235 protein-coding genes, 4 pseudogenes, 1 riboswitch and 3 other annotated features (1 of these 243 cut by a window edge) are annotated in these 230686 nt (G+C 41.8%); of the genes and pseudogenes, 189 read left to right on the forward strand and 50 right to left on the reverse strand.

Annotated elements, in window-relative coordinates:
- The 3 genes from V8G47_RS00005 to V8G47_RS00015 form a co-directional block, all read left to right on the forward strand.
- Positions 1–145: transposase (locus V8G47_RS00005; RefSeq protein ID WP_336198703.1), on the forward strand; the 145-nt coding region annotated here is incomplete at its 5' end.
- A gap of 179 nt (positions 146–324) precedes the next feature.
- Complete coding sequence (locus tag V8G47_RS00010; RefSeq protein WP_336198275.1) at positions 325–1305, forward strand: ring-cleaving dioxygenase; 981 nt, start codon at positions 325–327, stop codon at positions 1303–1305.
- Positions 1306–1318: 13 nt separating this feature from the next.
- Positions 1319–1924, forward strand: a complete 606-nt coding sequence (locus V8G47_RS00015) for an alpha/beta hydrolase (protein WP_336198276.1) — start codon at positions 1319–1321, stop codon at positions 1922–1924.
- Positions 1925–1984: 60 nt separating this feature from the next.
- On the opposite strand, the gene V8G47_RS00020 is transcribed toward V8G47_RS00015, so the two are convergent.
- The gene (locus tag V8G47_RS00020) at positions 1985–2902 is read right to left on the reverse strand and encodes a hypothetical protein (protein WP_336198277.1); all 918 of its coding nucleotides are present in this window, start codon (positions 2900–2902) and stop codon (positions 1985–1987) included.
- 190 nt (positions 2903–3092) lie between these two features.
- On the opposite strand from V8G47_RS00020, the gene V8G47_RS00025 reads away from it, so the two are divergent.
- Complete coding sequence (locus tag V8G47_RS00025; protein ID WP_336198278.1) at positions 3093–4157, forward strand: bifunctional transcriptional activator/DNA repair enzyme AdaA; 1065 nt, start codon at positions 3093–3095, stop codon at positions 4155–4157.
- A gap of 131 nt (positions 4158–4288) precedes the next feature.
- Positions 4289–4894: a YitT family protein gene (locus tag V8G47_RS00030; RefSeq protein WP_336198279.1), complete on the forward strand. Its 606-nt coding sequence runs from the start codon at positions 4289–4291 to the stop codon at positions 4892–4894.
- A 39-nt stretch (positions 4895–4933) separates the two neighbouring features.
- On the opposite strand, the gene V8G47_RS00035 is transcribed toward V8G47_RS00030, so the two are convergent.
- Positions 4934–5710 carry an MBL fold metallo-hydrolase gene (locus V8G47_RS00035; protein ID WP_336198280.1) on the reverse strand — a complete coding sequence of 259 codons (777 nt, stop codon included), beginning with the start codon at positions 5708–5710 and terminating at the stop codon, positions 4934–4936.
- Positions 5711–5882: 172 nt separating this feature from the next.
- Here V8G47_RS00035 and V8G47_RS20800 point away from each other — a divergent pair, with 172 nt between their 5' ends.
- The gene (locus tag V8G47_RS20800) at positions 5883–6179 is read left to right on the forward strand and encodes a TIGR04104 family putative zinc finger protein (RefSeq protein WP_442970769.1); all 297 of its coding nucleotides are present in this window, start codon (positions 5883–5885) and stop codon (positions 6177–6179) included.
- 46 nt (positions 6180–6225) lie between these two features.
- Here the strand turns inward: V8G47_RS20800 and V8G47_RS00040 are convergent, their stop codons facing one another.
- The gene (locus tag V8G47_RS00040; protein ID WP_336198281.1) at positions 6226–7119 is read right to left on the reverse strand and encodes a glycerophosphodiester phosphodiesterase; all 894 of its coding nucleotides are present in this window, start codon (positions 7117–7119) and stop codon (positions 6226–6228) included.
- Positions 7120–7317: 198 nt separating this feature from the next.
- Here V8G47_RS00040 and V8G47_RS00045 point away from each other — a divergent pair, with 198 nt between their 5' ends.
- The 6 genes from V8G47_RS00045 (at position 7318) to V8G47_RS00070 (ending at position 14462) form a co-directional block, all read left to right on the forward strand.
- Positions 7318–8319, forward strand: coding sequence for a DUF3231 family protein (locus tag V8G47_RS00045; protein WP_336198283.1), 1002 nt, complete (start codon positions 7318–7320; stop codon positions 8317–8319).
- A 255-nt stretch (positions 8320–8574) separates the two neighbouring features.
- A complete protein-coding gene (locus tag V8G47_RS00050) occupies positions 8575–9372 on the forward strand; it encodes an alpha/beta fold hydrolase (RefSeq protein WP_336198284.1) in 798 nt (265 codons plus the stop codon).
- A gap of 230 nt (positions 9373–9602) precedes the next feature.
- Complete coding sequence (locus V8G47_RS00055) at positions 9603–10352, forward strand: YwaF family protein (RefSeq protein WP_336198285.1); 750 nt, start codon at positions 9603–9605, stop codon at positions 10350–10352.
- A 62-nt stretch (positions 10353–10414) separates the two neighbouring features.
- On the forward strand, positions 10415–10990 hold the full coding sequence (locus tag V8G47_RS00060) for a glycerol-3-phosphate acyltransferase (protein WP_336198286.1): 576 nt from the start codon (positions 10415–10417) through the stop codon (positions 10988–10990).
- An 11-nt stretch (positions 10991–11001) separates the two neighbouring features.
- A complete protein-coding gene (locus tag V8G47_RS00065; RefSeq protein ID WP_336198287.1) occupies positions 11002–12612 on the forward strand; it encodes an aminotransferase class V-fold PLP-dependent enzyme in 1611 nt (536 codons plus the stop codon).
- Positions 12609–14462 (forward strand): LTA synthase family protein, encoded by a 1854-nt coding sequence (locus V8G47_RS00070; RefSeq protein WP_336198288.1) that lies wholly within the window; start codon positions 12609–12611, stop codon positions 14460–14462. The genes V8G47_RS00065 and V8G47_RS00070 overlap by 4 nt, the downstream gene beginning before the upstream one ends.
- Before the next feature lie 103 nt (positions 14463–14565).
- On the opposite strand, the gene V8G47_RS00075 is transcribed toward V8G47_RS00070, so the two are convergent.
- Positions 14566–14910, reverse strand: a complete 345-nt coding sequence (locus tag V8G47_RS00075) for a hypothetical protein (RefSeq protein WP_336198289.1) — start codon at positions 14908–14910, stop codon at positions 14566–14568.
- Between the two features lie 131 nt (positions 14911–15041).
- Complete coding sequence (locus V8G47_RS00080) at positions 15042–16289, reverse strand: ATP-binding protein (RefSeq protein WP_336198290.1); 1248 nt, start codon at positions 16287–16289, stop codon at positions 15042–15044.
- 440 nt (positions 16290–16729) lie between these two features.
- Here V8G47_RS00080 and V8G47_RS00085 point away from each other — a divergent pair, with 440 nt between their 5' ends.
- The 4 genes from V8G47_RS00085 to V8G47_RS00100 all read left to right on the forward strand — a co-directional run bounded on the left by V8G47_RS00085 (position 16730) and on the right by V8G47_RS00100 (position 20987).
- Positions 16730–17587, forward strand: a complete 858-nt coding sequence (locus V8G47_RS00085; RefSeq protein WP_442970783.1) for a YitT family protein — start codon at positions 16730–16732, stop codon at positions 17585–17587.
- Between the two features lie 281 nt (positions 17588–17868).
- On the forward strand, positions 17869–18690 hold the full coding sequence (locus V8G47_RS00090; RefSeq protein WP_336198292.1) for an undecaprenyl-diphosphate phosphatase: 822 nt from the start codon (positions 17869–17871) through the stop codon (positions 18688–18690).
- Between the two features lie 72 nt (positions 18691–18762).
- Positions 18763–18983: a binding site (T-box leader), on the forward strand.
- 34 nt (positions 18984–19017) lie between these two features.
- Positions 19018–19243: a binding site (T-box leader), on the forward strand.
- 50 nt (positions 19244–19293) lie between these two features.
- Positions 19294–20496, forward strand: a complete 1203-nt coding sequence (gene thrS / locus V8G47_RS00095) for a threonine--tRNA ligase (RefSeq protein WP_336198293.1) — start codon at positions 19294–19296, stop codon at positions 20494–20496.
- 71 nt (positions 20497–20567) lie between these two features.
- On the forward strand, positions 20568–20987 hold the full coding sequence (locus V8G47_RS00100) for a GNAT family N-acetyltransferase (protein WP_442970770.1): 420 nt from the start codon (positions 20568–20570) through the stop codon (positions 20985–20987).
- 50 nt (positions 20988–21037) lie between these two features.
- On the opposite strand, the gene V8G47_RS00105 is transcribed toward V8G47_RS00100, so the two are convergent.
- Together V8G47_RS00105 and V8G47_RS00110 are read right to left on the reverse strand one after the other, a co-directional pair.
- Entirely contained in the window at positions 21038–21262 is a 225-nt protein-coding gene (locus tag V8G47_RS00105) for a hypothetical protein (protein WP_336198294.1), read from the reverse strand.
- 199 nt (positions 21263–21461) lie between these two features.
- Positions 21462–21908: a DUF2062 domain-containing protein gene (locus V8G47_RS00110; protein WP_336198295.1), complete on the reverse strand. Its 447-nt coding sequence runs from the start codon at positions 21906–21908 to the stop codon at positions 21462–21464.
- Between the two features lie 208 nt (positions 21909–22116).
- Here V8G47_RS00110 and pssA point away from each other — a divergent pair, with 208 nt between their 5' ends.
- Positions 22117–22791, forward strand: coding sequence for a CDP-diacylglycerol--serine O-phosphatidyltransferase (gene pssA, locus V8G47_RS00115; RefSeq protein WP_336198296.1), 675 nt, complete (start codon positions 22117–22119; stop codon positions 22789–22791).
- A gap of 76 nt (positions 22792–22867) precedes the next feature.
- On the opposite strand, the gene V8G47_RS00120 is transcribed toward pssA, so the two are convergent.
- Both V8G47_RS00120 and V8G47_RS00125 read right to left on the reverse strand, forming a co-directional pair.
- Positions 22868–24052: a chromate transporter gene (locus tag V8G47_RS00120; protein ID WP_336198297.1), complete on the reverse strand. Its 1185-nt coding sequence runs from the start codon at positions 24050–24052 to the stop codon at positions 22868–22870.
- A 17-nt stretch (positions 24053–24069) separates the two neighbouring features.
- Positions 24070–24378, reverse strand: coding sequence for a PadR family transcriptional regulator (locus tag V8G47_RS00125; protein WP_261751009.1), 309 nt, complete (start codon positions 24376–24378; stop codon positions 24070–24072).
- A gap of 288 nt (positions 24379–24666) precedes the next feature.
- On the opposite strand from V8G47_RS00125, the gene V8G47_RS00130 reads away from it, so the two are divergent.
- The 5 genes from V8G47_RS00130 to V8G47_RS00150 all read left to right on the forward strand — a co-directional run bounded on the left by V8G47_RS00130 (position 24667) and on the right by V8G47_RS00150 (position 29978).
- Positions 24667–26154 (forward strand): lipase family alpha/beta hydrolase, encoded by a 1488-nt coding sequence (locus V8G47_RS00130; RefSeq protein WP_336198298.1) that lies wholly within the window; start codon positions 24667–24669, stop codon positions 26152–26154.
- A 261-nt stretch (positions 26155–26415) separates the two neighbouring features.
- Positions 26416–27465 (forward strand): M14 family metallopeptidase, encoded by a 1050-nt coding sequence (locus V8G47_RS00135; RefSeq protein ID WP_336198299.1) that lies wholly within the window; start codon positions 26416–26418, stop codon positions 27463–27465.
- Between the two features lie 171 nt (positions 27466–27636).
- Positions 27637–28407 (forward strand): alpha/beta hydrolase, encoded by a 771-nt coding sequence (locus V8G47_RS00140; protein ID WP_336198300.1) that lies wholly within the window; start codon positions 27637–27639, stop codon positions 28405–28407.
- 121 nt (positions 28408–28528) lie between these two features.
- Positions 28529–29203, forward strand: a complete 675-nt coding sequence (locus V8G47_RS00145) for a Type 1 glutamine amidotransferase-like domain-containing protein (RefSeq protein WP_336198301.1) — start codon at positions 28529–28531, stop codon at positions 29201–29203.
- Between the two features lie 34 nt (positions 29204–29237).
- Positions 29238–29978: a class I SAM-dependent methyltransferase gene (locus V8G47_RS00150; protein WP_336198302.1), complete on the forward strand. Its 741-nt coding sequence runs from the start codon at positions 29238–29240 to the stop codon at positions 29976–29978.
- A 91-nt stretch (positions 29979–30069) separates the two neighbouring features.
- Here the strand turns inward: V8G47_RS00150 and V8G47_RS00155 are convergent, their stop codons facing one another.
- A complete protein-coding gene (locus V8G47_RS00155) occupies positions 30070–30885 on the reverse strand; it encodes an STAS domain-containing protein (RefSeq protein ID WP_336198303.1) in 816 nt (271 codons plus the stop codon).
- 314 nt (positions 30886–31199) lie between these two features.
- Here V8G47_RS00155 and V8G47_RS00160 point away from each other — a divergent pair, with 314 nt between their 5' ends.
- Together V8G47_RS00160 and V8G47_RS00165 are read left to right on the forward strand one after the other, a co-directional pair.
- Positions 31200–31760 carry a GNAT family N-acetyltransferase gene (locus tag V8G47_RS00160; protein ID WP_336198304.1) on the forward strand — a complete coding sequence of 187 codons (561 nt, stop codon included), beginning with the start codon at positions 31200–31202 and terminating at the stop codon, positions 31758–31760.
- Positions 31761–31858: 98 nt separating this feature from the next.
- A complete protein-coding gene (locus tag V8G47_RS00165; protein ID WP_336198305.1) occupies positions 31859–32680 on the forward strand; it encodes a hypothetical protein in 822 nt (273 codons plus the stop codon).
- Between the two features lie 180 nt (positions 32681–32860).
- On the opposite strand, the gene V8G47_RS00170 is transcribed toward V8G47_RS00165, so the two are convergent.
- Complete coding sequence (locus V8G47_RS00170; RefSeq protein WP_336198306.1) at positions 32861–33406, reverse strand: GNAT family N-acetyltransferase; 546 nt, start codon at positions 33404–33406, stop codon at positions 32861–32863.
- Between the two features lie 312 nt (positions 33407–33718).
- Here V8G47_RS00170 and V8G47_RS00175 point away from each other — a divergent pair, with 312 nt between their 5' ends.
- The 13 genes and pseudogenes from V8G47_RS00175 to V8G47_RS00235 all read left to right on the forward strand — a co-directional run bounded on the left by V8G47_RS00175 (position 33719) and on the right by V8G47_RS00235 (position 43533).
- Positions 33719–33985, forward strand: a complete 267-nt coding sequence (locus V8G47_RS00175; RefSeq protein ID WP_336198307.1) for a CD3324 family protein — start codon at positions 33719–33721, stop codon at positions 33983–33985.
- Between the two features lie 154 nt (positions 33986–34139).
- Complete coding sequence (locus tag V8G47_RS00180) at positions 34140–34778, forward strand: FusB/FusC family EF-G-binding protein (protein ID WP_336198308.1); 639 nt, start codon at positions 34140–34142, stop codon at positions 34776–34778.
- Positions 34779–34940: 162 nt separating this feature from the next.
- Positions 34941–36011 (forward strand): 23S rRNA (adenine(2503)-C(2))-methyltransferase RlmN, encoded by a 1071-nt coding sequence (gene rlmN / locus V8G47_RS00185; RefSeq protein WP_336198309.1) that lies wholly within the window; start codon positions 34941–34943, stop codon positions 36009–36011.
- A gap of 168 nt (positions 36012–36179) precedes the next feature.
- A complete protein-coding gene (locus V8G47_RS00190) occupies positions 36180–37226 on the forward strand; it encodes an ArsR/SmtB family transcription factor (RefSeq protein WP_336198310.1) in 1047 nt (348 codons plus the stop codon).
- A gap of 13 nt (positions 37227–37239) precedes the next feature.
- Positions 37240–38463, forward strand: a pseudogene (locus tag V8G47_RS00195) (MFS transporter).
- 126 nt (positions 38464–38589) lie between these two features.
- Entirely contained in the window at positions 38590–39939 is a 1350-nt protein-coding gene (locus V8G47_RS00200; protein ID WP_336198311.1) for an NAD(FAD)-utilizing dehydrogenase, read from the forward strand.
- A gap of 130 nt (positions 39940–40069) precedes the next feature.
- A complete protein-coding gene (locus tag V8G47_RS00205; protein ID WP_336198312.1) occupies positions 40070–40504 on the forward strand; it encodes a hypothetical protein in 435 nt (144 codons plus the stop codon).
- 21 nt (positions 40505–40525) lie between these two features.
- Positions 40526–40822, forward strand: a complete 297-nt coding sequence (locus V8G47_RS00210) for a hypothetical protein (protein WP_336198313.1) — start codon at positions 40526–40528, stop codon at positions 40820–40822.
- A 107-nt stretch (positions 40823–40929) separates the two neighbouring features.
- Positions 40930–41121 carry a hypothetical protein gene (locus tag V8G47_RS00215; RefSeq protein WP_336198314.1) on the forward strand — a complete coding sequence of 64 codons (192 nt, stop codon included), beginning with the start codon at positions 40930–40932 and terminating at the stop codon, positions 41119–41121.
- An 81-nt stretch (positions 41122–41202) separates the two neighbouring features.
- Positions 41203–41985: pseudogene (locus V8G47_RS00220) on the forward strand (HAD-IIB family hydrolase).
- A gap of 134 nt (positions 41986–42119) precedes the next feature.
- On the forward strand, positions 42120–42554 hold the full coding sequence (locus V8G47_RS00225) for a MarR family winged helix-turn-helix transcriptional regulator (protein WP_336198315.1): 435 nt from the start codon (positions 42120–42122) through the stop codon (positions 42552–42554).
- 27 nt (positions 42555–42581) lie between these two features.
- Complete coding sequence (locus V8G47_RS00230; RefSeq protein ID WP_336198316.1) at positions 42582–43217, forward strand: nitroreductase family protein; 636 nt, start codon at positions 42582–42584, stop codon at positions 43215–43217.
- A gap of 19 nt (positions 43218–43236) precedes the next feature.
- Positions 43237–43533 carry a putative quinol monooxygenase gene (locus tag V8G47_RS00235; RefSeq protein ID WP_336198317.1) on the forward strand — a complete coding sequence of 99 codons (297 nt, stop codon included), beginning with the start codon at positions 43237–43239 and terminating at the stop codon, positions 43531–43533.
- A 52-nt stretch (positions 43534–43585) separates the two neighbouring features.
- Here V8G47_RS00235 and V8G47_RS00240 read toward each other — a convergent pair whose 3' ends face one another.
- On the reverse strand, positions 43586–45259 hold the full coding sequence (locus V8G47_RS00240) for a ribonuclease J (RefSeq protein ID WP_336198318.1): 1674 nt from the start codon (positions 45257–45259) through the stop codon (positions 43586–43588).
- 165 nt (positions 45260–45424) lie between these two features.
- Here V8G47_RS00240 and V8G47_RS00245 point away from each other — a divergent pair, with 165 nt between their 5' ends.
- From V8G47_RS00245 to V8G47_RS00265, 5 genes are all read left to right on the forward strand, one after another.
- On the forward strand, positions 45425–46081 hold the full coding sequence (locus V8G47_RS00245) for an O-methyltransferase (protein WP_442970784.1): 657 nt from the start codon (positions 45425–45427) through the stop codon (positions 46079–46081).
- Between the two features lie 61 nt (positions 46082–46142).
- Positions 46143–46352: a binding site (T-box leader), on the forward strand.
- Between the two features lie 143 nt (positions 46353–46495).
- The gene (gene tyrS, locus V8G47_RS00250; protein ID WP_336198320.1) at positions 46496–47752 is read left to right on the forward strand and encodes a tyrosine--tRNA ligase; all 1257 of its coding nucleotides are present in this window, start codon (positions 46496–46498) and stop codon (positions 47750–47752) included.
- A gap of 135 nt (positions 47753–47887) precedes the next feature.
- Positions 47888–48874, forward strand: a complete 987-nt coding sequence (locus tag V8G47_RS00255) for a serine hydrolase domain-containing protein (RefSeq protein WP_336198321.1) — start codon at positions 47888–47890, stop codon at positions 48872–48874.
- A 13-nt stretch (positions 48875–48887) separates the two neighbouring features.
- Positions 48888–49856 carry a GNAT family N-acetyltransferase gene (locus tag V8G47_RS00260; RefSeq protein WP_336198322.1) on the forward strand — a complete coding sequence of 323 codons (969 nt, stop codon included), beginning with the start codon at positions 48888–48890 and terminating at the stop codon, positions 49854–49856.
- Between the two features lie 71 nt (positions 49857–49927).
- A complete protein-coding gene (locus V8G47_RS00265; RefSeq protein WP_336198323.1) occupies positions 49928–50842 on the forward strand; it encodes a rubrerythrin family protein in 915 nt (304 codons plus the stop codon).
- 82 nt (positions 50843–50924) lie between these two features.
- Here V8G47_RS00265 and V8G47_RS00270 read toward each other — a convergent pair whose 3' ends face one another.
- Positions 50925–51542, reverse strand: a complete 618-nt coding sequence (locus tag V8G47_RS00270) for an acetate uptake transporter (RefSeq protein WP_336198324.1) — start codon at positions 51540–51542, stop codon at positions 50925–50927.
- Between the two features lie 556 nt (positions 51543–52098).
- On the opposite strand from V8G47_RS00270, the gene V8G47_RS00275 reads away from it, so the two are divergent.
- From V8G47_RS00275 to V8G47_RS00310, 8 genes are all read left to right on the forward strand, one after another.
- Positions 52099–55287: a DEAD/DEAH box helicase gene (locus tag V8G47_RS00275; RefSeq protein ID WP_336198325.1), complete on the forward strand. Its 3189-nt coding sequence runs from the start codon at positions 52099–52101 to the stop codon at positions 55285–55287.
- A 108-nt stretch (positions 55288–55395) separates the two neighbouring features.
- Positions 55396–56754 (forward strand): magnesium transporter, encoded by a 1359-nt coding sequence (mgtE, locus tag V8G47_RS00280; protein ID WP_336198326.1) that lies wholly within the window; start codon positions 55396–55398, stop codon positions 56752–56754.
- 152 nt (positions 56755–56906) lie between these two features.
- Entirely contained in the window at positions 56907–57305 is a 399-nt protein-coding gene (gene crcB / locus V8G47_RS00285) for a fluoride efflux transporter CrcB (protein WP_336198327.1), read from the forward strand.
- A 5-nt stretch (positions 57306–57310) separates the two neighbouring features.
- Positions 57311–57667, forward strand: a complete 357-nt coding sequence (gene crcB, locus V8G47_RS00290) for a fluoride efflux transporter CrcB (RefSeq protein ID WP_336198705.1) — start codon at positions 57311–57313, stop codon at positions 57665–57667.
- A gap of 223 nt (positions 57668–57890) precedes the next feature.
- The gene (locus V8G47_RS00295; RefSeq protein WP_336198328.1) at positions 57891–58511 is read left to right on the forward strand and encodes a TetR/AcrR family transcriptional regulator; all 621 of its coding nucleotides are present in this window, start codon (positions 57891–57893) and stop codon (positions 58509–58511) included.
- A gap of 23 nt (positions 58512–58534) precedes the next feature.
- Positions 58535–59419 (forward strand): ABC transporter ATP-binding protein, encoded by an 885-nt coding sequence (locus V8G47_RS00300; protein WP_336198329.1) that lies wholly within the window; start codon positions 58535–58537, stop codon positions 59417–59419.
- 6 nt (positions 59420–59425) lie between these two features.
- On the forward strand, positions 59426–60217 hold the full coding sequence (locus tag V8G47_RS00305; RefSeq protein WP_034759691.1) for an ABC transporter permease subunit: 792 nt from the start codon (positions 59426–59428) through the stop codon (positions 60215–60217).
- Between the two features lie 14 nt (positions 60218–60231).
- A complete protein-coding gene (locus tag V8G47_RS00310; RefSeq protein ID WP_336198330.1) occupies positions 60232–61026 on the forward strand; it encodes an ABC transporter permease subunit in 795 nt (264 codons plus the stop codon).
- Between the two features lie 58 nt (positions 61027–61084).
- Here the strand turns inward: V8G47_RS00310 and V8G47_RS00315 are convergent, their stop codons facing one another.
- The 3 genes from V8G47_RS00315 to V8G47_RS00325 form a co-directional block, all read right to left on the reverse strand.
- A complete protein-coding gene (locus V8G47_RS00315; protein WP_034759688.1) occupies positions 61085–61579 on the reverse strand; it encodes a DinB family protein in 495 nt (164 codons plus the stop codon).
- A gap of 401 nt (positions 61580–61980) precedes the next feature.
- Complete coding sequence (locus V8G47_RS00320; protein WP_034759686.1) at positions 61981–63420, reverse strand: MDR family MFS transporter; 1440 nt, start codon at positions 63418–63420, stop codon at positions 61981–61983.
- 193 nt (positions 63421–63613) lie between these two features.
- Complete coding sequence (locus V8G47_RS00325) at positions 63614–66673, reverse strand: efflux RND transporter permease subunit (RefSeq protein ID WP_336198331.1); 3060 nt, start codon at positions 66671–66673, stop codon at positions 63614–63616.
- A gap of 214 nt (positions 66674–66887) precedes the next feature.
- Here V8G47_RS00325 and V8G47_RS00330 point away from each other — a divergent pair, with 214 nt between their 5' ends.
- The 9 genes from V8G47_RS00330 (at position 66888) to V8G47_RS00370 (ending at position 82148) form a co-directional block, all read left to right on the forward strand.
- Entirely contained in the window at positions 66888–67760 is an 873-nt protein-coding gene (locus V8G47_RS00330) for a TetR/AcrR family transcriptional regulator (RefSeq protein ID WP_336198332.1), read from the forward strand.
- 128 nt (positions 67761–67888) lie between these two features.
- On the forward strand, positions 67889–75442 hold the full coding sequence (locus V8G47_RS00335; RefSeq protein ID WP_336198333.1) for a carboxypeptidase regulatory-like domain-containing protein: 7554 nt from the start codon (positions 67889–67891) through the stop codon (positions 75440–75442).
- A gap of 302 nt (positions 75443–75744) precedes the next feature.
- Entirely contained in the window at positions 75745–76395 is a 651-nt protein-coding gene (locus V8G47_RS00340) for an ABC transporter permease (protein ID WP_098440522.1), read from the forward strand.
- Positions 76396–76413: 18 nt separating this feature from the next.
- A complete protein-coding gene (locus tag V8G47_RS00345; RefSeq protein WP_336198334.1) occupies positions 76414–77406 on the forward strand; it encodes an ABC transporter ATP-binding protein in 993 nt (330 codons plus the stop codon).
- A gap of 4 nt (positions 77407–77410) precedes the next feature.
- Positions 77411–78148 (forward strand): ABC transporter permease, encoded by a 738-nt coding sequence (locus V8G47_RS00350; RefSeq protein ID WP_336198335.1) that lies wholly within the window; start codon positions 77411–77413, stop codon positions 78146–78148.
- Between the two features lie 24 nt (positions 78149–78172).
- Complete coding sequence (locus tag V8G47_RS00355) at positions 78173–79078, forward strand: glycine betaine ABC transporter substrate-binding protein (protein WP_336198336.1); 906 nt, start codon at positions 78173–78175, stop codon at positions 79076–79078.
- A 155-nt stretch (positions 79079–79233) separates the two neighbouring features.
- Complete coding sequence (locus V8G47_RS00360; protein ID WP_336198337.1) at positions 79234–79971, forward strand: glycosyltransferase family 2 protein; 738 nt, start codon at positions 79234–79236, stop codon at positions 79969–79971.
- A gap of 118 nt (positions 79972–80089) precedes the next feature.
- Complete coding sequence (locus V8G47_RS00365; RefSeq protein ID WP_336198338.1) at positions 80090–80710, forward strand: TetR/AcrR family transcriptional regulator; 621 nt, start codon at positions 80090–80092, stop codon at positions 80708–80710.
- Between the two features lie 22 nt (positions 80711–80732).
- The gene (locus V8G47_RS00370; protein ID WP_336198339.1) at positions 80733–82148 is read left to right on the forward strand and encodes an MDR family MFS transporter; all 1416 of its coding nucleotides are present in this window, start codon (positions 80733–80735) and stop codon (positions 82146–82148) included.
- A 47-nt stretch (positions 82149–82195) separates the two neighbouring features.
- Here V8G47_RS00370 and V8G47_RS00375 read toward each other — a convergent pair whose 3' ends face one another.
- Entirely contained in the window at positions 82196–82972 is a 777-nt protein-coding gene (locus tag V8G47_RS00375; RefSeq protein WP_336198340.1) for a putative hydro-lyase, read from the reverse strand.
- Between the two features lie 137 nt (positions 82973–83109).
- Between V8G47_RS00375 and V8G47_RS00380 the strand changes: the two genes are divergently transcribed.
- The 15 genes from V8G47_RS00380 to V8G47_RS00450 all read left to right on the forward strand — a co-directional run bounded on the left by V8G47_RS00380 (position 83110) and on the right by V8G47_RS00450 (position 96236).
- Positions 83110–84393: a D-serine ammonia-lyase gene (locus V8G47_RS00380; RefSeq protein ID WP_336198706.1), complete on the forward strand. Its 1284-nt coding sequence runs from the start codon at positions 83110–83112 to the stop codon at positions 84391–84393.
- Between the two features lie 104 nt (positions 84394–84497).
- Positions 84498–85385: a cupin domain-containing protein gene (locus V8G47_RS00385; RefSeq protein ID WP_336198341.1), complete on the forward strand. Its 888-nt coding sequence runs from the start codon at positions 84498–84500 to the stop codon at positions 85383–85385.
- A gap of 158 nt (positions 85386–85543) precedes the next feature.
- Positions 85544–86095 carry a signal peptidase I gene (gene lepB / locus V8G47_RS00390; RefSeq protein ID WP_336198342.1) on the forward strand — a complete coding sequence of 184 codons (552 nt, stop codon included), beginning with the start codon at positions 85544–85546 and terminating at the stop codon, positions 86093–86095.
- A gap of 84 nt (positions 86096–86179) precedes the next feature.
- Positions 86180–86797 carry an HAD family hydrolase gene (locus V8G47_RS00395; protein WP_336198343.1) on the forward strand — a complete coding sequence of 206 codons (618 nt, stop codon included), beginning with the start codon at positions 86180–86182 and terminating at the stop codon, positions 86795–86797.
- 171 nt (positions 86798–86968) lie between these two features.
- Complete coding sequence (locus V8G47_RS00400) at positions 86969–87469, forward strand: DUF1456 family protein (protein WP_336198344.1); 501 nt, start codon at positions 86969–86971, stop codon at positions 87467–87469.
- Positions 87470–87472: 3 nt separating this feature from the next.
- Positions 87473–88180, forward strand: a complete 708-nt coding sequence (locus V8G47_RS00405) for a M48 family metallopeptidase (protein WP_336198345.1) — start codon at positions 87473–87475, stop codon at positions 88178–88180.
- 36 nt (positions 88181–88216) lie between these two features.
- The gene (locus V8G47_RS00410; protein ID WP_336198346.1) at positions 88217–88417 is read left to right on the forward strand and encodes a hypothetical protein; all 201 of its coding nucleotides are present in this window, start codon (positions 88217–88219) and stop codon (positions 88415–88417) included.
- Between the two features lie 31 nt (positions 88418–88448).
- Positions 88449–88841, forward strand: a complete 393-nt coding sequence (locus V8G47_RS00415) for a nuclear transport factor 2 family protein (RefSeq protein ID WP_336198347.1) — start codon at positions 88449–88451, stop codon at positions 88839–88841.
- A gap of 220 nt (positions 88842–89061) precedes the next feature.
- Positions 89062–91356, forward strand: coding sequence for an RNA polymerase recycling motor HelD (helD, locus tag V8G47_RS00420; protein ID WP_336198348.1), 2295 nt, complete (start codon positions 89062–89064; stop codon positions 91354–91356).
- Positions 91357–91566: 210 nt separating this feature from the next.
- Positions 91567–92088 carry a kinase gene (locus V8G47_RS00425; RefSeq protein WP_336198707.1) on the forward strand — a complete coding sequence of 174 codons (522 nt, stop codon included), beginning with the start codon at positions 91567–91569 and terminating at the stop codon, positions 92086–92088.
- Between the two features lie 112 nt (positions 92089–92200).
- Positions 92201–92893 (forward strand): DUF421 domain-containing protein, encoded by a 693-nt coding sequence (locus V8G47_RS00430; RefSeq protein WP_336198708.1) that lies wholly within the window; start codon positions 92201–92203, stop codon positions 92891–92893.
- Positions 92894–93023: 130 nt separating this feature from the next.
- A complete protein-coding gene (locus tag V8G47_RS00435; protein WP_336198349.1) occupies positions 93024–93431 on the forward strand; it encodes a nucleoside 2-deoxyribosyltransferase in 408 nt (135 codons plus the stop codon).
- Positions 93432–93458: 27 nt separating this feature from the next.
- Positions 93459–94583, forward strand: coding sequence for a metallophosphoesterase (locus V8G47_RS00440; protein WP_336198350.1), 1125 nt, complete (start codon positions 93459–93461; stop codon positions 94581–94583).
- 29 nt (positions 94584–94612) lie between these two features.
- A complete protein-coding gene (locus tag V8G47_RS00445) occupies positions 94613–95134 on the forward strand; it encodes a DinB family protein (protein WP_336198351.1) in 522 nt (173 codons plus the stop codon).
- Between the two features lie 88 nt (positions 95135–95222).
- On the forward strand, positions 95223–96236 hold the full coding sequence (locus V8G47_RS00450) for a serine hydrolase domain-containing protein (RefSeq protein WP_336198352.1): 1014 nt from the start codon (positions 95223–95225) through the stop codon (positions 96234–96236).
- A 384-nt stretch (positions 96237–96620) separates the two neighbouring features.
- On the opposite strand, the gene V8G47_RS00455 is transcribed toward V8G47_RS00450, so the two are convergent.
- Both V8G47_RS00455 and V8G47_RS00460 read right to left on the reverse strand, forming a co-directional pair.
- The gene (locus tag V8G47_RS00455) at positions 96621–97589 is read right to left on the reverse strand and encodes a sensor histidine kinase (protein WP_261752264.1); all 969 of its coding nucleotides are present in this window, start codon (positions 97587–97589) and stop codon (positions 96621–96623) included.
- Positions 97590–97613: 24 nt separating this feature from the next.
- Positions 97614–98312 carry a LytR/AlgR family response regulator transcription factor gene (locus V8G47_RS00460; RefSeq protein WP_261750958.1) on the reverse strand — a complete coding sequence of 233 codons (699 nt, stop codon included), beginning with the start codon at positions 98310–98312 and terminating at the stop codon, positions 97614–97616.
- Between the two features lie 165 nt (positions 98313–98477).
- Between V8G47_RS00460 and V8G47_RS00465 the strand changes: the two genes are divergently transcribed.
- From V8G47_RS00465 to V8G47_RS00515, 11 genes are all read left to right on the forward strand, one after another.
- Positions 98478–99230 (forward strand): ABC transporter ATP-binding protein, encoded by a 753-nt coding sequence (locus tag V8G47_RS00465; protein ID WP_336198353.1) that lies wholly within the window; start codon positions 98478–98480, stop codon positions 99228–99230.
- Positions 99220–100377, forward strand: coding sequence for an ABC transporter permease (locus V8G47_RS00470; RefSeq protein WP_336198354.1), 1158 nt, complete (start codon positions 99220–99222; stop codon positions 100375–100377). The genes V8G47_RS00465 and V8G47_RS00470 overlap by 11 nt, the downstream gene beginning before the upstream one ends.
- Positions 100378–100453: 76 nt before the next feature.
- Entirely contained in the window at positions 100454–100687 is a 234-nt protein-coding gene (locus V8G47_RS00475; protein ID WP_336198355.1) for a hypothetical protein, read from the forward strand.
- 199 nt (positions 100688–100886) lie between these two features.
- Positions 100887–101816, forward strand: coding sequence for an RNA polymerase sigma factor (locus V8G47_RS00480; RefSeq protein WP_336198356.1), 930 nt, complete (start codon positions 100887–100889; stop codon positions 101814–101816).
- 182 nt (positions 101817–101998) lie between these two features.
- Positions 101999–102418, forward strand: coding sequence for a GNAT family N-acetyltransferase (locus tag V8G47_RS00485; RefSeq protein WP_336198357.1), 420 nt, complete (start codon positions 101999–102001; stop codon positions 102416–102418).
- 160 nt (positions 102419–102578) lie between these two features.
- Positions 102579–102761: a hypothetical protein gene (locus tag V8G47_RS00490; RefSeq protein WP_229595114.1), complete on the forward strand. Its 183-nt coding sequence runs from the start codon at positions 102579–102581 to the stop codon at positions 102759–102761.
- Between the two features lie 103 nt (positions 102762–102864).
- Positions 102865–103326 (forward strand): VOC family protein, encoded by a 462-nt coding sequence (locus V8G47_RS00495; protein ID WP_336198358.1) that lies wholly within the window; start codon positions 102865–102867, stop codon positions 103324–103326.
- A gap of 541 nt (positions 103327–103867) precedes the next feature.
- Positions 103868–105577 carry a ribosomal protection-like ABC-F family protein gene (gene abc-f / locus V8G47_RS00500; protein ID WP_336198359.1) on the forward strand — a complete coding sequence of 570 codons (1710 nt, stop codon included), beginning with the start codon at positions 103868–103870 and terminating at the stop codon, positions 105575–105577.
- 147 nt (positions 105578–105724) lie between these two features.
- Positions 105725–106294: a TetR/AcrR family transcriptional regulator gene (locus tag V8G47_RS00505; protein WP_336198360.1), complete on the forward strand. Its 570-nt coding sequence runs from the start codon at positions 105725–105727 to the stop codon at positions 106292–106294.
- A 50-nt stretch (positions 106295–106344) separates the two neighbouring features.
- Positions 106345–107277 (forward strand): NAD(P)H-binding protein, encoded by a 933-nt coding sequence (locus tag V8G47_RS00510; RefSeq protein ID WP_336198361.1) that lies wholly within the window; start codon positions 106345–106347, stop codon positions 107275–107277.
- Positions 107278–107401: 124 nt separating this feature from the next.
- Entirely contained in the window at positions 107402–108625 is a 1224-nt protein-coding gene (locus V8G47_RS00515; protein WP_336198362.1) for a dicarboxylate/amino acid:cation symporter, read from the forward strand.
- Between the two features lie 49 nt (positions 108626–108674).
- On the opposite strand, the gene V8G47_RS00520 is transcribed toward V8G47_RS00515, so the two are convergent.
- A complete protein-coding gene (locus tag V8G47_RS00520; RefSeq protein WP_261750947.1) occupies positions 108675–109514 on the reverse strand; it encodes a LysR family transcriptional regulator in 840 nt (279 codons plus the stop codon).
- Positions 109515–109596: 82 nt separating this feature from the next.
- On the opposite strand from V8G47_RS00520, the gene V8G47_RS00525 reads away from it, so the two are divergent.
- The 3 genes from V8G47_RS00525 (at position 109597) to V8G47_RS00535 (ending at position 112791) form a co-directional block, all read left to right on the forward strand.
- The gene (locus V8G47_RS00525; protein WP_336198363.1) at positions 109597–110466 is read left to right on the forward strand and encodes a sulfite exporter TauE/SafE family protein; all 870 of its coding nucleotides are present in this window, start codon (positions 109597–109599) and stop codon (positions 110464–110466) included.
- A 223-nt stretch (positions 110467–110689) separates the two neighbouring features.
- Positions 110690–111991 (forward strand): M20 family metallo-hydrolase, encoded by a 1302-nt coding sequence (locus tag V8G47_RS00530; RefSeq protein WP_336198364.1) that lies wholly within the window; start codon positions 110690–110692, stop codon positions 111989–111991.
- A 224-nt stretch (positions 111992–112215) separates the two neighbouring features.
- Positions 112216–112791: a sugar O-acetyltransferase gene (locus V8G47_RS00535; protein ID WP_336198365.1), complete on the forward strand. Its 576-nt coding sequence runs from the start codon at positions 112216–112218 to the stop codon at positions 112789–112791.
- Between the two features lie 52 nt (positions 112792–112843).
- Here the strand turns inward: V8G47_RS00535 and V8G47_RS00540 are convergent, their stop codons facing one another.
- A complete protein-coding gene (locus V8G47_RS00540; protein WP_336198366.1) occupies positions 112844–113488 on the reverse strand; it encodes a glycosyltransferase in 645 nt (214 codons plus the stop codon).
- 177 nt (positions 113489–113665) lie between these two features.
- Between V8G47_RS00540 and V8G47_RS00545 the strand changes: the two genes are divergently transcribed.
- The 3 genes from V8G47_RS00545 (at position 113666) to V8G47_RS00555 (ending at position 116670) form a co-directional block, all read left to right on the forward strand.
- Positions 113666–114265, forward strand: coding sequence for a histidine phosphatase family protein (locus V8G47_RS00545; protein ID WP_336198367.1), 600 nt, complete (start codon positions 113666–113668; stop codon positions 114263–114265).
- Positions 114266–114816: 551 nt separating this feature from the next.
- Entirely contained in the window at positions 114817–116229 is a 1413-nt protein-coding gene (locus tag V8G47_RS00550; RefSeq protein WP_336198368.1) for an N-acetylmuramoyl-L-alanine amidase, read from the forward strand.
- Positions 116230–116355: 126 nt separating this feature from the next.
- Positions 116356–116670 carry a DUF3892 domain-containing protein gene (locus V8G47_RS00555; RefSeq protein ID WP_336198369.1) on the forward strand — a complete coding sequence of 105 codons (315 nt, stop codon included), beginning with the start codon at positions 116356–116358 and terminating at the stop codon, positions 116668–116670.
- Between the two features lie 58 nt (positions 116671–116728).
- On the opposite strand, the gene V8G47_RS00560 is transcribed toward V8G47_RS00555, so the two are convergent.
- Both V8G47_RS00560 and V8G47_RS00565 read right to left on the reverse strand, forming a co-directional pair.
- The gene (locus V8G47_RS00560; RefSeq protein ID WP_336198370.1) at positions 116729–117493 is read right to left on the reverse strand and encodes an AAA family ATPase; all 765 of its coding nucleotides are present in this window, start codon (positions 117491–117493) and stop codon (positions 116729–116731) included.
- A gap of 94 nt (positions 117494–117587) precedes the next feature.
- A complete protein-coding gene (locus V8G47_RS00565; RefSeq protein WP_336198371.1) occupies positions 117588–117824 on the reverse strand; it encodes a hypothetical protein in 237 nt (78 codons plus the stop codon).
- 203 nt (positions 117825–118027) lie between these two features.
- Between V8G47_RS00565 and V8G47_RS00570 the strand changes: the two genes are divergently transcribed.
- The 3 genes from V8G47_RS00570 (at position 118028) to ltrA (ending at position 122700) form a co-directional block, all read left to right on the forward strand.
- Positions 118028–119503 carry a flavin monoamine oxidase family protein gene (locus tag V8G47_RS00570; RefSeq protein WP_336198372.1) on the forward strand — a complete coding sequence of 492 codons (1476 nt, stop codon included), beginning with the start codon at positions 118028–118030 and terminating at the stop codon, positions 119501–119503.
- A gap of 175 nt (positions 119504–119678) precedes the next feature.
- Positions 119679–120842, forward strand: a complete 1164-nt coding sequence (spoIIP, locus tag V8G47_RS00575) for a stage II sporulation protein P (protein ID WP_336198373.1) — start codon at positions 119679–119681, stop codon at positions 120840–120842.
- A gap of 595 nt (positions 120843–121437) precedes the next feature.
- The gene (gene ltrA / locus V8G47_RS00580; protein WP_336198709.1) at positions 121438–122700 is read left to right on the forward strand and encodes a group II intron reverse transcriptase/maturase; all 1263 of its coding nucleotides are present in this window, start codon (positions 121438–121440) and stop codon (positions 122698–122700) included.
- A gap of 104 nt (positions 122701–122804) precedes the next feature.
- Here ltrA and fbpA read toward each other — a convergent pair whose 3' ends face one another.
- The gene (gene fbpA, locus V8G47_RS00585; RefSeq protein WP_336198374.1) at positions 122805–123020 is read right to left on the reverse strand and encodes a Fur-regulated basic protein FbpA; all 216 of its coding nucleotides are present in this window, start codon (positions 123018–123020) and stop codon (positions 122805–122807) included.
- Positions 123021–123126: 106 nt separating this feature from the next.
- Positions 123127–123234, reverse strand: a riboswitch (SAM riboswitch).
- A 216-nt stretch (positions 123235–123450) separates the two neighbouring features.
- Here fbpA and V8G47_RS00590 point away from each other — a divergent pair.
- Both V8G47_RS00590 and V8G47_RS00595 read left to right on the forward strand, forming a co-directional pair.
- Positions 123451–124848, forward strand: coding sequence for a protoporphyrinogen oxidase (locus V8G47_RS00590; RefSeq protein WP_336198375.1), 1398 nt, complete (start codon positions 123451–123453; stop codon positions 124846–124848).
- Between the two features lie 153 nt (positions 124849–125001).
- On the forward strand, positions 125002–125844 hold the full coding sequence (locus V8G47_RS00595; protein WP_336198376.1) for an aminoglycoside adenylyltransferase domain-containing protein: 843 nt from the start codon (positions 125002–125004) through the stop codon (positions 125842–125844).
- Between the two features lie 42 nt (positions 125845–125886).
- Here the strand turns inward: V8G47_RS00595 and V8G47_RS00600 are convergent, their stop codons facing one another.
- The gene (locus V8G47_RS00600) at positions 125887–126885 is read right to left on the reverse strand and encodes an STAS domain-containing protein (protein ID WP_442970771.1); all 999 of its coding nucleotides are present in this window, start codon (positions 126883–126885) and stop codon (positions 125887–125889) included.
- Here V8G47_RS00600 and V8G47_RS20805 point away from each other — a divergent pair.
- The 4 genes from V8G47_RS20805 to V8G47_RS00615 all read left to right on the forward strand — a co-directional run bounded on the left by V8G47_RS20805 (position 126842) and on the right by V8G47_RS00615 (position 130740).
- Positions 126842–126964, forward strand: coding sequence for a hypothetical protein (locus tag V8G47_RS20805; RefSeq protein ID WP_442970772.1), 123 nt, complete (start codon positions 126842–126844; stop codon positions 126962–126964). The genes V8G47_RS00600 and V8G47_RS20805 overlap by 44 nt on opposite strands.
- A 117-nt stretch (positions 126965–127081) precedes the next feature.
- On the forward strand, positions 127082–129238 hold the full coding sequence (locus V8G47_RS00605) for a YhgE/Pip domain-containing protein (RefSeq protein ID WP_336198378.1): 2157 nt from the start codon (positions 127082–127084) through the stop codon (positions 129236–129238).
- Between the two features lie 118 nt (positions 129239–129356).
- Positions 129357–130244: a diacylglycerol/lipid kinase family protein gene (locus V8G47_RS00610; protein ID WP_336198379.1), complete on the forward strand. Its 888-nt coding sequence runs from the start codon at positions 129357–129359 to the stop codon at positions 130242–130244.
- Between the two features lie 121 nt (positions 130245–130365).
- The gene (locus V8G47_RS00615) at positions 130366–130740 is read left to right on the forward strand and encodes a nucleotide excision repair endonuclease (RefSeq protein ID WP_336198380.1); all 375 of its coding nucleotides are present in this window, start codon (positions 130366–130368) and stop codon (positions 130738–130740) included.
- A gap of 52 nt (positions 130741–130792) precedes the next feature.
- Here the strand turns inward: V8G47_RS00615 and V8G47_RS00620 are convergent, their stop codons facing one another.
- Positions 130793–131248 carry a hypothetical protein gene (locus V8G47_RS00620; RefSeq protein WP_336198381.1) on the reverse strand — a complete coding sequence of 152 codons (456 nt, stop codon included), beginning with the start codon at positions 131246–131248 and terminating at the stop codon, positions 130793–130795.
- Positions 131249–131493: 245 nt separating this feature from the next.
- Positions 131494–132051 carry an MEDS domain-containing protein gene (locus V8G47_RS00625; protein ID WP_336198382.1) on the reverse strand — a complete coding sequence of 186 codons (558 nt, stop codon included), beginning with the start codon at positions 132049–132051 and terminating at the stop codon, positions 131494–131496.
- 201 nt (positions 132052–132252) lie between these two features.
- On the opposite strand from V8G47_RS00625, the gene V8G47_RS00630 reads away from it, so the two are divergent.
- Together V8G47_RS00630 and V8G47_RS00635 are read left to right on the forward strand one after the other, a co-directional pair.
- On the forward strand, positions 132253–132756 hold the full coding sequence (locus V8G47_RS00630) for a GNAT family N-acetyltransferase (protein ID WP_336198710.1): 504 nt from the start codon (positions 132253–132255) through the stop codon (positions 132754–132756).
- 331 nt (positions 132757–133087) lie between these two features.
- Positions 133088–133792 carry a class I SAM-dependent methyltransferase gene (locus V8G47_RS00635; protein ID WP_336198383.1) on the forward strand — a complete coding sequence of 235 codons (705 nt, stop codon included), beginning with the start codon at positions 133088–133090 and terminating at the stop codon, positions 133790–133792.
- A gap of 52 nt (positions 133793–133844) precedes the next feature.
- Here the strand turns inward: V8G47_RS00635 and V8G47_RS00640 are convergent, their stop codons facing one another.
- On the reverse strand, positions 133845–134723 hold the full coding sequence (locus V8G47_RS00640; RefSeq protein ID WP_336198384.1) for a LysR family transcriptional regulator: 879 nt from the start codon (positions 134721–134723) through the stop codon (positions 133845–133847).
- 115 nt (positions 134724–134838) lie between these two features.
- Between V8G47_RS00640 and V8G47_RS00645 the strand changes: the two genes are divergently transcribed.
- From V8G47_RS00645 to V8G47_RS00655, 3 genes are all read left to right on the forward strand, one after another.
- The gene (locus V8G47_RS00645; RefSeq protein WP_336198385.1) at positions 134839–135924 is read left to right on the forward strand and encodes a citrate synthase/methylcitrate synthase; all 1086 of its coding nucleotides are present in this window, start codon (positions 134839–134841) and stop codon (positions 135922–135924) included.
- 189 nt (positions 135925–136113) lie between these two features.
- Positions 136114–136470 carry a VOC family protein gene (locus V8G47_RS00650; RefSeq protein ID WP_336198386.1) on the forward strand — a complete coding sequence of 119 codons (357 nt, stop codon included), beginning with the start codon at positions 136114–136116 and terminating at the stop codon, positions 136468–136470.
- 55 nt (positions 136471–136525) lie between these two features.
- On the forward strand, positions 136526–137035 hold the full coding sequence (locus V8G47_RS00655) for an NUDIX hydrolase (protein ID WP_336198387.1): 510 nt from the start codon (positions 136526–136528) through the stop codon (positions 137033–137035).
- A 154-nt stretch (positions 137036–137189) separates the two neighbouring features.
- Here the strand turns inward: V8G47_RS00655 and V8G47_RS00660 are convergent, their stop codons facing one another.
- Positions 137190–137690, reverse strand: a complete 501-nt coding sequence (locus V8G47_RS00660) for a GNAT family N-acetyltransferase (RefSeq protein WP_336198388.1) — start codon at positions 137688–137690, stop codon at positions 137190–137192.
- Between the two features lie 208 nt (positions 137691–137898).
- Here V8G47_RS00660 and V8G47_RS00665 point away from each other — a divergent pair, with 208 nt between their 5' ends.
- Both V8G47_RS00665 and V8G47_RS00670 read left to right on the forward strand, forming a co-directional pair.
- Positions 137899–138546, forward strand: a complete 648-nt coding sequence (locus V8G47_RS00665; RefSeq protein WP_336198389.1) for a pentapeptide repeat-containing protein — start codon at positions 137899–137901, stop codon at positions 138544–138546.
- Positions 138547–138799: 253 nt separating this feature from the next.
- A complete protein-coding gene (locus tag V8G47_RS00670) occupies positions 138800–139258 on the forward strand; it encodes a GNAT family N-acetyltransferase (RefSeq protein WP_336198390.1) in 459 nt (152 codons plus the stop codon).
- Between the two features lie 95 nt (positions 139259–139353).
- On the opposite strand, the gene V8G47_RS00675 is transcribed toward V8G47_RS00670, so the two are convergent.
- On the reverse strand, positions 139354–139842 hold the full coding sequence (locus tag V8G47_RS00675; protein WP_336198391.1) for a sigma-70 family RNA polymerase sigma factor: 489 nt from the start codon (positions 139840–139842) through the stop codon (positions 139354–139356).
- Between the two features lie 260 nt (positions 139843–140102).
- Here V8G47_RS00675 and V8G47_RS00680 point away from each other — a divergent pair, with 260 nt between their 5' ends.
- Positions 140103–140396, forward strand: a complete 294-nt coding sequence (locus V8G47_RS00680) for a hypothetical protein (protein WP_336198392.1) — start codon at positions 140103–140105, stop codon at positions 140394–140396.
- Positions 140397–140522: 126 nt separating this feature from the next.
- On the opposite strand, the gene V8G47_RS00685 is transcribed toward V8G47_RS00680, so the two are convergent.
- The gene (locus V8G47_RS00685) at positions 140523–141617 is read right to left on the reverse strand and encodes a serine hydrolase domain-containing protein (RefSeq protein WP_336198393.1); all 1095 of its coding nucleotides are present in this window, start codon (positions 141615–141617) and stop codon (positions 140523–140525) included.
- A 163-nt stretch (positions 141618–141780) separates the two neighbouring features.
- On the opposite strand from V8G47_RS00685, the gene V8G47_RS00690 reads away from it, so the two are divergent.
- From V8G47_RS00690 to V8G47_RS00730, 9 genes are all read left to right on the forward strand, one after another.
- Positions 141781–142233: an NUDIX domain-containing protein gene (locus tag V8G47_RS00690; RefSeq protein WP_336198394.1), complete on the forward strand. Its 453-nt coding sequence runs from the start codon at positions 141781–141783 to the stop codon at positions 142231–142233.
- 312 nt (positions 142234–142545) lie between these two features.
- The gene (locus V8G47_RS00695; protein ID WP_336198395.1) at positions 142546–143016 is read left to right on the forward strand and encodes an NUDIX hydrolase; all 471 of its coding nucleotides are present in this window, start codon (positions 142546–142548) and stop codon (positions 143014–143016) included.
- Between the two features lie 27 nt (positions 143017–143043).
- Complete coding sequence (locus V8G47_RS00700; protein WP_336198396.1) at positions 143044–143796, forward strand: class I SAM-dependent methyltransferase; 753 nt, start codon at positions 143044–143046, stop codon at positions 143794–143796.
- The gene (locus V8G47_RS00705; protein WP_336198397.1) at positions 143793–144455 is read left to right on the forward strand and encodes an HAD family hydrolase; all 663 of its coding nucleotides are present in this window, start codon (positions 143793–143795) and stop codon (positions 144453–144455) included. Before V8G47_RS00700 ends, V8G47_RS00705 begins: the two co-directional genes overlap by 4 nt.
- A 627-nt stretch (positions 144456–145082) precedes the next feature.
- On the forward strand, positions 145083–145358 hold the full coding sequence (locus V8G47_RS00710) for a helix-turn-helix transcriptional regulator (protein ID WP_336198398.1): 276 nt from the start codon (positions 145083–145085) through the stop codon (positions 145356–145358).
- A 38-nt stretch (positions 145359–145396) separates the two neighbouring features.
- A complete protein-coding gene (locus V8G47_RS00715) occupies positions 145397–146668 on the forward strand; it encodes an MDR family MFS transporter (RefSeq protein WP_336198399.1) in 1272 nt (423 codons plus the stop codon).
- Positions 146669–146844: 176 nt separating this feature from the next.
- Positions 146845–147519, forward strand: coding sequence for a serine/threonine protein kinase (locus tag V8G47_RS00720; RefSeq protein WP_336198400.1), 675 nt, complete (start codon positions 146845–146847; stop codon positions 147517–147519).
- A 130-nt stretch (positions 147520–147649) separates the two neighbouring features.
- Positions 147650–148726: an NAD(P)H-dependent flavin oxidoreductase gene (locus V8G47_RS00725; RefSeq protein WP_336198401.1), complete on the forward strand. Its 1077-nt coding sequence runs from the start codon at positions 147650–147652 to the stop codon at positions 148724–148726.
- Positions 148727–148921: 195 nt separating this feature from the next.
- Positions 148922–149611: a hypothetical protein gene (locus V8G47_RS00730; RefSeq protein WP_061809293.1), complete on the forward strand. Its 690-nt coding sequence runs from the start codon at positions 148922–148924 to the stop codon at positions 149609–149611.
- 36 nt (positions 149612–149647) lie between these two features.
- On the opposite strand, the gene V8G47_RS00735 is transcribed toward V8G47_RS00730, so the two are convergent.
- Complete coding sequence (locus V8G47_RS00735; protein ID WP_336198402.1) at positions 149648–150127, reverse strand: hypothetical protein; 480 nt, start codon at positions 150125–150127, stop codon at positions 149648–149650.
- 94 nt (positions 150128–150221) lie between these two features.
- On the opposite strand from V8G47_RS00735, the gene V8G47_RS00740 reads away from it, so the two are divergent.
- The 15 genes from V8G47_RS00740 to V8G47_RS00810 all read left to right on the forward strand — a co-directional run bounded on the left by V8G47_RS00740 (position 150222) and on the right by V8G47_RS00810 (position 164406).
- Positions 150222–150809 carry a vWA domain-containing protein gene (locus tag V8G47_RS00740; protein ID WP_336198403.1) on the forward strand — a complete coding sequence of 196 codons (588 nt, stop codon included), beginning with the start codon at positions 150222–150224 and terminating at the stop codon, positions 150807–150809.
- Positions 150810–151037: 228 nt separating this feature from the next.
- Positions 151038–152213 carry a TraB/GumN family protein gene (locus tag V8G47_RS00745; RefSeq protein ID WP_442970773.1) on the forward strand — a complete coding sequence of 392 codons (1176 nt, stop codon included), beginning with the start codon at positions 151038–151040 and terminating at the stop codon, positions 152211–152213.
- Positions 152214–152310: 97 nt separating this feature from the next.
- Entirely contained in the window at positions 152311–152505 is a 195-nt protein-coding gene (locus V8G47_RS00750) for a hypothetical protein (protein WP_336198404.1), read from the forward strand.
- A gap of 19 nt (positions 152506–152524) precedes the next feature.
- A complete protein-coding gene (locus V8G47_RS00755) occupies positions 152525–153061 on the forward strand; it encodes a histidine phosphatase family protein (protein ID WP_336198405.1) in 537 nt (178 codons plus the stop codon).
- Between the two features lie 115 nt (positions 153062–153176).
- A complete protein-coding gene (locus V8G47_RS00760; RefSeq protein WP_034759495.1) occupies positions 153177–153362 on the forward strand; it encodes a hypothetical protein in 186 nt (61 codons plus the stop codon).
- 775 nt (positions 153363–154137) lie between these two features.
- Entirely contained in the window at positions 154138–154962 is an 825-nt protein-coding gene (locus V8G47_RS00765) for a M55 family metallopeptidase (RefSeq protein ID WP_336198406.1), read from the forward strand.
- A 14-nt stretch (positions 154963–154976) separates the two neighbouring features.
- The gene (locus V8G47_RS00770) at positions 154977–155909 is read left to right on the forward strand and encodes an ABC transporter permease (protein WP_098440406.1); all 933 of its coding nucleotides are present in this window, start codon (positions 154977–154979) and stop codon (positions 155907–155909) included.
- Positions 155909–156862 (forward strand): ABC transporter permease, encoded by a 954-nt coding sequence (locus V8G47_RS00775; RefSeq protein WP_336198407.1) that lies wholly within the window; start codon positions 155909–155911, stop codon positions 156860–156862. Before V8G47_RS00770 ends, V8G47_RS00775 begins: the two co-directional genes overlap by 1 nt.
- Positions 156863–156867: 5 nt before the next feature.
- Positions 156868–157881 carry an ABC transporter ATP-binding protein gene (locus V8G47_RS00780; protein WP_336198408.1) on the forward strand — a complete coding sequence of 338 codons (1014 nt, stop codon included), beginning with the start codon at positions 156868–156870 and terminating at the stop codon, positions 157879–157881.
- Positions 157882–157923: 42 nt separating this feature from the next.
- Entirely contained in the window at positions 157924–159549 is a 1626-nt protein-coding gene (locus V8G47_RS00785) for a peptide ABC transporter substrate-binding protein (RefSeq protein ID WP_336198409.1), read from the forward strand.
- A 93-nt stretch (positions 159550–159642) separates the two neighbouring features.
- Complete coding sequence (locus tag V8G47_RS00790) at positions 159643–160581, forward strand: S66 peptidase family protein (protein ID WP_336198411.1); 939 nt, start codon at positions 159643–159645, stop codon at positions 160579–160581.
- Positions 160578–161657: a mandelate racemase/muconate lactonizing enzyme family protein gene (locus tag V8G47_RS00795; RefSeq protein WP_336198412.1), complete on the forward strand. Its 1080-nt coding sequence runs from the start codon at positions 160578–160580 to the stop codon at positions 161655–161657. The genes V8G47_RS00790 and V8G47_RS00795 overlap by 4 nt, the downstream gene beginning before the upstream one ends.
- A 17-nt stretch (positions 161658–161674) precedes the next feature.
- Positions 161675–162598 (forward strand): C40 family peptidase, encoded by a 924-nt coding sequence (locus V8G47_RS00800; protein WP_336198413.1) that lies wholly within the window; start codon positions 161675–161677, stop codon positions 162596–162598.
- Complete coding sequence (locus V8G47_RS00805) at positions 162595–163599, forward strand: ABC transporter ATP-binding protein (protein WP_336198414.1); 1005 nt, start codon at positions 162595–162597, stop codon at positions 163597–163599. The genes V8G47_RS00800 and V8G47_RS00805 overlap by 4 nt, the downstream gene beginning before the upstream one ends.
- Before the next feature lie 18 nt (positions 163600–163617).
- Positions 163618–164406, forward strand: a complete 789-nt coding sequence (locus V8G47_RS00810; protein ID WP_336198415.1) for a serine hydrolase — start codon at positions 163618–163620, stop codon at positions 164404–164406.
- A 173-nt stretch (positions 164407–164579) separates the two neighbouring features.
- On the opposite strand, the gene V8G47_RS00815 is transcribed toward V8G47_RS00810, so the two are convergent.
- A complete protein-coding gene (locus tag V8G47_RS00815; protein WP_336198416.1) occupies positions 164580–165404 on the reverse strand; it encodes an STAS domain-containing protein in 825 nt (274 codons plus the stop codon).
- Positions 165405–165706: 302 nt separating this feature from the next.
- Here V8G47_RS00815 and V8G47_RS00820 point away from each other — a divergent pair, with 302 nt between their 5' ends.
- Positions 165707–166252: a helix-turn-helix domain-containing protein gene (locus tag V8G47_RS00820; protein WP_336198417.1), complete on the forward strand. Its 546-nt coding sequence runs from the start codon at positions 165707–165709 to the stop codon at positions 166250–166252.
- Between the two features lie 84 nt (positions 166253–166336).
- On the opposite strand, the gene V8G47_RS00825 is transcribed toward V8G47_RS00820, so the two are convergent.
- Positions 166337–166681, reverse strand: coding sequence for a DUF3889 domain-containing protein (locus V8G47_RS00825; RefSeq protein WP_336198418.1), 345 nt, complete (start codon positions 166679–166681; stop codon positions 166337–166339).
- 267 nt (positions 166682–166948) lie between these two features.
- Between V8G47_RS00825 and V8G47_RS00830 the strand changes: the two genes are divergently transcribed.
- Both V8G47_RS00830 and V8G47_RS00835 read left to right on the forward strand, forming a co-directional pair.
- Positions 166949–170026 (forward strand): GNAT family N-acetyltransferase, encoded by a 3078-nt coding sequence (locus V8G47_RS00830; protein ID WP_336198419.1) that lies wholly within the window; start codon positions 166949–166951, stop codon positions 170024–170026.
- 184 nt (positions 170027–170210) lie between these two features.
- Positions 170211–171014, forward strand: a complete 804-nt coding sequence (locus tag V8G47_RS00835) for a class I SAM-dependent methyltransferase (RefSeq protein ID WP_336198420.1) — start codon at positions 170211–170213, stop codon at positions 171012–171014.
- Between the two features lie 87 nt (positions 171015–171101).
- On the opposite strand, the gene V8G47_RS00840 is transcribed toward V8G47_RS00835, so the two are convergent.
- The gene (locus tag V8G47_RS00840; protein WP_336198421.1) at positions 171102–171302 is read right to left on the reverse strand and encodes a twin-arginine translocase TatA/TatE family subunit; all 201 of its coding nucleotides are present in this window, start codon (positions 171300–171302) and stop codon (positions 171102–171104) included.
- Between the two features lie 94 nt (positions 171303–171396).
- Positions 171397–171723 carry a hypothetical protein gene (locus tag V8G47_RS00845; RefSeq protein WP_336198422.1) on the reverse strand — a complete coding sequence of 109 codons (327 nt, stop codon included), beginning with the start codon at positions 171721–171723 and terminating at the stop codon, positions 171397–171399.
- A gap of 170 nt (positions 171724–171893) precedes the next feature.
- Here V8G47_RS00845 and V8G47_RS00850 point away from each other — a divergent pair, with 170 nt between their 5' ends.
- Entirely contained in the window at positions 171894–172475 is a 582-nt protein-coding gene (locus V8G47_RS00850; protein WP_336198423.1) for an STM3941 family protein, read from the forward strand.
- 51 nt (positions 172476–172526) lie between these two features.
- On the opposite strand, the gene guaC is transcribed toward V8G47_RS00850, so the two are convergent.
- On the reverse strand, positions 172527–173510 hold the full coding sequence (gene guaC / locus V8G47_RS00855; RefSeq protein WP_336198424.1) for a GMP reductase: 984 nt from the start codon (positions 173508–173510) through the stop codon (positions 172527–172529).
- A 240-nt stretch (positions 173511–173750) separates the two neighbouring features.
- On the opposite strand from guaC, the gene V8G47_RS00860 reads away from it, so the two are divergent.
- The 10 genes from V8G47_RS00860 (at position 173751) to V8G47_RS00905 (ending at position 182516) form a co-directional block, all read left to right on the forward strand.
- Complete coding sequence (locus V8G47_RS00860; protein ID WP_336198425.1) at positions 173751–174299, forward strand: 2'-5' RNA ligase family protein; 549 nt, start codon at positions 173751–173753, stop codon at positions 174297–174299.
- A gap of 168 nt (positions 174300–174467) precedes the next feature.
- A complete protein-coding gene (locus V8G47_RS00865; RefSeq protein ID WP_442970776.1) occupies positions 174468–174893 on the forward strand; it encodes a MerR family transcriptional regulator in 426 nt (141 codons plus the stop codon).
- Complete coding sequence (locus V8G47_RS00870) at positions 174890–176410, forward strand: class I adenylate-forming enzyme family protein (RefSeq protein ID WP_336198426.1); 1521 nt, start codon at positions 174890–174892, stop codon at positions 176408–176410. The genes V8G47_RS00865 and V8G47_RS00870 overlap by 4 nt, the downstream gene beginning before the upstream one ends.
- Entirely contained in the window at positions 176407–178089 is a 1683-nt protein-coding gene (locus V8G47_RS00875) for an acyl-CoA dehydrogenase family protein (RefSeq protein ID WP_336198427.1), read from the forward strand. Before V8G47_RS00870 ends, V8G47_RS00875 begins: the two co-directional genes overlap by 4 nt.
- 359 nt (positions 178090–178448) lie before the next feature.
- Positions 178449–179000: a hypothetical protein gene (locus V8G47_RS00880; RefSeq protein ID WP_336198428.1), complete on the forward strand. Its 552-nt coding sequence runs from the start codon at positions 178449–178451 to the stop codon at positions 178998–179000.
- A gap of 374 nt (positions 179001–179374) precedes the next feature.
- A complete protein-coding gene (locus V8G47_RS00885; RefSeq protein WP_442970785.1) occupies positions 179375–180250 on the forward strand; it encodes a cation diffusion facilitator family transporter in 876 nt (291 codons plus the stop codon).
- Positions 180251–180420: 170 nt separating this feature from the next.
- Positions 180421–181251, forward strand: a complete 831-nt coding sequence (locus V8G47_RS00890; protein WP_336198713.1) for an alpha/beta fold hydrolase — start codon at positions 180421–180423, stop codon at positions 181249–181251.
- Positions 181252–181270: 19 nt separating this feature from the next.
- Positions 181271–181735, forward strand: coding sequence for a GNAT family N-acetyltransferase (locus tag V8G47_RS00895; protein ID WP_336198430.1), 465 nt, complete (start codon positions 181271–181273; stop codon positions 181733–181735).
- A gap of 194 nt (positions 181736–181929) precedes the next feature.
- Positions 181930–182358, forward strand: a complete 429-nt coding sequence (locus V8G47_RS00900) for a GNAT family N-acetyltransferase (RefSeq protein ID WP_336198431.1) — start codon at positions 181930–181932, stop codon at positions 182356–182358.
- 20 nt (positions 182359–182378) lie between these two features.
- Positions 182379–182516 carry a hypothetical protein gene (locus V8G47_RS00905; RefSeq protein WP_336198432.1) on the forward strand — a complete coding sequence of 46 codons (138 nt, stop codon included), beginning with the start codon at positions 182379–182381 and terminating at the stop codon, positions 182514–182516.
- 35 nt (positions 182517–182551) lie between these two features.
- On the opposite strand, the gene V8G47_RS00910 is transcribed toward V8G47_RS00905, so the two are convergent.
- Both V8G47_RS00910 and V8G47_RS00915 read right to left on the reverse strand, forming a co-directional pair.
- The gene (locus V8G47_RS00910) at positions 182552–182938 is read right to left on the reverse strand and encodes a sporulation protein (protein WP_336198433.1); all 387 of its coding nucleotides are present in this window, start codon (positions 182936–182938) and stop codon (positions 182552–182554) included.
- A complete protein-coding gene (locus tag V8G47_RS00915) occupies positions 182938–183075 on the reverse strand; it encodes an FbpB family small basic protein (RefSeq protein ID WP_336198434.1) in 138 nt (45 codons plus the stop codon). The genes V8G47_RS00910 and V8G47_RS00915 overlap by 1 nt, the downstream gene beginning before the upstream one ends.
- A gap of 346 nt (positions 183076–183421) precedes the next feature.
- Between V8G47_RS00915 and V8G47_RS00920 the strand changes: the two genes are divergently transcribed.
- The 3 genes from V8G47_RS00920 (at position 183422) to V8G47_RS00930 (ending at position 184989) form a co-directional block, all read left to right on the forward strand.
- Entirely contained in the window at positions 183422–183847 is a 426-nt protein-coding gene (locus tag V8G47_RS00920; RefSeq protein ID WP_336198435.1) for a DUF1801 domain-containing protein, read from the forward strand.
- Between the two features lie 197 nt (positions 183848–184044).
- Entirely contained in the window at positions 184045–184680 is a 636-nt protein-coding gene (locus V8G47_RS00925; protein ID WP_336198436.1) for an FMN-dependent NADH-azoreductase, read from the forward strand.
- 123 nt (positions 184681–184803) lie between these two features.
- Positions 184804–184989, forward strand: coding sequence for a hypothetical protein (locus V8G47_RS00930; RefSeq protein WP_336198437.1), 186 nt, complete (start codon positions 184804–184806; stop codon positions 184987–184989).
- 50 nt (positions 184990–185039) lie between these two features.
- Here V8G47_RS00930 and V8G47_RS00935 read toward each other — a convergent pair whose 3' ends face one another.
- Positions 185040–185477, reverse strand: coding sequence for a hypothetical protein (locus V8G47_RS00935; protein WP_336198438.1), 438 nt, complete (start codon positions 185475–185477; stop codon positions 185040–185042).
- 137 nt (positions 185478–185614) lie between these two features.
- Entirely contained in the window at positions 185615–186244 is a 630-nt protein-coding gene (gene safA, locus V8G47_RS00940) for a SafA/ExsA family spore coat assembly protein (RefSeq protein ID WP_336198439.1), read from the reverse strand.
- Positions 186245–186476: 232 nt separating this feature from the next.
- Here safA and V8G47_RS00945 point away from each other — a divergent pair, with 232 nt between their 5' ends.
- From V8G47_RS00945 to V8G47_RS00960, 4 genes are read left to right on the forward strand one after another with little or no spacing between them, the layout of a single operon-like run.
- Positions 186477–186680, forward strand: coding sequence for a hypothetical protein (locus V8G47_RS00945; RefSeq protein WP_336198440.1), 204 nt, complete (start codon positions 186477–186479; stop codon positions 186678–186680).
- A gap of 15 nt (positions 186681–186695) precedes the next feature.
- Positions 186696–186866 (forward strand): tRNA U-34 5-methylaminomethyl-2-thiouridine biosynthesis protein, encoded by a 171-nt coding sequence (locus V8G47_RS00950; RefSeq protein WP_336198441.1) that lies wholly within the window; start codon positions 186696–186698, stop codon positions 186864–186866.
- Between the two features lie 32 nt (positions 186867–186898).
- Positions 186899–187663: an HAD family hydrolase gene (locus tag V8G47_RS00955; protein WP_336198442.1), complete on the forward strand. Its 765-nt coding sequence runs from the start codon at positions 186899–186901 to the stop codon at positions 187661–187663.
- Positions 187641–188351 carry a nucleotidyltransferase domain-containing protein gene (locus V8G47_RS00960; RefSeq protein ID WP_336198443.1) on the forward strand — a complete coding sequence of 237 codons (711 nt, stop codon included), beginning with the start codon at positions 187641–187643 and terminating at the stop codon, positions 188349–188351. The genes V8G47_RS00955 and V8G47_RS00960 overlap by 23 nt, the downstream gene beginning before the upstream one ends.
- 56 nt (positions 188352–188407) lie before the next feature.
- On the opposite strand, the gene V8G47_RS00965 is transcribed toward V8G47_RS00960, so the two are convergent.
- Complete coding sequence (locus V8G47_RS00965; RefSeq protein ID WP_336198444.1) at positions 188408–188788, reverse strand: sporulation protein; 381 nt, start codon at positions 188786–188788, stop codon at positions 188408–188410.
- Positions 188789–189157: 369 nt separating this feature from the next.
- Here V8G47_RS00965 and V8G47_RS00970 point away from each other — a divergent pair, with 369 nt between their 5' ends.
- The 7 genes from V8G47_RS00970 (at position 189158) to V8G47_RS01000 (ending at position 195634) form a co-directional block, all read left to right on the forward strand.
- The gene (locus V8G47_RS00970; RefSeq protein ID WP_336198445.1) at positions 189158–191281 is read left to right on the forward strand and encodes a peptidoglycan D,D-transpeptidase FtsI family protein; all 2124 of its coding nucleotides are present in this window, start codon (positions 189158–189160) and stop codon (positions 191279–191281) included.
- 81 nt (positions 191282–191362) lie between these two features.
- Positions 191363–191527: a hypothetical protein gene (locus tag V8G47_RS00975; protein ID WP_336198446.1), complete on the forward strand. Its 165-nt coding sequence runs from the start codon at positions 191363–191365 to the stop codon at positions 191525–191527.
- 140 nt (positions 191528–191667) lie between these two features.
- Positions 191668–192234 (forward strand): nucleotidyltransferase family protein, encoded by a 567-nt coding sequence (locus V8G47_RS00980; protein WP_336198447.1) that lies wholly within the window; start codon positions 191668–191670, stop codon positions 192232–192234.
- 121 nt (positions 192235–192355) lie between these two features.
- Entirely contained in the window at positions 192356–192676 is a 321-nt protein-coding gene (locus tag V8G47_RS00985) for a YjdJ family protein (protein ID WP_336198448.1), read from the forward strand.
- 350 nt (positions 192677–193026) lie between these two features.
- Positions 193027–193437: a MerR family transcriptional regulator gene (locus V8G47_RS00990; protein WP_336198449.1), complete on the forward strand. Its 411-nt coding sequence runs from the start codon at positions 193027–193029 to the stop codon at positions 193435–193437.
- 42 nt (positions 193438–193479) lie between these two features.
- Positions 193480–194748, forward strand: a complete 1269-nt coding sequence (locus V8G47_RS00995; protein ID WP_336198450.1) for a hemolysin family protein — start codon at positions 193480–193482, stop codon at positions 194746–194748.
- A gap of 64 nt (positions 194749–194812) precedes the next feature.
- Entirely contained in the window at positions 194813–195634 is an 822-nt protein-coding gene (locus tag V8G47_RS01000; protein ID WP_336198451.1) for an EcsC family protein, read from the forward strand.
- A gap of 122 nt (positions 195635–195756) precedes the next feature.
- Here V8G47_RS01000 and V8G47_RS01005 read toward each other — a convergent pair whose 3' ends face one another.
- A complete protein-coding gene (locus V8G47_RS01005; protein WP_034759385.1) occupies positions 195757–196149 on the reverse strand; it encodes an SET domain-containing protein in 393 nt (130 codons plus the stop codon).
- Positions 196150–196252: 103 nt separating this feature from the next.
- The gene (locus V8G47_RS01010; RefSeq protein WP_336198452.1) at positions 196253–197566 is read right to left on the reverse strand and encodes a D-alanyl-D-alanine carboxypeptidase family protein; all 1314 of its coding nucleotides are present in this window, start codon (positions 197564–197566) and stop codon (positions 196253–196255) included.
- 261 nt (positions 197567–197827) lie between these two features.
- Between V8G47_RS01010 and V8G47_RS01015 the strand changes: the two genes are divergently transcribed.
- From V8G47_RS01015 to V8G47_RS01035, 5 genes are all read left to right on the forward strand, one after another.
- The gene (locus V8G47_RS01015; RefSeq protein WP_336198453.1) at positions 197828–198841 is read left to right on the forward strand and encodes a S66 family peptidase; all 1014 of its coding nucleotides are present in this window, start codon (positions 197828–197830) and stop codon (positions 198839–198841) included.
- A gap of 112 nt (positions 198842–198953) precedes the next feature.
- On the forward strand, positions 198954–199859 hold the full coding sequence (locus V8G47_RS01020; RefSeq protein WP_336198714.1) for an alpha/beta fold hydrolase: 906 nt from the start codon (positions 198954–198956) through the stop codon (positions 199857–199859).
- A gap of 12 nt (positions 199860–199871) precedes the next feature.
- Positions 199872–200417, forward strand: coding sequence for a GNAT family N-acetyltransferase (locus V8G47_RS01025; protein ID WP_336198454.1), 546 nt, complete (start codon positions 199872–199874; stop codon positions 200415–200417).
- On the forward strand, positions 200414–201442 hold the full coding sequence (locus tag V8G47_RS01030; RefSeq protein ID WP_442970777.1) for a serine hydrolase domain-containing protein: 1029 nt from the start codon (positions 200414–200416) through the stop codon (positions 201440–201442). The genes V8G47_RS01025 and V8G47_RS01030 overlap by 4 nt, the downstream gene beginning before the upstream one ends.
- Positions 201443–201525: 83 nt before the next feature.
- Positions 201526–202026 (forward strand): CBO0543 family protein, encoded by a 501-nt coding sequence (locus tag V8G47_RS01035; protein WP_336198456.1) that lies wholly within the window; start codon positions 201526–201528, stop codon positions 202024–202026.
- A 91-nt stretch (positions 202027–202117) separates the two neighbouring features.
- Here V8G47_RS01035 and V8G47_RS01040 read toward each other — a convergent pair whose 3' ends face one another.
- Positions 202118–202621, reverse strand: a complete 504-nt coding sequence (locus V8G47_RS01040; protein ID WP_336198457.1) for a GNAT family N-acetyltransferase — start codon at positions 202619–202621, stop codon at positions 202118–202120.
- Positions 202622–202748: 127 nt separating this feature from the next.
- Here V8G47_RS01040 and V8G47_RS01045 point away from each other — a divergent pair, with 127 nt between their 5' ends.
- From V8G47_RS01045 to V8G47_RS01080, 8 genes are all read left to right on the forward strand, one after another.
- Positions 202749–203195 carry an HIT family protein gene (locus V8G47_RS01045; RefSeq protein ID WP_336198459.1) on the forward strand — a complete coding sequence of 149 codons (447 nt, stop codon included), beginning with the start codon at positions 202749–202751 and terminating at the stop codon, positions 203193–203195.
- On the forward strand, positions 203192–204433 hold the full coding sequence (locus V8G47_RS01050; RefSeq protein ID WP_336198460.1) for an aminopeptidase: 1242 nt from the start codon (positions 203192–203194) through the stop codon (positions 204431–204433). Before V8G47_RS01045 ends, V8G47_RS01050 begins: the two co-directional genes overlap by 4 nt.
- A 78-nt stretch (positions 204434–204511) precedes the next feature.
- The gene (locus V8G47_RS01055) at positions 204512–205069 is read left to right on the forward strand and encodes a glycerol-3-phosphate responsive antiterminator (RefSeq protein ID WP_336198462.1); all 558 of its coding nucleotides are present in this window, start codon (positions 204512–204514) and stop codon (positions 205067–205069) included.
- 330 nt (positions 205070–205399) lie between these two features.
- Positions 205400–206230, forward strand: coding sequence for an MIP/aquaporin family protein (locus V8G47_RS01060; protein WP_336198463.1), 831 nt, complete (start codon positions 205400–205402; stop codon positions 206228–206230).
- Between the two features lie 18 nt (positions 206231–206248).
- Positions 206249–207739, forward strand: coding sequence for a glycerol kinase GlpK (gene glpK / locus V8G47_RS01065; RefSeq protein WP_336198464.1), 1491 nt, complete (start codon positions 206249–206251; stop codon positions 207737–207739).
- Positions 207740–207911: 172 nt separating this feature from the next.
- Positions 207912–209576: a glycerol-3-phosphate dehydrogenase/oxidase gene (locus V8G47_RS01070; protein WP_336198465.1), complete on the forward strand. Its 1665-nt coding sequence runs from the start codon at positions 207912–207914 to the stop codon at positions 209574–209576.
- Positions 209577–210030: 454 nt separating this feature from the next.
- Positions 210031–210444 (forward strand): NUDIX hydrolase, encoded by a 414-nt coding sequence (locus tag V8G47_RS01075; protein ID WP_336198466.1) that lies wholly within the window; start codon positions 210031–210033, stop codon positions 210442–210444.
- 28 nt (positions 210445–210472) lie between these two features.
- Positions 210473–210916 (forward strand): DUF4064 domain-containing protein, encoded by a 444-nt coding sequence (locus V8G47_RS01080; protein WP_336198467.1) that lies wholly within the window; start codon positions 210473–210475, stop codon positions 210914–210916.
- Positions 210917–211144: 228 nt separating this feature from the next.
- On the opposite strand, the gene V8G47_RS20810 is transcribed toward V8G47_RS01080, so the two are convergent.
- Positions 211145–211252 (reverse strand): putative holin-like toxin, encoded by a 108-nt coding sequence (locus tag V8G47_RS20810; RefSeq protein WP_430341197.1) that lies wholly within the window; start codon positions 211250–211252, stop codon positions 211145–211147.
- 242 nt (positions 211253–211494) lie between these two features.
- Between V8G47_RS20810 and V8G47_RS01090 the strand changes: the two genes are divergently transcribed.
- The 8 genes from V8G47_RS01090 to V8G47_RS01125 all read left to right on the forward strand — a co-directional run bounded on the left by V8G47_RS01090 (position 211495) and on the right by V8G47_RS01125 (position 220011).
- Entirely contained in the window at positions 211495–212592 is a 1098-nt protein-coding gene (locus tag V8G47_RS01090) for a M24 family metallopeptidase (RefSeq protein ID WP_336198468.1), read from the forward strand.
- Between the two features lie 147 nt (positions 212593–212739).
- Positions 212740–213183: a DUF6376 family protein gene (locus V8G47_RS01095; RefSeq protein WP_336198469.1), complete on the forward strand. Its 444-nt coding sequence runs from the start codon at positions 212740–212742 to the stop codon at positions 213181–213183.
- 183 nt (positions 213184–213366) lie between these two features.
- Positions 213367–215529 carry a DNA topoisomerase III gene (locus V8G47_RS01100; RefSeq protein WP_336198470.1) on the forward strand — a complete coding sequence of 721 codons (2163 nt, stop codon included), beginning with the start codon at positions 213367–213369 and terminating at the stop codon, positions 215527–215529.
- A gap of 169 nt (positions 215530–215698) precedes the next feature.
- Positions 215699–216337, forward strand: coding sequence for a type 1 glutamine amidotransferase domain-containing protein (locus V8G47_RS01105; RefSeq protein ID WP_336198715.1), 639 nt, complete (start codon positions 215699–215701; stop codon positions 216335–216337).
- A gap of 111 nt (positions 216338–216448) precedes the next feature.
- Positions 216449–216829 (forward strand): CidA/LrgA family protein, encoded by a 381-nt coding sequence (locus tag V8G47_RS01110; protein WP_336198471.1) that lies wholly within the window; start codon positions 216449–216451, stop codon positions 216827–216829.
- Positions 216813–217499, forward strand: coding sequence for an LrgB family protein (locus tag V8G47_RS01115; protein WP_336198472.1), 687 nt, complete (start codon positions 216813–216815; stop codon positions 217497–217499). Before V8G47_RS01110 ends, V8G47_RS01115 begins: the two co-directional genes overlap by 17 nt.
- 163 nt (positions 217500–217662) lie before the next feature.
- The gene (map, locus tag V8G47_RS01120; protein WP_336198473.1) at positions 217663–218406 is read left to right on the forward strand and encodes a type I methionyl aminopeptidase; all 744 of its coding nucleotides are present in this window, start codon (positions 217663–217665) and stop codon (positions 218404–218406) included.
- A 318-nt stretch (positions 218407–218724) separates the two neighbouring features.
- Positions 218725–220011 (forward strand): globin-coupled sensor protein, encoded by a 1287-nt coding sequence (locus V8G47_RS01125; RefSeq protein WP_336198474.1) that lies wholly within the window; start codon positions 218725–218727, stop codon positions 220009–220011.
- On the opposite strand, the gene V8G47_RS01130 is transcribed toward V8G47_RS01125, so the two are convergent.
- Positions 220001–220219 (reverse strand): hypothetical protein, encoded by a 219-nt coding sequence (locus tag V8G47_RS01130; protein WP_336198475.1) that lies wholly within the window; start codon positions 220217–220219, stop codon positions 220001–220003. The genes V8G47_RS01125 and V8G47_RS01130 overlap by 11 nt on opposite strands.
- Before the next feature lie 399 nt (positions 220220–220618).
- Here V8G47_RS01130 and V8G47_RS01135 point away from each other — a divergent pair, with 399 nt between their 5' ends.
- A complete protein-coding gene (locus tag V8G47_RS01135; RefSeq protein WP_336198476.1) occupies positions 220619–221431 on the forward strand; it encodes a LysM peptidoglycan-binding and 3D domain-containing protein in 813 nt (270 codons plus the stop codon).
- Positions 221432–221737: 306 nt separating this feature from the next.
- Positions 221738–222310 carry a 3D domain-containing protein gene (locus tag V8G47_RS01140; protein WP_336198477.1) on the forward strand — a complete coding sequence of 191 codons (573 nt, stop codon included), beginning with the start codon at positions 221738–221740 and terminating at the stop codon, positions 222308–222310.
- A gap of 68 nt (positions 222311–222378) precedes the next feature.
- Here V8G47_RS01140 and V8G47_RS01145 read toward each other — a convergent pair whose 3' ends face one another.
- Positions 222379–222504 carry a hypothetical protein gene (locus V8G47_RS01145; RefSeq protein WP_336198478.1) on the reverse strand — a complete coding sequence of 42 codons (126 nt, stop codon included), beginning with the start codon at positions 222502–222504 and terminating at the stop codon, positions 222379–222381.
- Positions 222505–223080: 576 nt separating this feature from the next.
- Here V8G47_RS01145 and V8G47_RS01150 point away from each other — a divergent pair.
- From V8G47_RS01150 to V8G47_RS01165, 4 genes and pseudogenes are all read left to right on the forward strand, one after another.
- Positions 223081–224610 carry a glycine betaine uptake BCCT transporter gene (locus V8G47_RS01150; protein WP_336198479.1) on the forward strand — a complete coding sequence of 510 codons (1530 nt, stop codon included), beginning with the start codon at positions 223081–223083 and terminating at the stop codon, positions 224608–224610.
- Positions 224611–224880: 270 nt separating this feature from the next.
- Positions 224881–224961 (forward strand): annotated as a pseudogene (locus tag V8G47_RS01155) (YjcZ family sporulation protein); the annotation flags it as partial.
- A 146-nt stretch (positions 224962–225107) separates the two neighbouring features.
- On the forward strand, positions 225108–225740 hold the full coding sequence (locus tag V8G47_RS01160) for a lytic transglycosylase domain-containing protein (protein WP_336198480.1): 633 nt from the start codon (positions 225108–225110) through the stop codon (positions 225738–225740).
- Between the two features lie 124 nt (positions 225741–225864).
- Positions 225865–228087 carry a DEAD/DEAH box helicase gene (locus V8G47_RS01165; protein WP_336198481.1) on the forward strand — a complete coding sequence of 741 codons (2223 nt, stop codon included), beginning with the start codon at positions 225865–225867 and terminating at the stop codon, positions 228085–228087.
- A gap of 53 nt (positions 228088–228140) precedes the next feature.
- Here the strand turns inward: V8G47_RS01165 and selD are convergent, their stop codons facing one another.
- Positions 228141–229193, reverse strand: a complete 1053-nt coding sequence (selD, locus tag V8G47_RS01170) for a selenide, water dikinase SelD (protein WP_336198482.1) — start codon at positions 229191–229193, stop codon at positions 228141–228143.
- A 231-nt stretch (positions 229194–229424) separates the two neighbouring features.
- Between selD and V8G47_RS20815 the strand changes: the two are divergent.
- Positions 229425–229610: pseudogene (locus V8G47_RS20815) on the forward strand (Rdx family protein); the annotation flags it as partial.
- Between the two features lie 62 nt (positions 229611–229672).
- Here V8G47_RS20815 and V8G47_RS01175 read toward each other — a convergent pair.
- Positions 229673–230065, reverse strand: a complete 393-nt coding sequence (locus V8G47_RS01175) for an Hsp20/alpha crystallin family protein (protein WP_336198483.1) — start codon at positions 230063–230065, stop codon at positions 229673–229675.
- A 69-nt stretch (positions 230066–230134) separates the two neighbouring features.
- Between V8G47_RS01175 and selA the strand changes: the two genes are divergently transcribed.
- A protein-coding gene (gene selA, locus V8G47_RS01180; RefSeq protein WP_336198484.1) for an L-seryl-tRNA(Sec) selenium transferase crosses the window boundary here: on the forward strand, positions 230135–230686 show its start. Its footprint extends 891 nt past the window's final position; the window shows 552 of its 1443 coding nt (coding positions 1–552); its start codon is at positions 230135–230137; its stop codon lies beyond the right edge, outside the window.

Below are 230686 nucleotides of genomic sequence, written 5' to 3' on the forward strand. Positions count from 1 at the left end.
CTATTCCAATGGCTTTTTGGAGGGAATCAATAACTTAACAAAAGTGATGAAGCGAAACGCATTTGGATTTCGAAGCTTTACGCGTTTTCGAGCTAAAATACTATTAACACATAAGTATAAAAGATTGGGTTCACATATTGGATAAGGGTGAAGCAACATTCACTTCACCCCAACATTTGACGTTGAACCTTTTTATTCAGTGCGTTGCCTTTCATTATTATAAGGAGCAATAAAAACTCTGAAATAAAATATCTTGAATTAAAGATAATTATCGTGTATGATACAACTATAAGGTAATACTATCTCTTAAGGAGTGAAAATAATATGAATTTAAAACCATTAAAAGGGCAGCATCACGTTTCTGCCATTACAGCAAATGCAAAGAAAAATTATGAATTTTATACGAAAACCTTGGGATTAAGATTAGTAAAAAAATCCATCAATCAAGATGACACCTCTGTTTATCACCTATTTTATGCAGATGAAAGAGGGAATCCAGGGACGGACCTTACATTCTTTGAGATTCCACATGCAGGAAACACATATAAAGGAACGAACAGTATTTCTTTGACGGCACTAAGGGTGAACACAGATGACTCTTTGTTCTATTGGAAACAGCGTTTTGAAGAGCATGGTGTCGATCATGATGGTATATCTCATCATACCGGCCGATCTACTTTAAGTTTCCGTGATTTCGAAGGTCAGCGCCTCATGCTAATATCTGATGAAAAGAATGAAGGAGTACCCGGCGGGAAGCCCTGGGATAAGAGTCCGGTTCCAGTTGAACATGGGGTGGTCGGTTTAGGGCCTATCACATTAACCGTCGCTCGTGGGGAGAGCACTGCGGCTGTGTTGAAAGATGTTCTTGGCTTTAAAGAAACTGGAAGCTTTCCTTCGGACATTGAAGGCCAGGCAGATATCCGGGTATTTGAAACAGGGGAAGGCGGAAACGGTGGAGAAGTATATCTGGAAGAAAGAAATGATCTTCCCGTTGAAAGACCTGGGAGAGGAAGTGTTCACCACGTAGCATTCCGGGTTGAAGACGAAACTGAGTTGCAAAAATGGGTGGAGTGGATTACAGAAAACCGCCTGCCGAATTCAGGGTTTGTGGAGCGCTACTATTTCCGTTCCCTTTATTTCCGTGAACCAAATGGAATTCTATTTGAACTTGCAACAGATGGTCCTGGGTTTGAAACGGATGAAGACTTCGATACTTTAGGACAAAATTTATCACTTCCACCGTATTTCGAAGACCAAAGACAATCTATTGAAGCGAAGCTGAAACCATTGGAGACGAAAGAATAAGGAGGACAATTTCTTGAAACATATCTTTAAGCAAGGAAACAATGAACTCCCTACACTTTTATTGCTGCATGGGACTGGTGGGGATGAACGCGATTTACTTCCTCTTGCCGAAATGATTGCGCCGGAAGCCTCTGTTTTAAGTGTGAAAGGGAACGTGGATGAGAATGGAATGGCCCGTTTTTTTGCCCGTCTACGGGAAGGGGTCTTTGATGAAGAGGATTTAGTATTCCGTACGAATGAATTGAAAAAGTTCATTGATGAAAGCGCCAGTGACTATGAATTTGACCGTGGAAATGTGGTAGCCTTGGGCTATTCCAATGGAGCAAACATAGCGGCAAGCATGATATACCATACTAAAGAATCATTGAAAGCTGGTATCCTGTTTCATGCCATGGTACCAAGACGCGGAATCGAACTGCCGGATTTATCTAGTGTCCCGGTCTTTATTGGTGCCGGTAAGCGGGATCCCCTCATTCCCATGAATGAAACTAAGGAACTGGTGGAAAACCTGAAAAAGGCACATTCTCCCGTTACTGAGTTCTGGACAGATGGAGGGCATGAGCTTCGTCGTGAAGAGGTGGATGAAGCGAAGAAATGGTTCAAAAAGAATTTTAAGTGATTCTAGAAAACCTCCGGAAGACAGCTGTCTTCCGGAGGTTTTCTTGTGGACTACATTAGGTCAAATGGTCACAATCATATGATGCGCTTTGAAGACTTTTAACATTTCCATGGTCAAAATTCCCCGCCATTCCGTTTCCGCAACAGGCCATGTTTCTTCGTAGTGCCCAAACCATGACCAAGTGGGCTGCCAGAACCCGTCATGATGTTGCGATTCTAACTCCTTCCTCAATTGTATCTGTATGACATCCTCCAATATCTCATAAAACAGTGATGAAGGTTCACTTGCTACCTGAAGAGGTTTTGCCACATACTCATTCCACCTCTCAGGATCCGTACAAACCGTTTTACGCACATTAGTCGAGAGGATGCTGAATAGAGTGGATTTCGTTTTCCCACTCACTTCATTTAATAACCTTTCGTAACAGAGGAAATCATGCATGTCGATTGGCTCAATTAATTCAGTAAGTTCACTGATCGCCTTCTCCGTCCATTCTTGAAGGCGGGGATGATCGGGTTGAAATCGATGGAAATATCCTACGATTTCTGCATTTGGATTTGCCCAAGTCGTCTGGACGCCGCAATGACCTTTTTCTGTATCGAAATGCCACCATGGAGCGTGAGGCACTGAATTGACCTCTTCAGGGACAGCATTCCAACCTTCCTTTTCTTCATCGTATTCGTTCTGTAAATAATTCATAGCCTTTTGAACGATAGGATGACTGGCGGAAAGTCTTAATTCCTTTGCCTTTTGTAACCCAATGGTGGTAGCAAGTGGAGAGGAACTGTCCAGGCGAAAGTCAGGTTCGATTGACCGGCCGAATCCTCCGTCGTCGTTTTGATAGCAAGATAACTCATGCATGGCTTCGTCCTTACTTCCTTCTTCAAAGTGATAGTTGAATAACTTTTGTTCAAGCGGCCTGGCATTCTGTCGGATAAAATCTTTTGCCTTTTTCCATTGCCCGGGGGAAAGGTTCATATGAAAAACTCCTTATATTAAATAATTGGTTACAGTAATAGATTATCTATTGAGAGGGGGAATCCCTGCTTTTTAAGTGGAAAATTCAGAGGTCCGTCCCTCTAAAAAAATGGATGCCTGATTTTCGGCTGCATCGCTTTTTGAGGGATGTATAATAGAATTATGAAATGGATGTAGGGGGGACTCGAGGGTGATTTCGCTTAAATTGCAAACAGAGTATTATAAGGCATTGGTAGACAAGAGACCGGATTATGAAGGTGTATTTTTCGTCGGAGTGAAAACCACAGGAGTGTTTTGCCGCCCTTCTTGTCCAGCCAGAAAACCGAAATTTGAGAACTGTGAATTCTTTGAGACAGCAGAGCAAGCATTGCTTTCATCTTATCGTCCTTGTAAGAGGTGTAAACCATTATCTCACCCGAATAGTGTATCGGAGGTGGTGAAAATGTTAGTGGAGGCTGTAGAGGAAAATCCGGAAAAGCGTTGGAAGGATAAGGATTTCCAGCATTTATCGGTTGATGCATCCACCGCCCGGCGCCAATTCAAGAAGAGATTTGGCATGACATTTGTAGAATATGCGAGAGCCCGCAGGATGGGGCTGGCCATGAAGGAAATCAGATCTGGTTCCAAAGTCATTGACGCCCAACATGTAACCGGTTATGAATCAGCAAGTGGATTCAGAGATGCTTTTTCAAAAATAATGGGATCTGCCCCGGCTTGCTCCGAACATCATACTGTATTAAAAACAGCGTGGATCGATACCAAACTCGGGCCAATGATCGGGATTTCTGATGAAAAGGCACTATTATTATTAGAATTTGTTGACAGACGAGGCTTGGAACGGGAAGTGGAAAGATTGAGGCATAAAACAAAGTCAGCCATCATCCCGGGCACCTCAGAACCACTTCGCTCCATAGAAAAGGAACTGGACGCTTATTTTAATGGGAACCTGTCAGTGTTTACCACTCCTTTTCATATGAGTGGATCTCCATTCCAAATGAATGTATGGAAGGAGCTAAAAAAAATTCCAATAGGAGAAACAAGATCATATACCGAGGTCGCCCAAAATATTGATCATCCCACTGCCGTACGTGCAGTGGCCAGGGCAAATGGTTGTAACCAGCTCGCCATCATCATACCTTGTCACAGAGTGATCAGGGCAAATGGTGACTTAGCAGGATATGCGGGAGGCCTTAACCGGAAAAAATGGTTGATTGAGCATGAACGGAAGGTGTCAAACAAGAAGGGGCAGGTATAATGATGCACAGCAGATAGTATCTCATATGTGAATGATTTCAATGCTTCCATGAGTAATTAGGTGTTGCAGATTCCGAGAAGAGCTACTAGACTATGAAATAGAGTTCTTACAGAATTGGGAGCAATGTACATATGGGTGTGTTGAGAAAAGCAGTAATTTTAGGATTGGCATCTACCATACAAGGTTTGGCTATGGCAGTATTTTTGTTTCCCCATTTCATCCCTTCCGGTGGTGCAGCAAGTGTGAGTGTGCTATTAAACTATTTACTGCATATCCCGTTTGCCGTTACCTTGTGGGTAATGAACGCATGTTTATTGGGTGCCGCCGTGAAATGGCTGGGGAGAGGAAATGCCTTCTGGACCATGTATTGCGTAACAGTCACATCCTTGTTGGTGGATGCGGCAGCTCCATTGATGACGGGTACTGTTTCATTTGTATTTGTGGATCTTCTCATTGGAAGCATTCTTTTTGGAATCGGCGTTGGAGTCTTATTCAGGATGGGTGCATCCTCCGGGGGCATGGACATTTTAGCCTTGATCATTTCAAAGCTGAAAGGATACTCACCTGGGAAGACGTTATTCGTAATGAATGGTACTGTATTACTGCTAACAGGAATCGTAGTGGATATGAAAATCATTCTATTCGCCATAGCGTGTCAATTCATCGCCACAAGAATCTTAGATATCATCAACAAGTTGGATATCAGGCGAAGCCTTCCACATATCGAAAATGTTTAGATGAAAGGTCCGTCCCTCTGTGAGGGACGGACCTTTCATCTAGGATATTTCTTTGATGATTGATTTGACGGTATGTGTAGGAGAATTTTCAAAGAAAGAGATGTATTGAAACGGTTTGTTTTTGGGCAGGAGGTTTTTCCGTATTTCCTTGGCTGATTTCCCCTCCTGATGAGCTTTCGTGACAGATTCCTGGAGGCGGAGAAGGTAATCCCATTTCTTCTCAAGCAGCTTTCTGCCGTGCTTCAGGTACCCTTGATGAGAACAATACACCTCTTCAAAGGAATACATCAGGACTTTATTTAGGGAACGAATCAGTTCTGGTACCGATTCGAATGAGAAATTAGACGTGGGAGAATGAAATAAATATAAATCGCCGGAGAAGCAAATCCCTTTTTCTTCATCGATCAGGACAATATGATCTTCAGCATGGCCGGGAGTATGGACGATTTGAAACGAATGATGTTCGGTCTCAAATGTAGGCTCTTGAAGAGGCATAGGATGAAACGAAGGGCGGTTATGCCAAAACATGGCCCGGTAGAAGGGCAGTTTGGTACTATGATTGCACTTGTCGATTCCCAGGGGATGAATCCATTGAGGAAGGGAATAAAATCGTTCAATCCAAGCACTATTGCCGGTATGATCTTCATGATGATGGGTGTGGATGATCCGTTTAATAGGAAGCTCTTTGAAAATTGTACGAACTTCGTTTTTCATACTATATGGTCCAGTGTCTACAAGAGCATCATCCACTTGAAAAATATAAACGGGCATTTTTTGACCAAAGGTTTGAACATTTAATTTGAAAGATTGTATCAACGCAGTTACTCCTTACCAATTAGTGTTATAGTACAATATTCGAATAAAATGTGAAAATTCCTGCTTGTATCCACATCTTTTCTAGGGACGGACCTCAAATATCATCTATAACTCGTAAGCTGAAAATGGTAAACTAGAGAAAAAGTAGTTGTTTAATATAGGGGGCAATGTTTTGCAGAAATGTCATGTATGTAAAAAACAATTTCAATGGAAAGAGTTATTATTTTCAATTTGGGCTTCATATAAACCAATTGAGTGCAGTCAATGCGGGAAGAGGCATTCAATCAATTTTGTCTCAAAATTCATTGTTTCCTTTCTGATAATTGTACCTGCTGTAGTATTCGGTCTATTAATTGCACCTTCCCAAGGGCTTTCGAAACCGTTGACATTCGGCCTTATCGTTCTCATGGCGTTTGTTATTTCACTTTTTCTTCCGTTATTTGTTAAATATGAATATAAACAAAGATAGAAATAGAGAGCTGCCTACCATGTCAGCTCTCTTCTTTGAAGATTCACTATTTCTTCTTCATTTCTTTCAACACTTCTTCTAATCGATCAGGATAGTTAGTAAACATTCCTGTCACTCCCCATTCAATCAACCTTTTCATATCTTCTTTTTCAAGGACAGTATAAGGGTGGATAAGAAGATCATGTTCACGTACTTTTTCTACATATGCTTCATCTGTTTTTTTATAACTCATTCCAAGACCAACCGCGTATTCTTCATAATGGTCAAGCTCCTCGTCCGTGATGGTTGCATCATTTTTATAATCAATTAACTGAACAAGAGGGATGTTTGCATTCATTTCATGAACTTTTTGAAGGCTTGCTTCACTAAAAGATTGAATGATCACTTTGCTGGAAGGGCCGTTCTGTCTAGTCAGATTATAGTCTTCCAATATCTTAAGTAATTTTTCCTCCATGCCGGGATATACTTCAGGTGACTTTGTTTCAATGTAATAATGCTTGTTTTTACCGAAATGTTGCAAGACTTCTTCAAGAGTCTGTACTTTAAGGCCGTTATATTCTGACTTGGCCTTATCCGGATACATCTTATTGAACCAGGAACCCGCATCCAATTCTTTGATTTGGTTCAACGTATAATCCTTAACAAGTCCACTACCATTCGTTGTTCGATCAAGTGTTTCGTCGTGCATGGCAATCAACCTGCCATCCTTCGTCATTTGGAGATCAAGTTCAATGTAATCGCCGCCCATTTCGTCACCCAATTGATAGGACGGCAGCGTGTGTTCGGGGGCGTAACCTGATCCCCCTCTGTGGGCTATGTTCAGAAATTTGTTGTCATTCATTGGTGGGTGGCCAGATTGCGCAGAGGCAGTCTGAACCGTACCGGCTCCGATCCCTATAATTGCTGCTGATAAACATATATTTCTAACTAGTGTATTCATTCTACATTCTCCCTTCTGATTTAAGCTCATCTAAAGGATATAAAATGAATGTGAATGGAAATGGAGAGGAATGAAAAGGGTATGTGAAGATTGTATGAATGGAATATGACAGCTGAGGAGAAAGACGCATGTCCAAAGATCGTAGAATAATTTACAACATTAGGAAAACACTATAAGAAAAAGAAAAGGAGCCGTCAGATGGAGAAACAGGATATCAGATTGACTACATCAGAAATCTCCGCTTTGTGGACGACGTACATTAAATCCTCGGCATTGAATTGTTTTTATACTCATTTTCTTACGTACATAAAAGATGAAAGTATTATATCCCTCATTGAAGACAGTTTGAAAACAAACGTTGAAACAATGAGAGAAATCGAGAAGCTATTTGTTTCAGAGGGGTTTCCCATTCCCTCAGGTTTCACGGAGAAGGATGTGGATACGTCTGCACCTCCACTATACACGGATATATTTGCTCTCAGCTTTGTTTATCGGGGAGGACAGGTCACAAGCAGCCACTTTACAACCATCGTAAGTTCTGTTGCCCGTTCCGATGTGTATGACTTTTTCGAGAAGTGCTTGACGAAATCTCTCTCCCTGTATAAACGATCACTTCAATTGATGCTGGAAAAGGGGATTTATGATCGTCCGCCAAAAATAAATTATCCCAAGTCCATTGAATATATTGATCATCAGCCCTCGCTATTGGAAACCTGGCTTGGGGAAACAAGACCTCTTAATGCATTGGAACTAAGCGAATTATTCTTTGTGATTGAGCGGAATTGTATTGGCATCATATTATTGAAGGGGTTCATCCAGACATCCAGGGACAAGGAAGTAAAAGAGTATCTTAAAAAAGGGAAGAAACTAAGTGAAAATCAAATTACAACGTTCAATAACGTACTGGTGAAAGATGATGCCTTTCCCACTTATCCCGTCTCAATGGAAGTGACAGACTCGACTATAGCACCATTTTCGGAAAAACTGATGTTGTTTTTCATTTCATCCTCTAATTCAGTCGGCCTTTCTACCATGTGTCATGCCATCACAATGTCGACGAGAAAGGACTTAGCCGTTCATTACATGCTATTTGTGTCAGAAATCATGAAATATGGGGCGGCTGGTCTCAAGCTTTTAGTTGAGCGCGGATGGATGGAGCAGCCTCCACAGCAGAAAGACCGAAAAGACTTAAGTAATTAAAGAAAAGTATTCTATCTATCATCACAAAATGTTCGGAATTTCTTTTGTTTCTATATGACAAAGAACGTATGGATAGGATAGAATATAAGATACATTAAGGTAAGGCTTCAAAAGCGTTGAGAGTACCATGTGATTGGATCAAAAAATACGGTTTCACTATTATAGAAGATAATAATAGAAGGAAAGCGGTGCTTGATTGATCTCCTGATACATTCCAGGCTTTTGGTAGGTTGTGCTGTTTATAAGGAGAAATGAATGCTAGAATACATCGTACATCAGGGAGTCGGCAAAGAGTATGTGGTTCTCCTCCATGGAATTGGAGGAACCTCAAGTATCTTCTGCAAACAAATGGAAACCTTTAAAAATCATTATAACGTAGTGACGATTCACTTGCCTGGTCATGGGGATTCACCAGGAGTTGATACATATAATGAGCCATTTACAATCAATTTAATTGTTCGTGAGATCGTAAAAGTTTTGGATGAAATTGGGATTGATCAAGCCCACTTTATCGGGATATCTCTTGGTTCAGTGGTTATTCATGAACTGATGCAACAAGTTCCAGATCGGGTGGAAACAGCGGTTCTTGGTGGTTGCATCACTCGCTTTACATTATTGTCAAACACTTTGCTGCAGGCGGGTCATGCGATCAAAGGCATGATTCCATTCATGTGGTTATATAAATTATTCGCATACGTCATGATGCCCAAAAGGAATCATAGGATTTCGAGGAAGTTATTTATTCGGGAAGCAAGGAAAATGAAACGGAAAGATTTTCTGGGGTGGTATCAGCTGACCCCATTTGTGAAATCGACCTATGCCTCTGTGCAGGAAAGGGCCTCACATATTCCGAAACTGTACATTACAGGAAAAGAAGATCATCTGTTTGTCCGTTCGCTTGATGAAGATACAAAAGGAGATCCTTCAGCAAGGAAGGTATTCCTTGACGGCTGCGGACACGTTTGCAATGTAGAAAGGCCGACTGAATTCAATCGGCTGGCACTTGATTTCATTCATAATAAACAGGTCCTTCCACTGCAGAAGGTTCAATAACGTGCATCTCTCATTTCATAATCGAAATGGGAGATTTTTTATGCCTGATTTAGGATTAGAAAGATACGAAGGAATTTATATGAGCGAAAGTAGAGGAATAGGGATGAAAGGTCCGTCCCTAAAGAATGGTGTATAAAAGGCTGAAAGTCATGAATGTAAGAGGTGAAATCAAGGTCCGTCCCTTTAAAGGAGATGGAGGCGTGTTGGGAGAATATAGTATAGATGGGTGAATGTTGGGGGGATTTGAGGGTTTGATTCGTGAAGTTTTGAATTTTAGGTATGAGGATTATCCGTTTGAGTTGTTTTCTGGTTCTCATTTAGCGGCGATCATTCTTTCTGTAGGATGCATGGCGGGGCTATATATTTTTAGGAATCGTCTAAAGGGTGGGGCGAAGAATTGGGTAAAATGGGTGCTGATTATTTTACTCGTAATGAGCGAAGTTTCTTTTCAGTTTTGGTATGGTTTGAATGATCAGTGGGACGTAACGATAAATTTACCTTTTCAATTATGCTCATTGTCTTTGTATCTTTGTACCATCATGCTTATAAGCAACAATTATAGAATTTTTGAAATTAGTTTCTTTTCCAGTATGTCAGGGGCATTTATTGCCATTGTCACACCTGAATTATTTTTTGGCTTTCCCCATTTCCGGTACTTTCAATTCTTTCTGGCCCATTTGTCGATTGTTCTATCATGTTTGTACATGGTGTGGATAGAAGGGTACAGATTGTCATTCGGCTCCCTGATCAGGGCGTTTGCAGCATTGAATGGTATCGCAGTCATAGCGTATGCAGTAAATAAAGCGGTCGGAGCAAATTACATGTTTCTCATGCATAAACCGTATAACGCAAGCCCGATCGATTATTTTGGGGAGTATCCCTGGTATCTTCTTTCACTCGAAGTGGTAAGTCTATTATTATTTTTACTTCTCTATGCTCCTTTTTATCTTTCTAACAAGAATCGGAAAAGTGAAAGGTAAATATATGAAACTTTTCTTTGTCTTCATCCGTCTATTAACATATAAAGCAGGGAGCAGGTTCGATGAATCAACTATTTATCTTAAGTGTAATCGTTTTGGTTTCTTACGGTTTGGGCAGCATCACAGGAGCTTATTATATAGTGAAATGGTTCACTGGAAAGGATATTCGTAAGATCGGAAGCGGCAATGCAGGCGCAACGAATGCGGGAAGAGTGGCAGGGAAGAAAGGGTTTTTACTGACTCTCCTTATAGACGCAGGTAAAGTCTTATTGGCACTATCCTTCACATCGATACTGACGGATGGAGAGGGATATTTGATCTTAAGTTCGATATTGAGCATGCTTGGACACCTGTTTCCCTTTCAACTCGGATTTCACGGAGGGAAGGGGGTTGTAGCCTATTTGGCTTCAGCATTATTTCTCTGTCCGTTAAGTATTGGTGTTTTCGCTATGATGATGGGGGGATCATATATCATCATTAGGAGATACACATTCTCAGGTTTTCTTTCAATGGGTACCATCCCGCTGACAGCTTATGTGATTGAAGGTTCATTCACCATATCTGCAGGCCTTGGGGCTTTATTTATAACTGTCCTATTGTTCCATAACCGATCATTTCACCATTCAGTCGAAACATAGGAGGTACGAGAATGAATAATGATACTTTACAATATAAAATTGCATGCGAAGCGGACGAATTTCAGCAAATATACGAGTTGAATTATCAAACGTTCGTCGAAGAAATTCCTCAGCATGATCAAAATGATACTTGTATGCTGGTGGATAAATTTCATGATCAGAATACATATGTGATCGCAAAAGCGGATAATGAAGTCGTCGGGATGATTGCCGTTAGGTCTAAAAGGCCTTTTTCGTTAGATCAAAAGCTGAGCAATCTGGATGAGTATCTACCTGATCAGGCCGTCCCTTGTGAAGTCAGACTTCTTTCAGTAAAGGAAGCGTATAGGAGTACAAGGGTCTTTTATCAATTATGTGACCGCCTCGTGTCCTATTGTTTGGAGCAGGGATATACTATGGCGCTTATTTCCGGCACGGTACGTCAGCTTAAACTTTATAAGCGGATTGGATTTCTACCGTTTGCTGAACTTGTGGGAAAAGAGGAAGCAAGATTTCAACCTATGTATCTGACACGTGAGAGCTTCGAGAATTCAACAAAAGCGTTTCAGCGCTTAATGATCCGTAAGACGGGTACAATAGCCACCCGGTCTTTTCTGCCAGGTCCAGTTCCCCGTCATGCAAGAGTGGAGGCCGCATTCAAAAGGGACGCAACTTCTCATAGAAGCATCCCCTTTTTACATGAAATGGAAGTAATAAGAAAGAGTTTACGTGATATGACGGGCGCGAATCATGTACAGGTGGCAGTGGGAACGGGAACGTTAGCGAATGATATGGTGGCAGCTCAGTTGAAAAGGATACCGGGAAAAGGTCTGATACTTTCAAATGGAGAATTTGGCAGCAGATTGATGGATCATGGTAAACGGTTCGATTTATCCTATCATACACTCGAAAAGGAGTGGAATGAACACATTACGATGGAAGAAATCGAAACCGTCCTTCAATGTGATCCCGATATAAAGTGGCTGTGGACGGTTCATTGTGAGACATCAACAGGTTATTTATATAAGATAGAAGAAATTCTTTCACTCTGTCAAAAATACCAAGTGGAACTTTGTATCGATGCCTGCAGTTCAGTCGGAACGGTTCCGGTCGATATTAATAAAGTGTTTCTCGCCACCTCGGTAAGTGGAAAAGGACTGGGCTCGTATCCAGGACTCGCCCTGATTTTTCATCGTGAAATAATCGAACCAAGTGCTTCAGTGCCAAGATATCTGGATGTGGGCTTGTATGCATTGAATGGAAGTGTTCCTTATACTCACTCATCAAATCTACTGGGCGCTTTGAAAGAAGCGCTCCGGTTGATTGACTATGTTACCACCTTAAACACCTCTAAACTTGTAAGGCGGGCGTTGATCGATGGAGGGTTTCAAATCCTGGGGGGTGAAGATTATTCCCCCGGTGTGATTACCATTGCACTAAATAGGGAACAGTGTAGTAGACAATTCGGAGAGGCCTGCAAAAGTAGGGGTATCTTATTAAGTTATGAAAGTGAATATTTGATCAAAAGGAATTGGGTGCAGGTGGCACTCATGGGTGAACACAACGAACGAGAGGTTTTGAATGCCATGACAATACTCATCAGAGTTTATAACAAAATGATTGGAACAAAGGTAGTGAAATGAATAGGTTGAAAGATTTCTTTTCGCGTTTTAAGAAAAATAAACTGGTCGGGTTTGCCCTGCTTTCATTATGGATCAAAACCGTTTTGGTCTCATTAATAGGGTTCAATCTCCACGTAGATACTTTTCTGGACATATGGCTCATATTATTGAATCCGGTTGGTTCCATAATGATATTGATCGGATTCAGCTTTTTTTTCTTTAAGAGGATCAAGAAGATCCTGGTCGTCCTTTTTATGGGGATTGCGACCGGTCTCCTTTACGGGGATCTTCTTTACTTTCGATTTTATTCTGATTTCGTAACGGTTCCCATTCTTTTTCAATTTAAGAATGTAGGGGGCATCGGACCCAGTACATTTGAATTGATGAGTCCGTGGGATCTCCTCTTATTGGCTGATATCATCATTGCAGGATGGATGTTGAAGAAGGGCAGCGTGGCTTCTGCCACCTTGTCCCGCAGATGGAAGTTGACCTATGTTGCAATGAGTCTTTCATTATTGGTGCTGACCATTGGAATGGGATTATTGAAATCCCCCTATTTATTTGCCGAGTCCTATGACAGGGAACAAATGGTTAAATCCGTTGGCCCTTATAATTATCATATGTACGACATCGGTATCGCCGCAACGAATCCATTTTCTCATATGCTTGCGAAAAAATCAGATACCAAAGCGTCCTTACAGTATACTCAATCAATGAAGCAGGATCCTTCTGACTTATTCGGGGTCGCTGAGGGGAAAAACCTGATCTTAGTCAGCATGGAGTCCACACAGAACTTCGTTATCAACACTAAAGTGGATGGAGAAGAAATCACACCATTTCTGAATTCCCTGATCAAGGACAGTTTTTACTTCAGTAATATATACGACCAGACGGCTCAAGGAAAAACGTCGGATGCCGAGTTCATGATTGATACCGGGCTATACCCATTATCAAGCGGATCAGCTTTTGTGAGAAAACCGGATAACACCTACGCTAGCCTTCCACACATGCTGAAAAGGAAGAAAGATTACTATGCAGCTGTTTTTCATGGCAATGAGCGGACATTTTGGAACCGAGAAATGATGTATGAGACACTGGGGTACGATCGCTATTTTTCAAAGAGGGACTATACGGTAACAGAGGATAATTCAATTAATTATGGGATAAAGGACATTCCTTTTTTCGAGCAGACAATGGCACATCTTGAGAAGGTCCCACAGCCCTTTTATACACGTCTCATAACGCTGACGAATCACTTCCCTTTTTTGTTGGAAGAAGATGATCAATTCATCGATACAGCTTCTACGGGTGAAGATGTTGTAAACCGCTATGTCACAACGGTCCGCTACGAAGATGAAGCGATAAAAACATTATTTGAAAAGCTTAAGACAAATGGGATGTATAAGAATACGGTTGTGGTCCTTTATGGGGACCATTATGGGATTTCCGAGAAATACGAACCGGGTGTATTTGAGCTACTGGGGCAGAAGGATACCCCCGTCAACCATGCCAAGCTTCAGCAGGTTCCCCTGATCATCCATGTTCCGGGAGAAGAGCCAAGGACGATCGACACCATTGGAGGGGAGATCGATATCCGGGCAACGGTCCTTCATTTGATGGGCATAGACACAAAGAATGCTCTCTCATTTGGTCATAGCCTATTCACACGAAATGAAAATCATCCCGTTATTTTCCGGGATGGGGATTTCATTACAGAAAAATACATTTTCCAGGATAATGTCTGCTACAATAAAAAGAGTGAAGAGTCTGTCAGTGACACCTTGTGCGATCCATTTAAGGATACGGTTAGAAAAGAGTTGAGGATGTCAGATGACATTCTGTATGGTGACTTATTGAGATTCGTGGAATAGGAGCAAACCCCCGGCTGAAGTGGGCGCCGGGGGTTTTTGATATGAAAATAAGGTTCTGAAATGACTGTAATTTAATTATGTAAACAAAACTTGTGCTTCTTTATCATTCACCGTCAGAATGAAGGGGATAGAATCTACCATTGAAACCAATCACGTTGAAATGTATGATATGCAAGGGATCGTCGAGGCTCTTATACTGTCTGCTTATACGTAAGGTGAACAGTCCGGGTGAATAGGTGCCTCTTATATCATCAAACTTAATCCTCTCTGTTATATCTCCATTAATACTATTCATTTCGATGATGGAACAATCTTCGTTGCAATCGATCATATACTCATCCTGTAGCCACTTTTCAAAGTCTTTTTCCGTCGGTCTGTTGAGGATCGTAACAATACTTAGTGCAACGATTACCGCCATGACAAAAAGAAACGTCCATCTTTTGTTCATTGTTCGATTCCTTCTTTCGAAAAATGTTGGAAAATACTGATAAAATCAGTTTATCACAGTTTGCGGGGGAAGGGTGAAAAACACCATAAGAAAAGAGCTTAGTGTCTCAAGCTCATTTCAAAGATTCATAATTAAGGAAGAAGCGGCAGTTTGATTTTTACAACGGTTCCTTTGTTCACTTCACTTTCATATTCAATCATCCCGCCCATTTCACGAATAAGTTTATTTGTCACCATACTTCCCAATCCCGTTCCTTTGGTTTTCGTTGTGTAAAAGGGTAAGCCGATTTTCTTTAACTCATCCTGCGTCATTCCTTTTCCGTTATCTGAGATGCTGATATGAATAGAGCGAGAGAAGGGATCTTCTTTTAGCGTGATTGAAATTTCACCTTGATTCTCGATGGATTCGATTCCATTTTTAATAACGTTCATGATGGCTTGCTTCAAATGGTCCTCATCACCTTTAATATGATGGGAGCCGTTCCGATAAAAAACGATGGAAGTGTTGGAGTAAGCTGCAAAAGGTCTTAACAGATCTACACAATCCCCGATGACATCTTCTATGTTTAACCTTGATAGTTGAAATCCGCTCGGTTTTGCTACGCTCAGGTAGTCAGTGATGATTTTGTTCGTTCGATCCAATTCATTAAGGATGAGGGGAGAGTACCTCTTTAACCTCTTATCCTGTGAATCCTCGCTTAGATGCTGTATGAAACCTCTTACTGTTGCTAGGGGATTTCGGATCTCATGAGCGATTGAAGCCGCCATCTGTCCAACCATATTCAGTTTATCAAGATATACCATTTCTTCAATCTGTTTATTCGTTCGGATCAGGTGCTCGATAATGAACACGAGTGAGAGAAAGGTAAAATAAAAAACAGAAAAATAAATAATATAAAAAGTCAAATGCAGAATTGGAATATAGACGTTAATAATCGTAATGTAGAAAATGGAGTGGATTAGAAAGATAAGTGTGCTTCCTAAAAATTTGTACTGTGTCTTCAATAACATCTTACGAAAGATCATTCCCATCACAAGTGCCAATACTGAAACGGCGATACCCACTGCAACGTAGGGACCTCCGATTAAATAACGGACGATGATGACACACCCGAGCACGATAGACCCTGATAATAATCCTGCATATATCGTTGAAATCAGGATCGCAATCATTCGTAAATCAAAATGGGTGGCCCCAAGCGTTTCAATGGGGTACAACATGCACAAAAGTGCCCCAAACGATCCAACTAACCCATACGTGATTTTATGTTTGAAAATAGAATCCTGTTTTTCTTTAAATGGAAATAGGACATTTGCATTATAAGTAAAAGAAAATAATATCGTAATATTGACCAATAAAGTTTTGATTAAAGTAATCAAAGAAAAGCCCCCAAAACTATTTGACTAAAGGAACACCAAAGGCTCCCTGTCCGTTAACACATGAACATACAAATATTAAAAATACTTTATTTCTCCATATTAGTCAAATTTCAGGGACGGACCTCTAAATCTCTTGGATTTTTAAGTATTCATTTTAAAGAAATGTAGTGTTGAAGCATGTTACAAGCAAGTTTGACTTCGAAAATGTGACTTATTCCAAGGTCCGTCCCTCTCTATAAGCAGGTATTTTAGCAGGGAGGATAGAATATATAGGTTATACAGGCTTTGTTTTCGTGAAGTGGATGAAAAGGGTATGATACATAGTTTTGGGTTGCCAAGTGCATAGGGTAGTTCGGCCGTTCTGTTAGAGTATCACATGAGGAGGAATGATGATGATTGAAGGACAGGTCTTGCAACAACGGCAGCAGCAGGTGAAAATCATGCATAAGAAAATCCCATTGAAGGAAGTGTTGAAGAGAGCGTTCCTGATAACGATAGGAGCTATGATCATGGCTGTCGGTCTTGAGATTTTCCTTGTCCCGAACCAGGTCATTGATGGGGGGATTGTCGGCGTTTCCATTATGCTCTCACACATAACAGGCATTAAACTGGGACTTTTTATCTTTATCTTGAACATCCCCTTTTTCTTCATTGGATATAAACAAATCGGTAAAACCTTCGCATTTTCTACGCTCTATGGCATTATCATTCTTTCGATTTCTACAACCTTCCTACATCCTGTCGCAGCCTTTACACAAGATATTCTGTTGGCATCCTTATTTGGCGGCATCGTTCTCGGCATAGGGGTCGGCATGGTCATCCGATACGGGGGTTCTCTTGACGGCACTGAAATCCTCGCCATTTTATCAAGTAAAAGGCTTCCGTTCTCTGTAGGGGAAATCATCATGTTTGTGAATCTATTCATTTTAGCCAGTGCAGGCTTTGTCTTCAGCTGGGATAGGGCCATGTACTCACTGTTGGCATATTATGTTGCATTTAAACTCATTGATATTACGATAAAAGGACTGGATGAATCTAAATCCGTTTGGATCATCAGTGAGAATTACGATGAAATTGGAGACGCACTCCTTCATCGGTTAGGAAGGGGCGTCACATATTTAAAGGGGGAAGGTGCATTTTCGGGAGATGACAAGAAGGTCATATTCTGTGTCATCACACGACTTGAGGAGGCAAAGTTGAAGGACATCGTGGCTGAGCATGATCCCTCCGCATTTCTGGCGATAGCGGATATCGCAGAGGTAAGAGGGGGACAGTTTAAGAAAAAGGACATCCATTGACCCCAATGATATGAAAGCTGCATGTAAGATGCACAGAATCGGCATTATTCCTGTTCTGTGTTTTTTTATTTGTGAAGTCCCATAAAGCTTGTCCCTATACTTAGTATGCTTTCTGTTTTAGGTTATGTACAAATCCATATTGTCGTCTACTTGTACTTGTAGTACTATTATCTAGATTGCAATAGAGAAATGACTCGTTATTTTTAGATACCGGACATCCGATGATGAACCTTCCGACGAGTCAGCAAAAAATATCATCTTCACTAGAGGAGAACATAATCATGGAACTTGTAATACTGATTAAAGCATTTATTCTCGGTATGGTAGAAGGATTGACGGAGTTTGCTCCAGTATCCTCTACCGGCCATATGATCGTAGTGGACGATCTATGGATCAAATCGAAAGAAGTATTGGGAAAGTATCCTGCCAATACGTTTAAAGTAGTGATTCAACTTGGATCGATTCTTGCGGTAGTCATCGTGTTTCGGGACAGATTCAAGGACTTATTGGGAATGAACTCCCGTAAAGAAGCAAGATCATCAAAATTAAAACTCTCGCATATACTGGTCGGTTTGCTCCCGGCAGTAATCCTTGGTTTACTATTCGAAGACTACATCGATGAACATCTCTTTTCACTAAATACGGTCCTTGCAGGGCTAGCCATAGGTGCGTTCCTTATGATTGCAGCCGACCTGTTCCGGCCAAAGGTACAGGTTGTGGAGACCGTTGATGGGATCACCCACAAGAAAGCGTTGATGATTGGTCTGATACAATGTCTGTCATTGTGGCCGGGCTTTTCTAGGTCTGGTTCTACCATATCAGGTGGCGTATTGCTTGGATTAAGCTACCGTGCAGCATCTGATTTTACCTTTATAATGGCGGTACCGATCATGCTGGGTGCAAGCGCACTTTCCCTGATGAAAAACTGGATGTACTTCAATGCTGAGTTTATGCCTTTTTTACTTGTCGGATTCATCAGCGCATTCCTGTTTGCTTATTTATCGATCCGCTTTTTCTTGAAAGTGATCAATAAAGTCAAGTTAATTCCATTTGCCATTTACCGCCTTATTCTTGTGGGCATTATTTTACTGATTTTTGTATAATGTGTACTTGACAGGTAGAAAATACTCCCATATAATTTCAATAACACTTTTATCAATATGAGAATATACTATACGAAAGCAAAGAAGAGGACATGATTCATTCACTATTTTCTTGATCAGAGAACAGGGTCACCGGCTGAGAGCCCTGAAGAGAATGGAATGAATTACCACCTCGGAGCTATTATGGAGAAGGTCAGTATCCATAATCGGGAAAACCGTTATCTTACTTAAGTGAAGCGTTTTATTATACACTTCGAAATTAGGGTGGAACCACGACCGCACTCGTCCCTTGGTTAGGGATGAGTGCGGTTTTTTATTTAAAATAAGCTGTGCGCTATGAAGAGGACACGAATCATTTCCACTTTCTTACCAGAGAACAGGGTCATCAGGCTGCAAGCCCTGAAGAAAGGGACATGATTTACCACCTTGGAGCTATTATGGGGAAACGAGAGTATCCATAATCGGGAAAACCGTTATCTTACTTGAGCGAAGGACTATAGAACTTTTTGTCCTTCGGAATTAGGGTGGTACCACGACCGCATTCGTCCCTTGGTTAGGGATGGGTGCGGTTTTTTATATACAAAATCTTAAGGAGGAAAAGACATGTCTATTCAATCAGAGGTTGAAAAAAGGAATCACAGGAAATTGGGTCAAGAGCTGGAATTGTTTATCTCCATGGAAGAAGCACCAGGGATGCCGTTTTTTTTACCAAAGGGGATGCTCTTGCGGAATGAGCTGGAGGAATTTTGGAAAAAGGAGCACCTGAAGGCAGGCTATCAGGAAATCAGAACACCAATCATGATGAAACAGGAATTATGGGAGAAGTCAGGTCACTGGGATCATTATCATGAGAATATGTATTTCTCAGAGGTGGATGATCAGAAATATGCCATTAAGCCAATGAGCTGTCCTGGAGCCGTCCTGATTTATAAAAGTAAACGGAGAAGTTACCGGGAACTACCTCTCCGGTATGGGGAGCTTGGGTTGGTCCATCGTCATGAGCTTTCAGGGTCGTTAAGCGGATTATTGAGAGTCCGTTCCTTCACTCAGGATGATGCTCATCTATTTGTAAGGGAAGATCAGATTCGTGCAGAGCTCCATAAAGTTCTCGATCTCATTGACCGTTTCTATGGGAAATTCGGTTTCGAATACAAAGTTGAACTCTCAACTCGCCCGGAAGATTTTATGGGATCAGTTGACTTGTGGAATCAAGCGGAAGGGGACCTTGAAGGAGTATTAGAAGAAAGAGGCGTCGATTATCATATCAATCATGGAGATGGCGCCTTCTACGGACCGAAGATCGACTTTCACATTCTCGATTGTCTGGGTAGAAGCTGGCAGTGTGGAACGGTTCAACTTGATTTTCAAATGCCGGAAAAATTCCAGTGTGAATATATTGGTGAAGATAATCGGGTAGAGAGACCGATCATGATCCATCGGGCCATTTATGGATCGATTGAACGGTTCATGGCCATTATCATTGAGCATTTCGGAGGAGATTTCCCACTTTGGTTGGCTCCCCATCAAGTGAAAATCCTTCCTATATCTGAAGCTCATATCCCATATGCCCAAGAAGTGAAGGCAAAGCTTGAAAGTGAAGGATTCAGGGTGGAACTGGACGATCGCGTTCAGAAAATGGGACTGAAAATCAGGGATGCCGAGATGCAGAAAATTCCCTATATGATGATCGTAGGGGATAAAGAAATCCAGCAACAATCGGTGTCACTCAGAAAAAGGAAGGAAGGTAACGTGGGAGTACTTCAAGTGAGTGATGTTATTCAAAAATTGAAAGAAGAAATGAGATAGCGAAGGAATTCTTTTCAGGTCTTGAAAAGGAAACAATCGAGTAATAACAGAAAACAAAAGAGGTGTTGAAGGTGGAAGTTAGGATCCTGAACCGTTTTGAACCGGAGAGGCTGAATGAAATGAAAGATGTTTACCATTCAGTAGGGTGGCTTAAGCATACAAATGAGGTGATATCCAAAATATTTCTCAGAAGTGATATCGTATCTTTGGCAATTTTAGAAGGGCGTATCGTTGGAGTGGGAAGAGCCCTGACGGATGGTGTCTTCAATGCAACGATTTATGATGTAGTCGTTCACCTTGATTATCAACGCAAGGGGATTGCATCTCTTATAATGAAGGATTTATTGGAGCAACTGTCAGATGTATCTTGTGTGTTATTGATCTCGACTACGGGCAATGAAGCTTTCTATAGAAAACACGGTATGAAAACTTTGAAGACGGGAATGGCAAGGTATCTTAATCCATCCCTTGCAGAGGAATATTTAACATGATCATGGAAAAGAGCCAGCCACTGTGTGACCGGCTCTTTCGCTACATACCTTCAAATCGTATGCGTTTTTCCCTTGGGATCTTCGAGGTTCATTTTTTCTAATTCAAGCCTCATTTTTTGGGTTTCTATGACAAAATTTTCATGTTTGAGTTTTTCAAGTTCGAGTTCATCTTCTATCATTTTTTGTTTCAGCTTGGATTGTTTTTGGAAATGGTCTGTAATGATACCAAGAATGGGTATGGAAAAAATCATGATTACAGCTATGGTTCCAATCATTTCAATCCTCCTCTTTCTCATTTTATGCTCGACTTGTAATAGTTAAATTATAACAAAGTGCGAGATGAAATAGTATAAAATGTGGTAATCATAAGTAGAAATCATTATAAAATATATACGTATGAATCCATGAAAGAGTTTCAAAAAATTGAAAGTAATAGAGTGGAGTTGATCCGTAAATCAGCAAAAAGAGGAAGGGTTATACGTTCCACTTTCTTTGAACAAATGTCAGTAATGTCCCTCGGTATTTTTTAACTGCTGAATTCATGATGGCATAGGTCAGGATCCCGCATAAGGGGATGTTGATCATCATTCCTGTAAAGAAAGCTTTTCCTATTTGCATTCCGACCCCTACTGCATCACCTGTGGAATCAAGCGGAAAGAAGAGATGTCCTACGACAAGATTCAAGTAAAAGAAGAAAGGGAAAGCCCAGATTAAAGAGACCCCGCCAACTAAACCGGCGAACGGGTTTCCTTTGAATATCTTTGCACTGGCTGTAGAAATGACGGGTCCGATGCCAAAGGAAGGCACGAAATTAATTAATAAGCCAACCGTGAATCCTAATGCGATGCTATGGGCATTATCTTTAAGCCGCAATAGTTTTAAAGTCAGGCACTTTAATTCTCTTAGTTTTTTTCTAATCATTTGATCATCACCAATATTATTAGAATGTAATTCCGTTCAATTGTGTTATTATCATCCTTGTTTATAGTATGTCTAATTTTGAGGTTTGTAAATTGAAAATGGACTTTTTTATAGGAATTATTGAACTTTTTTTATTTCACAGCCTTATGAAGATGAATAAAATGGTATTCTAATACTAATAGAATATTTGGCAGAGCGAGGACTAAAAATGAAACTAACGAAAAAGATCCCCAATATGGTGACCTTGGGGAATTTATATTGCGGATTCTTATCCATCGGATTTGCAGCAAACGGGCAATTTAAAAATGCAGCAGTATTAATCATTATTGGCATGATGCTTGACAGTATGGACGGTAGACTTGCGAGAATGCTCAATGCAGACAGTGTTCTTGGGAAGGAATTGGATTCATTGGCGGACATCGTGACATTCGGGGTCGCACCATCATTTCTTGTGTATTATACATACTTTTTTCAATTCGGATTATTAGGGTTCATTGTGGCGGGGGTATTCCCTTTATTCGGTGCATACCGTCTTGCGCGCTTCAACACGAGTCCGCCGAAATCGTCTCTTCATTATTTTGTCGGTGTCCCTATTACGGCTGCTGGTGGGATATTGGCCATTCTGACATTGTTCGGTGACTGGATTCCGAATATCGTGACAACGGTCATTTTTACAGCGATGTGCTTTCTGATGGTGAGCAGGATCAGAATACCGAGTCTGAAAGAAGTTCCGTTACCTAAATATGGAACGATTGTGACGATCTTTATCGGGGCATTATTGTATGTAATCTTCAAAGGGACATATGAAGAATTTCCTTATTTAATTTACATTGCAACTCCATTGTATATTGCTTATCTGGCGTACCGGTTTATAAGAAGATAAGCTTTCTCTTACATTTGAAAGACAGAAGATAGTAAATGAGCCAGGCGATGATTGCCTGGCTCATTTCTGTATTCTACTACATCATCCTGATTACAAGTCCACCAAGTGCCCCTGCAATTACTACCATCCAAGGCGGCAGCTTCCAGAATACAAGCATACTGAACAGAATCGCCGCGAAGGCAAAATCGACAGGTGAGAGGATCGAAGAAGTCCAGATCGGGTGATAGAATGCTGCTATCAGAATCCCGACGACTGCTGCATTCACTCCCATCAATGCGCCTTTTATCTTTGGATTCTGCCTGAGGGAATCCCAGAAAGGCAAGGCCCCTGTAATCAGCAGAAATGCAGGAAGGAAAATGGCCACCGTCGCAAGCAATCCACCTTTCCATCCGTTTATAACAGCCCCAATATAAGCAGCAAAGGTGAAAAGGGGACCCGGAACAGCCTGGGCTGCACCATACCCCGCTAGAAACTGTTCTTCGGTCAGCCAACCTGTCGGAACAAATTCACGTTCCAACAGCGGTAATAGAACATGCCCCCCACCAAAGACCAGGGACCCAGATCTGTAGAAACTATCAAAGAGGGCCACCCATTCCAATGTGGTTGCTTCCCGGATAATCGGAAGAAGAATCAATAATCCAAAGAATATCAATAAGCAAATCACCGCTAACCTGCGGGAAATCGGAATCTTCACTCTTGCTTCCTGATCAGAAGCATGATGTTTATAGAGTAGGAAGCCGATAAGGGCAGACAGAAGGATCACTGCAACTTGGGAGATGGCGGTCTGCCACATCAAAATGATAACCAGAGCGAATAGGGCAATGGCTTTTCTCTTTAAATCCGGCGTCAACTTTTGTGCCATCCCTAAGATCGCATGACCTACAACTGCAACTGCAACGATTTTCAATCCATGTATCCACCCGGCATCCGTCACCCCCATACCCTGAAGGACGAGTGCAAAGAGAACTAATGCCACGACTGAAGGCAGAGTGAATCCGAGAAAAGAAACAATACCTCCAAGGACCCCGGCACGCATAATGCCTATACCCATCCCAACCTGACTGCTTGCCGGTCCAGGCAGGAACTGACAAAGGGCCACGAGATCGGCATAGCTTTTTTCATCCATCCATTTCCTTCTGCGAACATATTCTTCATGAAAATACCCAAGATGGGCAACCGGTCCTCCAAACGAGGTGAATCCAAGTCTGGTTGAAATTACAAGGATTTCCATTAGTGTTTTAAGATTCATTGTTGTTTTCATTGTTATTCACCTTCTTATCAATCTTTAATTTCTTTAAAGAGCTCGAACGCTTTGTTACGGGCCTCAATCAAAACTGCACTTCCTTTATCAGTAATGGAATAATACTTCCTGATTTTCCCGTCTACGTTTTTATCTTCTTTTATCAATAGGCCGTCGGTTTCCATCGAATGCAGGATCGGATACAAAGTACCCGAGCTGATGCTATATCCATGTTCTCTCAGTTCCTCCAGCATCCATGTCCCATAAATGGGCTCTTCTTTGGCATGATGAAGAATGTGAATTTGAATGAAACCGAGGAATAGTTTCCGTAAAACTTTATCTTCCACTTTTAACACCTCCGTTTGATATCGATATGCGATATCGATAATCGAAATCGATTGCTCATACTATAGCATAGGTTTTACGATAATAAAAGAAAGAACACATAGATTTACACAAGTTTAATAAAATTGGCATGAATGACCATTTAATAGTAAAATTCTCAATCTGAGTCATTTTTACTAATCTCACAGGTCTTATTAGACCTTTCTTCACATATTACTCAATCCGGGCATATCTTCTGATTCAGGCCGATATACTTTACAGGTTTAGTTCAATGGTAAAGGAGAGAGGATATGTTCAAAAAGATTAGTATGACGATTTTGGCATTGTTTTTATTCCTGCCATCATGGAGTCAGGCGGGATCGTTCGGAAATGATGATCCTTCAGGGGTCCCGGGACAGTGGTATGTAGGTACGACTCCTTCGTATGTGGCTCCTTCTAAGCAACCGATTCTTTTTGTTCATGGCTTAAACAGCTCTTCCAATACATGGTGGAACGAAAATAATATGTACGAAACCGCCTACCAAAATGGTTATGAAACCGCCTTTATCGACCTGTATCCTACAAAGAATATGTGGGACAACGGCGCGCTCCTGGCGCAAAAAATACGAGAGATTTACAATTACTACGGAGAGAAAGTGGTGGTGGTCGCCCATAGTAAAGGAGGAATCGATACCCAATCGGCTCTCGTTCACTATGGTGCCTTTCCTTATGTTTCAAGAGTGATCACCCTTTCGACACCTCATCACGGCTCCCAATTGGCGGACTTGGCTTATAGCAGCTGGGCGGGTTGGCTTGCTGGTATCCTTGGTAGTAAGAATGATGCCACTTACTCACTGCAAACAGGGTATATGGCATACTTCCGCTCTGATACCGATCAGCATGTAAATGTAAATAAAAATCCAATCTATACATTCGGGGGGACGAAGTGGGGCGGCTTTGGAAGTTCCCTTTACTGGGGAGGATTATATCTTTGGGGGTATGGAAGCAATGACGGAGCCGTTACGGTCAATAGTTCCAGACTACCGTATGCCACTGAGTTGAGGGTGGGGGACTGGAATCATTTCACCATCAAAGAAGGATCCTCCACTTTCAACTTATTCAGGGATTATTTAAATGAAAGCACCGTTAATTCATCAGGTGCAAAGGTCCAAAGCAGTGAGCAATCTTCGTCCTTCCTTACTGACGCGGCCTCGTTCGTCAGAGGCGGAGAAACGAACGGAAATATACAAGAAAAAGTCTTGATTGAAGAGGGAGCTGAATCGGTCACCTTTGATTGGATAAGTAATCGTCCTGCCTCTCGCTTGGCTTTGAAAGATCCCTCAGGGAAAATGTCTACATCCTTTAATGTGAAAAAAGATGACAGTGAATATTTCAATGGGGCTTATCATCACACCATTACGATTCAAAAGCCCGCTACTGGTGAGTGGACCTTGGAATCACACCCCTCATCACCTGAAAAATACCTTATGGTCGTTTCCTTTGACAGTGTATTGAATGATAGCGTAGAAGTGAATATAGTCCAGGATGAAATCATTTTAAATAATAAGGACAAAAAGGTTGATCTGATTCACGATATGACACTGGAATACTATAAAAATGGAAAGTTGAAAGAGCATAATGTGAAAGCAAAAAATGGCTCGTTAAAACTGCCGAAGCTCGGAGAAGGGGTTTATAATATAACCATTGATTTAGATGGGAAAAAGAACAAAAATAAGTTTAATCGAACCATCATCAATACGATATATGTCGATTCAACAGGTAAGGTGTTTGCGCAGTAAAAAGGGAGAATAAGAGTTTAGAGAAGCTGATGATAGTGGGCTTCTCTTTTTTTGTGGAATAAAGGCAAAGAGATACTGAACCATTCGTCTCGCTTAAATAGTTTGACAAAAGTAAACATTTTTTGAAAATGATAGGACTGATTATCTATACACCATTCCGGAACTCGGTCCCAATGTTTCATTTTAATAAAAGGAAAAGGGTTTCGATCTTTTAATCTCTAATTATATGAGGGAGACGAAATATATGAGGAGGAATACATAATGAAGAAGAAACTAATGATTGGTGCTCTTTCAAGTGTATTGGTAGCGTCAGGAATATCCTACACTGCCCCGGGAGTATCGGTTCTTGCGGAAGGTCCAGATTATAAAGGAAACGAGACGATTAAAAACGAGCGTCTTCATAGTTACGAAGAAATGGCGAGCATGTTGCAACATCTGGATCAGAAATCAGATGCTCTATCACTGGAAGTCTTCGGTCAGTCTGTCAAAGGCAGAGATCTTTACCTGGCAAAATTCGGGAACAGTGAGGATAATCCAACAGTCCTTTATTTAACTCAGCAGCACGGAAATGAAACATTGACGACTGAAGGAGCTCTTCAGTTTATCAAGCAGCTGACATCGAACTCAAAAGAAGTGAACGAATTGTTAGAAAACGTGAACATTCTGGTTGTTCCCCGCTTAAATGTAGATGGGGCAGAAGGAGATGTGGATTTTTCGTTGGATGATTATGTGGCGGGCACTCACACACGCTACAATGCGAATGGGGAGGATTTGAATCGTGATCATGTCGATCGAAATCAGCCTGAAACGAGGGCTCTTCATGAAAACGTCCTCCAAGAATATATGCCTGATTACATGATTGACCTTCATCATCAAGGTGCAGAAACCACTCTCGGAGATACAGACGAGCTTGTCTCTGGTTCTATTTTATATCCGACTAATGAAGAAGTAGATCCGGAAATCGTAGAAAAATCAAAGCAGCTTGGTGCAGTCTTATATAACACGGTTGAAAGCCGCGGATTCGGGACCCTCTCTAAATACATTGGCGGTTCCGCTCAAACGATTAGCCGAAATGGACTTGCGGCTGAATACGGGATTGCGACCCTCCTTTTTGAGATGAGGGGTATGGCTGATCACTATAGAGATGATTATGTCCTCGGGCAGAAGAGCAATGGATATCTTATAAAGCAGGCCGTCATTAGTTTAGAGGCGACGGCAAAGGCGATTGCTGATGACTCCATTGAAGAAGTGGATACGTCATTCTGGGATACGCTCCCTGAAAGCTCATATAATCGAAGTGAAAGTGAATAAGGAATGTTAATAGGGTGCACTTCTTTAGAGAAGATGCACCTTTTTAATGGATAGAGTATGAATCATCTGATTACTTCATTCCCTTTCTCTTTTTCCATTCCAAAATACACAGGCCTATACTCTACTATTCATGGTACACTTTACATAAAAAGCATTAGAGGAGTTAAACGTATGTATGAACATTTTGAAGTAAACATAACACCTTTAAATCGTAAGAGAACAGTGCGTGTTTATTTACCGGAGAATTATCATGAAACGGAAACGAAAAGGTACAAAGTACTTTACATGCATGATGGGCAAAATCTTTACCGGGATGAAGATGCTGGATATGGAATGGCATGGAGAATCGGAGAGTATCTAGATAAGGTAAAGATGGATCTTATTGTAGTAGGGATTGACTGCAATGCTGGATTAAAGAGGTTGGACGAATATGGGCCGTGGGAAAGTACGGAAATGACTGATGTGTTTTCAGCAGATCGCACATCGATAGGGGGAGAGGGCAAGGAGTATATCGAATTTATCGTAAATGAATTAAAGCCCCTGATCGATCGTACGTACCGGACGAATCCGGAAGAAACAAGCATGGCTGGAAGTTCAATGGGTGGACTGATATCGACCTATGCTGCGTGCATTTATCCTCATATTTTTAGAAAAGTAGCATCCATTTCATCTGCTTATTGGTTCAATCAATTGGAAATCGAGGAATTGATCAAAGAAAGTGATCTGTCCCAGGTGGAGCGTTTTTACATGGATATCGGAACAAAAGAAAATACAGAAACCATTGATGACTTGACATACATCGATTCAAGCCTGGATGTCTATCGTATACTTAAAGAAAAAGTTCAGGACTGCCGCTTTGAAATAATTGATGGTGCGGAGCACAACGAAATAGCATGGAGAGAAAGAGTCCCGATGATTTTTGAATACTTGTTCAAGGATTAAGGGGGACGGACCTCCAATTTTAGGATAGATGATTGAACGGCCCCTGATGATTGCTATAATAAGGGGAATCAGGTGGGAGAAATTTGGAGGTCCGTCCCTCCAGTAGGAAGGGGTGGTTATATTGGGTGCTTTGTATCTTTCTGGCGGTGGGGATAGTGATCAGACGTTGGCGATTGATAGGGAGTTTGCAGGTGAGTTGACCGGGGGAAAGTCATTATTATATCTGCCGATGGCTATGAATCCGGATGATATTTCGTATGATGCGTGTTATAAGTGGATTAAGAGTGTGTTTGCACCTTGGGGGGTTCAAGACATTACGATGTGGGTGGATCTTGGCGGTAAGACCCTGGATGACCTTAAGAGATACTCTGCTGTGTATATAGGGGGTGGGAACACGTTCAGTTTAATGCATAACATTCTTCAATCAGATTTCCACATTCACTTGTCCGCTTTCAAAGAAGAAGGCGGCATGATTTACGGCGGCAGTGCCGGTGCGATTGTCATGGGCAGTAATATAGCCACGTGCATCCATATGGATGATAATGATGTCCAGCTCAAGACGAGAGATGGATTGTCTTTTCTAAATGACTTTTCGATATGGTGTCATTACGAGGAAGAAAATGAACCGTTGATACATCAATTTATTCAGGCATACCGTAAGCCTATCATAGCCCTGAGTGAAGAGACCGGTCTGAAAATTCAGAGTGGCAAAATGGAAGTACTGGGTACTAAGCCCGCCCATTTTTTTGATAGGAATCTGATGAAACGGGTTTTTGAGCCTGGTCGATCTATTTGAAAGCCGATGAACAATAAGAGAAAGAAGGGGAACCATGAAGCAAAATATTTATGACAATCCTACATTTTTTGAAGGATATATGAATTTGCGCGATTCGAAACTGACCTATAATGATTTCCTTGAACAGCCTGCAATGAAAGAGGCGCTACCAGATCTCAAGGGAAAACGGGTAATGGATCTTGGATGCGGAACCGGCGGGTTGTCGAAATATTGTATTGAAATGGGTGCATCAGCTGTCGTAGGGGTGGATATTTCTGAAAAGATGATTTCCAGGGCTTTATTAGAAAATAAAGACGAAAATATTACATACGTCTGCAGTCCGATTGAAGACCTATCCTTTCAATCAGAACCTTTTGACTTGATTGTAAGTTCATTGGCGATCCATTATATCGAAGACTATGAATCTTTGATCCGTAAGCTCCATTCCATTTTAAAGCCGGGGGGATTGTTGATCTACTCAACTGAGCACCCAGTCGTAACCGCACGGAAGGACATGAAAAATTGGTGGGAAAATGCAGATGGGGAGCGGCTGCACTGGGCACTTGATCATTACCGGGAAGAAGGGAAACGGGAACAGCATTGGTATGTAGACGGAGTGATTAAGTATCACAGGACAATACCTACCTTGGTTAATGGGCTTACTGGTCATGGTTTCATGTTGGAAAAAATGGTGGAGCCCCTGCCGACTAAGGAAGGGATTGATCTAATGCCGAGTTTGAAAAATGAAGAACGAAGACCATCATTTCTTATTATGATATCAAGGAAAACAGCCTGAGCGCCTAATCTAAATTTATGTTAGGAATCTCATATACATACAAAAAAAGGACTTCAGCTTATGATGTCCTTTTTCATGTTTATAGAAGCCATTAATGTGCTTCTACTGCTTTATTAAGTGTTTGATAGACTTTTATTGTTGAAATATTAATTCCCATTTGAACGAATTCGATACTCATCTCGGGGCGCATTCCTGATAAAATCGGTTCAATTCCAAGTAATTTAAGGCTGTCAATCAGTTTCATGACCCCTTGTTGAAATAATGGATTCACTTCATACACACCGGAAAGGTCAATGATCAATTGTTGTATGGAAAGCTTTTTGCACTCGAGCAGTACATGCTCTGCCATCATTTCTCCACGAACTTCATCGACTTGACCTATTAAAGGCAGTACAGCCAGGTCCGAGAATATGGGGACGACCGGTGTAGATAAGGACAGATATTTTTCTTCCGAGATCTTCAACTGCTCATCTGCATATTCACTATACGCTTCACAAAAAGCGGAAATCATGGTGGTGAAGGATTCGTCGATATCGTGTGTAATCTGCAAAAGGATTTCTTTCGTCAGAGTGTCATCATGATGAAGGACTACATCTTCTAATACCACTTTTTTATACAGAGAAACTTTACTTATTGACATATTGAGAGGGATTCCTTGACCGCAAGCAAGTCTTCCAACCTCTTTTCCCCAATCCCTTGAATGAGTCTCAAAGCTTTTTCCTTTCAGTAATCCATTGCCAATGAGTTCAATCAGTTGAACAAAATATGGCAGACTGTCATTTCTTCTTTCTTCGACATATAGGTCGGGGTACGATGTTGCAAGTTCAGAGAAAATCGAGTTAGCGATTTCCCATTTTCTTTCAATCAATTGATCCCCTATGGAAGTGGTGATTGTATGGTGAGTCATATTCATCCTCCAGTTGAATCTTTTTCCTTTAGTATAGAGTATTATTCATATTTAGTATAGGAGAATAATAGTATACCAGGTATATTGACAAAGAAGTGGATTTTCCCTTATAATTTCAATAATTTAAAATATTTCCAATTAAAACGAAACAATCAGGGGATTGCATAAATCTGCTATATTCAGAAATCCCATTACTGAAAATTCGTTAAGATTGGAATCGTACAATGCAGATAACTGAGGTGGTGACTCTCGTCCTTAAGATTCAGTTCTTTTAGGAGGAGGGTTTTTTATATTATTCAAAGGAGTGGTTTGAAATGAATACCGTATTAATTGATGTCCCTGCAGTGATCGAAACAGAAAGGCTGGAACTAAGGATGCCTCAGCCGGGTGACGGTCATGCAGTCAATGCAGCGATCAAGGCTTCCTTATCTGAGTTACAGCCGTGGCTGGGTTTCGCCAGAAGTAACCCCTCTGTTGAAGAAACGGAGACGAACACCCGTGAAGCGTACGCCAAGTTCATTACCAGGGAAAGCCTAAGGTATTTGATCTTTTTGAAAGATACCAATGAATTCGTCGGTTCAACAGGTTTTCACAATATCGATTGGAGTGTTCCGAAATTCGAAATCGGGTATTGGATTGACACCCGAATGAGTGGAAATGGATATATGGTCGAAGCGGTCGGGAAATTAACCGAATTCGCTCTGAATGGATTGAATGGAAAAAGAGTCGAGATAAGATGTGAATCGACGAATGACAAAAGCAGGGCGATTCCTGAAAGACTCGGCTATGAATTGGAGGGGATCCTTCGAAATGAAGACCTGTCAGTCGATGGAGAACGATTAACCGATACATGCGTGTATGGGAAAGTATCCTGAAGCTAGAATGGCATGATGGAATCCACTTGCCAATGCATGGCCCGGTCTATAGAATGATAATGTAATAATTTCCAATTTTTCTAAAAGGAGGTTTTCTTTTGCTTCGGTACATTTGTGAAACATGTGGAGTTCAGTATGAAAAAACGTCAGAAATCCCAGAGCATTGTATGATTTGTGAGGAAGAGAGGCAATATGTCAGCACCACCGGTCAATCCTGGACCACATTGGAAAACATGAGGGCTGAATCTTTCAGGAATAAGATCATTCTGGAAGAAACTGGTCTATACAGTGTGAAAACTTCCCCGGATTTCGCGATCGGACAGACCGCTTATCTCGTTCAACACGAAGGATTCAACCTACTATGGGACTGCATTTCATATCTTGATGAAGAAACAATAAGTGAGATCAATAGATTGGGAGGATTGGACGCCATCGCATTATCCCATCCCCATTATTATTCTACTCAAGTAGAATGGGCGGAAGTTTTCGGCGTGCCCATCTATATTCACGAGGATGACCGGAAATGGGTGATGAGGAAAAGTGATCACATCGTTTATTGGTCAGGTGAATCAATTCATTTACATAGCGGGCTTACCATCCATCGACTTGGTGGGCACTTCAAAGGGGGTGCCGTCCTGGAGTGGGAATCAGGTTTCAATGGTAAAGGCATTCTTCTTACAGGGGACATTATCCAGGTAGTGGCAGACCGGGAGTGGGTCAGCTTTATGTACAGTTACCCAAACCTTATTCCCCTTCCGGCTGCAAAAGTAAAAGAGATCGCTTCAAAAGTGAATGAAATGAAGTTTGCCCGTTTGTATAATGCCTTCCACCGGATTGTTAAGGAAAATGCGCATGAAAGAGTGCAGGAGTCAGCCCAGCGTTACGTAAGTGCCTTGGAAGGTACATGGTTTGAGACATGAGATTAAACCGATTTTGAATGGGTTGCTTCACTGTGAGGATGCATCTGTTAAATGGGCTGATTTAAAAAACCATTAATAGGAGCGGATAAGAGGTAATGAGGTATATAAAGTGATTAAAGCGGACTGAACATAAAACAACCAGTTTTCTTCAAAATAACTGGTTGTTTTATTCCGTTCATTTCATGTAACCGGCCAATCTTTTTTCAACATACTGTAGGTCACAAGGTCTTCATAATGATTATATAACCACTGTCCATCCCGTGTGATACCTTCTTTTGTAAATCCTAAACGTATGGGAATCCCTATGCTTTTCTCATTGTTGACGGCACATTGGATTTCCACCCTGTTAAGATCCATTTCGTTAAATAAGTATTTTATAAGGGAAGAAACGGCACGTGTGATGATTCCATTTCCTTGTGCTTCTTCAGTAAGGAGATATCCAATGCTCGTACTTCGGGTTTTCCAATCGATATAATGCAACCCGATCATACCGACTAATCTCCCATGATAACGTATCCCAGCATCGAATCCGTTGTTATCAGCGTAATTCCGGATCCAGATAGGGATGACCGGCTCTAAATCCTCTGGTGATCGGCGTTTATCTACCCACAGAAGCCACTGACGAAGATGATCCCGGTTCGAATCAATCAGCTCGTATAATTCCTCCTTATGGTGTTGTTGAAATAGCTCGATTGAAATCTCTTTATCTACTGTAAATGAAAACATGGGAACATCTCCTTAATAATATTTAGAAGATTATACCATATTTATGGTGTTGATTCGTTTATATAAGAATAAAACTTATGAATATAAAGGGGATTTATTTTATAATAGAAGAAAATAGTTGAAGGAGGTGGTGACATGGTAATGAAATCGATCTTGCCAGAGTCCCAAGCGTCTCATGCAAAGCCTATTATTAGAAAGGCGACACTTTGCATGGGATGGTATCTAATTTGATCGCCCTGAAAGTTCATTTCTAGTAAGTCGGCTTTGCACCTTATTGACTGAATTCAGATAGAAGATAAGGAGCTGACTGAAATGAAATATGTAAAAGCGGAAAGCGTGTTACCTCAATCATTAGTGAAAGAGATCCAAAAGTATGTACAGGGGGAAACCCTCTATATACCAAAACCGAAAGCGGAATACCGAAAGTGGGGGAGCCGTTCCGGAAGCAGAAGGATCATTGATGAACGAAATGATGAAATCAAAGCGGCTTTCTCAAATGGAAAGTCGATTCATGAATTAGCCGGTGAATATCACCTTTCAAGTGAAACGATCAAGAAAATCGTTTACAAAAAGCACTGAGTTGTATCAGTGCTTTTTTCAGTGTATATATTGATTCTAAATGAAACTCTCCATATGAGGAAAGCATAAAAGGGTATATAGTATATGAGAGAGCACATGCGTATCTGCATGGCTGAAAAGAGTGCAAAATGTTTTAGATTTAGGAGCGATAACGATGGATCCATTTATTCGAAATGATCAATACAATTTCATCAAGTATCAAACACAGGCGCTGATTAACGGGTATTCAACGGTAAATGATCTTGGTGTTCTCCAAGCTTTGAGGGGACTCGTGCACGATAAGGTGATGAATTTATTTGAAAATCTATCCCCACTGCAGCAAAAGGAACTCCAATCGATTATTACTATCCGGGATACAGAGCAAGCAGAGGACTTTTTGATTGGACTAAAGTCATTCGTGATCCCATTTCCTGCATTAAGTGATTCTGCAGTGAAAAAATTATTCCCTAAGGTAAAAAAGTTAAAAACACCTGCATTGGATGAAATAGAGTTAACAGATATTTCCTATCTAGGCTGGAATGATTATGGTCAGGAACGGAAATATATTGTTGCAGAATCTGACGGGAAGTTAAGAGGCTTCAAAGGGACGTTTAAAAACAGTAGTAAGAAAGGGCTTTGTACGATATGCAACACGTTTGGAAGCATAGGGTTTTACCTTTCGGAATCCAAAACGTCTGCTCATGGAACCTTTGTAAAGAAGGGAAATTATATTTGTCAGGACAGTGATGAATGTAATGAAAAGCTGAAAGATAAAGAGAAATTGGATGATTTCATCCAAAGGATCAATCATTGAGACAGCATACGCCGGGCAAAGTCCCCGGCGTATTTTTTTACCTTTATACTATATTACGGAATTCCAATTCTTCTCAACACTTATAAATCCCTTGAAACATTCCCATACTTTAAGTAGTATAGATAAGTAGAAAATTGTAGAGTTTCGAAATGAGGGTTTTAAATGGAAAAGAAATCCATATATGGATTAACATTAGATCAACTGACAACCTGGCTTATTGAAAACGGACAAAAGAAATTCCGTGCGGCTCAAGTGTGGGATTGGTTATATAAAAAGAGAGTGACAAACTTTGCGGATATGAAGAATTTGAACGCTGACTGTGTACAGCTACTGGACGATCACTTCTATCTTCATACGCTCACACAGGAGGTTAAACAGGAATCGAAGGACGGTACAATCAAATTCTTGTTCAAACTTGATGATGGGAATCTGATCGAGACGGTTCTGATGCGTTTCAACTATGGCCTGAGTGTGTGTGTCACGACACAGGTAGGCTGTAACATCGGTTGTACATTCTGTGCAAGTGGACTCTTGAAGAAGAACCGTGATTTATCAAGCGGCGAGATTGTCGAACAGATTATGAATGTTCAACATCATCTCGATGAAGCGGGGAACGGGGAACGTGTCAGTCACATCGTCGTGATGGGGATTGGTGAACCGTTCGATAACTACGATAATATGATGGACTTCTTCCGTGTCGTGAATGATCAGAAGGGCCTTTCCATCGGAGCGCGCCATATTACCGTTTCCACAAGCGGGCTGGCTGATAAGATTTACAAATTTGCCGATGAGAATATTCAAATCAACCTGGCCGTATCTCTTCACGCACCAAACAACGAATTGCGTACAAGGATCATGAAGATCAACCGTGCGTATCCGCTTGAGAAGTTAATGCCGGCGATTGATTACTATTTAGAAAAAACAAATCGACGCATCACGTTTGAATATATCTTGTTGAGTGATGTAAATGATCATAAGGAAGAAGCCGTTCAGTTGGCGAAACTGTTGAAGAATAAGCGTCACCTTTCATACGTCAACCTGATTCCTTACAATCCCGTTGACGAACACAATCAATATCAACGTAGTACGAAAGAAGCGATCGTTGAATTCTATGGTACCTTACTGGAACATGGCATCAACTGTGGTGTACGTGTGGAGCAGGGTACAGATATCGACGCAGCCTGTGGTCAGTTGAGAAGTAAGCAAATCAAGAAGGATAAAGTAAAATCGTAATATTTATAAATGGAGCACATGAATTCCTGAGTGGGATTTATGTGCTTTTTTTGTTATGAATGACTGTTTAGATGTTTCTATAATTTTCGTTCTATAATTATTGAATTTATCATTCAGTAATTATAGAATATACATAGAAAGAAATTTTTGGAAAAGAGGTGCTTGAATATGGACGTGCTTCATATGACCAGTCGAAAGAGAGAAACATACGAGGTGAGAATCGAATCATCCCTGCTATGGGAGTGTGCTTTAGGGATTGCGGCCGTCACCAACACCAGGCTCATTGATACGTTGGAAAAACCCAAAGCATCATGGGACAAGTTAAAAAAGTCTATATCCCGACCCCTGATCAGGGATTTGAAGTTTGTAGAAAAGAATAATACCTGGAAATCCCTTCTCCTGTTATTGCATCAAAGAGAATTTGGAACTTTACAAGAGTTCAGCTCGTATATGGATGATTTGGAGGACGAAGAAGTAAAATACCACTGCATTCCTTACATAGGGCCAAAATATCAACAACTTCGAAAGCTAGCATCAAAGGGGGATGTGGCATCACGGAACAAATTAAAGGAACAGACGGATGATAACCCATATTATCCAGGCTATATTGAATTCATCTGCACTACAAATGTCCAGAACCTTAAGAAGCACCTAATGAATGTAATGACGAGATGGTATAAAGAAGTGATTTTACCTGAACAAGAGACACTATCTGGAATATTGACAAGGGATAGACAGTCTAAGGTAGAGATGAGTAAAAAGCTTAATCCTGAGGCTTTGGTGGAATGGGCCACCGGGGGTATCAACTATTTGCCCGAGCCGGCTGTCCACACAGTACTGCTTATTCCACAGTCGATTTACCGTCCTTGGAACGTTGAAGGGGATGTTGAAGGAGTAAAGGTGTTTTATTATCCTGTAGCCAACGAAAGTATCTATCCGGAAGATAAGAATATGCCAAGCTATTTTCTCGTCCAGAAGCATAAGGCGCTAGGGGATGAAGCCCGCTTACGAATGGTAAAATTCTTGAAGGATTCAGAAAGGACTCTCCAGGAAATCACCAATGAACTGGACATGGGGAAATCCACCGTCCACCACCATTTGAAAATTCTCAGGTCCGCTAGGCTCGTCGAAATACGGGATGGGAAGTATCGCCTGAAAGAGAATGCTGTTCAATCTTTATCGAATGAATTGAATCACTATTTATCAGAGGAATAAAGGGGTGTCCAGAATGGGAGAGCGTGCGGTCAAGCTGAGTCAATTGGCAGATTTCCCGCCTTTAAAGAATAATTATCCTGTTTTCAGGTTTATGGGTGGAAATCTGATTTCATTTTTCGGAGATCAGATCTATTTAATTGCCATTCCACTTATGGTTTTATCTATAACGGGTTCACCTGTGAGCATGGGGATTGTAGCGGCACTTGAAAGATTACCGATTCTGTTGCAGCCTTTCGCGGGTGTTTTGTCCGATCAATTCAACCGGAAGCGTCTGCTGCTTTTATGCGATTTAGGACGGTGCATACTTGTCGGGATCATTGGGATTCTATTTATTAAGGGTGCTCTGGAGATGTGGATGGTATATCCCGTGGTGTTTGGTATTGGATCACTAAGTCAAATCTATAATACTTCTCAATTTGCTTCAGTTCCAGGTCTGGTGAGAAGAGAAGACCTTCAAGCCGTGAATTCACTGAATTCCGGGGTGTTTAATTTAGCCGTTTTTTAAGCACCGGGTATAGGTGGGTTGATCATTTCTTTTTTAAATCCAGGATATGCCCTGTTGGTGAACAGCGTCAGCTTTCTCGTCTCATTTCTTGCCATTGCGAGTCTCAGGATGAAGAGGAATGGGAGAGATTCATCAAGAGCTTCCATATGGGGGGAGATCAGAGAGGGATTTGAATTCGTTCTAAAGACCAAAGCGATTTTGTACACAAACCTTGCCATGGTATCTTCCGTATTCGGAACAACATTGTTCCTCACATTAATAGTGTTTCACTTGAAAGATTCCGTGAATATGAATACGGTTATGATAGGCTGGTTGTTATCAGCTGGCGGAGTGGGTGCCATTATAGGTGCGGTGACGTCTAACTTCTTTAGGAAATGGTTTTCTTATAGAAGCATATTATTTACGGCCTCTGTGGTTGGCGGACTTTCGATTCTATCTTTCGGGTTGATGGAATCGTATTTCTGGCTCGTGATCATGAACGCAGTAGGGACATTTTGTGCTTCGGTGATGAGTCCCTGCATCATTACGATCCGACAAACGCGGGCCCCCGATCACTTATTGGGGAGGGTGCAGGCCACTAGCCGTCTCATGACGTGGGTACTCATGCCCGTCGCCGCATTCCTGGCAGGGATACTGGCAGAAGCAATGGGAACCAACCTCACCATCGTGCTTGCCGGCGCGATCTCGACACTCGCCTCCATCCCCTATCTGCATCATAGCTTGAAAGATTAGTAGAGGGACGGACCTCATAACTTCAATATGGTAGGATGGAAGTAGCATAGTATTGATATAGAAATGAAGATTTTATTCGCTATGAAATAACTGGGAGCAATCACAACTTAGAAAGGGGAAAAGGGGATGCAATCAAATCACCACGACATCACCATCATCGGAGCAGGAGTAAGCAGTATTTTTCTTGCTTATACCTTGATGAACCACGATGAACATGTTTCCATCCACATGATTGATCTTGGCAAGGAACTGCGTGAACGTACATGCGGTTTAGATGAGGGAGGAATCTGTACATGTGATGGTATGTGCAGTAAATACATAGGGTTTGCAGGTCTTGGGAAATCAGAGGGCAAATTTAATTATACAAATGATTTTGGCGGGGAACTTGGCAGGAAAATTGGACAGCAAAACACACTTGAGTTGATGAGGGAAGTAGACAATATTCTCTGCGAATTTGGCGGTGATACCATTCACTCATATAGTACGAAAAATGAGAAGCTTTCAAGTAGGGGCATTGAGTCAGGATTGAAGGTTCTTTCCACGGAGGTCCGTCATTTAGGAACACTTCTTTCGAGCGAGATTTTCGAGAATATGTATGAAGTGCTGAAAACCCGTGTAACCTTCAGTTTTGAAACCCGTGTCGAGACCATATCAAAAAGGGGCGGGGCCTTTCATTTAGAATCGACAAGCGGTCAATTCACCTCAGAAAAATTGGTGATCGGCACAGGAATGAGTGGAAGCAAATGGCTCAAGGAACAAGCCGCATCCCTTGGACTATTTCCGGGCAAGACGCGCCTGGATATGGGGATTCGCGTAGAAATGAAAGGTGACCAGCTTCAATCGATTCTACAAGATACGTTTGAAACGAAGCTGCAGATCGAAAGAGATTCTTTCAGTGCCACAACCTATTGTATGAATCCACAAGGAAGGATTATCCGAAAGCACCAGCATGGATTAGTGATGCCGGACGGACAAAATGCCCGTGAAGAGGATACACCGAGTGCGAACCTGAACTTCAGCTTATTCGTTCCGCGTTATTTCCAATCCCATGATGAGGCAATGAAGAATGCAGAAGACATCATAGGTGGAATCAATCAGGGTCGGGGGAGGATTGTCGTTCAGAGATTGAAGGACTTTAAACTTCATAGACCTACTGAATCGTTGGAGGGGAATTTGATAGGTCCGTCCCTCAATGCAGAATGCGGAAATGTGCGAGAAGAGGTTCCGGAATTGTATGGGAAGGCGCTTATTGAGTTTTTAGGTTGTCTGGAAACCCTTATTGGTGAACCGATCCACCCTGATACGCTTCTGTACGGGTTGGATGCGAAATTTCATGAACCTAAATTACCGACGGAGGAGAACTTTGAAACGGATATATCAAATCTTTTTCTGGTTGGTGATTGTTCTGGAGAAACTCATTCCCTGTCACAGGCAGCAGCAAGCGGTGTATACTTAGGAAAATACTTCAGTAAATAGACTTGCAAAAAATGGTTAATTTAGAATAATTTGAAACCTTTTTGTCTGTGTTTTCGTATTAGAAAATAAGAACAGGCAGAAAGGTTTTTTTGGGTTAGGATATTTTCGGATGATGAAGGGAGGTAGCTGAATGTATCACTATTATAATCTTTTGTTAACGATCATCATCCTCATCGTTGGAACCGGGGTGGCATTTTTCATTGACCAATTCAGTAAACATCTAGAGAAGTGGATCCCTCCAAAATTATTATCCCTTACGGTCATCGTAATTCTCTTTACACTGATGACTTCCGCTACGGTGATGATCAGTACATTAACTGGGTTTAGGCTGATGGATACGGCGTTCATTTCAAGTCTTTGCTTTTTTGCCCTGGGATGGTTTACCAATATTTCAAAAAGGGCTGGAATCAACCAGGCATCAACGGCCGCTAAGTTCATTACGAATAACCAATTTAAGTATGACTATGAATCTGCAAGTACTTCTAATAAAAGTCCTTATTTGATTGCAAGTTTGCTGTTTCTTGCATTAAGCTGGGGGATTTCATTTTATTTGGCATATCATTAACAATGATGAGGGGGGATTACGTTGTCTGACTGGGGTGTTTTGTTTCTCTTAATTGTGATCATTATGACCATCTTAGCCATGACCAACATTTTGGTCATAAAGATTTCAGGTAAAAATAAAAAGAAGAGAATTTGGTCAGGAATCATCTGTATATTGCTCACACCTGTGGTTTTTTTCTTGACCGGTTTATCGGTAAGTCCATTCGATCCATATGGATTTGGAACAGGATTGCTCATGATGATTTATGGTGCTTTCTTTGCATTGAATGGGGTAGGGGTCATTGTGACTGGGCTGTTTCTGGAATCAGGGAATCGGTAAGAATATGAAGGTTCAATTTGGTGTTCAAACAGAAATCCCTTTAGTACTATGGACATCAGTGATATACTTGATGGAATGAACTTCTGGAAAAGGGGAATAACAGCCGTATGAGATATATGAAATCACAAATGAAATTGTTAGTCAGGGATAATAAAGAATTACAAGGAAGATTGAAAGTATTGATGGAAGAAATGAATTTAGAGAGAACATTTGCCCTCAAAGCCCTGTACCATTCTGAAGTGGCGGATGGCGGGAAATTTCAGGCTGCGTATCAGGCACTGGACTTACCAAAGGCGTAAGTCTTTTTTTTTGTGTTAATAGGATACTCGTATGTACCTTTGCTCGTGAAATCATACATATTTTTGAGAGGGTGTTCATATTTGAAATTTGTATTTGATTTAGATGGAACGATTTGCTTTAAAGGGAAGCCGATTTCAACAAGAATTGTCCAATGTTTACTGGAGCTGAAATCGAATGGCCACGAAGTATTATTTGCATCTGCCAGACCGATTCGGGATATGCTCCCTGTACTGGATGCACGATTGCATTCCTTCCCTTAAATTGGTGGGAACGGCTCTCTTCTTTATCATAAAGGAAAAGTGATTCATGCAACTTCTTTTCATGAAAAAGACCTTAAGAGGATTTATGACCTCGTGGATCAATATGAGGCAACCTATTTGATCGATAGCGAGTGGGATTACGCATATACAGGTCCAGCCGACCACCCAATCCTTGATTTCCTTGATCCTGACAATCTTGGCCAGATGCATCCAGTCGCTTCACTGAATTCAATAGTGAAGATATTATTGTTAACTTCAACTGATTTTCAGGAATTAATTGATGAATTGAAAGAATTGGATATTGTCGTAAACATACATACGAATGAAAATGTAGTGGATATCAGCCCTTCCAACATTCATAAATGGAGCGCACTTTCGCGATTTGGAGTGGGGGAAGAAGACTTTATTGCATTTGGTAATGATGCCAATGACATCAGTATGTTCCAAAAAGCAAGACATGCTGTCATGATAGGGTACCATGAGGAACTATCGAGATTTACCGATGACCAAATCCCTCTTAAAGGGGATTTTGAAGGAGAAATCATTAGAAAGTTGAAGGAATTGGCACTAGCACATAAGGAAATCACTACAGGAACGAATTAAGCTGGCTAAGGCGAAATCCTTTTAGCCGGCTTTTTATTTCGGAATCAAAATGATTGACTATTAGAATTAAATATATTATATTAATTGACGGGTCAACAATTGACCTGTCAATTATTTAAAAGGAGGAGGATGCTTTGTCCAACTCGTGCCGTGAAGAAGAGAAGATCATTGTTCAACTCAATGATATATATAAGCAAATGAGTCCGAAATTTGAGCGCTGTACAGGTATCAGTCAATCTCGCCTGGACCTATTACACAAACTGTTTGAAGTGGAAGAAATCAGTCAGACCGCACTTCAGCGTGAAGTGAATATTGACAGTGCCGCCGTGACCAGGCACCTGAAACAGCTTGAAGGAAAAGGAATGGTTTCCCGTCGTAAGAATCCTGCGGACAACCGTTTTACCTATGTTCGACTGACAGAAGAAGGAAGAATGAAGATTGAGGCTTACAGGGAAGAGAAAGAGGTTTTCATCTCTAAAGTCTTCAAGACATTCACTGAAGAAGAACGTTCGATTTTATCGGGAATGCTGAATCGAATTCAGGATAATGTCCAAGACATCGAATACTAAATAAAAACACATGAAGGAGAATGCATCATGAATACAACAAAAATCAATGATTTCAATGAAATTATCACAGGTCGTCGTTCCATCCGAAACTATGACCCTTCCGTGAAAATCAGCAAAGAAGAAATGACAGAAATTCTTACGGAGGCAACACTTGCACCGTCTTCTGTTAACCTGCAGCCCTGGCGTTTTGTTGTAATCGACAGCACAGAAGGCAAAGAAACGCTTGCACCACTTGCCAAATTCAATCAAACCCAGGTGAAAACATCTTCTGCAGTCATCGCTGTATTCGTTGATATGAACAGCCTTGACTATGCGGATGAAATTTACAACAAAGCTGTCGAAGAAGGACTAATGCCTGCAGAAGTAAGAGACAGACAGCTTCCGGCAATTAAAGGTTTACTTGAAACGATGCCTCGAGATCAGTTCAGGGAAATGAATCTTATCGATGCAGGATTAGTATCCATGCAATTGATGCTTGCTGCACGTGCCCACGGATATGATACCAATCCGATAGGTGGATATGAAAAAGATCAAATTGCCGAAGCATATGGTATGGACAAAGAACGTTATTATCCGGTCATGTTGATTTCAATCGGGAAAGCTGCCGATGCGGGATACAAATCAGTCAGATTACCAATCGAATCCATTGCGGAATGGAAATAAATTAACGAGGAGAAAAGACATGATTATTATACATGCAGAATTTCAGATCAACCCAATGAAAGAACAGGCATTTTTAGAAGAGATCCGCCCACTGGTCGCTTCATCCAGGGCAGAGGAAGGCAACATTTCTTATGATTTAATGAAGGATACGGAAAGAGAAAGTGTTTATACAATGGTAGAGGTATGGAAAGATCCGTCTGCTGTCGAGAGTCATAATTCGAGCGAACATTTCACCTCATTCGTTGGAAGAGCACCTGAGTATTTAGCGGCTCCGTTAGATGTGAAGATATATGAGGGAAATAAAGTAGAAAAATAATTTTTTGAGAAGCACCCGTCATGAGCCGGGTGCTTTAATTATTATAAAATAACTAAATCTCAATAATAATCGGCAAAAGAACAGGCTTTCTTCTTAACTGCTTGAATAAAAATTGACCAACGTCTTTTTTGATTGCTTGTTTCATTTCTTTCCAATCCCGGATATTCGCTTCAGTCAATTCACCTACTACTTTTTTTACTAAAAGGTTAATATCTTTAAGGAGTTCTTCTGAATCACGAACAAATACAAATCCTCTTGAAATCGTATCTGGACCGGAAATAATGGTATGATCAGATTTATTGAGGGTTACGACGATAATCAGCATTCCATCCTCTGAAAGCTGTTTGCGATCCCGCAGGACAATTGAGCCAATATCTCCAACACTCAAACCGTCCACATAAGTATCACCGGCTGGATGAGATCGGGTTTGACGAGCGATGGAATTCTTAATATCAACGGCTTCCCCGTTTTTGATGATAAATGAATTGCCATTCTCCACACCCACCGATTCGGCAAGTAAACGGTGATGGTGAAGCATTCGATATTCCCCGTGTATCGGGATAAAGTAAGTTGGTTTCATCAGTGTCAGCATGAGTTTTAAGTCTTCCTGATACCCATGACCGGAAACATGCATTCCTGTAGAACTTCCACTCCCATAAATGACGTGGGCACCCAGTTGAAAGAGGTTATCAATGATGCGGGATACGTCTTTTTCGTTACCGGGTATGGGTGAAGCTGCAAGGATGACCGTATCATCTGGATAAATGGATACTCCCCGGAAGTTACCAGTCGATAATCGGCCGAGGGCAGCCATGGCTTCCCCCTGACTCCCTGTACATAAAATGGTTACTTTCTCTGGAGGTAACGCATCGATTTCACCTGCATCAATCAGCATGCCCTCAGGGACCGTCAAATACCCCCGATCCATTGCGACAGATATTACATTGATCATGCTGCGACCCAATAACGCCAGCTTCCGATTCGTCTTGACGGAAGAGTCAACCACTTGCTGTACACGATTCACATTGGAAGCAAAAGTGGAAACAAAGATCTTTCCACGCGCTTTAAAGAATGCTTCATCCATATGGTTACCTACCATGTGTTCAGAAGGCGTAAACCCGCTCCGCTCTGCATTCGTGCTTTCAGAAAGCAGTACCAGGACACCTTCATCACCAATCCGTGCCATCTTATGAATATCTGCATATTGGTGATTGACAGGAGTTAGATCAAATTTAAAGTCTCCCGTATGCACGACCTTCCCTTCTGGCGTATGAAAGACAATTCCCAGACAATCGGGTATGCTGTGACTGACCTTGAAGAAAGATACATCGATTGATCCCAAATTGATTGAACTCTCAGAATCAATCGTTAAAAGTTTCGTATCCCGGACGAGCTTATGCTCTTCTAACTTTAATTGGATTAACCCCAATGTAAAATGAGTAGCATAAATAGGGATGCTGATTTTTTTGAGAAGATAGGGAATCCCGCCAATATGATCCTCATGCCCATGCGTGACAATGAGACCCCGGATTTTGTCTTTGTTTTTCTCAAGATAGGATATATCCGGAATGATTAAATCGATTCCTAAGAGACTTTCATCGGGGAATTTCCCCCCGCAGTCAATGATGACGATATCATCACCATATTTAATGACATACATGTTTTTTCCGATTTCGTTCAGTCCACCCAGTGCAAAAATAGTCAAACCCTGTTCATTTGTTTCCAAGAAAGAACCCTCCAAGACACTTTTTCTTACTATTCCCTTTTCTGTTTGTTTCAATTATTAAACTTAGCTGCCAGTGAATTTTAGTATTTTTTGAACATTTTAAATATCCAATAATGGAAAAATATGCTATGATAACGAGAGTATTTTCCATAAGGAGTGAAGAGGATCTTGTCAACCAATACTTGGGCACAAGTCGATCAATATTATGCTAGTAAACTACATAAAACGGATTCCATTATGGAGTCTGTCCTGAAAGAAAATAGCGAAGCAGGACTTCCTGCGATCGATGTATCTCCGAATCAGGGGAAGTTCCTTTCCTTACTCGCCCAGCTTAAAGGAGCAAAGAGCATTCTGGAAATAGGGACCCTTGGTGGGTACAGTACGATTTGGCTTGCCAGGGCCCTGCCGGAAGATGGACGTCTGGTCACCCTTGAGTACAGTGAAACACATGCAAAGGTTGCCGCACGAAACATTCGCAATGCAGGGGTGGAAAAAAAGGTGGAAATCAGAGTGGGTGCGGCACTTGATACCCTGCCGTCTCTCAAAGGTACATTTGATTTCATATTCATAGACGCCGACAAACAAAACAATGCCAATTATTTAAAGTGGGCAATTCAACTGGCCCAGCCTGGGGCGGTCGTCATTACGGATAATGTGGTTCGTGGAGGAAGGGTGATTGACGAAAACAGTGATGATGAAAGCGTTCAGGGTGTCAGGTCATTTGCCGAAATGTTGTCTCAAGAAGACAGGATCGATTCAACAGTCGTTCAAACAGTCGGCTCGAAGGGGTACGATGGGTTTGTAATGGGAATTGTGAAATAAACAGAAGAATTCTATTGTAATGACCTCTTTTTTTCTGTAAAATAAATGAAAATTCTAAATCCTACATGTCATGATAGGAATCAGTAGTGACTTATCTCCCTGTCTTAGAGAGCTGATGCTTGGTGGAAATCAGCACACAGATAAGCACGAATTACCTCCTTGAACATTCTTTGTGAACACAAAAGTAGCAGAGAACGGCCGGTCCGTTATCCGAATCGAGTGGAAGAGAGATCTTCAATGAGGGTGGTACCGCGTAAACCACGTCCCTTTTTTAGGGGCGTGGTTTTTCGTTTATGACGTAAAACATTTTGAATATGGAAGGCAGTGGATCAGTTGGTTTATCGGCGGAATTTCCGTTATAACGGTGAATCCAAAAATCTGCTTATTTCCATCATCAACCAAGGAGGAACAATCATGGATCAGAAATGGGAATCTCTTTCAAAAGCTCAGCAGAAAGAAGTCGAAAGGCAGCTCCTGCAATATAAAAATGGAGTGCATGAAATCATTCCAGAAGCAGAGTTGAAACACAAACTGGTGAAATCAATCTCCACTGGCCACCCTTTGAAAATCAAACTGGGGCTGGATCCAACTGCTCCGGACGTTCACATCGGCCATACAGTGGTACTGAATAAGTTAAGACAGTTTCAGGAAAACGGTCATATCGTTCAGCTGATCATCGGGGATTTCACGGGTAAAATCGGTGATCCCACAGGGAAATCTGTTGCAAGGAAGCAACTGACGGATGAAGAAGTGAAAAGAAATGCACAGACATATTTTGAACAATTCGGAAAGGTCCTGGACAAGGAAAAAGCAGAGCTTCACTACAATTCAAGCTGGCTATCATCCTTGAACCTTGAGGATGTGATTCACTTATCTTCAAAGATCACAGTCGCGCGATTGATTGAGCGAAACGATTTCTCCAAACGGTTATCAGAAAAGAAACCGATTTCACTTCACGAACTGTTCTACCCTTTGATGCAGGGATATGATTCCGTCGCCCTTGAAAGCGATGTGGAGCTTGGGGGTACGGATCAGCAGTTCAATGTCCTGATGGGGAGACATCTTCAGGAGCATTACAACCAGGAAAAACAAGTGGTCATATTATTGCCATTACTTGAAGGACTGGACGGCGTTGATAAAATGTCAAAATCGAAACATAATTACATCGGGATTGATGAAGAACCCAATCAAATGTTTGGAAAGACGATGTCGATACCTGATGAACTGATAACAAAATACTTCAATTTGATCACCGATTTATCTTTAGAAGAAAAGGAGAGATTATCCCTTGAAATAAAGAGTGGTGCCCTTCATCCGAGGGATGCCAAAATCCTTCTAGGAAAAACGATTGTCAGGATGTATCACGGAATAGATGCAGCGGAACTGGCAGAGAACCAATTTAAGGAGGTCTTTCAAAAGGGGGCACTTCCTGAAGACATTCCTGAGGAGGAATGGACGGGAGGGAAGAACATTTCGGTAGTCGATCTCCTTGTAGCCTTAAACATGCAAAGCTCTAAAAGTGAGGCACGCCGGATGATCCTAAATGGAGGCATCAGGATCAATTCAGAAAAGGTTCTGGATGTGCAGTCGAACGTGGAGATTAAAGATGGGATGGTTTTGCAGGTAGGGAAGAGAAAGTTCGTACGGGTAAGAGTGCAAAATGAAGTATAAGATGAAAAATTAGATTAAAGCCCGAAACGTGGTCATGGAGAGTCATAGGGGACTCTTCATGGCTAATCATTTATGCTATAATTTTCCATAGACAAATAATAGAAATGGGTGTTTACGATGAATGAACTACATAACATGATCAAAGAACATGCAGAAACGGAGCATTTTTCTGGAACGGTTTTGGTAAAGAGAGACGGTGAGAGCCTCTTAGAATTGTCATTTGGATTTGCAGATCGAAGTGAAGGAAGAAAAAACACCCCAAATACACGATTTGGAATTGCATCTGGATGTAAATTATTTACTGCTGTAGCCATCTGTCAACTTATAGAAAAGGGAGAAGTTTCATTTCACACACCCATAAAAGATTATTTTGAGGGCACATTCCCACATTTTGATGGCCGTGTGAACATTCATCATTTACTTACCCATACCTCGGGAATTCCTGATTATTTTGATGAGGAAGTGATGGATGATTTTGAAGATTTATGGAAGCAAACCCCAATGTACTTAATGAGAAAAGGGGAAGATTTTCTTCCCCTCTTTCAAAATGACCATATGAAATTTTCTCCGGGTGAAAGGTTTCAATATAACAATGCCGGATACATCATTCTGGGGTTGATGATCGAGAAGCTTTCAGGAATGACGGTGCAAGAGTACATCAATAAGTATATCTTTGAACCGGCGAATATGAATGCATCTGGGTATTTTCGTCTGGATCGATTACCTGTGAATACGGCTTACGGGTACATCGATGAGCCAGGCAGCTCATGGAGAACCAATATGTATTCCATTCCCATACAGGGTGGGGCGGACGGCGGGGCATATGTCACGGGTCCTGATATGCTTTCGTTCTGGGAAGCTCTTTTATCAAATAAGCTCCTTAATGAAGCGAGTACAAGGCTCATTTCAGAACCCCATATTAGGGTCAAAGAAGGGGTGAACTATGGGTATGGGATGTGGTTGAATCTACCCAATAAGCATCACGTAATGGGTTATGACCCAGGGGTGAGCTTTCATTCTGCCTATTATCCGAAAGAGAATATAAAGACAATCATTCTTTCAAACGAGAGCTCAGGTGCTTTCGCTATTATGAAATTGATAGAAAGCTATTTCAATAGATAAAAGGGGGATCACAATGGGTACTGTTAAAATAGAAAAGGCAAATATTGAAGATGCATTAATCCTTACCGGACTAAAAAAGAACGTTTTCGACACGGAAAAAGAAAAGTGGCTACGGGGTCAGGATGGTATCGTGGATCATAATATCCAGCCACCAGGGTATGATTCAATCGAAATGACTAAGTACATGATCAGGGAATTGAATTATTTCAAGATCCTTTATGAAGGGCTGCTTGTGGGGGGATTGATTCTAACAGTGGTCGGCAAACGCCACGGCAGAGTCGATCGGATATTCGTTGATCCCTTATACCAGGGAAAAGGAATCGGCACTATGGTGATGAAACGTATGGAAACTGAGTATCCAGAAGTGATGACATGGGAGCTTGAGACCTCAAGTCGACAACTGAATAATCATCGTTTCTATGAAAAAATGGGGTACAAGAAGATCTTTGAAGCGGGTGATGAATTCTGCTATGAGAAAAAAATGAAAGAAGGGGCCTGTGTTGGTGGTGAGTCACGGGAGATCACCATTCAAGGTGATACATTAAACGACGGGGACCTTTCTGGACTACAGGTGGAATACAGCAATATGCAAGAAACCGATTTCTATGGGATCGATGGAAGTTATTCCACTTTTAGCAACAGCAACTTGATGGGTGCCGGGTTCAACAATTGCAATCTCAGTGAATCCCGTTTTCAAAATATCAATTTTCAAAAAGCGTTAATTGCTGACCTTAATTTGTCTCAAAGTGAAATGGGTCATGTCACACTGGGTGGCGTACGCGTTCATGACACCAACCTCGGCGGAAAAAATGAGCCGATCAGGTTTGAACGCTGTGACTTTCATGGTAGTAGTTTTGAAAACTGCCAATTGAACCATGTTGAAATGTCAAACTGTGATGTAACCGGTATGAAGATTAATGGCATATCAGTGGAAGAACTTATGGAAGCATACGAATCAGTTCAGGGTAAAAGGAAAGGTTAAATTACACAGACACCCATTATTCATTCAGTCATATCATATGTATTGACTGAATAAAAGAGGTGTTACTTAGAATGAACCCATATCAATTTTACCGTCAATTTAAACCTTTTTATCTTGATGGCTATTCCCGGACACCAGGGAATCAATCTTTGGAGTCAAATCTTCAAAAAGCCATCAATGGTGAATATAGTGCCATTTTTTGTTATGAAAAACTTGCGAAAATGGCCCCTACAGAGGATGAAAGAAAACGGATCCTTGAAATTCGTAAGGATGAAAAAAGACATTTGAAGTCATTCACTGACATTTATAGAAATTTGACAGGGATGGAGTACAGTCCTCAATTGCAGGAAGGTTGTCCAAATTCGTATAAAAAGGGAGTGGATTTTGCCTTTCGGGATGAGCAGGATACGGTGGATTTTTATTATAGCGCTTCGGATGGTGTACAGGATGCCTTTATAAAAGAGACCTTTCGTCGTGCAGCTGTTGATGAACAGAATCACGCCGTATGGTTTTTATATTATGCCATGCAGAATAAAGGTGGCAGGGGGGCATCAAGACAAGTGGACTGCGGGGCAAAAGGAGCACTTGCTGCCTCTCTCCTTTCAGTTCCCCAGATGCTCAATTATGCTATGCAGGACGAATACCTTGCCCAGGCACGATACGATCGGATCTTAGAGAATTTCGGCAATGTCCGCACTTTTTTACAGGTCAAAGAAGCAGAGTTGCGCCATATTACTGCATTGCAGACTTTGTTCCAACGCTACGGATTGCCGCTTCCTGAAGATCAATCCCAATCGTATACAACCACACCGGATTCACTAAAAAGTGCCTATGCAGCAGGGGTTCAAGGGGAGATTGATAATATCGCTATGTATGATCGGTTTTTGACGTTTAATCTGCCTCAGGATGTGAGGATCGTCTTTACACAATTGAGAAATGCTTCACAGAATCATTTAGCGGCATTTGAGAGAGGATTAGCTAGATGACAAGACCACTATACTTGTTATTCTGATACCCATAGTGAATTAGAAGAGATAGATGAGTCACTCATCTATCTCTTCTATGTGCTTATTTGAAAATTCCGAATGGCTTTCCAACAGGAAGCGTTTCTTTCCCGAAGTGTGTATTCAATACACTTGCAGCTGAACCGTAAAAGCTGAAAAGGGCAATGAACAGTTCAGCGATCGCTGCTAATTTGTGCGTAGCTTCAGGAGCGACTCCCAGTGTAGACAGGGAAAGTCCGATGAATAAGAAATCGATCAGGACAAAAATAATGAATAAGACCTTATGAGTCTCCATGGCACCCACTGTCATGAAGATACTGAATATCAGATAGCCTATATATGCAATGCCGAGCTGACTTGGATCAATAGCAGCCGCCGCGGCTTCTCCGAATACCCCGAATGAAATCAACCAGGAAGTCCCAACCCCCAGCCAGAATAATCCGAACGCACCGAATGCTGTCATACCAAATGTATTATTGTGCTTTGCATCGCCAAAGCTTGCCATCAATTGAGCAATGCCTCCGAGGAAAATCGCCCAAGGTAGGACGAACGACACGCCGTCAGTCCATCCGAGTTTTGCAGAAGAAGCTACAAGGGTGACCATAGCCAGTCCGAAAAGTCCAAGGGCAGATGGATCAGCTGTCGTGATCTGAACCCGTTGAGTGGTTTGTGTGTGATTCATGATGATACCTCCTATTAAACATACTTGACTAATTTACATAAAAAAGTGTGGGTATGCAATAGAAAATATCATGTAAGCGAAACTTTCATAAATATTGTGGTCGATTTCTTATCTCCAGACAAAATCCCGGATATTCATCAAATGATCATCCGGGATTTCGTCTTCCCCTATCTGAATTTTCAATTACAACAAAAAAACGCATGAACTGAGTCAATCTTACATAGATATCAAGTGGGGACAAATATCTTCCCTCAACAGGAGGTGACAAGATGGAAGAATATTTCATTTTCATGCTCATTTTTCAAGCCGGCAGCTTCTTCATTTCGTTACTGAACCACATTGATAAGTAGAAAAAGACATGAACGTTTTCCGGACTATGACTGGCCTCATAGTGCGGATTTTTTTCTGTTTCCCTTATATTCTATGTCGCTTTACCCTTCATTATACGTTTCTATGAAAATACTAATCCTTTCAGGATGTTTCTAAATCCGAAAATTGTTGTTATCATTAGAATGTTCAACGCAAAAAAATTGATCGGTCATTACTATACATATTCATGGAAGGAATCAGATCCTTGAAGGCTATACATCAAAAACTCATAAAAGAACGCTGCGGTACCGTTTCATTCAAGCGGGGAGAGGCATATTACCGCTCCAATAAGGTGAAATTAGACGAATATTCGAGACATTATTGTCGAGGGACTGTGATGGGGGAAGAAGAATTTCACGTTACCATTCAAGAGGATTCAAAAGGTGACATCGAAGCCAGTTGCAGCTGCCCGAAGCTTGCTTCATTTGAAAAGGATTGTCAGCATATAGCTGCTGTGCTTTTGAAACTTGAGAATGTAGAGCGAAAAATGAATAGGAATGAAGAAGGCGTGACAGAGCAATTTTTCACATTGTTTCACGAAGAATCGTTCCGTTCCCCGGCTAAGCTTCGTCATTTTGAAAACAGACAGATTGTGCGATGTGAATTTCTGATTCATCCCATGTCTACCCAAGATGGGGGAGACAAGCTTGGGATCGAATGTACGATAGATGGAAATAAGATAAAGCCGCTTCGAACCTTTTTGGAATTTATAAATGAAGGGAAACCCTTTCATGTTTCAGAGTCTTTCATATTCAATCCTGAGTTTCATTATTTTGAAACTGATACGGCAGCTGTCATTCAATATCTTGTAAAAGTATCAAAGAGTTCAGTGATGGAAAAAAACGATGGTGACAATTTGCTTATCACTCCAGCGTCATGGGAGAATCTTATTCCCTTACTTAAACGTCCTAAAGACGTTAAAGTGCAACATAAAGCGAGAGTCCATGAAGGGTTTAGGCAAGGGGAACTGCCTCTTCCAATACAATTCCATTTTAAGCATGCCGACGCAGGTGGTTACAGGCTATACATCTCGGGATTGGATGATATGACGGTCATGGATGAATATCAAACCGTCATTTATGATGGTATTTTTACACAGCTTGACAGCATGGATGGTAAAAGACTTACTGAATTAAAGAGACTGTTAGACCATTCAGGGGCACGGTTCATCCCGATTTCCCCGGACCAAATCGGCTTTTTTCTTGAAAAAGTGGCTGTTGGATTGAAGAAATTAGGGGAAGTACAAATATCAGAGGACATTGCAGAAAAGCTGGAAACGGCACCACTTGTTGCGAAGCTTTATCTCGATCGGGTAAAGAACCGGTTGTTAGCCGGACTTGAATTCCATTATGATCAAATCGTGATTCATCCTCTTGAAAGCCGGGAAGCGCCATCAGGCTCTCTTCTAATACGAAATGTAGAGAAAGAAAATACCATTCTTGAATGGATGGACGAGTTTTCTTTCGGGAAAACAGAAGGTGGTTATTACTTACACAATGAAGATTTGGAATATGAGTTTTTAACCTATGGAGTGACGAAGCTTCAAAAGGATGTTCAAATTTATGCCACCACCGCCGTAAGAAACAGGATTTCCAGAGGGAGTCATCACCCAAAAATCAGGGTCAAAGTAAAAAAGGAACGAATGAATTGGTTGGAATTCACATTTGAAATGGATGGGATACCGGATAGACAGGTAATGGAGATCCTCGGGGCACTGGAAGAAAAACGGAAGTATTACAGGATGAGAAACGGCTCACTCTTGTCCCTGGACTCAAAGGAATTTCAAGATATTCAGCGCTTCATGCATACGTCACAAGCAGAGAAGGATGATCTCGTGAAGGGGCTCGAGCTACCTTTGCATCAAAGCCTACACCTGCTGGATACAGTTGATGGGGGGCACTCTTTTACTTTTGAACATTCCTTCCAAGAATTTTACGGGCAGCTTATGAACCCCGACAGCCGGGAGATTTCGGTGCCATCCCTATTAGACGAGCGGTTGAGAAACTATCAGAAGACAGGCTTTCGCTGGATGAAGACTCTTTCCCATTATGGTTTTGGTGGGATCCTCGCTGATGATATGGGGCTTGGGAAAACGGTTCAGAGCATCACGTTCATACTATCGGAACTTGAAGAAATCAGGAAAAAGAAGCTTCCGGCCCTGATCGTATGTCCCTCTTCCCTGACGTATAACTGGAAAAGCGAATATGGGAAATTTGCGCCGGACGTCAATGTTTTCATCCTGGACGGTAATCAGGCTGTAAGAAAGAAGAAACAGAAAGGTATGAAGGATGTGGATGTCATCATCACTTCCTATCCGTTACTGCGGAGCGACAGTAAATGGTATGAACGACAGAAATTCCATACAGTCTTTTTTGATGAGGCACAGGCTTTCAAAAATCCACTCACCCAAACGGCAAGAAGTGTTAAGAAGATAGAAGCGATTAATCGCTTCGCCTTGACCGGAACTCCTGTGGAAAATTCACTGGAAGAATTGTGGTCCATTTTCCACGTTGTATTTCCGGGGTTATTCAAAGGACTAAAGGAATACAGCCGTTTAACCAGAAAAGATATAGCGAAAAGAATCAAACCATTCGTTCTTCGCAGAATGAAAGAAGAAGTGTTGCCTGAACTTCCCACAAAAGAAGAAATCACCCAATTTTCAGAGCTCCTGCCACAGCAGAAAGAATTGTATGCAGCTTATCTTGCCAAGCTCAAGCACGATACGATGAAGCATTTGGATAAGAACACGCTGAGGAAAAATAAAATTAAAATTCTCGCCGGATTGACCCGTTTAAGACAAATCTGCTGCCATCCCGGATTATTTGTAGATGGTTATCAGGGCTCATCAGCAAAATTCATAGAGCTGATGGAGTTGTTGGAGGAGTCCAGGCTGTCTGGCAGAAGGGTCCTGGTCTTTTCACAATTTACGAAAATGCTTGAAATGATCGGAAGAGAGCTGGCAATCAAAGGGCAATCCTACTTTTACCTGAATGGAACCACTCCGTCAGAAGAGAGGGTTAAGATGTGCAGTCGATTTAATGAAGGGGATCGGAATCTATTTCTCATCTCCCTAAAGGCAGGTGGAACGGGGCTGAATTTAACGAGTGCCGATACGGTGATTCTATATGATACATGGTGGAATCCCGCAGTAGAGGAACAGGCAGCGGACAGGGCACATCGCATGGGTCAGGAAAATACGGTGAAAGTGATTAAGCTGATTGCCAAAGGAACGATTGAAGAGAAGATGAACGAGCTGCAGGATAAAAAGAGGAACCTGATCCGGGATATCATGGACCCTGATGAAAAGATGGTACAAACCTTGACCGAAGAGGAATTGAAAGAAATCTTATCCATAGATCAACAAACAGATGAATAGAAATTAGCATGAACACAGGATTCAGGAGATACTAGTAGGGTGATGAGTACCCTTCTCGGTATCTCCTCGTGCCATCTGAAAAGAAACATATTATAAGGAGCACCCTCTATGACATTAGCCATGACGGAAAATGAAATCACCCTTGCCATTATCCAAAGTTTGAAAGATGGAAAGAAAAGCATTTTTTTAGATATCATCGAAGAGCTTCAGCCATACGACATCGCTCAGCAATATCTACATATCCCGTCCAAGCACCGGAATAAATTTCTATTATTTTTACCTCTTGAAGAACTTACTGAATTCATTCAGGAGATAGAAAGGGAAGAGCAGTTGCTCGTTCTGGAGAAGCTGGGGATAGAGAAATCCACAAAGGTCCTCGATCTCATGGAAAATGACAACCTGGCCACATTACTGACGGATTTAGAGCCCGAGAAGATAGAGGAATTGCTATCAGAGATGAACCAGGCAGAGTCTCAGGTCGTTCAGAATCTCATGACGTACCAACCGGAGACAGCCGGCCGGATCATGAACAACCGTTATGTCTGGATACCTAAACATTATACGGTCCGTGAAGCAGTGGATAAACTGAAGCACTTCGCAGAACTAGCTGAATATTTGAACTATCTCTATGTCATTGACGACGACAAGAAATTGATAGGGGTCATTTCCTACAAGGATTTATTGCTTAGTGAATTAGTAGATAAAATTGAAGATATCATGTACAGCCGTGTGGTTAAGGTGGATGTCCATACGGATCAGGAAGAAGTGGCAAAATTGATCAGCCGCTATGATTTCATCACACTTCCGGTCATTGAAGAAGACGGAAGGCTTGTCGGGGTCATCACCGTCGATGACATCATTGATGTGGTCATTCAAGAAGCCAATGAAGATATTGAGAAGTTATCTGCGTCGGGGAAATCCATCGACTTCACGACCAAACCATTTGTTGCAGCCTATCGACGTCTTCCATGGCTTGTTTTATTACTGTTCATCGGACTCGTTTCGGGAAGTATCATAGACAGATTCTCTGCAACCTTGGAACAAGTCGTCGCACTTGCGTTTTTTATGCCGATGATTGCGGGAATGACAGGGAACACGGGTACGCAATCACTGGCCGTTGTCGTCAGGGGACTGGTCTCAAATGATTTGGATATAAAACAAGTCATAAAGCTCGTTTTCCGGGAATTATGGGTAGGCATCATCATCGGTGTGACTTGTGCCGTCATGATTGCCCTGATTGCCTTTGTGTGGCAGGGCAATATTGTTTTAGGACTCGTGGTGGGAAGCTCCTTACTGATTACATTAATTATCGGGACATTGGCAGGAACCATCATCCCCCTCATCCTATATAAATTTAACGTAGACCCTGCCGTTGCTTCCGGCCCTTTGATCACAACGATCAATGACATTCTATCCCTTCTGATCTATTTTGGCATTGCCACCATGTTTATTACAAAATTGATATAAAGGATTTGGCCGACGAAATTCCTATGGTAAAATAGTCAGTGAACGTCAAGGGAGTTAGCATGATTACTGAACATTGAGAGACTCCTACCGATACTCATGTATCGGTAGGAGTCTCTTTCATGAAAGAACTTGTATGTTAGAGGTGGAAGAATATGATCTATTTATTAGTTGGTGCAGCTGGTATGGTGGGTGCCCTGCTGCGATATTATCTTGGGATATTTGCCGGGGGATGGTGGAATTATACGTTTCCTGTGGGGACATTTCTTGCCAATATGATTGGAAGCTTCGCGTTGGGATATGTCACAATGTACATATTTCAGATGAAGAAGGCCCATTCAATGACAGCCACAGCCATTGGGACAGGGATGATTGGCTCTTTCACAACCTTTTCCACATTCAGTGTCGAAACTGTCAACCTTCTTACTCATTCACATATGGTTCTGGCACTTATCTATATATTAGGAAGCATGTTCGGTGGTTTATTTATGTCATGGGCAGGCTTTACGATTGGGAAGCAACAATATAATCTGTTTATGCGCAAGGGGGTCTAAAGATGATCGTACAGGGTATGATGGTCGCGATCGGGGGGTTCTTTGGGGCAATATCCCGCTTTGGGATCAGCCGTTTGTTCAAGAAATATGATCATACTGACTTTCCATACGCTACCTTATTCGTCAATCTGGTTGGGTCATTTCTTCTTGGCTATGTAATCGGCTCGGACATCGTTGAAACTGGTATTCTTCTTCTCGGGACTGGTTTTCTTGGATCTTTTACGACTTTTTCCACTTTTAAATTGGAAAACATTCAACTTCATGCCGATAAGAAATGGAAGCCCCTGATTACTTATCTACTGCTCAGCTATACGATTGGTATCTTATTCGCTTTTTTGGGGATGGTATTAGGCAGGGTTTAAAGAGTAAGCGGGAATTCATAAATCTATATAATTCATTAAGAAGCTCAGGTACTCTCCTGAGCTTTTTTTAAACCAATAAACCATATTATTTAGTATTAAAAGAAGAATACTAGCGCAGTCAGACTTTATATGAAAATAATATTGACCACACTGGTCAAAGAGATTAAAATGAAATTGACCACATTGGTCAAATGTGTATCCTTTAAAAGGAGGTCAAAAAAGATTGTTTAAGTCGTTGAACATCGATTCAGAGAAAGAAGCTCGAATCATTAGAGCCGCAACCCGGGTTTTCGCCGAAAATGGGTATGAAAAAGCCTCGACAAATGCCATCGTAAAGGAAGCGGGAATTTCCAAGGGGATTCTGTTTCATTATTTTAATAGTAAAAAAGAACTGTATGTTTCTCTTTATGAACATCTCTCGGATTTGTTTACAGAAAAAATTTATGAAAGACTGAACTGGAATGAGCATGATATTTTCGTTACGATCCGTTCAGTGACATTGATCAAATTTGAATTATTTTCTGTCTATCCTGATCTGATCGATTTCCTTACCAGCGCCTTCTCAGAAGAAGCTCCCGAAGTAAAAGACGAAATTGAAAAGTTTAAAACGAAGATGGTGGAGAGTAGCTTTGCCACTTTATTCTCCAACATAGATACTTCCAAATTCAAAGAAGGGATCGACGTAAATAAATCGATCCAGGTTATTTATTGGACCTTCGAAGGGATGGCCAATCAACAACAGCAGAAAGCGAAGTCGCTGTCTGTAGATGAAATCAATCAAGAAGAAGTGCTGGCGGAAATTGACGCCTATATCGAATTGTTGAAGATTTCGTTTTACAAATAGTAAGAAAAAGGGAGGATCATTTGATGAATGTGATTGAGATTCATTCATTGACTAAAAACTATGGGAAATTCAAGGGGATCAGTGACATCAGTTTTCATGTAGAAGAAGGGGAGATCTTTGGGTTCATCGGGCCTAATGGTGCGGGGAAATCAACGACCATCCGAACCCTTCTTTCATTGATCCATCCAACAAGTGGAAGCGCAACGATCTTCGGTAAGGACTGCATTGAATCTGCCCCTGAAATTGCGAAGGAAGTGGGATATCTGCCTTCTGAAGTATTTTATTATGACAATATGAAAGTGATGGATCTTCTTAAGTATTCTGCCAGCTTTTATAAAAAGGATTGTACAAAAAGAATCAAGGAATTGGCCGATATGTTGAATCTGGACGTTACGAAGAAAATTGATGATCTATCCCTTGGTAATAAGAAGAAGGTCGGTATCATTCAGGGTTTGCTTCATGAACCTAAGCTGATTATCTTGGATGAACCTACTTCAGGCTTGGATCCCCTCATGCAGCAGAAATTCTTTGAATTGCTTCAAGCTGAAAATAAGAAAGGAGCTACCATCTTATTTTCATCACATATATTGAGTGAAGTTCAGAGAATGTGTGATCGGGTCGCAATCATCAAAGAAGGAAGGATCGTGCAAGTGGAGAAAATCAGTACGCTAAAAGAAAAGAATCATAAGAAATTCAAGATAGAGACGAAAGAGGATGTCGAACCTTCTGACTTTGAAATGGAAGGCGTAAGCAAGCTGGAAATAAAAGCCCGCCAAATCAGCTTCCTGTTCAGGGGGGATATCAACAAAGTCATGAGGAAGATTGCTGATATCGACATAACGAATCTATGGATCGAGGAGCCTGACTTAGAAGAAATCTTTATGCATTATTATGAAAAGGAGGATTGACCCTTTATGAATATCTTTCTTTATGAGCTAAAGGCTTATCGAAAGTCGACTATGATATGGACTTTGGCCCTTACTTCATTGATGATTCTGTTCATGTCTTTGTTTCCTTCCATTTCTAAAGAAATCGACGAATTCAAAAGGCTTCTGGAGGGGTTTCCGGAGGGGGTTCGGAAAGCATTGGGAATACAGATCGATAGCATAGGATCTCTAAACGGTTATTATTCGTATTTCTTCCTTTATATAACTTTATGCGGTGCCATACAGGCAATGAATCTGGCCATTTCGATCTTTTCGAAGGAAATCAGGGAAAAGACGGCGGAATTTCTTCTAACCAAGCCTGTGACCCGTACGAAGATCCTTTCATCGAAGGTGTTTGCAGCTATTGCTTCTATGCTGCTTACGAATATTGTTTACGTGATTTCGGCCATCATTGTCGCCAACCTGGTAAAAGTGGAATCGTTTAGCCTAAATATATTCCTATTGATTTCATGTACTCTCTTGCTCACGCAATACATCATGTTTGCCTTGGGAATGCTTATCGCTGTCGTATGGTCAAGGGTGAAATCTGTCCTTACGCTCTCACTTGGTATCGTATTTGCCTTCTTCATCATGGGGATGGTGGCTGCAACGGAAGAAGCGGGGCGTTATTTCACACCTTTCAAGTACTTTGACTACACATATATAATGAATCATGCTTCATATGAATGGTCATTCCTGGTGGCAGGCATCACACTGATCGCCGTCGCCATGATACTAAGCTTCATCATCTATAATAAAAAAGACATTCATACGGTTTAGAAGGAGGGGATGTCATGAATGTATATGTAAGAGAAATGAGGGCTCATTGTAAATCCCTGATCATCTGGTGCATTGGAATGATTGCATTGATTGGATCCGGGATGGGGAAGTATGCAGGCTTCTCGTCGTCAGGTCAATCCATGAACGAATTGATGGAGGGGCTTCCTAAGTCTATGCAAGCCATTCTTGGAATCGGCAGTCTTGATATGGAGACAGCAAGTGGATATTACGGAGTGCTCTTCCTTTATATCGTACTACTTGCAACCATCCATGCAGCATTGACCGGTGCGACCATCATTTCCAAGGAAGAAAGGGATAAGACAGCCGAGTTTCTGTTTGTCAAACCCCTTCCAAGGAAGAAAATCATAGGTCTTAAGCTTGCCGCTGCCTTGACTCAAATCGGGATACTCGCATTGATTACCTGGATTTTCTCCTTGGTGATTGTAGGTCATTATAGTGATGTGCCGATAGCTTATGATATTGGAGTAACGGTAGCGGGAATGATTATTTTACAAGTACTCTTTTTATTGATTGGAACGGCCGTGGCAGCTTATAGTAAAAAGCCTGCAAAGTCAGCTGCAGTCGCATCTGGCGTATTATTACTGACATTCATCCTGTCATTCGCCATAGACTTGAACGAAAGTCTCGAGGCATTGAAATACCTCACACCCTTTAAATACTTTGGAGCTGAAAATTTAATGTATGGGGGAGGGGTGGAATCTGCTTATGTAGGGATATCCTTCGCGTTGATCGTCATTTTGAGCATTGCGACATTTTTATTTTTTGAAAAAAGAGATTTGAAAATCTAGTGATGGCTCTATAAATAAGGATCTGTTTCAAACAGAAACAGATCCTATTCATACAGGTTTATAATGTTGATTTCAACTCTTCAATCTGTTCTAAGTGCCTCTTCTCATGATACCCAATAAACGGCACCCACTCATCTAAACGGATTTGCCCGAAAATAGGGTGAGGATACGCTTTTTTCTGTAAATCTTCCTTGCTGGTTGTTCCAATGAATTGGAGAAGATCTTTGCGAGATGCTTCCAGTTTTTCCTTCATTTGTTGAAGAGTCTGATTTTCTTCTGTAGGGACCACAAAAGGAGGGGCGTCCACCTTGGTCGATCGATTTACCGTATAGTGAATCGGCTTTGAGTCCACCTGCTGTTCTTCGCCTTTTTCGAGGGTCAACTGAATCGTTTTGGTAAGAGATCTCTCCATTAAATAAAGATGATCCAATACTTGCATGATCGTCCAGCGACCTTCTTCGACCTCTTTGTTTAATTCTTCGTCTGTTAGGTCATTCACACTATTTAATAATTCAATGCGAATATCCTCAATAATCTTTATTTCTTTCTCCATGCCAGATCCTCCTCATACTTTCTTTCAAGCTCATTTTACTCTTGTAGAGGGGGCGCGTACAGTAATTGCACTTTAAGCGGTAGATTATTGAATAAAAAACGAGGCTGTAACAAAACTAAATCCATTTCCTCTAAAGAAAAACAATCAAGTAACTAGATAGGATCACTTATTACACCGCTATTGATTTCCGTGCAAGACTTCGCTTTCCTCGGGGCGGAAAGCGAGCAACTGGAGCGGAAAACAACCACCACTCACTACATCCAAAAGCAACGATAATTACTTAAATAGCAAATAATAAATCCGAACGATCTCGACCTTCAATAAGAATTTCGAATGATCGTTCGGATTTCTTTTTAACTAAATACTTTTGTCTCAGTCTTTTTTGTAGGTTATTTCATCTATTAAGCTTCTGACTTCACTTCGTCAAAATCCGGTGCAATTGCTTTTCGGATAAACAATGAAATCAAGAATGCAATACCGGCCAAGGCAAGGGCAAACCAATAAGCATGATGAACTCCATAGGTCATGGCATTGTGAAGGATTCCTTCCGTTACCCCACCTGCTTGCTCTTCAATGTATCCTTTCTGACTTTGGGTCATGATGCTGACAAAGATGGAAACCCCAAGTGCACCGGCAACCGGCTGCAATGTGTTGGCAATGGCGGTTCCGTGCGGGTATAAGTGCTTCGGCAGTTCATTCAATCCATTGGTTTGAGCAGGCATCATGATAGCGGATATCGATAACATGAGAATCATGTAGACCAATACAAATAACCAAATGGGTGTAGCCGGATTGATGCCGCTAAAGAATATCATGACTCCCACCAATGTGAGCGTGCCGGGTATGATGAGTTTCCTAGGGCCGTATTTATCGAAAAGGGAGCCCATGGTAGGAGACATCAGGCCATTCAGCAGTGCTCCCGGAAGCAGCAATAATCCAGCTGCTTTTGCAGAAAACCCGAGAGGACCTTGAAGGTACATCGGCATCACGATTTCGGAAGCGAACATGGCCATAATGACGATGACGAAGATGGTCACACCTCTCGTATAGCTCTTGTACCGGAATACCCTTACATCAAGGAGTGGTTCATCAAGCTTCAATTGTCGCAGGACAAAAAGGATGACACTGATTACAGATATGGCGATGATGGCAATGATTTTCACCGATGTAAATCCTGCTTCTTCTTCGCCAGCTGCACTGAAGCCGTAAACGATGCCGCCAATCCCTATGGAAGAGAGGATGATTGAAAATACATCGACAGCGGGACGGGAAACCTCACCGACATTCTGTAAGTATTTCAGAGCAAACAGAATCGAAAATACGGCGAATGGGATGACGGTGATAAACAACCATCTCCAGCCAAGGAAATCGACGATCACTCCAGACAGAGTCGGTCCGATGGCTGGAGCGAACATGATCACCAAACCAAATGTACCCATGATTTTGCCGCGGACTTCAGGGCGGTAAATCAGAAGCAGGGCGTTCATAATGACGGGTATCAATAAACCTGTTCCAACAGCCTGAATCATCCTCCCTACAAGGAGCATGGGGAAATTCAGGGCACAGGCTGCGATGACTGTGCCGAGTAGAAATACACTCATGACACCGATGAACATCTGTCTTGTTGTGAACCACTGGATCAACAGGGCGGAGATAGGCATCAACACCCCCATCACCAGCATGAATCCTGTCGCAAGCCATTGGACAGTGGGGGCATCCACGTTAAAGACGGCCATCAATTCTGTGAGGGCGATATTTAATAACGTTTCATTTAAAATGGCAAAAAAAGCACCGATCATGAATGTTATGAGGATTGCTTTTGAATTTAGTTTATTTGTCATGCTGTTCCTCCAAATAAAGTATAAAATGTAACACTTATCTATAATGCTTGATGAAGTGAAATATCTCAAGGGGAAAGTTTGAATCATAACAAACAGTCACCTATCAATCAATAGACTGTACATAAGCCGTTGTTTCAATCATCCTAAAAATAAAAAAGAGAGGAGACTATGTCTCCCCTCAGGATATTATTATTTATGCTTCACGTTTTTTTCTTCTGAAGCGGTGGAAGACCATGTACATCATCGGTACTATGATCAGCGTTAATACAGCTGAGAACAGAATACCCGATATGATAGTGACCGCCAATGGGGTAAATAGAGCATCACCGCTGACTGCCACTGGAATCAAGGCGACAATCGAGGTAAGGGCGGTGAGTAGGATAGGGCGAAGTCGTGTACGACCGGATTCAACGACTGCTTCCTTCACACTCATACCACTTTGTAATCCTTGTTCGATAAACTCAATTAACACGACTGAATTCCGTACTACGATACCGGTTAGGGAAACCATCCCCATCACGGCAAGGAAGCTGATCGGAGTCTGAGTGACAAATAATCCGAGAATCGCACCTGCGATCGCCAGATAAACTGCAACCAGGACAAGGAATGGAAGTGATAAAGAATTGAACTGAAGCGCAATTAACAAATACACTAGGAAAATCACGATGATAAACAGAATGGTGATTTCCGCAAAGAAATCATTTTGTGCTTCATTTTCCCCGCCTAGAGTAATGGAGTAGTTATTGTCATCCAGATCCTTCCTGACATCTTTCACGATTTCTTGTACATTTTCTTTATAATTCTCTTCTTCACCAGGGAAGGCGCGTATCGTAATGGCACGCTCTCCATCCTTATGAGGGATGAGTTGAAGCTCTTCCTTCTTCTCAGGTGTCACCAGCTCATTAAGTGAAACCAAATTCGGTGGTCCGGGAGGGTTTGCCGCTTCAGCCGGAACTTCCAGGGAAGAAAGATCGACTTCACCTTCGTTTCCTTCCAGTAAGAGTGTCATATCCCGTTTTGTCACACCATTATCAAACGATTTCATCGGAATACCTTCAGTAGCCAAGCGCAGCTGCTGACTGACATCATTAATGGTTATACCATTTTCTTTAAGTTTTTCGCGATTAGGCTCATATACAATAGTAGGTTCCATTTTTCCGACGTTATCAACGACCAATTCAGTATCCAATGAATTTATTTCAGTGGAAATTTTATCTCTTAGTTCAATTAATCGATCCATATCCGGACCTGAGACAGTCACCGTCACAGGAGCCCCTGCCGGCGGACCTTGCTGGATTGTTTCCATGAAAATCTTTGCTTCAGGGTACTCTTTTCGCAATTTGTCTGTCCATTCATCGATCAATCCTTGGGCAGTCTGGTTTTTTCGATCCACCCTTGCGACCAATTGACCTGTATTTTGACCAGAATTGGATAATGAACTGTTGAACAGATTCGGTAATCCTGTACCTGCAAAGGAAGACGTTTCATAGACACCTTCGTCTGTTTTTAAAAGCTTTTCTATTTCTTCCAGAGTATTGGATGTTTCTTCGATCGGCGTACCGATCGGTAACGTTACATCGACTGTCACTTCTTCACGATCGGCAGACGGGAAGAACTCAAAAGGTGTCAGAGCGATCAGACCAAAGATCGCAGTTGTGAACACCAGGCCAATGGCTGAAACGATGAACGGCCTTTTAGAGAACTTCTTCAGCACAGTATCGGCATAGAAATCCGCGATCTTATTTAATGGTTTACCCAGCAGCCCTGGGGCATCAGAAACTTTTTTCTTCGTTTTGCTATAAAGAAAGTATCTCATAATAGGAACAAAAATCAGAGCAACCAATGTCGATGCAATGATCGTTGTAATCAAGACTGTCGGAAGAGCCCTGATGAACGCTCCGTTTCCGCCTGATAAGAATATAAGCGGAAGGAATGTGAATACAATGGCAAAGGAGGAGGTCACGATTGACACCCATATTTCCTTCACACCGGTAATGGCACCCATGAGAGCACCGTCCCCGAGTTTATATCTGCGTTGGATATTGTCGTTCACTACTATGGAATCATCGACCAGGATCCCGAGGGCAATGATAGCTCCGATGACAGAGATCTGATTGAGATCCACTCCGGCAAATGGAAGGGGAATCAATCCCATCAATACGGAAATCGGTACGGCTAGTGCCACTACAAAAGCACCTGAGATTGTCAGTCCAAGAGCTGTAGTCAAGATAACAGCCACAACGGAAATAGCGAGGGACTTAAACAACCCATCGAAAATGTCCGTTACAGTGGAAGCTTGAGAATAATAAGGTACAAGTTCTACACCGGCTGGGAGGGAGTCCGACAGTTCATCCACTTTATCGCTGACTCTTTCATCGACCGTTGGGATATCCTCACCAGGCTGTACAAAAGCAGTAAATGATAGTGAAGGTTTTCCTTCAAACGTTACAATATCTTTGACTTCTTTAGGGGACACTTTCACATTGGCAATGTCTCCGAGTAAGATCGATTCGCCTTTGGGATTTTTCCCGACAAAGAGTTCCCTCATTTCATCTAAGGTAGTGAAATGATCGACAGTCAGTTGAACAACTTCATTATCCACTTCCTGCTTTCCGAGTGGAGTAGGATAATACTCATCATTGATGGCATTCATAACAGAAGAGGGGTTCAGGCCTGAAGCCTTGAGTTCCTCTTTCTTTAATTCGATCTTGATTTCTTCTTCGGGAAGACCTTTGACGGTGACACTTGAAACCCCGGATAGGTCCTCTACTTCCTCTTTCCATCTGCTGACCTCATCGTCCAGCTCAAGGAGTGACTCCTTATTATCACTGACTAAATGATAAGATACGATGGGCATTTTGACAGTGGATTCATTGACTTCAGGGTCGAACACCTCTTCGGGAAAAGAGGTAGATGCATCAGAGACAGCTTGGCGCACATCCCCGAACACTTCTTTTTTGTCTTCACCATCTTCAACCTCTACAATAATAGTAGAGAAGCCGGCTGCAGAAGAAGAGCTGATTTCTTTAATGCCCCCGATTGATTGGAGTGAAGATTCTATCGGATTTGTAATGGTCCTTTCAACGGAATCAACGGTAGCCCCGGGATATACAGTTGTGACTGTACCGATATTGACACTGGTTTCCGGTATTTCCCGTTGTGGTAATTGAATAAAGGTGAAAATTCCGATGATCACAAATAATAAGATGAAGATCAGGACGATTTTCGAACGTTTCAAAATAGCTTTTAACATGGTTTCATCCTCCTTTGATAATGTTTGACCTGTGAGTCATAATTTAATTTTTAGAAGTGTTGAATCATTGATATAACAGTCATATTTTTAGTTGACTCACTAGTCATTTTACCTAAAAAAATCATCTAGTCAAGAAATAATGCTCTTCTCATTTGCACTGAATATGGGTAAAATGAAAAAGGGATAGTTTTCTCTGGATATAGAGGTGTAGAAAATGGATAAGCGGAACGCAATACTCGAATCAGCAGTTGAACTCTTTGGAGCACACGGATACAATCAGACGTCCATGCAGCAAATTGCCGAAAGTGTCGGCATATCAAAAGGCTCCCTATACTCATATTTTCAATCAAAGGAAGATTTGATCATATCTATTTATGAACATTATCAACAGCTTGTATTTGAACGGGCATTCGTGGTGGGACTGGATGGGAATCTGCCTCCGATGGAGAGATTTGCCAAACAGTTCCAAGTGCAATTCGAAGGGATATTGGAGTACAAGTCTTATATGAAGATGCATATGAGAGGAGAGTCGACGAAAAACAGTGAAAAACTGGCGGCCATGGAGCATCGTATGAGGGGGCGGCTGTTCAGCTGGCTTGAACAAAATCTCCTCGATGTATATGGAAAAGAAATCAGGCCATATAAATGGGATCTGATGTGGATGACCCAATCCATCTATGCGTCTTATATGATGCTGTTGATTTCTCATGATGATACCCTTAATCCCTCGAGGTTAGGGGCACATTTAGTGAGACAGATAACTCTTCTTGCAAATGACTTCCTATGTGGGGAAAGCTCTCCGCAATTGAATGATGACATGATGAAATCCTTTTCTGTCAGTATGGACAAGGAAGGTGCTTTCATATCGTTTGAGAAGAGGGAGAAAGCTTGGGAATCCCTGTATGGTAAGATCAAAGGGATAGATGATAGTAGAGATTATGTGAACATAGCGAATCGGATATCTGAGGAATGCCGGGAATCGGAGCCGGATAAGTTGATCTTGAAAGGATTATTCCGATTATTGAAGGATAAGGAAGAGTTAAGAATCGAGGCTGAAGAATTAGAAAGACAGCTCCTTCCCGAGTGAGTGGGAAGGGGTTTTTTAATGATGGAAAAATGTATAATTTCCTTTAAATACTGGACATTTGGTGAGACAAAACTCCTATCCCCTAAATACCATAATAGAGACCATATCATTTAAAGGAGGTTTTTTTTGTGGCATTTCCCAGTAATGCACAATACACCCCGGTTTTAGTCGGGGGGACACCCTTATTTGACGTCTTAGGAGATGAAAGTCCCATATCGACGGATATTGTAGGGAATTCTACATTCCCTGCTGGTTTTTTCGCATATGATGGAACGAATGTTTATTTCCGATTAAGGCTGAACGGGGATCCACGTAATAGTCAATTAACAGGTTTCAGAAATTTTTCATGGGGGGTGTTAATCAACACCACAGGAGTAGCGGGAACATACGACTGGTTATTTAACGTTGATGGATTGAATAACCGAGTTAGTTTAATTCAAAATACGGTGAAATTGGTCAATTCATGGAATGACCCTGCTGAAGGGACGGGAGGGGGAAACCCAAACTTTTCCCAGCAGATTACAAATTTTGATTTTGCCAGAGTAGCACCAGCCGACTCAAGCATCGGAGGCGATCAAGATTTCTTCCTGGATTGGTTTCTCCCGGCGAGCACAGTTTTCTCTTTCCTTGGTATCAATGCATCATCAGCCATTCGTGCCATTTACTTCTCATCTGCCAACTCAAACAACTATAACAAAGATTCTTTAAGGACAAGTGAGGGTTTTTCTTTTGCTAACGCCTTTACTGATCCCGTCACTCCAGATCAAGCGGATATCAGGGCGAGGCTGGCAACGAACAAAGTAAGGAATTCAGGACCTACAACAGTTGTCCTTGGGCAGCAGGCAACTTGGACAGGAACGGTAACCGTAACAAATACCGGAAGATCACAAGCCACTTCAGTCTTTCTTGATGACATCATCGGTCCTGATCAAGTCAATTCATTTGTCGTCAACACAACCTCACAAGGTTTAACCTCGTATAATCCAGCCACTAAATTGTTGACATGGAACGTTGGAAACCTGAATCCTGGAAGTGCCGCAACCTTAACCTTCACATTAAATGGTGCATTTACAACCAGTGGTTCACGCAATTTAGACAGAGTACAAGCTTCAGGGTTTGATTCTTCCTCTGGTAACGCCATTCAGTCCAACACGTCCGTCGTCACCATCAACGTCCAACAGACCGCCACCATAAATGGGACTATCACCGATCAATCAACAGGTTTGGCACTTCCGAATACAACAGTATCCCTTCTACAGGGAATGAGCACGATTGCAACCACTCAATCGAACGCAAGTGGGTTTTATACGTTTACGAATGTTGTGCCAGGTAACTATACTGTTGAGGCTACCAGAACCAACTATGTGACAGGAACTGTTAATGTATCTGCAGTGGGTGGGACATCCTCCACGGCGGATATTGCACTCGTTCCTCAGCCAAGTACCATTTCTGGAAATGTATCAAATGGCGGACCCATAAACAATGCAACCGTGCAGCTTCTAAATAATTCCGGGACTGTTATAGATACCACTACGACGAATGTCGCAGGGAATTATTCTTTCGTAAATGTAACTCCAGGGTTATACAACGTCTCGGTATTTGCCTCTGGTTTTCAATCCCAAACCAAATCCGTCATGACAGAGCCTAATCAGGCAGCTGTGATCAATTTCACCCTGGTCGCAAATCCCGGCTCGATTTCAGGTACGGTCCGTGATTCCACCAATAATTCTGCCATCCCACTTGCCAATGTAGAATTATTGGACTCAGATGGTGTACCCATTGCCAGCACGACAGCCGATGGAAGCGGGCAATACAGCTTTAATAATCTAGCCCCCGGAAATTATCAGGTCAGATCCTTTGCGGCCAACTATAGTACAACGACGGTATCTTCATCGGTCACCGCTGGTAATATAACCAACACAAACCTTTTCCTTGAACCTAATCCCGGTTCCATTCAAGGCACGGTAGTAGACAGTGATTCTATGACGGCGATATCAGGAGCCTCAATTCAAGCGGTAAATAGTCAAAACGTAATAGTAGCGAATACCACCTCAAATGGAAGTGGTCAGTATACATTCGGCAGTCTTTTACCAGGTTCATATTCTCTTATTTTTACGGCTAGTGGCTATGCTACTCAAACATTGGGTGCTGTTGTCACCTCCAACGCTATGACAATTGTTGATGCTGAATTATCGAGACTGGCAGGTGCCCTGGTTGGTACCGTACAGGATCCTAATGCGGTTGCCATTCCAGGGGCAACGGTTACCGTTTTTCAGAATAATATTCAAGTCGGTTCCGTCATCACTGATTCAAATGGAAACTACATGGTGCAGGGGCTGCCTCCTGGAAGCTATACAGTTGTCGTCAGCGCACCTGATTACACAACGGAAACTGTGGCAACAATGATAGAAAATGGTCAAACAACTACCGCTAATGTAACCCTTCGTGAAGATCCGGGTACGTTGACTGGGTTTGTGAGGGACACGAATAATGTTCCGATACCTGGGGGGAGTGTGACGGTACAAATCAGTACAGGCACTGGAATCATTGTCGCTACATCGGTTACAGCTCCCGACGGATCCTATACGGTTCCTAATTTAGCCCCTGGAAATTATACAGTGGTCGCAGCGGCTTCCAATTTTCAAGCTGCCACACAAGGGGTGACCATTTCATCCAATATGATCTCTATTGTGAACTTTAACTTGGCTGCCGATCCAGGGTCGGTTTCCGGTATCGTGACTAACGCGCAAACGGGAACACCGGTCTTCGGTGCAAATGTACAGGTTAGAGTGGTCGATGCAAGCGGAGCAGTTATAGCAGCGGTACTAACAGATGAAAATGGCCAATATGTTGTAAATGGCTTAGCGCCGGGAATCTACACCGTTGTTGTATCAGCGCAGGATTTTCAGACCAATGCCGCTACTGTACAAGTCAATTCCAATCAAACAGCGGATGCAAACATCGCCCTTCAACCTGATCCGGGCCAGATTACCGGTACTGTCGTGGACAGTGTAGGAAGTAATCCAATCCCCGGAGCTAGTGTCAGCATTGTGAATAGTTCCGGAAACTTGATAACGACTGTGCTGACAGATTCAAATGGTGTATTCATGGTGGAAGGACTTGCCCCGGATAATTATACAGTGAATGTATTTGCAAATAATTTTCAAAATGGTATGGTCGGTGCTCTCGTTTCCTCCGGACAAACGACACCTGTATCTGTTTCCTTGGAGCCTAATCCAGGGTTCATCACCGGAACGGTCAGTCCACTCGTTCCCAATACGATTGTCCAATTAAGAGATGTGAACAATGTGCTGATCGATTCAGTCGTGACCAACCAGGATGGTACATTCTCATTTAACAACTTGACACCTGGTGCCTATACAGTTTTGGCATCAGCCCCGAGCTATTCAACTGCTCAGGCAGGGGTGTCGGTCCTCGCAAACCAGACATCAACAGTAGATTTGACTCTGATTCCCAACCCCGGTTCTGTGTCCGGGTTCGTAACCGATAATCTTGGAAACCCGATTGTAAACGCAATCGTACAGATTTTCGATCAAAATAATATTTTGATTGGTTCAGGATTCACAGATTCATCGGGTCAATATATTGTCGGTAATCTCCCGAGTGGATCATTCAATTTAGTGGTCAATTCGCCGGGCTTCGGACAGGTCATCACAGGGAGAACCCTTGGTGTAGGAGAAGATTTAACCGGAGTTAATATTTCTTTGATCCCTAATCCCGGCATCATCAATGGTCAGATTACAAACATTTCGACAGGCGATGCGATTTCAGGGGCTACGGTCGTCATTATTGACGGTATTTCCCAAATCCCGGTAGCAACCACAACAACTTCAGCATTCGGAAACTATTCGGTCAGTGGCTTGGCACCAGGATCATATATCGTCTCCGCTTCAAAAATGAATTTCACTACAGAGCAAATCGGCGCCATTGTTATAAGCGATTCAGCTACAAGAGCTGATCTGGCATTAGGGGAGAACCCGGGAACGATATCAGGGACTGTGGAAGATACCAACGGAAATCCGATTACGGGGAATGGAATCCAAGTCTCCGTATTCAATGAAAATAATGTGCTGGTTGTCAGCCTATTAGCGAACTCAGATGGAACATATTCAGTGCCATCGCTTGCGCCAGGAACCTACTTTGTCACAGCAACCGCACCGAATTACTCATCTTCTACTGTATCAGCCATTGTGCAATCGAATCAAAGCACTACCGTTACAAACGTTTTATCTGCAAATCCCGTAACGTTAACGGTCCAAGTCGTGATTCAGCATACGGCAACTCCGATTGGAGGATCATCCGTCACGATCCGGCACGCTAATAACATCCCAATTGCAACAGGGATAACGGATGAAAACGGGTATGTAACCTTTTTCTCCTTGCCGACAGGGACGTTGAATATCACAGCGGATTCCCCCTCCTTTGGAACAGATACCAAATCGGTTATCGGTGGACCCGGGGACATCCTTTTCGCTGTACTGAGTCTTGCTCCAAATCCTGGACAGATTCAGGGCTTCATATCAAATCTTGCGAATGGAGCTGCTATTCCTAATGCAGTCATCCAGCTCTATGATTTTACAAATGTACTTGTCCAAACCACTCTGTCTAATCAAAATGGGGAATATACTTTTTCAGGGGTCACACCGGGAGTATATACTGTTGTTGCCAATGCAACTGATTTCGGTCCCGAGACGGCAGGAGCCATCGTCACTTCCGATCAAACGAGCTTACTGAGCTTTGCATTAAGTCCGAACCCAGGGATCGTACAAGGGTTTGTAAGAGACTCGGTTACCATGGATCCTATTTCTGGTGCCACTGTAGAAGTCAGGGAGCTTTCCGGATCGGGTCCGATCATTTTCACTACGATTACAGATTCGAATGGATTTTTCCAGACGACCACCCTGTCTCCAAGAGTATATGTATTAGTGGGAAGCAGTCCTGATTTTGGTTCAAACTCTGTATCGGCAGAAGTCATGAGCGGGGGGGTAACCAATGTTGAAATCCTCCTTACTTCAAATCCGGGGGCTTTGACAGGGACGGTAAGGGATGCCCAGACTCTGCAACCTCTAGCAGACACTTTAGTCAGGGTTATCAATAATCAGGGAACGATAGTCGCAACCGTTCAAACGTCAGTTGATGGGACATATTTCATTCCTGGATTGACTGAGGGAAGCTATGCCGTTTCAGCAATCAACACAGGTTATCAATCCTTGCTTCAACAAGTGAATATTCAGCCAAATAGCACCATAGTGTTGGATTTCAATTTATTGGCCAACCCAGCAACCCTTAGTGGAACAGTCGTGGACGCAATTACTGGGTCACCATTAACGGGCGTCATCATCGAGGTTTATGTCAGTGGGTCGGATATTTTGGTAAGACGTGTTCTCACTGATGAAAATGGGAATTATTTGATTGAAGGACTTCCTCAAGGGACTTTTGACGTGAAGGCTCAGCTTCAAGACTACGCGATCAGTGTCAATACAGTGTTCTTATCTCCAGGTGAGAGCGAGGAGTTAAATATTGCTCTTGTCCCATTCCCGGCAACGGTCCAAGGAACGATAAGGGATGCCGTTACACAGGATCCGATTAGCGGGGCTCTAATAAAAGTGGTGATACCAAATACAGACATTGTCGTTGGAAGCATAATAACCTCGAGCGATGGAACGTATTCGATCGGGAATTTGCCAAGTGGCAGCTATGATGTGGTTATCTCGGCAGAAGGTTATGCGACAGAAGTTATTCCTGTCATTCTTGTTCCAAATGGGACAGAAACAGTAAATGTGAATCTTGATCCAAATCCGGCTGGAATTACGGGATCGGTATTGATTGCCCAAACATCCGTTGCCATTCCAGGGGCGTTGGTGAGGGTATTTAATTCTGACGGAGTATTTATTACCAGTACTTTGACAGATGATAATGGGCTTTATGCGATTCCTGGTTTGGCTCAAGGTCAATACACCGTCATTGCTAGCGCTGACGGATTCGGAGATCAGATTGCCGTTGTCACTTTAACACCTGGTGAAACGGCAAGCCTTCATTTTAGCTTATCAAATCAAACAGCAACTCTTAGAGGAACTGTGCGTGATGCGGCCAACAATCAGCCCATTCAATCTGCTCTTGTCCAAGTCTTTAGAATCGGAACAACCATACCGATCGCTTCCGTTTTCACAAATGGTTCAGGTGAGTATGTATTGGAAGGTTTAGATCCAAGGGAGTACCGAGTGGTCTTCTCGGCAGATGGATATTCAAGTGAGGTATTTAGAATATTCCTTACGAATGGGGAAGACAGGACGTTAAATGTGGAGCTTGGTCGTCAGCCGGCCACCATTAGGGGGAGGGTGACTGATGCGAATACCGGAGAGCCCATCCAGAGTGCGGGTGTCATAACAGTCATTAGTGGAAGCGGGATTATCGTAGCATCAACCTTGACTGATCAGGAAGGGAATTATATTCTTTCAGATCTTGGCCCCGGCAATTATCATGTAATTTTCTCTGCAGACGGCTATGTAAGTCAGACGGTCATGATTATATTGAATAGAGGAGAAACGGTGATTCTTAATGCCGATTTACAATCTAATCCTGCCACCATTACCGGCTATGTACGGGAAGCAGGAACCCTTTCCCCAATTGAGAATGCACTTATCCAGGTATTCTCCACCGATGGGACCCTGATTGGTACAACACTCACAGATATGAACGGGAATTATACGATATCAGGGTTACCTGGGGGAACGGTGGTAGTCGTCGCCAGAGCAACAGGTTACCAGAGTCAATTACAAGCCATCACACTCATAAGAGGAGCAACGAGCACACTCAATTTCTTACTAGCAGACAATCCAGCCAGTGTAAGAGGTACAGTGACTGATAGTCAAACAGGACAGCCAATCCCGCAAGTGCTTGTACAAATCTTTCCGATCGGATCACGAGTGCCGATCCGGTCTACGTTGACTGATCCGGTTGGATTTTATATCCTGACCGGCTTACCTCCCGGAACGTACGTCATCAGGTTCACAGCTTCGGGTTATCCTGTGGAAGAAGTAACCATCGTTTTAGCGGAAGGGGAGAATAGGCTGCTGAATGTACAGTTAGGACGTATCATACCACCGACACCTTCTAACCTAAGACCTGAATGCATCTCAGCAGAAAAGGTATATGATTGGGTCATTGCCACTCATAACTTAACAGAAGTCGTCGGACTATCGCCGGACTGCAGGGCACTGGTGAATGAATTACTTGAAAGGGGAGAGGGAATACATGTCCAATGTCAGCTTAGTTCTTCTGCCCAACCAAGATGCTCCCTGATTTCGTTTGAAAAAGGGAACCCGGGTTATGTTGAAATCAGGGGTCAAGCGGTCATTCTGGTAACGGTAGGTTCCATAACCGATAAAGACCAATACTGTGCGATGGAAGTACCTGTCTATTTTGATAAAGTAATCGGTGTGTGTCTACCCCAGGGACTGGATGCAGGGAATGTCAACTGCTCCATTGTAGATTTTAAATGTCGGGAAAAGGCGGGAAGCTTAACTCGTGACCAGGTGCAGCTTCAATTCATTGCATGCCTGGAAGTTGAAATACTGAACCCTGTCATACTGGAAGTGCTTGGCACTTTTTGTAAACCCAGGATAGTGGTTGAACATGTGGAAGAAGATAATTTGCGTTAATTGAAATGATGAGGTGTTCTCCGAGGGAGGACGCCTTTTTATTTAATAAAAAACCCTGTAAAATATCTGTTCGCTTCAAAAATGGGTATTTCGTTGATTTCCTCGATCGCTTACATCCCCGTACAGATTCTCCTTATCATTCCAGCACCATATTGACAAATTGTTTTAAATTTCGACAAGAGGGGTATAAGAATGTGGGCGCATTTATACGGTAATACTAATTCCGTGGGTCGTCAGGATTAAACAAGATCCTGGGCGGCTTTTATTTTGGCCAAAAACACTAGATAAAGGAGGGTGTACATGTGGACAAATGGATGAAATTCCTCGAGGTCAATGCACCTCGGATTCTTGATCTGACCATAGAGCATGCGGTTCTTGTAGGACTGGCGATTATCGTGGCACTTTTAATCGGGGTACCTTTGGGAATTTACTTAACGACAAATGATTATTTAGCGGAAACGGTGTTGCAGATTGCCTCTGTCATGCTGACGATTCCGAGTATTGCCTTATTTGGAGTCATGATTCCGATATTCTCTATCATCAATCAGGGTATAGGCTTTGTTCCTGCCTTTGTGGCACTGGTACTCTATTCTCAGCTCCCGATCATACGAAATACATATACAGCAATCCGGAACGTGAGCCCGGAGATGCGAGACGCGGCAAAGGGGGTTGGGATGAAGACCCATCAGCGTTTACTTAGAGTCGAAATTCCAAATGCCTTTCCGGTTATTATGGCGGGCATACGTACGGCAGTCGTCATGAATATCGGAATCGGTGTCATAGCTGCTTACATAGGGGCAGGTGGGCTCGGTGTCCTCATCACACAGGGGATTTCAAGAGGGGACAACTACCTGATCATCAGCGGCTCGGTAGCTGTGGCGATACTTGCCATGATCGCTGACGCCATCTTGTTGTGGATACAAAAACGCTATACACCAAAAAGCATTGCATAAAGTGAAAGAGGTGAAGAGATGATTACATTTGATCAGACTACAAAGACATATGAAGGCGGTGTGACAGCGGTTAAAGGGGTCGACTTTACCGTGGAAAAAGGTCATATTGTCGTACTGCTTGGACCATCGGGCTGCGGGAAGACGACTTTATTAAGAATGGTGAATCGACTGGAGTCTATTACCGATGGGAAAATCATCATCGACGGACAGGATTCAATGGAGTTAAACCAGATTGAGCTTCGCAGGAAAATCGGTTACGTCATCCAAAGCAACGGACTGTTTCCTAATATGACGATAGAAGAGAACGTCATGATTGTTCCTGACATGTTAGGGTGGGGGAAGAAAGAGAAGAAGGAACGCTTCAACAAGTTGATGGACATGATCGGGCTGAGCGGGGATAAATTCGGAAAACGTTACCCCCATGAATTATCCGGTGGACAGCAGCAGAGAATCGGTGTCATTCGTGCGCTGGCAGCGGATCCTCCCGTCATGTTGATGGATGAGCCGTTCGGGGCACTCGATCCGATCATCCGTGAGAAGATACAGGATGAATTCCTGCAAATTCAGCGGGAAGTGAAGAAAACCATTTTGTTTGTAAGTCATGATATCGATGAGGCGATCAAGATGGCAGACAAGATTGTATTATTACGTGGAGGTGAAATCATGCAGTATGACACTCCTTCAGAGATGCTTGTCCGTCCTAAGAGTGACTTTGTGTTTGAGTTTTTCGGAAAAGACCGTGCCATAAAGAGTCTCAGTCTCCACACGATATCCGATTTAAAAAATATCATAGGACTGGCAGATTTCGATGAAGCGATTCCTGATACGAAGACCATCAACGTGAGGCATGATCTCAGAAATACGTTGTCGATGCTTTTGAATCAGGAAGCTGAACAAGTGATCGTGACCGACGATGGGGGCACTAAATTAGGTGCGATTACCATAGATCTTGTTCAGAAATACCTCCATTATGAAATCAAAGGAAAATCGAACGCGGTTCAGAAAGGGTGATTCGGTGAATACCAAAAAGGTCGTCAGTAATATTGTCCGGTATGTCGTGTATGCACTGGTCATCCTGTTCTTTGTCTGGGCGATGAAAAATCATTATTTTGATTATATGTTCAGTAAATCCAATACGTTTCTCCATTTATTGAAACAACATCTGCAGTTGGTCTTGGTATCTTCGTTGCTTGCACTTGTGGTTGCGGTTCCTGTGGGTATCCTGATTACCCGAAAGCAGTTCAGGAGAGCAGAGTGGATTGTGTCGAATACAGTCAATTTTGGTCAAACCATCCCTAGTCTGGCGGTTCTTGCCCTGATGATCAGTATTTTGGGCATCGGGTTTAAAACAGCCATATTCGCTCTGTTTATTTATTCCCTTTTACCGATTTACCGAAATACAGTTGCAGGTCTCGACTCGATTGATGAGAATTTGATCGATGCAGCAAGAGGGATGGGGATGAAGCCTCATCAAATCCTTTTCCGTATTGAATTGCCGAATGCAGCTTACTCGATCCTTGCAGGGATCAGGACAGCTGTGGTACTGAACATCGGTACTGCAGCTCTGGCGTACGTTGTTGGCGGAGGCGGATTAGGCGTCTGGATTTTTACGGGAATTCAATTATTCGATAACGGTTATTTGATTTCTGGAGCCATTCCGGTAACGGTACTGGCCATTCTGGTTGATTTATTATTGAGACTTATTGAACGGCTGGTCGTTCCTAGGGGCACGAAACAAACGCTGGAAATATAGTGGTTGAAGCAGGAGGTGAGATGCATGAAACAGAAACTGAAATGGGTCGGGATCGTGACCCTTACTATTATGCTTACCGCTTGTTCGAATGTAGGGATAGGCGGCAAGCAAATATCCGTCGGTGGCAAGAACTTTACTGAGCAATACCTGCTTTCTGAGATGACGGCTTTTCTATTAAAAGAAGAAGGATTTAAAGTCAAACAAATGAACAATCTTGGAAGTACCGTCGTCCGTAAGGCATTGGAAAATGAGCAGGTGGATATGATGTGGGAATATACGGGAACAGCCTTGATCACCTATATGGGGCAGGAACCGATGTCAGATCCACAGAAAACATTCGAAAAAGTGAAAGAACTTGATGCAAAAAAGGGAATCCACTGGATGAATATGTCCAATGTGAATAACACATACGCACTTGCCATGAATAAAGACCAGGCAAAGGAATTGGGAATCGTATCAATCAGTGATCTAGCACAATACATCAACAGTCATCCCGGTGAATTGACAATGGCATCTGATGCTGAATTTGCCAATCGTGCCGATGGCCTCCCGGGTGTGGAGGAAAAATACGACTTCAAATTCGGTTCAGGGCAAATAAAGCAGATGGACCTTGGGTTGACTCAAAGAGCGTTGAATAACCGTCAGGTGGACGTGTCGGTTGCCTTTGAAACAGATGCAACCATCGTGGATTATGATCTTGTGACCTTAAAGGATGATAAAAATTTTTTCCCGCCTTACAGGGCAGCTGTCAGTATCAACAAAGACGTATATAAAAAGTATCCCGAAATCAAAGAAATCACTGGAAAATTGGCAGATAAACTAAACAGTGATATCATGCGGGAACTGAATTACAAAGTGGATATCGAAGGAAATAGTGTATCCGTTGTGGCCCATGATTGGCTGGTGGAAAACGACTTAATAAAAGATTGATAAAAGATTTTTATAGGACTGGACCGATTGTGGTTCAGTCCTATTCCCTTTTTGTCATAAATTTCCTGGTGAGGCTCCCGTCTAGTCAGAAAGCCGGTAAATGAATACTCTATAGTATTGACGTCTTGACCAAGGGTATACTGGAGGAATAGAAGATGAAACCGACTGTATCAATCGTGATCCCCTTTTATAACTGTGCGTACGTGGATCAGGCCATTCGCAGCGCCTTAAATCAAACGTATCCGAATACGGAAGTCATAGTTGTGGATGATGGCTCTACAAAAGAATTGGATAGGGTGACTCCTTTCATAAATCGAATTAAGTTTTTTAAAAAAGAAAACGGTGGGACAGCAAGCGCCGTTAATGAAGGTATCAAAAGGTCCAGTGGGGAATATATCGCCTGGTTGAGTTCTGATGATCATTTTCACAACCAAAAAGTAGAGAAACAATTGGATTATATGATCAGTAAGGGAGCCAAAGCAAGTTTTCATAATTATCATTATATAAATAAAGACAATGAAATATTGCTTCCTTACGTTGGGAAAAAGTTTGACAATGCAGAAGAACTCTACCGTTCCATTACACGCATCAACCCTATCAACGGGTGTTCCGTAATGGTTCATAGAGATGTATATAAAGAAATAGGCTATTTCAGTCCGAATCTGAAATTCACCCAGGACTATGAAATGTGGTGCCGGATGCTAATGAAAGGGTATGTCATTTATTATCTGGATGAAGTCTTGCTCAACTATCGGTCACACCCTGACTCTGGAACGAGTAAACATCCAGACCAAATGAAAAGAGAGGTTGCTGCTATAAGGCATCATTATCATCATCAGATTCAACAATATGCAACCCAACACTCAGCCAACTTAAAAAACATCAAGTTCTAATTGAAGAAAAAATATTGACGTATTTTAAACACTATCGTTTGACATATGACACCGTGTCACATAAAGTGGAGGATGTTCCACATGACACGGTGTCATTTTTTTGAGGAGGAATGCGAAATTGCCTAAACCTACATTCTTCAATTTGAAGGAAGAGAAAAGGAATGTTTTGGTGGAAGCAGCCAAGAAGGAGTTTTCCAGGGTATCCCTATACGATGCCTCCATTGCAAACATCCTGAAAACGGCTGGAATTCCGAGGGGAAGCTTCTATCAGTACTTTGAGAATAAAGAGGATGCCTTTTTCTACCTCGTAGGAGAGCATGCCCGGAAACGGTTTGAAACCTTTATTGCTTTGTTGGAAACCCATGATGGGGATTTGTTCGAAGCGACAAGGGTCATGTTTCATACAATGCTTTCGTTTTCGTATGAAAATGGACAAAATAATTTTATTCGGAACGTCCTTTTGAATATGAATTACAAAATAGAAAAAACGTTCACTCAGACATTAACCAGGGAAACCATCGATCAGCGCTATGAGGAAATCTTCCTTTTAGTAAATAAAGATCAATTTGCCATTGATAATAAATCGGATTTGTACCATGTATTGCAAATCCTTTCAGCCGTCACGTTCCATAATCTCGTTCAGAGCATTGCAGAGGAACTGACGCTTGGAGAAGCACTGGGAAAGTACGATAAAGAAATGAGCATGATTAAAAGAGGATTGTGTAAATCCTCTTCATAATTAAATAGAAAGAAGGGAGAACATGAATAACAGAGATGCTAATACCCAATCCGAAACCTTTAATAAAACACCCCTGCTTATAGTCCTCATATCAGGGGCTTTCGCAGCTATCCTTAATCAAACGTTGTTGGGGACAGCTCTCCCTCATATTATGACCGATCTGGATCTTGATGCCAGTACCGCCCAGTGGCTGACATCGATCTTTATGCTCGTAAACGGGGTGATGATCCCGATCACGGCATTCCTGATCGAACGCTTTACGACAAGGGCATTATTCCTTAGTGCCATGGGTTTATTTGCAGGAGGGACGCTCATTTGTGCCATTGCACCTAATTTCGGCTTCCTGATGGTCGGGAGAATCATCCAGGCTTCGGGAGCAGGTATCATCATGCCACTCATGCAAACCATCCTCTTTCTTATTTATCCTGTTGAGAAAAGGGGAGCGGCAATGGGGATGTTTGGGCTGGTCATTTCGTTCGCTCCGGCAATCGGACCGACCCTTTCAGGCTGGCTTGTTGAACAATTCCCTTGGAGAAGCTTGTTCTATGTGATTCTTCCGATCGTCATCGTCGATTTTATCGTCGCGTATTTCATTTTAAAGAATGTAACCAAACAAACGTATCCGAAACTCGATGTCCTTTCCATCATTCTTTCTTCACTGGGATTTGGGGGATTATTGTATGGCTTCAGTATTGCAGGAAGCCAAGGGTGGGGAAGTATTCAGGTCATTATCTCGATGATTGTGGGAAGCGTCACACTCTTTTGGTTCATCACAAGGCAGTTTAAGTTGAAGCAGCCGATTCTCGAATTCCGCGTGTTCAAAAACAAGATGTTCACGTTAACGACAGTGCTGGGGATGGTCGTGTTTATTGCGATGATCGGAGCGGCTACGGTACTTCCTCTTCTTATGCAGAATATGCTAGGGTTCTCAGCCTTTGAATCAGGGCTTATGCTTCTCCCCGGGGCCCTCTTGATGGGACTCATGAACCCTATTACAGGGAGGATCTTTGATAAGTTCGGAGCCCGGTGGCTCGCCATCATCGGGTTGACCATTCTCACGATCACGACGTTCATGTTTACCAACTTATCGGCAGACACATCGTTTATGTATCTGGCAACGGTCAATGCCATCAGGATGTTCGGGGTTGCCATGGTGATGATGCCGGTGACAACTGCCGGGCTGAATCAGTTGGACAGGAGTCTGATACCGCACGGAACAGCCATGAACAATACGATGAGACAAGTCTCCGGTGCCGTCGGAACAGCACTTCTTGTGACCGTAATGACAACGAGTGCCGATCCCGGCAGAGGACTTGAAGGGATGATTCACGGAGTCAATGTGTCATTTATCGTGGCCGGCATTACGGCCATTGCAGGACTTCTACTATCCTTTTTCATAAAAAGCGGGCGACCTGCGAAGGTTAAAAGCAATGCCTGAAGAAATAGAGGGACGGACCTTTCTTGTGACCAGGTCCGTCCCTCATTTTATTTGCCTTCTTGCAAATACTCTTCGTTTTTCCAGTCGGTAACGAACATACAGCCCGGGGAATGGGTCAGCATGTAGGGGATTTTAGCATGAAGGGCCACTGCCTGAGGGGTAACCCCGCAAGCCCAGAACATCGGAGTTTCTCCCTCCCTGATACCAACAAAGTCACCGTAATCTGGTTTAGTGATATCCAGAATGCCAATTTCAGCAGGATGACCAATATGAACAGGAGCACCGTGCATTTTTGGGAACAGTGCAGTTATATCCATTGCTTTCTGTACGAGTGAATCAGGTATCGGTCTCATTGAAACGACCATTGGCCCTTCAAATACTCCGGCTTTTTCTGTCTGAATATTGGTGTGATACATTGCTACGTTTTTATTTTCCTCTATATGACGCAGCGGAATGTCCCCTTTGATGAGCTGACTCTCGAATGTGAAACTGCATCCAATGAGGAAGCTGACGAGATCCTCCCTCCATATTTCATCTATCCGCTGCTTCTTATCAACCAATTGACCATTTTCATACACGTGGTATAAAGGGATGTCAGTACGAATATCTGAATTTTCAGCATACCTGGATTGGAATTGCCCTGGTTCCAACACCTCGACAATCGGACAGGATTTTGGATTGCGCATGGTGAATAATAAAAAATCAAAGGCATATTCCTTAGGAAGAACAACCAGGTTGGCTTGTACATAATCCTGGCAGACACCTGAAGTGTGAGTTTGGTGCTTTCCGCATCTGATGCTCGTTCTTAGTTCTGAAGGTAACATGGAAACAGGCTCTCCTTTAAAATGAAATTTTAATAGTCTGAAGATTGGTATCCATCTTATCATATATTTGTGCTACGTTATCAGTAATTAATCATTTCAGTTAGGGGGAATCGAATTTGTCTCAAAATCTCCACGGCATGGATCCGAAATTATTATCGGATTTACAGTCTCAAAAAGAAACGTTATGGACAAACCCGTTAATCCAATCCGGTGATATCCCAGAGGGTGGTCTCCGGGAAATCTTTGACGCGGAGAAGCGGCTCGCCCGTTTTGCTCCCTATATAAAAAAGGTCTTCCCAGAAGCGGCAAACGGAATGATCGAGTCCCCAATCAAGCGGCTGGGAAACATGGAAATTGCGCTTCAAGATTATTTTCAAACAACGATAAAAGGTCAGCTGCTCCTCAAATGTGACAACGAGCTCCCGATTGCAGGTTCGATCAAAGCCAGGGGAGGCATTTATGAAGTATTGAAAATTGCGGAAACGGTTGCTTTGGAACAGAACTGGATCCAAGAGACAGACGACTATACGGTGCTGGCATCGAGTCGCTTCAGGAATTTCTATTCAGGGTATTCCATCGCTGTCGGTTCCACGGGAAACCTTGGATTAAGTATAGGAATAATGGGGGCGGCGCTAGGTTTCAAGGTCACTGTACATATGTCCCGGGATGCGAGAGGCTGGAAGAAGGAGCTCTTGAGAGAAAAGGGGGTTAACGTTATAGAACATGAACAAGACTTCTCCCATGCGGTTGCTGAAGGAAGAAAGCAGTGTGAGTTGGATCCAGATTGTTTCTTCATTGATGATGAAAATTCAAAGGATTTATTCATGGGCTATGCAGTTGCGGCACTCAGGCTTAAGAAACAGTTTGAGGTAGAGGGGATCCTTGTAGATCATGACCACCCTTTGATTGTTTACCTGCCATGCGGGGTGGGCGGTGGTCCAGGTGGGGTGACCTATGGTTTGAAGCATGTATTCGGTGAACATGTTCATTGTTATTTTGCAGAACCTGTAAATTCCCCTTGTATGCTCCTTGGACTTGCATCAGGCAGACATGAAGGGATTTCAGTCCAGGATATTGGATTGAGCAATCGTACGGAAGCGGATGGTTTGGCGGTGGGCAGACCCTCTGCCCTTGCAGGTAGAATGATTAACGAACTGGTGAACGGGGTATATACGGTAAGCGATAAGAATCTATTCAAATTGCTTACTTTGCTGCATCAGTCAGAATCCATCTTCGTCGAGCCGTCGGCAGTGGCGGGGATGTTTGGTCCCTTCCTGCCGGATGTGCAGGAACACCTTTCCTCTATTGACGTGGAATTATCACATGCCACCCATGTAGTATGGGCCACGGGAGGAAGTCTAGTGCCGGAAGCCATCAAGGATGAGTACGTGAAAAAAGGCAAGGTTTTTTTGGTTGGCTGAGTTGCCGGGTAGCATGGAACTGGGCGGATGCACACCTTCTGAATCCACGCATATGATATCGTGGTAAAAAGCAGAAGGGAATGATCAGAATGTACAATGTGCCGATGACTTATTCATCATACCCCCACACCTTTGCAAACGCTGCCCCAAGAAGTGAAGATACTCCTCAGCACTTAGTGAATACCCTGCTTAACGGTATAAGCAGAAAAGCATCTACAGCAGACTTATATGATCGATTGGCCTGGGCCGCACCAACTAGTGAGGAACGTCAAAATCTAATGCGAATGAAGGAAGACGAGGAGAGGCATTGGTGGGAATTAACCAATTTATACACCTCCCTTACCGATACCCAGCCTTCTTATCAGGTAGAAAGAATTCCTTTTCATTCATATCGGGATGGCCTGCAAAGAGGTTATGAAGCGGAGCTTGAAGATTATGAACTATATCGGATTTGCAGTATGCAGGCTCAGCATTCCACGGTATACGAAGTCCTCGTGAATACATGCAGGGATGAGTGGGGGCATGCCGAAAGATTGAGTGTGTTAGGTGCAGGTGAAGACAATCGGATGATGTCAAAGGATTATGGGCCCTACCCGTATTCCGTGAACATTGATGAGGTGACGGTTGCTAATGACACGTTCCGCACGGCCTTATGGACAGGTGAACATTTACAGGTAACGCTTATGAGCATCAATCCCGGGGACGACATCGGTTTGGAAATTCACCCTAATATTGATCAATTCCTCCGTCTTGAACAAGGAGAAGGAATTGTGAGAATGGGGGATCGCCAGGATAATTTAACCTATGAGAAAAAAGTAAGTCAGGATTTTGCAATCATGATCCCGGCAGGTACCTGGCATAATGTCATCAATACCGGGGATAAACCTATAAAGCTGTACTCAATTTATGCTCCGCCTCAGCATCCGCGTGGTACGGTTCATGTAACCAAGGCTGATGCGATTGCGGCTGAGGAAGGCCACAGTAGATATTAGACATACTAAAATAAAAAGGATGTGGAATCAGAAAGATTCGACATCCTTACAAATGAACCTGCCTGTTCCATCTCTTTAATATTTACAGAAAAAATCAGGAATTATATGTTAAAATGAAGCAGTGAGGATGAATAGAATGAAAGTTTGCAAGTGAGAGGATGAATCGATTGGTGAATAAAAGCAAAAAGATTATGGGATGGGCACAGCCTTTGATAATTGGAATAGCGTTAGCCGTCATTATTCGTTCCTTTATCGTGATACCCATTGTGGTTGAAGGAGCATCGATGAATACCACTTTACTGGATCATGACCGCATGATCGTAAACAAAATGGATGAACCTGAGCGGTTTGATATTATCGTATTTCACGCAACCGAAACCGAAGATTATATTAAACGTGTAATTGGGCTGCCTGGTGACAAGATTGAATATAAAAACGATACGTTATACATAAATGGTGAAGCATATGATGAGCCTTATCTGAATGAACAAAAGGAAGTGACGGTGGGGGCGTTAACCCCTGATTTCACTTTACAGGATACCCCTTTAAAACAAATGACGGTTCCGGAAGGTGAATTATTCGTCATGGGTGACAACAGGAGATTCAGTAAGGACAGTCGTCAGATCGGCTCGATCCCCATCGATAAAGTAGTAGGAACGACGAAAATTGTGTATTGGCCGGTTAAGGAGATGAAGATCATTCATCATTAGATGATAGAATTGGCAATCATCAACTTCTGATAAATATTAAACTCCCGAAAATCAGAAAATACAATGAGTCTGGAGGTTGGAAATATGGACAGCATCATCTTTGATCTGGACGGTACCTTGTGGGACCCGATCGAGTCGGTACTGGAAGCTTGGAATAAGACAATCATCGATCATGAGCAACTAGAGCATGGAATCACCAGAAGGCACTTAGAGGGTACCATGGGGCTTCAAATGAAGGAAATTGGTAAGAAGTTGTTCCCGGAGTTGAATGAAGGGGAGAGGGAACAATTATTGAAAGACCTTTCCAGTCGTGAAATTCCCCACCTGAGTAAAAACGGCGGTCAATTATATGACCATGTAGAGAAAATTCTGGAGAAGCTTTCGGAGAAATACGATCTATTCATCGTCAGTAACTGTCAGGACGGCTATATCGAAGCCTTCTATGAGTATCACGGACTGGACAGGCATTTCATCGATTACGAAAACCCGGGGAGGACCGGACTTTCAAAAGGGGAAAACATTAAACTCATCATCGACCGAAACCAATTGAAGGAACCTGTCTACATTGGAGATACTGAAGGCGACCGTAAAGCAGCCAAAGAAGCAAGCATCCCCTTTGTATACGCATCCTATGGATTTGGAAAAGTAGAATCCTATGACTACAGGATTCAATCATTTGATGAATTATTGAACATCTTTTAGAAGTAAGGTCTGTTCTCTTCGAGGGACGGACCTTTCATTTTGTTCTCAATGAATGAGAAAGGTTTCAATTTTATCTATGCATGTAAGAATCTTAGCCTGCAAGCTTCTTTTTATGCCTGTAAAATGGTAAGCTAATGAATTAGTAAACGCAAATTCACAGGAGGCATACAGATGAATATTGATAATAACGATATCTTAATTCGATTGCGATACGCTCTCGATCTTAAAAATACAGAAATGGTAGACATCTTTAAGCTTGGCGGAATAGAATTATCTAAAGATGAAGTCATGAAAGTGCTGACGAAGTCAATGGATCATGAAGAATCAAAAGAAGGTATGAATAAAGAAGATGATCACATCCAAATGTTCGAATCCTTTTTAAATGGCTTTATCACGTTCAAAAGAGGGAAGCGGGAACCTAAGGCTGGACAGGAAGAAAGACCGGAATTAACGTATGAACATGTGAATAATCTTCTTTTAAAGAAAGTGAAGATTGCACTTTCCTTAACCAGTGAGGATATGATTGAAATCCTGGAATTAGCTGACGTACATATCACCAAAGGGGAATTAGGTGCGATTTTTCGAAGAGAAGGTCATAAAAATTACCGTATATGCGGCGATCGCTACGCGCGGAACTTCTTAAAGGGCTTGGCAATCCGATATAGGGGTTAGAAGATGAATCATACGTATGCAGGAGAGACGATTCAATTTGAACTTAAGTATAAAAACCGTAAATCAATCGGCATTTTCTTAGATAGCTATGGGAATATTGAAGTCCAAGCGCCTAAAGGGACGGATGAAGAATCTGTCATTCGATTGCTTGAGCATCATTGGGATGGGATCCTTCTGAAATCGAAAGAATTGAAGGAGCGTTTAAATGGCCCTCAGATGAAGTCCTACCAACATGGAGAACCTTTCCTGTATCTCGGAAAAAGCTTCCCCATTGAAGTTCTTCATACCCCTGACATCACGAAAGACTCTGTCACTTTTAGCGGGGATACGCTAAAAATCCAGGTCAGAGAGCTTGAAGATGAACGGATAAAGCAGGCGTTGAAACGTTTTTACTACAAGAGGTGCAAGTCCATGGTAGAGGGCAGCATCGCTAAGCATCAGCACCATTTTAAGAACAAGCCCCGTTCGGTACGCATTTCGGATAGTCAAAAGACTTGGGGGACATGCGACGGTAGAAGGCATCTGACTTTTAATTGGAAATTGGCCATGGCACCACAGGAGGTCATCGATTATGTCGTTGTCCATGAAATGTGCCATATGATCCACCTCAACCACGATCGATCTTTCTGGAGGCTGGTTGGGAAGATTGTACCTGATTATAAAGAGAAAGAGAAATGGCTGGCAAGTACAAGTTGGAAGATGACGGTATAGTGAGTCATGTCATCAGCAGGTCGGGAGGGATGGGAAATGACAATCGTCAGTTTCCTTATCATTGCCTGGATACTCAGCTGGTTTAAATTTGATCGGCTTTTTATTCAAGCATGTAAAGAGCTTTTCAAAAAAGAAGTGACAAAGGCAACCTATTATTTCACCTTTTTTTGCATTGGAACGATAGGGGACATCACTTTATTTTTTAATGGGACTTTTTATGATGTACTAACGAGTTAGGGAAGAGTATTCAATATATAGTGAAAGGGTGATGGAAGTGTCTGAATCATATGCAGGGTCCAAAAAAGAAATAGCCGTTTCGTTTCTGGAGAGAGTTGCGTCAGGGGATGTCCGGGGAGCGTTTAAGGATTATATAGGAAATGATTTTTGTCATCACAACCCCTATTTTCGTGGTGACCCGGAATCGCTCATTCTCGCCATGGAAGACAATGCTGTAAAAAATCCCGATAAGAGATTTGAAGTGAAACGAGCGATGGCTGATGAAGAGACAGTAGCAGTTCATTCCCATGTAAGGCAGAACCCAGATGATCGAGGGGTAGCGGTTGTCCACATTTTTCGATTTGAACATGGAAGAATCGTAGAATTATGGGACGTAGGTCAACCGATTCCGGATAATCCCGTGAACGAGAATGGGGTATTTTAGAACGGGAGAGCAGCATATCTATCGACACAAAAACCTGCACCACTATGTTAAATAGTAGGTGCAGGTTTCAAATTGTTATTGTAAATGTCATGGGATTATGATAAATTAATACAGAAACACTTTTATTAGGGGAAAAAATCTCATATATCCTCAATAATAATTATACAACATAACATTCTCGTTAGTCAACCCTGAATTTTATAGTTGAAGGAGTGCTTAGATGAAATCTGAAATGAGGCATGAGCAAAAGCGAGTGGACGATGTGATTAATACCATCATGCAACAGATCGAAATCCTGGAAACCGAAACAGGAAGGCGCAAGGAGGAAGTGGCGGAGACCAGAAATCATTTCTGGGATGAGGTAAAGGTAAACACAGATACCTTCGATGATTTTCTGGAAACCGTTATTGCCTTAAGGCAGCAGGCGCAATCGTTGACAGTTTCGGAGAGTACTCACAAACAGGCACTTAAAAAATTATCGGCATTGCACAGGATGAAAGGGAAGCCCTATTTCGGGCGCATTGATTTCACTGAAGAGGGAGAATCAACTGAAAGGGTTTATATCGGGATAGCGACCCTGACTGATCAAACAGGGGATGACTTTCTTATTTACGATTGGAGGGCACCGATTTCAAGTGTTTATTATGATTATCCACCAGGGCAGGCAGAATACATCACCCCGGGGGGCATCATCCGTGGGGTTGTGGAAAGCAAGTGGCAGTATCTTATCAGGGATGGTGTGATTCAGTCCATGTTCGATACGAGCCTCACGATCGGCGATGAGATTTTACAGGAGGTACTCGGTAAACGAACAGACAATCACATGCATAGCATTGTCGCTACGATTCAACAGAAGCAGAATCAGATTATCAGGCATGACCACGGCAGGCTTCTCATTGTTCAAGGAGCAGCAGGAAGTGGTAAAACATCGGCTGCCCTGCAGCGTATTGCGTACTTACTATATAAATATAGGGAAACCTTGAAAGCAGATCAAATCGTTTTGTTCTCACCTAACTCTATGTTCAACAGTTATGTTTCTCAAGTTCTACCTGAACTTGGGGAAGAAAACATGGAGCAGGTGACTTTCCAGGAGTATTTGGACCACCGATTAAGAATGGAATTCCAGGTGGAGGGTCCATACGATCAGCTCGAGTACGTGTTGATGCAGGCGGATAACCGCCAAACGTATGAAACACGTAGGGCGAGTATCCAATTCAAGGCCTCTACCGATTTCTTTGAAGAAATCAAATCATATAGGAAGTCCTTAGAGGGTTCAGGGATGAAGTTCAAAGGAATCAAGTTCAGGGGAAGGACGATCGTCACGGCTGAAGAGATCACCCAACGTTTTTATTCATGTGACGCTTCACTTCGTTTCCATAATAGGATTGAAAAGCTGACTGAATGGCTTAACAGTCAAATCGATCAGGCCGAGAAACGTGAACGGATGGAGCCTTGGGTGGAAGAAGCCATCGAATTGATGAGCAATGAGCAATACCATAAGGCACGTAAATATTTTAGGAAGAGAAATATCGCCGATGATTACGAAGTGGAGTACGAAGCGTTGAGAAGATTGGTTGTACGGAAAAAGTTCAAGAAGCTCCGTAAATGGATCAGTACCCTCCAATATGTGGATGTTAAAGGTGTTTATCAGCAGCTCTTTGCAGACCCTCTGATGATTCGCTCATTAATGCGTATGAATACACCAGGGAAATGGGAGTATATTTGCCGATCGACGTTGAATATGCTTGACGAAGGGAAACTTTATTACGAAGATGCGACCCCATTCTTACTTTTAAAAGAGCTGATTCTCGGTTTCCAAACGAATACATCCATTAAGCATGTACTCATCGACGAAGCCCAGGATTATTCTCCGTTTCAATTTGAATTCATCAAGAGGCTGTTTCCTTCAGCCAAATTGACCGTCCTCGGAGATTTTAATCAGGCTATCTTTGCTCATGCAAATGAACATGTTGATTTCAGTAATCTGACAGAATTGTATGGTCCGGATGAAACAGATCAGATTAACCTGACCGAGAGCTACCGGTCCACTAAACCAATCATAGATTTTACACGAAGGCTGGTTCCCGGCGGTGAACATATCTCGGCTTTTGAGCGGGACGGAGCAAATCCTGTCCTAACGACAGTCAAGGACCATAATGACCTGCATAATCAAATTACCGAAACGATTGAGAAATGGAAGGAACATGGGTACCATTCAATCGCCGTCATATGCAAAACGGCTGCAGAAAGTGAGCAGGTATTTGGTGCATTGAACCATGTAGAGAACCTTAAACTCATGAAAAGCGTTTCCCTCGAATATGAACAAGGCGTTGTAGTCATACCTGCCTATTTAGCCAAAGGAATCGAATTCGACGCAGTCATCATTTACGACGCATCCGAACAAAACTACGGTGACGAAAGTCTCCGAAGACTATTCTACACCGCATGCACACGAGCCATGCACGAACTAAAGCTCTACAGCATAGGCAAACCAACCCACTTCATCCAAATTTAGAATGAGGGACGGACCTCCATTTTTCAGTAAGAATCCCTATACAAAAGGATTTTGCTCTGGAAAGAGAGGTCCGTCCCTCTTCTATGAAAATAATGGTAAAATATGATGTGAAGCTTTCAAAGAGGTAGGGGAGTGGATTTGATGAATTCCTATATGGATTTGTTGAGGAATATGGGTGCCCAGCATGATGATTCGAGATTTTTGTAGGGGATAGATGGATTAAGTCGTTCGGGGAAAACTACTGTGGTTCAACAATTACGCTTTGCATTAGAGAAAGAAGATCGTCCCTTTCAAATTTTTCATCTGGATGATTTTATCGTTGAACGGGCACGCCGTTATCATACTGGTTCAGAAGAATGGCATGAATATTTTCATTTGCAATGGGATGTCGACTGGCTTTCAAATCACTTCTTTAAAAAGCTGAAAAGAGTGGAACAAGTCACTCTCCCTTTTTATGACGGGTCAAAGGACACTCATGAAAAGAGGACCATTCCGCTGCCAAAGGAAGGATTGATCATCATAGAGGGAGTATTTCTTCAGCGGGAGGAATGGAAACATTTTTTTGACAAGATTATCTATTTGGACTGCCCGAGGGAGACGAGGTTTAACCGCGAATCTAATGAAACGAAAAAGAATAGGTCAAAATTCGAAAATAGATATTGGAAAGCAGAAGATTATTATATCAATCGGTATCATCCTGCGGAATCGGCAGATATCATGATAACTTCATAAGTGGGTGGTAGGGGGAAAATTCAAATGCATGTTGACGGGGTAAAGTATATTAGATACTTATTAAACAATACTAATAGAAAATACCTGTAGGAGTCGAACCGAATTGATTCACGTGGATTACTTTGAAATGATTGCACGTTCAACTGCAAGTTTCCTGGTTCTCCTCCTTGTCGCCCGTTTGCTCGGAAGGAAACAATTGAGCCAATTAACTTTCTTTAACTATATAACCGGGATCACCATCGGTTCCATTGCAGCAGATATTGCAGGTGAATCGAAGACGCCTTTTTTTGAAGGATTGACGAGCCTTATCTGGTGGAGTGTTCTAACGCTCCTGGTTGGATATATCGGACTCAAATCACCGAGAGCACGGGTAGTGATGGATGGGCAGCCGGTCATTGTCATGAAGGATGGTAAAATTCTTGAAGATACGTTAGGAAAGCATCATCTGAATATGGATGATTTAAGCATGCTACTAAGAGAAAAAAATGTTTTTTCTACTAACGAAGTGGATACGGCCATCTTCGAACCTGATGGGAAATTGACCGTGTTTTTAAAATCAGGCAATCAACCATTAACCAAAAAGGATCAGGATATCATTACCGGTAAACCTACATACTTCCCAACAGAATTAATCGTTGATGGGAACATCCTGTATCAGAATTTAAAGGAAGTGGGCATATCTGAAGAGTGGCTTCTAAATCAGCTGAACTACTTCCAAGTGAAACTTCAAGATGCATTTTATGTTGAGTTGCAGGAAAATGGAACACTTTACATTGATCGGCGTCGGGACCGGTTGAAGGAGTAGAGAAGGTGTCAACCCTTACGTTTGGGTGGCACCTTTTTATTTTGGAAAGGATTGTGTTTTATTAAATAATTTGGAATAATTAGAATGAGTGTTCGGATTCTCAATAGCTGTATTTAGGAAGAGGGTGTTAATGATGAAGTTTTATATCGGCTCAAGCTTTGCAAATAAGGAACTTGTGCGGCATGTAAGTGATCGGCTTGAACAGAAAGGCTATATCCACACATATGATTGGACCAGGAACGATCGCGCATCAACAGTGAAAGACCTTCAGTACATCGGACAGAATGAAAAAGATGCCATCACGGAATCAGATGTGGTGGTCATCATACTCCCTGGTGGAAAAGGAAGTCACGTCGAACTGGGAATAGCGCTGGGACTTGGAAAACGGATCATCTTGTATTCCCCCAATGATGAGGTACATGATCTTGCAAACACGACTACGTTTTACCACTTACCCGAGGTGAAAAAGTGTTCGGGGAGAATAGAGGAATTATTGGAATATGTTTTAGAAAGCCGAATTTTCAGCCTAAATGAATAAGAGTGATGCTCGAGGAAGGAGACCACATTGAAGAAAATTAAAAGAGTGACCTTACCAAGTCAAGGCAGAGTCATAGTCATCTCGGACATACACGGAGAACTGAATCTTTTTATCAAACTGTTACAAAAAGTAAATTTCAGTTCAGAAGACCATCTATTTATCAACGGTGATCTTTGTGAAAAAGGAAGCAATAGTAAAGGGACTGTCCGATATATCATGGATTTAACAAAGAGGAACTTGAACGTCCATGTAACGGAAGGGAATTGCGACACTGTGGTAGAAGATCTTCTTGAAGAGAATCCCAAATTGATGAACTACATCAGATCAAGAAAACATTCCATCTTGAAAGAGTGGCTTGATGAAGTAGGGTTTGAACTTAAAGAAGATACTACGGTTCAGGAGGTGAAAGATATCCTTACACAACATTTCTCCCATGAAATCAAGTGGCTGATGGAATTACCAACTGCAATCGAAACAGACGACTATATTTTCGTCCATGCTGGTCTTGATGATTGTAAGGATTGGAGAGAAACGGATCGAATATCTGCGATCACGATGCCTGCTTTCATGGAGAAATCACATCGAACAGGGAAATATGTCATTGTCGGCCATTGGCCTGTTGTCAATTATGCGAGTGACATTCCGTCCAATAATCCGGTTGTAAGTAAAGATAAGAAAATCATCTCCATTGACGGCGGGAATGTCATTAAATCGACAGGTCAGTTAAATGCATTTATCATACATAGAACCAAGAACGGGGACAGCTTTTCCAAAATCTATACTGATCATCACCTAACATGTGAAGTGGTGAAGGGCTACATATCAGAAACAATCATGTCGGGGTCTATTTCCTACCCAAACTACGAATTGATCCCCTTTCAACCATCTGAGCATTTTACACTGTGCAAACAAGTTGGAACGGATGATCTATTATATGTTAAAAATGAGTACATTCATGAAAGTGAAAAGGGAACCTATTCGGCAAAAACGGATCTTTCATGTGCGCAGATTTCTGTGGATATTGGAGATATAATATCGGTTGTAGACAGTAGTTGCACAGGATATGACCTCATCAAGAAAAATGGCGAAGAGGGATGGGTACCTAAAGACGTTTTCCCAGTGAAACAGCGGCTCTCGAATCCAGTCGTTTAATCAATATGACAGATAAGGTGCGATAATCTATGGAATATAAAATAGACTCACGAAAGGGTTATAGTCCGCAAATCAGTTACCTGGTCTCTCAGATGGACTATGCCAGAAAAACGACATTGGAAAGTGTGAGAGGATTAACCCCCTCTGAACTGGACTTTTTACCATGTGAAGGTGCTAACAGTATTGGAGCTCTATTGCTCCATATGGCGGCGGTAGAAAAAGGGTTTCAAATAGAACTATTTGATGGGAGAAGGCCAAACGAACAGGAAATGGCTGAATGGGGTGCAGCCTATAGCCTAGGAGAAAAAGGTCGAAAGAATATAAATGGGAACCCTCTTGAATTTTATCTGACAAAACTTGAGGAGGTCAGAAAGAAAACGTACCAGGAGTTTTCCGAGCGTAATGATGAATGGCTCTTTGAAAGCAGATTATGGGATAACCAGCCCTCTAACCATTACTTCATCTGGTTTCATGTATTCGAAGATGAGATCAATCACAGGGGCCAGATCCGGTTGATCAGAAGGATGCTCTCTGAAAAGAATGAATTTTAATCCAGTTATTGTGATTTGGTCAGATCTATCGGTGATGTGATAGTATACGCTGGCGCTCAAACTGTATAGATATGAATAGGGGGGTCCTATGAAACCACAAACGATCAACTTTGAAAAAAAATTGAAAGATTATCAAATAGTCGGAGTCAGCATGGCTACAATTGAAGGCGCCTGCATCAGTAAAACCGACTGCTTCGGTTTCCTTGAGGCAGGAACAAATAGACGAGTGGAACATGACTCAATCTTTCATGCGTGTTCAATCAGTAAGTTTTTCACCTCCATATTAGTGATGACTCTATCTGAACAGGGCATTCTGGATATAGATAGAGATATTAATGAGTGCCTGTCATCATGGAAAGTTCCCTTGAATTCTCTCGGAATCATAACATTGAGGCATTTACTCAGTCACCATTCAGGGATTGTGGATCCGGAAGGCTCTTTTTCTGAAATCTTATCTATGTCTGATACCCCTTCCATGGTCGAAATATTGGAAGGGAAAACACCATATTGTGAGATTCCAATCGAAGTGAAATATAAGCCTGGAAGCGAATTTTCATATTCCGATGCCGGCTTCTGCGTCATCCAGCTTGTAATAGAGGATATTATGGGGAAATCATTTGAAGAGGTAATGGAAAAATATTTATTCCTGCCCCTACAATTAAATAATAGTACTTTTCAGCTGCCGGCTTCCAAAGATCAGTTCTCCTGCGGTCATACCAAGGATGGTGGCTTGGTAGCTGGAAAATACCCAATATACCCCTATCCTGCAGCTTCAGGATTATGGACCACCCCAACGGATGTGGCTCTATTGGTGATTGAATGGATGAATGCAATCAAAGGAAAAAGTAATCTACTTTCTACAATCAATGCTAAAGAGTTGTTAACACCTCAATTTGAAAAAGAGTGGATGGGGCTTGGTGTCTTTCGTGAAACTCATGAGATAGGGATAGAAGTTTCCTCACTGGGATGGGGAGTCGGCTTTCAAGGTATGATGGTTGCGTATCCAAATGAAGGGGCAGGTCTGGTCATCATGACGAATACAGACACAGGTGTCCATCAGCTAAAGGGGCTCATTGGTGAAGTATACAGAGCATATTATTAGCAAGCGCGCAGGGATGGTCATCGATAAATGATACCCTCATCAATATGTCTCTTTAGGTCCACGTCGATATGAAATAAAAAAAGGCTCGAACTTCCGAGCCTTTTTCTCAAGTCAATTAAACAACCAGTCCTAGAAATTTCTATTTTTTCTCGCTTTTTTTCTAAAGTAACCAATCGTTATTCCAATTATGACCGCAATGATTAATAGAGGAATAATTATAAACAAAACAGCTCCGGATGCTCCACTCATTGAGGTTCCTCCTCTCGATTCATTCATAAGAATATTCCCTGCAATGAGTTTTCTGAAACGTAAGAATGTGTTTTGATACGAATAAAGATCGGTGATAAAACTTTTACGATTTCGTCAAGCATCCATAGTATTTCTCTAATGAATCGCCGGAATTTTAATTTTCACCGTGAATTCTTCTTCCTTATAAACAAAATCCAGATAACCATTGTATTCTTTCACGGTTTCTTGAATGATCTTGGTGCCTAGACCTTCGTGGCCTTCCTTTGTCGTATGTCCGTAGCTTTGGTAAAGCTTATCAAGGATCGGTGGTGATATCGGGAGGGAAGGGTTCTTGCAAACCAGCATATATAGGCCGCTTCGTTTATAAAACTGAAGGCTGACGCTTGCTTGATTACCATAATGTTCAAGCCATTCGGCGGAAGCCTCTATACTATTGGACAACAGATTCCCAAGGAGTGTCACAATCTTCTTATCTGGGAGGGGCAACGTGGAAAGGGGCATATCCACATCATATATCAGCGTTACCCCGCAAGCCTTTCCTCGATTGTACATTTGGTGGAGAATTCCGGCCACACTTCCACGTTCCCCTTTAATAGAAAGGTTGGTTTCTTCATAACCGTCCACCAAATCGTCTAAATAGGCAGCTGCCTCTTCGTGATGGTGATGTTCGAGCATATAGTGGATCGAAGAAATATGTTTGAGAAAATCATGCCGTTCACTTCGTACAACCCGAAATGTTTCGGATAAATGAAGTCGTTCCATTTCGAACTGCTCAACATCATTCTGAAGCCCATTAAATTTGGTGGAAACATCCCATCTGACCCACTCAATCCCGATAAAAATCATGAAAAAGACCGCTGGTAACCATGTTGATCCAATGATCAAATACGGAAGTAACAGAAATAGTTGTGAGAGGGAAAGCAGGTTACTCCATTTCTGATCGAATCCAAAAGACGGTATTTTCGTTTTTTTATAACACAGATATGTTACGAAAAAGACTGCTGCATAAGTGAAATAAAGAGGCAGATCCCATTGTAGGTTCGTAAATAATGCGTGTATATGTATAAAGGCAACTAGGGAAAGAATTAACCAATAAATTTTCATTTGTTTCACAACTTGCTCCACCTTTTAAAAATAATGTTGTTGAAGGTATTCTACTTTTTCCTTTGTGATCATTGCCTGTGCGTCGATTCCTTCAAATGAAATCACATATGAATTCTTCGCATAGAGAGAGAAATTCTTTACATAGTGTATGTTGATGATGAAGGAACGATGGGAACGGATGAAATCCCTTTCCCGTAATTCTCCTTCTAATTCATTCAAGGTCAGATAGGTTTTGATCCTTTCCTCTTTCGTGTAAATCGTCGTTGATCTGCCAGACCTTTCAATGAAGACGATATCTTTCTTTTGAACGATATGTATATCATTTTTCTGCTTTAAATAGAGGCGGCCCTTCAGTTCTGCCGTTCTCGACTTTTCCATTAGTCGCTCGATGGATTTCATTAGACGGTCATTTGTATAGGGCTTCATAATATAATCATGGACGTTCAATTCAAAGGCGTGGACAGCGTATCCACTGTTTGCCGTCACGAAGATCACCGATATGTTAAGTGCGTGTGAGTGGATGATGTCTGCCAATTCATATCCAGATAGGTGGGGCATCTCAATATCTGCAATCAGTACGTCGATGGTTTCTTTCTTGATTTGGTCATAGGCTTCCTCGGCGGAGGTGGTGGAAAAGACGATTTCCAGACCCTCGCAACGGGAAACGATGCCATTTAATTTATCTAAGTCAATCATTCGATCGTCTACGAGACCAATCTTCATTTCCATTCCCCTCGCATCTTCTGAAGTTCTCCTTCATTTTACCATCTTTCATGAAGAATTTGGCATTTTCACGACAAGAAAAGGACATTTCACGACATAAGTAAAGAATCTACCTCCAATTATTTGTATGATGAAAATACATTAATACTTAATGAGGTGAGAATATTGATTCATATACATGAAGTCACAAAACAGTTTAAAGATAAGCAAAAGTATGTAACCGCACTAAAACACGTTTCTCTTTCGATTCAAAAAGGTGATGTGGTCGGGCTGTTAGGTGAAAATGGTGCCGGAAAGACGACGCTTCTTAGGACGATTGCAACCTTATTGACACCAACCGAGGGTTCAATTGAAGTCGCTGGTCACGATACCCTAAAGGAACCAAACGAAATCAAAACCAAGATCGGTGTTTTATTTGGAGGGGAAACCGGTTTATACGACCGATTAACTGCTAGGGAGAATCTTCAATACTTTGCTCGTTTATACGGATTAAGCAAACATGAAACAAAGGTGAGAATTGACGACCTCTCCAGGATGTTCGGGATGAGGGACTATCTTGACAGGCGGGTGGGAGGTTTCTCCAAAGGCATGCGTCAGAAGGTTGCCATTGCCAGAACACTGATTCATAATCCCGAGATCATTTTGTTTGACGAACCGACTACCGGTCTCGACATTACTTCATCCAATGTATTCCGCCAACTTGTACATCAATTGAAACGAGAAGGAAAGACCATCCTCTTCTCCAGTCACATCATGGAAGAAGTCTCAATGCTATGTGACAAAGTAGCCATGATGCATAAAGGGGAATTGGTGTACCAGGGGGATATCGAAGAATTATATAAGACTGAAAAGAGCAGGGATCTTAATTATATCTTTATGAGTAAACTAGTGAGAGGAGATGAACATTATGCTTCTTAGTATCTATTTAAAAGAAATAAAAGACAGCTTCAGAGACAGGAGAACTCTTCTTTTGACCGTCTTTCTTCCGATTTTTATGATGAGTGGACTCGTTTTCTTCTATGAAAATATGGTTTCAAGTGGAGAAGGTGAAACGTATGCCCTCGCAGTCGACTCCAATGTCAGTAAGGAAGTCTCACAAATTTTCTCAGGAAACGAAACGATTGAATTAGTGAAAACAGACAATCCCAGAAAAGCCGTAGAAGAGGGAGAGGCACTTGTTGCCATGATTGTTAGCAGTGATTTCATTCAAAACATCAATGAAGGAAAGCAAGCCGATATCACCTTGATCGGAGATTCCTTCAGCCAGAACTCCAGCAACCTGATGAATGCAACTACAAATTCCCTCACCGCCTTTGAGAAAGAAGTTACGTCAGAAAGGTTGAGAGCTGAAGGGACGGACCTTTCTATCATCCAGCCATTCACCATCACCAAACAGGAAGTGTCAGATGACGAGGGGAGTATGTTCCTGTTATCTTTTCTTGTACCTCTTATCCTGGCGATATCCATAGGGGTGGGAACCTCTCCATCGGCTGCAGACTTATTCGCCGGTGAAAAAGAGAAAAAAACGATGGAAGCATTGCTCATGACACCAGTCAAACGTTCTACATTAATGCTTTCCAAATGGTTGACTATTGCTTCTGTAGGTGTCATTACAGGTCTTGTCACGCTCATTGTCCTGGCTGTTGAGATTACGCTTTTCACAGAAAACCTGAAAGACGCAGTATCCTTTGGTGATAATGTCTATGTGATAATAGGGATTTCTCTTCTGCTTACCATTGTGTATGCCGTGTTTATCGCTTCCCTACAGATGATTACAAGCATTCTGGGAAAAACGGTTAAAGAAGCCGGTAGCTACAGTGCACCGATTATGATGCTTGCGGCTTTTCCAGGCATGATTATCACAAATGTCGGACTAAATGAACTCACCTTTAAACATTTTGCCATCCCGATTCTTAACCTATTCAGCCAATTCAAAGAATTGTTGATGGGTGTGGTCGATTATCAACACATCGCGATTACGATAGGTAGCAACCTGGTAATTATGCTGATTATCTTTGCCATTGGCAGAGTTCTTTTTTTGAAGGATAAATGGGTGATGAACTAAAAAGAAATGATACAAACACGGCTCTAATCCTAAAAAGAAACAACACGAACAATTATAATAGAAGGGAAAACAAGGGATGGACAATATTGATAAACGAAACCGACTGGATGATTCTCCTTTTCATTTCCGGGTTCTCAAAGATCAAACCGTATTTATCGAGTATGAAGGTAAGCAGGTTAAAACCTTAAAAGGAAGAGAAGCGGATAAATTCTTGAAGAAAATGAAAGATGCCCGTGCTGAAAAAGAGATGCAGTTAATCATGGCAAAAGTGACCGGGAATTTTAAAAGAGGAAATGAACGGAAGAATTGAAAGTGCTTATTAAGTACTAATGTTTATAAGAGGATTTCCTAAAAGGGGAGTCCTCTTTTTCTATTATGCTGGCATTTTGTATATTATGGTAAAATATAGAGGGATATATAGATTTTTCAAAAATATTTTGGTTGTTTCCGTATAATTTTGCATTGTTAAAACGTTTTACATATGAACAATCAAATAGAGGGGGATGAAAATGCAGGAAAAAATGACGGAATCGTTTACGGAAAAAAACAGGGAATTGGCAGGTGAATTCAATGCCATGATGGAAGAATTCAAAGAAGGCTTGTGGAGGTATTGCCGTTATTTAACGGGCTCACCCTGGGATGGAGAGGATTTATTTCAAGATACCATGCTAAAAGCATTCGGAGGTTATTACCAGCGTTGGCACCCGACTAACCCGAAAGCCTATTTGTATCGAATGGCGACAACCACGTGGATTGACCAGTGCCGTAAAGAAAAAAGACATGTCGGTCTCCTTGAGGAAGATGAACTTCCTCAAGAAAACTTCACAGATGGTCTGGAGGCAGAGGAAGCCTTACACATCCTTTTTGATCTTTTTTACCCGAGGCAGGTGGCGGTCTTTCTGTTAAAAGAAGTGTTCAGATTCGATGCAAGGGAAGTGGCAGGGATGGTCAGGACCACTCCGGGAGCGGTCTATGCAACGGTCCGTCGAATGAAAGAGAAGTTGCAATCTGTCGACCTACTCGAGAGCAGGTCTCAACATCCGGTATCTGACACTCATCCGGTCATCCAAGCCTACCTGAATGCAATGAATAAAGGTGATATTGAAGCTGTTATGGCATTAATCAGTGAAGAAGCCCACAATGAGGCTGCCCTCGGTTTCCAGGAATACAGCAAGGGAGAGATGCGTTCAGGATCCATGAAATATGGTCTCCCTGGTATGAGGGCTATGGAATACTGCTTATGGGGACGTCATGTCATAGTCATGCTTTCAGAGGGAACGAATGGACCTGAAATCCATGATATCCAGTACCAGGAAGTGGAGAATGGGAAGATTGTGCACCATATTAGTTACTACTTTAGAAAAGAATTGATATTTGCCGCTGGTGAAGAATTGGGGATTCCACCTCAAATCGACAAGCCTGTAGTGGAATGGAATTGATAGGAGTAAAAGAAGCCAATCTGATGATTGAGCTTCTTTTTTAAAAAACATCCGAGTGGATGGATAATTATGTTAAAGTAAAGTCATAACTTTCTTTTATTTTTTGATGAACGTTGGAATGAAGTATTTTGGTAGAGAGTTAGAGGGATTTTATCGGACTAAACAATGGGAGGAAATTCAAGATGCAAATACGCTTGAAAAATGAAAACCACATAGAAATAAGGGCATACGAAACGGAGGACTTTTTCAATATACATACTTTAAATAGAGAAGAAAAATGGAATAATCTAGTGGAAAACATGGAAAGTACAAAGGATGCTTGGGAGCATTCGAACATTGCATATGTAGCAGTGTGTAATGGGCGTGTCATCGGCTATATCCGAGGACTTACGGATCAATCTGTAACATTGTTTATTTGTGAACTGCTGGTCCACGCAGATTTCCGCGGGTTGGGAATCGGAGATGCTATGCTCAAATACGTTCATGGGCTATTTCCAAAGACGAGAATTGAGATGCTGACCAACACGTCTTCTCATACCTATTATGAACAAAAAGGATACAGACCGTTTTATGGATTCAGAAAGACCTTTGCGGAGCATTAAGACGATTTTTAGGACATGTCACGACCACACTTTTTAAATCAGATTTCATTTTTTCAAGTACGCAATGAATTTAAAACCCATTTAACTGTCTGATTATATCTGAAAAGAGGGTTGCATTTGAATTCCATCCTCAACATATGATGATAAGGGGGAGATATAAATGCTGTGGTTTTTTGTTTTAATTGCAGGAACCTTAGTATTTGCATTAGCCATTGACATCAGACGCAAGCGAAGAGGGAACGACCGCCACACACCTGGGATAGACCCCGGAGCGAAACCAGGGGAAGACCGTAACTACACCATGGGTGGCGGACGGGATTCAGGTGGAGGGACAGGGCAATGATGGGACCCTGGCAAACTTGAAACTTTCACCATTTCAGAAAGTCCAGTTTAGGTTGACTGGGCTTTTTGTAATTTCAAACTAGTTCTTCACTTTAGAAATCTATTTGAAATCTATAAAAAGATTGCCAGAAATAAAGTGGTTTGAAATAATTGGTAGAAATAGATCGTTAAGGGAGGTTTTTGAATTGAAATTAACACATACCAGATTATTGGTGGACAATTATAGAAAATGCTTTCTTTTTTACAGAGACGTCCTGGGCTTTGAAGTATCATGGGGAGATGAAAACTCCTTGTATGGACAATTTAAAGTTGGACAAACACACCTAGGGATATTTGAGAGGAAACAGATGACGGATGCCCTCAACTCCGGATACATTGTAGGAGGGGAGCAAGGTGAACGTTTTGCTTTAATTTTTGAGGTGGCGAGTGTCGATGATACATATGAAAAACTGAAAGAAAAGGTAGAATTCATCACCAGTCCCATGGAGAAATTGGAGTGGGGGATGAAGGTCGCTCATTTTCGTGATCCAGAGGGGGCACTACTGGAAATCTATGAAAATATTTAGGGGACTAACGAGTATCTTTTCCTCGCCAGTGAAGAATCCAGATGGATCACAGGACAATTGATCAAATCAGAAGGCGGCTTTATAGGCAAGTGATGGTTTTAGAGAGGGACGGACCTGAATTTTAGAAATATAGGTCCGTCCCTCTATTTACAAAATTATCTAATAATGAGATAATAATGAAAATGTTGCGGGGAGGGATAGTAAGTTTATGGAACCAACTAATTGCTGATTAATTTATTTTTAAATTAATACGGATTTTGTATTGAGCTAAAAGTGCCTATGGAAGATGGGTTTATTTGTTATGCTCTTTATGGGATCAGGCAATTAGAAGGAAACTTACTTTCCTGATATCAAGATAATATTTTCGTGAAGAGGTATGCGGTGTCAGCAGCAACTTGTATGACTTCGCTGTCTTCTTTATGGATTAGATGTTGATCATGATACAAGACTGTAGGAAGGATTCCCTTCTTATGGTCTTTTTTTATTGAATATATGAATATAAGTAAGCCTTTTTTGACCTGTCCATAACTAGCGTAACTTCATGATAATGAAAGAAGGGACGTATATGTTGGAGTTAAAAGTAAATGGAATCAAAAAATATATGGAAGCGACACTTGTTGTTGAAGATGTTTCTCTTGAAATTTTTCAAGGAGACAAAGTTGGGATTGTCGGGGAGAATGGATCTGGAAAAAGTACAGTCTTAAAGGTGATTGCAGGCATAGAGCCGATGAATTATTATCCTGGGTACCCGCAGACTTCAAGCTACGGATACGATGAAGGTCTCATCCACATCTCGAATGGCGCAACCAGTGCCTACCTTGAACAATCGCCAAAATACCCCGCAGGATTGAAGGCGAGGGATGTCCTTTATTCAGCATTTGAGGAAGTGGATCGAATTGAATCAGATATGCGCAAATTGGAAAATGACATGAGTGTGTTGGAAGGGAACGACCTTGCTAGAGCTTTAAACCGATATAGTAACCTCATTCAATTATTTGAAGTGAAGGGAGGTTATGAGCGGGATGAGAAGGTAAGCAAGGTCTGTACGGGATTGCAGCTTACAGAAAGCCTGTTGGAGCGTGACTTTGACTTGTTAAGCGGAGGAGAAAAAACAACCGTCGGGTTAGGGAAGCTGTTGATCCATCAGCCGGACATACTGCTCCTGGATGAACCGACGAATCACCTGGATATGTCATCGATCGAATGGCTGGAGGGTTACCTGAAGAGCTATAAAGGTATGGTCCTCATTGTTTCCCATGATCGCTATTTCTTAGATAATGTAGTCACGAAAATTGTGGAAATTGAAGATAAAAAATCGATTTCCTATAAGGGGAATTACAGTTCTTTTGTGAGTCAAAAAGAAGAGAATATGAGAATCCAATACGAACATTTCAAAGAGCAACAAAAGAAGATCAAACGTATGGAAAATACGGTTATTAGCTTACGGGATTGGGCAATGAGGGCAGATAATACGAAGTTCTTCAAAAGAGCTGCAAGCGTTCAGAAAAAGTTATCCAAGATGGAGCATATCGATAAACCCGTTTTTGAAAGAAGGAACATGCAGCTTGATGTGAAAGCTTCGGGAAGATCGGGTAAAGAGACCATTAAAGGAGTTGGATTGTCGAAACAGTTTGGGGATAAATTGATATTTACCAATACTGATATCATGGTGCGTCACGGAGAAAGAGTGGGACTACTGGGGCCAAATGGATGCGGAAAAACCACTTTCCTAAAGATGCTTATCGGCGAAGATCAACCTGATGAAGGCGTCATACAGTTTGGGGCAAATGTAAAATCGGCCTATTTACCTCAAACCATTACATTTAAGTACGAAGAAGCCACAGTTCTAGATGCTTTCCGGGAAGACATCTTTCTTCTGGAAGGAAAGGCGCGGGAATACCTTTCAAAGTTCATGTTTTACAAAGGAAGTGTGTTCAAGAAAGTAAAACACCTTTCAGGGGGAGAACGGATCCGATTAAAACTTGCTCAGTTACTGTTTCAGGATATCAATCTATTGATCCTGGATGAACCGACGAACCATCTGGATATCGATACGATCGAAACGATTGAGGAAGCCCTGGACGAATTCAGTGGTACCATTTTCTTCATCTCACACGACCGCTACTTTATCAATAGAATGGCACAAAGGATCATCGCCGTTGAAGATTACACATTAAAAAGCTACAGTGGCAACTATGATGATTTTAAAGTAGAAATGGAAAAGCGAAGCAGAGATAAAAGACACCTTTAGAATCTGATTAGTGAAATCATTAAGGGACGGACCTTGAAAACAAGGTCCGACCCTATTTGTAAATGTTGGAATTAAATTGTTGACAATTGACTGGGATAGTCGTTATTATTTAATTAAACACTGGTCAATAAAAGGAAGTTGGAAAATATGTCACCAAGAAAAGCTGTAAAACAAGAACTCACTAAAGAAATGATAATGGTTGCTGCACGGGAGTTATTTCTTAAAAAAGGGTACCAACAGGTTTCCATTAGGCAGGTTGCATCTGAACTGGGTTACAGTCATGGATCAATTTACTATCACTTTAAGAATAAAGCTGAATTATTCTATGCCATAATTGAAAGTGACTTCAAATTATTAGATCAATGGCTTGATGACGTAATGAATCAGAAGATGGATAATCAAGGCAAGTTGAAGGAAGTCCTCCTTGCTTACATTCGATTTGGTATGACGCATAAAAGTCAGTATGAAATGATGTTTTTGTTATCTGATGACGAAGTGAAGAATTATGTGAATAAGGGACCGAACGAATCTTATGAGAAATTTGCAAAAGCCATTATCCTATTGAGTAACAAAAAAATTAGCATCCAACAGACATGGTCTATATTTCTATCTTTACATGGGTTTGTCAGTCACTACTGCCGTTGTGATGACACATTTGTTGAAGTAGGGAACCTTGCAGAGTCACATGTGAATTTTATCCTGAAATCATTAGGATAAAATTTTTTGAGGTTATTTGACCAGTGGTTAATTAATGAGGGGGAAGAAAAATGAATAAAGTTATGGTCATTGGAGCATCAGGTGGTATGGGATATGCTCTCGTAGAGGAATTAATCAACAGGGGAATCGAGGTAGTTGCATTCGCAAGGGGGAAGGAAAAGTTAATTCAATTATTTGGCAGTAAAAAATTAGTATCTATCCGGACCGATGATGCTGAAAATCCAGACCACCTTATCCAAAGCTCAATAGGCTGTGAAATAATCTTCCATGCAATGAATCTTCCTTATGAAGAATGGAGCGGGAAACTAAGTATGATCACGAAAAATATTATCATTGCTGCAGAAAAAAATAATGCTAAACTCGCTGTGGTTGATAATATTTATGCATACGGAAAAAGCGGTGGAGTAAAGCTGCCAGAGCACTTTGATAAGAATCCCCATACGAAGAAAGGAAAGCTACGTTTAGATATGGACCGCTTATTGAAGTCGTCTTCTGTACAAACTTTGGTATGCCATTTTCCAGACTTTTATGGACCGAACGCCAAAAATACTTATATTCACTTCACCCTTGATCAGCTTATGAAAAAGAAAAAGGCCGGATTTGTCGGACCTAAGGATATTTATCGCGAATTCATTTATACAAAGGACGGAGCAAAGGTAATGGTGGATTTGGCTTGCATTAATGAAGCTTACAATCAAAATTGGAATGTACCTGGTGCCTCCCCAACGACCGGTATTGAATTTGAAAAGCTCATAAAAAGCGTTCTTGGAGAAGAAAAAGGGCTTTACTATATCTCAAAATCGATGTTTTCTCTCTTCGCCCTCTTTGCTGGCAAAGGAATGCGTGAAGCACTGGAGATGCAGTATATTAATTCAGAACCAACAATTCTATCAGGTGAAAAATTGGAAGCTTTCATGGGGAAAATAGAAGCAACTCCATTCGAGCAGGGTATAAAGGAAACTATAGCGTATATGAATACTTAGTGTAAAAGTGTAATGGATAACTTTACTGAAGTAGGGACGGACCTTGAAAACAAGGGCCGTCCCTCCTCCTGTAAAAGTGATATAATGAATATCTGAAAAAAATATAGGTAAGGACGTAGATGAAATGAAGTACATATGGAAGCAATATATGAAAGTGCCTTTTGTTTTGAAGATGTCCGTCGGGTTCCTTTTAGGGATCATCGTCGGTCTTGTCTTTAAATCAGATGCTGAGATCCTGAGACCATTTGGGACGGTGCTTATTCACCTTCTTAGCTTGATTGCCATTCCAGTGATATTCCTCACCGTGGTTCAAGCAGTGAACAAAATGAGTATGCGGCAGCTTGGCCGGATGGGGTGGAAGCTGATTCTTTATTATGCAGCAACCACGGCAGCCGCTGTCTTCATCGGTCTTGGTTTGGCGTTCCTGTTCAACCCTGGAACCAACTTGGAACTGCCTAATACACAAGTGGAAGAACCGAAAGCACCGCAGTTTGGGGATGTTTTGCTTCAAATCATTCCTGATAACCTGTTCCAGGCTTTTGCCAGGGGGGATACACTGGCCATTATGTTCCTTGCCATCATCATGGGTATAGCCATTTCATGGATGAAATTTTCTGCAGATAGTAAGATGCAGGAATATGGGGGACTGCTGGATAAAGTTTTCACAGCCTTTAACGAAATGTTTTATATCCTCCTTAAGGGGGTGTTGGCTTATGCTCCCATAGGGGTGTTTGCCATCAGTGCGGCTACATTTGGTCAGCAGGGGTGGGAAACGATCCAATCCCTACTGAAGTTTGTCGGGGTCTTTTACCTTGGACTTCTTCTTCTTTGGGTTGTCGTATATACTGGATTCCTAAAGCTGACGGGTAACTCTGTCGTCAGTTTCTTCAAGCAGACGAAAGAAGCATACAGCACTGCATTCTTTACATCCAGCAGCATCGCATCCTTGCCGGTAGCCATTCAGTCTGCCAAAAAAGCGGGGATCTCTGAGAAAACGGCGAATTTCGCATTGCCTTTAGGCGCTATCTTTAATTCAGACGGTGGAGCTTTACGAATGGGTGTATCGATTGTATTCGCGGCAAATGTGACGAATCTGCACCTTTCCGTTACAGACCTGTTGATGATCGTGCTGGTCGGGACTTTACTATCTATAGGAACATCTGGAGTTCCAGCTGCAGGGTTGGTTACATTATCTGCGGTCTTAACGATGTTCGGCTTACCACTCGAAATAGTCGCCCTCATTGCAGGAGTCGATGCCATTATTGGAATGGGTGGAACGGCCTCTAACGTAACCGGCGACATTGTCGGTGCAGCTGTCGTAGATCGGGCTGAAGAAAGAAACGGCTAAATTGTTACGAAAGAGGGACGGACCTTGAAAACAAGGTCCGTCCCTCTTTTTAATTCGGATGCTCAATCAAGGATATCAGTTCCTTTATGACGGGATCTGAAGTGGCAGTTTCAGGATGAACTGCATAGATGGGGCGGTGGACAACATGTGGTTCAAGGGGGACGAGTTTTCCTTGGAGCACTTCGTCTTTGACCATGGAGCTTGAAAGAAATGCGATCCCTAGTCCCCTTACAGCAAGTTGTTTGATTAAGAAATGACTGCTTGCTTCGAGGACTTCAACCGGTACGATGCGCTCCGACTTTAAGAACTCATCCGCATATTCCCTCGTCCCTGATCCTTTTTCCCTGAGGATGAAGGGGGAGGAGTGCAGGTTCATCCTTTTGCTTGCGAAGAAGCGGAGCTCATCACGACTGATCACCTCTACATGAAAGGGCTCTAATCCTTTTGTGCCTTCTACGAGGGCTAGATCGAGATTGTTTGAATTCAATGCTTCAACTATCGTTTCGTGATTGTGAATCATCAATTGTAAACGGACTTGAGGGTATAAGACCTTGATCTTTTTGACGAAATCGGGAAGCAGAACATCACTGACGGTGTGAGTAGACCCAATCCGCAACTGAATTTCCTGCTTTTTTTGATCCACTTGTTCCATGGTCCTCCATAGTTCCAGCATCTTTTTTCCCTGCTCAAATACGCGTTCTCCTGCAGGAGTCAATTCAAACAGCTGATTGGTGGAGGACCGGTGAATAAGTGCTACACCAAGGGCTTGTTCCAACTTTTTAATGTGGACGCTGACGGTAGGTTGAGATAAATTCAGGTATTCACTTGTCTTAGTGAAATGCTGAAGTTGGGCAAGAGTAACAAACGTACGGATCCAATCCAGTTGCATCATATACCTCCATTAATAAACGTAATCGACTGTATTATCATTATTCATTTCTATTATAACTTATATAGAGGTATAATGTTCTATGAAGGAAGTGACGTACGACATGGAATGGATTTTATTTATGATAGGTGGCGCAGTCATCGGTGTCATCTCAGGTTTTTTCGGTATAGGGGGCGGGATTGTTCTGACTCCTACCTTACTGGTCCTAGGATATGAACCTAGTCAGGCCATCATCTTATCCTTGATGCTTACTCTGGGATCTACGGTGACGGGTACCCTGTCACATCTGCGTTTAAAGAATGTGTCCAAGAAGTTAGCGGTTTTCCTAGGGGTTTTCGGAGTAATAGGCTCTGTAGTAACCGTACCATTTGTAAAATGGCTTGACGCCATCAACGGTGCATCGATGTTCATCTCAATTGTCTATATTGGTATATTAAGCTGGTTTTCTTACCAGTTTTTAAGCAAACGACAACAGGACTCTAAGCCTAAAGGGATCTTTGCAGCTCCCGTCATAGGTTTATTTACGGGAATGATTTCCTCCCTTATGGGTGTCAGCGGGGGATTTGTCATGACTCCCTTACTTACGAAATGGCTCAAACTTGATCTGAACAAAGCAATTGGAACCAGTATATCTGCTGCTTCCATTATCGTATTGTCCGGGATCACCTCATATATGTACACAGGGGAGTCACTTGACTATCGCCACGGAATTTTGCTGATCATCGGTGCGTTGATCGGGACACCAATCGGTTCCATCCAGCTCAAACGATTCTCAGGCGTCATCGTCAAACGGATGCTTGCCGTACTTTATATGGTCGTTGCAGTGAGTGTCTTCTTCAAGATGCTATCAATCGCAACTGTCTCACTCGGTTTGATTCTGGGAGCGGTACTCGTTTTTTTCGGAATGTTGATTTATTCAGTTCAGCAATCCAAAAGGACAGCAAACTACTGACGAGGCAATTTTTGGAGAGGGGATTCCCCTCTCTTTTTTTATTTTTAAAAGGAAGAAGGATAAAGTTGACAAGGCATAGAACCTATTTTTATAAGGAAGATCTGAAGTGAGTATTGATCCTTATCGCTCCTATCTGGCGTCATTATTTATTGACACTCTGTCTAATGATTAGCGGGACAATAGACCTTACAATGGTAATAAGTCTAAAATTTATTAGCAAAGGATGATTCTATTGACGATCAATCGAAAAAGATTAAACCTTCATCTGCAAGAGTTAGCTGAAATCGGAAAAATTGGAGAAACTGGCGTTTGTCGCCTGGCTCACTCGAAAGAGGATCGGCAGGGCGTGGACAAAGTTAAAGAGTGGATGGAAGAGGCTGGTTTAACGACAAAGGTTGATGGATTTGGTAATCTGATTGGCAGGATTGAAGGAAAGGATAATACTAAACCAATCCTTATTCTTGGATCACACATCGATTCACAGCCTTATGGGGGCAGATTCGATGGGACGGCAGGGGCCCTTGGAGCAATCGAAGTGGTTCATACCATGATGGACAATGGAATCATTCCTGAGCGAACCATTGAAGTGATATGTTTTTCTGATGAAGAAGGAAGCCGTTTCAATAAAGGCATCTTTGGCGTAAGGGCTTTGGCAGGGATGCTTGAGGATGGTGAACTTGAGCGAAAAGACAAAGCTGGGGTTACAAGAAGGGAAGCACTGAAGGAGTTTGGTGTCGATACAGACCTGACACAAAGCCCTGTATATAAGAAGGGGGATATCGCCGCCTTCCTGGAGCTTCATATCGAACAAGGACCGGTGCTTGAAGGAAAAGATAAGCCGGTAGGAATTGTTTCAGGAATTTCAGGGCCGATTTGGTTGACTGTAACACTCGAAGGATTTGCCGGCCATGCAGGATCCGTTCCGATGAAGATGAGACAGGATGCTCTTGTCGGTGCATCAGAAATTATTCGCAAATTCGATGAACTGGTTAAAGAAGAAGGAACCGATACAACGGTTGGGACAGTGGGAAGTATGCAGGTGTTTCCAAATTCCAGAAATATTATTGCTGAAAAGGTAGAGTTTACAATTGATCTCCGTGATATCGATCTTGAAGCACGGACCAGACTCGAGCAAAAACTTTATCAACTGATCGAAGAAACTTCTTCTACTTATCATCTCAAATACGATATCAAGGAAGATACAAGAAGTGAACCGAGGTATTGTGCAGATTGGATCAAAAAAGTCATGAAAGAAGAAGACGAGAAGCTCGGTTTCGATTCTCCTACCTTGATGAGCGGACCGTTCCATGATGCCCTGATTATGTCCTATATCAGTGATTATGGAATGATTTTTGTCCGCTGTGAAAAAGGGATCAGTCACAACCCTTTAGAGTTTGCCGAGATGGATGATATCGAAAAAGGTGTGCAGCTCCTATACGCAACAGCCCTGCGAATCAGTCAGGAAAAAAGTGTCGATGACCTTATTCAGGATAAAGTCGGGTATTCTTCCGTTGATAATAACTAAAGAGTAACCATTCGATGGTACTTCTGTCAGTTGTCCTTCTATGACACCGGTATACTTTCATCTGGCCAGGCTATCTCTTACCTAAGTTAAGGGATAGCCCCATTTACGTATTGTCAATCCAATAACTCAAATAGGTAAAATCCAGCGATGATGATGCAATCGTTTGCACATAACAAAAAGATTAGATAATATAAAACTAAAACTTTTTATTAATGGAGGTTTACATGAAAACGGAAAAACAGAAAATGCTCCATGGTGAACTTTATGAACCGTGGGATCCACAATTAGTCGAAGAGAGAAAAAAAGCCCGTTATTTGACGCGAATATTAAATTCTACGACGGAGGAGGAAGGGGAAAAAAGAGTTGCTACCCTAAAACAGCTATTCGGCTCAACGGGAGAAACGGTTTATTTAGAACCAAACTTTAGATGCGATTATGGATATAATATTCACGTAGGAAACAATTTCTTTGCTAATTTTGACTGCGTAATTTTGGATGTGTGCAAAGTCAGTATCGGGGAAAATTGTATGCTGGCACCAGGGGTACATATTTACACAGCAACTCATCCTGTAAATCCCATTGAGCGTAATAAGGGGCCTGAATATGGAAAGCCTGTTATCATCGGGCATAATTGCTGGATTGGTGGCGGAGCAATTATTAACCCAGGAGTGAGCATTGGGGATAATGTAGTCATTGCTTCTGGTGCGGTTGTGACTAAAGACGTTCCATCCAACGTAGTGATTGGTGGTAATCCTGCCCGCATCATCAAGAAAATTGAATTGGAAGAGAAAAGATACTAGGAGGAATAAAATGGTAAAATGAGCTGGGAAACGATACTCCCAGCTCCTTTCATTAAAATTTTTCAGGAAACTGCTTCACGATTCCATCAGATAGTGCATCAGACAAATGAATGATATGTGCTCTACCATCATCAAAGCTTTTGATATTAGCTTTCCAATCTTTTTTAATCCGTGCCACTGCTTCATCGGTCACGAACTGTAGATGCATGTATAGCAAATCTTTTAATTTTTTTTCAGTCCAATAGGGATTGGCGCTTGCTAAGAATCGGGCAATATCATCGGCATTTCGATACCATTCTTTATTAAGCTGTTCTACTTCAGCCGATTTGCCACCTTTTGCAGCTTCTACGATTTTTCCCGCAAGTACAATATGTTCTGTCAATAAATCCGCTAATTGGTTACCTGCTTTTTCCCCATAATAGGGTTTGATTGCATTCCCGATATCTTTCTGGTTCTGAAGCAACCTTGCCAGTACGACATCGGTGTCTTCCAACCCATCCACTGCACTAATGATGTAATTCCTTGTGTAGAAGACATGATCGGTCCATAATGTCCTCATATCTTCCCTGGCCTTCATACTCGCTTCACTTATACAGGAATCCTGCTTGGCTGCTGCCATTCCAGGTAATGAAAAGAGTGACGCCATCACAACTAACAAAAGAATCCTACACTTTTTCAATTTCATTCCTCCAGTCATTAATGTCCTCCCTTTATCATCTGCTTCTTTATTCCAAACATTTATAGAAAAATATGTTAAAATTTATGGAATAAGTGAGGGACGGACCTTTGGCAACATTTTTACGTTCACTAACTTCCCTGGATGGTATTTGTACAAAAAAGTAGAAGCATTATGTGAGTAATTGGAGGGAATTCTATGGAAACCGAAGTTTATTTTATTAGACACGCTCACTCAGTATTCTCGTTAGAGGATGAAGAAACGAGGGGATTGTCTAAAATAGGTTGGGAAGATGCAAAGGAAATCACCGAAATAATGATTGGAAAAAACATAGACTACATACTATCAAGTCCCTATACACGTGCGATACAAACCGTAGAAGGTCTTGCCCGTAAACTAAAGAAAGAAATTATCTTAGATGAACGCTTCAGGGAGAGAGACCTTGCTGCAAGAGATCATCATTTTGATGATCCTTCAAAAGCTATAAAATATGTTTTTGAACATCCCCTATTTCACTACCCTGGGGGTGAATCAAATAACGACGTGCAGGCAAGAGGGGTTGAGGCTCTAAGGGAACTCATTTCAGCCTACAAAGGGGAAAAAATTGCAATAGGGATTCACGGGCACATCATGACCTGCACGATGAACTACTTTTCTGATCAGTATAATCTTGATTTTTGGAAAGGAACATCAAAACCTGATATCTATAAACTTCAAATTGATGAGCACTTTCATCTCATCAATTGTAAACGGCTTTGGACCCAGAAAAAGGAACCCGATCTATTGAAAATTTTATAACTTGAAAAAGTTGTCCATTTTTTAAAAAATTAAGTTGCTTGTCCTCACCAACCCGACACTTTAGACATAAAGTGTTCTATGGAGGTGATGCATTGGCAAGAAAAATACTACAATATCTTTTTCTCAGTCGATCCGTAACTCATGCCAATTTAGAAATGGGATCTCCTTCCCTCTCGAATCCGTACGTTGCACAGTTTGGGGTAACCCTTAGGCCCCATATTAAGGTATAGAAACAATGATTATAAGATCAACAGTTCATACTGAAAAAATCGAAGCGAACACAGTATGGAACTCCGCCGGTCGAGAAATACAATGATAATGAATAAAGTGAATAAGAACGTGTTTTTCGCAATACAATAGAGAGAAAGAAAAACTAAACCCTATAAGAAAGTCCCCTCCATGAATATAGAATCGTGCGTGAAAAAGTGTTTCCTGTTCCTTGGCAGGGAACCTTTTTTATATTGAAAAGAGGTGGCGATAGGAAATTGTCCAAGCATGCTTGTCCGTTTGAGAATATAGTACTATATGTCAAACTCTTAGGAGGAAGTTAATTGAAAACCATCATGATTGATCCGGGACATGGAGGATCTGATCCTGGTGCCACATATAAAGGAAACGAAGAAAAGAACTTCAATCTTTTGACGGCCGTTGTGGTCAGGGACTATTTAGTGTCGAATTACAATGTAAAGGTGTTAATGACGAGAACCGGGGACCAAACCTTATCTCTTTCGGATAGATCCAACCTTGCCAATCGCTCGAACTTGGATTTGTTTTTATCCATTCACCATAATGCAGGTGGAGGGACAGGGTTTGAAAGCTATGTATACAATAGAAGTATACCGACACAGACTTTATCATATCAAAAAATAATCCACGAAAAAGTAATAGAAGCCGTTCAGCCATTCAAAGTAACAGACAGAGGGAAGAAGAGAGCAAATTTTCATGTACTCCGTGAAACCAAAATGCCATCGGTGTTGGTGGAAGTTTTGTTTATTGATACCCCTAAGGACGTTGCACTCTTGAATGATACAAAGTTCAGACAGGCAGTAGGGATTTCGCTTGCAAAAGGCGTTGCCAAAGCACTTGCACTTCCGGCAAAAGTTTCGGGCAATCAGCCACTTTTCAGAGTGATCGCCGGGTCATTTACAGAACGGAAGAATGCAGAAGACCGGGTGAAAGAGTTGAAAGCTGTTTCATTTGAAGCGTTTATAGATGTGGTAGTCGTTTCTGGGAAAACGTATTTCAGGGTTCAAACTGGGGCTTTTTCAGTTAGGGAAAATGCAGAAGATCAGATAATAGCATTAAGCCGGGTAGGGATCGATGCCTTCCTTTTAAGAGAAGAGGCAGCGCCAGCTCCTGTGCCAACTGAGCCTCCGCCAACCTTTCCACCTGAACCTACCAAGCCTCCACAGCCGCCCGGTATTGATTATTCCATTATAGGAACATCTATTATCCAAGCCAAACAATTAGATGAATTTGTGAAAGCAGTGAATCCTTCCGCACCCTTAGTGGGGAAATTTTACACTTTTTATGGGGACCTTTACGGCATCCGGGGAGATGTCGCATATGCACAAGCCATTCACGAAACCAATTATTTCAGATTCACAGGACAAGTGAAACCTTCTCAAAATAACTATGCAGGGATCGGTACAACCGGACCTGGAAATGATGGGGCTTCATTCGCCACTCCTGAACAGGGGGTACTTGCTCACATCCAGCACCTATACGCGTACGCATCGACTGAACCACTCCCTGAAGGGGCACCACTTGTGGACCCGCGATTTACCCTGGTCACCAGAGGTTCTGCAAAGAACTGGACGGACCTGAATGGGAAGTGGGCTGTTCCAGGAACTACCTATGGTCAAAGCATTCTTTCTATTTATAAAAGAAATATTGAAGATGCCATAAAATCTATTGAAAGTCAGAAAGTATTGCTGATTAATGCGCTGGATAAATTGAATTAGGCTGAAAGAGAGTGCTGAATGGTCGGCACTCTTCATTTTTTTACAATAAATAAACGCATTATTCAGTCCGTACATATGTATGGAACGAGTCGCAAATACTAAACGTATGTTCGGGAGGTGAGTACAATGGAAAAAAAGAATTTTGAACAAATTTATGAAGAATACAAGCAACAAGGGAAGGTCCAGGCTAAAATTGAGATGGCTGATGAACTTTCTACAGGAGCAGAACAAATTATTGCTGTTAGAAGAAATAGTGACGATGACCTTATCGCCTTCAAGACTGAGAGTGGTAGGGAACTGGATTATATAACCGCTTTAGAAGAGGCAAAAGCCGGAAAGATCGCTCATGTCGATGTGATTCATCGCTATGGCAGGGATGTCTTACGAAGTGAGCCGGATGGGCTGAAAGAAAATAATCTTAGTGAACTTCCTTCTTTCTAAGAAGGAAAAAAAGACGAGCATATCCCAATATGGGGCATGCTCGTCTTGAGGGACGGACCTATCCTTTTTCCTCCTTGAATAAATGATGCAGCATTCGTTCCCGATCTTCAAAAAATTGTTTCATGATCTGGTAGTGACTCGTTTCCTCGAGGTTTGCTTCACTTAACCCATTATCCGTTAGCTGAATGAGGTTCGATGAAGGATAGGCCATTAAGATGGGAGAATGAGTAGCGATAATAAATTGAGAATGATCCTTGACCAGTTCATGTATGCGGGAAAGCATGGATAGTTGCCTCAAAGGAGAAAGTGCAGCTTCCGGCTCATCCAGAATATAAAGACCTTTTCCTCGAAATCTGTTCATGAAGGTCGAAAAGAATGCTTCCCCGTGAGATTGCTCATGCAGGGATTTCCCTCCAAACGAGTCGATTACCTTTGGAGCTGTTAAAGGGTCCCGGTCCATTTCTTCAATATTCGTCGCTACATTATAAAAGCTTTCCGCCCTTAGGAAAAAACCGTCTTGAGGACGATCGATCCCCCTTACCACCTTCATGTATTGATCCAGGTTTGAGTAGGAATCATATGTAGAAAAAGTAAAATTAAGCGACCCTCCCTCAGGGTTAAATCCAATGGCCATGGCAATAGCTTCTAATAACGTGGATTTACCCATTCCATTTTCTCCGACGATTAACGTGACATTTGGATGAAGGGAAAGATCCTTTAAGTAACGTATACTTGGAATATTAAAAGGATAAGAGTGTAATGAGGGGAGGTCTTCTCTCTTGAGCGACACTGACCGTATGTAAGGTTGGTGATAAAACGACATGGTCTAGCTCCTTTTTATCTTTAGAGTACCATAAAGGATCATGATACATATACAAAAAACTGCCATTACCGGAGTAAAGGCAGTTCGTTTCACGTTATCTTGAAGGTTCAAGCAGCAATACACTTTCTATAGTCGTCGCCAATAGGCTGATATCAGTGAATTCTTCCACTTTCATTGTATCCACATAAGTGATGCGGAAACATTCCGTGTCCTGATGGTAAGTAACAGTCATAACTGGTGAGTGCTCATGGTTGGAAATCGTATGAACAATCTCACTTTCCTTGAATTCCTTAAGCGTCTTGAGCATGGTTACGATATTTTCTAGTGACATATAACATGTCTCCCTTCTACTGCTAGAGGGATTGACTAAATACAGTCTCGTAGACCCAATGAACCTTAAGTATAACATAGAACAGGGAAAATAGAAACATGCGTTCTGAAAACAACTGGAAATGATCATTATGTCACAGGAAACAAATGTATACCCCCATATTTGAATTCATATGATGAAATAGCAAGGGAGGTAGGTGTAGAATGGACGATCGATTAATGAGGGATTCCCCTTCTGAATTGAAGTATCCGGATGATATGCTTTCCATCATTCGAGAGGGATTAAACCCCTCTACATCCAAACGGATCATCATCATAGGTGCCGGGATGAGTGGACTGGTTGCAGCCTCGACATTAAAAGAGGCAGGGCATGATATCGTGATTCTTGAAGGAAACAAAAGAATCGGGGGAAGGGTTTATACCGTTCGGAAGCCATTTACCTCCGGAAATTATATGGATGCCGGTGCCATGAGGATCCCCGATAACCATCGATTGGTATTTGAGTATATACGTAAATTCAAATTGGCATTTCAACCATTTCAAAATTCCTCTTCAAAAGACCTGTTTTTAGTAAATAACATTTTAGTGACGAGAAAACAGTACGAAGCTGATCCGGATATTCTGCAATATCCTCTCCCCGAAAGTGAAAGGGGGAAAACCGCTTCTGAGCTCTTTCTTGAAGCTACCAAGCCTTTTATAGATTTATATAATAACAGTGAACACAGTGAACAGTTGAAATTAATTAAGCAATACTCGAATTATTCAGTGGGGCAATTCCTGTCCAACAACCCGTTTGGAAAATCCTTATCGTTGAATGCCATCCGGAAAATAAATGTCATCCTCGGGATCGAAGGATTTCCGGAGTTTTCATTTGTTGATATATTAAAAGATATTATTTTTCCTATCTTTAGAAAAGAGACGAAGTTTTATGAAATAAGAGGTGGGAATGACCGATTGCCGTATTCATTTATGGGTGACCTACAGTCTCATATTTATATGAACCAAAAAGTGACCCGTATCATTCAGTCTAAATCGGGTGTCGTCGTTCAAACGGTCAACCCATTGGACGGAACGGGAAGGGAGTATCAAGCTGACTATGTGATTGTCACGATTCCCTTTACCGTATTTCAATTTATTGATGTCGTCCCCTATAACTCGATTTCTTTCAAAAAATGGCAGGCGATCCGTGAAGTGACCAATATTCCTTCTGTGAAAATCGGTATCGAGTTCAGAAGTCGCTTCTGGGAGGAAATGAATTACGGAAACATTGTATCCGATCTTCCCACCCGATTTACTTATATGCCCAGTCATGACATAGGGAGCAGCAAACCTGGTGTGATGCTGGCAAGCTACAGTTGGGGTCAAAACGCTCTCTTATGGAATAGTAAATCGAAGGAAGCAATCATTTCAGAAGTGTTGAAGGATCTTTCCAGGGTTTATGGAAATCGGGTTTATACAGAACTACTGAATTATTTTGTTTATAATTGGAGCAGAAATCCTTTCTCGGCAGGATGCTTCACTCTATATACACCTGGTCAGGAAGCTGACATCGGGGATTATGTCCGGACACCCGAAGGCAGGATCCATTTTGCAGGCGAACACACGTCCTCTTTTCATGGTTGGATAGAAGGTGCGGTGGAATCCGGTATAAGGGCTGCATATGAAGTGAATGGGCGATAAACCAAAGACGCATCTCATCATGCGTTTTGTTTACGTTCAGTTCGTTTTTAGAAAAATGATTTTCCATTTGTGTCCTGTCCTATAGGAAATCAGACCGAATCCTGAAAAAACCTTCTACTCTATCGACACTCTGCATAAAGTTAACTATTAAATACTTTATATAGGGGTACTGATGATGTCGTATAAGTCTCGAAATAATAATAGCTTAGTCCCACTAGTATTCGTATCTATGAAAGCCGTCATCCGGGTAGTGTTGATAGGGATCATCATGATGTATGTAATGGTGTGGCTGATTTCATCGACGGCCATTAAATTGAGGGTGGACAGCCTTTTCTATACTTCGGTATCAGAGCTTGTTCCGAAAGAGACATTCCTTATGCTTCTGTCACAGGAATTGACGGGTTTACGCATCGAGAATAAAGAGGCCATGAATACCGACTTTGATTGGTTGGAAAGCGTGACGAATGTATCTCTGCTTGACCCCAGGAGTCTATTTGGAAGGGAAATCCCTGGAATCGAAAATTATCATACGCATATAGCCGTTGCCGGAAAAGGGACGGACATTACCAATTTACCTAATGAGTCGCCAGCGCCAACGGAGGACCAGCTGAAGGATCAGGAAATCGATCAGAACCAAGTCGATCAAGCCAATCATAACTCAGGTGACGGTGTGCAGGAGATTGAAGAAAAATCCGTATTCATTTATCACTCCCACAGCTGGGAAGCCTTTAGCCCATTAATTAAAAACAATGATTCAAAAGATCCGGCCAGTACCAATGAAAAGGTCAATGTCATTGCGGTCGGTTCAAAATTGAAACAGGAACTTGAATCACGAGGCATTGGGGCAGTGCAGGATAAGACAGATGTAAATAAAGCATTAAAAAACAAATCATGGACCTATTTTGAATCCTATAAGCTGACAAGGGGATTGGTTCAGGAAGCCCTTGCACAAGATGACGATTTAACCTATTTAATAGATATTCACCGGGACTCCCAGCCCCGAAACATTACGACCAAAACGATTAATGGTAAGGATTATGCACGCCTATTTTTTATTGTAGGAAAAGAAAATAAGAATTTTGAAAAGAATCTCAAAATAGCGAAAGAATTAAATGCTAAATTAGAAGAGAAGTACCCTGGTATCAGCAGGGGGGTTTTCGTTAAAACAAAAGCGGAAGGAAACGGGGTCTACAATCAGGATTTAACTGAACGGGCGATGCTCCTTGAATTTGGTGGGGTGGAAAATAACTTAGTGGAATTATATAATTCCACCGAAGCATTTGCGGAGATCTTTGCCGCCTATTATAAGAAGGATGCCGTTGAGGTAAATGCTCAATAATATTGAAATGACGTGAGCCATAGGCCCGCGTCATTTTTTGTTGTGCGCCCGGCATGGGTGTGATCTATAGGGTGAGAGTCCCGAGCCGTGAAGACAGTTGTAGCGGTTAGCTTAACGCAAGGGTGTCCGGGGCGACCCGGAATCTGAAGGAAGCGGGCGGCAAACCTCCGGTCCGAGGAACACGAATCTCATATAAGGCTTGTTGCACTGGATAAGTCTGCAATACAAGATGAAGTCCGAACTGTCGAAGGTGCAGAAAGTAAATGAGGCGGATAGATGGAGGGAAAGATTGCACTCTTACCCGGGGAGATCTGGCGGATACGCCTTGAATACTTGGTAACCGGAGAAGCGATTCTCCGCTGAACCGCCAGAAGTCAGCCGAGGTCATAGTACCGGCTTTTCTCGAGGAAGCCGGGAAGGACTGAACAATCAAGAGAGTGCCACGACTTGGCTCATGGTAACTGAGAGACTCACAGACAATCTGAAAAGAGCTGTCCATTTAGAGGTAACGGTGAATTCCGTGAGGGCTGGTGGAAGTGTGAGGCAGGGCCATCGAAAGAGGAAACGTGACACACGAAGGAAAGGAATATCAGTGATGTTGATTAATATGATTCTGTCTAAACCGAATATGCTTGAAGCACTGAAACGTGTAGAGCGTAATAAGGGAAGCCATGGCGTGGATCTTATGCCCGTACAAAACCTGCGATCGCATATCATGCACGAATGGCAGTCGATTCGAAAGAATCTCCTTGGGGGAACCTACAAGCCGGACCCGGTACGTCGGATCGAAATCCCGAAACCAGACGGCGGCGTCCGGTTGTTGGGTATCCCAACGGTAACAGACCGTATGATTCAACAATCAATTGCCCAGATACTCTCTCAGATATACGATCCAACCTTCTCTGATCATAGTTATGGGTTCCGACCAAATCGGAGTGCCCATGACGCCGTCAGAAAAGCGAAAACGTATATCCAGGAAGGATATCGCTGGGTTATCGATATTGACTTAGAGCAGTTCTTTGACAGAGTGAATCATGATAAGGTCATGGGTCTTCTTGCGAAGAAAATAAAAGACAAAGCACTTCTGAAACTGATTCGTTCTTACCTCAATGCCGGAATTATGATAGAAGGTGTAAAGGTGAAGAGTGAGGAAGGTACTCCACAGGGAGGCCCTCTCAGTCCATTGCTTTCTAACATCATTTTGAATGAACTGGACCAGGAATTAGAGAAACGGGGGCTTCGCTTTGTACGGTACGCAGATGATTGTAATATCTACGTCCGTACGCCAAAAGCCGGTAACCGGGTGATGAATTCAGTGACAACGTTTCTTGAGAAGAAACTTAAACTGAAGGTAAATCGAAAGAAATCTGCGGTGGACCGACCTTGGAGAAGAACGTTCCTTGGCTTTAGTTTCACATCAAATCGTAAACCAAAAGTCAGAGTTGCCTCCAAAAGTATAAAACGGTTGAAACAGAAAATCCGTTCTCTAACTTCTAGATCTTCAGGGTGGTCGATGGAGGGGCGAATCAGAAAGCTGAACCAATATTTAATGGGATGGATCGGCTATTTTCAGCTCGCTGATACACCCAGCTTCCTAAAATACCTGGATGCATGGATCAGAAGAAGATTACGAATGTGTCTGTGGAAGCAGTGGAAACTGCCGAAAACGAAGGTCCGCAACCTCATTGCGCTCGGCGTTCCAAAATGGAAGGCATATGAGTGGGGTAATACCCGAAAGGGTTATTGGAGGATCGCACAAAGTCCAATACTACACAAAACCCTTGGCAATTCCTTCTGGAATCGCCAAGGGCTCCTAAGTCTTATCGTTAGGTATGAAAGTCTTCGTCAATCATCTTGATTGAACCGCCGTATACCGATCGGTACGTACGGTGGTGTGAGAGGTCGGGGATTAATCATCCCCTCCTACTCGATTGACCATTCCCGAAATGATAAACCAGGCTTCTAACTGGTTAGCTTCGTGCAATTCTTCCAATGAATAGAGCCGACATCACTATGAGGATGGCATTCCTTTTGGATATAATGATGTTCCTCCTCCAGTTCTCTTAATGTCAATTCAAATAATTGTTTATTGCCTTTTTTGAAAATGTTATGGACAATCAATTTGTTAATTAACTCATTTCTTCGTTTATTGACTGCTTCCTGAAGATTTTCATCCATTATCATCACTCTCCTTAAAATGTTAAAGAACAGAAGAAGAGACTTTTTAATGTAAAAAGCCAACTTCCTAGTAAGATAAGAAGAAGGCTTTAGCTGTAAAAACTTCAACTTATCTTTCAAGCTTAACGCTTGTGGAATTAGCACAGTGTTCTAGAAAATAGAATCTGTTGCTGAGGTATCATCGGGCCAATCCCTCTACCTCTCTGGATAAGTGGCTATGTGGTTATCAGAGTTTAATTATATGTTATATCAAACTATTCCTAGTTGTCAACTGTGAATTAGGCGTAAATAGTCAAGAAGGAACGAGGATCAAACATGATACCTTATTCTAATTAGGTGCTATATTCCTATTTCAGACACAGTTTCTTTTTCTAATCTCTCTAAAACATGATAATCTGTATACATACACGTAATTAATGGAGTGGATGGTATGAAGAAAGTGGTTATCGTAGGTGGGGGCATTACAGGCTTAACAGCTCTCTATTACCTGCAAAAAATGTCCAGGGAACAAAACCTGGATATTGAGTCCGTGTTAATTGAACGGGATCAACAGCTCGGTGGTAAGATCAGGACGGTAACGGAAGGTGACTTTATTATGGAAGCTGGCGCAGATTCCATTGTAGCCCGTAATGAGGGAGTACTTCCATTGGTTGATGAACTTCAACTTCAAAACGAACTCGTCTATAACGAAACAGGAACATCTTACATATACACAAATGGTGAACTGCATAGAATACCTCCTGACACGATCTTCGGTATTCCCATGAGCGTAGAAGCACTTAATGAAAGCACACTGATTTCTGAAGCCGGAAAGAAAGCGGCTCTTTCTGACCTGGAGACGGAAAATACTGTATTCACGAAGGAAAGTTCCATCGGAGAATTTCTGGAAGCATTTCTCGGAAAGGAACTTGTGGAAAATCAGATTGCACCTGTATTATCAGGAGTTTATTCGGGTAACTTGTATAAACTGACCATGGCTTCGACTCTTCCATATCTTCTTGATTATAAAAATGAATATGGAAGCATTATCAAAGGATTATCTGCGAACAAGCAGAGATTCAAAGGGTCTTCCAATAAAAAGTTTATTTCCTTTAGACATGGATTATCCACCATTATCGACCGTCTGGAAGAAAAGTGCGCTGATGCCACGATCCTAAAAGGAACTGAGACAAAAAATCTCCATATGAGTGCTGACAAATATGAGCTCACGTTAAAAGGTCATGAAAGCATCCAAGCAGATGCGGTCATATTTGCAACACCACATGATGTGACTCAACAGATTTTAAATCGTGAAACACTAAATAAAGATTTTAATACCTTAAGGAACTCTTCTTTGATCTCCATCTATCTGGGATTCAATGTTCCCGACGAAGAGCTCCCGGATGATGGCACTGGGTTTATTGTTTCCAAAGGCAGTGAAGTGAAGTGCGATGCATGTACATGGACGAGCCGGAAATGGAAACACACATCTAGAAACCACAATCTTCTGGTAAGGCTCTTTTATAAAAGCACGAGTCCTCATTACGAACAGTTAAAGAATTTGAATGAGGACGAACTGACAAGAGTGGCACTGAATGATATAAAGAAGAGCGTCGGAATCAATGGGGATCCCATTTCAGTGGAAGTGACCGATTGGAAAGATTTAATGCCGAATTATCATCTTTCACACAATCAGGCCTTGCAGGCATTGGAGAGGGTGCTCTCAACTGAAATGCCCCAAGTGAAGTTGGCCGGGGCCTCCTACTACGGTGTGGGGATAGGTGCATGTATTCAAAACGGGAAGAAAACAGCAGAGTCGATTATAGAAGCCATCATGAAAGAAGCTTGACCTCATAAGGTCAAGCTTCTTTAGTTAATGAAAAATAAAATTATCACCTAAATGAAAGTTATCTATTGAATGCTGTCCTATAATTTGAAATAATTGGATATTGGGGATATCAGAGTTCCTTAAACGAAATCTTTTATAGGAGGAAAACATGACATGACAAACGTACCAAAAATCGTACACAGCGTACTGGATGAATATATTAAACTTTTCAATACATATCTGCCGGAAACCCTAGAAGGATTGTACTTACATGGGTCCGTTGCCCTGGGAGCATTTGTGAGTGATTCCAGTGACATTGATTTTATTACCGTAACCAACCGTCGACTAACCACAGAAGATTCCGACGTACTTAATCGTATTCATACAACACTACAGCAAACCTTTCAAAAACCGGAAATGGACGGGGTATATATTTTAAAAGAAGATTTCGGGAACATGGATCCAACCAGTAAAGGTGATACTGAAATGTACGCATACTATAACAATGGTGAATTGAAGTTTGGAGAATATTTCAACTTTAACCCTATCACGTGGTATTTAGTGAAACATAAGGAGATTAGAGTTGTAGGACCTGAAATTTCCTCATCCTTTTCAGGGCCATCCAGAGAGGAATTGTGCGAATATGTCCTTCATAATATGAATACGTATTGGGCTGGGAGACTACATACCATTGAAGAATCAGTAGATGAGATAAAGCATTACCCCACCGCTATGATTGATGCTGAAATAGAGTGGTCGGTCCTTGGAGTTCTTCGTCAGTATTACACATTGAAAGAAGCGTCTATCATTTCAAAGCAGGATGCAGGTCTTTATGGATTGCAGGAACTTCCTGAAGAGTGGCATAGTCTGATTAGGGAAGCGATGGGCATCCGTTCAGGGTTGAATGGAATTGATTCAGACTCAAATGACATTAGGGTAAAGCAAACCATTAAGTTTTTAAAATACGTGATTTCTCTCTGTAATCATATGTATGTGGAACATCATACCCAACGCTAGGGTACAAGGTAAAAGGCAGGAAATAATCCTGCCTATTTACTATTACATCTTCTTGATAATTTCCATCCCTAATTGATCCAGCGCGTAGTTGACACCTTGTTGCAGGATTGAAAAGCAGGGAATATGGTTCATACGATAGCCCCTCTGAGTGACCTTAATACTCAATTCAGAAGAAATCCCCACAAGTAAACATTTAGTACCTAATAGGGAGGCTGCACTTACGAATTTCTGAATGAAAGATAACGTATAATCATCCACCCTGCTGAGACTGGTTAAATCGATAATCAGAAATTCAGCTTTGTAACGCGGCAGATTGAGAAGGGTTTTATTCAGCAATTCTTCAGCTCGAGTTTCATTATATCTACCAACAAGAGGGACCACGAGAATCGAGTCCAATACAGGAATGATCGGTGAAGAAATTTCTTTTATGATCTCGGATAACACTTCGGTTCTCTGCTTCGTAATGCGCTCCAATTCTTGTTGGGCTGCTAAGGTTTGCTCTTCCATTAGCGCATTCACATTCAAAGAGGGGGAGATATCGGATGCGAAAAACTCATAGACGCTGCAGTCGTCACCACTGATCTGGCTTTTGACCACCCGGTACCAAACTTTGGAGCCGAATATTCCAGTCAGTACACCAGCCCAATGACCTGGCATGAATGTTCCTTCTTTTTCTTTTCCCTGTGCAACATTCACTTTATACTCCCACCCGTTACAAAATTGCACGACTGCCTTTTTTTCTTCAATGGAATACGATAAGATTTCTGTAATTCCCCAGCCGGCCGTTACATAAGTGTTGGGGAGTTTATCCAGTATTTCTTCCGGTTTCCCAATAGATTTTAAGTAAAAATCACTGACAATCAGGCCGGTACGGTAGCCCGCCGTCTCAAGGACCAATCTTGCCTCTTTTTCCCCGGCTATTTCCTCGATGGAATCGATCAGCGTTTTAAACGCTGTATTAACCCAAAATAATACAACCTCATCATTTTCAAATGTGATGGATCCCTTATCCAAATCCCAATCAAATAATGAGCCATTCACATCAATATCATACTTTGTCATCACATTAACCCCCATCAATGGCAGAATAATTTCTATTTTTTCTTATGTAAATGATTAATTCAAATACTATTCTTTTACCCATACCGGATTACTGATAAACCATAGTGTAGTGAAGTGCCATTGGTTGGGTAAACTAAGTTCCAAACCAATGCTTTGGGACAAAGGCGGAATACATATGCAAAACATCTGGAGAATTTTCTATAAGGACATCAAAAATGTATCGAGGAACTGGGTGGCTGCATTCCTGATAGGAGGCTTGATGTTATTACCTTCCCTTTATGCCTGGTTTAATATCGGTGCTTCCTGGGACCCATACAGTAAGACCGATCAGCTTCCGGTCGGGATCGTGAATGAAGATAAGGGTGCGGAACTCAAGGGGGAAAAATTGAATATCGGGGATAATCTTGTAAAGGAATTAAAGAAAAATGAGGATATGAACTGGAAGTTTGTTGACAGAAAAAAAGCGATGGATCGCGTTGAATACGGGGATTATTTCGCTGTCATCATCATTCCTGATGACTTCTCGGGGAAGTTGGCAACCGTCATAGACGATAAACCTGAAAAGGCGACCTTGGAATATTACGTAAACGAAAAGATCAATGCCATCGCACCGAAAATTACAGAATCCGGGGCAGGTGGGATCGTCGATAAAATAACAGGTTCATTTATATCCACTGTCAATGGGACCATATTTGAACTGTTTAATGAGCTTGGAATTGAGATTCAAAAGGATCTCCCTGACATCAAAAGGTTTGAGGAGTATGTATTTACAATAGATCGAAAGTTACCGGGTATCGGTGCTGCCCTGAATGAATCTTTGTCGGATGCCGAGAGTGCCAAACGGATCATTCGGAAAGCGCAGGCTGAAATCCCAGATGTAAACAGTGTGACGAATAAGGGACTTGATACGATCGATCGGACAACGGATTTTCTCAACAATGCTGAAAATGAATTAAATGAGTTGGCTCCAACCATTCAGGAAGGTTTAGAGCAGGTACAGGAAATGACTTCCAAGGTCAATGAGTTGCTGGGGCAAATTCAAACCTCTTCCGTAGACCTTAGTGGAGCTGAAACCATCAACAAAGGAATTGCTGATAAGCTTGCTTCTTCCATCCAAACGATTGACACGGTTGAAACTTCCTTACAATCGTTACAGAAAAATGAAGAAAACCCAAACCAGGAACAGATTGAACAGGCCATGAATCAGCTGGAAGAAGTTAAGTTGGAAATGCAGACGATACAAAAAGAAGGTCAGAAACTTAGTGATTTCGTTGGAACAAAGCAACAAGACGTGAACGAATTGATCAAGGGCATCAAAGATCGTGCGCGTAAAACGAATAATGACGTGGATGAACTTATAAAAAGGTACAAACAATCGATTGAACCGGCTGTATTGGGTGAGGTAGCTAAAGCGAAGGGGACCTTGAATCAAGCAAGGAACATCCTTCAAGACATCCAAGGGACCATTCCGGAAGTGGAAAGGATTCTCTCTAAAACAGATAAGAATATCGACAAAGGAACTGAAACCCTCCAAAGCGTTTCAAGCCAATTTCCGTATATTAAAGAAAAAATCAGCCGGCTTGCCGGACGTATCAGGGATATCCAGGGGGAAACCGATATCAATGAAATCATTGATCTCCTTCGGAATGATCCCAATGCAGAGAAAAGCTTCTTTGAAGAACCGGTTGTCTTAAATAAAAATAGTTTATTTCCAATCCGGAATTATGGGGCTGCCATGACCCCATTTTATACTGTGTTAGCCATCTGGGTAGGTGCACTTTTGTTAATCTCGCTATTAGCAACGGAAGTCATCGCACCACATGAATTTACTGAAAGGGAAATCTATTTTGGTAAACTTCTGACGTTTCTCAGCATTGGGTTCATACAAGCCATGATTGTAACAGTTGGAGACATTTTTATCCTGGGGGTTCATATTGCAGAACCTGGTTGGTTTATTGGCTTCGGATTATTCATCAGCATTGTTTTTATGATTGTGGTGTATACATTGGTATCGGTATTTGGGAATATCGGTAAAGCGATGGCCATCGTCCTTCTGGTCCTGCAGATTGCAGGAGCCGGCGGGACTTATCCTGTGCCCCTTTTGCCGGTTTTTTTCCAAACCATCCATCCCTTCCTCCCATTTTCTTATAGCATCGATCTCATGAGGGAAGCGGTTGGTGGGATCGTTTGGGAGAGAGTGTATAGAGATATATTAATTCTAAGTCTGTTTGGCCTCATTGCCTTACTTTTCGGCACATTTTTCAAAGGGCTTCTAAGTAAAAGGACAAAAGCTTTTATGAAAAAATCAAAAGAGTCCGGGTTGTTTCATTGATCATATGGAAATCAGGTTATTCAATTAGCTGCCCTGCTTTTTCATGTTGGAAAAGGATTCCTCTCTTTACATTTAGGGTAAAGCCTAAGGAATCCATAATGTAAAGGGAGGAAATAGCGTGAAGCAAGCCATGTTAATCGTCAATCCATCTTCTGGGAAGGAATTGGGTGAACAATATAGTGACCATGCACTTAAAACGATGAATGAGATGGGATATGAGACCGTTTTGCGATTGACTAAAGGAGAGGGGGACGCAATGGATTTTGCTAGGGAAGCTTGTGAGAAAAGATATGATTTCCTTGCTGCGATGGGCGGGGACGGCACGATCAATGAAGCCATTAATGGGATGGCTGAACAGGAGTACCGTCCTTTATTCGGCCTCATCCCGCTCGGTACGGTCAACGATTTTGCACGCGCTCTCCATATTCCAATGAAACCTGAAGAAGCAATCGACATCTTTAAACATAATCATGTCCAGAAAACCGACGTCGGAAAGATCAATGATCGATACTTCATCAATATTGTGGCAGTCGGGGCATTGGCAGAGGCTTCATTTTCCACACCGGTTGAACAGAAATCAAAGCTTGGTCCACTTGCCTATATAATAGAAGGAATGAAGAAAATGAAAGAGAAGCAGCCGTTCGAGCTTAAGGTCCAATCTGAACATGATTGGGAAGGGGAAGCCCTTCTTATGCTTGTTGCCCTGACCAATTCTGTAGGGGGGATGGAAACCATCGCACCGGAAGCCAAGGTGAATGATGGACAGCTTCATGTCTTTATCATTAAAGATATGGCTCTTCCCAAATTCCTTTTATTACTTCCTAAAATCCTGCTGGGTGAATTAGCAGAAAGTGAACATGTACATTATATGAAAGTGACCAAACTCCAGGCGAAATCCACCTATGAAATGATAGCAAATGTCGATGGGGACGAGGGAGACAAACTTCCCATCACAATAGAAAATTTGAAACAGCATCTGGACATTCTCGTTCCCGTTCATAAATAAGATGTCGCAAAACGAAATATCAGGTGGAGATCCTTTTTTACCTAAGTGCTTCGTAGTATAGTAATTCTATCCTTTTTGTGTTACCATTACTTCTTAGAGCAAACAAAGGACGTGACCATTCATGATAAACATTCAAATCCCTCAAGCGGATATTTCCATAACGGAACGAAAACAAGCAAAAGACTCAGAAGAACCAAAGATCAAAAGCATTCAAGGCTTTATCGATCTTCACGAAATTCCAAGAGATAAGGGCGGCATCATCTTATTTTATAATATCAATGATGACCTTCTATTCGTAGGGAAAGCCAGAAAGCTGCGACAAAGAGTAAAGAAGCATCTTGAAGATACTGTATCACCGCTGCGTAATCACAGAGATGAAGTCTACCGAATCGATGTAGCTATCGTAGAGGACGCCATGGATCGTGACATTTATGAAACATACATCATCAATAAACTTCAAGCGAAATATAATGTAGACAAAGTATTCTATAAGTAAGAAATCAAAAAGGTACCAGGGTCCTTAATCGGACCCCTGGTACCTTTTTGATTTATAGAGATGTATTTAAGCTTTTAGCGGGTAAATGTGGATTCCAATTAACCAACAATTCTTCCCGAATTCCAAAATAGGTTGTATCCGTCCGATCAGTCACCCCATAAGAAACCTCGGTTCCGTCATCACTCCAATGAATGGTGATCGATACGATTACAGAAGGTCTCTTCAGCCCGGCTATCTCAATTTCAACCGGTTGCTTCAGGTCAAATAACGTTTCAAAACTGATTTCCTGTCTTTGGATTGATGGGGGCGAGAGGGAATCTTCAATATTCACATATTTCTTATTATGATCCAGGATATCATACGTAATAAAAGATTTCCCGGGTTTAATCCAGTACACGATTTGTACAATGCGCCCTGCCTTTAATGAAGTTCCGGAATATGCTTCATGAAAAAGATCCTCATACTCAATGACTTCATTCAATTTGATGGGATTTATGGTTCCGTTCACAAGAGTCCCTCCCCGGAATAAATGTAGAAAGCTTTATAGTAATAGTTATTGGAGGGGTGTCACTCATAGAACCATGAGAAAAAAACAACTGATACTTTTTTAAAGAATACTATAATAAGAGGAAAAGCGATGGGGATGAGGAAAGGATACCTGCACATGTGTATCTATCTGTAACCCATTATGGAAGAGCGCAGAGCAGTTCAAAAATAAAAGACCCTTCGTAAAAGAAGGATCTTAACAGGTTACTATCTTCTATATGTCATGGATAATCGAAGATCTTCATCTGTCAACACGTATTGATAAACCATCTCCAATGTTTCTGTCAACGTTCTTGATAAGCTGTGTCCGGGATATGCACAAACAGAAAGCATACCTTCCTGAAGGACATAATCATCAGCGATCGATTCAAATTCCCTGATTAAGTTTGCGTTGGGTTCTTCCGAGATCCATTCGACATGCCCCCAGGTTCTTATGGAAGAATTCAATTTCTTTATGACAGAGAGATCCTTCTGGAAAGCGTTGAGAATATGCTGAGTGTTAAAGTCCCCATTTAAAAAATAGTAATCAAAATTATCAACTAATGAAATCGATGAGAGCTGTTCCTCTGTATACAATCTGTTCATTCTATGTTTGACCTTGGTGATATTTCTCATGCTTTCAATAATCAGCGTGTGTTGATTGTTTTCCAAGCCTGCCCGAATAAATAACATCAAATTTCGAATGTAGGCTTCCTCCTGTTGAAATGGATAGAAAATATGACCTTTTTGTAACGTTCCAAGCTTCACATCATGTAACACTTCCATATATCCTCACCTCTCGTCCCAAGAAATTATTGCCTTTACGCTACTTTAAGCATAACATAAACGTGTATGGAGCTATACATATTTATGATTGAATATTCTAACAATTGTGGAATGATGTTCACCTGGCACATGCCGTTGACTTTTCACAATATTTCTAGCATGAGAAAGAGAGGAAGATAGATGAATCTTTATATCAAAAAAATGACCCAACCAAGCACTGATATCCTTAAAGCTTTAAATAAATGGGATAACCATCCAGATTTAATCCCATTCATTCGGCCAAATCGAAACAGGGAAGAGCTTGAACAATGCAGGAACATGGACATAGAGGAATTGAAAGAGCGATTGGAAACTCACCATATGTTTCTCATATACTTGGAAAATAAACTTGTGGGGGAAATGAATTATATGATCGATCCCGCTCATCTATATAAAAAAGTAAGGGGAACCGCTTGGGTAGGGATAACGATTGGAGATCCTCATGCACGGGGAAAGGGAATAGGGTATGAAGCAATTCGGTATTTAGAAAAGGAAATAAAAGAACAAGGACTAGCCAGAATAGAACTTGGTGTTTTTGAATTTAACACCAAGGCACATAAGCTATACAGGCAGATGGGTTATCAGGTAATAGCCAGAATCCCTGCCTTTACCTATTGGAATGAAAAAATGTGGTCAGATATCCGCATGGAGAAAGTCTTGATATAATTCTATCAAAATTAGAGAGCCAGGGTGCATATTGCACCTATAGTTTATTGCATTTTCGTAACAATTGTAACAATCATAGTAATCCTACTGATTTCACCTCACGCTTCAGTATAACCAGATTCCATTTAATCAAAAGAGAATACATTTACATACCATACCTTTAATATACGTAGAGGGCTGCACATACGGGGTTTCTGGATGCATATAAGCAGCGCGAATCACAAACTCCAATTCCAATTAATCCATTAAATAATATATTTGTAAAATCGTGGTAACCTTACTTTCCTTGTAATAAAGTAAAATGAAATCAGTTGATTAAGGAGGGAACCACATGCAAAAAAGTATTCATAATTACGATGATTTACTATCCATGCTTGATTCATTTTTACGGGAACCTGAACCATTTTGGGATGAGTTTTTTTCTGATCGCGAGAAATCAGTACCTATCTTTGTAAATGCACCCGACGAGAACTTGGTTTCTTATATAGAGCGTGGAATAATCACACGGGGCAAGGTACTCGAGCTTGGCTGCGGACCGGGAAGGAATGCCATTTTTTTAGCTGAACATGGATTTGAGGTTGACGCAGTCGATCTATCTAAAACGTCCCTTGAGTGGGCAATGGAACGGGCTGATGAAAGAAATTTGTCCATCAACTTTCTACATCAAAATATATTTGACTGTGACCTGACAATTGGAAAGTACGATTTCATTTACGATTCTGGATGTTTTCACCACATTGCTCCACATAGAAGGATAAGTTACATAAATCTTATTGAAAGTGCATTAGACGAGGGAGGATACTTTGGCATAACGTGTTTTTATAAGGGTGGTAAATTAGGCGGCTCAGATATATCTGATTGGGAAGTATATAAAAAAGGCTCACTGATGGGAGGATTAGGGTATACAGAAGAACGTTTAAAGAGTGTCTTTCAATCATTAAAGCCCGTTGAAATCAGGAAAATGATCGATAAGAAAGTTTCAGATAACACATTTGGTGCATCTGACTTACTGACAGGTCTTTTTCGAAAAAGGTAATTTATATCGAGGATGCCATGGTCACTGATTCGTGCCCATGGCATCCTTTTTTTTATACTCTGAATCGGGACAGGAAGCGTAAAAATTCGTTTTGTGTCTTATGTTGATATTTTGTAAGTGCGAAGGTCTTAGCTTCCGGTATTGGAAAAGCACTTGTATGGACTTCCAGAAGCCTCCCTTCCAACAGCTCTCTCCTGACTGAAGAGGAAGGAAGATAGGATACGCCAAGCCCTTCTGCAATGAACCGTTTCGTAATATGTGTCTGCGAAACTCTCATCATCCTTGTTGTCGGATAAAATTGTTTGATGGTGTAACAGAGTTCATCCCAATAGGATGGGTGATTGTGGGTCAATAAGTAATTCGATGCCAATAACTCCTCTTCGTCAAGAGGTGGTGCTGACTCAAAATCCCTTCCATCATGTGGAGCCACCAAAATGACCTTATCTGAAAATAAGAGAGTCTGTTCAAGTTCAGGACTAAAACAGGGGAGACAGGAAAGTCCGATATCAACCCTTTCTTCCAAAACTGCCTTTTCTATTTCCGCAGATTCAATGATTTCAACCGAAATCTCCACCTGGGGATGGTTCTCCAGATATTGCTTCAATACAAAAGGCAACACATTATCAGCAATCAAGGGGGAGATAGCCATTTTAAGTGTGGTTGTGTAACCCTGATTAAAGGAATGAATGTCCGTTATTCCTTCCTCATAAACCTCGATCAATCTCTTCGCATTTTGTAAATAGGATCTCCCCGCTTCTGTCAGCTTGATTTTCTTCCCATCTCTTTCGAAAAGGACCACTCCAAGTTCCTTTTCAAGTTGTTTGATGTGTACCGTGACGGTCGGCTGTGAGATATATAATCGCTCGGCAGCTTTCCTGAAATGATTGAACTCAGCCGCGATAATAAATGTTTTAATGATATTCAAATCCATTAGGCTTACCCCATCCTTATTATAAAATATAATCAATTCAATTAAATATATTTAATTTTCTTAATTATAAATCCATTATACAATATTTGTAATGAAGCAAAAGGGGATGTTTTGAATGTTTAGTGAAGGATTAAAAGGAATAGTAGCAGCACAAACGTCGATCAGTCACATTGATGGAAAGGAAGGTATCCTCATCTATAGGGGATATGAAATCGGAGAACTCAGTCATCTGTCATTTGAAGAAGCTGCGTTCTTGTTGTGGTATGGGTATCTTCCAACAGAGGAGGATGCAGTGGAGATCAAGAAGAAATTGAGTACTTATCGAGACTTGACACCTGCAATGAAGGACATCCTTCATTCTCTACCAAAAGACATGGAGATCATGGGGGTATTAAGGACGGTTATCTCCTCTATGGGAGGATCAGTTTACAAATGGAAGCCGACTATAGAGCAATCCTTACGATTGACAGCGGTCATACCTACCATCATTGCCTATCGATTTAATATGTTGATGGGTCGACCTCTACTCGAGGCGGATACCGAGTTAAGCCATGTGGAGAATTATCTATTCATGCTAACCGGAAAAAGTCCGTCTAAGGCAGTTGCGGATGCACTTGAAACGTATATGGTACTTACGTTGGAACATGGAATGAATGCTTCTGCCTTCTCGGCAAGAGTCACGGCCTCAACAGAATCTGATCTTGTTTCAGCAGTCACTTCAGCGATCGGGACCATGAAAGGTCCACTTCACGGTGGGGCACCATCCGGGGTCATTGATTTGTTGAACGAAATAGGTGTGGCTGAAAAAGCCGAAAATATCATTAGAGGAAAATTACTGAAAGGTGAAAAGCTGATGGGATTTGGTCATCGGGTATATAAGACTCATGATCCTAGAGCCCTCGCTTTAAGAAATAAGTTATTAGAAAATAAGGGGGATGATCTCTCTTTGGATCTGGCACTGTTTGTCGAGAAAAAGGCGATCGAACTGTTAGCTGAATTAAAGCCGGGAAGATCCCTTTACACCAATGTAGAATTTTATGCTGCAGCCATAATGAAATCGATTAATCTGCCATCAGATCTTTTCACACCGACATTTACGGCCGCTCGCATCGTTGGTTGGACAGCCCATGTATTGGAGCAGGCTGAAAACAATACAATATTCAGACCACAATCTGAATATATAGGAAAACGAAACGCCTAAAGAAGAAAACCTTGGTGCAGGTTTTGTGTAAACGCTTAGAGTCCTCTAAGCGTTTTTTCTTTGGAATACATTTTTCGCTTGAAGGACAATGGGAAATTTTGTCGAATTGTAAATAGTGCGTACTGCTATTAGGGAATATATTTAAGAGAGTTCAATTTTACATCGATAAGAAATGTGGAGGGAATGAATGTGAAAAATCGAAATGGAAAAGTGGTTGGCTTTGAAATAAGCAGTCAGGCTCCAGAAAAAGCAGCAGCCTTTTATTCAAATGTTTTCGGGTGGGAAGTGGACGAACCCAAGTGGGACTACCGGACGATCACGACAGGAAACAAAGATGGGATAAACGGAGGGATTAGCAAGGGACCTCACGATCATCCACACGGTACACGAATTCAAATTGAAGTAGAATCCATTGAAGAAACCATTTCTACAGCGAAAGAAAATGGGGCAATGGTGGTAAGAGATAAGATGGAATTCGAGCATTTTTTCCTTGCCTATTTAGTTGACCCCACCGGTCTGGGGATTGGGTTGATCGAAAACAAGTAGGGAAAATACATAGAGCAAAGACACCTGAAGTACTCGAAGGAAAGGAGCATTTGCTTTGTTTGAAACTGTATTAGGAAAACCAAAAGACTCGGTAACTGAATACAAAATGAAATATAGAACCGCCGTTAAGGCAGTCATCATACAAGATGGTAAAATCCTTCTAATGCATTCCAACAGGGGTGATTATAAATTTCCAGGAGGCGGAGTCGAAGAATATGAAAGTCTGTCTGCTGCCCTTATAAGGGAAGTGGCCGAAGAAACCGGCTACATACATTGTCAGGTAAAAGAGCCTTTAGGTATCGTGACACAAAGATATATGGACTTGTATGACGAGGATACAATGTTCGAAATGACTTCACACTATTTTCATTGCGAACTATCAGACTTTGATAAAATACCTCAACAATTAGAAGAATATGAGTCTGAGCTGGAGATCACTCCCCGATGGATCACCTTGGATGAAGCCATTGACGGGAATGAGATGCTGATGGATAAGTATGAGAACAATCGATGGATCAAAAGGGAAAACTATGTTTTGGAAGAATTAAAGAAATTATACGAATAGAATGTGAACGTTTACCTGGTATAGGTTAGGCATGTTCTTATTCATTCATGCAAGATCTATCATTTATGAACTTTATGGAAAGAGCTGTCGGTTTATGACCCAGCTCTTTTCGATATTTGAAAACGTGTACTAAGTTCATTAAATTTCTTATTAGTTAGATTCCGTATTTTTTCAGTTCTTCTGTATCATTGGGCAATGTCACATAACCTTCAAACTTCATTCCCAACTTTTCAAGAAGTTTAGAAGAAGAGTCATTATCTTTTGTTGTAATCGCCACCAGACGTTTAATCCCCGATTCTTTAGCAAAATCCACCGTAGCGCTTGCGGCTTCATACGCATACCCTTGAGATTGATAGTCAGATAGAAAGGCAAAGCCTATATCCACGTCTTCCAGCCCGTCTCGCTTAATCAGTCCACACAAACCGATTGGTGCATGGTCAAGCTTTCGTTCTACCAGGAATAATCCAAATCCTTTTTGCTTATACATGGTTCTCGGACCATTCAAAATATAACGATTTGCATCTTCCAAAGTATGAACCCCTTTATCTCCAATGTATTGAAGCCATCCAGGCTCATTCAATAATGTTAAAATAAATCCTGCATCCGATTCCTCCACCCATCTAAGGGAGAGCCGATTGGTTTCTGTAACTTTCACAAGGAACACCCCATTTCTTATCATTCCACCTTATTGTACTTGAAATATATAAGAGTGGAAATCGATTATTCTCACTCAACAATGCTTCATACTATAAACCACTAACATCATTGCGAGACACACGCCTAATAAAAATCCAAGACTACTATTCAATTTTCTTCATGATATAGTTTCTTTATACAAAATGAACATAATCTGAGGTGTAAACATGGCGCAAAAATTTAAAGTCGAAGACCCGAAAATCCCTGCTCGTTTAAGCTCTGTCAATTTTCAAGATATCTATTATGAAGAAGATCCGTTCCTATCAAATGGTTTGATCGAAAATATTGCACTGGACCAGGAAGAAATCGATCAGCTCGTGATATCGAAAGTAATGTTTAAAAATGTTTCATTCATCGGTGTATCTTTCCCCCGTATCGACATGACAGATGTCGTGTTTGAAAACTGTGACTTGTCGAATGCAAACTTCAATGAAGGAATCATACATCGGGTCATCTTTAAGGATTGCAAATTATTGGGAGTTAATTTTTCCAGTGCTCATTTAGGAAATGTCCGTTTTGAAGAGTGCATGGCAAATATGAGTGACTTTGTTGAAACCCGATTAAAACACGTGATATTTAACGAGACCCTATTACAACATGCCAATTACTCTGACTGTGAACTTCTTAAGGTCAACTTTAATCAGTGTAATCTTAATGATGTTGACTTCACTCAGACTGATCTCAAGGGTATTGATATTAGTACTTGCAAGTTTACACAGATCAATGTAGCCCTTGAAAATCTTTCCGGTTGTGAAATTTCACCTGAGCAGGCGATCGGGTTTGCAAGCTTATTGGGATTGAAAGTAAAGGAGTAGTATAAAGACTGTTGTTGTTCAAAGCGTCCTATAACTATGAGTTGAAATCCTGTACAAGACAGGATGCCGGAATAGCTGGCGGCTTGATTTCCATCGCTGCCTATCCAAGGTTTCTTCGTACAAGAGTTAATGACAGATGAAGAATTTTCTATTGATTTTTAAAAATGAAAATACTATCCTTATTTCTTGAAATTTATGGTATGATTTTATGGTCTGAAATACAAGATCTTCATAGATTGAAAGGGGAACATACTTGAATAAGAAACAAGTGAAAATCGCAGAAGTAAACGCAGAAAATTGGTATGAATGTTGTCAACTGGAACTTTCCCGGGAGCAACAGGAATTTATTGAGCCTAATGCCATTTCGATTGCTCAATCGAAATTCGAGACTACTTTAAAACCATTCGCCATTTATGTTGAAGATAAAATCGTCGGGTTTTTAATGTTCAACTCTGTACCTGAAGAACTGGATGGTTATTGGGTTTACAGAATCATGGTGGATAAAAATTATCAAGGTAAAGGCATCGGAAAAGCCGCAACAGATCTGATGATGAATGAAATGATAGAAACCTATGAAATAAATAGAATCGTAGTAGGATATCATCCTGAAAATCAGGGTGCTCACCGCTTATATGCGAGTTTGGGATTTGTCGATCACGGTGACCGATTCGGCAGGGAAATGGCGGTAGTGAAAGAAGTAACGATTAACTAAGATATTTCAAAAGGGCCAAAAACGCTTGGCCCTTTTGAATTGAGGATTCCTTTAAAACCCCATTCTCCTATATCTTAGAGCAAACGACTTATTATTCACCCGTTAATATCCAATATCCCTCGAACCTTTTCCTTTGCTCCCTTCCTCCACTTTTTCACAGCGGATATGGACACATTCTCTACTTCTGCAATTTCACTGACTGTCAGCATATGCAGACAAGTATACAAGACCCATTTTCTCTGATTTGCAGTTAAGTCCCCACAGTAACTGAACAGCATTTCTTCGGCCAGTCCTTCGTTGACATGGTCATCCTCGATCATGTCAAAAAACTCCGTCTCTTTGAAAATACTTTTTTCTTCATTCCGATTTTCATTTGTCAAATGAGAAAGTATTCTGCCACGAATATATGAATAAGCATAAGCAGGAAACGCTCCTTTTTCCGGATCGAACTTTTGATGTGCCTCCCATAGTGCGATGAGACCGGTTTGATAGTATTCAGGTTTGTTTTTGTAAATGTGCAGAGAATGAATGATCTTGTGAATCATCCTGTCATATTGCGAATGAAGCTCTTCGAATATCTCCAAGTCAGTATCCTTTTGACCGGCGCGCCGTTCTTTGTATTCCCAGGTAGCTTAACCTTACAAAGGAACAGGGCTTTTAGACAAAAGAGGATAATACCCGTTTTCATGGGAGAAATCTAGCATTGCCAAGGTTAGTCATCATCATTTATCAGTAGGGAACTGACAGTTATGCCGAAATTTCTGGTGTTGTGAATTACGTGAGTTTAACTTCACCCACCAATAGCAATACTAAAAGGACTATCCACTTACAAGGAGGTCCTGATATGCCTATGAAAAAGAATGAAAATAACGATGTCCTCGTTCAGAAAAATGAAAAGATTGAAAAGCTTGAAGAGATGTTAGCGGCTGTGCTTCACTACTTATCAGATGATGAAATCGAAGAAATCGATATCGAATATCTTCTTACGAATACAGATAACCTCCGGGAATGGTGGGATAGCTACCGGGAGAAAAACAAAAAGAAGCTAGAAGATGAGATTAAAAAGTCTTTGAACAGGTTATCTCTTGAAGAGTTAGAAAACATCCGGGAACAAATAAAGAATAAAATGGCTAAATGACAACGGAGAAACCATAATAATATTATGTAAATTAAATCGTACACAGAAGAAGGCGGAGGACGGTATGACTCAAATAGCTCAGGAAGAGAACCCTTTGGGAGAAGGCTTCTCTTCCTGAACGTTTATCTATTTACTAAATCTCTTTAACAGTTGATGAGCAAGTGTCACAACTCCTACAGGCATCTGATTCACGATGACCGTCGCAAAAATTTCATCATCGGGATAATAAAGTGTCACGGATTCATACCCATGGATGCCACTATGATGACCATACGCAACCATTCCTTTTTCAAACGTATACTTGTATAATCCCAAACCGTAAAATTGTTTCGGATCATCCGTTTCATGAAATACAAGCATTTGTTTCATTGATTCCTGAGATAGGAGGGAGCCGCCAAAAAGGGCCTTCATGAATGTTTGGATTTCTGCGGGATTTGAAACGAGTGCCCTTGAAGTCCCCATGATTGAAACATTGAGAGCTGTAATATGTGTTATATCATCTGACAGGTCGGTCAGGTCGGGCGTCGCTTTCGAATGCCCGGTGGCAAAGGGGGGCCTGAGATCATTGGAACAAGGGAAGTATGTTCTATCCAGTTGAAGTGGTTGGGTGATCCATTGATAGACTGCGTCTTCAAACTTTTTTCCTGAACATTCTTCAACGATCAGTCCCAACATGATAAAGTTCGTATTAGAGTACTTGAACGCAGTACCAGGTTCAAATTCCAGGTCGTGGTTGGCAACAAGTCTGACAAGACTTCGAGACGAAAAAAAATCCCGGGGGCTTGAAACAGCGTGCTGGATACATTTTGTTCCTGCAACGTCCATCCATAAATAATCCTTAAGACCGCTTGTATGCTGGAGCAGTTGTCTCACGGATATACGCCTGCCTTCTTTCAGGATACCAGGCAAGATGGATTCTACAGTTTGCTCGAGTGAAAGCATGCCTTCTTCCTGAAGTTTTAAAATCACCACACTTGTTACAATGTTTGATAAGCTTCCAACCCGCTGATGATCATAAGGATCTAATAACGTATCTTGAAGAAGGTTTCGAACGCCTGCTGCCATTATATAGTCTTTTCCGGAAGAATCAGTCAGACACAACGATATACCTGGAATCCTGTATCTATCACGAAAGTATTGGACTGTTTTTTCCAGTAAAGCAGGATCCTTCAAAGAAATCATCCTTTCAAGTCTTGGTTTAATTAAGAAAACACCTGCCATTGCAATTGCTTTTAAGAATAAAGCAGGATTTAAGCGGTTTTATATTGAAATGTATATATTTAGTATTTTTTTAATGCTATAGATCCACTAAATAGAAAGTGAGTGTCATATAGTATGTTTTATACATATGTGAAATCAAGAGAAATAGAAGGAGAATGATCCGATGCCGATTCGTAACTCAGCAAAAGCCATCATTATCAAAGACAACAAACTACTTTTGACTAAAAACAAAGACGAAGACAGTATTTTTTACCTTTTCCCCGGTGGTGGACAGGAACATGGTGAAACACTTCATGAGACTTTAAAAAGGGAATGCCTTGAGGAAATCGGATGTGAAGTGTCAGTAGGAGAACTAATCCATGTCAGAGAGTATATCGGTAAAAACCATGAACATGCAGCCTTCGATTCCGGCTTTCATCAAATAGAGTTTTACTTTGCGTGTACACTCATCCACGAATGGAACAATGCTCTGACCCCATCTAACCCCGATAGTCATCAAGTAGGGGTGGAGTGGATTAATTTGAGTGAACTGAAAGAATATAGACTCTATCCTAAAGAAATAGAATCGTATTTAGTCAATAAATCGTCCAAGGTTTATCTGGGGGACATTAATTAGTTCTATTCCATTCAAATAAGGGAGGGCGATGATTGTTGAGAATAAGTACTTTTATTTTGACTGGCCTATTGGCAGGCATTTATTCAAGTGTGTAAGATGGTATTGAACAGGACTACAGCTTAAATTCCCTCTTCAGTGCCTTTACCTTAGTGCTGTTAACGATCGGGACAGGGCTTTTATTAAACATGCTTCCATCCATAAAAAAGTCGAGGGAATCCTGACTGAACTCTTTCGGGGAATATACGTAAAAGTCTAAAGTAAAACGGAGTGATAATGATGAATTCTACATATGTATGGTGGGGGAAATCCAAAGTGAAGTTAGCATGGCGGCAAGATTCGATCCTTCCTGACACATCACGAGTCACCAGTGTGCATGGATTCTGCTTTAGAGATGGAAAGCTGCTCTTGGTGAATCTTCATGAGCGAGGCTGGGACTTTCCAGGTGGGCATCTGGAAAAGGGTGAGTCCCCTGAAGGATGCTTGAAGAGGGAAGTGATGGAGGAAGCCTATGTATCCGGCTCTTCTCATTTTTTGGGTTATCTGATTGTGGATCATCATGATAATCCCCTATGGAATGAACAAAGCCCTTATCCTAAAGTAGGCTTTCAACTTTTTTATAGAGTGGACGTTGAAGAAATATATCCATTCGAAGCAGAATATGAATCTGCTGAGCGATGTTGGATCGATCCAGATCAAGTAGCCGATTATTATTCCGGATGGAACGGAGTGTATGGGGAGATTCTTTCTCTTGCACAAAGTATACCTGCCATAAAAAAAGTGTAAAGCTAGATAGAATAGGAGGAATCCCATATGAATACAAAAGCCATTGCTATAAATAAACAGAGCTGGGAAGAGGCTGCGCCTAGATTCTACGGTAGAAATCCCCTGCCGGAATACGGACCTCTTGCCCCTACTGAAGATGAATTACAACTCCTTGGGGAGGTTGAGGATAAAAGGGTATTAGATATCGGCTGTGGAAGTGGACATTCTCTCAAATACATCAAGAATAAATTAGCCGGTGAGCTATGGGGCCTGGATCTTTCCCATAGTCAAATCGAGGCCGCAAGGAATTTACTCTCTGACGATCATGTCAGATTATTTGAATCTCCAATGGAAAAGAATCCCGGGATACCTGAGGGGTATTTTGACATTGCGTATTCAATTTACGCTCTGGGTTGGACGACCGACCTTCATCAAACGCTTGCCAATATATACTCTTACCTTAGACCAGGAGGCATCTTCGTATTCAGTTGGGAGCATCCATTCTATAATCGGGTTTATCAAAAGGGGGAAGACCTCCTTCTCAAACAGTCCTATCATAAGGAAGGTCCCTATGATCACGAGGCGTGGACTTATCCTGCAATTATGCAGCAGTTCAAAGTCAGCACCTATTTGAATGCGCTTATCAAAAATGGCTTTATGATTGAACAGGTGGTGGAAGAGGTACGTTTATCTGAAGAAGATGTGGAAAGGCATACCGGTAGGTGGTATAGCTTTGATAAAGCAAATTATTTACCTACGACATTGATTGTGAAAGCTAGGAAGGGAAAGGCTGTCTCATGATTAAAGCTGCACTATTCGATCTTGATGGGACGCTTTTAAACAGGGATGCGTCTGTCCAAGTATTCATCACACACCAATATGAACGACTCTACTATTGGCTCCGTCATATCCCGAAAGATTCATATACATCCAGATTCATTGAATTGGATCAAAGGGGTTATGTGTGGAAAGACAGGGTGTATAAGCAGCTTATCGAGGAGTTTTCAATTCAGGAACTGACTTGGGAGGAACTGCTCGACGATTATATCAGTCAATTTAAACACAGCTGTGTACCGTTTCCCCATTTAATTAATATGCTGGATGAATTACAAGCTTGTGGTATACAATTGGGGATGATCACGAACGGTTTCGGCAGATTTCAAATGGACAATATACTGGCCCTTGAAATCGAGCCTTACTTTCAAGAAATTCTTATTTCTGAATGGGAAGGGTTGAGAAAGCCAGATCCTGAAATCTTTAAGAAGGCGATAAAAAGATTACATGTAAAACCTGAAGAGTGCATTTTTGTCGGGGACCATCCTGAGTATGATGTGTATGGTGCCCAAAAAGTAGGGATGAAGGGGATCTGGAAAAGAGACCCCCATAGGACCGATGCAAAGCATGCTGATGCGGTGATTGATGACTTGTCTGATTTACCACGTTGCTTAAGGAGCCTTTAATTTTCTAAGGGGGAAATCCCTCATCTAACATACTTATTTAGGCAAAGCTACCACTATTAAATTCATGGAATTTCTAGTATAATAGTCTTCTTGATACTACATATTCAGCGTAGCGCACTGGAATTGAATCAAATCAGGAGGGTCTAAATTGTTAGAATTCAGTAAATTATTAACAGAACCAGTAAAAACAGTTGCCATTAATATTGCTATTGTTTCGTTAGTCACCATATCGCTTACCACACTAATATATACGGTACTTAAATTCATTAAGTTACCAGAAAAGTTCATAGAAAATATCATCGGTCTGATCGTCGTGTTCGTAGGCATCGGCACCGTTTATTATTCACTTAGATGGGATTTATTCCTCGCATTATAAATATCTATAAAACAGTAAAAAGCATCTTATATGGTGCTTTTTTCTTTTATAAAGCATTCACCATAAAAACTACCCTCCCCCTACCTTACTTCATCCTAAAGTCTTATATCCTTTCATCTAAAATGACGATGATATGCCCGTGTAAAATCAATATAGTATAAATAGAAATGTACTTATCCCCCTTGATAATACGGAGAACTTTCTTTATATTTAGTAAATACTGTTTTACCAAATGTTGGAGGAAACCACCTATGAATGACATGAAGAAATTTTGCAACTCCATTAATTCCTGTTTTGCGAATGGGAATTCGCCTATGGTCAAACGAAACATGGGAGAGATTGTATCCCTACTCCGTATAAAATCTCAACTGACTCAAGAAGAACTGGCCAAAAGAGCAAATGTATCCACCCAAACGATTAAAAGACTTGAAGGAGGCAAGGAAAAGGTAAGTGATATCACTTGTCGAGAAATAATAGAAGCACTGGGGGTTAATATCTCTAGGCTGACAAAGATTCTAGATGAATGAAATGAACAACCGTCCAATTATAGAGAGAAGGAATACATATGAGATTCAGAGATTTCCATAAAAATATTAAAATACGTATCATTGAAACATTTATGAGCCGCTTTATTGGGAGCATGATCTTTCCGTTTATGTCGATTTACCTGGCCGTTCATTTTGGAACAAAGGTAGCAGGGTTATTACTTTTGATCAATGTGTTTGTAGGAATAGGAATCAATTTTCTTGGCGGATATTTTGCAGATCAATTTGGCCGCAAGAGAATTATGTTGTTCGCAGAATCGCTCAGGTTTCTGGCTTTCCTCACCATGATGGTTTGTAACTCTCCCTGGTATGAATCAGCCGTTGTCACCTTTACCATGATGACGGTCAACAGCATTTGCTGGGGCCTTGCAGGACCTGCCAATCAGGCTATGATGATCGATGTCAGCACACCTTCACAACGGAAGCTTATGTACTCGATCACCTACTGGGCGAACAATCTGTCCATCGCAATCGGAGGAATCATAGGGGCCTTCTTATTCAAGGATTACCTTTTCGAGCTCTTTCTTGCACTTAGTGTTGCATCGTCCATTACCGCAGCCTTGGTGGCATTCTTCATTGATGAGAGCTATGCAGCGTCGGAATCCGAGTTAACACCCTCTCAGCATGTTAAACAACTTATTTCAAACTACGGAAAAGTCATGCATGACAAGCTATTTGTCCTGTTTACCATTGCAGGTGTGCTTATTCTGTCCATGGAGTTCCAGCTCACGAATTACATCGGCATTCGACTAAGTGAAGAGATGCCTTCGCAACCATTCCTATTCTGGGACATAGACGGCGTACAAACAATGGGTATCCTTCGAAGTGAAAATACGATTCTGGTCGTCATCCTCATGCTTTTTATCACGAGGATTCCACATTCGTTAAAAGATAAGACCGTTTTAGTGTGGAGTTGTTTCTTCTTTTCAATCGGGTATGCTGTACTTGCTTATTCAAATAACGTGTTCATCCTGTTCGTGATGATGGGGGTACTCACCATCGGAGAAGTCTTCCGCGTGCCGGTAGAGCAATCGTATATGGCAGCCATTCCCCCTGATGATGCCCGCAGCTCCTATATGGCATTTAACGGGCTTAAGTTTAACCTGTCCATGCTGATTGCATCCGTCACCGTAACACTCGGAGCAATTCTTCCATCGAACATCATGGCCGGGATCATTCTCACCATTGGACTTTCTGGTACGGTCATTTTAAAAATCATTTCTCCAGAATTGGATAGGCGAAAAGAAGGCGCTGAGCTGAAGCAGAAGGTTGACGCCGTTAAAGCAGGTTAGGAAACACGTGGGAAAAGGGAATACGGGAGTGTTCAATCAGAAATTGTTTAAAATTACTAGGAAGATAAGAAGGCTTTGAGTTGATATTTGAAATGGGCTGATGCTATATTATCCTGAATAAGGTACGAATTCAGTTCATATCTTTAAAAGAGTTCAATCGTATGAAGGGAGAGCCTATGGATAATAAATGGGAAGTCGCACTACCTTCTTTATCTCAAATGACCGTGTCTTCAAATGCAAATAACGAGCCTGTCACTATCCATGGTGGTGATGAAACGTTACGATGCATTGGCGTCGGGACAGACGCGGCAGTCTTTCAATCCATTTATGCACCTGAATTTGCTTTCAAATTGTATGCTGAAGATAAGAGACCTAAAATAAAAAGTGAAGAAAAAGTCTATCAAACCATCGGAGACTCCCCTTATTTTTCCACCTGCTATGCAGCTTATGATACTTTATTGGTGTTAAGTTTTGAAGAAGGACCAACACTTTTTGATTGTTTGCTGCAGGGGATCAATATTCCTGAACAAGTGGTTGAAGACGTTGAAAATGCAAGACAATATGTTCGAGATCAAGGATTGAATCCGCGTGATATTCACCTGAAAAACATTTTATTGCAAAATGGCAGAGCGAAAATCATTGATGTATCGGAATATATCCAACCTGGAAATGATTTCAGATGGGAGCATTTAAAGAAAGCCTACGAAGATCATTACCACCTTATAGATGGCCGGGCCGTACCGTTTTGGCTATTGGAGACCATTCGGAAATGGTATAACTCATGGAATAAGCATTTTAGTTCATATGAAGAGTTCATGAAAAGAGTATCAAATTTTACTTCCTTTAAATAAGTCGAAAAAGCGTTCAAGGCATCTGCTGCTTTGAATGCTTTTTTGACTCGAATGAGTTGTACTACACGCTTTCCTTTGACATAATTCAACATAGAATCACATTATGTATGATAGAAACAGGAGGGAGAATATGTGGTATCAGAACGATGTAACGAAGAATCTGTGTACAAAGTATCCTATCATCCAAGCAGGGATGGCTGGAGGGGTCACTACCCCTGAACTGGTTGCTTCTGTATCAAATTCCGGGGGGCTTGGGACCCTTGGGGCAGGCTATATGTCTGTCACAGACCTCAATGAAAATATCAAACAAGTAAAAAAGCAAACGAACCTTCCATTTGGGGTAAATGTATTCATTCCCGAGGAACCGGAATATACTGAAGAACAATTAAACCAAATGCAAGAATTACTGAAACCATTTAAGAAAGAGTTGAATCTCTTCAATGATGGTCCATTCACGATAAAACAAATTGATCTTGAAAGACAGATTGAAGCAATTTTAAAGGAAAGAGTCCCTGTCTGCAGCTTTACATTTGGAATTCCGCCAAAGGAAATAATGAAAGAGTTGAAAAAGGAAGACATTAAAGTGATTGGAACTGCAACGACGGTGGAAGAAGCGTTGATCAATCAAGAATGTGGAGTGGATTTGATCGTCGCACAGGGAAGCGAGGCGGGTGGTCACAGGGGTACATTTCTTGGTACATACGATGAATCGATGATTGGGACGTTCTCACTTATTCCACAAGTGGTGGATGCTGTAGAAGTACCTGTCATAGCTGCAGGGGGAATAATGGATGGAAGAGGTGTGATAGCCGCACTGGCTCTGGGTGCAAAAGGCGTTCAGATGGGTACAGCTTTTCTTACAAATAAAGAAAGTGGTGCAAAAGACATACACAAAAAAGCCATTTTACAAGCTGAAGAAACAAGTACAACCATGACATCAGCATTCAGCGGTAAACCGGCAAGGGGCATAACAAACTCATTCATAAACATAATGAAAGAGTACGAAAATCAAATCCTTCCTTATCCTGTACAAAACGCATTAACGAAAGAATTAAGAAGGGAAGCCGGCAATCAACAAAACTCTGAATTCATGTCATTATGGTCTGGCCAGAGCCCGCGGCTGAGTAAGGACGTTTATGTACACGAACTGATTGATTCCCTGGTACAGGAAGTAGAAAAAGGTATACACAGATTGACCGGAAAGTGACGGTTATAGTGGGGTTCAACACCATTTACTCATCTTTAGTCCCATTATCACAATTCTTGTTTTCCTGTTATTTAAGCTTGTAATACTTCCTAGCAAAGGTATAATTTTGATATAAGGAAAGCGCTTTTTTATTTAACGAAAATTTTCATAATAATTAAAATTCATTTTTCGAGGTGCATTTTCTAGGAGGTTCACATGAGAGAAATTTTACCGGGATCCATATTGTCTCACATTCAGTACGGATATCAAAAAGTCCCTAAGAAAGTCAAAAGTCAATGTCCAAGTTGCTCCAAGACCAGTGAATTTGTGTTGAAAGCCAACTTCTATCAAGTGAATAAAACCGGGCTGTTCGCAGAGGCAAACTGTTCGGAGTGTAAGAAACCGGCTGTTTTCGTTATCATGTTGAATGATGATTCGATTCATCACAAGGAGGAAGCGGGTCTTTATATTTATGATCCACTGGCTACAAATGGACCTTTAGATCAGATCCAGGGGAATAAACGGATCCCCCAGGACCTTGTCCGTTCGTTCCGTTCTGCATTGAATGTTAGCCAGTCCAAAGATAACTCAGCAACGGCCGTAATGTCAAAACGCGTGTTAGAGAGTGTCCTGAAGAATTTCAATGGTGATCAATCATCAGGTCAATCCCTGTCTGAACAATTCGACCAGCTGCCGAAGAATGTAGATCTGTCAAAGCCGATCCAGGCCCTCAGCCATCTTGTTCATCCCAAATCAGCATTTTATGAAATGTTGGAATTGGAACGGGAAATAGACGATGAAACTGCCGGGCTGCTCATAGAGTTATTGGAAGGTTTGATAGAATACCTTTATGTACTTCCGGAAAAAATTGAAACATTACAGGAGAGAATTGAAAAGAAATATTAGTTGCAGTAGAGTGCCGAATCCGGCACTCTACTTTTTTCATAATGGTTTTAACCCGAGGGAATACAATGCCTGGTTCACTTCATCGATGTCGTAAATCTCCTTCTCTAAACAAAACTGAATGACGAGATCGAATCGGTCATTGTTGGACAGGGAGAAACCTGCGGCATTCAGCATATCTACAGTACCTTCCTCTGCCAATTTCATAGAAAGACACAGGGCTACGACTGTCCGCTTACTGGGCTTATAATCAGGAATCGATCTTATTTTGGAAAAAAGCTTCCGGTCTACTCCGGCTGTTTTGTAAACGGAAGCATCTGTCAGACCCAGTTCATCGATATGCTGAAAAAGCCTTTCTGAAAAAGACGCCGAATGATGCATTTCAATAAACATTTCCAGCTCATTTGCGTACATAGCATCACTTATAAGGGGCTCTTCCTTATGTAAATCATATAACCGGACGTCTCTGCTTGCCTCCACAAAATCACGAAGCTCCTTCAGAATCTGTTCGCTAAGCATTCCATCACCTCCAAATGTCGCTTACAAAGCGACCCATATTATCCTCTTTGTGGTTATGATTATATCAGAAACAATATGGAGAGGATGAGAAAAAATGAATCGAGAATATACTGAAATCATTTTTTTATTAGACAGAAGCGGATCAATGAGTGGACTTGAAAAAGAGACGATTGGAGGTTACAACTCTTTTATCGAGAAGCAGCGCAAGCTGTCCGGGCAAACACTTGTCACGACCGTTCTCTTCGATGACAAGGTCGAGCAGTTATGGTGTGGGGTGGAGGCTGGAAAGGTACGGCTAACAAAGGAAGAGTACTTCGTCAGAGGGTGCACAGCATTAATGGATGCTGTAGGTAAAACGATCATCGAAGTGGGTCATCGCCTATCCCGTATGGCTGAAGGGCAAAGACCGGGTAAAGTCATCTTCGTGATCACAACCGATGGTATGGAAAACGCCAGCGTGGAGTTCTCAGAAAGTCAGGTGAAGGATCTTATCAATCAGCAACAGGAACGATACAATTGGGAGTTCCTCTTTCTGGGAGCGAATATCAATGCAGCTGAAGAAGCAATGAATATCGGCATCGACATCGGAAGTGCGTATCAATTTGAAGCTTCCTCTAAAGGGGTTGAAGCGATGTATGATGTGGTGAGTGAAGCTGTGTGTGAAAAGAGAAATAAATGGTAATCATGATATTGGGGTCCCATCTTTTTGATGGGTTCTTTTTGGTTATGTAGAGATAATATTGTTCATTATCTCTACCCTTCACTTGCCCAATATATTTTAGCCCAACATCAGAATCAAGATCTTTCACGATTCTGATCAGTATTTATTTAAATTTTGCCAAAACTAGTTTATCATAGTGAGGTAGATTCAATTTATTCGCAAGTCAACGGAATTAAAGGAAGGTACACGATGATGACAGAAATCGAAAAGAATGTTACGAGAATACATATGGATGGCAAGGAATTTATTCTCATCGGAACCGCTCATGTGTCACGTCAGAGTGCTGAGCAGGTGAAAGAAGTGATAGAAGCTGAACGCCCGGATACTGTGTGTGTTGAGCTGGACGAACCGAGGTATCAATCCATCGTTGAAGGAGATAAGTGGAGGGACACAGATATCTTTCAAGTAATCAAGGATAAGAAAGCCACCTTACTGCTCATGAACCTTGCGATTGGATCTTTCCAGCGAAGAATGGCCAAACAGTTCGGCATCAAACCGGGACAGGAGATGATTCAGGGGATTGAATCCGCGAAAGAAATTAACGCAGAACTTGTCCTTGCTGACCGCAACATCCAGGTGACATTTTCCCGGATATGGAACAGCGTCGGTTTAAGTGGGAAAGCCAAGCTGTTAACCCAAATCATATACAGCATTTTCAGCACTGATACGATTACTGAGGAAGAACTCGAGAAAATCAAATCACAGGATATGCTTGATTCGATGTTGAATGAATTCACCCAGGTGTTTCCGAAACTGAAAACACCTCTGATTGATGAACGTGACCAATACCTGGCCCAAAAAATCAAGGAAGCACCCGGCGATAAGATTGTAGCCGTCCTTGGTGCCGCTCACGTTCCGGGTATCACGCAAGAAATCCATAACGAACATAACCTGGATAAACTCAATGAACGACCGGCTAAATCAAAATGGCCAAAGATCATCGGGTGGACCATCCCTATCATGATCCTGGCCGTCATTGCCTACACGTTCATTTCAAATCCGGATGCAGGCATACAGCAGGGTATCAGTTGGATATTATGGAATGGGGGATTCTCCGCACTGGGGGTAGCCATCGGCTTAGGCCATCCACTGGCCATATTAACAGCATTCGTCGCAGCACCTATCACATCTTTGAATCCGCTTCTGGCAGCGGGTTGGTTTGCAGGTTTCGTTCAAGCCTATTTCCGCAGACCCAATGTCGGCGATTTTGACTCCCTCCCTGAAGATGTTCTGAGCATAAAAGGATTCTGGCGAAATAAAGTAACCCGCGTCCTGCTCATTGTCGTACTTGCCAACTTAGGAAGTACACTGGGAACGGTCATCGGTGGAGCAGACGTTGTAAGATTATTTTTGGAAAATATTTAGAAAAAAATGGGTCGTCCTCCTGGATGGCTTATTTTTTAGGGTATTTTTTGGAATATTATGTTAAAATGAGTATACAAAAGCTTTGGAGGGGACTATGATGACCGAATTCATCAATCGATACGCCCATTGGCTCCTTCTTCTTATCACAGGATTTAGTATTGGGATGGGATTTACAATTCTTACATCTTCGGTACAAGGAATCATCGCAGGCATATTTGGCATAGTAGGATTTTTAGGCATTACCTATCTGGTGATCCATATGGAGGTGCAGAAGAGGAAGAATGGTAAGTAATAAAGGAAGGAGGAGCTGCATGATCTACGTTATAAGACACGGTCAAACGGACTGGAATAAAGAAGGGAGGCTGCAAGGAAGAAGAGGACTCCCTTTAAATGAAGAAGGCATCAGACAAGCCGGAAATTTAAAACAACAACTGAATCATATCAGCTTCGATCTCGTCTTTTCATCTCCACAGAAAAGAGCACAGGAAACGGCTGAAATTGCTGTCGGGGTCTCATGCATCACAGACTCCAGGTTGGATGTATATGATTTAGGGGAAGCAGATGGACTTTTTAAAAGGGAAGTGAAGATGGTTGGACCATTGCCTGATTCAGCTTCCTATAGTGGGGTGGAAGATCCTTTGGAGTTCATGAAAAGGATCAAACACTTTATGGCAGAGTTAGAAACATTATATGGGAAGAAAGATAAGAACATCCTGATCTCCGGGCACAGATGCACAACAGGTGCAATCGGGGCTTTTTTTAACGGAATTCCAGATGATCGGAATATATTAAAGCTCTCTTCCGAAAATGGTGAATATAAGCAATATGTATTCACAGTGAAAAAATGATCAAGCTTAAAATGTAACTGCACAGCCACGTTTTCAAAATGGATCTTTGGGTAAATAGTAGTTAACCTTTACCCGCGACCTTGTGAGGAGAGAATAATAGGAGCTGTGACGATCGTTGCTCAATATACATGACAGATACTCCATTGTTTTGTATCAAACCTATATGGCAAGAAACCAGGCTTCCCGTACTTCCCAGAAGATTACCATTCAAATGCTCTCTCAGTATACAGGATTCTCTGAGGAAATCATCCTCGAAGCATTAGAATTCGGAAAGTTATCACCTGATTTATCTTTAAGATAATCACCTAGGGTTAAAGGTCTAAGAAAATTATTTTCTCCTCCAAGGTTGACTTTACATAGATTTATTCATTTTTGTTACATAATTAAATTTTGAAGAATATATTGAAAATACAAGCTTATATTTATTATAATAACAGAAAGGATTTATAGAGGAGGATCTAATGGACACCCACAGGAGTAAAAGGATCTCAAAGTTATACAGAAAGTTAATTACTTCTGATGCAACGCAAGCTTTCCTTATTTATAAAGGCCTAGATGAGACAACGAAAGCAGAATTACTTGATTTAGTGGCAGAGATGGGCTCTCAGCACTCAGAAAAATTGATGAATAAAATAAGCTAACATACATGCACCGAGTTTAAGACCTGGAGAGATAAGTACTCCAGGTCTTTTTCTAATAAACATAATTCGATTGACGTTTATCAGTGAAATAAATAATATATCAATAAAATAAAGCTAAGTCTTAGGTCCTCCATTGAATACTTTACTTCAATGATATTTGACATATACAAAGAAAAAGAGTGCGGTGTGATTTCGATTATGAAATCCAGCGCATTTTTTTATTTTTATCAGATTTTATCATTCCATTGAACTACTTCGTCTTCTTTTAATGCGAAATATACAGTTGAAAATAACCCTTTATAGTCCATACTTCCTTTTTTTATGAAAATAGGAATATATTCCTTTTTATTCAAAAAATTATTGTAATTAAATGCTATAATAATTATAATATTAAGAAAATTTAATAAATATTTCCTAAGAAAGGAGGGAACACGTATGAACATATATATGTCAGTTGATATGGAGGGTATAACAGGACTGGTGGATCATACTCATGTCTCATCAGATAAGAATAATTATGAACGCGCAAGAATCATAATGACAGAAGAGGCGAATGCCGTTGTGACTGCTGCATTTGATTCGGGCTGCCAGGAGGTATTGGTAAATGACAGTCATTCACAAATGAACAATTTGTTAATAGAGAAATTGCACCCTGAAACGAAGCTGATATCTGGTGGAGTGAAACCATATTCCATGGTTCAAGGACTGGATGAGACGTTTGATGGGGCTTTTTTTGTTGGTTATCATGCCAGGGCTTCCATGAAAGGGGTGATGTCCCATTCCATGATCTTCGGGGTGAGAAACATGTACATCAATGATGTGGCCGTTGGTGAACTGGGATTCAATGCATATGTGGCAGGGTATTACGGTGTTCCTGTATTACTGGTTGCAGGGGATGATCAGGCTGCACATGAAGCAGAAGCATTAATTCCAAATGTGACAACTGCCGTGGTGAAGGACACGATTTCCCGTTCTGTTGCGAAGAGCCTAACCCCGGAGAAATCAAAACAATTATTAAAAAAGAAAACAGAAGAAGCGATACATAATAAGAAAAATGTACAACCACTCACTCCTCCTGAACATCCTACTTTACGTATCGAGTTTGCAAATTACGGACAGGCGGAGTGGGCAAGTCTCATGCCGGGTACCATTCATGAAGAAGATACAACGATTGTGAGATTTGAGGCCGGGGATATCCTTGAAGCCTATAGAGCCATGCTGGTCATGACTGAACTCGCGATGAGAACAACATTCTGTTAGGAAGTGTTTGATCAATGAGTACATATTTATTGAAACGATTACTAGCCATGGTCATAACCCTCTGGCTGATTGTCACGTTAACGTTTTTCCTGATGCACACCATACCCGGATCCCCCTTCAATGAAGAACGGAATACGAGTGAAATGGTACAACAAAATTTAGAAGCCCATTATCATTTGAACGAGCCTCTGATGGTGCAGTATTTTCTATATTTAAAGTCGCTTATTTCATTGGACTTTGGTCCTTCTATCACGCAGCCATCCCAAACAGTGAACGATCTGCTGGGGAGGGGCTTTCCGATTTCATTTGAACTCGGTATGACAACACTGATCATCGCAGTGCTTTCGGGAATTATCCTGGGGGTTTTAGCAGCCCTTAAGCATAATGGAATCATTGACTATATGGCGATGACATTTGCCGTGCTTGGCATTTCAATCCCTAATTTCGTCATGGCGACATTATTGATTCAACAAGTGGCTGTAACGTGGGGGATCCTCCCGGTTGCCACATGGACAAGCTGGCGACATATGATTCTGCCCACTCTTGCATTAGCCACAGGGCCCATGGCCATCATTGCACGTCTTACCCGCTCGAGTATGCTGGAAGTGTTAACTCAGGATTATATACGGACAGCACGCGCTAAGGGATTGTCACCATTCAAGATTGTCGTTAAGCATGCGTTGAGAAATGCATTGCTGCCGGTGGTCACTGTCCTGGGTACACTTGCTGCTGGAATCTTGACAGGAACCTTCGTCATTGAACAGATCTTTGCCATTCCGGGTATGGGAAAATACTTTGTCGAAAGCATCAATCAACGTGATTATCCCGTCATTATGGGAACAACCGTATTTTACAGTGCCTTTCTTATTGTCATGTTATTTTTAGTCGATCTGGCATATGGTTTCCTTGATCCACGGATAAAGTTACACAAGAAGGAGGCAAAATGATGGGGGTCCCAAATCAACAAGAGCCACTCGAGACTCCAGATGTGAGGGATGAATGGTTCGCACCCAAGAAGAGGAATAAAGAGGATGCTGAAGCAGTGGTTAGACCCAGTCTTTCCTATTGGCAGGATGCCTGGAAGCGCCTCATGAAAAACAAACTGGCCATGCTGGGATTAGTATTCTTAACTGCTCTAATCATTATGGCGGTCGTCGGCCCGATTATTTCTCCACACGACGTCACTAAGCAAACACTCTCAAATCAAAATCTTCCGCCTTCTGGTCAACACTGGTTTGGTACGGACGATATGGGCAGAGATGTATTCACCCGTACTTGGTATGGTGCACGAATTTCGTTGTTCGTAGGGTTCATGGCAGCGCTTATCGACTTTGTGATCGGGATTGTATACGGTGGCATTGCAGGTTATAAAGGCGGTAAAACGGATAATGTCATGATGCGCATTGTTGAAATATTATACGGGTTACCATATCTGCTTGTCGTCATTCTATTGATGGTAGTTATGGGACCGGGTCTCTTGACGATCATCGTAGCTTTAACGGTGACCGGTTGGATCGGAATGGCCAGGATCGTAAGGGGACAGGTGCTTCAGATTAAAAACTATGAATTTATTTTGGCTTCAAAGACATTCGGGACGAAAACCGCACGAATCATCAGAAAGAATCTGCTTCCTAATACAATGGGACCGATTATCGTACAAATGACATTGACGATACCCAGTGCGATCTTTGCTGAAGCTTTCTTGAGCTTCCTTGGACTCGGCATTCAAGCACCCTATGCAAGCTGGGGAGTGATGGCCAATGACGGTTTATCTACGATCCTATCAGGATACTGGTGGCGTTTATTCTTTCCTGCACTATTCATATCATTGACTATGTTTTCATTCAATGTGTTGGGAGACGGATTACAGGATGCACTGGATCCGAAATTAAGGAGGTAATCACCATGAGTAAAGTTTTATCTGTACAAGATCTCCATGTCTCCTTTACAACTTATGGAGGGGAGGTCAAGGCGGTCAGGGGAGTAAGCTTTGATTTACATAAGGGCGAGACGTTGGCGATTGTAGGGGAATCCGGCTGCGGGAAGAGTGTGACATCACAGAGCATTATGAGACTGATCCCGAATCCACCAGGAAAAGTGACTGGCGGGAGGATCCTGTTTAAGGGAAGGGACCTTTTAAAAGTGACCGAACCCCAAATGAGGAAAGTGCGGGGGGCCGATATTTCCATGATTTTTCAGGATCCCATGACGGCACTTAATCCCACGTTGACCATTGGTGAACAAATCATGGAAGGGATTTTGCAGCACAACGATGTATCTAAGAAAGAGGCGAAACAAAAAGCGATCGACATGCTTAAGCTTGTGAGCATTCCAAATCCGGAGGAGAGGTTAAAGCAGTATCCTCATCAATTCAGCGGGGGGATGCGGCAGCGAATTGTGATTGCCATGTCCCTTGTATGTGAACCGGATGTCTTGATTGCGGATGAGCCGACAACGGCCCTTGATGTTACCATACAAGCCCAAATACTTGAATTGTTTAAAGAGATCCAGAAGAAGACGGGTGTATCGATCATTTTGATCACGCATGATTTGGGAGTCGTGGCTCAAGTGGCCGACCGGATTGCCGTCATGTATGCAGGGAAAATAGTAGAAGAAGGAAACAGGAGAGAAATTTTTTATCATCCACAACACCCGTATACACAAGGTCTACTCAAATCCGTCCCAAGGCTTGATCTTTATGGGGAAGACCTGATACCGATTCCCGGTTCTCCGCCAGATCTATTTTCTCCGCCTGTTGGGTGCCCATTTGTCCCACGTTGTGAAAAAGCGATGGAAGTATGCGACCGTGTGTATCCCGTAAAAACACAATTAACGGATGAACACCATGTCGACTGCTGGCTTCAGGATAAACGAGCCAACAAAGTGAAGCTTTCATCGGTCAGCTTAACCATTCGTTAAAATGATCGTTTGATAGAAAAATAGGATAAGAGGGGGAAAATTATGAAAAAGCTATTATCGGTCTTTTTAGTGGGGATGCTACTGTTCATGCTGGCAGCTTGTACGGCCACGAAGGATGCAGGCAGTGAGTCAAGCAGTGGGGACAGTAAGAAAGAAGAGGAAGGAAAGGTCCTTCACCTGAATAATGGAGCAGAACCAACGTCGTTCGATCCACCAATCGGCTTTGATTCCTATTCCTGGACAGCATTGAACAATTTAATGGAAGGGATGACCCGTCTAAATGCCAATCATGAACCTGAAGCTGCCATGGCTGAAAAATGGGATGTCTCGGAAGATGGGAAAGTATATACCTTCCACATAAGGGACAATGCCAAATGGTCAAACGGTGATGACGTCACTGCGGGAGATTTTGTATTCGCATGGAAACGCCTGTTAAATCCAGACACAGGTTCACCGGCTGCTTTCCTCGGATATTTCATTGAAGGTGGAGAGGCATTCAACACTGGAAAGGGTTCAGCTGACGATGTGAAAGTGGCGGCGAAGGATGAGAAAACATTCGAGGTCACACTGACAAGTCCTCAAGCCTATTTCTTGAGCGTCATTGCCAATCCCGCATTCTTCCCGATCAATGAAAAGGTTGCTACTGAGAATCCGGAATGGTTTGCAGAAGCGGATACATTCGTTGCTAACGGGCCGTTCAAACTGACGGAATGGGAGCATGACAGCCATTTCGTCATGGAAAAGAATGATCAATATTGGGACAAAGATTCAGTGAAATTAGATAAAGTCCACTGGGCAATGGTAAACGATACAAATACGGATTATCAATTATACAAAACCGGTGAACTGGATACAGCTGACGTACCGGCTGATTTAAGTAAACAGTTATTTGAAGAAGGGAAAGTAAATGTTGAAGACCAGGCCGGAACCTACTTCTATCGTTTCAATTTAGAAAAAGAGCCTTTCCAAAATCAAAACATCCGTAAAGCATTCGCCATGGCTGTCGACCAACAGCAAATGGTTGACTTTGTTACAAAGAATAAAGAAAAACCAGCTTACGGATTTGTTTCAAAAGGATTTAAAGATCCATCAGGCAAGGACTTCCGTGAAGTAAATGGAGACTTGGTGACAACTGATGTGGAAGAAGCAAAAGCCCTTTTGAAAAAGGGGATGGAAGAAGAGGGATACGACAAACTACCGGAAATCACTTTAACATACAGCACAAGTGATACTCATCAAAAAATTGCTGAAGCTCTTCAACAAATGTTCAAGGAAAACTTAGATGTCGATGTGAAGTTAGCCAATATGGAGTGGAACGTATTCCAGGATGAACAAAAGGCTTTGAAATTCCAATTATCACGGAGTTCTTTCTTAGCAGACTATGCAGATCCGATCAACTTCCTGGAAAACTTTCAGACAGGACACTCCATGAACCGTACAGGCTGGGGTAATGAGAATTATGACAAGCTGATCCAACAAGCAAAGAATGAAGCGGATGAAGTAAAACGATTTGAAATGATGTATGAAGCAGAAAAAATCCTAATGGATGAAATGCCGATCATCCCGATTCACTTCTACAATCATGTGTATCTACAAAATGAGGATGTGACAGGCATCGTCCGTCACCCGGTCGGCTACATGGAATTAAAATGGGCTGATAAAAAATAAAGGTAGTAAAACAGGATGAGTGGAGGGGCGCGTCGGCACACTTTATGGCCATGCGTCCACTCCCTCTTTTTCTACGAAAGGGGTCCGGAACGTATGATGATGAAACCTTCTAAACTGAAAAAAGGGGATAAGGTAGGGGTCATAGCTCCTGCCAGCCCGCCCAAATCAGAACCATTGAAAAAAGGAATCCGTTTCCTTGAAGAATTAGGATTGGAAGTAAAGGTTGGGAACTCGGTACATAAGAAATATGGGTACTTAGCAGGTAATGATAAGGAAAGGATAGAAGATATCCACAAGATGTTTGAAGATCCGGATGTAAAAGCCATTTTCTGTGCATGTGGAGGTTTTGGAACAGGACGAATTGTTTCCAGATTGGATTTCGAACTGATCCGCCAAAATCCGAAAATTTTTTGGGGGTATAGTGATATTACTTTTTTACATACGGCCATTCATCAACAAACGGGTCTCGTCACCTTCCATGGACCGATGTTAAGTTCAGATATCGGACTCGAGGACGTCCATGAAGCCTCAAAGGAATCGTTTCTACAGTTGTTTAAAACGGAGAACATTGACTATACGCATGACAAATCCAAACTTGAGACGGTCTCAGAAGGCGTAGCGACCGGCCCTGTGATTGGCGGGAACCTCACCCTGCTTGTGAGCACATTGGGGACACCATTCGAAGTGAATACCAAAGGAAAGATCTTTTTTATTGAAGATATCGATGAGGAGCCCTATCAAGTCGACCGAATGGTGAATCAATTGAAAATGGCCAATAAATTCAAAGATGCTTCAGGAATCATCATTGGAGACTTTAAGAACTGCGAGCCTAAGAAACGAGAACGTTCCCTGACTCTTGATGAGGTTCTGACAGAACATATCGCGAGTGCCGGAAAACCTGCATTAAAAGGATTTAATATCGGGCATTCTTCGCCGAATATTGCCATCCCGGTGGGCAGCATTGGGACCATGAATACACTAGAACATACATTTAAAATCGAATCAGGTATAAGGGAGGGTGAGAACGATTGAAGATCCATCAACTTGAAACTTTCAGGACATCCGTCCCTTTACATACCCCCTTCAAGACCGCTTTGCGTACGGTGACAGTGGCGGAAGCCATCGTTGTTAAACTGACTTGCGACAATGGGGTTATCGGCTGGGGGGAGGCACCACCTACCGTGGTGATCACGGGAGAAAGTTTATCCAGTATCGAACATAGCATCCAACAAGTAATTAAACCCGCGATAATAGGTGAAAACCTATTAAACCATGAGAATCTTTTTCAACAACTTCATTCGCTCCTAATCAGGAATACAAGTGCGAAGGCAGCGGTGGATATGGCCATTTATGATTGCCTGGCTCAACATTGTCATTTGCCACTATATCAATTTCTGGGAGGGTACAGGGAGGAGCTTGAGACAGATTACACGGTGAGTGTGAACAGCCCTATGGAAATGGGCGAGGATGCAGCAGCTTATGTAGATAAAGGCTTTGATGTACTGAAAGTGAAAGTAGGCAAAGATGAAATCGAAACAGATATTAAAAGAATTCATGAAATCCGCCAACGGATCGGTTATGATGTCAAAATTCGCCTCGATGCCAATCAAGGATGGGAATCAAAATCCGCAGTCAGAGCGATTCGCAAGATGGAGGACCTTGACCTGAATATCGAATTAGTTGAGCAGCCAGTGCCTGCACATGACATTGAAGGCTTGAAAAGAGTCACGGATGAGGTCGATACCCTGATTATGGCTGACGAAAGTGTATTCACTCCCTACCAAGCCTTTGAAGTATTAAAGACCCGAAGTGCAGATCTGATCAATATTAAACTTATGAAAGCCGGGGGGATCTACCAGGCTAAGAAAATAAACGATCTAGCGGAAGTGTGCGGAGTTGAATGTATGGTCGGCAGCATGATAGAAACCAGACTGGGAATAACGGCTGCGGCCCACTTTGCGGCAAGCAGGAAAAACGTCACTCGCTTTGATTTCGATGCACCACTTATGCTGGCTGAAGATATTGTAGTCGGTGGAATACATTATAAGGGTCGAAGGATTACTATGCCGACCAGACCCGGTCTTGGCATAGAGAGGGTTAAAGTATGAATAGAGGGGGAAATCAGATGACGACGAAAGCCCAAATAGCAGTGCCTGTAGCAACTTTATGGACGAATCGGGATTCCGCACGTGCCTTGGATACACCGGCTATAACCAATCCTGCTCACATTACAGATTGGTTGGACTCCTTAACCTATGATACGCGCTTAGCACTTTGTGATGAGAACCGTATACAATCTCAAGCCTTATTCGGTCAGGAAGTATTCGTGTTGGAAGAGAGTAACGGTTGGTCCCACGTTCTCATACCTGATCAATCATCATCAAAAGATGATCGCGGATACCCCGGCTGGATCCCGAGTGTTCAGCTTTTACCCGGAGAGTCATCTCAAGCGGACACATATGCCATTGTAATAAGTAAATTCACGGACTTAATCAATAAAGAGAATGAAGTTGAACTAGAACTCAGCTTTCAAACCATTTTACCGATCGTGAAAGAGCAGGATGACATGATAGAAGTGGAGACTCCTTTGGGCACAAGATTCTTAAGGCAGAAAGATGTCATGGTATCTAGATCGAAAGTGAATGATCGAAGGGGAAGTGGCCAGGACATCGTCTCATCCGGAGAATTATTTCTAGATCTTCCATATTTATGGGGCGGGATGTCAAGCTACGGGTTTGATTGCTCTGGATTCAGCTACACGATGTGCAAGACTCAAGGGTACTTGATTCCCCGGGATGCAAATGACCAGGCGAAAAAAGGTAGAGAGGTACCTTTGGATCGATTATTGCCTGGTGACCTCTTGTTCTTTGCGTACGAGGAAGGAAAAGGCAGCATTCATCACGTTGCCATCTATTATGGAGACGGTAAGATGATACACTCCCCCAACACCGGTAAAACGATAGAGGTTCTGTCATTGAAAGGAACTTATTATGAAAAAGAGTTATGTGCTGCAAAACGGTACTGGGAAGAAACGGAGGAATCCCCATGACAAATCATACGTTACTCGAAGTGAAAGAATTGAAAAAATACTTCCACCTGGAAAAGGGAAAAACTTTAAAAGCCGTGGACGGTATTTCATTTGAGATATACAAGGGAGAGACCTTCGGATTAGTGGGGGAATCCGGTTGTGGAAAGTCCACGACCGGTCGCACCATTATCGGATTATACGACCGCACAGAAGGAGAGGTCTTATATGACGGTAAAAACGTCCACGGACTTTCGGAAAAGGAAAAACTATCATTTTACCGGAATATGCAGATGATCTTTCAAGATCCATATGCTTCTCTGAACCCCCGCTCAACTGTAAGGGAGATCATAGCTGAACCTATGGAGGCACACAACTTATTCAAGGATAAAAGAAAGCAGATGGAACGCATTTATCAACTTTTAGAGGACGTAGGGCTTAATCGTGATCATGCCAATCGTTATCCTCACGAATTCAGCGGGGGGCAGCGTCAACGTATTGGCATCGCAAGGGCACTTGCCCTTAATCCGGATTTCATTATTGCAGACGAGCCCATTTCTGCACTTGATGTATCTGTACAGGCACAAATTGTAAACTTATTAAAGAAACTGCAAAAAGAAAAGGGCTTGACCTTTCTCTTTATTGCCCATGACCTTTCGATGGTCAAACATATCAGTAACCGTATAGGTGTGATGTATCTAGGTCACATCATTGAACTTACCGAGAGTAAAGAGTTGTATAAGAAACCTCTTCACCCCTACACTCAGGCGTTGCTTTCCGCGATCCCGATCCCCGATCCGGATGTGGAGGATTCACGGGAAAGGATGATCATTCAAGGGGAAATCCCAAGTCCGATCAATCCCCCGACTGGTTGTGTGTTCAGAACCCGCTGCCCGGCAGCCATGGAAGCGTGTGCCACCCATAAACCTAAATGGCAGGAAGTAGAGGAAAAGCATTTTGTAGCTTGTCACCTTTACGACAAGGAAATCAAAATGGAACATGACGAAGTGGCAGTAACTAAGTAAAGGGATTGAAGAAAATAAATGAAGAATGTACTGGAATATAAAATCAGGGATATTATGGTTCGTTGTAAAGGAAGGGTGAGTGTGGCCGTTGAACTTCCATCTCATTCCTTCCACATTGATGGAGACCGCTCTTATTCCGCTGCCAGCTTAATTAAGATCCCCATTTTACTGGAAGCTTTCCGTCAAGCACAGGAAGGGGAAATTTCCCTTAGTGATATGGTTACGATTCCTAAAGAGGGGAGAGTTGGCGGGGCTGGGGTTCTTGTGTCACTTTCAGATCATCTTACCCTTACTGTAGAGGACCTTGTTACTCTTATGATCATCGTTTCCGATAATACAGCCTCAAATCTCCTTATAGAACGGCTTGGTTCGAATGCCATACAACAGCTTTGTCATACATTAAAATTAAAACATACCAGGCTGCTTAGGAAATTGATGGATTTAGAAGCAATGGAGCAGGGTTTGAACAACTATACCTCGGCACTCGATATCATTTCCTGTTTGAAGGTATTGGACATTGGGACGGAATACAGTCAGACGAACCGAAAAAAAATGCTGCATATTTTACAACAGCAACAATTTGATACCAAACTCCCATCAAGGATAGACCGGGAAGCTGTATATATCGGAAACAAGACAGGAGAATTGCCCGGGGTTGAACATGATTGCGCCATTATTAAGTTCCGAGAGAAAACTGCCTATATAGCGGTACTTATCGATGAACTTGGAGAAAGCGATTCGGGGAAAGACACGATTGCTCAGATCGGAAAATTGATTTACGACTTTTTAATCAAAGGTAATAGCTAAAAAAGCAGGTGAGCCATATGAATGATGGCACATCTGCTTTTGTCTGTTTTTTGGCAAAAAACAAAAATAAAATAAGCTATTAAAACAGCTTATTTCGATCCTACATACCCTATTGAATAAGATAGCAAAGTCATCGTTGAGCTGCGATGGAGCATCAAAAAAGCAAGAGCACCCTAATACTTATGGATGCTCTTGCTTTTTTGCAAATGAATCAGGGCTGTATGGAGACTGGCGAATGTTGGTATATGCGTGATGACAATTCCCAGGTTGACCATGGTTTGCGCAATTTCCGGTCGGATACCTGTCAAAACTGCCTGAATCCCGGCTAATTTAAGAGCGGCCACCACTTTAAATAACTGATCTGCCACCATCGTGTCAACCACAGTAACACCTGATAGGTCAATGATCAGATATTGTAAACCCATTGCAGACCCTTTTGTGAGGGCCCTTTCCATTAAATCCTTCGATCGTGAGGCATCGATGTCTCCAATAAGTGGCAGAATGGCAATCGAATTAGTCACCTTCACGATGGGGATGGACAGCTCGGAACTGATTGAATCCGAAAGGGGATGAGAATAAGCGATCGTAATTCGAGAAATGGCCCGGTCCACCCCTGTGTGAAAGTGAGTAAGTAAATCGTAGAACGTTTCAATTGACAGCTCTTTATCGATTGCCTCTGCTTTTATTACTTCTCCGATCATTTTGCGAAAGTAATGAAGATCGTTTATTGCTACTTCAAGGGAAACGTCAAGCTGCTTAAATAGCGTAACGGACGAACATGCCCACTTCTCGATGTTTGCTGGCTGCTTAGCCATTCGCAATGAATCAGCCAGCACCTCGATGGAATCGCCTCTCCACTTTCTAAGAGACACGTCGACAATATTTGAATAGGAAGAGTCTGTATTCGCCCTTTCCTGAATAAGCCCAGATTTAGACTCGGTGATACGATTAATGAAATCAAGATACTTATCTTGGTCCTGAACGGCCTTCATCGGCATATGATAACCTCCTACTATTAATCAACTTTGAGGGTTGTCTAATTATGTAAATATATTTGGAAAAAAGAATAGAGGAAACGTTGGTTTCTATGTTATGATTTTTAGTAAAGAGTACAAAGGCAATGGTACTTATTGAGGAAGTAAGTTGTTTCATTGAAGAGGTGAAGGAATGATGCCTGATAGATTCCTACAATTTTATTATACCGAAGATTAAAACGTAAAAAAGTGTCTGTTTAGACACTATCTAACATTCAGTATACATTTGATTTTCTGTCATTATGGTTCAGAAGGGGGATTGAGGGTTGAATAAAAGAACTTGGCTTACTAAGTTGCGAAAAATGAAAAAGATGACCCAGCAGGAAGTGGCTGCTAAAGCCTTTATTGAAAGATCCTATTATGCCCAAATTGAAAATGGAATCCGGAAACCCAGTGCTGAAGTGACGATCAAGTTAGGTCAAGTGCTGGATTTCCATGCATCAAGTTTTAACCTGGAGGAGAATCCATTCTCCATCGCGTTACAAAATGCCCCTGTCATTCTGTCTCACTGTGATACACAATTACGGTACACATGGATTTTTAATACTCCCGATCTTATTCCTGAAGATCATATTGGAAAAACAGATGTGGAACTGGATGATAATGAAGGGAATCGTGCCCTGATGAAGTTAAAGAAAGAGGTTTTAACCGAAAAGAAGCCCGTCAGCCGAGTCATTACCATTCCATTATCATCAGGGGAAATCTCATACAATGTTTATGCCCACCCCCTCCTAAATGAGGATGGTGCCATAATTGGAGTTGCCACTGCTTCAACTGAAATACATAAGAACAGACCTTATGACAAGATCTAAGTTATATAAGTGAAATCGATTCTGGTGAAAGTGGCAAAAAGAGATCGAAGGATGAAGAATCCTTCGATCTCTTTTTTTTGAAAACTAGCGATCCGTTTCCCTAAACTTAATATCAAGCAGTTTTTCGCTTTCAGTTTCAATCTGGATATCAATAAACACCCCGAATTCTTTACCATTCCGCCTTAACCATAGCTTGAATTTTTCAGTTGAAATCTTCGTTCCGTATTCTTTTCCGATGTGAAGATAATCCACGATCTCAGCATCGGGGTACCTTTCTTTCGTTTTTCTAACAGCAAGGCTTCCCCATTTTGCATAGGACGGAATTTCCTGCTGGGCATGAAGAATCTGAATACCATCTCCGATTGACAGGTTCGTCAAGACCATTAAACCAAGAACAATTGAAACTAACCGGATCAATTTCAAAAGCATTACCCTCTTTTTACCTTGTAGGTTGTCTTGTCTGTCTGAAATTATTCACTTTTTCTACTATCTACAGCAATTGAGGATAAGTGAATCATTTTTTTAGTTAGAATATTCTTTACTTAATCCTCATAAAATCTTAAACTGTGGATGTGGGAAGAAAATCTTTCCAACACGATGAAAGGAGGCGATGACGATGATTCCAATCGTCGATGCAAGTCAAAATATCAATGATTATGAGGTTCTTTCAATTAAAACATAGCCTGGGAGGATATTATGAAGACAACGCTTCAGCAAGTGAAAATCGTAGAATATCATGAAGGATTAGCAAAAGGAATCGCGAAAATGTGGAATGAAAGCCGTGAAAACTGGGGCGGGGATTCCACCGTTACAACAGAACAGGATGTGAAGGACAAGGAAGAGAGTTCCACCAATCTTCATTTATTTTTAGCCATGGTTGAGGAGGAGGTTGCAGGATACTGCGGACTTTCTGAATATCGTGAAGATGTCGGTGCATTATACATTCCTTTACTGAATGTCCACCCTAAGTATCAAGGGTTGAAGATAGGCAAACAGCTTGTCTTAAAAGCGATTGAGAAGACGGTGGAATTACAGTGGCCACGACTGGACTTGTTTACCTGGCCGGGAAATACAAAAGCTGTTCCACTATATAAGAAATGCGGATTTTTCTGGGAAGACCGTGATGATACAGTTCATTTAATGAATTTCATCCCAATGGTGCTTCAACTCGATCTGTTGAAGCCTTTTTTCGAGAAACATGATTGGTATCAAACCAGTCAGCGTTTAATTGAAGTCAAACCGGATGCTCTGAAAGTTAATGAACACACGTATTATGAATACAAGTGGGAAGCAGATGAAGAGTTCGTCCGCATTCAATTTGAACGAACGGGACGGGGCATTCGTTTAATTGAAACCCAGGATTATTTAGTTCAAATGAATGTACCGGAATTCAAACTTCTGGAAAATGAAGACCATTATGTAAACTATCATGTTGAAAATCGCAGCAAGGAACCGATTGAAGTTTCAATAAAAGGTGTCTCGTCTTCGATAGCAGAACATGATTTCGAAGATACTTTTCAGGTGGAAAACAAATGGATGAGGGATTATACAGCGAAGGTTTCCATGCCTCCAAGTGAACCAGGTCCATGGAAAACCCATCCCACGATTGGGGCAGAGATCCAAATAAATAATCAAGCTCTTTCGCTGAAAATGGGGGTATACCCGAAGCAGGCAGGCAAAGTCAATGTAAGATCTGTTAAAAAGAATTGGAGACCCCACAGTAAGGGAACCGTCTATCTCGACCTTGAAAGTCAGGTTGGCGAAGATACCACTTGGACAGTCAAATTACCCGAGAATAAAGTGATATCATGGGAAGAATCTGAAGTAATCGAGAAGGTAGGCGCAAAAGGGAGAGTTTCCATCCCGATTCCTGTGCAGCTGTTGAAAAATGGATTTTTATCAGAAGAAATTGTTGTAGAGGTCAAGTGGGAAAACGGACACCTCGTTACCTTTACGACTACACTGAAATTTGCATTTCCCGGTTTCGGGGCAAAATTCGGCGGGGAAACAGACGAGCACTGGTTTGGGTATAATGGACCGCACTATGTTGAGATCGAAAAAAGAAATCATATGGTGAAAATTGGCTCAACGGCTTTCACCAGGGATCCCATTTCATTTTTCACTCCCAAATTGGGTAAACCATACAGCGAAGAGTTTTCAAAAAAAGAAGCGTCTTCCATTGAATTCATCGAGTTACCTGAGGCATTGGTTGTGAAAACGTCACTCGTATCAGAAGCCTTTCCTTCCATACTACTCAATTCATATTTCAAGATATTTGGAGAGGGATTAGTGGAAGTCAAGCATGAGGTGGTAAATACCGGGGATCAGGAAAAGAAGAAGCTTTCTTTGATTCAGCCCGTGTTCACAAGTCTGGAAGGCCTGTCGGTCCCTCAAAATGAAGGGGTCTTGAAGTGTAACGAGTCCCTGGTTCCTTTTGTGGAGTATATTGATGATAAAGCTATTTCAGAGCGATGGATGTTTCTCGAAGCATCAATTGGGGATACGATCGGTTTATCCTGGCCGGAAAATGCCATTGCCAGAAAAGACGATTGGCGAATGGCTTTGGAATATGAGGTGGATTTGATACCTGCCCATGAGGAGCTATGTTTGGGTCCTATCCAGGTAGGGGTCAACATTTCAAATCACTGGTCGAAGTGGCGCGAATACATTATAGGGGATGAAGGCGAGCGAAAGGAACTCCCTCTTTATACTTTCGGAAAAGCAAATGGAGATGTTGTTGCTACTACCGGTAATAAAGAGGATTATTCTTTCAATTCCATGATGTCCCCTTATATTCACGGAACTTTAACCGTTGGGCATGAGGATGGAACGCTTGTGAAAGAAATACTGAAAGAAGATGGGCGTACTCATGTGACTGTGGAGCTTGAACATCATTCCCCTGGAGTAAAATGGATTTCCGGAGATTTTTCATCTAAGAGTCAAAAGGCGAGGGTGGATTCCTTGCAATTTGTTAAAGGAAAACGCGATGTAAAGATCGACCAAAATGATGGTATTTGGTCTGTTGATAATGGGGCTATATCATTTAAGGCCTCTTCGGATTACTATCCGGGAATTTATTCATTAAGTTTAAATGAAAATGAAGCACTCCATCATAAATACCCGACCCCGGGCCCCCGTGCCTGGTGGAACCCATGGGGTGGGGGGATTGCATACTCCTTCCGCAGTATCAGTGCCTATTCCATGCTGAAAGAAAAAACAATGATTGAATCAGTGACGAAAGTGGATCTTAACGGTCACCGTTGGTCAGGCCTCTGTTTAACAACAGAGTTTAAGCAGCATGAGAAAATGAAAGGCGTCATTCTTCGCCAATACGCCTTGACCTTGCCGGAAGTACCGGTGCTTACCGTTTATGCTGAAATTCATCAACATTCAGGGCAAACGATTGACAAAGAAATACTGGACATGGATGCTTTCTTCAAGCAGGGAGAAACGTTACAATCCAGTTACATTACACTTCCTACGGAAGGGATTTTCCATAAATACTATGCGGGATCCGAAGAATTCGTATTAAGGGATACACCGTTTGTGGTGTTGGGATCTGACGAACGGGAAGAGAGGATGACGTTTGTTCATCCAGCTAATAGAAAGATGTCAGAAGCGTATATTAATCAAGACGCGCTTTTAGTAGCATCAACTAAAGAGTGGTCGGCTCCCCCAGGGGAAATCATAAAGATAGATCCAAGTATCCTCTTCTACGGAGAACTGAAAAATACCCAAAGCATTAAAACATTACAAAACATCAAATTCAGTTAATTCAGCCCGAACCTGCCTGCAGTCCAGGCAGGTTCGTGTTTATTTTAGGTTTAAAGAGAAGGGACGGACCTCCAAAAAGTGTTACTTATTTTGTGGAGCCCTGCTTGTATAAGGATCCGGGAGGGTAAGTGGAGAGTATTTGGAGGTCCGTCCCTCTACAGATTAAGCTGGAGGTGGCGGCACTTTGAGGCAAAGTGAGCTTAGTAGCATTAATAGGGCAGGATGGAATGAGGGTGCTTATGAAGCGTGGGTGAATCGTCATGGATTGCCAAAGGATTATGCTCTTACACTTATGGAAAATCCACAACAGAAAGTAAAGAAATATTTAAACCATATGGGAGATATCAGAGGAAAAAGAATTGCCAATCTACTAGGGTCAAAGGGTAATAAAGCGGTGTCCTTTGCATTATTGGGTGCAGAAGTTACTGTAGTGGATATTTCGAAAGAAAATAGCAAGTACGCCCTGGAATTGGCAGAAGCCGCTGGTGTAGCCATGCGTTATATCGTTTCTGATTTATTAGAAATCCCCGATGAAGAGAAAGAAGAGGGTTATGATTTTGTGATTTTGGAAGTTGGCGTTCTTCACTACTTTGTGGATTTAGTGCCTGTTTTTACGGTCGTCAGTAAGATGCTTAAGAAAGGCGGAACTCTCATCTTGAGGGATTTCCATCCGGTGCTTACTAAACTATTGACGGTTAAGGGTGCGAAAATGGTGGCAGCAGGCGACTATTTTGATAGTGGTGAAATGGAAGTGGATGTTGCATTCTGGAAACTATTGAAGACCGATTCAGTGCACCCATCAGCTACTAAGAATAGAATTCGCAGGTGGACACTGGGTGATATCATCACAGCAGTCGGCACTACCGGTTTGACCATTACTCAATTAGAAGAGGAAGCCGGAATAAGATGGGCGTTCCCAACCAATTCTCCAAAAGGGATAGAAAACAACATACCTGGTTTATTTACACTCCTAGCAGAGAAAAAATAGTGAAAAGGAATAGAAGAGGGACGGACCTATTAGTGATTAAAAATGACGAAAGAATCATCATTTCTAGAGGTCCGTCCCTCGTAATGGTTACATATTTTTTTTGGTGTCTTCCTGATTGGAAGGTGCCTGATTTTGTTGTTCTTCGTCTTCCATTATTCCGCTTACTGCCTTTTTGAATTCTTTAAGGCTAGCCCCAGCGGCTTTTCCCAGCTCTGGTAGTTTGCTTGGTCCAAAGAACAAAAGTGCAACAAACAGTATAATCGCTATTTCACCGAATCCTAGATTCATCTTATATTCCTCGCTTTATTTAGAGTTGTATAATGTATCACTGGACTTTCACAAGTCGAATATATCTATTAATGATGAGGAATGAATGTAAGGTTCAGAGGTAATTTGAATGGGACCTGACCACTTCTAGAAAGCCCAACGAATCGGGAAGAACCTCAAAGCAAAATGGACTTTGGACTAACGACTTAATGCCGAAGTTCATGTCAGGAGGAAGGGTCATTTTGTTGAGGGGTATACCATCTTGTTTGTGGACGAGGGAAGGCGTCGTATCGAGAATCATAGCTTCATCTGCTAGAAACAGGTGACCCGAAATGGTAGGCTCATCATCAAAGCTTGATAATAATGATTGTTGTGACTGTTGTTGAAGCGGATTGGTCATAAATGTCATACATAAAAGAACCATTAACAGAAGTCTTGCCATTGCCCCTTCACCTCCCAAGATCATATTACACTTAATTATAGCCATAATTCTTTTGGTGTCTATAAAAATCCAGAGGGACGGACCTCGAAAGAAAAAAAGAAATCATTTTAAAGGTCCGTCCCTCAAGGTAAAGGTTTGATTCTTGGAATTTCGGGTATAGGAGATTGGATATGTATATTTATGGAAGGGGAATGGTCATGGAGGAGAAGGTTGTTGATTTTTTTGAATCGAAGAAGAAATTGAGTTTGATTGCGGCTGGATGCATTTTGTTTGTTCTATTGTGTTTGTATTTAACGTATGAGTTTTTCTTTATTGATGTGAACTATTTGATAGGGGGGGTTGTTGCGTTAGGAGGAGTGTTTTTTCTTTTTTGTTTGATTCAGATCTTTAAAAAGCTCTCTATTGATGTACCTCATGTAAGCATGACTAGGGAGTATCTGATTTTATATGTGTTGCCTGATGAACCCGTTCACATTCGCTGGGAGGATATTGAAAGCTATGTTCCTTACGAAATCTACCGGAATTCCTTTATCGGGCTCGTTTTGATCGATGAAGAGGAATACCGTGACAAGATGCCGGATAAGCTAAAACGCATGTCCAGTATGAATGTGAAAATGGGGTATCCCCAATACAATATAGTAATAGGCAATTTAAAAGAACCACAAAAATTGCTTGAAGAATTAACTATTCGTATTCCTCATGCGAATATGGTTACTGAAGGAAAGACTGTTTCTCCAACAAATTCACTATAATATAACCCAAAAAAGGTGAGCAACCATTGCCCACCTTTTACCTTTTTACGATTAATATACTTTATCACCATTAAAGATCGAATTCTTAACCACAACGTAATCCACTGTACGGATGGATTCAAGTTTCGTTCCTCCTGCATAGGAAATGGAGGATTGAAGATCTTGTTCCATTTCAATCAGGGTGTGTTCTAATGAACCTTTATGTTCAACATACATTTTCTTTCCTTCAACATTTTTCTTTTCGCCCTTTTGAAATTCAGATGCTGATCCAAAGTATTCTTTAAACAGTTTACCGTCTTTTTCAATCGTTTCTCCAGGAGACTCTTCATGACCGGCAAATAGGGATCCAATCATCACCATAGTGGCACCAAAGCGGATGGATTTCGCAACATCACCATGGGTACGGATGCCTCCATCAGCGATGATGGGTTTAGTAGCCGCTTTAGCGCACCATCTCAGTGCAGCCAGCTGCCATCCACCTGTACCAAAGCCTGTTTTGATCTTTGTAATACAAACCTTACCCGGTCCGATTCCCACCTTGGTGGCATCGGCCCCGGCATGTTCTAATTCCCTAACGGCCTCTGGGGTACCAACGTTCCCGGCAATAACAAAGCTTTCAGGTACATGCTTTTTAATATGTTGAATCATATTAATGACGGCATTGGAATGACCGTGTGCAATATCGATGGTAATAAATTCAGGGACAAGCTTTTCTTCAGCCAGCTGCTGGACAAAGGCGTATTCTTCTTCCTTGACACCTACTGAAATAGAAGAGATCAATCCACGTGACTTCATACCTTTTATGAATGTCACACGCTCTTCAGGATTAAAACGATGCATTATATAGAAATAATTATTTTCAGCTAAATAGACAGCAATTTTTTCATCAATAATGGTTTGCATATTGGCTGGGACTACTGGCAGTTTAAACGTATGTCCTCCCAAGGTTACACTTGTATCACATTCAGAACGGCTGTTAACCACACATTTTGCAGGAATTAATTGAATATCTTCGTAATCAAATACATTTTCCATCATTACACCCCTAAACACGAATATTAAAGTTTGTTTATTTTATAAATGTTCGTCCATAAGGTAATTTACATCATTTTCTTATCGATGTCAAAGATTTTTATTTATTTTTTGGATATATACAAACTATTCATGCAGTTAATCATTAAGCGTTTACATCAGGATTATCTTTAGGGAGACAGTGTTAGAGTATAGACATACGGGGTATGTTACATTCCGTATATTAAGAAAGGTGGTTTGTCTATGTATTGGGTCATCGCTCTATTTGATGATCAAACAGAAGAGCTGATTAAAGGGATTTGGAAAGAACTAGCGGTTAAGAACATTTCTTACTATGAAGAAGAGATCAATGATGCCCGTCCTCATATTACATTAGGCAGTTATAAGGAATTAGACAAAGAGGCATACATAGAATCTTTAGAAACTTTTTATGAACATACCGCACCCTTCCGCATCACATTTAATACAGTAGGATCTTTTTTGAACTTCGGCACTCTTTTTCTTTCCCCTACCGTTACGAGGGAGCTTCTGGACTTTCACTCGTCTCATTACGATCATTTTCATTCTTTCCATCATAAGGCTAATCCACTTTATCTTCCTGGCAATTGGATTCCACACTGCACTTTGGCCAATAAACTTTCCCCCGTGAAATTAGCTGAAGGTTTCGAGCATTGTTTAGGGAGGGGAGACAAGATTGAAGCGAAGGTAACGGATATAGCCTTAATTGAATTAATGGACGATTCAGAGGATTGTATGGATGCCCCCATTATATTTACTAAATCATTAAGGTAGCTACAAATAAAACACCGAGTGACGGCGTTTAATGCGGTCACTCGGTGTTTTATTTATAGCTATGAAACAATTTTCCACTCTTCTCCGGAAAAAATAAAAATATTTCATAAGCTCTTTACTAGATTTTTTGTAAAATCGGTTGAACTTTACGTCAACGTCAATGATAAAATGAAAGTATCGAAATTTTCCGACAAAGAGTTGATGATGATGCCTTATACCATTTCCCAATTAGCAAAGGAGTTCAACGTAACGACACGTACTATCCGGTATTATGAAGAACTTCGTTTATTAAAGCCAGAAAGGAGTGAATCAGGTAGGAGACTATACTCCAAGAGTGACGTCACCAGACTTACATTAATATTCCGCGGAAAACGCTTCGGCTTCACTTTAGAGCAAATCAAGGAAATGATTCACCTGTTTGATCAAGATCGAAGTGGAAGGAAGCAATTGGAACGCACAGTCGAATACGGAAACATGAAAATTGAGGAAATAACCACTTTCATTCATGAACTAGAAACGATGAGAACTGAAATGGAAGAATTAAGGGATGACTTCCTTAAAAAATTAAACGAGTCAGGGGCGAACCGAGAATGAATATCTCAGAATTATTATCTCGAAATTCCAGGAAATATCCAACACGGCAAGCGGTTGTTACCGAGGGCGAAGAGATGACTTACAGGGAGTTGAATGAAAAAGTCAATCAGTTAGCCAATAGCTTGAAAATGCGCGGTATTGGTGTTGGGGATAAAGTGATACTATTCATGCCGAATACAGCGGAATTTGTCATCAGCTACTTCGCAGTCCTGCGGTTGGGGGCGATCATAGTCCCTGTTAATGCAAAGCTTTCTCCTGATGAATTATCATTCATAATCCATCACAGCGATGCCCGGGCCATTCTTGCACATGATTGGGTTTGGGAAACGATAGAAAGCATTGATTCCGGTCATCTATTATGTATTAAGACAGGGAAGACACGGGGATCTTGGAAGTCATTTGAGGATATCTTGAATGAAGGGAGTATAGAAGAGATCGACTGCACAATGAGTGAAGAGGATGATGCTACCATCCTTTATACTTCCGGTACGACAGGTCAACCAAAAGGCGTCCTCTTCACTTGTCGGAATATTTTAACGGTTTCCATCATGATGTGTGTGGAATTTGAGATGAAACCCGAGAGCAGGATTCTCCATATGATGCCTCTCAGTCATTCTGCACCACTTCATCTATTCCTGATAGCAGGTACTTATGTAGGAGCCACCCATATATTATCACCGACCTTTACTCCTGAGAATTTACTTAAGTTGGTAGAGCGAGAACAGATCACACACTTTTTCGGTGCGCCGGTCGCCTACTTATTCACTTCCAAACTGCCTAACATCCAAACATATAATCTTACTTCAATGAAATATTGGGTCTATGGAGGAGCACCAGTCTCCCCAGCAGAAATTGCATATATAAAAGAAAGGTTAGGGACGGACCTCCTTCATTGTGTTTATGGTCTGACAGAGGCTGGCCCCAGCGGAACCCTATTATCAGCAGATGAACACCTCAAAAAAGGAGGGAGCATCGGGAAGAGAGGGGCCCTCGGAACAGAAATTATGATTGTGAACGAGGCGGGGCAGCCAGTGGACACGAATGAGGTGGGAGAAATTCTCCTATACGGAGAAGGAAATATGAAAGGATACTATAAAGATCCGGAGAAGACGAATGAAGCCTTTAACAATGGATGGCTGAAAACGGGCGATCTTGCCAGAATGGATGAACAGGGCTATATATGGGTGGTGGACCGCATGAAGGATATGATCATTTGCGGCGGGGTAAACGTTTATCCTAAGGAAATTGAAGAACTGCTTAAGGAACATCCGGCTATTTCTGAGGTGGCAGTCGTTGGAGTCCCCCATCCCGAGTGGGGGGAAACCGTTAAAGCGTATGTCGTCAGTTCGCTTGCATCAAATGAACTATCCATGGTGTGTAATGAGTTCCTAAAAGGGAAACTGGCAAGTTATAAAATTCCAAGGCTATATGAGTCATTGCATGCACTCCCGCGTAATGCCACAGGCAAAATACTGAAACAGCCTTTACGGGATATGATACAGGAGGTGAATCCATGAGAAAGATCGAGAATTTTTATCATGAAGACCCTCATTTCAAAGAGATCATCAAGGGCTATCTGGATACAGATTTTTTCACTTGGGCCGATCAAGAGCTGAACACTTTCGGCGGACTTTGTGCAGGGGAAATTGATGAACGGGCCGTCCACACGGATCGTGAGGGACAGCCTAAGCTTATTAAATACAACAGATTCGGAGAAGAGATTTCTGAAGTCTGGGTGAATGAAGGATACAAGAAAACAGTTGAACAAACATACAATAAAGGAATTGTCGGGTATATCCATAAAGAAATACCCGGGCTTGGGACGAAAGGAAATTATATGTATTCTTATGCCCAGGGATATCTTCTGTCTCAAACCGAGCCCGGTTTCTATTGCCCTGTCACCCTCTCCATGGCAACTGCCCTCCTTCTTGAGAAGTATGCGTCTTCTGAGGTGAAAGCCAGGTTCCTTCCACACGTCCTTTCCACGGGAGAAGTCGAATTATATGAGGGGGCTACCTTTTTAACTGAGAGACAGGGAGGGTCTGATGTCGGCGCAAATGAAACAAAGGCTGTTCAAGATGGTGAATTCTATCAGTTATGGGGAGAAAAATATTTTGCCTCCAATTCCGGAATGTGCGGAGTGACCATGGCGCTCGCTCGGATAGAAGGATCCGGTAAAGGAACAAAGGGACTTAGCTTATTCGCTGTCCCGTGGAGAAACGATGATGGTTCCCTTAATGGTATCCACATTCGAAGGCTGAAGGATAAGTTGGGTGTCCGGGCAGTTCCTTCAGCAGAGGTGGAGTTCAAAGGTGCAAACGCCTATCTGGTTGGAGAACCGGATAAAGGAATCTACTACATGATGGAAGCACTTAATTTATCCCGGATTTGTAATGCCATTGCTTCTATCGGGATTATGAGAAGAGCTTATCTCGAAGCAAGAAATTACGCATTCCTTCGTGAAGCATTCGGACAGCCTCTGGCTCACTTTCCGATGATTAAAGAATCCTTGACCCGTCTTGCCGCTAAACAGGAAGTGGAAACCAGTTCCGTGTTCCATCTTGTTCATTTGTTTGATCGGATCGTGTCCGATGACATTCCTACAACAGAGGAAGAATCTATTCTAAATCGGCTGCTTATTGCCATACTGAAGAAAGAATCAGCGGAGCAGGCGATTCACTTCTCTCATGAAGCAATCGAACTTCATGGTGGAAATGGGTATATTGAAGATTTCGTCCTTCCCCGTTTACTCAGGGATGCCCAGGTATTGACGGTATGGGAAGGCACAGCCAATATTTTAGGACTCGAAGTCCTGAGGTTAATGAATAAACACCGGGCTCATGAATACTTTTTAGCCAGAATGAAAGAAGAGCTATCCCTTGTTCCAGAAGAATTCATCTTGTTAACAATCCCTGTAACGGAAGGAATCTTGAAGCTTGAACAGCTATTGACATTGGTAACCACGTCCAGTCATGATACACAGACCTATCATGCGAAGAGAATTGCAGAACTTATGGGCCGTATTTTCGAAAGTGTGATGGCACTTAAAGATGCTTATACATTAGGTGGAAAAAGAAAACGAATGATTGCAGAGGTTTTTATCGAGCAAACATGGAAAAAAACAGAATGGATGGATGAAGAAATGAAATCCGTTCGATACTTCGACGAAATAGTCGGGGGAAAAGTAATGGTTTAAATAAAAAAATCCCGGGCAACGTCCAGGGATTTCTTTTTATTTTTCACAGCAGCAGGGACAATCACATTCTTTTTTCGTTTTACACGTACAGCGGTCACAAGGACATTCTTTCGTTACCAAGAATGACACCTCCTTTATGCAATAGGTTATTATTCATCGTTTCCAAATCACTGAATTCCATACACATTTTAGAAACTGAATACCCACGTGTTAATAGCTAACGTCAAAGTCCGGAAATCAGCATGTCTATATAATAAAAAATTACAATTAATACTAAATGATATCCATTTGTTTACAAATATTAAGCGATAAGGTAATATATGTAATTGTAGGAACGAATGAATGGGGAGGAATTACAGATGAAAAAATTAATGTTACCCTTTTTCTTGCTATCTATGAGTTTATTTATTGCTGCATGCAGTAGTGATGAAGGTAGCACAGAGGAAAAAGAGACAAACACTGAAGCAACTGAAGAAAGTGCAAAATCGGACGAGATGGAAATGAAATCCGCTCTATTAGACTTTCAAAAAGAAATCATCAACACAGTGAATGCCAATGATTCAGCTATTTACACGTTTGAATCGGCAAAAGCTAAAGAAGAGGATAAACCAAGTGCAGAAGAGATTGGCAAACTTAAAACCGAAGCTGAATCATCTGCTAAAACCGTTGCTGAGGACGTTCAGGGGCTAGAAGTACCTGCTGCGCTGGATTCAAAGAAAGACGAAATCCAAGGTGCATTGGACGATCTTGCAAAATCATATGAAACCAGAGCTGCAAATCTTTCAGACGAGGTAAACGCAGAATACAAAGAATCTGATGAACAATTTGCTTCATTTGAAGAAAAAATGGCTGCTGTTTATGAAGAAGCTGGATTGACGAAGCCTAGTTTTTCAGCTGATATTGTAGATTAATAGCACAGAAAAAATATAGATTAGACTTTTGACTAGAGTAGACTCAGATTTTTAACTCATTCGGGCGAAACTAAAGTTTCGCCCGCTTTTCAGCAAAGCTGAAAAGTAGCTCGTGTAGAAAGGCAGCCTGAATCAAATGCATTTGATTCAGGCTGCCTTTCTACACGGGCTAAATGAGTCAAAAATCGTTATAGTATATATATCAATTTTAGGACTGCATTCGCATTCCTATTTTTTATGCCTTCATAAAAGTTTGCTCCCGGAAACATTGTTCACCTCTTCATATTAAGATAGCTTTACTAAAGAAGGTTGCTATAGACCCACATGGGAAGGGGTTGCTATGATATTCAGGTACATATCAAATGTGGAGGATTATGATCGTGGACCAAGAAAAATATGATCAGTTAAAATTGGGTGAGCGTGGTGCACTGATAAGCATCATTGCCTATATACTGTTATCAATCATTAAATTCTTCATTGGAACAACCGCCGGTTCAGAGGCATTACGTGCAGACGGGCTGAACAATGCAACGGATATCGTGGCTTCCGTAGCGGTACTTATTGGATTAAGGTATTCGAGGAAGCCAGCCGATCAAGATCATCCGTATGGCCATTGGAAAGCAGAAAGTGTAGCCTCTTTGCTGGCCTCCTTTATCATGATGGCGGTGGGGATACAGGTGCTATACAATGCCATCCAGTCTGTATTTGACGGGAAAACAGAGGCACCCGACCTTATTTCCGCATGGACAGGTATAGGTGCTGCATTCGTAATGTACTTTATCTATAGATATAATAAAAAATTAGCACAGAAAATCAATAGTCAATCCCTTATGGCTGCAGCAAAAGATAATCTTTCAGATGCATGGGTAAGCATCGGCACAGTGATCGGTATCCTTGGTGCGCAATTTTATCTGCCCTGGTTGGATCCCCTCACTGCAGTCATTGTCGGCCTTCTCATCTGTAAAACCGCGTGGGGCATTTTTATAGAAGCTTCCCATTATTTAACGGACGGATTTGATGAAGAGCTTATAGAATCTTACGAACAAACAGTCCTCGATCTTCCCGGGGTTAAAGGTGTAAAAGATATTCGCGCAAGAAATTATGGGAATAACACCGTCGTCGATGTTGTAATCCTGGTGAGGTCAACCCTCGATATAAAACAGGCACATGATATTTCAAGCCAGGTAGAAGATGAATTGATGCATAAGCATGAGGTGTATGATGTTCATGTTCATGTGGAACCGAATTGAAAAAACTTCACTAAAATAAAGCGCATCACATTAAATGGCCCTGCTTAGGGTCTTTTTTAAGTTCAAATCCATTTCAACAATTTTTTCGAAACTTGCATGAATATGTTGGATGATAATGGTAAAATAAAAGAATGATAGAAGTAAAGTCATACATAGGAGATGAGCACACCATAAAACGTTATTTTATTCAAAATCAACTCCAGCAAATACATATTACGGAATGGGGAAACCCTGCCAAACCCGTAATTTTTTGTCTTCATGGCTTGGGCAGCACAGGCCTCAGCTTTATAGAAATAGCACACGATTTAAAGGAAGACTACAGAATCATTTCCATCGATGCTCCTGGTCATGGAAAGACTGCCCCATTTGAACGCGGTCAAGACTATGAAATGAATAACATGGCTGAATGGCTCAATACAGTGATTGAACTTCTTGAAATCGATTCATTCTATTTCCTGTCTCATTCATGGGGGAGCTTTGTCGCCCTATTTAATGCAGTCAAATCTCCCGAAAAGATCATAGAATTGATGTTGATTGATGGAGGTTATCAGGGAAAACGGCATTCACAACAAACCGTAGAAGAAGAAGTCGCTTATTATGAAAAAGATTTCGAACAGACTTGGGAAACATGGGAAGATTTCCTCACCCTCGTTAAGAGTGAAACGTTAAATTGGTCCTCTTTAAAGATGGATGCCGCTCAAGATCTTTCCCTTTATCGAAACCATCAATATTATTGGCATGCACGCGGGGAGACAGCTGCTCACATCATCCGTGCCATGCATAAAGATGAAGCGGAGGATATTTATCACAAAATTGAAAACCCGGTTTTATTATTAAGAGCTTCTCTTCCGGAAAGCCTTGCTGAAACCCGTAAAAAGACAGCAGACCTCTTTAAGGTTCAGGCCAAGGGAGAAGTAAAGTGCATTCCGGGTACGACCCATCTTCTTCATTGGGACCGTCCTGAAATTGTAGTAAGGGAAATAAGGCAGCGCTGGAAATAAGTAAAGGAGGAATCACTCTATGATTCTATTAAAACCAATGACAGAGAACGAATATAATGAGTGGATTGAAGAGTCCATTAAGGAATATGCAGAAGAAAAAACGAAGGCAGGTAATTTCAAGAAAGAAACGTCCCTGGAACAAGCAGAGGAAGAATTCAATATGCTATTACCTGAGGGAAGGGAAACAAAAGATCATTATTTATTTATCCTGTTTCATGAAGAGAGCAAGGAAATAGTAGGTAACTTATGGGTTCATTTAAATGGTGAAGCCATGGAAATATTTATTTATGATATTAAAATCCATGAAAGCAAACGGGGATCAGGATATGGGAAGGAAGCTTTAGCGGCATTGGACTCATTTGCAAGGGAAAAGGGAATCCCGAAAATATCCCTCCATGTATTCGGTCATAACAAAACAGCTATATCTTTGTATCAAAAAACAGGTTATGAAGTAACAAATGTATTAATGTCCAAATCGATTTAAAACAAAAGGGCGCCTGTTCATACGGTGTCCTTTTTCCACATAGAGGGGGCTCTTCCACCATGACAGCTGTAAAAGAAACATATCGTTTTGACGACAGTACTTTCTTTATTGGAGATGCAGGGATACTGATTATAGCTCTCATCTTGGTCTTAGTATTTCTTTACATATTTTTAAGGAAGAGAAGGTAGTGAGTCATGAGAGAAGTAAAATATGCTGGATTATCAGATCTGGAAACGATCGTAGCGATTGATCAACAAGTCATCGGGCATGCAAACAGAAGGGGAGAAATTGAAAGGGCGATAAGGGAGCAGGGATGTCTAGTAGTCATAAGCGAGGGAAAGGCTATGGGCTTTCTCTTATTCAATACCCAGTTTTTTGAAAACGCATTTGTCTCTCTTATCATCATTTCTCCTAAGGAAAGGAGAAAAGGGTATGCGTCTTCCTTATTGAAATATTTTGAGAAGATTTCACCAACGGAAAAAATCTTTTCATCTACTAATCAGTCAAACTTCGAGATGCAAAAAGTTTTTCAAATGAATGGATACACACCAAGCGGAATGATTGAAAACCTGGACTCTGGAGATCCTGAACTGATTTATTTTAAATATAAAGAGAATCAATAAGATTGGGGTGACCGAAATTGATGATCATAGTTTTAACTGTATTTCTTCTTATCTTCTCGTTTGATTTCACGAAATTCAGAAAGCAGAATCAGACGATGATTGAGCAGAATGAAAGGATCATTTCTCTTCTCGAAGATATAAAGAAAGAAAAGACGTGACAAAAATGGCTCGCAGACGTTTGCGAGCCATTCTTCTATTTAATTGAAATATAATCTTCATCCACGCTTTCAACCCCCTGGTCAAAGGTAAGCTTCGTCTTGAACAAGTAACGGACTCCATCTTGAGAACAAGGGACTCCTTGGGGAATCCGGTAGGTGAATGACAGTTTATTCCGTTCATCTGCCCTGATAATATCCGATTTTAATATAGTGGTCGAATCGATGAGTTTCTCTTCTTTTCCATTCTTATCAATCATCACTAAATCACATTCAACCCGTCTCAGCTTTTGTTCAATGATGCCACCCTCTAAAAAGAAGTAACCATGCAAAAGCTCTCCTTGTTTAAATGAGGTTTTAGGCAGCACAAGGTCTATATTCGCTGACCCGACACCGAAGAGGGACATGTATTTACGCAGTATCATTAGGCATGCTCCTTTTTGGCAGTAGTGTATTTCTTATCGATTTTTTCTTCGATTTTGTCCATTTCGCGTCGATTTCTTTTTATTTCTTCTTTGTTTTCTTCTATTAGTTGAGAGAGATTTGATTTTAATTTTTTCATTGTCCATTTCTTCCTTTCAGAGTGAAATAATAAAGAAAAGACCTTTACCACTAGTGGTAAAGGTCTTTTCTGGACATATATAAGCCTTCACCAACTGGTAAAGGTCTCGCTAACAACATCGTTGTCAATAAAGCCGAGAGCGTGCACTCTGTAATGACGACTTTATTGTTACAGCTACTCCCCTTTAGGAGAATATTAAATTATGTCACAATCATAATTGAAACAGGGATCGATGTCAACGGATATGATACTTGTATCATTTCATTATAACAGACTCCAAGCAGGAATCTGCAGAATGAAAAGAGAATTAGAGGGTTAGGATGAATAGGAAAAAGGAGCTGGTTATATGTATGAATTGAAAACAAAACAAAACGATGCGAGCGTCATAGAGTTTATTGAGGGAGTGGAAAATCCTAAAAAAAAGGAGGATGCTTATAGGCTACTGGATATTTTTAGACAAGCAACCGGCTTTGAAGCAAAGATGTGGGGGCCAAGCATTATCGGATTTGGTTCTTATCATTATAAATACAAAACGGGGCATGAAGGAGATGCTCCATTAGTGGGGTTTTCACCTAGAAAGGCCAAGATAAGCTTATATTTTGCCACAGGTGATTCTGAAAGAGAGAAACTCCTGGGGGCATTCGGAAAGCATACAACTGGTAAGGCGTGTGTGTACATAAATAAAATAGCAGACATCGATGAATCGGTATTAAAACAATTGATTCATCAGTCTGTGATCTTCTTACAAAAAACATATCCTGACAATGAATAAGTTATGTTAAGGAATCGGTCACGATCATATGACTAATTCCTTATTTTTTTTGATAGGAAGCATTTCATTTGTATTTCAGGATAATATCCTATAATATTAATCTTGAATTAAGACTATCACGGTTCGAGATACATGATTTCAAATCATTCCAAAACCTTGATAAGGATCATTTCACATTCAGAAAGGGACGATGCAACATGACAAAGGTATTATATATTACAGCACATCCACACGATGATACACAATCTTACAGTATGGCTGTAGGGAAGGCATTTATCGATACGTATAAAGAAGCAAATCCAGGTCACGAGGTTGTAAATGTAGACTTGTACAAGGAAAACATCCCACAAATCGACGCAGACGTATTCAGCGGCTGGGGCAAGTTGCAATCGGGTAAAGGATTTGAAGAACTTTCCCAAGAAGAGCAGGCAAAAGTAGGCCGACTTGGTGAATTATCCGATCAGTTTGTCGAAGCTGATAAATATATTTTCGTTACACCATTTTGGAACTTCTCATTCCCTCCAGTAATGAAAGCATATATTGACTCTGTATCAGTTGCAGGTAAAGCCTTCAAATATACGGAGCAGGGTCCGGTTGGACTTCTGACGGACAAAAAAGCTCTTCACATTCAAGCACGTGGAGGAATTTACTCAGAGGGGCCGGCAGCAGCAATGGAAATGGGGCACCGCTACCTGGAAGTGATGATGCAATTCTATGGCGTTCCTTCATTCGAAGGACTATTTGTAGAAGGACATGCAGCCATGCCTGATAAAGCGGCTGAAATCAAAGAGAATGCCATTGCAAGAGCAAAAGATTTAGCACATACATTTTGATAATAGAGGGAGTCAACGATTAGGTTGGCTCTTTTTTATTTCCATTTATTTGAACCTTTTTTAAAAAATACGAAACTCCAGCCACGCTTTATTCGTATAGAGAGATGAAAGGAAGTGGAAAAAATGAAGGATCAAGAATTTATTGATATTGTATTAGGGGACGATGAATCACTCGCAGCCTTGTTGGAAACGATCGTGGACCAAAAGAGGGAAGAACTAGGAACGCATGCCGTTTATGTTCAAGAGGTTATATCTACATATGGCAAAGGCTTCACAGTTATTCTTGAAATCCGCCGCAGCTCTTATTAGATGAAAGAGGGGAGACATCTATGGAAAAGTTGTCTCCCCTGTTCATTGTATTAACCGGAAGTAGCAATGGCACTGAAACTTTCAGGCCCCACTCTGATTGTCCCGACTGCCGTAGCACTTATCAACGCTGAATATACGAGCGGACCACTATCGGGCTTGGGAGGATTGAAATCTGCTCCTGAGAAAGTAATGAGTTGCGGACCGACAATAGACAGGTCCAGTACTTGTTGAGCGGTATATACTGTAGTGATGCCGGTTTGTTCTGTTCCCCGTACAATTCGGATGTTTATACTCGTGGTTACAGGTAATAGGGGTAATTGTACGGCGACATTTCCATTAAATTGCACTCTGATCTGTCCAACAGTGGCCTTTGTTACATCTAGTCCTACAATTCCAAATAGTTCTCCATCACCAATCAGAATTGGAGTCGTGATGCTATTGGCTAGACTTGCATTCTGTGAGGTTCTACCGTCTAAATATATTCCCATAAAGACATTCTCCTTTCTAGCATTCTAGTGTATTTTATGTAAAAAATAATAGATTGCTTGTGCGTTATATCCAGATTGCAGTTTATTGTGACAAAAAAGGACCCCGGTAATATACCGGAGCCTTCAGTTTTCATTTATTATCTTTTTATGAACATTTGGGTCCAATAATGCCCGTACGATCCACCCTTCACGTATCCTACCCCGATTTCTGTATACGTCGGGGAGAGGATATTTTTTCTATGGCCTTCGCTGTTCATCCATGCTTCTACCACTTCAGATGGAGTCCTTTGACCTGCAGCAATGTTTTCACCTGCTGCCTGATAGGAAATCCCGAAATCCTTCATCATTTTGAATGGGGACCCGTATGTCGGGGATGTATGACTGAAGTAGTTCTTCGCAATCATGTCTTCCGACTTATATCGTGCTACCCGGGACAATTCCCAATTTTCCTTCAATGGGGGTAGACCCACTTTTGAACGTTCCATGTTTACGAGTTTCACTACTTCGTATGTATAACTTTCAGCAGTGGCATTTGCTCCTGGGATATTTAAGCTTTGACCAGGATAAATCACATTAGGGTCACTGATCCCGGGGTTTGCTGAAATCAACTCGGATACACCAACATGATGTTTCACCGCAATCTTCCACATCGTATCCCCATAATTGACCGTGTAGGTACCTGCTGCGGCAACCTTAGAAGAATGACCAAACCCAATGACAAAAGTGACAGACAACAATAAGATAGATAAAAGTTTTAAAGTTTTCATAGTTCTATTGAAATATAATTCTGTTAATTTTTAAACAGGTAGTTGTTACCACAAGGAAGGAAACCCGTTTAATCAACATCTAGTAAATTTTACTAGGGTAATAAGACGGTTACTTTATAATCAGGACAGAACAAATAAATCCCATATTATGGTCTTCCTTTGATATACTTATTAGTAAAGATGTTGTACTGATGTTTGGATAGCATAAATACATACTAAAGGAGTGTATTTAATGAACTGGTTAAATTGGAACGACTTTTTAGCACCGTCCAATCCATATGCTGCTGTTCTTTTCGGGATCATCCTCACCATAGTGGTAGCCTTCAGTATTTGGGTAGAAACGCGACAAATACGAACCCTTTTCATTGCAGTGGTCTCAGGTGTTTTGACTACCATCATCGGAGTCGGACTCCTGACGATGGTCGGATTCTATTAGGAAGGATGAAATAATATGAAATCCCTTTTATTGGTCATATTTGGCGCCATCCTGGGATGGGGAATCACGGGTTTTGTTACGGAAGGATTTGAAACAGATTATCTGTTTATCCTGATCATAGGAATCGTGATCGGACACGGTATAGGGCGGAGAAAGGAAAAAGAAGAATTTACAGAATCTATTTGAAAGGCTTGTCTATGAAAGGGAAGTATACTCATATGAAGAATTTATCATTGGAAAGATATCATTTATTGTTATTTGATCTGGATGATACGTTGTTCGATCACTCAGCCGCTTATAAAAGAGGAGTTTATGAGACCATCCATCAGTTCCCTATACTGAAGGAACTCGATCAATTTGAATTTTTGAAGACATTTTCAAACCATAATCATCGTCTATGGCCAAGGTATTCCTGTAACGAGTTGAATTTCCAGGAATTTTCAATCAAAAGAATGGAGAACACTTTGTCAGATTTCAATATAAGCGTCACTCCTGAGGTTACTAACCAGATAGTAAAGACCTTTCAAGCCACCTATCTCCAATCAATCAAACCTGATATAGGGGTCAGGTTGTTCCTATCTAGTTTACAGGAAAAAGTAATGATTGGGATTGTTACGAACGGAACTGCGTTTAATACGTACGAAAAAGTTGAGTGCCTGGAAATATCGGATATTTTTCCTAAGTCCACTGTCATTATTTCTGAGAGGGTCGGTTACTCCAAACCACACGAAGGGATATTTCATCATGCGCTAGATGTCTTTAACTCAGAGGCTAAGAGAACTCTCTTTATAGGAGATAACTACTTCACTGATATTTTGGGAGCGGAATCCATTGGCATGGATACAGTTTGGATAAATAGATATGATTCTGAAGTTCCAAAAGCAGTTCACCCTGCCTATATCATCAAACACGCGTTAGACTTGGAAGAACTCATCATACAGGGAGAAGGGGAGGCTAGATATGATAAGACCATCACCGATTGAAGCCGCAAAGCTTTTCATCCATGAACAATTCCCCACCTGTCAAGCGGCCCTTCTCGGAGGAAGTGTCGTGAGAGGAGAAGAGACACCAACCTCGGATCTTGATATTGTGGTCATCGATGAACACCTCAAAACCGAGTACCGTGAATCCCTTATTTCTCATGGATGGCCGATAGAAGTGTTCGTACATAATTTGAAAACCCTCCGTCACTACTTCCAGTCTGACTCCAACCGGGCCCGCCCATCCATACAAAAGATGGTGTCAGAAGGAATACCACTTACTGGCCACCCCGTCATCGACAGTATCAAACTAGAGGCGAATAAAATGTTGAGGGACGGACCTCCCGAATGGTCGACAGAAACCATTCGGACGAAGAGATATTTCCTCACGGATGCCCTTGATGATTTAATCGGCTCGACGAATAGAGGGGAAAGCATTTTCATCGCAAACTCTATTGGTGAATTGCTTCATGAATTTGTGCTCAGAACGAATCGTCATTGGATAGGCTCTTCAAAATGGATCGTCCGTGCATTACATGAGTATGATCCGCAATTTGCCAAGGAATTTGTAAATGCTTTCGAACACTTCTATAGAAAAAATGACAAAATGGAAATTGTGAGGCTGGTCGATTCTGTTCCTCAAAAACATGGCGGAAGATTATTTGAAGGATTTTCGGTAGGGAAAAGATAATTAAACTATTTAACATTCAAAAGCCCTTCCAAATAGAAGGGCTCACATGTATATCATTATACTAAAATCTGAAATTCATCGTGATCGACGCTGTTGACACCATCGTCAAAGACAAGTCGGGTGACGAACTTATAAGAAACCGTCTCACTGCTTGGTGGAAATGCATCTGAAAGTCTGCACGAAAAGGTAATGGTGCGTTGTTCGTTTGCTTTCATCGTTGATGAGCTTAGTATGGTATTCTGATGAAGCACAGAAGAACGTTTATCGTCGTACTGTAAAAGATCAGTTTCAATCCTCTTCAATTTCTGCTCTACCCGACCGCCGGTGAGTTCATATTCACCCTTAATGACATCTCCAGGTCGAAACTCCTTCTTATTCAATACCAAATCAATTTTTGTAGCCCCAATACCAAACCTGCACATCAGTTTGCTAAACATAACAGCCTTCAACCTCTCAATCATCTAGTTACCAATTCTACGCATTAAGGAGAGCTTTGGTTTCATTAATATCTCTTTGAATACGACTATATTCTAAAAGAAACGGAACCGATTTGTCTATACTCCTTCTTCGACATTTTTCGCAATTCCTAAACATCCCACATACGCATATTAACCCCTTCATTTCACCATCAATACCCAATGAAGTAAGTTTAATGGGATTTATTCCATATAGAGGTAGAAATATAGTCGAAATTTCTATAAAATAGGACTAGAACATTATCATATTTTGGTAAAATACGAGCTTAAAAGGGGTTATACAAATTGAAGGAAAAGAAGAAAAAGAAAAAAACCCATGTCCCATTGAGAATGAATCTACTATTTATTTCGGTCTTTTTTCTATTTTCACTTCTGATTCTTCGCCTTGGAATTGTACAAATCGTGCAGGGAAACCATTATGAAGCAGAAGTTGCAAGAACTGAAAATGTGAAATCCCATAATGGAACACCTCCGAGGGGGAAAATCTATGACCGTTACCGTAATGTCATCGTCGACAACGTTCCACTGAATGCCATTACATACACGAGAACTCAAACGACCAAGCCTAAAGATATGCTGAAGGTCGCTGAGAAATTAGCTGAATTGATTGAAATGAAACCAGATAAAATTACCGATCGTGACCGCCAGGATTTCTGGCTCCTCACTCATCCAGATCAAGCGGAAAAGCTTGTTTCAAAAGAAGAAATAAAGAAGCTGGAAGAGGATGAAGATCTGGCGGAGGATGAGAGGAACAAAAAGATTTACGAAATGCAGCTTGAGAGGATCACTAAAAAGGATATTGAATCATTTACAAAACAGCAAGAGGAAGTTCTGGCGATTTTCCGTGAATTCAATACGGGATATGCCCTTAGTCCGCAGATCATCAAAAATAAAGATGTATCGATGGAAGAAATGGCGAGGGTGAGTGAGCGATTATCTGAAATGCCCGGTGTAAACGTCACTACAGACTGGGAAAGGAAGTATGTGAATGATAATACGCTCAGAACCATTTTGGGGAGGGTTTCCACCTCACAACAAGGGCTGCCTAGCGAACTTGTAAAAGAATATAAAGCTCAAGGGTACGCTTTGAATGATCGGGTTGGAACAAGTTATTTCGAATCTGAGTATGAAAATATACTTAAAGGACAAAAAGAAGAGATCGAGTACATTACGAAAAATGGAAGCGTCCTTGATACACAGCTTGTAAGCGAAGGACATAGTGGTAAGGATGTCGTATTGACAATTGACTTACAGCTCCAGAAAGAAATTGAAAAGATTGTAGAAGAAGAGCTTAGCAAACAAGCCTCAAAATATTGGGAATCCCCATTTCTGGACCGTGCTTTCGTCGTCATGATGGATCCCCACACAGGTGAGATCCTTTCCATGGTAGGAAAGAAGTACGGTAAGGATGAAAATGGAAAGACGGAACTACAGGATTATGCTTTAGGTACGTATACTTCTGAATATGGGGTAGGATCTGCTGTAAAGGGTGCTACTGTGTTGACGGGGTATATGACTGGAGCGTTGAATGTTGGGGATGTTTTGTATGATGAACCGATTAAAATAAAAGGAACTGATACAAAAAAATCATGGTTTAGTGGTACGAGATATTTGAGTGATATACAAGCATTAGAAATTTCTTCAAACGTATACATGTTTAAGACTGCAATAAAAATAGCTGGAGGGGTATACGTCAAGGATCAGCCCATCGATATGGATCCAAAAGCGTTTGATACTATGCGAAATTATTATAGTCAATTCGGGCTTGGCGTGAAGACGGGCATTGATCTCCCAGGGGAAGTCGAAGGGTTAAAAGGTACAGAAAGAGAGCCCGGAAAGTTAATGGATTTCGCCATTGGTCAATATGATTTATATACCCCGATGCAACTTGTACAATATGCATCTACAATCGCCAATGGAGGTTTCAGGATGGAACCTCATTTAATGAAAGAAGTACGGGAACCAAGTCAGGAGAGGGATAAGGTTGGGCCTTTGATTTATGAAAATGAAGCTCAGGTCTTAAATCGAATTGATGCAACGGAAAGACAAATTCAACAAGTCCAGCGAGGCTTCTATCAAGTTGCTCATGGTGCAAATGGAACAGCTAATAATTTTAGGACAGCTCCTTATGATGCCGCAGCAAAATCCGGTACAGCAGAAGCATTTTACTATAGTCCAGAGGAAAAAAGACAATATGATACCTACAACACTACATTAATCGGCTATGCACCATATGATAATCCTGAAGTAGCATTCTCAGTGGTTCTCCCGTATTCACATCAGGATAAAGATCCGTATGTAAACAAAACCATCGCCAAAAGAGCTATGGACAAATACTTCGAATTAAAAAAGCAATATGAAAAACAAGGCTACTATAACTCTTCAACAGAAGAGAAAGTCCGTAATGCCGATGAGCTTGAAAACACAGAAGCTCCGGAAACAACTGAAGAGTAAATTCTGACCAATATGAAACCTGCAGCTTTTTCAAACGTATGTATATGTAAGGAAAATATTCCTTATGGAGGTGTAGTGAACATGCTATGGTGGATTATAGGAATTGCCGTTGTGTTCGGTATAGTAAGTAGTCTCCTTAGACGTAAGTTCTCCCAAAATACATTCGAAGCCGGTAATCAACACGAAAGGCAACTGCAGGAAGTAGAACGTGTGAAAGCGAGCAGCTGGTTTAACGGTGGGCAGTGATAGGATAAATGCCAGGAAAAGTTTCCTGGCATTTTTTTTGACAGATTGACGGGTGAGCCCGTAACCAATACATAAAGGTAAATGAATCAGATATTAAAAGGACTTCGTAGGTATTTAAAAATGAACAAGGAGGGAATAACATGATCAAGTCAGAACATGATATATTGGAGCTCGTTAAAGAAGATTCATGGATGATGGAAATCCTTCAAACAGCACATAAACTGCACCTGCCTGACTGGTGGATCTGCGCAGGGTTTGTAAGGACGAAAGTGTGGGATACCCTGCATGGGTACTCAGAGAGAACGAACTTGCCAGATATTGATGTCGTGTATTTTGATGCTTTCAATACAGATGAACAATTTGAGAAATGCGTAGAATCCCGATTGAAGGAGGAAGCTCCTTCCGAACCGTGGTCTGTGAAAAACCAGGCAAGGATGCATAGTAAAAATGGAGAAGCGCCATATACCTCCACGCTTGATGCCGTTTCCCGTTTTCCGGAGACTGCCACCTCTATTGCTCTTAAGCTGAATGAGAAGAACGAGCTTATCTTGGCAGCTCCATGGGGCATAGAGGACTTGATTTCTCTACAAATAACGCCGACACCACCATTTAAAGAAAAAGAGGCATTGTCTTCCATATATAAAAAAAGAGTGCTGGAAAAACAATGGGATACAAAATGGCCAAAGGTGAAAGTTCATGGTATCTGAATTGAGGGACGGACCTCAATTTGGTACTTTATGACGGTATTAAACCCTTGGTATGAAAGGATTTTCTTACATAAAATAGAGCAATTATTGAGGTCCGTCCCTCAAAGGAAAGGAGAAGGTTATGTCTATTAGGTATTGGTCACAAGTAGGAATCGGTTTGCTTGTCTTTGGTTTTTCGACTCTGGTTAGTTGGTATGAGGGGAGTGCTTTGTTGGATCATTCCTGGGAGTGGAGGTATTCGGCTCCTTTTAGTGAGATGGTTCATGGAAGAGTAACGGGTTCGAATGATATTGTAGCCCTTGATTTCTTTGTATATGCCGCGAAGTTCTCGCCACTCTATCCGGGGGTGATGATCACCAGCGCCAGCTATCTTTTCATACTGATTGGATTTGGGTTATTAAACAAACAGGTTTCCGGATTTCCCTCGCTCTACTTGGCGTGATCTACCTTGCTTTATGTTATGTCATTTCCTCATCACCTACAGCGGGTGGAAACACATTATTCTGGTTGTTCTTATCCGTGGGAGTATTGATGATAGTGGCATCGTGCGTCATTCACCTGGTTCCATCCTTACGATTAAGAAGGCCTTACTACCATAGTTAAATGGGATGGACCTCAAATAGAGGGACGGACCTCAAAATACTACATTATTTCAGGGGGGAATCCCTTATAATAAAGCATTTACACCCATAAAATAGATGGATTTTTGAGGTCCGTCCCTAAACCGTAACGTTTAACTGTACGGTTTTATTAAAATGCAGTATACTAATCTAGAGGTGATAACTTGGGAAGTTGTATCGGATAGGCGAGCTGTCGAAGTTAAGTGAAGTATCCAAGCGAACGATTGATTATTACACGAAAATGGGTTTATTAAAATGCGACAGGTCCCGTAATAATTATCGATATTATCATGAAGAGGCATTGGCTGATTTGAAACTGATCGAACAATGTCAGCAGATGAAAATGACCTTACATGAAATAAAAGATCGTATGATTTTATTGAAATCCAATCAGGTGGATCAATCCGTGCTTGAAAAGCAGGTAAAACATATACGAAATGAAATGAAGCATTTGCATAATGAATTACATGAAGTCCTGCAGGCGATGGACACATTAGGGGATGAAGACCGCAATCGCATGTTGAAGCAGGTTTCACCACAGGCGTTAGCCTTATTTCAAACATTAATGGTTTTTTCTGGTTAATCCAGCATAATAGATAAGCAACTACAGGAGAGTGACTTTTTTTTGGACGATATACCACTGAATTCATTAGTATTACTGGGAGCATTAATCCTTTTATCTGCCTTTTTCTCATCGGCGGAAACGGCTTACTCAAGCGTAAATAAGATCAGACTTAAGAATTTCGTAACTGAAGGAAGAAGAGGAAGCATTAAAGCACATTATATTGCTGAGAATTTTGATAAAGCCCTGTCTACGATATTAGTCGGAAACAATATCGTGAACATCGCGGCAGCAAGTATTTCAGCAAAGCTTGCGACAGATATTTTCGGAGGGAACACGGGTCTGGTCATCAGTACGTTTGTCATGACGCTGTTAATTCTGATTTTCGGAGAAATCCTCCCGAAATCATTAGCTAAAGAAAACGCAGAAACGTATTCCCTGACCATATCCGGCGTGCTTTTTTTCTTAATCAAGGTCCTTACACCGATCAACTTCTTTTTTATTAAATTAAAGGAGTTGGTATCGAAATTCTTCTCGAAAGATCATGAGATGCCTTCTGTCACAGAGGAAGAGTTAAAGGTGATGCTTGATATTAGTGAAGAAGAAGGAGTCATCGATAAAGAAGAAAGGGAGCTGATTCACCGCTCCATGGATTTTGATGATATCCTTGCAACCGAGGTTTTGACCCCAAGGATCGATGTGATGGCCGTGGAAGTGAATCAGCCAATCGAAGAAATCAAAGAAATGTTCTTTGAAGAACGTTTTTCTCGGATTCCTGTATATGAGGATCACATCGATAACATTATCGGAATCCTCTCGGAAAAAGAGTTCTTTACTCACTTGATCAAGTTCGGTGAAGTAAACATACGGGAATTGATTCGTGAACCAATGTTCATTTTTGAATCTGTTAAAATCTCTTCGCTTCTTACTAAGCTTCAAAAGAACAATGTGCATATGGCCATTGTAGTGGATGAATTTGGTGGAACCACCGGAATCATTACCCTTGAAGATATCCTGGAAGAGATTGTAGGGGAAATATGGGATGAGCAGGATGAGAAAACTCATTCCATGAAGAAAATCAGCGATAAGGAATATCGATTTGATTCCCAATATCAATTGGATGAATTTACAGAGTTACTCGACGTACCGGAGCCTGAAAGCTCTTACCATACACTTGGGGGATGGGTCGTAGAAAGCTTTGAAGACCTTCCATCAGAAGGTGACAGCTTCGATTATGAAAACTTAAAGGTGAGCGTCGAAGAAGTGGATAACCGCCGGGTACGTACAATTAAAGTGGAGATTATAGAAGAAAAAACCGGAGACCTGGTTTAAAATACGTTAAAAAAAACAGGCTTAGATGCCTGTTTTTTTATACGCAATCGAAAGGAGCTGTAACATGCGTCAAGAAGAAACGAAAGAGGTCCTTTTAAAGGAACTTGAGATTGTCAATGAATGGGCAGATGATCAAAAAGGATTGTGGTTCTGGGAGAAGCTCGGCAGGATTCCATTTATGATTCTTGATCGAATCACCCCTCAAATGGTACATAATAAAATCGGACAAGCCTTGGATGAAATAGGGAGCTATATACAAAAAGGCGGGAGTCATCTCACAAGTGAGAAGGAAGTCTTAAATCGATTCATCAAAAAAACGGGAGAGTCTGATTTAACTCTAAAGAACATTGAAGCTCTTCCCCTTAACTATATGGATCAAGTGAGCGAAGGAATTGTGGATCTCAGGAAAAAGGTGGCGATGACTCAAGGTGCCACTACAGGGATCGGTGGTTTTCTGACATTAAGTATCGATATCCCATTCATTCTGGGCATATCACTCAAAACCCTTCAAGAAATTGCCTTGTGCTACGGTTATGATCCCAATGATCAAGAAGAGCGCATTTTTATCATCAAATGCCTCCAATTTGTTTCATCTGACATTGTGGGTAAACAAGCTATATTACAAGAACTGGAGGACTTTAATGGGGAGAAGAAGGATAAAAGAGAGCAAACCCTTTCCCAACTGCAGGGGTGGAGGGAAGTGATGATCAGCTTTCGTGACAACTTCGGATGGAAAAAACTCTTTCAAATGATTCCCATCGCAGGTATCCTATTCGGTTCCTTCATCAACAAATCCATGATCAAAGACATAGGCGAGACTGGTCGCATGCTCTACCGTAAAAGAAGGATCCTCGCAAAGCTGGAAGAGGGACGGACCTCGAATTAACATACCATTTCCATGAGGAATTCAGGTTTCATGCGGATTCTTAATCACATATGGAGCATTTATAGAGGTCCGTCCCTTTATAAATCCAAAAAGGGACCTCCCACATGGAAGTCCCTTTTTCTTTATTCTTCTTCATTCTTATCTTTATTAAACCAAAGCGGCTCATCATTATCCACTTCGCCATTGTAGTTAATAAGCAGTTCTTCTCCGGCTTGAATATCTTTATAAGCATAAAAGTCGAAAGTATGATTATCAAAATTGATTTCGTAAACCGTATTCGGTGTATATGAATGGTTGAATAACATTCCGTATCCTAATAGAAGTGCTGTGTGGTTGATTCCGTATTCAAATACATAATCCGCCAGGAACGTCTTCTCGATATGCTCATGTTCCTCGTTTGGGTATGGGATGACTGGTGCTTCATGAACCAGTTCTCCTTTGGCTATATCTCTTTTTGCAAAAACTCCACGATTCAAATCTCCGTCGCTAAGAGACGATAGTTTTACTTCGATCATTATGCCACCTGCTTTCTAAATCCTTGACTAAATAAGTTTGACACGAACGGGATAGAAAAGCAAACACTAAATCTACCCCGAACATTAACGGTTTACCTATCCGTTAGAAAATATCACCAAAAAAATCTTGGATGCCGCGTGCACTACGGACAATCCAGCTCGCTTTCTTTACGGATTCTGCAGCATAAACGTCCACCTTATAAGCTGAGGACTTCTTGTCGAAGATATATTCTTCTTTTTCATTTGTTTCGATGACCAATTCCCCGATTTTTTCTCCTTTTTCAATAGGAGCTTGAAGGGACCCATCCTCGTTGACTTTATTATCATCGAGATCCAGTGTGGTTTTCACCTTGTCTTTCTCTTCATCCGTTAGGCGGATAGAGAGGGGTTTGTCGACTTTGATTGTCACTTCCTGCTCTTTCCCGTTTGGAACCGGTATGGTATGCTTCTTTTTCTTTTCGATGCTGTCCAAGTCATAAGTTACAGTCTTAAATTCATCAAAGCCGTAATCGAGGAGTTCCCTTGCTTGAATAAATCGTTCTGCACTGCTTGGCTGTCCATACTCATCCTTGGCGTCAAGAATGACCGTAATGTAACGGACCCCATTCCTCTTTGCCGTCCCGGTAAAAGTGGAACCGGCAAATGGAGTCGTACCGGTCTTAAGACCGTCTGCGCCCTTGTAGTGATAGGATTTCCCCTTTAATAGGCCATTTGTGTTTTTCATAAGAAGTTCTTCACTTGTCCCGGCTCTGAATACTTTAGACGTGAGACTCGATGTTTCCAATACTTCCGGAAAATCATGAATGAGGTAATAGGCTAGGGTTGCCATATCTTCCGCTGAAACCACATTTTCGTCATTCACATCGGTTCCCTCAGGATACATCCCTAGCATGTCGTAGTTACTGAGCCCCGAGGAATTGACGAATTGATAATGTTCAAAGCCAAGTTCCTTCGCCTTGGCATTCATCATCTTCACAAATTCCCCTTCAGAACCTGCCACAACCTCAGAAAGCGCAATCGCGGCACCATTGCCGGACTTGATGACCATGGCGTCATACAATTCCCTAACCGTATATTCTTCATCTGCTCTCAAAGGAACATTGCTCAATCCGGGGGCATTGGCTAATTGATAAACTTTATCGCTTACTTTATACGTTTGATCCCATTTAATTTTTCCCTTTTCAATCGCTTCTAACACAAGGTACTCCGTCATCATTTTCGTCATGCTCGCAATGCCGAGTGCCTTGTCCTCATGTTCACTATAAACAATCTTTCCTGTATCTGCTTCTACTAATATTGCAGCATCTGCATTGATTTCTACTGTAGATTTACCATGCGCCGTCTGCTGAAAAGGCGTCATGGCCATAAATGATATCATCAAAACCGCCAGGCTTTGTTTCACCGTCTTCTTTTCCAAAATAGTACCTCCATAAAACCAATTTTACGCAACCAAATCATTCTACCATACAAACCTAACAAACACCCCAAATCCCATGAACCTTTTCAAATCGTTCAAATTATTGTAAATAATTGTTGTACTGAGGGACGGACCTTCATCTATCAATCTGGGTTTACCATAATATGAACGGAGAAGGTCCGTCCCTCTAAATGGAAAATAATTCTTGTCCCCTTTCTACCAATCTGGTAAAATCGGGTAAACCACTGGGAGGGGATAGAGATGATTACATATCCATTACTTAAGAAACATTCTACTGTGGGCTTGACCGCACCTTCTTCTGGCGTGCCACATGAGCTCCACGATTTATTGAAGAAAGCGATAGCTAAAATGGAAGAAGCCGGGTACACCATAGAGTGTGGTGAAACCGTGTGGAAGCAGCACAAAGCAAAGTCTGCTCCTGCTCACGAGAGAGCAGCCGAATTAAATAGAATGCTTCAGGATGATTCGATTTCACTCATCACTCCGCCTTGGGGAGGAGAGCTCCTCATAGAAGTCCTCGATTTAATCGATTATCAACAAATCAAGCCTAAGTGGGTGCTCGGGTATTCCGATATCAGTGCCCTCTTACTTGCATTAACTTTAAAGACAGGGATGGCCACGGCACACGGGACCAACCTCATTGACTTGAGAGGAGAGGCAACTGATCCTACAACTAAACAATGGGAAAGTGTCCTCACAACAGATAAAGGCTCTTCGGTCACGCAATACTCATCCCAGAATTATCAAAAAGAATGGAATCATGAAAAGCCCTCACCACATGTATTTCATTTAACGGAGCCCACGGTCTGGAAAACCATTGGAAATGGGAAGGCAGAAATGGAAGGCCGAGTCCTCGGAGGCTGCATCGATGTAATCAGGAACCTTATCGGCACACCTTACGGGGATGTGGCTTCCTTCATGGAGAAACATATAGTCGATGAGCCGATTATCTGGTATTTCGAAAACTGCGAGATCAATACGGCAGATTTGCGCCGTACACTCGTACAAATGAAACTAGCAGGATGGTTAGACCATACTTCAGGGCTGCTATTCGGAAGAAGTGCCGCTAATACTCCAGTGGACGGCTATACAGCAGAAGATGTTTATCATGAAATCGCCAACGAGTTACAAATTCCGGTTGTGTATGATATCGACTGTGGTCATCAGCCGCCACAGATTACATTTATCAATGGGGCTTACGGAAAAGTAGAAGTCCATAATGGAAAAGGGAAGGTAACACAAACCTTCCGATAAACATTCAATTAGAGGGACGGACCTTCATGATGCAGTAGCAGTTTACCATAATTATATGTATGAAGGTCCGTCCCTCTTAAAATAGGAGGTTTAAGTAATGAAAGCAAATATGATGACGATCCGGGGAAAGGGTCTTCATGTAGAAACGTACGGATCTATTGAGAACCCGGCTTTGTTGTATTTACATGGTGGACCGGGGGAGAGCTGTTATGATTTCTCGTTTCATCAGGCTAAGAGACTCCGAAAGGATTTATTTGTTGTCGCAATCGACCAGCGGGGTGTCTGCCGGTCGGATGCCATTGAGGAAGGAGAGCCCTTTGGCTTTCAAGATCTTGTTGAAGACTGTGAAGCACTGAGGAGGGAGTTGGGGATTGATCGCTGGTCTGTCCTGGGGCATTCATTTGGAGGTTTCCTTGCTCTTGCGTATGGATCACAGTATCCAGACTCCATCGACAGCCTTATCTTTGAATGTCCGACATTCGACTTCACCCTGACTTCCAAGGGACTGCTCAAGAAAACGGCTGGCTTATTCGGAAAGTATAATCAACCCGAGCTTCAAGATAAAGCGATGAGTCTTGTGGATAAAGAGCTTTCCCCGAAAGAATTCACGGAAATCTATATGAGCCTCAGCGACGAACTCAAAGAACACAGAATGGAAATCTACACCCATAATTTTGATAACCCTACAGACTACTATACTACTTATACGGATGAAGAGTGGGATACCTTCTACGACCGTTCGGATTATCATTACCAACTTCTTCGTGAAGAAGGGATCATCTTTTCTAACTTTTTAGAAAGGATTAAAACCATCGAAACCCCCATGCTCCTTCTAACAGGGGAGTATGACCCGGTCACATGTGATGAACATATTCACACGTTTCAACGGGATGCCGTAAACGGTGAAAGGGTCCATTTTAAACAAAGCGGGCACACACCGCATTACGAAGAAGCAGATCACTTCTCAGAAGTGGTGATGAGTTTCATGAATGCCACTAATCTTACAAAACAAAGATAAGGAGAAATGAATATGTTTACCTATCAATTGAGCGATGAACTGGAATTAAGACTACTTGATGTACAAGACGCAGAAAGGTTATTCGAACTGACAGAAGGATCCCGCTCCTATTTACGCGAGTGGCTGCCTTGGGTTGACTACTCAAAAACGGTGGAGGATTCAAAGGAGTTCATTCAGGCGACCCGCTTAGGTTTTGCCAATAATAAGAGTTTGACGACTGCGATCATTTATCAAAATGAAATCGTCGGTGTAGCGGGTTTCAATGAACTGAATTGGTCTAATAAAGTCGCCTATATTGGATATTGGCTGGGTGAAGGCTATCAAGGGAATGGAATCATGACGACCGTTGCAAGAGGGTTGACGAGCTACGCCTTTGATTATTATAAAATGAATAAAGTCGAAATAACCGCTGCTGAATTTAATCAACGGAGTCGAAGCATCCCTGAAAGACTCGGATTTGTGGAAGAAGGGAAGCTGAGACAGAGGGAATGGCTCTACGATCACTATGTAGATCATATTGTCTATGGTATGTTAGCGGAAGAATGGGGAAGAAAGTGAAGGGAATCGAACACCGTGCAGAGGAACTGATCTCCTGGGTGGAAGATATCAAAGAGAAAAATGGAAGCTCTGCTGGCGCACTTTATATCCTTAAAGATAATCATGTAGTGGTGGAGCATTATAGTGGACGTCACTCCCACGAAGAGGACGCGAGGAATGTCCAAGCCGATTCACAATTCAATGTGGCTTCTGCCAGAAAGAGCTATTTAGGACTTGCCGTTTCCTTTGCGTTGTTTGACAAATACATCGAGAGTCTGGACGATCCGATTTCTAAGTATATGCCTGAATTGGATCCTGAAATGGTGATGGGTACGACCATCCGGCACTTTGTCACTCATTCCCACGGACTTCATATCGATGAGAAGGGGAATTGGTACAGGGAATTCATGGCAGGGACCGGCTGGGCTTATCGAAACGCCGGAGTGGAGATCATGACCGAATTGATTCAGCGACTTTACGGAAAAGGGTTTCCTCAGCTATTGGAAGAACGGATATTTTCACGTATCGGATTAAAAGAAACGGGCTGGCGGACAGAACCTTCAGCAAGCCTTGTGAACATTATCGAAGAAGTAACGGAACCATCTCTTTCCGGACTGGGGACGACCAATGATGGTAAAGAAAAAAATCTATTCGTTTCCCCACGGGAATTTGCCTTATGGGGACAACTGCACTTGCAAAAGGGCAGGATGAACGGTGAACAGGTTGTTCCACCTCAGGTGATCGAGTTATCTACCTCGATACAAAATGGTGCCTATGATGACTCGTCCCTTCCAGATAACGGCCTTTTCTGGTATGTACAAGGAGATGCGCGGGCGAGAAGTGAAATGGGGGAACGGGTACCCCGTGGTTCGTATCAAATACTTGGAGTGACGGGACCAACGCTTCTTGTCATCCCATCCTTAAACGTTGTGGTAGCAAAGATGTATAATAAGCGCTATAACTACGGTGGGGAAGACTACCTTCATTATCTAAGAGAGTTCAGCAACGAAGTAGCGGATTTATTTACTGACAGTCAGCAGCCATGACAATAAATCGGATCTGGGAATGAATTTCCAAATGGAAGGGTACACTATGATCAATCATTTGTATCATACTATGGGGGGATCCCATGTTTCATATTGCCGTGATTGTATTGATTGTTCTTAGTTCCTTGAAATGGGGATCTTGGAGTAGGTGGAGGGAGTTTCTTCCCACCATCTACTATTTTAGTTTTTTCAATATGTTTTATCAGTATCTCAGCTATACAGTAAAGGCCGTGTGGGAATTAGACGGTTTTTTTGTCAATATGTTTGTGACGGATACGCTTTATACAATGGTTGCTTACCCTTGCCTTGTCGTTCTGTTTTTGAGCCATTATCCTGAAGAATGGAGAACCAAGGTCGTCTATTATCTAAAATATATCGGTGTTGCAACGTTGACTGAATGGGCTGCGGGGAAAACCGACTCCATAGATTATTTTGAAGGATGGAATCTATGGTGGACGGTGCTCTTTTATTGCATTATGTTCCCAATGCTACGCCTTCACTACCTGAATCCTGTTAAGGCCTTTATTGCATCCATTTTCGTGGTGACTTTTCTATTGATCAGCTTCGATTATCATGTATTATGAAAAACGGTGAATCTCTTTTTTGAGACACACCGTTTTTAAAATGATGAAAAAAATGACTCCCGGCACCGTCTCTTTTCCAATCAAAGCAGCACTATAAAAACATAACCATTAACTCTTCATCGTAATATTCCTCATTATATTTCAATGCTCTTTTTTCAGTTCCATATGGTTTGAATCCACACGAGTGATAAAGTCCTTTTGCCGTTTCATTGGTGGTGACGACTGTGATCATCAGCTGTTCAATGCCTTCTGTTTCCTTTGCAAGGTTTATGGCCGCTTCCAGCAGTCGTCTTGCCAATCCTTGCCCCCTTTGTGCCGGTGTGACATACATTGCATAAATGGAAGCTTTATGGTTCATTTTCAATGCCGTTTCCCTTACCATCGTAACTGCCCCTGCCAGTTTTTCTTCAACAAAGCAGCCAAACGTGAAACTTTCTCCGCTTGCAAACCTCTTTTTTGTCATTTCAATAGGATTTTGACGCTCAAGTGCCTCTTCATAGCTGCTGCCAAAGCTTGAAGGACTCTGCTTTAGCATTTCTAACCTAAGGTTCCAATAATCCTTTGCATGTGTTTCATTAAGTAATGTAATTTCCATTATTTTCAGATATCCCTTCCACTTCGTGATATGATGATAGGAGAAATGCAGTGATTTCCCTATGCTACAATGTTCGACACATTTTAAAAAAAACCTTTTAAATCCACTGTTCAATGGAGGAGTTCGAATGAAGGATTGTCTTGGGTGCCGACTTTCAAATCAGGAAGAGAAAGTACATATCATATATGAGAATGAATTTGTCACATGCATACTGGATCATGCTCCCCACCATGCAGGTCATACACTGATCCTGCCAAAGAAACATAAGGTGGAAGTTACAGAAATGGACGAAGAGGAAAGTCTCTCTGTGATGAGGGCATCACAGCTGGTTGCACGTACCATCCATGCATTATATGAACCGAATGGAGTGACAATTTGTCAAAATGGGGGAATCTTCAATGAATTAACACATTATCACATGCATGTCATTCCACGAAATGAAGAAGCAGATCATTTTGGTGATATGTTTTATGGACATGTTCAGGTAGAAGAACCATCCGAATCGTTGAAGGAAACACACGAAAAAATGAAAACATACATCACTGGATTACTGGAACAGGAGAATTCAAAATGACTATACATAAAGAATTTCAAGATAAAGTAAAACAATATGCAGAGCTGGCGGTCAAGGTCGGGGTGAATGTGCAAGAAGATCAACCACTGTGGATCTCGGCACCACTCGGAACGGAAGACTTCGTTCGCCTTGTGGTGAAGGAAGCCTATCTTGCAGGTGCAAGAATCGTCCATGTTCAATGGTATGATGAAGAAATTATGAGAATGCATTATGAATCGGCACCGGATGATGTGTTTTATGAATATCCGAGCTGGCTGGCTGCCGCTCATGAATGGGTAGTTGATCTTAAAGGAGCGTTCCTGCAAATAGAGGCCAATGATCCGGATCTTCTGAAAGGTATCGATCCTGACCGGATCATGAATTTCGAGAAAGCGAGTGGGGATGCCCTTGATCGATTCTATGAAGCGATTGAAAAGGATGAAATCAGCTGGTCCATCGTCGCCATTCCCTCACAGAAATGGGCGGATAAAGTGTTCCCTGAACTCCCAGCATCAGAAAGGGTATCCAGTCTTTGGGAACGGATTTTCACTTCGGTCCGCATCGATCAACCAGACCCTGTTTCAGCATGGAAGACTCATATCCAAACCTTGACAGATAAAGCCACCCAACTCAACTCACTAAAGTTAGAAAGCCTTCACTACAGCGCGATAGGGACGGACCTTTCCATTAAACTGCATGAAGACCATATTTGGCTAACAGGCGCAAGCAAGACCCCACAGGGGACAGGTTTCATTGCCAATATGCCGACAGAGGAGGTATATACAGTTCCTGTGAAGACAGGAGTGAATGGGACCGTTACTAGTACCAAGCCACTTGCTTACAATGGAAATGTAATAGACGGATTCACTCTCACATTTGTTGACGGGGAAATTAAGGAAGTCTCCGCTGAAGAAGGAGAAGAAATACTACGTAAATTAATCGATACCGATGAAGGGGCAGCTTACCTGGGAGAGGTGGCGCTTGTCCCTCACCATTCACCCATCTCAGACTCCGGTGTCTTATTCTTTAATACTCTGTTTGATGAAAATGCATCAAATCATTTAGCGATCGGTTCCTCGTACCCGACATGTATGAAAGATGGAAACATATTATCTGACGAGGAACGGGAAGAAAAGGGTCTCAATGAAAGTGTCGTTCATGAAGACTTCATGATTGGTTCAGGTTCTATGAATATTGACGGAATTTGCCGCGATGGTAAAAAGGTTGCCATTTTCCGAAATGGCAATTGGGCGATATGATACGAATAGATATACAGAACTATGATATAATTTCTCCTTGGGAAAAACCTGCATATACCTATTAAGGAGTGAAAGACATTGAGTTTTGAAGGTCAAAACATATTGCCTGCCATAAGGTCCATGAAGGACTTTGATAAAATGCTCGAAACCTCTTTCCAGTACGGTGTCTTCCTCGACCTTCATGTCGGGATGCTGAAAAGTGTTTTTGAATATGCCCGTAACGAAAATCGTAATATGTTTTTGCACATGGATCTCATTCATGGTTTATCGAGTGATGAATACGCTGCGGAGTATGTCTGCCAGGAAATCAAACCTTATGGAATCATATCCACTAAGGGGAACGTTATAAAAAAGGCGAGGCAAAAGGGCGTATATGCCACCCAGAGAATGTTTGTCATAGATTCGAGCGCCATGAACCGCAGTATTGAATTAATCCAAAAGACGGATCCGGATTTCATTGAGGTACTTCCCGGTGTGATTCCGAAAATCATTAAGGAAATATGCTCCAAGACTGGAAAACCCATCTTTGCCGGCGGGCTCATAGATACAGTGGAAGAAGTGGAAGCGGCACTTGAGGCAGGAGCGACGGCAATTACTACCTCTGATCGGGTCCTTTGGAAACATTTTGACAGATAAAAAATCAAGAAAACCCATTGACACCGCTTTCATAGTGGAGTAATATGAATGACAAGTTAATACGTTGTGAAAGAGATGAAGAGACTCACGTGAAGTGCCCGCAATTGATGGGTATATTCCGTGAGTCTCTTTATTTTTGATTCAACGGGCTCTGATGACATGGTGAGTGACTGATAGGATTATGACATGCATTTATGGGGTAAACGAGCTAAAAAGCCCCGTAAAAGCCTGAAAATCGATGGTGCTGCAAGCTCTTCATGTATGGAAACGATTGATGATATCAGCTCATAGTGGTTCAGAGCAAAATCTAATTGAAATGAGGGATGATGCATGAATGCATTTATAGGAGAAGTGGTAGGTACAGCATTGCTCATTATTTTCGGTGCTGGGGTTTGCGCCAATGTAAACCTGAAGAAATCATTTGCGTATAACGCCGGTTGGATCGTTATTACATTCGGTTGGGGATTGGGTGTTGCCATGAGTGTATACGCCGTAGGGCAGTTTAGTGGTGCACATTTAAATCCTGCTGTCACATTGGGACTGGCGTTCAATGGTGACTTCCCATGGAGCGATGTACCCGAGTATATCCTTGCACAAATGATCGGGGCCATCATCGGGGCAACCATCACATACTTACATTTTTTACCCCATTGGCACGCAACAAAGGATCCAGGCGTGAAATTAGGAGTTTTTGCTACAGGTCCAGCCATTCCACATTATTTTTCAAATTTATTGAGTGAAATCATTGGAACTTTTGTATTAGTAGTAGGATTATTATCCATAGGGGCGAATACCTTTACAGACGGATTAAATCCATTCATCGTCGGATTCCTTATCATCGCGATCGGAATTTCTCTTGGCGGTACAACAGGATATGCAATTAACCCGGCTCGTGATCTTGGACCGCGTATCGCTCACTTCATCCTTCCGATCCCCGGCAAGGGACCATCCAACTGGGGATATTCATGGGTACCTGTAGTAGGGCCGGTGTTAGGCGGATCTTTTGGAGGAGTCTTTTATAAAGCGGTTTTCATCGGACAAGTCACAACAAGCTTCTGGGTGGTTCTTGTGATCACTCTGGCCGTCCTTGGACTTGCATATGCAAGTGACAGAAAGACCAGTTTAGCTAAAAAAGTACATCAATTATCTACTGAAAATTAATCTTTGGAGGGGTTATCAATGGAAAAGTTTATTTTATCTTTGGATCAGGGAACCACAAGCTCAAGAGCCATCCTTTTTAATAAAAAAGGGGAAATCGTTCATACTGCTCAAAAGGAGTTTACTCAGCATTTCCCTAAACCGGGCTGGGTAGAACATAGCGCGAATGAAATTTGGGGATCTGTCCTTGCCGTCATTGCAAGCGTTTTATCGGAATCCAGTGTGAAACCAACTCAGATCGAAGGAATCGGGATCACAAATCAACGTGAAACAACAGTCGTATGGGACAAAGAGACCGGTGACCCGGTATATAATGCAATTGTGTGGCAGTCACGACAAACCGCTGGGATCTGTGAGGAATTAAAATCACAGGGACTAAACGATACCTTCCGTGATAAAACCGGATTGCTCATTGATGCCTATTTCTCCGGCACGAAGGTGAAATGGATCCTGGACAATGTCGAAGGTGTAAAGCAAAAGGCGGAAGAAGGAAAGCTTCTGTTCGGAACGATCGACACGTGGCTGATTTGGAAAATGTCAGGTGGGACGGCTCACGTAACAGACTACTCCAACGCCTCACGTACACTTATGTATAATATCCATGACTTGAAATGGGATGAAGAGCTCCTTGATATTCTCGGTGTACCGGCAAGTATGCTTCCAGAGGTCCGTCCCTCATCAGAAGTGTATGGGAAAACGGTTCCGTATCATTTCTTTGGTAGAGAAATCCCGATTGCGGGTGCTGCAGGGGATCAGCAGGCAGCATTATTCGGACAGGCCTGTTATGAGAAAGGCATGGCGAAGAATACGTACGGGACAGGTTGCTTTATGCTGATGAATACAGGTGAGAAAGCAGTGAAGTCTGATAATGGTTTATTGACGACACTCGCCTGGGGAATCGATGGAAAGGTTGAATATGCTCTTGAAGGTAGTATTTTCGTTGCCGGTTCAGCCATTCAGTGGCTTCGCGATGGACTACGGATGCTGAAAGATGCAAAGGATAGCCAGGAATATGCAGAGAAAGTGGACTCAACTGATGGCGTATATGTGGTCCCTGCATTCGTTGGCTTGGGCACTCCTTATTGGGATAGCGACGTCCGCGGTGCTGTATTTGGATTGACACGCGGCACATCGAAGGAACATTTTGTAAGAGCCACTCTTGAATCACTTGCTTACCAGACAAAAGATGTATTGACTGCCATGGAAGCCGATTCTGGAATTTCCCTTAAGAAACTGAGAGTCGATGGAGGAGCAGTTAAGAATGATTTCTTGATGCAATTCCAAAGTGACTTGCTATCCGTACCGGTCGAGCGTCCAGTGGTCAATGAAACCACCGCATTAGGTGCTGCCTACCTTGCAGGACTTGCCGTCGGTTTCTGGAAAGATCGCGAAGAAATCTCTAAACAGTGGAATAAAGATAAACAATTCGAACCCGAAATGGCCGCGGAGACACAGGAAGAACTATATGACGGCTGGAAAAAAGCTGTAAATGCAGCTATGGCTTTTAAATAATAGAAACTTATGATATAATGAACCCAAGTTAATAAAACGGTTAGAGACCAAGAGAGACCAAACTTGCATTATGGCACATTTTCGCCATGATGTTAGTTTCGGTCTCTTTTTTTATGGTTAAACAGTAGAGTAAGTGAGAAATTATTTCTTTAATTCTTAGGAGGAACCAACAATGACATTTTCAAGTACTGCACGAGAAGAAGTAAAACATACACTGTCATCCAATCAATTCGACCTGATTGTAATCGGGGGAGGTATTACAGGTGCAGGGATTGCCCTTGATGCATCCAAACGTGGAATGAAAGTCGCCCTTGTGGAAATGCAGGATTTTGCCGCTGGTACATCCAGCCGTTCCACAAAATTGGTTCACGGGGGACTTCGATACTTAAAACAATTTGAAGTCAAAATGGTGGCCGAAGTGGGAAAAGAACGAGAAATCGTATATGAAAACGGGCCACATGTCACTACTCCTGAATGGATGCTGTTACCCCTTCATAAAGGAGGAACATTCGGTAAATTCAGCACGTCGATCGGCTTGAAGGTCTATGACTATCTCGCAGGTGTCAAAAGAAGTGAAAGACGATCCATGCTGTCGGTATCAGAAACGTTAACGAAAGAGCCCCTCGTCAAAAAGGATGGTTTGAAAGGCGGAGGTTATTATGTTGAATATCGTACCGACGATGCCCGTTTAACCATTGAAGTCATGAAGGAAGCAGTTGCTCATGGGGCAACGGTTCTAAACTATATGAAATCCCAAAGATTTCTGTATGACAACAAGAAAGTTATCGGAATAGAAGCAGAAGACCTGGTATCAGGGGAAACGATTGACATTCGCGGATCGAAAATCGTCAACGCTGCAGGTCCTTGGGTCGATGATGTCCGTGGCAAGGATTACAGTACGAATAATAAACAACTCCGCCTGACCAAGGGAGTCCACCTTGTCATTGATCAAAGCAAATTCCCTCTCCAACAGGCCGTCTATTTTGATACACCGGATGGACGTATGGTATTTGCGATTCCTCGTGATGGGAAAGCGTATGTAGGGACAACGGATACATTCTTTGACTCTGAAAAAGCATCCCCTCATATGACATCAGAAGACAGAGAGTATATCTTGAATGCGATTCACTTCATGTTTCCCGATGTGTCAGTGGGGAAAGAGGATGTGGAATCCAGCTGGGCAGGCGTGCGCCCATTGATATTTGAAAAAGGGAAAGATCCTTCTGAAATTTCTCGTAAAGACGAAGTGTGGGAAGCGGAAAGCGGACTGATCACCATTGCGGGCGGTAAGCTGACAGGGTACCGGAAGATGGGGGAACATGTCGTAGACCTTGTATCTAAACGTCTGAAAGAAGAACATAAACAGAAGTTCCCTGCATCTTCTACAAAGCACATGCCGATTTCCGGTGGTCATGTTGGAGGATCAAAGAATTTCCAATCATTCATTGACCAAAAGGCAGGAGAAGCCGTTCAATACGGATTATCAGAGGCCGAGGGCAGAAAGCTCGCTGGAATGTACGGTTCCAATGTGGATCAGCTATTTAAGCTTGCTCATGCATACAGTGGATCTACGGATGAAAGGTCCGTCCCTCCTTACTTGTACGCCCAGCTGATTTATGCGATTCAGGAAGAGATGGCTGCGACACCGGTGGATTTCTTCATTCGACGGACAGGCGCTTTGTTCTTTGACCGTGAGTGGGTAGAGAAGTGGAAGGAACCAGTCATTGAGATGATGGCCAAATTGTTGAATTGGACTACTGATCAAAAAGACAAATACACTGGTGATTTAAATGAGGAATTAAAAAATGCAGTGGTACCGGTAGATTTGCAGTCATAAGGCTGTAAACGGCAGAATGTATTTTCTGCCGTTTTTTTCTGTTATTAATGCACTTCATCAAATAATGCATGATGAATTATGCTTACAATTATATAAATATATGAAATGAAGCTGAAACCGCCTAAACCGTGCATTTCATTTATTGAGAGAACTTTATATCCCTTCAGAGGGAAGTTGAGGGAGCGAGGTCGTTACGATAAAGTAAGAGTAGAAATTGACACGACTCCTCGTTAAAAGGTTGGCTTCAATGGGATGAAGCCAGCCCTTTTTTTGGTTTCTTACTGAGAAAATATTCCTGTAAATGAGTTAGTAATTGCTAGATTAAAAAAGGGTGGCATCTCTGATTGAAACGGAAGAGGCTGAAGTCTGAAAATAAAGAATTTCATTCTAAAGAAGGAGAATTTTGTCAAAAGAGCGAATATGCTTTAGTGAGATTCAATTTGAAGTGAGGTGAATGAATGAATGGAAAGGGGCATCTGCCCTTTGTATGAATGAAGGGCGTTTATTAATGGTATTACAGGGAAAAGAAAAGGAAGAGAAACGATGGTCGGTCCCTTCAGGTCGTCTTGAAGAAGGGGAAACCCTTAGGGATTGTTGTAAACGAGAAGTATGGGAAGAGACCGGCTATAGGGTGAATTCAGGAAAACATCTTTACACTAAATGGGGGTGTGAAGGCGATATTTCCACAACTATTCACTATTACGAAGTCCACCTTCTTGGAGGGAAAGCGACACTTCAAGATCCCGATCAATTAATACATAGAATTGAATGGATCTCACTTCAAGAGTTAAAAAATCTGCCCCTAGGCTTTCCAGAGGATCAATCCATCCTGGAGGCCTATATGAGCAAGAAACACAATATACTATAGAGAATTCAACTAATAAGGAGAGATTAGAATGGTAAAGCGTACTGGTGAAGTCATCATGGGAGTGATCGGAATTGTCTTATCCGCATTATTTTCCATCATTGGAATCGTACTTAACATGGGCATGAACAGCCCGGAAGTGATGTCCCAAATCGAAGAGGGAATGGAAAGTGACCCGAATCTACAGGAATCAGGTATGACAACAGGGGATATGAGTGCCATCATGGAAACAGCTGAATCAATGGGTTCTTATCTGGTGATCTTAGGCATAATTGCATCAATCCTTGGTATCATTGCTGTTATGACCATTGTCAAAAATAAAAAGCCGGTACTATCCGGAATCATGTTTATCATTGCTGCTCTAGTGATCGGACTTGGAACAATCGGATTCGGGTTCATTCCTGGACTTTTATTCTTAATCGCCGGCATTATGGCCTTTGTCCGTAAGCCCAAAAGAACAGAAACCGTTTATTAATGTGTATAGCTTGGAGAATATTCTCTGAGCTTTCTTTTTTTGCTCGTCCACATCTTGCTTTCCGATTGAAAATATACTATCTTAAATAAAGAGTATAACGAAAAACAAGAGACACTGGCGGCAACCAATGTCTCTTGCTACACAGCAAACTGCAAGGAAAGCAGTGGCCCAATAGAGAAAGGAACATGACTCTACCCTTCAAAGTTTAGGCACTTCATGAGGGTGGGGTTATTTCTTTTTGTCATTTGAAATAACTATGGCAATGATGGAGACAATTAAAGAGCCAAAGGTAATCATCAGCGTTAACGCCTCATACGTTGTCACTATAAGCACCACCTCCTTCTATAAGGAAGTGGCCACTCCCACCCTACATTCACTGTATACTCCAGATTATATCACAAATGCCCTCCACCCTTTATAGGCAGGAGGTAGGAAAAGCCTGCCTTGTCAAAAAACAAACACCAGGAGAAAACCCTTCAACACTACAATTATTTCAAACTTCCACCGAAATATGTTAGCATAGATATGCTCACATTAATCGATTACATAACATCATGATACTCGAGGAGGAATACACTATGAAACACCGCATAGAAATGTTGAAAAGTTGGATGAAAGAAGAGAAAATTGATGCAGCCTTTATCAATTCAACTGAAAACGTATTTTACTTAACGAATTTCCACACAGATCCACATGAGCGATTAATGGGACTATTCGTATTTCCGGATGCCGAACCTTTTGTAGTTGTTCCAAGAATGGAAGCGAGACAGGTGAAGGATGCCGGTTGGGGCAACGAAGTGATTGGCTACTCAGACCACGAAAATCCCTGGGACTTCATTATGGAAGCCGTTCAGGCAAGAAAAATCACCGGCAAAAAAGTGGCCTTTGAGAATGAGGTCGTCACCTATGGACGCAGTCAGGCGTTTTTAAACCTCTTCGACTCACCACATGTGGTGAACGTTGAAGACAAATTAAATGAAATGCGTGTAGTCAAGGATGAGGGCGAGATCGCGATCATGCGCCGAGCAGCGGAAATGGCTGACTATGGGGTAGAAGTAGGGGTCAGCGCGCTTCAAGAAGGCATTACCGAAATGGAAGTCCTTGCAAAGATTGAATATGAATTAAAGAAAAAGGGAATCCGTGAAATGTCATTCTCGACAATGGTTCTCTTCGGTGAGAAGGCTGGAGATCCCCATGGTAATCCGGGAGACCGTAAACTGAAAGCAGGAGATTTCGTCCTGTTTGATCTGGGGGTTGTCCTTGAAGGCTATACTTCTGATATCACCCGTACATTTGCATATAAGTCGGTAACAGAGAAACAAAAGGAAATCTACAACACTGTTCTAAAAGCGGAGCTCGCTTCCTTAGAAGCGAGCAAGCCGGGTAATCGCATAGGAGACCTGGATCAAATCGCACGTGACATCATCACAGATGCAGGATACGGTGATTACTTCCCACATCGAATCGGGCATGGATTAGGTATCAACGTCCATGAATTCCCTTCCATGAGTCATTTAAATGATGGCATATTAAAAGAAGGCATGACATACACAATAGAGCCTGGTATTTACGTGCCGGAACTCGGTGGTGTGAGGATTGAAGATGACGTCCTCATTACGAAGGACGGATATACCACGCTAACCAATTATCCAAAAGAACTTCGCATCATTGAATAAACAAAGAAGGCTGACGTATAAGCGTCGGCCTTCTTTTTTAGCTTGACCCCGAACCTTCATATAGATCGACCTTTCAACAAAAAAAGAAACTTTTATCGATAAGGTTCGTATATACAGGGGAAGGAACATATAGGGAGGACGGAGTACATGAAAAAATTACTGATACTCATATCATTCAGTTTCTTTACACTGACTGGCTGTGGCATATTGGAAGAAGCAAATAACAGTTTAACCTATGTAGACGAAATGACAGACTACCTGAACGAAGCAGAACAATTTGCCAATGACCTTCCCGGTTTAATGGAAAATGCTGCTTTAGATTCATCCGCTATTCCGGAACTTGAGAAGAGACTTGTTGATATGAAAAATGAAATCAAGGAAATCAATGATTTAAACCCGCCCAAATTAGCTGACGATATCCACCAAAAAGTGGAGGGGTATAATCAACAAGCGTTGGAAGGGATTGATCAGGCTTTAGTAGAAATTGATAAAGGTGAAGTTCAAATATCGGAGCTCAAGAATCTTGAAATCGTGAATACATTCAATCAACTACAAGACATTAAAGGAAACTTAGAAAATCTTGGTCAATAATGGACGGGTGTTACGGACAAAGTCTGTAACACCTTTTTACATACTGAATGAACATGTAGAACCCCCAAATGAACAACCAGCTTCTGATTCAACAAATACACGTCCGATTTCTTATTTTAGTAGAACAGCAGTTCTTAAAAAATGGTATAATGATAAAATCAATAAAATTAAAAGGAGCATGTTATGAAAGTCGTAATAGCTGAAAAACCCGATCAGGGAGCGACCCTTGCCAAGCCTTTTTCCCATAGGAAACGTCAAGGGTATATCGAAATTCATCCAAATGATGTGTTCCCTAAAGGTGCTTATATTACATGGGCAGTTGGACATCTTTTTCAGCTTCAAGCCCCTGAGAAGTATGAAAGTAAATGGAAGAAATGGTCACTGGACGACCTTCCGATCATTCCTCTAAAGTTTCAGTATGAGTTGCAGAGAGCTAAAGCGAAACAATTCTCCGTCATTAAAGACCTTCTTAAAAAAAACGAAGTCACAGAAATCATTCATGCAGGAGATGCAGGGCGTGAAGGAGAGTTAATCATCCGGAATATCATTTCCATGTCCAAGGTTCAGAAACCGATGAAGAGGCTGTGGATTTCATCCCTGACTGAGAAAGCCATCATTCAAGGATTCGAGAGTCTAAGAGAAGAAACAGAAATGAGAAGTTTATATTTCGAAGCCTATTCCAGAGCATGTGCCGATTGGCTTGTCGGTATGAATGCTTCAAGAGTATACAGCATCCTTCTAAAAGAGCAGGGGATGTCCGATGTCTTCTCTGCAGGCAGGGTTCAAACTCCGACTCTAGCCCTCATCGTGAGAAGGGACGAAGAGATCGAGCGATTTAAGAGCGAACCCTTTTGGGAAGTGAAAGCAACCTTTCAAATCGGCGATCACACCTATGAAGGGACATGGCAGAAAGATGGAGAAAGCCGAATTCAATCACGGGAGCTTGCTGACAAGATTGCTTCCTTTTGTCAAAACAAACCTGCAACTGTCAGCAATTTGAACACAGAAAGGAAAGAATTCGCACCACCCTTGCTATTCAATCTTTCAGCCTTGCAGGCAACCATCAATAAAATGTATAAGTTCTCACCTAAGAAAACATTGGATGTGCTGCAGAAACTGTATCAAAAAGGGATCGTTTCTTATCCAAGATCTGATTCCCAATATGTCACGAAAGGTGAAGCTGAAAGCTTTCCTGACATATTGAACAAACTGAAAGAGTTCAGCCCTTACAATCATTGGATCCCGACTCCCCATGCAAGCATAATGAACAATAAACGCTTTGTGAATGAAGCAAAGGTATCGGATCACTACGCGATTATCCCTACTGAGCAAGTAACAGATCCCAACTCCCTATCAGAGGATGAAAGGAAGATCTATGATGTCATCGTTAAACGCTTTATCGCGGCACACCACGATAAAGCGATCATAAATTACACGACCATCTCAACGGTCGTAGATGGAAGAGCTGAGTTTGTTTCGAAAGGAAAGCAAATCTTGCAGGAAGGCTGGCGTAAGGTCCTCATGCAAAACGAAAAAGAAGAGGAGCCTCTTTTGCCACCTGTAGAAGAACAGGATAAAGGCGTCGTAAAGAAGGTCGTGAGCAAGGAAGGAAAAACGCAGCCTCCGAAACGCTACACAGAAGGGCAACTGATCACTTTAATGAAGACTGCAGGTAAATATATGGATAATGATGAGCTTGAAAAAGTATTGAAACAAACAGAGGGCCTTGGGACGGAAGCGACCCGGGCAGGTATCATCACTATGCTCAAAGATCGCAAGTACATTGATATCCAAAAAAATATCGTTTTCCCCACTGATAAAGCGAAGGTATTGATACGTGCCATAGGGGATAATGTGTTAGCTTCTGCAGAAATGACGGCTAAGTGGGAGCAGCGCCTCCAGGAAATAGGAAAAGGACGGGCATCTGCACCTGAATTCATGGAGCAAGTGAAGAAATTAAGTGAACGCCTCGTTCAAAACGCCCTCCAGGAATCCACCACATGGAAGTTTGAGGATCTGGATACTGATTCTATCCAGAGAACGAAGGGGCGAAGTGGAAAACGAGCTCCCAAAACAAGTATCGGCAACTGCTTGAAATGTGGGGGGAACGTGATTGATAAAGGGAAATTCTATGGATGCTCCAATTATCAACGTACGAAGTGCAGCTTTACCATTTCCAAAACCATCTTATCAAAGAGAATCACCCAGAAAATCGTTAAAAAAGTATTAACCGAAGGCAAATCCGATCGAATTGACGGATTTAAAAAAGGCGAAAAAGAATTCTCCGCTTACCTGAGCTGGGATGCCAATCAGAAAAAAATCCAATTCCAATTTGATATCAACTAATTTCAACGTTAAAACGACTCCTTCTTGCAGGGGGCGTTTTCTTATATCAGACCCCCTGCAAAGTGGACAATGCTTCAGAAGAAGTTTATTTTTGTGTGAAATGGATAAAACAATAGAGTGATAAGAAATCAGAGAATACAATGGAGGGTATACATTGAAAAAGATATTAATGGTCTTAACAAACGAAAGCAAGATTGATGACGAACATGAAACTGGTCTGTGGTTATCCGAGTTCGCAGAACCATATGAAGAATTTAAGAACCAAGGTTTTGGAGTGGATGTGGCAAGTTTGAAAGGTGGTCGCATCCCGCTGGATCCGAACAGCCTTGATGACGAACAAGTAGAGAAGTGGAAAGGGGTCACTAAAGAACTGGATCAAACACTGGTCCTTTCCCAATTAAATGTGAATGAATATGCCGGGATCTTCTTACCAGGGGGACACGGGACGATGTTTGACCTGCCTGAAAGCCCTGAACTTCAACAGGCATTAGTCCACTTTGCTGAGAATGATAAAGCGATCGGTTCCGTCTGCCACGGTCCCGCTGGATTTGTGGGAACGAAATTATCCAATGGTAAATGGCTGGTTGAAGGAAAAAGTTTGACTGCCTTCACAAATGAAGAAGAACAGCAAACCGGTCTTGATTCACTGATGCCGTTCTTATTAGAAACAAAATTGAGGGAACAGGGAGCTCAATTCGAAAAATCGGATGCATGGAGCAATCATGTCATCACGGACGGTAAATTTGTGACAGGACAAAATCCACAATCAAGTCAAGCAGCAGCAGAAGCGTTCATTACCGTTTTATAATACTGTACGATTCTAAGAGCATGGACCAGGTCCATGCTCTTTTTTATTACCCTCATACTCCATATCATTGTGATAAAATCAGTAGAAGAATATAGTTGAAGGGAGAAGCATATGCAGGCAATTCGGGTCCTTATACAAATCGCGATTCTTTGTTTATTTTATGAAGCAGGAAGATGGTGTACAGCTTTCTTCCATTTACCGATACCCGGCAGCATTATCGGGATGCTATTATTATTCCTACTATTAGTAACAGGTGTACTGAATGAACGGATTTTGTTGGATGGTTCAGGATTCTTTCTAAGGCACTTCTCCTTCTTTTTCCTGCCCTTATCTGTCAGCGCGATTGTTCTCGGGCCCTATATTATTGAATATGGTTGGAAGCTGATGGTGATTCTGATTGTCAGCGGGGGGATTGGTTTTTTGGCTACTTCCGTTTCAGCAGAAGTATTCATCAAATGGAAGGAGAAAAGAAAATATGACCGGTCTTATTAATTCTCTACTTACAATAGGCATTACTCTCCTTTATTTTTCTTTGGGTGTAAAAGTTCATAAACGCTGGCCGAATCCTTTAACGATTCCGATATTTTTAAGTACGATTGCGATTATTGCCACATTACTTACTTTAGATATATCCTATAAAGAATTTGCCCACGACACTTCATTCATCACGTATTTACTTGGCCCTGCGACAGTATCTCTTGCATATCCCCTTTATCAGCACCGGCAATTGCTTTTGAAAAACTTCCAGCCGATCCTGGTGGGCATCCTGTTTGGAAGCGGCTTGTCCATGCTAGTATCCTATACCTTCAGCATGTGGTTGGGGATTCCGGATGAGTGGAACCGTTCATTGCTGATCAAGACCATTACGACGCCTGTCGCAGTTGAGATTGGAAACGTAATCGGGGCTAAGATCGAGGTCATCCCCACGGTCGTCATCGTTACAGGGATGATAGGGGCCATGATCATCCCGTCCCTCTTGAAGGCGATGGGGATCAAGCACCCTATTGCCAGGGGACTCCCATTCGGAGTCATCTCCCACGGAGTTGGTACGGCACAAGCCATCAAAGAAGGTGAAAAAGAAGGGGCAGTCAGTGGTGCCGCGATGGCGTTGACCGCCACCATCATGTCCTTTGTCATCCCCATACTCTTTCTGTTGATTTAATCATTGACCAAGGGGGAAGCTACTGATGAAAAGCACCTTAATGAAGAACTTAGGGCAGGCGAGGAAGTGATGCATATTAACAAAGACAGGGGCTTTCCCTTTAAAAATGGGTGGGGTTTATGTATAGTAAGGGAAGGAAATTCAAAAAGAGAAGGAAGATATTATGATAGTCAAAACTGATGAAGATTTACAGGCATTAAAAGAAATTGGTCGTATTGTCGCAATGATCCGCGATGAATTGCGCTCTCAAACAAAACCCGGCATAACCACGAAGGAACTTGATGATATCGCAGGAAAAATGTTTGAAGAAAATGGCGCGATTTCAGGTCCTAAAGGTGAATATGACTTCCCGGGGTATACATGTATCAGTGTGAATGAAGAAGTTGCCCACGGGATTCCCGGAGAAAGAGTGATAAACGAAGGGGATCTTGTCAATATAGACGTTTCGGGATCAAAAAATGGATATTATGCCGATACAGGCATTTCATTTGTTGTCGGAATGGGTGATCCCAAGCTTAAAGATTTATGCGACGCTGCGTTAAAATCATTCCAGGCAGGACTTCAAAAGGCAAGAGCCGGTTCTAAACAAAATGGGATTGGAAAAGCCGTGAATAATGAAGCCAGAAAAAATGGGTATACGGTCATCATGAACCTGACCGGTCACGGTGTAGGGCGTTCCCTGCACGAAAAGCCGGATCATATCCTTAATTACTTCGATCCGTGGGATAACGCTCTCTTGAAGGAGGGAATGGTCATCGCCTTTGAACCATTCATCTCCACCAAAGCCCAAAACGTAGTGGAGAAAGGTGACGGTTGGACATACATCACACCGGACAACAGCCTGGTCGCACAAATCGAACACACCATCATCATTACACAAAATGAACCCATTATCATAACTGAATAATGCGAGAGGGACGGACCTCGATTCCTAGGAGCAGCTCCTGGGAGTCAAGGTCCGTCCCTCTTATTGTATATGTTTTGTACAACTATTCGTGCAATCGTGATGCAAGTAGGAGATCCCGCCCAGTAAATTCTCCTAGGATATTATATAGGGTGGAGGAGGCTATTATAGTCAATTGCATCAAGACATTGAATTTTTTGAAATTTTACAAACAAAATGATTGTCATAGGAAAAAAGTTGGGGTAAAGTAAAGATATAGATGTTGTACAAAATTTATACATAATAACCAAAAATAACAATATTATCGGAGGCACCCCCATAATGGCTGTATTATTTTCAAGAAAACCGAAGTCTGAACCTGTAATGGTACCCCAATCAAATGTCATTGTCCTAAGCGACCAGAAGCTGAATGAACGGCTCCATTACATGCAGTTTCAGGAGCATCATTTACAAGAATTAAAAGAAATCCTCCCCGTCTACGATCAAATTTCTGATATCCTGCTCGATACTGTACTCGATCACTTATACAAGCATCCAAGTCTAGTGGAGATTGTCCAGAACCATTCCAGCAGGGAACGATTAAAGTCCGTTTTCAACGATTATTTCCGTTCTTTATTTTCTGGGGAGTTGAATGATGATTATTTTTCAATGAGGGAACGAATGGGAAAAACCCATAATCGAAATGGGGTAACCATCGATTGGTTTATTTCGACTTATACCACCATTCAACATTTACTCATCCCAAAAATTGTAGAACTCTACCAAAACGAACCTTCTAAACTGGCATCTGTACTTATAGCGATCGATCATGGTATCCATTTGGATGCAAGCATCGTTTCAGAATACTATATTCAAAGCAGGATGGACGAGCTTGAAAAACTGCATCAGGAAAACCAGGCATTGCAACTGGAAATGCTCAATATGAATACAGAACTGGGTTCCTCGCTCAGTCAAACGGAACAAAGCCTGAATGAGACTGCCCAAAAAGCTGAAAGCATTCGGGCCGAATCGGAAAATACCGAGAAGAGCAGCAAAAATCTTCTTCAACTTTCAAAAATGAATAAAGATCAAACAGATCACATGATAGAAAGCTTTGGTGTCATCACAGAGCAAATCAACACGCTCCTCAAGGAAATTCAGGGCGTTAAGAACATTGCAGAACAAATCACGCCTCTCTCCAACTCAATCCAGCAAATCGCTGAGCAGACAAATCTTCTGGCACTGAATGCATCGATTGAAGCAGCACGGGCAGGTAACGAAGGAAGGGGATTTGCGGTCGTTGCATCGGAGGTAAGAAAGCTTGCCGAAGATTCCAAAGAACTCAGCACTTCCATTCATCAATTGGTGAATGAAAGCAATAAGCAAATCGGAGTTGTCTCAAATCGCGTTCGCAACATGACCGACCTGACTGAAAACTCACGCAAGGAAATCGGGAATGTTCAAAGCGGGATCATGACGGTCCAGATGGAAATGGAAAACTATATGGATATGTTTAAACGAAACCAATCAGAATTAAATCATATTGTAGAGGCAATCAAGAAGATCAATCATACAACAGACGAGTTGGTTCAATTTGCTTCCACCATCATTCAGAAAATTAACAAATAGAAAGAAAAGGGAAACCGGCTTCAACCGGTTTCCCTTTTCCATCCCCTCTATACGATTTTGGTTTTCCCGCATTCCTGGCACTTACGATAAAACTTCCCATCCAGTACCCTTGATTTAAAAATATTATTTCCACACTCGCAACGACCGCTATGCTCGTCGGGGTCATCTTTATATAGAACCACAATCTCTTCTTGGTTTTCCATTCCACTATTCCTCCAGTACAAACCATTCTTCTTTCTATAGTATAGAGGGAACAGACAAGCTTGTTAAGGAAAAATCGTCATGATCCGCTAATAAATGCGTTTCTTTCAATCATTTTCTGACGCTAAGAGCCCTTTTCTGTCCAAAATGCGATTCAACCAAGTGCGAATATTCCACTACCATTAAATCCATAAATATCCTTTATACCTAAATTATTCTAACCTTTTTTCCATAGTATTCCTCTACATGATAGTTTATACAGGAAATCGCTTTCTATTACAGTAGTGAAATATTCTTGACGCACGATGTTAAAGTTCCTGTTATTGAATTGAGATTTTACTATGTTAGTATTTTCCCTGTTAGCAAAAATAAATAAACCGCTAGCTACATAAGGAGGAATTTTTCTATGAAACTAAAAAAATCGATTATTTCTGTGGCTGCATTTACAACACTTGCAGTGTCTGGTGGAGCTAGCGCTTCAGCACAAGACATAGAAGTAAAAAAAGGCGACACTTTATGGGGACTTGCAAAAGAATACGGAACAACTGTTGATCAACTTATGACATGGAACAACCTGGGTTCATCCATCATTTATCCTGATCAGGAATTACAGGTTTCTTCAAAGGAATACTATACAGTCAAAAAGGGTGACACTCTTTGGGGAATTTCATCCCTATATGGCATTTCATTAGAGAGCTTAAAAGGGTGGAACGCACTTGAAAGTGACCTGATCGTCCCTGGACAAGAATTAGTCATCAACTTAGAAGATAAAGCACCTTCAGCTACTGCAAATACTTCTGAGAAGGCAGCAGCTCCTGCTCCGGAACAAAAAGCAGAAGTAGCTCCAGAAGCTGAAGCACCTGCAGCGGAAACAGCGGAAGCAAAACCTGCACAAGCTGAACCTGCTACAGAAGAAAAAGCAGTAAAAGAACTAACAGTAGAAGCAACTGCCTATACGGCCGATTGTGAAGGTTGTTCAGGTACAACAGCAACCGGTGTGAATCTTAAAGAAAATCCGGATGCTAAAGTAATTGCAGTAGATCCTAATGTCATCCCGCTTGGATCAAAAGTATATGTTGAAGGCTACGGATATGCTACTGCAGAAGACACTGGCGGAGCAATCAAAGGAAACCGAATCGATGTATTCATTCCATCAAAGGATCAAGCCGTTGATTTTGGCAGAAAGACAGTAAACGTAAAAATTCTTGAAACAAAATAATAGATGACAAACCACTGGGGCATGTCCCAGTGGTTTTTTTATCCTTTATTCCCAGATGGCCCCTCACTAACATTCCCTCCATTTTATTACTTCTCAAAGAAACACCTTTGATTCCAACATTTATTCCCTTTACATGAAATTAGTAGGAAAATGGAAGCCGTTCTCTTCGGAATAGTAGAAATATTACACGCTTGTCATCCAATTGTTATTGGTTTATAAACAGTTTGTTATGTTTCTGAGGTAAGTCTATGTTACCATTTCAACTGTTGGTCTAAGGACCAAACACAAAAGGAGGAATATGACAAGATGAAAAAAGGTTTATTTTCCATTTTTTCCTTCGCAGTTTTTCTTTCAATCGGACTTGCCTCTGCTTCTGCAGAGAGTAATGATACTGCTATCAATGATTATCATAATATAGAAGAAGGCGATATCCTCTGGGAAATCGCAAACCGATATCATGTTTCCGTCGACGAGGTCGGCACACGCAAGCAATTGTTAGAAGAGGGGTATTCTGTGAATGCTGATTCAGGAGAGAAGCAAGCAGTGAAAGCAGCAAAGACCACTGATCAAGATGCTGATAACGTTGTGAAAGAATTAGATATTACAGCAACCGCTTATACCGCTCATTGTGAAGGGTGTATCGGTATTACGAAGACAGGGGTAGATTTGATTGAGAACCCTGATGCGAGAGTCATCGCTGTGGACCCGAGCGTCATTCCACTGGGTTCCAAAGTATATATTGAAGGTTACGGGTATGCCCGTGCAGAAGATACCGGTGGAGCAATCAAAGGTAACCGCATCGATATCTATATGGAAAAAGAAAAAGATGCCCTTCAATATGGCGTAAGAGATGTAAAAGTCAAAATCATCAAAGAATAGTCTAACGAAAAGGACGCTCATCAGCGTCCTTTTTTTATTGATTCCTTTTTCCTTAATGTCTTCTATTCTTAAATCCCCTTAAGTCCTTTTTTGGCGGATGGAGCAACGGATTTCAATTCGTTTTCCTCTCCCATCTGCTGTTGTGCCAATTTTTTTGCTGCTTCATTCTGTGTTCGCTTGTTATTATTTTTCATCGGATTTCCTCCCTACATAGCTTTTCTTATATGTTCCACTAATAAAGGCATTTCATCATAGCAAATTCATGTCAAAATTACCAATTCTTTGTGTTCAATTTCCCTTCCTAATTGTGTTCTATTTCGCATCCATACCTTTCTTATAGGGCAGTAACTCTATAGATCTGAACAATGACCTATCTATCCCAACCTGTTTATAAAGCGGTATCATTTCCAATCATGCCTCGTTAAAAAACCTTGGTAATAAGGGGAAATCTATCTAAAAGAAAAGGAATGAAAACGAAAAAATGACAAAGACTAATAAAAATAATGATGGTTTTCACTTGCAAAGGTAAACTTCTTTCTGATAGGGTAACAAATGTTGGTTTTATAAGAGAGTGACAAGGGAATAGGTAATAAGTAATCATTCCCTCATCCTCAGAATGCACATTTTCCCATTTGCATTAACCGGGACTCTTCGATGAGGGGTCTAGTACAGTAGGTGTACATACAATTTCAAACACCTAGAATCCCACTGTAGTTCCCTTCATTAAGAAAGAGCCAAAACAAAAACCTTAATAAGGAAAGGAGAATTTTATGAAGAGAATATCAAATGTTTTCTGGATTACAGTCATTTTGGTTGTTGCTTCCGTTGCATATGGAGCAATCGCACCAAAATCATTTGAAGACGTAACAGCAAAAATGCAAGCATTTATCACTTCAACGTTTGGTTGGTATTATCTTATTTTAGTTACAGTGATTGTCATCTTCTGTGTGTTCTTAATCTTTAGTCCCATGGGAACGATACGATTAGGAAAACCGGATGAAAAACCTGAGTATACAAGAGGTACATGGTTCGCCATGTTGTTTAGTGCAGGAATGGGAATTGGTTTAGTATTCTGGGGGGCAGCCGAACCGCTGTCTCACTATATGACTCCTCCGACGGCAGAAGGGGGAACCGACCAGGCGATTAAAGAAGCAATGCGTTATACATTCTTTCACTGGGGGATTCACGCATGGGGGATTTATGCAATCGTCGCTCTAGCACTTGCTTACTCTAAATTCCGTAAAGATGAGCCTGGGTTAATTTCAGCGACATTGAAACCAATCTTTGGTGATAAGATGAATGGACCTCTCGGAACGATCATCGATGTCCTGGCTGTATTCGCTACGGTTGTAGGGGTAGCTACAACCCTTGGATTCGGGGCAGCACAGATTAACGGTGGACTATCCTACCTGCTCGATATTCCAAATAACTTCACGGTCCAGGCGATCATTATCGGGATCGTAACCGTTCTGTTCATGATGTCTGCATGGTCCGGATTAAGTAAAGGAATCAAGTACTTATCAAATACAAATATGGTTCTTGCGGTCTTACTCCTCGTATTGGTATTCTTTATAGGACCTACTTTATTAATTCTCAATATGTTTACTGATACGATTGGGGCTTATATTCAAAATATCGCCTCAATGAGCTTCAGGATCGCTCCATTAAATGAAGAACACCGTACATGGATCAATGGATGGACCATCTTCTACTGGGCATGGTGGATTTCTTGGTCACCGTTTGTGGGTATCTTCATCGCACGTGTCTCAAGAGGTCGAACGATCCGTGAATTCTTGATCGGGGTATTGTTGTTACCTGCACTTGTCAGCTTCTTTTGGTTCGCTGTCTTCGGTACTTCCGCGATTGAAGTGCAACAGGCAGGAGCAGCGCTATCGGACCTGAAAACAGAAGAAGTACTGTTTGCTGTCTTTAACGGATTTGAATGGTCAACCATCCTTTCAGTCATTGCCATCACACTGATCGGAACTTTCTTTATCACATCTGCAGACTCGGCTACATTCGTGTTGGGGATGCAAACGACTTATGGTTCACTAACCCCACCAAACTATGTGAAATTGACCTGGGGACTTGCACAGTCTACCGTGGCATTAATTTTATTATACAGCGGAGGGTTACAGGCTTTACAGAATGCATTGATCGTCGCAGCGCTGCCATTCTCCGTAATCATGGCACTCATGATGGTTTCTCTGTATAAGTCATTGAACCAGGAGAAGAAGGAACTTGGTTTATACATTAAACCGAAGCCAAGAAAAACAAAAGAACCTAAAGAACATATGTAAACGTCTTAAAAAGCGCCTGGAAACTTTCAGGCGCTTTATTTATGACCTCACAACTAGACATTTTACTCATTTTTTCTTTCATTTACACCTTGTAAAGCCTTTATTTATGCGTAATTCAGGCCGTTTACAGAACCATGATAGAAAGTGGTTGATGATTTTAATTAACCTACATTTTGTCCACTACATACATTAATATCGTAGTAAGATAACTGGAGGTGACTGATGATGTATGGATATGGATACCCTGGATATGGATATGGCTGCGGTGGTGGTGGCTACGCTGGTGGTTTCGCGTTAATCGTAGTTTTATTCATCCTTTTAATTATCGTTGGAGCAGCGTTTGTTTGTTAACAATAAATAGATAATGGATAGATGCCCCTTAGAAGCAGAGAGCCTTCTGCTAAAGGGGCATCTTTTTTTACATAATGGATTGTCATTAATGTATTCTCATATTAGAATACAAGGAGCAGCCATAACATTGTAAAGGATCGACTTCAATGACAAAAAAACAGACCAGAAAAAAGCAGTCCAGTAAGAAAAAGCAATCATCACCCTTTAAAATGCTTCTCATCCCCATCATCATTCTAGCTATTTATTATGCCCTCAATTATGATGACTCATCATTTAACCTCTCATCCATTGGAAAAGATGAGATACCTTCTGAGTATATCCCCATCTATAAGGCAGCTGAAGAGGAATACGGAGTACCCTGGTATCTTCTAGCTGCCCATCACAGGGTTGAAACGAAATTCTCGACCATGAAGTCACTCGTCTCTCCAGCGGGGGCAGAGGGGCACATGCAGTTTATGCCCTGCACCTTTGTAGGCTGGTCCCATCCAAGTTGTTCGGGACTCGGAAAAGGGGATATTCCTACAGATCAAAAAACGGACCCTGCCGTCATTGAAAAATATGGAGGATATGGTGTGGATGCAAACGGGGATGGAAAAGCAGATCCTTTTCAGATGGAGGATGCCATATTCAGTGCCGCCAATTATCTCGCTCATAACGGAGCTGCTGAAGGAAAGCTCGAACAAGCTGTCTTTGCATACAACCATAGCGAACAATATGTGGAGGATGTCCTGTATTATGCGGACCGGTTCGACGAGGAAAATACAGGGCATCCCATGTAATGGGTCACTCATCAGAAAGAATCGTTTCTTTGAAATGGTTCTTTTTTTGATTTCCTATACACTCACTCAATAAATTGTTATGATAAAGGTCTTGAATTTTTATCGGATGACAAAGGTGATTTAAATGAAGATAACAGACATGATAGAAGAGTGGAAATCTGCTTTGGATATGGAGATCCTGCAATTAAAAAAACGGGAAACGAATGGGATTCTCATCGAAGAGGGAAGATGCATCCGTAAAGAAGAAGGCGCCTATATTTATTGGTTCACCCTTCACTACCCCGCTTCGCTCCCTGAGGGGGGTAGCGTCATGTATAAACGGAAGCATTCTTCAACCCAAGGGATCGTGATTAATTCAGAAGAAAGAGAATGCATCATAGAGCTCGATCGGTTCCTCGGGGATACAGTATCATACGGACAGATCCTTCACCAACCATGGGATATCCTTGAGAAGCTGATCGAACGGTTGGATGAAGCAAGGGAACGACACGGGAAAACCCAGCGCATCCAGAAGGTGATGTTTCCCGAAATGGCTCAAAGACATCCTGGATACGAATACAAGACCCCATTGCATGAAGCTTATGTCAGAAGTAAATATAATCCCGTTACGTATCTGTGGGGACCACCTGGGACAGGCAAGACTTATACCCTGGCAAGAGTGGCCGCTTATCATTATTCAGATGGGAAGAGAGTGCTGCTTCTTTCCCATAGTAATGCAGCTGTGGATGTATTAATAGAAGAAATGCATCATTTTCTAAGCAGCCATGACCGTTGGACCCCTGGAGAGGTGATCCGGTACGGTACAAGCAGGAAAACCTATAGTTCCGATGTGACGGATTTAAGCGCCCTTCAATTACTGGAACAACAGGATCCGACTCTTTCCAAGGAAAAAGGGAAGGTAGAAAAGTACAGGAGAAGGTTAAAAAACAAACTGTCAAAAACCTATTCTTCCTATGATTCAGAGAGATTGTCCCATCTCGAAGTTCACTATCAAAAAATCAAGGAAACGTTCAAGAGAAGGGAAGGTGAGTTGGTCTCCGAGGCCAGGGTGATCGGAACCACCCTCTCAAAGGCGGCCATTGACCGCCTTCTGTATGAAGATGAATTCGACTTAGTGATGGTGGATGAGGCAAGCATGGCCTATATACCTCAAGTGGCATTCGCTGCGTCACTGGGGAAGAAAATCATCATATGTGGCGATTTCAAACAACTTCCACCCATCTCATCTTCCTTTCATCCCCTGGCAGCCAAGTGGCTGAAGGAAGACATCTTTCATGAAGCCGGAGTGGCAGGCGCAGTCGGGAATGGGCTGGATCACCCCCAACTCTTATTACTCCCGGAACAAAGGAGGATGCATCCCAGCATTTCGGCATTCACCAATCGATATATTTATCATTCAAGGGTTGGGGATCATCATTCGGTCAAATCGATTCGGGAGAACATCACAAATAAGAAACCTTACCCGTCACATGGAACGGTACTATTTTCTCTGAAAGAAGGGACGGAGTGGGCAGAAACCCAAAAAGGGTCAAGATGGAATCTGTTGTCCAGCTTAGTCACGATCCAGCTGACGCTTCAGTCCATACGTGATGGGTTACTTTCTGTTGGGATCGTGACCCCGTATCGGGCTCAAGCCAAATGGTATAACCTTTTACTCGATGAACTGGTAAAGAGTATGGCCCCTTCATCCGAACTATACGCCGCCACGGTTCATGGATTTCAAGGGTCGGAAAATGATATGATTCTATTCGATTTAGTCGACGGGGAATCCCATGGCAATCCGGGTACGTTGATTACCCGTAAAGGCAGCGAGAGGCTGATCAACGTAGCCGTCACCCGAGCCAAGGGGAAGTTTATTTTAGTGGGGAATGATCAATTCATTCGGGAAAAGACTCATCCTTCTAAACCTGTGCATCAATTCATTTCTCACCTTAAGCAGGAAGTCCATAACGAAACGAGCGCCTCACTGGTGCCAACTTCCACAAAGAAAATGAAATGGTTCAAAATCGAAGACCATCATAAGCTTGGTAAAGATATGGAAGCTGCAAAAGCTGAAATCATAGTGAATGTCAGGGATATAAAAGAGATCCCAAACGATATGATGCGTGCCTTACAAAGGGCAGCAAAGGATAAACAGGTAACGATCTTCAGTCAAACAGGCAGTGGTTCACATTTGTCTTCGAGCGTCAAAATGCAAAAATCCACCACCCAGATACCATTCATCGCATTCGATGAAAAAGTAATCTGGTTCAATTCTTTTACAAAAGAATTGAACCGATTCCCTTTCCAGGTGAGAATCTTATCCAAAAAAATAACCCGTCAATTCTTCAAAATGATTGAAGAATAAAAAACGGTGATCCCTCCTGAGCTGCTTTCTTCCTCAAAGGGATCACCGTTTTCTTATTTTTCTACCGTTATACTCCATGGTTGCTTTGGTCGGACATGACCAATGATCCCGGCGGAGATGGAGTGGCGCTGAAGTTCTTCTACATATTTTTGCCCTTCGGAATGAGGCAGGCTGACAAGTAAACCTCCGGAAGTGATGGCATCAGAGAGGATCCATCGTTCTTCCTGGGTAAGACCCGCTTCATACTGCACCATGTCTTGAAGCCAAGTGGCATTCGCTTTCGTCCCCCCTGGAATGACTCCCAGATCTGCTAACTCTTTCGTCCCTTCCAATAGCGGGATCGAGGAATAAGAGAATTCAATTGATACGTTACTGCCCTTCGCCATTTCAAATGCATGTCCCATCAATCCAAATCCTGTAACATCGGTCACGGCATTCGGATGAAATTTTTGCAGCAATTCTGCAGCCGTTTTATTCAGCATGCTCATAACCTCTATGACAGCCTCTTCCTGAGCGGGAGTCACAGCCCGTCGCTTGATTCCGGTTGTCAGGATCCCCACACCCAATGGTTTTGTCAGTACAATGACGTCCCCTTCTTGTGCACCGGTATTGGTCCAATACTTTTCCGGATGAACGATTCCTGTCACGCTCAGGCCGAATTTAGGTTCTTGATCGTCAATGGAATGTCCTCCTACGGTCACGGCACCGGCTTCGATCACTTTGCTTTGTGCCCCTTTAAGGATAGCCGCAAGCATCTCGCTTCCCAGTTTTTTAATGGGGAAGCCTACAATGTTTAATACGGTTTTCGTTGTTCCACCCATCGCATACACATCACTTAGAGCATTTGCCGCAGCAATTTGACCGAATTGGTAAGGGTCGTCCACAATCGGCGTGAAATAATCAACCGTTTGAACCATGGCGAGGTCATCTGTCAGCTGAAAGATGCCTCCGTCATCGGATGATTCATTCCCTACTAATAATTCTTTCGTAAATGGTTGAGGAGGTAGTTGACGCAAAACTTGCGTCAAGTCACTAGGACTAAGTTTACAGCCTCAGCCGGCTTTTGAGGAAAGCTCTGTTAAGCGGATTATCTCTTCCTTGCTCATTCTATTCACCTCTTTATGTATGAATAAATTCATTGTACAGGATAAAAATACAATTGAGCAAAGGTGAAGTAAGGAGAAGTGGAAATGATGGAGAGAACTGAATATTTGCACAAGTATTTCCTCTATAATAAAATGAACATACACGTTGAAAGTGATCTTAGAAGGAGGCTGATTTTGATGAAAGCTGTGAACATGAAGATTGAATTCTGTATGATGTGAAACTATGCACCTAAAGCCGCGAGTTTCGCGGAACAGTTATTCAACCATTTCAGATCCGATATCAAGGAACTGACGTTAGTACCGTCTTCTGGAGGGGCATTCGAAATTACAGTAGACGGGAAAAAAATTTACTCCAAACTTGATACAGGCGTTTTTCCTGATATCAACGAGACCATTTCAATCATTGAATCTCAATAAAACACACAGAAAAGGTCATCAGCCCATGCTGATGACCTTTTCTTCTATTTAAAGAATGACGGTTATTCATTCGACAATCCCTGAACACGAATCACGATGGAAGAGGGGGTGGAACATGCCTTTTTAGGCACATTGATTTCGATTGTATGATGCTCAATGGAATAGGTAATGGCCCGCTGCTTTAAGCAGAAAGGAAAACGAATGGAGCGTTTTCTGACTTTACTTTCGTTTTTCAGCATGATCAATACCAACAAGTGAGTATCCTTCTTCTTAATAATCAATTCTTCGGGACAAATATTTTCTGTCTCGATCTCCACTATGAACGAGTCCGTCGTATCAAGAAAATCCACACGGAATTCTTGTTCATCCAACTGAACCGTAGCAGGATCCAATAACCAATCCTTCATACTCTCCTCCCAATTCTCTAAATAGAAATCCTCCTTATCCTTACTCATTTACACCTGACCCCCAACAACTCTTTTACATATTGTATTCTTTCTACTATAAATGGTGAGGGTGTTATAATGAGGGAAAAGAAAGAAGGGGCAAAAGTCATGAACCATCTTGTCAGACACATTCCATCCATACACGAACTGCAGCAGACCAAACAATTCCATACTTTCCTGCATCATCACAACCTTTCGACGGAAAGAGGGACGGACCTCTTTAAACAGGTGATCTCGATTTTTAGGGCGTCCATCCTGAATGAAGAGTGGGACGGACCTCATCCATCGTCACCAGATTTCATTGATGAGGTATTTGGCCAAACGGAAGCTTTGGCTCGCAAATCCCATTCCCTGTCTCTCAGGAGGATCATAAATGCTACGGGAACCATCTTACATACGAACCTGGGGAGGGCACGGCTGGGTCAGGAAACGATGAACCACGTCATGGATGCATCTTGTCATTACAGCAATCTGGAATATGACATCAATGAGGGTGTGAGAGGTTCGAGACACAGCCATGCAGAACGGCTCATATGTGAATTGACCGGGGCGGAAGCAGCCATGGTCGTCAATAATAATGCAGCAGCCGTTTTTCTTATTCTTACTGCTCTTGCCAAGAAAAAAGAAGTG

Origin of the sequence: Rossellomorea sp. LJF3, from assembly GCF_037046045.1 — a bacterium.
Taxonomy (GTDB): domain Bacteria; phylum Bacillota; class Bacilli; order Bacillales; family Bacillaceae_B; genus Rossellomorea.

What these genes read in the sequence shown, in the direction of transcription:
- V8G47_RS00765 (WP_336198406.1), top strand. Translation starts at nt 154,138, where the DNA reads ATGAACATATATATGTCAGTTGATATGGAGGGTATAACAGGACTGGTG.
- V8G47_RS00680 (WP_336198392.1), top strand. Translation starts at nt 140,103, where the DNA reads ATGCCTATGAAAAAGAATGAAAATAACGATGTCCTCGTTCAGAAAAAT.
- V8G47_RS00625 (WP_336198382.1), bottom strand. Translation starts at nt 132,051, where the DNA reads ATGGAAGTGTTACATGATGTGAAGCTTGGAACGTTACAAAAAGGTCAT.
- V8G47_RS00920 (WP_336198435.1), top strand. Translation starts at nt 183,422, where the DNA reads ATGTATGAATTGAAAACAAAACAAAACGATGCGAGCGTCATAGAGTTT.
- V8G47_RS00460 (WP_261750958.1), bottom strand. Translation starts at nt 98,312, where the DNA reads ATGAAGATTGGTCTCGTAGACGATCGAATGATTGACTTAGATAAATTA.
- V8G47_RS00205 (WP_336198312.1), top strand. Translation starts at nt 40,070, where the DNA reads ATGTATCACTATTATAATCTTTTGTTAACGATCATCATCCTCATCGTT.
- V8G47_RS00845 (WP_336198422.1), bottom strand. Translation starts at nt 171,723, where the DNA reads ATGGCAAGACTTCTGTTAATGGTTCTTTTATGTATGACATTTATGACC.
- V8G47_RS00775 (WP_336198407.1), top strand. Translation starts at nt 155,909, where the DNA reads ATGGGGGTCCCAAATCAACAAGAGCCACTCGAGACTCCAGATGTGAGG.
- V8G47_RS00770 (WP_098440406.1), top strand. Translation starts at nt 154,977, where the DNA reads ATGAGTACATATTTATTGAAACGATTACTAGCCATGGTCATAACCCTC.
- V8G47_RS00160 (WP_336198304.1), top strand. Translation starts at nt 31,200, where the DNA reads ATGAATACCGTATTAATTGATGTCCCTGCAGTGATCGAAACAGAAAGG.
- V8G47_RS00930 (WP_336198437.1), top strand. Translation starts at nt 184,804, where the DNA reads ATGAAGGATCAAGAATTTATTGATATTGTATTAGGGGACGATGAATCA.
- crcB (WP_336198327.1), top strand. Translation starts at nt 56,907, where the DNA reads ATGATCTATTTATTAGTTGGTGCAGCTGGTATGGTGGGTGCCCTGCTG.
- V8G47_RS00850 (WP_336198423.1), top strand. Translation starts at nt 171,894, where the DNA reads ATGTATATTTATGGAAGGGGAATGGTCATGGAGGAGAAGGTTGTTGAT.
- V8G47_RS00870 (WP_336198426.1), top strand. Translation starts at nt 174,890, where the DNA reads ATGAATATCTCAGAATTATTATCTCGAAATTCCAGGAAATATCCAACA.
- V8G47_RS00470 (WP_336198354.1), top strand. Translation starts at nt 99,220, where the DNA reads ATGCTTCTTAGTATCTATTTAAAAGAAATAAAAGACAGCTTCAGAGAC.
- V8G47_RS00085 (WP_442970783.1), top strand. Translation starts at nt 16,730, where the DNA reads ATGCATAAGAAAATCCCATTGAAGGAAGTGTTGAAGAGAGCGTTCCTG.
- V8G47_RS00150 (WP_336198302.1), top strand. Translation starts at nt 29,238, where the DNA reads ATGAAGCAAAATATTTATGACAATCCTACATTTTTTGAAGGATATATG.
- V8G47_RS01140 (WP_336198477.1), top strand. Translation starts at nt 221,738, where the DNA reads ATGAAAAAAGGTTTATTTTCCATTTTTTCCTTCGCAGTTTTTCTTTCA.
- V8G47_RS00060 (WP_336198286.1), top strand. Translation starts at nt 10,415, where the DNA reads ATGAATCAACTATTTATCTTAAGTGTAATCGTTTTGGTTTCTTACGGT.
- V8G47_RS00395 (WP_336198343.1), top strand. Translation starts at nt 86,180, where the DNA reads ATGGACAGCATCATCTTTGATCTGGACGGTACCTTGTGGGACCCGATC.
- V8G47_RS00315 (WP_034759688.1), bottom strand. Translation starts at nt 61,579, where the DNA reads ATGGAGAAAGAAATAAAGATTATTGAGGATATTCGCATTGAATTATTA.
- V8G47_RS00690 (WP_336198394.1), top strand. Translation starts at nt 141,781, where the DNA reads ATGCCGATTCGTAACTCAGCAAAAGCCATCATTATCAAAGACAACAAA.
- V8G47_RS00325 (WP_336198331.1), bottom strand. Translation starts at nt 66,673, where the DNA reads ATGTTAAAAGCTATTTTGAAACGTTCGAAAATCGTCCTGATCTTCATC.
- V8G47_RS00520 (WP_261750947.1), bottom strand. Translation starts at nt 109,514, where the DNA reads ATGCAACTGGATTGGATCCGTACGTTTGTTACTCTTGCCCAACTTCAG.
- V8G47_RS00955 (WP_336198442.1), top strand. Translation starts at nt 186,899, where the DNA reads ATGAAGAATTTATCATTGGAAAGATATCATTTATTGTTATTTGATCTG.
- V8G47_RS00560 (WP_336198370.1), bottom strand. Translation starts at nt 117,493, where the DNA reads ATGTCGTTTTATCACCAACCTTACATACGGTCAGTGTCGCTCAAGAGA.
- guaC (WP_336198424.1), bottom strand. Translation starts at nt 173,510, where the DNA reads ATGGAAAATGTATTTGATTACGAAGATATTCAATTAATTCCTGCAAAA.
- V8G47_RS00370 (WP_336198339.1), top strand. Translation starts at nt 80,733, where the DNA reads ATGAATAACAGAGATGCTAATACCCAATCCGAAACCTTTAATAAAACA.
- V8G47_RS00515 (WP_336198362.1), top strand. Translation starts at nt 107,402, where the DNA reads ATGAAGTACATATGGAAGCAATATATGAAAGTGCCTTTTGTTTTGAAG.
- V8G47_RS00960 (WP_336198443.1), top strand. Translation starts at nt 187,641, where the DNA reads ATGATAAGACCATCACCGATTGAAGCCGCAAAGCTTTTCATCCATGAA.
- V8G47_RS00275 (WP_336198325.1), top strand. Translation starts at nt 52,099, where the DNA reads ATGGAAGGAATCAGATCCTTGAAGGCTATACATCAAAAACTCATAAAA.
- V8G47_RS20805 (WP_442970772.1), top strand. Translation starts at nt 126,842, where the DNA reads ATGGATCCCTTATCCAAATCCCAATCAAATAATGAGCCATTCACATCA.
- V8G47_RS00055 (WP_336198285.1), top strand. Translation starts at nt 9,603, where the DNA reads ATGTTGGGGGGATTTGAGGGTTTGATTCGTGAAGTTTTGAATTTTAGG.
- V8G47_RS00880 (WP_336198428.1), top strand. Translation starts at nt 178,449, where the DNA reads ATGAAAAAATTAATGTTACCCTTTTTCTTGCTATCTATGAGTTTATTT.
- V8G47_RS00570 (WP_336198372.1), top strand. Translation starts at nt 118,028, where the DNA reads ATGGACGATCGATTAATGAGGGATTCCCCTTCTGAATTGAAGTATCCG.
- safA (WP_336198439.1), bottom strand. Translation starts at nt 186,244, where the DNA reads ATGAAAACTTTAAAACTTTTATCTATCTTATTGTTGTCTGTCACTTTT.
- lepB (WP_336198342.1), top strand. Translation starts at nt 85,544, where the DNA reads ATGAATCGATTGGTGAATAAAAGCAAAAAGATTATGGGATGGGCACAG.
- V8G47_RS00935 (WP_336198438.1), bottom strand. Translation starts at nt 185,477, where the DNA reads ATGGGAATATATTTAGACGGTAGAACCTCACAGAATGCAAGTCTAGCC.
- V8G47_RS00635 (WP_336198383.1), top strand. Translation starts at nt 133,088, where the DNA reads ATGCAAAAAAGTATTCATAATTACGATGATTTACTATCCATGCTTGAT.
- V8G47_RS00965 (WP_336198444.1), bottom strand. Translation starts at nt 188,788, where the DNA reads ATGTTTAGCAAACTGATGTGCAGGTTTGGTATTGGGGCTACAAAAATT.
- V8G47_RS01070 (WP_336198465.1), top strand. Translation starts at nt 207,912, where the DNA reads ATGACATTTTCAAGTACTGCACGAGAAGAAGTAAAACATACACTGTCA.
- V8G47_RS00790 (WP_336198411.1), top strand. Translation starts at nt 159,643, where the DNA reads ATGATGATGAAACCTTCTAAACTGAAAAAAGGGGATAAGGTAGGGGTC.
- V8G47_RS00530 (WP_336198364.1), top strand. Translation starts at nt 110,690, where the DNA reads ATGATTCTATTGACGATCAATCGAAAAAGATTAAACCTTCATCTGCAA.
- V8G47_RS00510 (WP_336198361.1), top strand. Translation starts at nt 106,345, where the DNA reads ATGAATAAAGTTATGGTCATTGGAGCATCAGGTGGTATGGGATATGCT.
- V8G47_RS00860 (WP_336198425.1), top strand. Translation starts at nt 173,751, where the DNA reads ATGTATTGGGTCATCGCTCTATTTGATGATCAAACAGAAGAGCTGATT.
- glpK (WP_336198464.1), top strand. Translation starts at nt 206,249, where the DNA reads ATGGAAAAGTTTATTTTATCTTTGGATCAGGGAACCACAAGCTCAAGA.
- V8G47_RS01020 (WP_336198714.1), top strand. Translation starts at nt 198,954, where the DNA reads ATGACGATCCGGGGAAAGGGTCTTCATGTAGAAACGTACGGATCTATT.
- V8G47_RS00595 (WP_336198376.1), top strand. Translation starts at nt 125,002, where the DNA reads ATGACAAACGTACCAAAAATCGTACACAGCGTACTGGATGAATATATT.
- V8G47_RS00605 (WP_336198378.1), top strand. Translation starts at nt 127,082, where the DNA reads ATGCAAAACATCTGGAGAATTTTCTATAAGGACATCAAAAATGTATCG.
- V8G47_RS00645 (WP_336198385.1), top strand. Translation starts at nt 134,839, where the DNA reads ATGTTTAGTGAAGGATTAAAAGGAATAGTAGCAGCACAAACGTCGATC.
- V8G47_RS00190 (WP_336198310.1), top strand. Translation starts at nt 36,180, where the DNA reads ATGGACGTGCTTCATATGACCAGTCGAAAGAGAGAAACATACGAGGTG.
- V8G47_RS00785 (WP_336198409.1), top strand. Translation starts at nt 157,924, where the DNA reads ATGAAAAAGCTATTATCGGTCTTTTTAGTGGGGATGCTACTGTTCATG.
- V8G47_RS00320 (WP_034759686.1), bottom strand. Translation starts at nt 63,420, where the DNA reads ATGACAAATAAACTAAATTCAAAAGCAATCCTCATAACATTCATGATC.
- V8G47_RS01165 (WP_336198481.1), top strand. Translation starts at nt 225,865, where the DNA reads ATGAAGATAACAGACATGATAGAAGAGTGGAAATCTGCTTTGGATATG.
- V8G47_RS01135 (WP_336198476.1), top strand. Translation starts at nt 220,619, where the DNA reads ATGAAACTAAAAAAATCGATTATTTCTGTGGCTGCATTTACAACACTT.
- V8G47_RS00630 (WP_336198710.1), top strand. Translation starts at nt 132,253, where the DNA reads ATGACCCAACCAAGCACTGATATCCTTAAAGCTTTAAATAAATGGGAT.
- V8G47_RS00170 (WP_336198306.1), bottom strand. Translation starts at nt 33,406, where the DNA reads ATGTTTTCATTTACAGTAGATAAAGAGATTTCAATCGAGCTATTTCAA.
- V8G47_RS00075 (WP_336198289.1), bottom strand. Translation starts at nt 14,910, where the DNA reads ATGAACAAAAGATGGACGTTTCTTTTTGTCATGGCGGTAATCGTTGCA.
- V8G47_RS01000 (WP_336198451.1), top strand. Translation starts at nt 194,813, where the DNA reads ATGCGTCAAGAAGAAACGAAAGAGGTCCTTTTAAAGGAACTTGAGATT.
- V8G47_RS00535 (WP_336198365.1), top strand. Translation starts at nt 112,216, where the DNA reads ATGAAAACGGAAAAACAGAAAATGCTCCATGGTGAACTTTATGAACCG.
- map (WP_336198473.1), top strand. Translation starts at nt 217,663, where the DNA reads ATGATAGTCAAAACTGATGAAGATTTACAGGCATTAAAAGAAATTGGT.
- V8G47_RS00975 (WP_336198446.1), top strand. Translation starts at nt 191,363, where the DNA reads ATGCTATGGTGGATTATAGGAATTGCCGTTGTGTTCGGTATAGTAAGT.
- V8G47_RS00450 (WP_336198352.1), top strand. Translation starts at nt 95,223, where the DNA reads ATGAAACCACAAACGATCAACTTTGAAAAAAAATTGAAAGATTATCAA.
- V8G47_RS00750 (WP_336198404.1), top strand. Translation starts at nt 152,311, where the DNA reads ATGACCGAATTCATCAATCGATACGCCCATTGGCTCCTTCTTCTTATC.
- V8G47_RS00700 (WP_336198396.1), top strand. Translation starts at nt 143,044, where the DNA reads ATGAATACAAAAGCCATTGCTATAAATAAACAGAGCTGGGAAGAGGCT.
- V8G47_RS00590 (WP_336198375.1), top strand. Translation starts at nt 123,451, where the DNA reads ATGAAGAAAGTGGTTATCGTAGGTGGGGGCATTACAGGCTTAACAGCT.
- V8G47_RS00970 (WP_336198445.1), top strand. Translation starts at nt 189,158, where the DNA reads ATGAATCTACTATTTATTTCGGTCTTTTTTCTATTTTCACTTCTGATT.
- V8G47_RS00640 (WP_336198384.1), bottom strand. Translation starts at nt 134,723, where the DNA reads ATGGATTTGAATATCATTAAAACATTTATTATCGCGGCTGAGTTCAAT.
- mgtE (WP_336198326.1), top strand. Translation starts at nt 55,396, where the DNA reads ATGACATTAGCCATGACGGAAAATGAAATCACCCTTGCCATTATCCAA.
- V8G47_RS00310 (WP_336198330.1), top strand. Translation starts at nt 60,232, where the DNA reads ATGAATGTATATGTAAGAGAAATGAGGGCTCATTGTAAATCCCTGATC.
- V8G47_RS00665 (WP_336198389.1), top strand. Translation starts at nt 137,899, where the DNA reads ATGGCGCAAAAATTTAAAGTCGAAGACCCGAAAATCCCTGCTCGTTTA.
- V8G47_RS00405 (WP_336198345.1), top strand. Translation starts at nt 87,473, where the DNA reads ATGAATCATACGTATGCAGGAGAGACGATTCAATTTGAACTTAAGTAT.
- V8G47_RS00725 (WP_336198401.1), top strand. Translation starts at nt 147,650, where the DNA reads ATGTGGTATCAGAACGATGTAACGAAGAATCTGTGTACAAAGTATCCT.
- V8G47_RS01075 (WP_336198466.1), top strand. Translation starts at nt 210,031, where the DNA reads ATGAATGAATGGAAAGGGGCATCTGCCCTTTGTATGAATGAAGGGCGT.
- V8G47_RS00875 (WP_336198427.1), top strand. Translation starts at nt 176,407, where the DNA reads ATGAGAAAGATCGAGAATTTTTATCATGAAGACCCTCATTTCAAAGAG.
- V8G47_RS00525 (WP_336198363.1), top strand. Translation starts at nt 109,597, where the DNA reads ATGAAGGAAGTGACGTACGACATGGAATGGATTTTATTTATGATAGGT.
- V8G47_RS01080 (WP_336198467.1), top strand. Translation starts at nt 210,473, where the DNA reads ATGGTAAAGCGTACTGGTGAAGTCATCATGGGAGTGATCGGAATTGTC.
- V8G47_RS00155 (WP_336198303.1), bottom strand. Translation starts at nt 30,885, where the DNA reads ATGACTCACCATACAATCACCACTTCCATAGGGGATCAATTGATTGAA.
- V8G47_RS00925 (WP_336198436.1), top strand. Translation starts at nt 184,045, where the DNA reads ATGACAAAGGTATTATATATTACAGCACATCCACACGATGATACACAA.
- V8G47_RS00825 (WP_336198418.1), bottom strand. Translation starts at nt 166,681, where the DNA reads ATGCTTTTGAAATTGATCCGGTTAGTTTCAATTGTTCTTGGTTTAATG.
- V8G47_RS00110 (WP_336198295.1), bottom strand. Translation starts at nt 21,908, where the DNA reads ATGATTAGAAAAAAACTAAGAGAATTAAAGTGCCTGACTTTAAAACTA.
- V8G47_RS00050 (WP_336198284.1), top strand. Translation starts at nt 8,575, where the DNA reads ATGCTAGAATACATCGTACATCAGGGAGTCGGCAAAGAGTATGTGGTT.
- V8G47_RS00710 (WP_336198398.1), top strand. Translation starts at nt 145,083, where the DNA reads ATGAATGACATGAAGAAATTTTGCAACTCCATTAATTCCTGTTTTGCG.
- V8G47_RS00780 (WP_336198408.1), top strand. Translation starts at nt 156,868, where the DNA reads ATGAGTAAAGTTTTATCTGTACAAGATCTCCATGTCTCCTTTACAACT.
- ltrA (WP_336198709.1), top strand. Translation starts at nt 121,438, where the DNA reads ATGTTGATTAATATGATTCTGTCTAAACCGAATATGCTTGAAGCACTG.
- V8G47_RS00755 (WP_336198405.1), top strand. Translation starts at nt 152,525, where the DNA reads ATGATCTACGTTATAAGACACGGTCAAACGGACTGGAATAAAGAAGGG.
- V8G47_RS00415 (WP_336198347.1), top strand. Translation starts at nt 88,449, where the DNA reads ATGGAAGTGTCTGAATCATATGCAGGGTCCAAAAAAGAAATAGCCGTT.
- V8G47_RS00565 (WP_336198371.1), bottom strand. Translation starts at nt 117,824, where the DNA reads ATGTCACTAGAAAATATCGTAACCATGCTCAAGACGCTTAAGGAATTC.
- V8G47_RS00730 (WP_061809293.1), top strand. Translation starts at nt 148,922, where the DNA reads ATGAGAGAAATTTTACCGGGATCCATATTGTCTCACATTCAGTACGGA.
- V8G47_RS00705 (WP_336198397.1), top strand. Translation starts at nt 143,793, where the DNA reads ATGATTAAAGCTGCACTATTCGATCTTGATGGGACGCTTTTAAACAGG.
- V8G47_RS01110 (WP_336198471.1), top strand. Translation starts at nt 216,449, where the DNA reads ATGCAGGCAATTCGGGTCCTTATACAAATCGCGATTCTTTGTTTATTT.
- V8G47_RS00030 (WP_336198279.1), top strand. Translation starts at nt 4,289, where the DNA reads ATGGGTGTGTTGAGAAAAGCAGTAATTTTAGGATTGGCATCTACCATA.
- V8G47_RS01035 (WP_336198456.1), top strand. Translation starts at nt 201,526, where the DNA reads ATGTTTCATATTGCCGTGATTGTATTGATTGTTCTTAGTTCCTTGAAA.
- V8G47_RS00485 (WP_336198357.1), top strand. Translation starts at nt 101,999, where the DNA reads ATGCAAATACGCTTGAAAAATGAAAACCACATAGAAATAAGGGCATAC.
- V8G47_RS00065 (WP_336198287.1), top strand. Translation starts at nt 11,002, where the DNA reads ATGAATAATGATACTTTACAATATAAAATTGCATGCGAAGCGGACGAA.
- V8G47_RS00140 (WP_336198300.1), top strand. Translation starts at nt 27,637, where the DNA reads ATGTATGAACATTTTGAAGTAAACATAACACCTTTAAATCGTAAGAGA.
- V8G47_RS00180 (WP_336198308.1), top strand. Translation starts at nt 34,140, where the DNA reads ATGGATCCATTTATTCGAAATGATCAATACAATTTCATCAAGTATCAA.
- V8G47_RS00090 (WP_336198292.1), top strand. Translation starts at nt 17,869, where the DNA reads ATGGAACTTGTAATACTGATTAAAGCATTTATTCTCGGTATGGTAGAA.
- V8G47_RS00130 (WP_336198298.1), top strand. Translation starts at nt 24,667, where the DNA reads ATGTTCAAAAAGATTAGTATGACGATTTTGGCATTGTTTTTATTCCTG.
- V8G47_RS00040 (WP_336198281.1), bottom strand. Translation starts at nt 7,119, where the DNA reads ATGAATACACTAGTTAGAAATATATGTTTATCAGCAGCAATTATAGGG.
- V8G47_RS00175 (WP_336198307.1), top strand. Translation starts at nt 33,719, where the DNA reads ATGAAATATGTAAAAGCGGAAAGCGTGTTACCTCAATCATTAGTGAAA.
- V8G47_RS00615 (WP_336198380.1), top strand. Translation starts at nt 130,366, where the DNA reads ATGATAAACATTCAAATCCCTCAAGCGGATATTTCCATAACGGAACGA.
- V8G47_RS01150 (WP_336198479.1), top strand. Translation starts at nt 223,081, where the DNA reads ATGAAGAGAATATCAAATGTTTTCTGGATTACAGTCATTTTGGTTGTT.
- thrS (WP_336198293.1), top strand. Translation starts at nt 19,294, where the DNA reads ATGTCTATTCAATCAGAGGTTGAAAAAAGGAATCACAGGAAATTGGGT.
- spoIIP (WP_336198373.1), top strand. Translation starts at nt 119,679, where the DNA reads ATGTCGTATAAGTCTCGAAATAATAATAGCTTAGTCCCACTAGTATTC.
- V8G47_RS01045 (WP_336198459.1), top strand. Translation starts at nt 202,749, where the DNA reads ATGAAGGATTGTCTTGGGTGCCGACTTTCAAATCAGGAAGAGAAAGTA.
- V8G47_RS00200 (WP_336198311.1), top strand. Translation starts at nt 38,590, where the DNA reads ATGCAATCAAATCACCACGACATCACCATCATCGGAGCAGGAGTAAGC.
- V8G47_RS00805 (WP_336198414.1), top strand. Translation starts at nt 162,595, where the DNA reads ATGACAAATCATACGTTACTCGAAGTGAAAGAATTGAAAAAATACTTC.
- V8G47_RS00380 (WP_336198706.1), top strand. Translation starts at nt 83,110, where the DNA reads ATGGATCCGAAATTATTATCGGATTTACAGTCTCAAAAAGAAACGTTA.
- V8G47_RS00410 (WP_336198346.1), top strand. Translation starts at nt 88,217, where the DNA reads ATGACAATCGTCAGTTTCCTTATCATTGCCTGGATACTCAGCTGGTTT.
- V8G47_RS00435 (WP_336198349.1), top strand. Translation starts at nt 93,024, where the DNA reads ATGATGAAGTTTTATATCGGCTCAAGCTTTGCAAATAAGGAACTTGTG.
- V8G47_RS00215 (WP_336198314.1), top strand. Translation starts at nt 40,930, where the DNA reads ATGAGATATATGAAATCACAAATGAAATTGTTAGTCAGGGATAATAAA.
- pssA (WP_336198296.1), top strand. Translation starts at nt 22,117, where the DNA reads ATGAAACTAACGAAAAAGATCCCCAATATGGTGACCTTGGGGAATTTA.
- V8G47_RS00815 (WP_336198416.1), bottom strand. Translation starts at nt 165,404, where the DNA reads ATGCCGATGAAGGCCGTTCAGGACCAAGATAAGTATCTTGATTTCATT.
- V8G47_RS00355 (WP_336198336.1), top strand. Translation starts at nt 78,173, where the DNA reads ATGAAACAGAAACTGAAATGGGTCGGGATCGTGACCCTTACTATTATG.
- V8G47_RS00475 (WP_336198355.1), top strand. Translation starts at nt 100,454, where the DNA reads ATGGACAATATTGATAAACGAAACCGACTGGATGATTCTCCTTTTCAT.
- V8G47_RS00385 (WP_336198341.1), top strand. Translation starts at nt 84,498, where the DNA reads ATGACTTATTCATCATACCCCCACACCTTTGCAAACGCTGCCCCAAGA.
- V8G47_RS00375 (WP_336198340.1), bottom strand. Translation starts at nt 82,972, where the DNA reads ATGTTACCTTCAGAACTAAGAACGAGCATCAGATGCGGAAAGCACCAA.
- V8G47_RS00810 (WP_336198415.1), top strand. Translation starts at nt 163,618, where the DNA reads ATGAAGAATGTACTGGAATATAAAATCAGGGATATTATGGTTCGTTGT.
- V8G47_RS01040 (WP_336198457.1), bottom strand. Translation starts at nt 202,621, where the DNA reads ATGGAAATTACATTACTTAATGAAACACATGCAAAGGATTATTGGAAC.
- V8G47_RS00745 (WP_442970773.1), top strand. Translation starts at nt 151,038, where the DNA reads ATGATGACAGAAATCGAAAAGAATGTTACGAGAATACATATGGATGGC.
- V8G47_RS00840 (WP_336198421.1), bottom strand. Translation starts at nt 171,302, where the DNA reads ATGAATCTAGGATTCGGTGAAATAGCGATTATACTGTTTGTTGCACTT.
- V8G47_RS00720 (WP_336198400.1), top strand. Translation starts at nt 146,845, where the DNA reads ATGGATAATAAATGGGAAGTCGCACTACCTTCTTTATCTCAAATGACC.
- tyrS (WP_336198320.1), top strand. Translation starts at nt 46,496, where the DNA reads ATGGATCAGAAATGGGAATCTCTTTCAAAAGCTCAGCAGAAAGAAGTC.
- V8G47_RS00120 (WP_336198297.1), bottom strand. Translation starts at nt 24,052, where the DNA reads ATGAAAACAACAATGAATCTTAAAACACTAATGGAAATCCTTGTAATT.
- V8G47_RS00305 (WP_034759691.1), top strand. Translation starts at nt 59,426, where the DNA reads ATGAATATCTTTCTTTATGAGCTAAAGGCTTATCGAAAGTCGACTATG.
- V8G47_RS00980 (WP_336198447.1), top strand. Translation starts at nt 191,668, where the DNA reads ATGATCAAGTCAGAACATGATATATTGGAGCTCGTTAAAGAAGATTCA.
- V8G47_RS00505 (WP_336198360.1), top strand. Translation starts at nt 105,725, where the DNA reads ATGTCACCAAGAAAAGCTGTAAAACAAGAACTCACTAAAGAAATGATA.
- V8G47_RS00045 (WP_336198283.1), top strand. Translation starts at nt 7,318, where the DNA reads ATGGAGAAACAGGATATCAGATTGACTACATCAGAAATCTCCGCTTTG.
- V8G47_RS00235 (WP_336198317.1), top strand. Translation starts at nt 43,237, where the DNA reads ATGATTATTATACATGCAGAATTTCAGATCAACCCAATGAAAGAACAG.
- V8G47_RS00020 (WP_336198277.1), bottom strand. Translation starts at nt 2,902, where the DNA reads ATGAACCTTTCCCCCGGGCAATGGAAAAAGGCAAAAGATTTTATCCGA.
- V8G47_RS00715 (WP_336198399.1), top strand. Translation starts at nt 145,397, where the DNA reads ATGAGATTCAGAGATTTCCATAAAAATATTAAAATACGTATCATTGAA.
- V8G47_RS00985 (WP_336198448.1), top strand. Translation starts at nt 192,356, where the DNA reads ATGTCTATTAGGTATTGGTCACAAGTAGGAATCGGTTTGCTTGTCTTT.
- V8G47_RS00740 (WP_336198403.1), top strand. Translation starts at nt 150,222, where the DNA reads ATGAATCGAGAATATACTGAAATCATTTTTTTATTAGACAGAAGCGGA.
- helD (WP_336198348.1), top strand. Translation starts at nt 89,062, where the DNA reads ATGAAATCTGAAATGAGGCATGAGCAAAAGCGAGTGGACGATGTGATT.
- V8G47_RS00735 (WP_336198402.1), bottom strand. Translation starts at nt 150,127, where the DNA reads ATGCTTAGCGAACAGATTCTGAAGGAGCTTCGTGATTTTGTGGAGGCA.
- V8G47_RS00070 (WP_336198288.1), top strand. Translation starts at nt 12,609, where the DNA reads ATGAATAGGTTGAAAGATTTCTTTTCGCGTTTTAAGAAAAATAAACTG.
- V8G47_RS01095 (WP_336198469.1), top strand. Translation starts at nt 212,740, where the DNA reads ATGAAAAAATTACTGATACTCATATCATTCAGTTTCTTTACACTGACT.
- V8G47_RS00945 (WP_336198440.1), top strand. Translation starts at nt 186,477, where the DNA reads ATGAACTGGTTAAATTGGAACGACTTTTTAGCACCGTCCAATCCATAT.
- V8G47_RS01125 (WP_336198474.1), top strand. Translation starts at nt 218,725, where the DNA reads ATGGCTGTATTATTTTCAAGAAAACCGAAGTCTGAACCTGTAATGGTA.
- V8G47_RS00950 (WP_336198441.1), top strand. Translation starts at nt 186,696, where the DNA reads ATGAAATCCCTTTTATTGGTCATATTTGGCGCCATCCTGGGATGGGGA.
- V8G47_RS00010 (WP_336198275.1), top strand. Translation starts at nt 325, where the DNA reads ATGAATTTAAAACCATTAAAAGGGCAGCATCACGTTTCTGCCATTACA.
- V8G47_RS00300 (WP_336198329.1), top strand. Translation starts at nt 58,535, where the DNA reads ATGAATGTGATTGAGATTCATTCATTGACTAAAAACTATGGGAAATTC.
- V8G47_RS01025 (WP_336198454.1), top strand. Translation starts at nt 199,872, where the DNA reads ATGTTTACCTATCAATTGAGCGATGAACTGGAATTAAGACTACTTGAT.
- V8G47_RS00905 (WP_336198432.1), top strand. Translation starts at nt 182,379, where the DNA reads ATGATCATAGTTTTAACTGTATTTCTTCTTATCTTCTCGTTTGATTTC.
- V8G47_RS01115 (WP_336198472.1), top strand. Translation starts at nt 216,813, where the DNA reads ATGACCGGTCTTATTAATTCTCTACTTACAATAGGCATTACTCTCCTT.
- V8G47_RS00135 (WP_336198299.1), top strand. Translation starts at nt 26,416, where the DNA reads ATGAAGAAGAAACTAATGATTGGTGCTCTTTCAAGTGTATTGGTAGCG.
- V8G47_RS01050 (WP_336198460.1), top strand. Translation starts at nt 203,192, where the DNA reads ATGACTATACATAAAGAATTTCAAGATAAAGTAAAACAATATGCAGAG.
- V8G47_RS01015 (WP_336198453.1), top strand. Translation starts at nt 197,828, where the DNA reads ATGATTACATATCCATTACTTAAGAAACATTCTACTGTGGGCTTGACC.
- V8G47_RS01175 (WP_336198483.1), bottom strand. Translation starts at nt 230,065, where the DNA reads ATGAGTAAGGATAAGGAGGATTTCTATTTAGAGAATTGGGAGGAGAGT.
- V8G47_RS01060 (WP_336198463.1), top strand. Translation starts at nt 205,400, where the DNA reads ATGAATGCATTTATAGGAGAAGTGGTAGGTACAGCATTGCTCATTATT.
- abc-f (WP_336198359.1), top strand. Translation starts at nt 103,868, where the DNA reads ATGATAATGAAAGAAGGGACGTATATGTTGGAGTTAAAAGTAAATGGA.
- V8G47_RS00915 (WP_336198434.1), bottom strand. Translation starts at nt 183,075, where the DNA reads ATGAAAAAATTAAAATCAAATCTCTCTCAACTAATAGAAGAAAACAAA.
- V8G47_RS00555 (WP_336198369.1), top strand. Translation starts at nt 116,356, where the DNA reads ATGGAAAAAAAGAATTTTGAACAAATTTATGAAGAATACAAGCAACAA.
- V8G47_RS00800 (WP_336198413.1), top strand. Translation starts at nt 161,675, where the DNA reads ATGACGACGAAAGCCCAAATAGCAGTGCCTGTAGCAACTTTATGGACG.
- V8G47_RS00345 (WP_336198334.1), top strand. Translation starts at nt 76,414, where the DNA reads ATGATTACATTTGATCAGACTACAAAGACATATGAAGGCGGTGTGACA.
- V8G47_RS00545 (WP_336198367.1), top strand. Translation starts at nt 113,666, where the DNA reads ATGGAAACCGAAGTTTATTTTATTAGACACGCTCACTCAGTATTCTCG.
- V8G47_RS00685 (WP_336198393.1), bottom strand. Translation starts at nt 141,617, where the DNA reads ATGGCAGGTGTTTTCTTAATTAAACCAAGACTTGAAAGGATGATTTCT.
- V8G47_RS00490 (WP_229595114.1), top strand. Translation starts at nt 102,579, where the DNA reads ATGCTGTGGTTTTTTGTTTTAATTGCAGGAACCTTAGTATTTGCATTA.
- V8G47_RS00445 (WP_336198351.1), top strand. Translation starts at nt 94,613, where the DNA reads ATGGAATATAAAATAGACTCACGAAAGGGTTATAGTCCGCAAATCAGT.
- V8G47_RS00265 (WP_336198323.1), top strand. Translation starts at nt 49,928, where the DNA reads ATGAACCCATATCAATTTTACCGTCAATTTAAACCTTTTTATCTTGAT.
- V8G47_RS00455 (WP_261752264.1), bottom strand. Translation starts at nt 97,589, where the DNA reads ATGAAAATTTATTGGTTAATTCTTTCCCTAGTTGCCTTTATACATATA.
- fbpA (WP_336198374.1), bottom strand. Translation starts at nt 123,020, where the DNA reads ATGGATGAAAATCTTCAGGAAGCAGTCAATAAACGAAGAAATGAGTTA.
- V8G47_RS00885 (WP_442970785.1), top strand. Translation starts at nt 179,375, where the DNA reads ATGATCGTGGACCAAGAAAAATATGATCAGTTAAAATTGGGTGAGCGT.
- V8G47_RS00865 (WP_442970776.1), top strand. Translation starts at nt 174,468, where the DNA reads ATGAAAGTATCGAAATTTTCCGACAAAGAGTTGATGATGATGCCTTAT.
- V8G47_RS01005 (WP_034759385.1), bottom strand. Translation starts at nt 196,149, where the DNA reads ATGATCGAAGTAAAACTATCGTCTCTTAGCGACGGAGATTTGAATCGT.
- V8G47_RS00480 (WP_336198356.1), top strand. Translation starts at nt 100,887, where the DNA reads ATGCAGGAAAAAATGACGGAATCGTTTACGGAAAAAAACAGGGAATTG.
- V8G47_RS00900 (WP_336198431.1), top strand. Translation starts at nt 181,930, where the DNA reads ATGAGAGAAGTAAAATATGCTGGATTATCAGATCTGGAAACGATCGTA.
- V8G47_RS00400 (WP_336198344.1), top strand. Translation starts at nt 86,969, where the DNA reads ATGAATATTGATAATAACGATATCTTAATTCGATTGCGATACGCTCTC.
- V8G47_RS00230 (WP_336198316.1), top strand. Translation starts at nt 42,582, where the DNA reads ATGAATACAACAAAAATCAATGATTTCAATGAAATTATCACAGGTCGT.
- V8G47_RS01105 (WP_336198715.1), top strand. Translation starts at nt 215,699, where the DNA reads ATGGTCTTAACAAACGAAAGCAAGATTGATGACGAACATGAAACTGGT.
- V8G47_RS00260 (WP_336198322.1), top strand. Translation starts at nt 48,888, where the DNA reads ATGGGTACTGTTAAAATAGAAAAGGCAAATATTGAAGATGCATTAATC.
- V8G47_RS01160 (WP_336198480.1), top strand. Translation starts at nt 225,108, where the DNA reads ATGACAAAAAAACAGACCAGAAAAAAGCAGTCCAGTAAGAAAAAGCAA.
- V8G47_RS00330 (WP_336198332.1), top strand. Translation starts at nt 66,888, where the DNA reads ATGGATAAGCGGAACGCAATACTCGAATCAGCAGTTGAACTCTTTGGA.
- V8G47_RS00895 (WP_336198430.1), top strand. Translation starts at nt 181,271, where the DNA reads ATGATTCTATTAAAACCAATGACAGAGAACGAATATAATGAGTGGATT.
- rlmN (WP_336198309.1), top strand. Translation starts at nt 34,941, where the DNA reads ATGGAAAAGAAATCCATATATGGATTAACATTAGATCAACTGACAACC.
- V8G47_RS00105 (WP_336198294.1), bottom strand. Translation starts at nt 21,262, where the DNA reads ATGATTGGAACCATAGCTGTAATCATGATTTTTTCCATACCCATTCTT.
- V8G47_RS00255 (WP_336198321.1), top strand. Translation starts at nt 47,888, where the DNA reads ATGATCAAAGAACATGCAGAAACGGAGCATTTTTCTGGAACGGTTTTG.
- V8G47_RS01100 (WP_336198470.1), top strand. Translation starts at nt 213,367, where the DNA reads ATGAAAGTCGTAATAGCTGAAAAACCCGATCAGGGAGCGACCCTTGCC.
- V8G47_RS00540 (WP_336198366.1), bottom strand. Translation starts at nt 113,488, where the DNA reads ATGACTGGAGGAATGAAATTGAAAAAGTGTAGGATTCTTTTGTTAGTT.
- V8G47_RS00360 (WP_336198337.1), top strand. Translation starts at nt 79,234, where the DNA reads ATGAAACCGACTGTATCAATCGTGATCCCCTTTTATAACTGTGCGTAC.
- V8G47_RS01145 (WP_336198478.1), bottom strand. Translation starts at nt 222,504, where the DNA reads ATGAAAAATAATAACAAGCGAACACAGAATGAAGCAGCAAAAAAATTG.
- V8G47_RS01090 (WP_336198468.1), top strand. Translation starts at nt 211,495, where the DNA reads ATGAAACACCGCATAGAAATGTTGAAAAGTTGGATGAAAGAAGAGAAA.
- V8G47_RS00270 (WP_336198324.1), bottom strand. Translation starts at nt 51,542, where the DNA reads ATGAATCACACACAAACCACTCAACGGGTTCAGATCACGACAGCTGAT.
- V8G47_RS00910 (WP_336198433.1), bottom strand. Translation starts at nt 182,938, where the DNA reads ATGATACTGCGTAAATACATGTCCCTCTTCGGTGTCGGGTCAGCGAAT.
- V8G47_RS00830 (WP_336198419.1), top strand. Translation starts at nt 166,949, where the DNA reads ATGAAGACAACGCTTCAGCAAGTGAAAATCGTAGAATATCATGAAGGA.